Consider the following 230,686-nt stretch of genomic DNA (forward strand, 5'->3'; position numbering starts at 1 on the left):
TTTCAGGGCGTGTCAGAAAAGGTCGTTGTTTAATCTGTATATTCGACATTTAAGGCATCAGTCGTTGCAGTGTCCATGCCCCATCGGTTTTTTCATAACTTAAACGGTCATGTAAACGATTCGGGCGCCCCTGCCAAAATTCATAATAATCCGGTTCCAGACGATAACCGCCCCAGAATTCCGGCTTGCTCAGTACATCCTGCTCACCCACCTGGGCAGCAAGCTGTGCAAAACGCTGTTGCAACGCTTCACGGCTGGCAATCACACCACTTTGCGGGGTACTGATATGCGCCGCAATCTGGCTGTCACGTGGACGCTTGTTATAGTACAGATGCGACTCTTCCTCCGGAATTTTACTCACCCGGCCGCTAACCCGAATCTGGCGTTCCAGTTCCGGCCAGTAAAACAGCAATTCCGCATAAGGATTTTCCAGTAAGTCGGTGCCTTTCTGGCTGTCATAGTTGGTATAAAAGTCATAACCAAGTTCGGTTGCACCGCGTAGTAGCACGGTACGCACATGCGGACGGCCCTGCGCATTGGCTGTGGCCAAAGACATGGCATAGGGTTCATGCAGTTTGATTTCCAGTGCATGATTAAACCAGTTTAAGAACTGCTGATGTGGATCAGCCAAAGCGGCTGACTCATGCAGCTCGCCTTTTTGATAGCTTAAACGTAATTCACTTAAGTCTTTAATTAAATCAGACATCTATACTCCCCTTAGGCAGCAATCGCATGATGACGCACGGCATCAGCCAGATGGTTGGCCAGTAAGGTCACTTCCTGCTGGTCATCCCCTTCGACCATTACACGAATCACCGGTTCAGTGCCTGACTTACGAATCAGGATACGGCCACGGCCTTGCAGCTGCGCTTCTGCTTTACCAAATTCTTCCACTAAAGCGGGCACGGCATATGGGTCAAACATAGCCTCTAAACGTACATTCACCAGCACTTGCGGGAACAGTTTAAAATCGGCAACCAGTTCATGCAGGGCTTTGCCCTGCTCTACCATGACGGTTAAGACCTGTAATGCGGCAATAATCGCATCACCAGTGGTGCTTTTATCCAGAGTCAGGACATGGCCCGATGGCTCACCGCCGATATTCCAGCCATTTTCCTCAAGCGCCTGCAATACATAGCGGTCACCAACTTTGGCGCGAACAAACTCGACTCCGGCTTTTTCTAACGCCAGTTCCAGTGCCATATTGCTCATGACGGTTCCGGCAATACCTGCCGGTTTGTTTTTAGCCTGTGTCGCCAGAATATACAGAATATGATCGCCGGTGATCTGCTCACCATTTTTGTCGACCATAATTACCCGGTCAGCATCGCCATCAAAGGCAATGCCCAAATCCGCCTGATGTTCTACCACCGCCTGCTGTAACTGTTCCGGATGGGTCGAACCACAATCTTCATTAATATTCAGACCATCTGGGGTGTTATATAGCGGAATGACCTTGGCACCCAGCTCTTTAAATACCGCCGGACCAACGTTATAGGCTGCACCATTGGCACAGTCCACCACAATTTTTAAATGGTTCAGATCGAAATGATAAGGAAAGGTCGATTTACAGAATTCGATATAACGTCCGGCAGAGTCTTTAACGCGGAAGCTTTTACCCAGATTGGCGTTATCTTCAATCTGAATTTCATTTTCGAGTTCTTGATTAATCGCTTCCTGCAGTTCATCCGGCAGTTTTTTGCCTTCGCTGGAGAAGAATTTAATCCCGTTATCAAAATACGGGTTATGCGATGCAGAAATGACAATGCCCAGACTGGCATGTAAGGCACGGGTTAAATGTGCAATCGCGGGGGTCGGCAATGGCCCCAGTAAATGTACATAAATACCGGCAGCGTTCAGACCAGCCTGTAGCGCCGATTCCAGAATATAACCTGACAGACGGGTATCTTTGCCCAGTACCACAATCGGTTTATTTTTCTTGCTGTATTTTTTTAAAACTTTACCTGCCGCGAAACCTAGTTTCAATGCAAACTCTGGTGTAATTGGAAGCTCCCCAAACTTGCCACGTATACCATCGGTTCCAAAATAACTCATGTCTTACTCACTTCTTATAGGGTTATGGTGATTTTCATCATCCTGTTTCAACACGCTTACTTTACACCAAAATTAAAAAAGCCGTCACATTTATGACGGCTTTTCTATAAGGCGAATTACCAAAAATCAACCAACGCGATAGTTCGGTGCTTCTTTGGTAATGGTCACATCATGCACGTGAGATTCAGACATACCGGCTGCAGTAATCTTCACGAATTTGGCATTCTGACGCAGGTCTTCAATGGTTGAAGAACCGGTATAACCCATTGATGAACGTAAACCACCCATCATCTGATGCACGATATTACCCATTGGGCCTTTGTACGGTACGCGACCTTCAATACCTTCTGGCACCAGTTTTTCAGCACCGGCTTTAGAGTCCTGGAAGTAACGGTCTGCAGAACCGGTTGCACCCGCCATGGCACCCAATGAACCCATACCACGATAAGCCTTGTAATAACGGCCCTGGAAGAATTCAACTTCGCCCGGTGCTTCTTCAGTACCAGCCAGCAGTGAACCGACCATAATCGTGCTGGCACCTGCGCCAATCGCTTTGGCCATATCGCCAGAGAAACGGATACCACCATCCGCGATCAATGGAATCTGTTCTTTTAATGCATTTGCTACAGAGTCAATCGCCGAGATTTGCGGCATACCAATACCGGCCACAATACGGGTGGTACAGATAGAACCCGGACCAATACCGACTTTCACTGCATCTGCACCGGCATCTAATAACGCAAGCGCAGCATCACCCGTTGCGATGTTACCACCAATGACCTGCACTTGCGGATAGTTCTGTTTTACCCAGCGTACGCGTTCAATTACACCGGCAGAGTGACCGTGTGCAGTATCGACTACAATCACGTCCACACCAGCTTCAACCAGCGCTTCTACACGGCTTGGGGTTTCTACACCGGTACCGACTGCAGCACCTACGCGTAAACGACCGAGGTCATCTTTACAGCTGTTTGGATAAAGTTCTGCTTTACGGAAATCAGTGACCGTAATTAAACCACGCAGTTCATTGTTCTCACCCACCACCAGTACTTTTTCAATACGGTGCTGTTGCAACAATGCCTGGATATTTTCTTTTGACTCGCCTTCACGCACAGTCACCAGACGGTCCTGACCAGTCATGATGTTGCTGACCGGCTGCTCCAGATTGGTTTCAAAGCGTGTATCACGACCAGTGACGATGCCCACCACTTTGCCATCTTTCACCACAGGCACACCGCTGATGTTGTTGGCTTGGGTTAAGGCAATCAGTTCACGTACTGTGGTTTCTGGGGTCACAGTGATCGGGTCTTTGACCATACCGGCTTCAAATTTTTTCACACGACGTACTTCAGCCGCCTGCGCTGCGATATCCATGTTTTTATGCAGGATACCAATACCGCCATTTTGCGCCATTGCAATGGCCATACGGGATTCAGTCACCGTATCCATGGCTGCAGACACAAGAGGAATATTCAGATTAATGCCGCGAGTTAAACGTGTCTTTAGAGAGACATCTTTTGGGAGGACAGTTGAGTAGGCAGGGAGTAATAAGACATCATCGAAGGTTAGCGCTTCTTGAACGATGGTCAACATAACAGTCTCACTGGTAATTTCCGTGCGCTATTATAAACAAATCTTGCTATAAATTTCATTTGTTATTGCATAAATAATTATTTATTCCGCACATCCTGACAATTCGGGTGAGTTTGCTGATGAAAAAAGCAGGCCATGGCCTGCTTTTCTACGATAACAGCATCTGGATGCTGAAGTCTTTAACTGACCCGGTCAAAATCCGGGTCCTGGCCATCATTGGCCGCTTCGACCAGCACTAAAGGAATCAGGTTATGCGCACGGCGTGCCTTATTGCACTGCTCATCGGCAATCTGTACCTCTTTGCAACTGGAACTGCGCTGCTCGTACATGGAGCAGCTGACCTGTTGTCCGACCGTTCCCTCCAGCGCAATACAACGCGGATTGGCCTGATTGGTCCCTTTCATGCATGAATAGAGGGCATTTACCGGTTCGGTATAATGCTCAGGCATGGGAATGCCTTCTGCCCAGTAAAATGAAACTCTAAAATAGGTGCAGCATGCGCCGCAGCTAAGACACGCATCTGAGGAAGCAACTTGAGACAACATTGTTAAAATTCTCGTCATCAAAAAAGAGTTTTTTTGGGGAAGAAAATATAAAAAATGTTGTTTTTACACTCAAGTTATTTTTTCAGTTTTTTACGCGATTTTTTGGCTTAAGTCGGGCAGGTAAATACCGACTCATCCATCAGGTCGACACCACATTCCAGCGTTTCAATCCAGTCCAGGAACTGGTTGATCTGCTCCTTGCCCACAAACGCGGTACCATGCTGCGGTACAATCATTTCAACATCCATTTGACGCACCATATTCACCCATAAACGGATGACTTTATTGGCACACATATAACGCTGATGGAAAGCTTTCATTTTTGGAATATGCGCGGCAAAGTTTTCTAACGGCTTGGACGCATCTTCGACCATTGAAGCGCCCATATCGCCGGAAAACAGGATTTTGGCCACCGGATCATAAAACTGGAAATTACCGACCGAATGCAGAAAATGCGCAGGAATGGCGACAATGGATGCCTGTCCCAATGGAATCACCTGGCCATGATCTGGCAGTTCAATCAGACGCTCCAGCCAGTTGCCTTTCATCCGGTCACTCATAAAGGCCGAGTTCAAGTGCGGCAAGAAACGCGCCCACAATTTCGAAGCCACCACTTTGGCATCGGTATACACCAGCCAGCGCGGCATTGAGGTAATAATATCCGGGTCCTGATGTGATGCCATCACATAGTCCAGATTGGTCAGGCGGGTATATTTATTCAATTCCATGGTTAGCGGTACATAGGTCAAATCGCCACCCGGGTCCAGAACTGCAGCACGATCATTGTCCAGAATCAGAAACTGGTTGGCCTGTACGCCCTCACCTTTGACCAGACTGGTGAAACTGATACATTTATGCGTGCCATTATCAAATAATACTTGTGATGTGGTGCGATCGAACGCCATACCTTGTCCCCAAAAAATCTTATCTTTACATTAAATTTTTAATTCCCTATAAAATAAAGGGTATTCCGCCAACTTACAATCAATATACAATTTAACTTTCAACTATTTTGTAGAAGCACGGGTCAGGTTCAGCCCATAAAAAAGCCCAACCAGGAAGATTGGGCCAAAATCAGTAGCAGCCTTTAAAAGAAATAATATTGCAGCAAGGTGCTGACCCCGATGATCAGGAAAATCAGTGCACCAATTTTATGAATCAAGGATACCGGTAATTTCTCTGCCATTTTATTGCCGATAAATACTGCCGGCGCATTGGCAATCATCATCCCCAAGGTGGTGCCAATCATCACCCAGAAAATACTGTCAAAACGCGCAGCCAGCGCCACGGTTGCAATCTGGGTTTTATCGCCAATTTCTGCCAGGAAGAACAGAATAAAGGTGGCACCAAACACTCCGTATTTCTGCCATTTGTTGATGCTTTCATTTTCATCATCCAGCTGATCCGGAATCAGCATCCAGATCGCCATTCCAATAAAACCGAGTGCCAGAATCCAGCGCAGAATTTCAGGACTTAAAATGGTGGTAATCCATTGTCCCAAGGCTGCAGATAAACCGTGATTGATCAGGGTAGCGGCCAGAATCGCCAGCAGAATTGGCAGCGGTTTACGGAAGCGGGCCGCCAGTAACAGGGCCAACAGCTGGGTTTTATCACCCATTTCGGCCAAAGCGACAATTGCAGTTGAGATCAGGAATTCATACATGATGGATTTCTCTGGCTAGCACACATACCAATGACCTATCCCTCCTGCTAGCCAAATCTGCAGAGTGATAAATCAAAGGTCTTGCCAACAAAAGAAAGCTTGAGAAAAGCATTTTGGTTCTTTGCTATGATGACCATGCCCTGTTGAGCAAATATGTTGACCATCACCTTTTTACTTTGCGTAAAAAGCGGCTACTCCCCAATGAAGTGCTGTTATTGTAATCGGCCACAGAAAAAACTCAAGTACCAAAAGCAAAAACCCTGCCGAAGCAGGGTTTTTTCAACTTTGCGTGTTCTCCGTCACAGAGAAACACCAAGCGGAGTTTTAGATTAACAAAGTCCGGATATCTTTGAGCAGCTTGGTCAGCTTGTTGGTAAATCGGGCTGCATCTGCGCCATTAATCACACGGTGATCATAAGACAGCGACAACGGCAGCATTAAGCGTGGATCAAAGCCTTCGCCATTCCAGACCGGTTGCATGGTGGCTGGAGAAATCCCCAGAATTGCCACTTGCGGCCAATTCACCAGCGGCGTAAAGGCAGTACCACCAATTGCGCCAAGGCTGGAAATGGTAAAGTTGGCGCCTTGCAGGTCTTTCGGTGACAGTTTCTTGTCACGCGCTTTTTGGCCCAGCTCGCCCAATTCAACTGCAATCTGCTTAATTGATTTTTGATCCGGATTACGCAGTACCGGTACCGTCAGGCCATCTGGTGTCGCTACCGCAATCCCCATATGGATTTCATTACGGAGCAGCACGGACTTACCATCATCAGACAAGTGACCGGCAAACTCGCGCTCTTCTTTCAGCAAGTACGCCACTGCCTTAATGATAAAGGCCATAATGGTCAGGCTGATGCCGTCTTTCTTGAAGTTGCCTTTCAGCTCATTACGCCATGCTTCCAGTTCGGTGATGTCTGCTGCATCAAACTGGGTTACTTGCGGAATGTAGTTGTTTAAAGACAGCTGCGGAATGGACACTTGCTGCAAGCGGGTTAAAGCTTTCTCTTCCACACCACCAAACGCATCGAAACTTGGCAATTTCGGCAAGCCCGATGGTGCTGCTGCCACCGCTGCGGCCGCCGGAGCAGTTTGCGGTGCTGTCAGACGCGACTTCACATAGGCCACTAGGTCTTCTTTCATAACCCGTGCATGTGGACCGGAAGCTTTGACATCGGCCAAGATGACACCCAGTTCACGTGCCAGTTTACGCACTGCAGGACCAGCATATACTTTCGAGTTCGCTGCATTTTGCTCTTTGGTGAGCTTGTCTGCAGTATGTGTACTCGGTACAGCGCTTGAGGCCTGTGCGGCTGGCGCAGCAGGTGCGGCTTTTTGTGCTGGCGCTTCAGCTTTTGCTGCTTGCGGTGCAGGCGCTGTCTGACCTTCCGCCTCAATAGTCACCAAGGCAATGCCTTCTGACACATTCTGGCCCAGCTCGACATGAATCGCCTTGATTACACCCGCGGCGGTACTTGGCACTTCAACCGTGGCCTTGTCCGATTCCAGCACAATAATACTTTGATCTTTTTCGACCGTATCACCGACCTGAACCAGAATTTCTGCAACCGCGGCTTTATCAACCCCTAAATCCGGGACCTTCACTTCGACATCACCCGCCGGTGCTGCAGAAGCTGGCGCTGCTGGTTCAGCTTTGGGTTCAGGCGCCGCCTGAGCAGCGGGTTGCTGTTCGGCTTGAGCTTGCGACTGTTCAGCTGCTGGTGCTGCCTCTGCCGTGGCCACGGTCAGAATCACCACACCTTCTTTGACGCTATCGCCAGCCTGAATCTCAATAGAGGCCACCGTACCCGATACCGTACTTGGCACTTCCACCGTGGCTTTGTCCGATTCCACCACCACAATGCTCTGATCGACATCAATCTGATCGCCGACCTGAACCAGAATTTCACCAACCAGCGCTTTTTCTACACCAATATCCGGCACTTTCACTTCAACGGTTACAGCGCTGCCAGCCGCTGCTGTCTGGTTTTGCGAGGCTGCCGCAGGTTGATGGCTGCTCACTTCCGCAATAATGTCCTGATCAGACAATGAGGTCGGGGTGTTTTCAGACGTTTTTTGCGGTGCATCAGCCAGTTGTGGTTCAACGGCTTGTGACGTTCCATCTTCGGCTTCCAGTTCAATCAGCACCGCGCCTTCTGCGACTTCATCACCCTGATTGACCAGAATGCTTTTCACCACCCCGGCTGAAGTGCTTGGCACTTCAACAGAGGCTTTGTCGGATTCCAGCAACACAATACTGTCATCGACCGCGATGCTATCGCCGACTTTGACCAGAATTTCAGCCACGGTGGCTTTATCTACACCAATATCAGGAGTCGTAATGTGCATGATTAGTTCTCCTCTTTGTAGTCAGCCACAGCGTGCAGCTCAGGCGTAGCCTGTGGTGCCCACGCGACCGGACGGTCGGTATCCAGCTCAAAGCTTGAAATGGCATCTTTGACCAGACGCGCATCAACTTCGCCTTCATCGGCCAGTTTCTTCAAGGTCGCCACCACAATGTGCGCGGCATCGACACCAAAGTAGCTACGCAGGTTGGCACGTGTATCCGAACGGCCATAACCATCTGTACCCAGCGCCACAAACGGACGGCTGTCTGGCAAATAAGCACGGATTTGTTCGCTATAAGCACGCATATGGTCAGTTGCAGATACCACAATACCGTCCGTACCACGCAGCTGTTTCGATACCCACGGCTCTTTGGCTTCTTCCGCCAGCGGATGCAGACGGTTGTATTCTTCGCATGCCATACCATCACGCGCCAGTTCGTTGAAGCTGGTCACGCTGTAGACATTGGAGTGAATCTGGTATTCCTCACGCAGGATTTTCGCGGCTTTAATCACTTCACGCAGAATCACGCCGGAACCAAGAAGCTGAACCGTGGCTTTCTCATCTTCTTCAAGCAGATACATACCACGCTTGATGCCTTCTTCAACGCCCTGTGGCATTTCAGGATGCTCGTAGTTCTCGTTCATCACAGTCAGGTAATAGAACACACGTTCCTGATTGACATACATGCGCTGTAAACCGTCATGGACGATAACCGCCAGTTCATAACCGAAACATGGGTCATAAGAGACACAGTTTGGAATGGTATTGGCCAGAATGTGCGAGTGACCGTCCTGATGCTGTAAACCTTCACCGTTCAGGGTAGTACGGCCTGCGGTTGCACCGAGCAAGAAACCTTGCGCCTGTGCATCACCGGCTGCCCAGGCAATGTCGCCAATCCGCTGGAAACCAAACATCGAGTAGTACATGTACATCGGAATCATTGGCAGGTTATTGGTCGAATAACTGGTCGCCAACGCCGCCCAGGCACTCATTGCACCGGCTTCGTTAATCCCTTCCTGCAGCATGTGACCGTCTTTGGCTTCACGGTAATGCATCAACTGTTCCTGGTCTTCCGGGGTATATTTCTGGCCATGTGCGGCATAAATACCCAGTTGACGGAACATGCCTTCCAGACCGAAGGTACGCGCTTCATCTGGAACAATTGGCACTACGCGGTCTTTAATGGCTTTTTCTTTTAACAGCGCAGAGATCAGGCGCACCATCACCATGGTGGTCGATTGTTCTTTACCGTTTGAACCTTTCAGCACTGCATCAAACACCGACAGCTCAGGAATCGCGAGAGATTCGCTGTCTTTACGACGTGCCGGCAAGTAGCCGCCCAGTGCTTCACGACGCGCCTTCATATATTTAATTTCAGGCGAGTTTTCACTTGGACGATAGAATGGCACTTCTTCCAGCTGCTCATCGGTAAATGGCAGGTTGAAACGGTTACGTACGTACTTCAATGATTCCAGCTGCATTTTCTTGATTTGGTGCGTCTTGTTCACCGCTTCAATTTCATCAGACAGACCATAGCCTTTTACGGTTTTGGCCAGAATCACGGTTGGCTGACCTTTGGCCTTGGTCGCTTCTGCATAGGCAGCAAAAACTTTGTACGGATCATGACCACCACGGTTCAGATTATCAATATCTTCATCGCTCAGGTCTTTAACCAAAGCTTCTGCTTCTGGATATTTACCAAAGAAATGTGCGCGTGCATAAGCACCACCTTTCACCTGATAACGCTGATAGTCACCATCAACCGCTTCTTCCATCACTGCTTTCAGCGCGCCAGATTTATCTTTATCCAGTAGCGGGTCCCAATGACGGCCCCAGACCACTTTAATTACACGCCAGCCTGCGCCGCGGAACAGTGATTCCAGTTCCTGAATAATTTTACCGTTACCACGTACCGGGCCATCCAGACGCTGCAGGTTACAGTTCACCACCCAGATCAGGTTGTCGAGCTTTTCACGACCGGCCAGCGAGATTGCACCCAGGCTTTCCGGTTCGTCCATCTCGCCATCGCCCAGATAAGCCCAGACTTTACGGTCTTCTTCTTTGATCAGGCCACGGTTCATCAGGTATTTTTGAATATGCGCCTGATAGATCGACATGATCGGACCCAGACCCATGGATACGGTCGGGAACTGCCAGTAGTCTGGCATCAGGTATGGGTGTGGGTAAGATGGCAAACCTTTACCGCCGACTTCACGGCGGAAGTTATTTAAATGTTCTTCAGTCAGACGACCTTCAAGGAAAGAACGTGCATAGATACCCGGAGCACAGTGACCTTGATAATAGATCATGTCGCCGCCAAAGTTATCGCTATTGGCACGGAAGAAATGGTTAAAGCCGACATCATAAAGGGTGGCAGAAGAAGCAAAACTGGCCAGGTGACCACCAAGGTCATCGCCCGTTTTGTTAGCACGCAGCACCATCGCCAGTGCATTCCAGCGAATCAGGGCGCGGATACGACGCTCCATATCCTGATCACCCGGCATTGGTGGTTGCTCTTCAACTGAAATGGTATTTAAATAAGGCGTATTTAGACGCTGAATGGGAACGTGTTTCGCGATTGCTCGTTGATAAAGTTTTTCTAATAAAAATGCCGCACGCTCGGTTCCCATGTGCTGCAAAACTGAATCAAACGCGTCCTGCCACTCTTGGGTTTCCTGCGCGTCGGTATCACCATAATACGCCATAGTCGGTCATTCCTGAATCCTAATTATATGGTTTATATGTACCATATTTCTGCTTTCTAAAGGTATGGCCATCGGTGAATACGACTTTAGACTAGTATTTCGAGAAAAAATATCTATTGACGTTTTATTACCCAAAATAACAAAAAACCGCCAATAGCGGCGGTTTAATATACAGACAATATTCTTTTGAGTGATAATATAATCGTTATAAGGTCTTAATGCATGACGTGCTCAAAAATTAGGCCTTTTGAGCAAAAGCCGCAAGCTGTTAAGGCAGCATTGCCAGGTAAGTTGATGGGTTTTTACGAACGCCGTCTTTTACTACTTCATAATGTAAATGAGGACCGGTACAACGACCTGTACAACCCACGTTTGCAATATGCTCACCTGCAGCAACACGGTCGCCGACACGTGCAATTAAGCGTGATGCATGAGCGTAACGCGTTAAATAGCCATTGCCATGGTTAATTTCAACATATTGACCATAACCTGTACCCCAACCTGATTTAGTTACGATACCCGGGCCAGTGGCATAAATTGGTGTGCCGCTTGGCGCTGCTAAATCTAAACCTGAATGACGTTCAGCACGACCATTCATGGTACGACCGCCATAGTTTGAGCTTACACGGGCATTTGGTAAAGGATGCGCCACTAACCAGCTATATGGATTAGCGCTATAAGATTTCGCAGAAGACGCTGAACCGTATTTTTTCGCTAAAGATTCGTTGTTTAATCCAACCGTTTTTTCACGCAGTTTGACATTAATTTCAGTTTGCGCCGGAATATTGATGTCTTGTGACTCGCTATAGGTCCCTTGTGCCAGGGTGCGGGTCAATTCTTCAATACGGTCTGTCGATGAATTTTGGCTGTTTAAGTCAACCAGATCAGCAAAAGCCACTGACGCCGCAGAAGCCGCCAAAGAAAACGCTAATAAAATACGTCGCGTATGCATAAAAACCTCATAAAAACTGTTCTTACTCAGAGTTCCTTGGTGATCTCTTCCTTGATCTTCACTGAAAGGAGCGCATAAGATTAAGACATAAACATGAAGGAAATATGTATGTCCGAGCCTTGTAACGTCTTTCGCCAAACAAGAAAACACATAAAAACAGGAAACCTAACGTTTCTCTCAACGCAAGTTGCTGCCTGGCAGAAACTTACTCAAATTATTCAACCCTTGTTGCCCCAACCCGAACTTTGGCAGGTTGTTTGTTATCAGCAAGGGATTCTTACCATTACTGGCACCAATCAGGCGATGGTGAGTCAACTGGCCTATTTGCAAAAACAGTATGTTGCTCAGCTATCACAATTGGCAGAACTTCAAGATTTACACAAGATTCAGGTCCGGTTAAAACCGCAGTTGCAAACGCCCCCAAAACAGGAAAAATCTTCAAGAACACTCAGTACAGAAACCCAGGAAATGCTTCGCGGTGCTGCTGACTTTGTGAGCGACCCTAAGCTTAGCCAAGCTTTGTTACGTTTGGCAAGCAATAAAAAGTAACATTGCGCCAATCTAAAAAATACAAAACCGATAAAAACGAGAATTAGTTCACTTTTTTAGATGTTACATTATAACATCACCAAGGAAAGACAATGACTTATGTCACACTCACATACGGAATTGGACATTGAGTGATGTCATCAAATGTTACAATTTCATAGCTGCTTGGATCTTTTTGCACATTCCGTAAGAGCTGATTATTCAGTGCATGACCCGATTTATATCCATCAAATTTCGCAATAATTTGATGACCGAGCAAATACAGATCGCCCACCGCATCTAATATTTTGTGACGAACAAATTCATCCGAGAAACGCAGGCCCTCTTCATTGACCACACCGGTGTCATCGACCCCAATGGCATTTTCCAGGCTAGCGCCCAAGGCCAGATTGTTGGCTTTTAAATAATCCAGATCTTTCATAAAGCCAAAGGTGCGTGCTTCACTGACTTCATAGACGAAGGTTTCGGTAGAAAAATCGATAGTGGCAGACTGATATTCTTTTTTAAAGGCGGGATGATCGAAATCGATGGTGAAATTGAGCTGGAAACCGTCATGCGGGGTGAAGATGGCACGTTTATCATCAATTAGCGCTTCAACCGGTTTTAAAATCTTGATGAATTTTTTTGGCGCATCCTGCTCTTTTAAACCACCCTGCATTAATAAATAGATGAAGGGACCGGCACTGCCGTCCATAATTGGCACTTCAGAGGCGGAAACCTCGATAATCAGGTTATCAATTCCCAGACCCGCCAGCGCACTCATAATGTGTTCAATGGTGCCGACTTTGGCATTGTCCTGAACCAGATTCGAGCACATAAAGGCTTCCTGAATCAGCATGGCATCGGCCGGAATATCGACCGGTGGATTCAGGTCAATACGGCGAAACACGATTCCCCCGTCAGCATGGTGCGGCACAAAGTTAATCATGACTTTCTGTCCACTATGCAGACCTATACCACTCGCTTTCACGACACGTTCTAGGGTACGTTGTTTCAACATGCTCTCAATTCATCTGTATATAAAACCGCTATACGTTAGCATATTTAGCCATTGATAAAAAACAAAAAGGTAGCCATTTGGCTACCTTTTACAAGTTCTGGAATAAAAATCTATATCGTAAAAATTATTTACGTTGTTGATTTTTAAGATATTCCTGAATACTCATTGGCGTTGGACGTGAATTATTGCTGCTGCCTGCAGTCGCATTGATGGCCGGCGCTGCCTCTGCCTGACGCTGAATGGCCGGAACATCATCTTCTTCAACCGGCTGTTGAGCGGTTGCCTGTGCAGACTGCACCACTGAAGAACGCTTGACTGGCTCAACCGCATCGGCTGAATTACGGGTCAAACCAGTGGCAATTACGGTCACGCTGATTTCATCACGCGCATCCGGATCAAATACGGTACCGTAGAATACCTGGCCTTCATCCAGATCGACAATCTGGTTGACAACATCGGTAATTTCTTCAATTTCACCAAAGGTCACGTCATCACCACCGGTCACGTTAATCAGAATACCTTTGGCATTCATGATGGTCACGTTATCCAGTAACGGACTGCGAATCGCCTGCTCTGCTGCCTGACGGGCACGGTTTTCACCACGCCCCAGACCGACACCCATCATGGCATAGCCACGGGTACTCATGGCCGTTTTCAAATCGGCAAAGTCAAGGTTGATGTGACCCGGACGTACCACTAAATCAAAGATACTGCGCACGGCATTTAACAGCACGTCATCTGCCTTTTTATAAGCATCTTTCATGGAAATGTCGCGGAACACTTTTAACAAGCGCTGGTTTGGAATGATGATCAGGGAATCAACATGCTGCTCTAAAGCTTCAATACCTTTTTCTGCAGATTGCAGACGGCGTTTACCTTCAAAGTTAAACGGTGTGGTTACGACACCGACAGTTAAAATGCCCATTTCTTTGGCAATTTCAGCGACAACAGGTGCAGCACCAGTACCGGTACCACCGCCCATACCGGCAGTCACAAACACCATATCGGTGCCTTCTAACTGCTGGCGAATCAGCTCGCGGCTTTCTTCAGCAGCGGTTTGACCCACTTGCGGATTAGCCCCTGCGCCCAGACCACGGGTACTTTGCTCGCCCAGCTGGATTTTGCACTGTGCATTCATGCGGTCCAGTGCCTGTTTATCGGTATTGGCACAGACAAATTTCACACCCTGGATATCTGATTCCAGCATATGCTGTACGGCGTTACCGCCTGCACCACCTACACCAAATACAGTGAAACGGGCTTGACCGTTGTTATCGGTTTGATCATCTTCAAAAAATTCAAATGAGGCCATGACCTTTAGCTTTCCTAATTCATAATTGGCAGTCACTTCAGCCCGTATACTGCCTTGATCTTAATAAAAAATTGTTTTTAAGAATGCTGTCCAACGGCTGCCTTGTCAAGTACAAGCGATAATCCGTACAACTTCCTAACAATATTCCCTAAAAAATCAACTAAAAAATTGATTTCAGTTTTTCGTTGAGTCCTGACCAGGCACGACCTACACGCGCCCAGACCGATAAGGTCTCCGGGTCTTCGGTTTCGACAATGGTGTCCTGACTGTAGCTCTGGCTATACATCAGCACGCCCGCTGCGGTTGCATACTGCGAACGGCGCAAGGCAGCCTGATGCGGTTCATCGGCATAAACCTGTACCGGCGGATTGCCCAAATGCGCAGACACACCCAGGGTGCGGCGTACCAGACTGACCATGCCTTCAATCTGACAGGCATCACCAGCCAGCACCACACCATGATATAAGCCATGAATGGCGCCACTGTTTTCCAGTTCCTGACGGATTTGCGCAAAAATTTCTTCATAACGCGCAATAATAATTTCCGACAGTTCAATCCGGCTGATGGTTTGCGGACCATCAATGCCCTGAATCTGAATCATGTGATCAGGTTTGACCACTTTTAAATCGACGCAACCGTAAAGCAGTTTAATCCGCTCGGCTTCTTCGGTGGTGGTCTGCAATACCGCCGCGATATCACGGGTCACATGCTCACCGCCACGCTGCAGGGTTTGTGACAACGCCAGACGGCCGTCCAGATAGACTGCAATATTGGTGGTACCGGCGCCAATATCAACCAGGCACACGCCATATTCTTTTTCATCTTTCAGTAAACTGGCTTCAGCGGTAGCCAGATGCGACACCACCATTTTTTCTACACCAATATTGGCCCCTTTTAAGGCACGGTCCAGATTCTGCATGGTGCTAATCGGCAGCATCATCAGCTGATAATGACCGGTCATGCTATGCGCCGACATACGGATCGGGTTTTGTACCCATTCACCGGAATCATCCAGATCAAAGCCCAACGGCACCGCGCTGACCAGATAATGATCTGAAGTTAAATGGCTGGCTTTGGCCAGATCTAAGGCACGAACCACTTCACTTGTTGTAATTGTGTGGTCACTATTTTCAATCGGGGTACGCCCCGCAGCATAAAAACTTTTTAATTCTGCACTTGGAATAGAAATCCAGGCTGAATGCACCCGGCATTCCGCCATATCTTCTGCTTCTTGAACGGCATTTTTAATGGCTGTAATGACTTTATCGAGACTTACAATTTTTCCTTTATTCATGCCTCGGTTACGAGCGGTAGCCATACCAATCACTTGGATATTGTCTGGCGCGTGTACCTTACCAATCAAAACTGAAACTTTGTGTGTCCCAATGTCAATCGCAACAACCGAGGGAACAGCTTCACTCATTTATTTACTACCATCACATGTTTGTTTAATTAATGGCTTAATGCCTCTATTTTTAAAGCCAAGTATTATGGCTTTGCTGCTATTGCATTCGCAATGCTTGTGTCATCAATCGTTACAACAAAATGACCATTGGCAATTTTTGGTGCCACCGAGTTTTTCCACTGGATCGCCAGACCATTGCGGTAACGCAGGTCAATTGCAGAAATCCTGGACCATACCGGCTTGAAGTCACTTTGCGCCAGATGACTCAGACGCTGCAATTTACTCATGGTCTGATCCTGATCCACAATCACCCGCAGGCCAGAATCAAACTGCATAAACCAGGTCATCCGGTCGGTGAGATATAACTCTTTTAAACGCAGATTCACCGGTAAAAATAACTGGTTAATTTCATTATAGCGACGCATCATCATTTTGGACTGATGCATCGGGCCATGTAATAACGGCAGATGCTGATTATTCTTGGGTGTCACTTCCGAAAACACATCACCGCTGTCACTGAGTAAACGTCCGGTGCCCCAGCGCGCAATCGCATGGCGTGGCATGACCCGTAAACGGATGGCATTCGGCCAGGCGCGTGACACCACCACCCGATCGACCCAGGACAGTTCCAGTGCGGTATCACGAATCTGTTCCAGATCGGAAGTAAAATAGTTATCTGTGACCACTGGCGAAACATGGGTCATGACCTGGCGCAGTTCGGCATTGGAACGGGTACCGACCACGTCCAGTTCAGCCACGCGTGCATCGGTCATGACTTTATATAGACCATAGATTCCTGCTGCCAATACCACAATCGCCACGCACAGCAATACCCATCCACCCAGGTTCGTCAGCTTTTCTTTACGCGTCGGTGGCTTATCGTGAATCGAGGTAATCGCTGCGCGTTTACGGCGCATGGAAGCAGGAAGTTGAGCCATGGCTTAGTGGGTCGCATCCGTTAAGGTTTGTTCAAGAATTGCCACGCACAAGGCATCAAAACTGTAGCCCACCGCCTGCGCGGCTTTTGGCACCAGTGAGTGACTGGTCATGCCCGGTACAGTGTTGACTTCAAGCAGCCAGAAATTGCCTTGTTCATCCTGCATTGCATCAATACGGCCCCAGCCGCTGGCACCTACCGCCTGGAACGCACGCAGGGCCAAGACCTGTAGCTGCTGCTCTTCCGACTCGGTTAAGCCACATGGAATGCCGTATTGCACATCATTACGGTTGTATTTGGCTTCATAGTCATAGAACGCCACATCTTTAGGCGGTTCCAGACGAATCACCGGCAAGGCCTGACCGTTCAGTAAGACAATCGTGAACTCGCGACCGGTAATCCATTTTTCAGCCATCACCACTGCATCATGCTCGGTGGCTTTGGCAATCGCTTCAGCAAAGTCTTCAATACGTTCGACTTTGCTCATGCCAATACTGGAACCTTCATGTACCGGCTTGATAATCAGCGGTAGACCCAATGCAGCGACAATATCAGCCGGGTTTGAATCTTTGGTGACAATACGATACGGCGCTGTTGGCAGCTCGGAACCTTGCCAGACCTGTTTGGTTTTGACCTTGTCCATGCCAATGGCTGAACCCTGTACGCCAGTACCGGTATACGGCACACTCAGCCATTCCAGTACACCCTGAATCTGGCCATCTTCACCGCCGCGGCCGTGCAGGACAATAAAGGCACGATCATAGTTGACCAGTTCGGTCACACTACGATCTTTCGGGTCAAACGCTTCTGCCTGAACGCCTTCGCGCAGCAGCGCATCGAGCACTGCCTGTCCACTATCCAGAGACACCCCACGCTCGGCAGATTTTCCACCAAATAACACGGCAACTTTGCCGAACTTTGAAGCATTTGACACGTTTATATCCTTAAACTTTACACTGAGCGACCAAATTCAAATATCACTTTGGGTGATTATTTTAAATACAATTTATTTTGAGCAAGCTCGATGGAGATTGCTCCTACATTACCCGCACCTTGGGTCAATAATAAATCATTCGGTTGTAACACTTTTTGTACCAGTGTTTCCAGATTGCCTTCAACCGGATCAATCAGGATCGGTTCAACCTGACCACGCAGACGGATACTGCGTGCCAGACTGCGACTGTCGGCACCCACAATGGCTTTTTCACCGGCAGGATACACTTCCAGCAACAGCAGTTGATCGACCTGCGATAACACTTCAACAAAGTCATCAAAACAGTCACGGGTACGGCTAAAACGGTGCGGCTGGAACAACATCACCAGACGGCGGTCCGGATGGCTCTGACGCGCTGCTTTAATGGTGGCTTCCACTTCTTTAGGATGGTGACCATAGTCATCGACCAGTTTGATGCTGCCACCGTCCAGTTCAAATTCACCTTGCACTTGGAAACGGCGACCTACACCACTAAAGCCTTCCAGTGCACGGCAAATCGCACCATCCGAAACACCTTCATCCGTCGCCACACCAATGGCGGCCAAGGCATTCAGTACATTGTGCAGACCTGGCTGATTCACGATAACACGCAGTGGCTCGCGGTCTTTACGCAATACGGTAAAGTGGGTACGCATACCGTCCTGATCAACATCGACTGCGCGAATATCATTGTCTTCATTAAAGCCGTAGGTTAGCACCGGACGGGCAATGCGCGGCATAATTTCACGGATGTTGGCATCATCACCACAAACCACTGCCAAACCATAGAATGGCAGTTTGTGCAGGAATTCAATAAAGGTATCTTTTAGCTTGTCAAAGCTGCCGCCATAAGTATCCATGTGGTCGGCATCAATATTGGTGACAATCGCTGCCATTGGCTCCAGATGCAGGAAAGATGCATCTGATTCATCGGCTTCAGCCACAATATAACGGCTCGCACCCAGTGCAGCATTAACCCCGGTACGGTTCAGCAAACCGCCTATCACGTAAGTCGGGTCCAGATTTTCTTCTGCCAGCATACAGGTAACCAGGCTGGTGGTGGTGGTTTTACCATGTGTTCCGGCCACGGCAATCCCGTGACGATAACGCATCAGCTCACCCAGCATTTCAGCACGGCGCACCACCGGAATACGGCTCTCAATAGCGGCTTTAACTTCCGGGTTTTCCGGATCAATTGCAGTAGAGACTACCAGTACATTGGCGCCCTGAATATTATCTGCGCTATGACCAATAAACACCCGAATGCCATTTTCTTCCAGCTGGGCTGTAGTTTTTGAGGCTTTAATATCTGAACCGGAAACATCATAGCCCTGGTTTTTTAATACCTCGGCAATGCCACACATCCCGGCGCCGCCAATCCCGACAAAGTGGATATGTTTGATACGACGCATTTCAGGCACTTTAATCAGTTCTTTTACTTGATCAGCAGGGATAGATGGAGACATAGTTTACTCGGTTTACAAATCTTGAATTAAAGCAACCACATGTTGGGTTGCATTAGGTTGTGCCTGTTGACGCGCCTTGCTGGCCATTTCAGAGAGCAGTTGGCGGTTCATCAACGGCATTAACAGTTCTTTTAAGCTGTCCGGGGTCATGCTGGCTTGCGGACAGATTTTTGCCGCGCCCGTCTTGGCCAAGAATTGTGCATTGGCCGTCTGATGGTCATCCACAGCGCTTGGCAAGGGCACAAATACCGCAGCCACACCCGCGGTTGCAATTTCCGTAACCGTCAGTGCGCCGGCCCGGCAGATAATCAGATCGGCATCGCTATAGGCCTGTGCCATATCTTCAATAAAGGGTTGCACTTCAACCGTTAAGCTGTCCGGCTTGTTGGCATAACGCGCTCGGGTGCTGTCTGCATGATTTTGCCCACACTGATGATACACATTTAAAGGTACATTCAGCTGTTTTAAGGCTTCAGGGACACGTTCATTCAGTGCCTGCGCGCCCAAAGAGCCGCCAACAATTAAAATACGCAGCGGCAAACCTGCTTTTTCACGTTCCTGATAACGCCAGGATGGGGTTAGAGTCGCGCTAATTTCTTTACGCACCGGGTTGCCAGTGGTGACAATTTTAGTGCTGGCCGGAAACGTATCTGGGAACGCCTGACAAACAGTGTTGGCAATACGCGACAGCTGGGTATTGGTAAAGCCGGCAATTGCATTCTGCTCATGAATAATGACCGGAATACCAAGCAGACGTGCGGCCAGACCACCCGGTCCAGCCACATAGCCACCAAAGCCGGCGACAGCCTCTACTTTGTGTTTTTTCATTAACTGCATGGCGCTTAAGGTGGCTTTTAGAATTTTAAAAGGCGCCATCAGTTTGCGTGCCAGCCCGTTACCGCGCACGCCTTGAATATCAATCTGATAAATCGGAATATTCTGGTTTTGTAATAAACGGTTTTCCATGCCTGTAGGCGTTGCTAACCAGGACACATGGATTCCCTGCTGCTGGAGTTCTTTTGCCACGGCTAGGGCTGGGAACACATGGCCACCAGTGCCTGCGGCCATCATCATCACATGTTTAGGCTTGGTTTGCGCTGCATCAGTCACGGTCTAATTCTTCAATCCAAATATGGCTAATGAAAGTTCTTTATAAGCGCTCAATTGTAATCACAATCGTATGAGCTTGAAAGTTTATTTACTTTTTTTCACCAAGCGGCTCATTGTTTTTTTCAACAGTTTTGAAAGTTTAAACTAGTTTTATTATTAATTCACCGAAATTGTTAAGTTTCCTGCATTTTTCACTGAATTATGTCGACTAGTTTTGATTTACAAAATCGCTATAATTTTCTTGCTCAACGCAGTTTTTCAAGCTCAAATCTCGCTTAAGAATACAAAAAGAGCCACCCAAGGTGACTCTTTTGAAAGATAGATTAACGACCGGCTTCCAGTACATCAAACAGGGTATCGGCAATTGAGGTGCCGAACTGGGCATCAATTTCACGGATACAGGTTGGACTGGTCACGTTAATTTCAGTGACATAGTTACCAATCACATCCAGACCGACAAATACCAGACCTTTTTCACGTAAAAATGGCCCGACTTTGGCAGCAATTGCCTTGTCATTGTCGGTCAATGGACGTGCTTCACCCAGACCACCAGCGGCCAGGTTGCCACGCACTTCGCCGTTTTGCGGAATACGTGCCAGACAATACGGAATTGGCTCGCCATTGACCATTAAAATGCGTTTATCCCCTTCTACAATTTCCGGAATATAACGCTGCGCCATAATTGGCTGGGTGCCGTTATTGGTCAGAATTTCAATGGTAGAGCCAATATTCACACCATTCTGATACAGACGGAAAATGCCCATGCCGCCCATCCCATCGAGCGGTTTCACAATCACATCGCCATGTTGCTGAATAAATTCACGAATCAGGCTTTGCTGAGAGGTCACCAAAGTCGGCACCTGCAGCTCCGGGAACTGGGTCGCAAACAGTTTTTCATTACAGTCACGCAGGCTTTGCGGCTTGTTAATAATCCACGCTCCTTCGCGCTCTGCCTGTTCCAGAATATAGGTGCTATAGACAAAGTTCATATCAAATGGCGGGTCTTTACGCATCAGCACCACATCATAGGCTGCGATGGATTCTTTTTGTTTTTCGCCCAGCTCATAATAATGGTTGTAATCTTCAAAGACTTTTAACGGGCTGATTAGACCGAAAGCCTTGCCCTGATCAATATATAAATCTTGTTGTAGTGCATAACCGAGTTCATGACCCCGACGTGCCGCGGCCCACAGCATGGCCATGGTGGAATCTTTTTTCAGGTTCACCGTTTCAATCGGGTCCATCACCACAAGTACGCGCATAATGACTGCTCTTTTAAAATTGCTATGATGTGGAGTATAACGGAGATTCGCTGCCTGTTTTTCTGAATTTGAGTAAAGCTTTGCAGCGCTATATTTGCTGATTTCAGGAAGCTGCCCATGCAACAGCCAATTGTGGGATATCATTTAGATGAAGAAAATCATTGGGTCGCAGAGCTGGCCTGTGGTCATGGCCAGCATGTGCGGCATAATCCACCGTGGCAGAACCGGCCCTGGGTGATGACGGAGCAAGGACGCAAAGAAAAATTAGGGGTGATGCTGGAGTGTAAGAAGTGTGAGGAAGGATGATTTTGTTATTTATTTTTCCTTCTTATTTCATGAATAGACAATCTACGTTCTATTTTTTTAAAAAGATATGCATCCTGATCGATATCTAACTCTTTATTGCGACGTTTTACATAGCTCATATAATTCAACTTTTGTTTTAGCTCATATTCATTCCAATGAGTTTCTTCTGCTTTTGATTTTTTATCTAAAAATGCAGTTTGCCTATTAATATTTTTACTCATACTTTCTAAAGACTTTTGAATTCCTGCTAATGCTTTGGGAAGAGCTTCTTCAAAACTCTCTCCTAATTTATAAATTTTTAGTTCTGAAGTATCAATTTTATATGTATTCTTATATTTCTTTCCCTTTAAATCCTCATATCTGATCTCAGCATTAAAAATAAGATTAAAGAAGTATTCACTATCTAACTCTTTAGGATTTAAACCAGTAAAACTTAGATAGTCCGTATATTTAGAATCATTCGGCGCTAAATAATTGACTCCCTTAATCATAAAATCTCTTTGCATAAAAACTTTAATAGCTTTTTGAGCAGTAACTAAAAAAGAAGCATCGAGTGAAGGTTCAGGAAATAATTTTATTTTTACGTTATGAGCTCCTCCTTTTCCTACATTTGTAATTTTTAAACGTAAAAAATGGATTCTGTACTCAACAGGTTCTAACTTAATGTCTATCAATGGTTCGGTTTGAACTTTTCTAAGTTCCCTATTTTCTTTCCAACCCAAAAAAAGTCGCTATCGATGCTGCACTTGCAGCAATAGCTGAAAAACTTGCGATCATTAAATTCCAATCTAGATTCATTTTTGTTTTTTATAAAAATAAAGCCCTATCATGGATAGAGCTTTATTAAAAATCAATATGTTGTATTAATTATTAGATCCCATACTTCACACGATATGCTTCCATCTTCGCCAAAGCCTCTTTTTCACCTTTGGCATCTAAATAATTCATCAAATCTTTCATGGTAATTAAGGCATGTACCGGAATTTCTAGCTCTTTTTGAACTTCCTGAATCGCAGACAAATCACCCTGCCCTTTTTCCTGACGATCTAGCGCGACCAGTACACCGGCAATTGTGGCACCCGCATTTTTTAAAATGGTCACCACTTCACGAATTGCTGTACCTGCGGTAATCACATCATCAATAATCCAGACTTTTTTACCTTCAACCGATGCACCGACCAATACGCCACCTTCACCATGATCTTTGGCTTCTTTACGGTTAAAGCCCCAAGGCACACTCACGCTATGATTTTGCGATAAAGCCACCGCCGTTGCCGCCACAAATGGAATGCCTTTATAGGCTGGGCCAAAAATCACATCAACATTTTCACATTCTGTTAACTTGGCTGCATAGCCTGACGCCAGTAATGACAAGGCTTCGCCATCATTTAATAAACCGGCATTAAAAAAATAAGGACTCACGCGACCCGATTTTAAAGTAAACTCACCAAATTTAAGCACACCACGTGATAATGCGAGTTCGATAAAAGCTTGAGGGTTAAATGTCGCTTGCGTTGACATGAGGTGCTCCAAAATTCATAAATTGAGGTAAGACCTGCGCATGATACCAAAGAGTAGCTATCCGAGTGATCAAAAAATTCTTCGTGTGGTTTCAATTAACGTCAATGGCCTGCGTTCTTCGGTCAGTAAAGGCCTGCTGGAGTGGATGGAAAAATCAGAGGCTGATGTCATCTGCATTCAGGAAAGCCGTCTGACCCATGCGCAGTGGACTGATAAATTCAAACCGGAAGGCTGGTATACCCATCTGTTCGCAGCTGAACGTCCGGGCTATGCCGGCACCGCCATTTACAGCCGCCTGCCATTTGTGTCTATTCAGGATGGTTTAGGCTTTGAACTGGCCGACTCCCAAGGCCGTTTTGTCACGGCAGAATTTGATTTAGGGCTGGGTTATCCGGTGCATATCTGCTCGCTGTACCTCCCATCGGGTTCATCGGGTGAAGAAGCACAAGCCCGTAAAGACCACTTTCTCGAAGAATATACAAAAATTCTGAAACAATGGCGCGATGAAAATAAATCGATCATCGTCTGCGGTGACTACAATATCGTGCATAAACGTATTGATATTAAAAACTGGTCAGGCAACCAGAAATCTTCCGGCTGTTTACCGCATGAACGTGCCTGGCTCGATCATATCTATGATGATCTGGGCTATGTCGACACCTTCCGTGAAGTGCGCAAAGAAGCCGAACTGTATTCCTGGTGGTCGAACCGTGGCCAAGCGCGTGCCAAGAACGTTGGCTGGCGGATTGACTATCATGCCTGCTCACCGGACTGGAAAGCACGTACCGTCAATGCCTGGGTCTACAAAGAGGAATGGTATAGCGACCACGCCCCGGTGATTATTGATTATAAACTCAACTAAAAACCTTCCTATTGAGTGAACAATTGTTCACTCAATAGAGGTTTATTTCCGACATATTTTGTCGTCATTGAGACCTTTATCTGCTTTTTAAATCGGCGCATTATTGCAGCACGGCAAAGGGACAGTGTCAGGATGACAGCAAAGGGACAGGAAGCCGTAGGATGCAAATAAACAAAGCCATGATGGTCTTTGTTTCAAGGATGTGACATCGGACGTTGTAGTGAGACCCGCATAATCAGGATGATTAAATGCGGGTTTTCTACATCTGGGCTTTTATTTTTTATATTGGCTCTTTGCTTTTCGTTTTTTTCTTAGTACGAATAATTCTTCTCAAGTGCTGTCTTGTTTTTCTGCCACTATTATGGCGCGGTAGCGTTGCATTTTAATGACGGTTTAATTTCAGAACCATGAACTCAATATTTATACCCGCTATAGTGCAAAACCAATTTTTTGGTTAATCTCTTGAGCATTGTGTTTCTTGCTGGAATCCGCTTTATGCTTAAAATTTATGGTATTAAAAACTGCAACTCCATGAAAAAAGCCTTTGATCTGCTCAATGAACTGGGCCTGGCTTATGAATTTCATGATTATAAAAAACAGGGGATTGATGCAGAAACGCTAAAACACTGGCTGGATGCTGAAGGTCAGGACAAAATTCTGAATAAAAAAGGCACCACCTGGCGCAAACTGTCGGAAGCGGAACAGGCACAAGCCCTGTCCAGCGAAGCAGATTTAATTGAAGCCTTACGCACTCACAACAGCCTGATCAAACGTCCTGTGCTGGCCACCGCAGACGGCTTTATTGTTGGTTTTGATGAAACCGCCTATCGCGCCTTAAACGGATAAATTCTTTTTATCTACCTTTTACTTATCCGTTAAAAATCAAAAAGCCTGATGCATCTGCATCAGGCTTTCTGGTTTAATCCGTTTCTATTGGCTGGCTTATTTCACACGAACCCAGGTCTGGTTACGACCCAGCGCTGCTACGCCAATATAGCCACGCAATTGTAATTTCTGCCCGCCATCAGCCAGTTGACCTTTTAACTTGTAGGTTTTACCTGATTGCGGATCCAGAATTGAACCGCTGTCATAGTTGGTACCACCCGAATTCTTTAAACCACGTACAATGGTTAAACCTTTCAAGGATTTGTTTTTGTAAGGTCCTTCACATTTTGTACAGGCATTTTCTTCACCCGGCGTTAAAATGGACTGAATTGTTGCAGTTAACGTGCCATTTTTCTGCTCGGTAAATTTGACGGTTGCTTTTGCTTGCTTGGTTTTGTCATCAATTGTTTTCCAGACTGTACCATTTAGCGGATCAGCAGCATTCGCCAAAGCTGTTAAACCCATTAATCCTAATGCCAGTGCAATTTTTTTCATTTTTTTTGATTCCCTAGTCTAGTGTTAGACAGCCTTAGTATTAAAAAGTCACTACAAATTTGCAATTTTTGAATGTGACCATTTAGTGTAACCTTGTAAATTGTGTTGGTAAATACGCAAGCACAGGCCAAAATCAAGAACAAGATGGAAGAACAATGAAGATCAACCCGTTATTGAAACAAATTTTCACAGAAGGCTTTTTAAAAACCACCATCCGCCTGCCAAGCCAATATAATTTACCGCATAATCCGCTGCGTTTCGCCCTCGAACAGATGTGCCGGCTGTTTCCGACCAATAAAACTGTCGAAGTCCGCGCTTTACGTCTGGCTGGCCTGAAAGCCGAAGAAATCAAGCCACAAGATGAAGCCACCCAGCTGATTTTCTATATTCACGGTGGCGCCTTTTATTTAGGGTCTTTAAATACCCATCGCCCATTTCTGACTGAACTGGCCGCCCGCACCCAGATGCAGGTGATTCATATCGATTATCCGCTGGCGCCTGAAAATCCATTCCCGGAAGCCTTAGAAGCAATTTTTGATGTCTATCAGACCCTGCTGGATCAGGGCGTACAGGCCAAAGATATTTTGCTGGCAGGAGATTCCTGCGGCGCCAATCTGGCGCTGGCCTTAGCCTTAAAAATCCGTGATGAACAGTTACCGCAAGTCAGCGGCCTCATGCTGCTTTCACCATTTTTGGATTTAACCCTGACCAGTGAATCAATTCGTTATAACCGCAAACACGATGCCTTATTGTCGATTGAAACTCTGGAAACCGGGATTCAATACTATGTGCCACCGTCGGTCGATCGTGGTGATCCGCGTGTTTCGCCGCTATTTGATGATTTAACCGATTTACCACCAACCTTGGTGCAGGTGGGTTCTAAAGAACTGCTGCTGGATGATGCGCAGCGTTTTCGTGACAAGGCCGAACAGGCGGGCGTGAAGGTCAGTTTTAAACTGTATACCGGTATGTGGCATAACTTTATTATGTTCTCACCGTGGTTTGATGAAGCCAAAATGGCGCTGGCCGATTTAGCCGAATTTGCCCATCAGCAGGACCAAGATTAAAACGCCATAAAAAAGGTCAGTAGAAACTGACCTTTTTTGTGATTAATGCAGCGCCGTAAAGCTTAGATTTTGGCAATCTGGTCTAATGCCGTAGTAATCGCCTGATCTTTAATATCGCTCATGCTAACCCCTTCAGCACGTACTACTTCAATATCACTGACACCGGTAAAGTTAAACACGGTTTTCAGGAAGGCTTCCTGGAAATCAACCGGGCTTTGTTCGCCATAGACACCACCGCGGCTGCTGGCGATATACACTTTCTTGTCACCTGCCAGACCGACCGGGCCATTTTCGGTGTATTTAAAGGTACGACCTGCCACGCTAATCCGGTCAATCCAGGCTTTTAAAGTCGATGGCAGACCGAAGTTATACATGGCTGCGCCCACCACCACGACATCAGCATCTAGATATTGTTGCAGAATCTGTTCGCCTAAAGCGCTTTGCTCGGCATTTTGTCCCATTAAAATTTCAGCGGTTAAATGCGGAATGGTCTGTTCAGCCAGATCCAGATAGTCAACTTGGGCCGCTGTATTTTTCGCCTGTAGCTGGTTCACAATAGCTTTAGACAACTGACGTGATACAGAAGCGTCGCCTAAAATACTCGAGTCGATATGCAAAATTTTCATGGGAGAGAATCCTAAACTGTGATTTTTTCAATAGCGCCATTTTACTGCAGTTTAAAATAGAAATAAGTGATTTAAACAACACACACTGTTGCACCCATGCAACGATATTTTCCCGAAAAGTACAAAAAATAGCCATTACCAATTCTCTAAAATCATGATATGTTAGGTTTTATTAAAATAATAAAAATGAGACTTTAGACGCTCATTTTTGGGGTCGTGATTCACGCATGAAAAGTCGCATTGCGCACAGTGCTGTGCCCACATTTAAATACAAAGTCACCCGTTATTTACTCGAAAAAGAAGTGGTGATGAACTGGAGCACGTTAAACAAATGTATTCTGATGCTGTTTCTGGGCAGCCTGATGCACGTGATCTGGGCCATCTGGAAAAGTGTGGTATTACTCACCCCGGAACTGTGGCGCTGGGTCAATCTGGCCTTGTTAAAACAGCAGCTGGTCATTAATTTATTCGGCCTGTTCGTGTTTATTGGCATGATTGGCATCTGCCACTACTTTCGCAAACAGGACTGGACCCGGCGCTATATGCCCTATATTGCGGTGGCCACCTTTGTGGTCAGTCTGTGCCGCGATGGCTATCTGGTCGGGGTGCTGAGTCCGGCCACTATGGTGACCTATATCAGTCTACCCACGGTCGGTCTGGTGCTGTTTGAACGCAGAATTGTCTATTCGGCCTTAATTCCGGCCACACTGTATCTGGTCAGCTGCGGTTATTTAAGCTTTTTCGGCCAGTTAACCTATGCACCTTTATTTTTATTAACCGACTTTCCTTATAAAAATGGCTTCTGGGTGCTGTCGATGCTGTTTTTTATTGTGCCGATTCTGCTGACCTGCCTGGTGCTGTTTGAAATTCTGCTGAGTCAGTGGCGCTATCGGGAGGCGCTGATTGCACATTTAAGTCAGGTCGATCCGCTCACCAATACCTTTAACCGGCGCAGTATCAACCAGTGTCTGGAACAACTGAACCACAAACAGGCACCCAGTTATGCAGTGATTCTGGTCGATCTGGATCATTTTAAGCAGATTAATGATGAGCATGGCCATCATAAAGGCGATGAAGCCTTGGTCCAAGTCTGTCATGTGCTGGCCGGCCATATCCGCGAGCAGGATGTGCTGGGCCGTTTTGGTGGCGAAGAATTTATTCTGGTCCTGAAACAGGCCACTGCGCACCAGGCCAAACAGGTGGCCGAGCGCTGCCGGCAGGCCATCACCCAGATTGAACTGTATGATGAACATAACCAGCCCATCCATTTTACCGCCAGCTTCGGGATTGCCTTATCGCACCATAATACCCCTTATGAAAAGCTGCTCAGTCAGGCCGATCAGGCTTTGTATCAGGCCAAAGCCTATGGCCGCAATCAGGTGGTACTGTATCAGCCGCTGGAACCAGCAGCCTCTTAAGGCTTAGCTAGAGCGGTTCGGACTGATAAGGCTCCAGATAATTGACCCAGTCTTGTTCCTGTTTCGCGGCCTGTTCCCAGGCCTGCATTGCCGGATGTTGCAGCATGGTCTGCATATAATACTGGCTGTCTTCATTCACGGGCAGCGCATAGCTTTTCAAACGCCAGACCACCGGTGCATAAAAGGCATCAGCAATCGAGAAATCACCACAGAGAAAACCGCCTGGGTCCGGACGCTCAGACCAGATCTGACAGACACGGGCTACATCGTCACGTAAATCAGGTTGCTCAGCCCATAACGTCTGTCCGACTTCTGCCAGATCAGCGCGAATATTCATGCCGCAATGGTTACGCAGTGCCTGAAAACCGCTATGCATTTCAGCAGCCAAAGCGCGTGCCCGAGCCCGCTGTGCCCGACCAGCCGGCCATAGCTGGCGCTCCGGAAACTGTTCGGCCAAATATTCACAAATCGCCAGTGAATCCCAGACCATTAGCCCGTCATGTACCAAGACCGGTACCTTGCCATTCGGGTTAATTGCCAGTACATCCTGTTTAAAATGGCCCGTGCCGCGTTCTTTAGGAAAAGGTAACAGCACTTCACGAAACGGCAGTTCAAAAGCAGTAAGGACCAGCCACGGCCGCATGGACCAGCTGGAGTAATTCTTGTTGGCAATGTACAGTTCCATCATGACTCATCCTCCTGTTGTTGTTTTTAATATTCACGATCGCTGGGCAGTGCCACCTGATGAGATCAAGGGATATGGCGCCAAAGCATATACAAAGCGACTTAAAAGCTAAAGTTTAATGGGCGGACAGGCCTCGCGCTTATCCGCTGTGATCATCACCATCATGATAGCGTGATCTGCCAGCGCCTGTGTCGAGATCTGTAGCAATTCTGCTGCTAAACCAGATATAAAAACGGCCTGTGAACAGACCGTAAGCAGAATAAGTTGCAGCTCTCTAGCAGTCAGCGAGAGACTCTACTCCCCCGCTTTCTACAGCGCCATAACCAGAGCGCACTTAGAACAGGAAGGCCACACCTAAACCGGCATGATAACTTTTATCAGCGCCATTTAAATCAACACCGACACTGGCATCCAACTGGGTACGTGCATTTAAGGCATAAATCAGACCTGAACCCAAGGCATATTCCACTTTCTGGCTTTCTGCTTTGCGGTAAATAAACTCGGAGAAGCCGGCCCATTTATCGCTGAGCTGATATTGAATCCCCGGCACTGCCTGCAAGGCCCAATTGCTGTCCTGCCACTCATAACGCATACTAATTGAGGTGGTAAGCAAATCATTATAGGCGTAGGCCACTGCCGAGCTAAGGCTGTAAATATCCTCTTCGGCACTAAAACCGTCATTCCCGGTGGCAATCTGCGCTTCGGCCAGCACCGCCATCGACAGTTTTTCATCATCTAAATCAATGGCATGTTTCAGACCAATGCTGACATCCCCCAGCCCATCTTCTTCAACCGACTGGCCAGCACTTTTTACCCGGCTCCAGCCCGGACCCTGCCAGCCCAGCTGTAATTCCAGATTATCCGCCAGACCGGTACGCAACAAGGTATCGGCGTGCAGCTGAGTGATTTCCTGCGTCAGACCATTGTCATCTTTGGTTTTCTGATAGTGCGCATTGGCCAGCGCTTGCTCCCAGGCCAACTGACCGACCGGCGTAATTCCGGTGCTCATGCCCACACCCGGACGGTCAAATGCAAACTCGGCGGCAAAGACCTGACTGCTGACTGCAGTCGCCACCATCACACCCAATAATTTCAATGCTGACATAGTGTTTATCTCAATTTTAAGCCAATTCTTTGGTCATTTTCGCGCCATGGGCACGGAGCAGTTCTAAGGTTTGCTGTTCTTCAGGCAAGGCTTCAGCCCAGTTAATTTCATCAAAGTCGCAATCAAAGAATAAATCACTGATGGATGACAAAATGGTCAGGCCATCTTCATCTTTACGGTTTGGATCGACTTTTTCTTCAAGCAGACGCTTTACCGCAGGTGCACAGGCGGCACTGGCTGCATCCCATAATGGGCCATAGACTTCTTCCGCATCCCACAAATGCAAATTGACCTTGGCCTGAATTAACGCGTCCAGAATTTCCATATGGACGGCCAAATCCTGCTGTTTTTGTGCTTCATTGTGCGGCTGGCCCGCCTCATAGGCCTCGCAAATGGCTTCCCACCACTGAAACAGGCCATCGGACCAGACTGAAATTACCGGGCCTTTTTCAGGATCAATAAAATTCGGATCAAGCCCCGCGGCCAAAAGTTGTTGCACTTGGGCCTGATCTAGTTCTTCTATGGCTTGCACCAAGCGTTGTTGTTGTGCCGTTAACATGCAGAGAGCTCTCTTCAATCAAATCAATTTCGTTCTATTATGCCCAATTCAGTGAAAATTGTTTAAGCGAAATGTAATCTTGTCGCATGAATTTGCTATAAAAAAAGCCCCGATACTGGGGCTTTTCTGCTTTTCAGCCAATACCTGTCTTATTCGTCGACATCGGTATCTAGGTCAACTCGACCCGGCTGTCCACCACGCGGATGTTCTTTTTTCTCAAAGACATGCTCCAGACTACGTTTTAAACGGTCAATGGCGCCATGAATTGCGGTATCGACATTATGACCACGATGATTGACCACCACAGGCTTCAAGCCGGCCGGGCGCGCTTCAATCATACATTTAATGTCGTCATCTCCGCCTTTGTCCCCGTTTTCATCACTTAAATGTACGGAAAAATGGGTAATACGCTCACTATGGCGTTTAAATTCATCACTTAGCTCTGCACGTACGTAACTAATTAATCGTTCGCTACCTTGGATGTTCTTATCTGTACGGATTTCAATATTCATAATCTCATCCTCTCTTTCTTTCGTTTTCTGAATCTTTTTTGTGCAAAACTATTTTATCTTGGCACGTTTGTCGCTTGCTGTTTCCCAGCATATTGAACATCTTCAACCTAATTTGGACGCTACCCTCCACATTGAACGATGAACACTTTTGAGTTTGAGTCTGCAGAACCGTGTCCTTATACTTTGAATATCGGGCCTAACTCAAAAATATGCAAGCAATATTTGATAAAAATTAGCAAAAGGATAACCTGTTGTGACAACTGCTTACTTGCGTGGCCAGGCACTGATTGACTCAATCCGCTCTGCCCCTTATTCACGTGATTTAATTGGCTATCATGGCCAGCCGCCGCATCCGCAGTGGCCGAATCAGGCACGTATTGCAGTGCAATTTGTGCTGAATTATGAGGAAGGCGGCGAAAATCATATTGAACATGGTGATGCCGGTTCTGAGCAGTTTTTATCTGAAATTGTCGGTGCGGCCAGCTTTCCGGCCAGACATATGTCGATGGATTCGATGTATGAATATGGCTCGCGGGCCGGTTTCTGGCGCATTCATCAGGAGTTTCAGCGACGCCAGTTACCGATGACCATTTTTGGGGTCGGTATGGCGCTGGCGCGGAACCCGTATGTGGTCGAGGCCATTCAGCAGGCCGACTATGATGTGGTGTCGCATGGGCAACGCTGGCTACATTATCAGAGCATGGACATGGCCACTGAACGCCAGCATATGGATCAGGCGATCAGTGTCTTAGAAACCCTGTTTGGTCATGCACCCATTGGCTGGTATACCGGCCGCGACAGCCCCAATACCCGCCAGTTACTGGCCGAATTCCCGCAAATTCAGTATGACTGTGATTATTATGGCGATGATTTACCGTTCTGGCAGACGCTGACCAATGCCCAGGGCCAGTCACGACCACATTTAATTATTCCCTATACCCTCGACAGCAATGATATGAAATTTGCCGCTGCAAGCGGCTTTAATAGCGGCGAGCAGTTTTATCAATACCTGAAAGATGCTTTTGATGTGCTCTATGCCGAAGGGGAAACTGCACCCAAAATGCTCTCGATTGGTATGCACTGCCGTCTTTTGGGGCGCCCGGGACGCTTTAAAGCCCTGCAATGCTTTTTAGACTACATTCAATCGCATCCACAGGTCTGGATTTGCCGCCGCGGTGATATTGCTGCGCATTGGTATCGCCATCACGCACCAGAACCCGTCAAATAAAGAAAACTCGCACCAGCCTTGTGCAGCTTTAGCCGTCTCAGTAAAAAATTGGCTTTTCACTGAAGTTTGGCACTGATATTGCACTTTTAGTGACAAAATTGAATGTAATGATGAGACCCTTACTGTGCAACTGGATCAATTTAATCAGGCCCCTGAAGCTGAGATTAGCCAATTCTTGCAGCAATGTGTATATATTCCGGCATGGGCAACTGGCATAACCCAACAACGGCCTTTTGAGAGTGTCGAGCAACTTTTAGAATTTGCCCGGCAGCAGGCCAGCCACTGGAGCTGGCCTGAGATTCAGGCCGCACTCGCAAACCATCCTCGAATTGGTGAGAAAAAGGCGCAGCAGCAACTCACAGCCCAAGAGCAGGCATTTTCTGCCCGGGAACAGGCCACCATCCAGCTCAATAGCGACACCCAGCAGGCACTTTTACAAGGTAATCTGGCCTATGAAAAAAAATTCGGGTTTATTTTTCTGATTAAAGCCTTTGGCTTGAGCAGTGAAGATATCCTACAAGCCCTGCAGTATCGTCTGCTGAATGATGCCGACACTGAACAGCGCATTGTGCAGCAGCAACTCTCAGACATTGCCTTACTACGTTTAAGCCAGGAGCTTCAGCCATGATCAGCACCCATATTTTAGATACCCATTTGGGTCAACCGGCTGCCGGCGTGAAAATCCGGCTGTTTAACCAGCAGCAACAGTTACTGGCCGAAGCCGAAACCAATGCCGATGGCCGGGTCACGGCCGCCGATTTTGCTTTGGCCGACTGTCCGGAAGGCTCATACAGTCTGGAGTTTTATACTGCGGCCTATTTTGAGCAAAAAGGCCTGGACAGCTTCTTTCCTAAAGTAGTGATTTACTTCCAGATTAAGGAGGCGACACAGCATTATCACATCCCGTTATTGATCAGTCCTTTTGCCTATTCGACCTATCGCGGCAGCTAAATTTGGTCGGAAAATTGCCAATAAAAAGTTAAATTTGGCTTTATTTTTGCTTAATAACCTGTATCCTTGACACGCTTTTTGGGGAAGACGAAGACACCGTTATGAAACTTACGCAACTTGCTGCACTTTGTGCATTCTCAACCGCTGCTGCCTTCACTCAGGCGAGTCCTATTGTATGGCAAGACTTTAGCTTGACTGGTCTTTATGGTGAAAACTACGAGTTAGGCACTGAAGACCGTACCACCTTAACTGCTGAATATGCAGCTAAACTGAAATATGCAGATGTATTCTTCTTTGTTGACCAGCAATGGGATGGCAACAATGATGATACAACTTACTTCGAATTGGCACCACGTTTAAGCCTAGGCGAAGTGACTGGTCAAAATCTGGCATTTGGTCCGGTGAAAGACCTGTTAGTCGCAACAACTTGGGAGCACAACGCAGGGCACGCTACAAACACTGAGTTCAACAACTTCTTATATGGTGTTGGCTTTGCTTTAGATATTCCATATACCCAATATGCGAACATCAACTTCTATCGTGCTGATAACGATATGACAGATGATGATTATCAAATGACCATCACCTATGCTGTACCATTTAAACTGGGCAATGAAGACTTCCTGGTTGATGCTTTCCTGGACTGGTCAACAGCTGAAGATACTCATGCCAGCGAATTAAACTGGACTTCTCAGTACAAATGGAATGTGGGTAAACACATTTCTCCAGAAACACGTTTATACGTGGGGGTTGAACACTCAGTATGGAACAACAAATATGGCCAGAAAGGCGCAGACCAGAATGATGTCAGCGCGCTGGTGAAATACCACTTCTAAGTCATTTACATGACATAAAAAAAGCAGGACTCCGGTCTTGCTTTTTTTATGTCCGCAGCGGCATGATAATGCGCTTATTCCTACCCTGATGTGCTACTTATGCGCTTTCATCTTCGTCCTGCCACCGAACACGATCTTGCTGCTATTCAGGCGATTTATAACCCGGAAGTGCTACAGCATGTAAACACCTGGAATGAACAGCCCTTTGATCTGGCACATTTCCAGCACTGGTTCCAGCAATTACAAAAACAGAATTTTCCGCTGCTGGTAGCCGAACATCTGGACACCGGACAAATTGCCGGCTATGCCGATTATTCCACCTTCCGCAGCATCAGCGGTTTTAAACATACAGTCGAACATTCGGTGTTTATTGACCGTCAATTCAGCCGGCAGGGTTTGGGCAAACAGTTGATGCAAGCCTTAATTCAACATGCGCAGGCGCATCAGGTTCATGTGATGGTGGCCGCCATTGACCATGACAATAGCGGTTCAATGGCCTTGCATCAGCAATTAGGTTTTCAGCATTGCGGCTATATGCCCCAAGTTGGAAAAAAATTTGGTCAATGGCGTGATCTGGTACTAATGCAACTCATTCTGGATCCAGCACCAGAGCAGACAGCATCAACACCAGCCGATTGACCTGTGTTGATTAAAGACACCTAGCACAGAAAATTTAATCCAGCGGATTACCGACTATATTGCTGATAATGCCTTTCATGATATGTGCCCCCTGCTCTTGGCGCAGTTCGGCATACCAGGCTTCCGTCACCTGCTGGTCTTTCATATGCGTAACATCACAGCGTTTACGCGCGCGCAGCACCAGCTCATTGGCGCGCTCATTACGTTTATTCTGGTAGCGGCTTAAGGCATCCTGCATACCCTGGGTATTAATTTGTAAGGCACGCGCCAGATAAATAGCATCTTCCATGGCCTGACAACCACCCTGCCCAATATCTGGCGTGGTGCTATGTGCGGCATCTCCCACTAGCACCACCCGGCCTTTATAAAAATTGGCGAAAGGCTCAATATCATGAATTTCCACGCGATTGGTGCGCTGTTCGTCAATTGAGTCTATCAGCTGCTGCACCTGCGGACACCAGCCCTGAAAATACTGTTTTAACAGTGTTTTATACTGGCTGCGGTCATTCTCCAGTCCGGCCGCTAGCGGCACATCAAAGAAAAAATAAAAACGCTGATCGGCCACCGGCATCAGGGAAGCGCGCTTGCCTTCCCCGACAAAGGTGGTCCACTGATTGGCCGGGGCCAGCTGTTCGGACACCTCCACCAGACCATTCCAGTTGACATAACCGGCATAACGGCGCGCGACGGTTTCATCCAGTACATAGGCGCGGGTTAAAGAGTGGGTACCATCGGCCCCGACCAGCAGTTCGGTTTGTAGCTGTGTGCCATCAGCAAAGCTGACCGTCACCTGCGAGCCATCTTCCTGTAACGCCACCATTTTCTTGCCTAAATAGATGTGCTCGCGACCAAATGCATCCATCAGCATATTTTGCAGTTCCGCGCGCGACACCGGATACGGACGCTGCCCGACTTCTTCAATTAACGGCGTCAGGCTGAACTGGGTCATCACATCACCGCTCAGGCCATCGACATAGGCCAGATGATCCATCTGCCCGCCCAGCTCGGCCACCTGCTCGGTCAGTCCGAGGTAATTCAGGCACTTCACCCCATTGGACCACAGGGAAATGGCCGCGCCCACCGGAAGAATCTGCTCAGCCTGTTCATAAATACGCACTTCATGGCCAAACTTTTTTAGTGCAATCCCTGTGGTTAATCCGCCAATACCTGCACCAATAATTGTAATTTTCATTTTTCCTCCCAAGGCTTGCCTGTCAAAACTGAACAGCTGAAGCGAAAAACGTGCCATTTCATGCTTAGCCTGGGTCGTATGGCCAGAAGTTGGCACAGGCTGTGCTTCTATCCGCACTAATAGGCCTGCTGTGCAAGCCGAATCTGGCGCCACTGCCTGATTTCGATGCACGGCCGTGCCTGCTGTGAATGAACAATAAATGGAAGAGAATTATGGCCACTTTAATTGCACCAACATTTGACCTACCGCCCCAGCTTCAAACACTAACCAACCTGGCAGATACCCGTATTGGTGCAAAAGTTATTGAATGTTCAGATGATTTTTTTGCCGATGCGCAGCGTATGCTGCAATTTGCAGCACCAGTATTTGTGGAAGATAAATTTGATGATCATGGCAAATGGATGGACGGCTGGGAAACCCGCCGCAAGCGCCATGCCGGTTATGACTGGGCCATTGTCCAGTTAGGTGTGGCTGGCAAAATTCAGGCGCTGGATATTGATACCACCTTTTTTAGCGGTAACTATCCCGCTTCAGCCAGTGTCGAAGCCTGCTATGCGCCGCAAGGTAATCTGGAGCAGGCCGAATGGCAGCCGCTTTTAGCCAACAGTATTTTGGGACCCAGCCAGCATCATCTGTTTGAAGTCAGCTCTGATGCGGTCTATACCCATGTGCGTCTGAATATTTTCCCCGATGGCGGTGTGGCACGTTTTCGCGTATATGGCGAGGTGAAAATTCAGACCACAGATCATCAGGGTACACTGGATTTACTGGCGCTTGAAAACGGCGGCCGGGTAATTGCCTATAGCGATGCCCACTTTGGCCATCCACGCAATCTGATTAATCCGGGTCGTAGCATCAATATGGGCGATGGCTGGGAAACCAAACGCCGCCGCACGCCCGGCTTTGACTGGTGTATTCTGGCTTTGGGACAGGCCGGCCAGATTGAAAAAATTGATATCGACACCGCCCATTTCAAGGGCAACTACCCGGCAGAAGTGTCGATTCAGGCCGTCTATATTGAAGATGCCACCGATCCGCAACTGATTCCACAAAGCATGTTCTGGCCATTTTTACTGGAGGCGCAGCCCATGCAGATGGACCATGTGCATTCCTTTATCGAGCAGATTTTAAAGCACGATAAAATCTCGCATATCCGGGTCAATATGATTCCCGACGGCGGCATCAGCCGGATTCGCCTCTGGGGCACACTGGTGGACTAACGCACCAGCGTCGCTGTTGGCCCACTCCACAGGCTGACAGCGACCTCCATCTCTACCAGTTGATGATGACCATAAAAATACCCGCCCTGGAACTCTCAAACAACATGAAAAATACCATTCAGATTCAAGCATTGACCCTGGACAATTTTGCCCCTTTTGGTGAAGTGATTAGCTGTCAGGGACATGACTATTTTCATATTAACCATGCCCAAACCGAGCGTTATCATGCGCTGGCCATGACGGAAATTCTTGGTGAAGCACAAGCAGGCATTAGTATTTTCCGCAATATCCAGAGTACCCAAATACCGTTTCAGGTAGCAATGCTGGAGCGCCATCCTCAAGGCTCGCAGGCTTTTATTCCGATGCAGGGGCAAGCGTTTTTGGTGGTGGTGGCACCGGGTTTAAATACAGATGAGCCGGACATCAGCCAGCTTCAAGCATTTATTAGCGATGGTTCACAAGGCGTGAATTACCGCGCCGGGACCTGGCATCATCCCCTGCTGACACTGGAGGCACCCAGCGATTTTGCCGTGATTGACCGGATTGGCTCTGGTCCCAACTGCGATGTATATGAATTCAACTCACCCATCCAGATTGTTTCTGCCCAGATTTAATTCTCCATTTGGTTTGACATCCTCACCCACCTGAAAGGAGGGTGATTCCTACTGCTAGACGCTTATGCCCAAGCGCAAGTATGTTCTTGGTGGAGTTTAAATCGCGTTGATTTACACTTCCGCATTCACATTCCCATACTCTTATTCGCAAATCTATCTTTCGGACTGCTTGCGGTGATTGCACCGCAGCTCGAACAGGTTTGGGTTGTGAATCTCTCGTTGACTTCCTCAAACATGACCCCTGCGTTCTCGCATTTATACTTGAGCATGGTTTTGAGTGCTGAAAATCCTGTATCTAAAACAGATTTCGCCATTTTAGTTTTTACAAGTTTGTTCGCACTTAGATCACCAACGACAATCAGTGCATTGTCTTTCACCAGCTGGGTGCTAGCCTTGTGCAAATGGTCTTTACGACAGTTTGCAATCTTGGCGTGTAATGCACGGACACGCTTTTTATTTCTCGCTCTCTGAGCAATCCCTAATTTCTGTTCATATTGATGGTAGAACTTGGGATTGGAAATGATCGTACCATCTGAACAAGTAGCAATATCTTTTAAGCCTAGATCAATGCCCACGGCTTTTGTGGCGGTAGGTTTGTCTTGTTTGGGTGAATCAACCACTAAGCAGACATACCAACGTCCACGACTATCCTCTACAAATGAACCTGTTTGAATGCTGTATTTCGATAGTCCGTAACTATCCCATAGCTTGAATTGATGCTTGCCATACTGAACGTATCCATCGGCGTATTTAATAGCGACCTTTTTAAAGGGTATCCAACCTAGTGATCTTCTTGCTGATTTGTTATTACTGACACGTCATCTCAATTTTGATTTTTTGAACTGTTTTCTGCGAGTGACCAATTCTTCTGTTACAGCCTGAATGGTTTGGCTATGAAGATTACATTCCTTTGATGCGCCTTTCGTATATTTAGCAATATCATATGCTGAAAAGAATTGTTATTTGCGCTGTAGGTGTTTGAAACACAAATCATTGACATAGTTCCAGACAAAATTAACTTCAGATGCCAATTGGTCTAGCACCTTTGTGTGACTGTTTTTTATGCGTAATTTAAGTGTTTTCATGGGCTTATATTAGCTCATATTAGGCTTAATATATTGTTTTTTAGCAATTAAACGACATTTCATGTCGTGTCGCTTATATCTCTGACTGAAAGACAGAGGTTTACGCTCCATTTGATAAAAAATAAGCCAGCTTGCCCTTTACAAGCCCAGTATGTGCATGTTTTAGTCAGTACTCTGCCAGTCCGTTGAAATACGCATGTCTAAAGCCGACCTGATGGTTCTGATCTTTTGTGTCATTGCTGCCCTGTTACACGGGATCAGCGGCTTCGGCTTTCCTATGGTCAGTACCGCGGCCATCTCCACCTTGTACCCGCTGTCGACCACGGTAGCCTTTGTACTATTACCCTGCCTGATCCTGAATCTGTTTTTACTCAATAGCGACCCCGAACGCAGCTTTCCTCAGGCGCTGCGCTATTATTCCGGTCAATATTGGGGCCTGATTATCAGCAGTCTGATCGGAAGTGTATTCGGTGTGCAGTTACTGCTACATCTAAATGATGGCTATCTCAAACTGCTGATGGGGCTGTTTATTTTATGGTATGTGCTGGATCAGTTTCGCAGCCAGCCCCTGCGCATTCAGGCCAGTCTGAAAAACATGCTGCTGTTTGGTCTGCTGGCCGGTGTGATCGGCGGAGCCACCAATGCCATGGCACCCTTTCTGATGATGTACCTGCTGAGTACCGAACACAGCAAAACCGAAATTGTGCTGATCAGCAACTTGAATTTTGCGGTCAGTAAACTGATTCAGCTGCTGCTGCTTTACCCGGTGATGCTGCAATTTAAATCTGAACAATGGTCCTTACTGGGCTTATTAACCGTGGTGTCGCTGCTCGGGGTCTGGGCGGGCGGCCAGTTACGTGCCCATATTTCCCAGCAGAAATTTCGCTGGCTGATTCTCAGCTTACTGGCCGTGCTCGGCGGCTCAGCCCTGTGGCAAGCTGTGCAACTCCTCAGTCAGAACCCGCATTTTTTTGTGGTTTAATCTTCACTTAGCTGCAAAATAATCAATTTATACTTTGCCTCCCTGCTTGAAAAATATTAAATAATAGGCCGATTACTCTAATTCCTATAAATCTATAAAAGGATCGTATATGAATACAGATACGTTAAAACCACCGGTCGAGGCCGCGCCGAAAGGCATTGTCAAAGGCTGGATTATTATTGTCATTGCCGCCCTGCTTTCTTGGGGCTTTTACCATATTTTGCCCTATGATGATTATGCCAATAAAGGCCTGAGCCTGCTGCTGTTTATCGGGATTTTATGGCTGACTGAAGCGGTGCATATCACCATTACCGCGCTGCTGGTGCCGGTGCTGGCCGTAGCGCTTGGCATGCCGATTGAAAATGCCAGCAAAGAACTGGTACCGATGACCACCACGCAGGCGCTGCGGACTTTTGCTGACCCGGTCATTTTCCTGTTCTTTGGTGGTTTTGCCTTGGCCACTGCCCTACATATCCAGAAACTGGACCGTAAAATTGCGATGTGGATTATTTCCATGTCTGGCGGGCATTTGGGGATTTCAGTGCTGGCCATTTTTGCCGTCACAGCTGCACTGTCGATGTGGATTTCCAATACCGCCACCGCAGCGATGATGCTCCCGCTGGCTTTGGGTCTGCTGTCGCACCTAGATTCAACCAAAGAGCGCTCTACCTTCGTCTTTATTCTTCTCGGGATTGCCTATTCGGCCAGTATTGGCGGCCTGGGAACGCTGGTCGGTTCACCACCGAATGCGATTGCTGCCAAAGCACTGGACTATGACTTCGCCGACTGGATGAAAATCGGTTTGCCGATGATGCTGATTTTACTGCCAGCCATGTTGGTCAGTTTATATCTGGTGTTGCGTCCGAAACTGAACCAGAAAATTCATTTTGAAACAGAAGTAATTCCATGGAACCGAACCCGTATCGCGACCATGATTCTGTTTATCTGTACCGCGATTGCCTGGATTTTTGGCAAAAAACTCAGCGAGAACTTTGGTATTTCATCTCCGGATACCTGGACCGCGCTGGTCGCCGCCTGTCTGGTGGTGATTTTAGGCACAGCTACCTGGAAACAGGTTTCTGAAAACACCGACTGGGGTGTATTACTGCTGTTCGGTGGTGGTTTAACCTTAAGTGCGATGTTAAAAGATTCAGGTGCATCGCTGGTACTGGGTCAAACCGTTGCGGATGTATTTGGTACGGCATCACCGCTGGTAATTATTTTTGTGGTGACCATTTTCATTATTTTCCTGACTGAATTTACCAGTAACACCGCTTCTGCTGCACTGTTGGTACCGGTCTTTGCCGCCATTGCCGACCAGATGGGTATGCCAAAAGAAATTCTGGTGATTATTATTGGTATTGGTGCATCGTGTGCCTTTATGTTGCCTGTAGCAACACCGCCAAATGCAATTGTGTTTGGGTCCGGTCATATCAGACAGCGTGAAATGATGAGTGTCGGGATAGTATTAAACATCCTGTGTACCTTCATTATTGCGCTGTTCGTATACTGGTTCTTTAGCTAAACGCTCAGCATCCATCTAAAAGAGCACTGATTTCAGTGCTCTTTTTTTTGTTTAATTTTTACCTATACTTAGACTATGATCTAAGCCATCAATAAGAATGACACGGGGATTTTTATGGCCAAGTTTTTAAACACCAGTGCAACCAACTTTTTTCTAGAAGAACTGATTAAGAATGCCAAAGAGCGTTTAATTCTGATTAGCCCCTATTTACGCCTCAATGACCGGATTAAAGAATTACTCGAAGATAAAGATCGGCTCAAAATTGACATCCGTATTGTGTATGGCAAAAGCGACCTGCATCCAGAGGAAATTAAGTGGCTGCAAAAACTGGATTATGTCCGCTTAAGCTTCTGCAAGAACCTGCATGCAAAATGCTATCTGAATGAATCGGAATGTATTATTTCCAGCCTGAATTTATATGAATTCAGCCAGATTAATAACAATGAAATGGGAATTCTGGTTCGCAAATACGAAGATGATGAAGTATTTAAAGATGCCTATGAAGAAGCGCAGCGCATTATTCGGATTAGTGATGAAGTCCGGATTAGCCTCGATGAAGTGAAAGCAGATGCTGTGGTGGCCGAAGCAGAGCGTGGCGAAGAAAGCTCGACACTGACCAAACTCACCACTTCCAAACTTGCTGCAAAACATAAGCTGAAAACCGCAGATATACTGGAGAAATTAACCACAAAAGGCTTCCTGACCTTAAACGAAAATGGCAAACACTTTTTAACTGAACAGGGTAAAAGTAGTGGGGGTGAGTTCAGATCCAGTCAGTATGGCGGGTATTTTTTATGGAATGAAAATACGGAAATTGAATGACAATTTCCCTCTCCTTTTCGGAGACAGGGAGAGGTGAAATTAAAGCCTCCAAACCTCCCTTCTTGCGCTGCAAGATCAAGCCGTGCTGATCTCTTGCTCAGGGAGGCTTTGACTTGTTAAATCCCTCCAACCTCCCTTTGAGAGAGGGAAATTAAATCGCTACTAACTCCCGAATCCCTTTCTCCGGCATTTCCCTGCCGGCACCTTGTGCAATCACCTGGCCACGCGCCATCACGGTATAGCCATCGGCCAGCTCTTCGGCAAAATCATAGAACTGTTCGACCAGCACAATTGCCATTTCGCCACTATCAGCCAGTTTACGAATCACCCGGCCAATATCTTTAATAATCGAGGGCTGAATACCCTCGGTTGGCTCATCCAGAATTAATACCTTCGGTTCAGAAGCCAGCGCGCGAGCAATTGCCAGTTGCTGCTGCTGACCACCGGATAAATCTCCACCGCGGCGCTGCTTCATTTCATCCAGAACCGGAAAAATCTCGTACAGATGTTCCGGTACTTTTCGCGTTTTTGCGCCTTTAAATTTCGCCATCCCAATCAGGATATTTTCCTCAACTGTTAAGGTCGAAAAAATATCGCGGCCTTGTGGCACATAGGCCAAACCTTCACGCACGCGCTGCTCCGGACTAAGCCTGGAAATATCTTTGCCATCCAGCAGAATCTGCCCGGACTTAATCGGCAAAATGCCCATCAAACATTTCAGTAACGTGGTTTTGCCCACGCCGTTACGCCCCAGCACCACTGAACATGCGCCGACCGGAGCCTGAAACGATACATCACGCAGGATATGACTGCCCCCATAAAACTGATTGACGTCTTTGACTTCTAGCATCGCGGTCTCCTTAACGTCCTAAATATTTTTCAATCACATCGTCATTGGCCTGAACTTCAGCCAATGTCCCCTCTGCCAGAATGGCACCCTGTGCCAGCACCGTGACTTTTTCACTGATGGTGTCAATAAAGCTCATATCATGCTCAACCACAATCAAGGTATGATTTTTCTTCAGTTCCAGACACAGCTCCGCGGTGCGTTCAGTTTCGGCATCGGTCATACCGGCCACCGGTTCATCCAGCAAAATCAGCTTGGGGCGCTGCATCAAGAGCATGCCAATTTCCAGCCACTGCTTTTGGCCATGCGACAGCAATCCGGCCGGTTTATGCACCAATTCCTGTAAGCGGATTTGTGCTAGCGATTCTTCCAGTGCCTGTTGGGCATCGGGATCGAGCTTGCTAAATAGGCTTTTTTTTACCCGTTTATCTTTCGGGGCGGCAAGCAGCAGGTTTTCTATGACAGTAAAATTTTCAAATACTGTGGGTTTCTGGAACTTGCGTCCAATTCCGGCCTCGGCAATCTGTTCGGTGCTCATCTTGGCTAAATCATAGGTCTGGCCAAAAAAGGCACTGCCTTCGGTGGGACGGGTTTTACCGGTAATCACATCCATTAACGTGGTTTTGCCGGCACCATTGGGTCCAATGATGCAACGTAATTCCCCTTCTTCGATATACAAAGACAAGTCGTTTAAGGCACGAAAGGCATCAAACCAGACACTGACTTTTTCCAAATACAGTGCAATACCGTGGCTAAAATCTGCGCCCTGTTCCTTGGGGCGGCCATAACCTTCAGCAGCATGGCCACCATGAGCTTGCAACAGTTCACTCATTCGCTCCGCTCCTTTTTAAAACGGTCAAACAGACCAATAATCCCTTTCGGCAGGAAGATGGTCACCACAATAAACAGCGCCCCTAAAATCAGTAACCACGCCTCTGGGGAAGCAGCGGTGAAATAGGTTTTGGCCGCGTTAATCACACCCGCGCCGAGCAAAGGCCCAATTAAGGTGCCACGACCACCCGCTGCGACCCAGACCGCCATTTCAATTGAGTTGACCGGGTTCATTTCACTCGGGTTGATGATGCCGGCCTGTGGCACATACAGCGCCCCGGCAATACCCGCGATCACCGCAGACAGTACCCAGGCCGACAGCTTGTACCACAGCGTGCGATAGCCCAGATATTGCAGACGGTTTTCACTGTCACGAATCGCACCCAGCACACGACCATAAGGCTGATTCATCAGATGACGCAGCCCGATAAAGCACAGCAGCAGCACCAGCGCGGTGATAAAACACAGGCTGGCCCGCATCGGTGCCGAGGTAATATCCATGCCCAAAATAGTTTTAAAGCCGGTAAAACCATTGTTGCCGCCGAAACCGGTTTCATTACGGAAAAACAGTAGTGCGGCAGCAAAGGTCATGGCCTGGGTGATAATCGAGAAATACACGCCCTTGATTTTGGAGCGAAAAGCAAAGAAGCCAAACACAAAGGCAATGATGCCCGGCACTAAAACAACAAGTGCAAGCGACCAGAGGAAATGTTCCGTACCAACCCAGAACCACGGCAACTCGGTCCAGCTTAAGAAACGCATAAAGTCTGGCAGCCCATCACCCGCGGATTGGCGCATCAGGTACATGCCAAACGCATAACCGCCCAGAGCAAAGTACAGGCCATGACCCAAACTTAAAATACCGGCATAGCCCCAGACCAGATCCAAGGCCAAAGCCACCAGTGCCAGACACATGATTTTGCCAATCAGGGTGACCCAATAAGCCGACAGATGCAGTGCCGAATCACTCGGCAACAGATGCAGCCACGGCAACAGCAGTAAAATCGCAAAACAGGCGGCAATGGCTGCCCCGCTATAGGGTTTATCGGAAAGTAAATGTGTGATCTTCATGCGCTTACTCCACAAAACGGCCTTTGATGGCAAACAGACCTTGTGGGCGTTTTTGAATAAACAAAATCACAAGAACCAGAAGAATAATTTTGGCCAGTACAGCGCCCATGCCAATTTCCAGCGCAGTCCCGCTAATACCCAGACCCAGTGCTGCCAGTACCGCACCCCAGACCTGACCAACCCCGCCAACTACCACCACCAAAAAGGCATCAATAATGTAGTTCTGCCCCAAATCCGGGCCGACATTTCCGACCTGCGCCAAGGCACAACCGGCCAGTCCGGCCAGTCCTGAACCCAGACCAAAAGCCATCATGTCGATGCGGCTGGAACGAATTCCGACGGCACGTGCCATCTGACGGTTTTGGGTTACAGCCCGCACAAACAGACCAAAACGGGTTTTATTGAGTAAATAGACCAGTAACAACAGCACGGCGATGGTAAAGACAATAATTGCGATACGGTTATACGGCAGCATCAGGCTTGGGCTAATGGAAATGCCGCCAGACAGCCAGGCAATATTGGACACCTCCACGTTTTGTGCGCCAAAGATCATCCGCACCAATTGCATTAAAATCAGACTCACCCCAAAGGTGGCCAACAGGGTTTCCAGCTGACGGCCATAGAGCGGACGAATTACCGTGCGTTCAATCAGCATGCCAATTAAAGCGCTGACCAGAAAGGCTGCCGGAATCGCCACGATCAGGTACCAGTCCAGATAACTGCCAAAATGGCTTTTAAACAGGCTTTGCACCACATAGGTGGTATAAGCGCCAATCATGATCAGCTCGCCATGCGCCATATTGATGACTCCGAGCAGACCATAGGTGATGGCCAGTCCTAACGCCGCCAGCAGCAAAATACTGGCGGTACTGAGCCCGGAAAATAGATGGCCGGCCCATTCACTGGCCTGTAAGCGGGTCTGAATGGCGCTTTTGGCCTCCAGCAACACGGCTTTCAGTTCCGGATTCAGATTCGGCTGTTGCAGCTCCTGCTCCACCATGGCCAGTACATCGGGACGGTTGGAATCGGCCAGTACCTGGGCGGCCTGAATTTTCACCAGCACATCTGGCTGCTGATAATCCAGCCGTGCTTTGAGCTGGGCCAGACGCGCCTTCACCTTATTATTCCGTTCCTGTAAATACAGGCGATTGATCTGCGCCAGCTGTAATTCAGACAGATTGCTTTCATAAATATCGACAGCTTCAAGGCGCTCAGCCGCATCTTCTGACTGCATTTTTGAATGCGCCAGCGCAAAGGTCAGCGCTTTCTGCAAGGTATTCACCAGCGTGACCTGCGCCAGATCACTTGGCCAGTCGCTAACCGGCTCCAGTGCCGGATAATGCAGTAAACGCTCATCCGATTCCAGAATATAGGTTTGACCATTGGCGCCGCTATAGAGCTGCTGCTGTTCAACATATTGTGCAAGCTGATCCAGCTGTTCGAGGCTGCCGGGCCACTGGTTCAGTAAGGCACGGCGGCTGGCGAAATCACCTTGCACAAATTGCTGGATGGCATCGGCCTGTGTCACAGCAACGGCTGTCTGTGTTTGCGGCTGTTCGGCCTGAGCCAGCTGTATCGATAAAACTTGGGCAAAAATCAGAAAAATAGCGGCGATATTCACGCGAATATTCATTTTATATCCCCCTATTGTGTGTCCTCTTTTTTATAAGAAGGCAGAGAAATCGAAAAAAAACCTGCTGCCGAAGCAGCAGGCGTGATGTCAAACTTACTTCGGAAGATAAGGACTCCAAGGTTCTGCCTGCAGGGTTTGCGGGGTTTTATAGACAATATCAAACTGGCCATCGGCACGGATTTGCCCGATCATGACCGGCTTATGCAAGTGATGGTTTGACGTATCCATTTTTAAGGTATAACCAGAGGGTGCTTTAAATTCCTGACCAGCCATGGCTGCACGGACTTGATCCACCTCGGTAGTGCCGGCTTTTTCTACCGCCTGCTTCCACATATTGATGCCGACATAGGTCGCTTCCATCGGGTCATTGGTCACCAGCTTGTTGGCATTTGGCAGTTTATAATCGACTGCGTACTGCTTCATTTTGTTGGTGAACTCGGTATTGACCGGATTTTTTACCGACATAAAGTAGTTCCACGATGCCAAGTGGCCGACCAGTGGCTTGGTATCAATACCGCGTAATTCTTCTTCACCCACCGAGAACGCCATCACCGGAATATCAGAAGCTTTGATGCCCTGATTGCCCAGTTCACGGTAGAACGGCACATTGGAATCGCCATTGATGGTGGAAATGACCGCAGTCTTTTTCCCAGCCGAGAATTTTTTAATATTGCTGACAATGGTCTGATAGTTGCTGTGCCCAAACGGGGTGTACTCTTCCATAATGTCGGCATCGGCAATGCCTTTTGATTTCAGGAAAGCGCGCAGAATCTGGTTAGTGGTCCGTGGATAGACATAATCCGTTCCTAGCAGCACAAAACGTTCGGCCTGACCGCCCTCTTCACTCATCAGATATTCCACTGCTGGAATCGCTTGCTGGTTAGGTGCTGCGCCGGTATAGAAAATATTTTTCGACTGTTCCTGACCCTCATATTGCACCGGATAGAACAGCAGACCATTCAGCTCTTCCACCACCGGCAGTACCGATTTACGTGATACTGAAGTCCACGCACCAAAAATGACCGCAACCTTATCCTGAGTAATCAGCTGGCGCGCCTGTTCCGCAAACAGTGGCCAATCAGAGGCCGGATCAACCACCACCGGTTCCAGCTTTTTGCCCAGCACCCCGCCATTGGCATTAATTTCATTGATTGCCATTAGCGCGGTATCTTTTAGCGAGGTTTCTGAAATGGCCATGGTGCCGGACAAGGAATGCAGGATGCCGACTTTAATGGTCTCACCGGTGCTGGCCGCTGGCTGGGCTGTGCTGGCACTGTCGCTACTTTCGGTCGATTTTGAGCAGCCGCTGAGCGCCACAACCCCGGCCATGCTGGCCACTAACATACTTTTTGAAAACAGATTGCGCTGGAACTTCATGAATTTCTCCACACTTATGCAGCACCTGAACACAGTGCCTGTTGTTCTATGACTGCAGCGGATAATTCAATTTCTATGCCAAACGCAAAACTGACAGGCAGATCTAGACGGGACAAGTAAGATTTAAATCATAAAAATTAGTTACTTATATTAATATAAAAAATGAAGCATAGCCCTTCAGCTACGCTGCACTGATCAGCACCACATACACCCAAGCAGAGTGCGCTCTAGAGTTTTTAGAGATATTGAAGGCTAAGGAGGCGCAAAAGTGAACAAAAAAAGTGCAACCCTATCCAGCCGGATTGCCTCATTTTGGAGAAAAAATCAGCGACATAAAAAAACCTGCACCAAGACGGGCAGGTTTTCTAAAATGATGAAAGTTTTAAGGTTTTAAACCACCAGATCAGCCAGATTGCCTTTTTGCTCTAGCCACTGCTTCCGGTCTGCGGAGCGTTTTTTGGCCAGCAGTTTATCCAGCAAACCGGCAGTGACATGAATATCATCCAGATCCAGTTGCACCAGACGGCGTGTATCCGGGTCCATGGTGGTTTCACGCAGCTGGCTGGCGTTCATTTCACCCAAGCCTTTAAAGCGGGTGATTTGCGGATTTTTGCTTTTGCATTTATTTAAAATGCCGTTGAGCTCATCTTCATCCAGTGCGTAATGTACATCTTTATTGTCATCAATCCGGAATAATGGCGGCATGGCCACAAATAAATGCCCTTCTTCTACCAAAGCCGGGAAATGTTTGACAAAAAGCGCACAGAGCAAGGTGGCAATATGCAGACCATCGGAGTCGGCATCGGCCAGAATACAGATTTTGCCATAACGCAGTTCAGACAAGTCATCTGAACCCGGATCAACCCCAATCGCAATGGCAATATCATGCACTTCCTGAGAGCCCAGCACCTCATCAGAAGACACTTCCCAGGTATTTAAAATTTTACCGCGAATCGGCATGATGGCCTGGAAATTCTTGTCACGTGCCTGCTTGGCCGAACCGCCCGCAGAATCCCCTTCGACAATAAACAGTTCCGATTCTTCACGGGTCAGACCGACACAGTCGGCCAGCTTGCCTGGCAGAGCCGGACCCGACACAATCTTTTTACGCTCGACTTTTTTGGCTGCTTTTAAACGGCGACCGGCCTTGGAGATGGCCATTTCTGCCAGTTGCAGCGCTATATCTGAATTCTGATGCAGCCATAAGGCAAAGGCATCTTTGGCAATATTCTGCACAATTCCGGACGCTTCACGGCTCGACAGACGCTCTTTGGTCTGACCGGAGAATTGTGGCTCCTGGAATTTTAGCGACAGGATATAGTTCACTCCATCCCAGACATCTTCGGCCGAGAGTTTCAAGTTACGCGGCAACAGGTTACGCAGCTCACAGAACTCGCGCATGGCATCGGTGATACCGGAACGCAAACCATTGACATGGGTACCGCCCTGCGCGGTCGGAATCAGGTTGACGTAAGATTCCTGAATGCTTTCACCGCCTTCAACATTCCAGCAAATCGCAAACTCTGCGCTGGCGCGTTCTGCATTGCCTGAAGAGACAAAGGCCGGCGCCGGAATAATCTCGCGGTCTTCCAGTTCATCCATTAAATAATCGACCAGGCCATTTTCAAACTGCCAGGTGATTTTTTCATCATTAATCTGGTCGATATAATTGATTTGCAGGCCAGCCGCCAAAACCGCTTTGGCTTTTAAATTATGTTTTAAGGCTTTTAAGGCAAATTTTGGCGAATCGAAATATTTGGCTTCCGGCCAGAAACGCACCAAGGTGCCTGACGCACGTTTTGGTGCTTTGCCTTCCAGCACTTCTAGTGGTCCAGTGGCTTCGCCCTGCTCAAAAGCCATTTTGTAGAGATTGCCCTGACGCTGTACATCCACTTCTACCCGGGTCGACAAGGCATTCACCACAGAAATCCCGACCCCGTGCAAACCACCGGAAAACTGGTAGTTATCGGTACTGAACTTGCCGCCGGCATGCAGCTTGGTCAAAATAATTTCAATTCCGCTCTGGCCATATTCCGGGTGAATATCCACCGGCATCCCGCGGCCATTGTCTTCTACTGCCAGCGAGCCATCTTTATACACGGTCACGCTAACTTTGGTGGCATGTCCAGCCAGTGCCTCATCGACAGCATTATCAATCACTTCCTGCGCCAAATGGTTCGGACGCGAGGTGTCGGTATACATACCCGGACGGCGACGGACCGGATCGAGACCAGATAAAACTTCAAGAGATTGAGCCGTATATTGAGACACGTTGTACTGTTTCCTTATTTTAGGGAATCCGATAAAAACTGCAGCAGCATAGGTATTTTTAGCGCAAAGTTGTCCATCCCATGATTGCCGCGGGTTTCGGTCATGATCAGAGAGCTATGCTGGGCCTGGCTATAATAACGCTGTGCGTCACGATAATCCAAAACTTCATCGCCTTGCTGCAATAACACTAAAATTTTGTCTGCCTTTTCAACAAAAGGCACTGCCATCTGTTCCAGTTGCTGTAAATGTAGCCGCTCCAGCGTCCAGTGTTCATGCACTTTCAGCGGAATTTGTGCATCGCCAAACAGTTCCTGAAACAACTGCCATGGTCGCATAGCCGGATTAATCAGCACAGCCGGAACCGCATAGCGTGCGACCAGTTGTGTCGCATAGAAGCCACCCAGACTGCTGCCGACCAGCGCTACCTGATCCAGCTGCTCAATCAGTGCAGATAAGTGCTGCATTACCTCGCGTGGCGGCGCATTCAGATCGGGCAGATGCACCTGAATGTCACTCCGCTGTGCCAGCGCTTGCCGCAACAGCTGGCCTTTGGCAGAAAAGGGATTGCTCCTGAAACCATGCAAATAAATTAAATTCATTGTGCTAATCGGATGTTATCCATGTTCATTGTTGTATTTACTTTTTTGAGACTTTGATCACATTCATGTTTTAATTTGTATGTCACAAATAATTGTTAGACAAAAAAATTAAAACTGGGGCGTCATCCTCGCTATTGTAAAAGTTGTTCGGGATGAATGATATAAAATTAAGCTTAGAAATTTATACCGTGAAGCCAACGAAAAAGAAAGTAGCCGCGACACTATTGTTAGGGGGCAGTAGCACATGCCAAGTTTAACACCATTGCATGAAACTTATTGTAAATGGGACACCACACCGCCCAGCCAGGCCGATTTACTGGAAGGTCTGGCGCAGCTGTTGAGTATGCCGGTGCATCAGGTGGTCAAAGAGCTGGTGCAGACCATTCAGCGTGAGGTCTTGCTGAGCCTGTTTGGCATGAGTGAACAGCACTCCCGAAAATTCCAGAATATGTCGCCCATTCGCAAGCTGTACAGCCTGTCCTTTGATACGCTGCAAAACTATAGCAACTACCTGCTGGCGCCCAGTCTGCGTCAGGTAATTGATCGTTTTCCGCGCCTGCATGACAAGCCGCTGACACCGTATATGCATGTGCTGGTCGGTATTTTAAATGGGGTGCTGGGTGATTATTTGCTGAATCAGCAAAATCCGCTGGCACTGCCAATGACCATTTATGACCACTACGGCAGTGTGCAAAAAGGCGAGCTGACCGGACAGGTGATTCTGTTTGTGCATGGCCTGTGTATGAACCATCTGGACTGGTCACATCAGCAATATGGTGGTATTGGCGAAAAACTGCTGGCACAGCGCCAGCGCAACACCATGCTGTATTTAAATTACAATACCGGACGGCGTATTTCCGCCAATGGTCACAGTCTGGCCAATACCCTGGAAGATCTGATTCAGCGCAATCCGAATATCACCAGCATCAGCCTGATTGGACATAGCATGGGCGGACTGGTGTCGCGCAGTGCCCTGTTTTATGGCAAACAGGATTTGCATGAGTGGATTCATATGGTCGATAACCTGGTCTGTCTGGGTTCGCCACACCATGGTGCAGCGCTGGAGCGTTTCGGCTTTCACTTGCAGGACAAACTGGGGCGTTTCCCGTTTATGAAAATTGTCGGGCATGTGGTGAATATCCGCAGTAACGGTATTCTGGATTTACGCTATGGCAGCGTGCGCGATGATGACTGGGAACACAATGAAGCGCGAATTGGTGAAATTGATGATAACCGCAAACCGGCGCCCTTCCCGTCCCATATTAATGCCTTTTTGGTGGCCGGCACCATTGAATATGAAAACAAGCGCAACCGCACCCGCAAAGTAATTGGCGATTATCTGGTCAGTGTCAAAAGTGCACTGGGTGAACATCCGAACCCGCGTTTTCAGCTAAAACTGCCGGAATCGCATAAGGCGGTGTTTTATGGTCTGAATCATATGGAAATTCAGTACCATTCCAGCGTCGCCGAGCAGATTGTGAAATGGTTTTATCCGGAAAATGATGACCGGGTCAATGAACAGGTGCGTGAATATATTGTCAATTTAGAGAGTATTGAAGGCATTGCCCTGACTTAAAATATTATGCGCTAAAATTAAAACAGGAGGGCCATCGCCCTCCTGTTTGTTATTGATCTGGAGACAATATTATTTCTTTTTTACCGGCTTGGTTTTGGCCGCAGTATAGGGATAGGTACGGATTAACTGCCAGATACTAATAATCGTTAGCACAATAAAGAACACTAACGACCAGACCGGCAAGGATTGGCCCAGAAAAGTCCAGTCAATCACTGCACATTCACCAGACCCAGACAGCACCTGTTGCAGTACGGCTTTCATTGGCAAGGCATCAACCAGATAATCCAGTCCCGGGCCACAGCTTGGTACCTGATCTGGCGGCAGGTTTTGCAGCCAGACATGCCGCGCGGCAACACCGGCCGACCATAAAATGCTTAAGCTGCCCAAAAAGGCATACAGCCGTTTAAACGCCCCCGAAAGCGGGTTGTGAAGCAGCGCGATCAGGGAAATGATCCCCAGACCAATCAGGCCGACACGCTGGAAAACACATAATGGACACGGCGCCAGACCTTGCACATGCTCAAGATACAGGGCGAAGGCCATCCCCACCACACTGGCACAAAACAAAACACCACTCACGAAGCGATAACTCCATTGCATGGTCAATCCTCTTTCTATTTTTATCGGTACTGAGTCAGGAACTGCTCAAAACTCAAGGTCTGTTCCTGCTCAAGTTGCTGTTGTTGTTGCAATGATTGCTGGGCCATGTCTTCAAAATAGGCCAGCGTTTCCGGGCTTAATACATGCGCCTGATAGACGTCAGCATGTTGCTGCGCCATATGGCTGCCAAAATTCCAGGTGCCGCCCTGATGTAAGGTATCTTCAATCACCTGCGCGGATAGCGTCGCATCGACTTCATCAATCCGGCCGAGCATGGTCGCCAGACCCTGACTATATAGCGTTGTGGCATAGGCCTGATCCAGCAGTTCAGCCAAAGGCTGCATGGCCTGAACATGACTACGGCTCCAGTCTTCAATTGGATAGGACTGGCCATCTGCCAAAATGGTGGCATTTGGCGCACGGCCACGATTCACGACTTCGGCCTGATTGCGCTCAATAATGTCCTGTTCATCATCCAATAACGCCGGGCTGTCTTTCAGCAGACAGTACAGCGCCAGCGCTTCCAGGAAGCCGGCGGTGTGTTCATCAATCCCGATTGGACTATACGGATTGACATCGACTGCGCGTAATTCGACATAGCCGACCCCACGATTGGCCAGCGCCTGAGATGGGGTTTCACCCGCCTGCGGCACCTGTTTTGGACGCACCAGACTGTAGTATTCGTTTTCAATTTGCAGCACGTGATCATTGATCTGAATCGGCTCACCCTGTGCATCATTCAGACCCAAACGGCTAAATGGCTGATACGGGGTTTTGACGGCTTTTTGCAGACCCTCTAAATAACCACTCAGGTTGTTATAGTGAATCCCGAGCTGTTTTTGCGCCGAATTCTGATAGCCAAAACGGCCCATACGCAAGGCGGTAGCATACGGCAGGAACAGCGTGCCGCGTACCAGTGGCAGCAAATGATGTTCACGGCCGGTCATAAAACACTGACACACCGATGGACTGGCACCGACCACCAGCATCACCAGTGGAGTCAGGCGAATAAAATTACGGATTAAACCGAAATAGCGATGGCTGCGATAATCCTGCAGGCTCAGATTTTTGAGTGCCTCATCGCTTTCTTGTTGTTGCAGCGCTTCAAATAAGGCATCCGGGAAAGACAGATTATAATGCACCCCGGAAATGGTCTGCATCCGGCGTCCATAGCGCACCCCCAAACCATGACGGTATAAGGTCTTGAAACGGCCAATATTGGAGCTGCCATATTGCGCCAGCGGAATGCGTTCTTCGGCATCATCCAGCATACACGGCATTGACAGTGGCCAGAGTTTTTCTTCATGTTCCAGCTGACGGTGCACTACGGCATGAATATCGCTTAAATAATTCAGTGCACCCGGAATACTGTCCTGCGGCGGAGTAATAAACTCCATTAATGCTTCGGAATAATCGGTGGTGATATGCGGATGAGTCAGTGCCGAACCCAAGGCTTGAGGATGTGCTTGCTGCGACAAGAAGCCATCGCTTTGCATACGCAGACTTTCGCGTTCAATCCCGCGCAACATCCCTTGAAGCAACGCAGCGTCTACCCATGTTGGTAGAACATCTTGCGCATTTGGTTCGGGTTGACTCATTACACTCTCGCTTAATCCAATACACTACAAATACGACATAAACCACAGGCTGATTTTGGGTCGGTGGCAATTTTCTCTATCATGCAGATGATCTGAGATGAAATTGCTACCGTTCAAGTATAACTTGATTTGGCATCAGCACATGCGCTTGGGCTGTTTTTTCTAACAAAATGATGATTTTGGGGCATGCTGACATTTAATAAAGTGGTCAACGTCAATAAATTTTAATTTGGCAATTTTTTATCACAAAGTTGCACTATAAGACATGCTAAATTTGTGATTTTATAATCAAAAGAACAGAGGTAAATAATAAAGTGTATGAATTATCAGGATTTTTTAGATTTTTGGTTTTCTCCTGCTGCGGAACCGAACTGGTTTGTCAAAAGCGCAGAGTTTGATGCCGTGCTTGCAGAAAAATTTACCGATGTACTGCAACAAGCGGCACAAGGAGAACTATGGACATGGCGTGAAACACCCGCAGGTCGTTTGGCTGAAATCATTGTTTTAGATCAATTATCACGTAATTTATACCGTAATGACCCGCGTGCCTTTGCCCAAGATGGAATGGCCTTGGTGTTGGCACAAGAAATGATTCACTTAAAATTGGATCAGGACTTAAACCCAACCGAACGTCGTTTTCTATATATGCCGTTTATGCACAGTGAATCCAAACGTATTCACGAAGTCGCATTAACGTTGTTTGAAAGTTTGAATGACCCCACCGTGTTGGGCTATGAACTGAAACATAAAGTGATTATTGAGCGCTTTGGCCGTTATCCACATCGCAATCAAATATTGGGACGCCAATCAAGCGCAGAAGAATTGGAGTTCCTGACCCAACCGAACAGCAGTTTTTAATTAAAACGCGGTTCATTCTCCCCTTGCAGTATCTTCACAGGAGAACAGCATGAAACATCTAATTCTTGGTTTAGGCCTCGGGCTCAGTCTGCTGCTGGGCGGCTGTGCCACCACACCATCCAAGCCGCTGACCTTTGACCAGCTGGGTCAATATTCGGTGACGCCGCTGAACAGCCAGACCTATCGCATCAGTTTTCAGGCCCGTCCCAACATGAGCTTTGGCACCGCCGAAGAAATTACCCTGGTCAAAGCTGCGCAAACCACGCTGCAACAGGGCCATACCTTCTTTAAAGTGCTGGATGATCCAAGTAACCGCAGCCAGCAGCCACCGCGTCAGGCTGTGGTCTATCCGGCACCGAGCTTTTATCCTTATGGCTATTATCGTCGCCATCCGGCTTTCTGGCCTGACCCATTTTATGACTACCCGCAGGTCATTAATGTTGACCCGATTCAGGTTTCCTATACGATTCAATGTTATAAAGATCAAAAAAGCGCCCCAAGTGATGCCTTTGATGCTCGCCTGATCTTGCAGTCACTGGGTGGAAAATACGGGCTCAGTCCAGGCGGTCAGGTGTTACAGCCACCGGTAGCCACTTCAAACTAGGGAAACATGCATGCAGACAGCGCCAGCACCGACTTCTCCAAACCTGCAACGCAGCAAGCGTTTTGCCACCATGGCCCTGATCACGGCCGTGCTGGCCTGGATCTGTTTAATGGTGCTGGCCAAACTGCTGCCCGACTATATCTGGCTGATTCATATTCTGATGCTGTCAGCCGAAGCTGGCGTGGTCGGCGGACTGGCTGACTGGTATGCGATTACCGTGCTGTTTCGTAATCCCTTTGGCCGACTGCCCATTCCCAAGTTTCTGCGGGACCATACTGAAATTATTCCGCGCAACAAAGACCGTATTGCCGAATCGATGGGACGTTTTGTTCAGGAAAATTTCCTGTCACCGCAAATTGTACAGCGCAGCCTGCACAATACCGATGTATCGCTGGCTGTGGGTAAATGGCTGGCCAATCCACAGAACAACCAGCAGGTCAGCCAGCTGATTCAACAGACCGTACCGAAGATTTTTGAATTTGTCGGGCAGGAACAGATTGGCCGCTTTATCCAGAACAACAGCGTGCAATGGGTCAAAAATACTGACATTAATTATCTGGCCAGTGAAATGCTGCGCGCAGTGCTGGAAAATGATTTCCATCAGGATGTGCTGCAACGCGGGCTGGATCTGGCGCATGACTGGATGCTGCAACATCCGGAAGAAACCCGCGAGCTGACCCGCACCCTGTTTAAAGAACTGGGCGTGTGGCGTCTGGCCAGAGGTGCCAGCTGGATTGGTATTGATGTACAGCAGCGCACCATCGACTCTTTACTGGAACGGGTCGATTCAATGCTGGCCGATCCCGATCATCCGTGGCGACAAAAAGTGGAAGATATGGCACATCAGCTGATGCAACAGCTGGCCGATCAGGACAGTGCCGCCAGTCAGCGTTTAAACCAGACCAAAAATGCCCTGCTGGACAGTCCGCAAGTGCTGAATTTTATTAGTGGTGCGGTGGTGATTCTGTGTGATGCAATCCGGGCAGATCTGGAAAAACCCGATTCCGGTATTGCGGAAAACCTGCGCGTGGCCATTCAGCAGGTCGGTGAGAACATTATCAGTAACGGCGCCGTGCGCCAGTTGCTAAATGACAAAATGAGCGGCATCGCCGTCAATCTCTCTGACCAGTACAGTGAAAAAGTGATCCGTTTTATTAGCGAGCGGATTCATGAATGGGATTCACGCGAGATGATTGGCAAAATTGAAAACGAGGTCGGCGGCGACCTGCATATGATCCGGGTCAATGGCGTGGTGGTGGGGGCCTTTATTGGTCTGGCACTGGGGATTATCCGGGCGCTGGTCGAATTGATTTAATTCAGTTTTTTTCGCTCACCGCTTCAATTGCTGGCGGATGGCGGCTTATCATGCGATGTACATAATACAATAACGGTAGTCAATGGTCATGCTTGAACTTCAATCTAAACTTCCTGCGCTTGGTGTGACCATTTTTAGTGTCATGACCACCCTGGCCCAGCGCCTGAATGCCCTGAATGTGTCACAGGGTTTCCCCGATTTTCCGGCCCCACCGGCCCTGTTGGAGGCCCTGTGTCAGGCGACATTAGAGGGCCAGAACCAGTATCCACCCGGTGATGGACTGTTATTGCTCAGAGAACAGCTGGCTGTGCAAAAGCAGCAACAGACTGGCCGTTCGTTTGATCCTCACACCGAAATCAGTATTACCGCCGGCGCGACCATTGCCATTTTCTGTGCCATTCAGGCGGTGGTGCAGGCCGGGGATGAAGTGATTATTTTTGATCCCAGCTATGACAGTTATGCACCCACCGTGCAACTGGCCGGCGGGAAAGCTATCCATCTGGCCTTGCAACCGCCCCATTTTCAGGTCGACTGGAATCAGGTCAAAGATGCCATTCATGATCGTACCCGCATGATCATCGTCAATACCCCGCATAACCCGAGCGGTACGCTGTGGTCAGCCGCGGACTGGCAGACCCTGATTGAGCTGATTCAGGATCGCAATATTGTCGTACTGTCTGATGAGGTCTATGAACATCTGGTCTATGACGGCCAGCAGCATTATTCAGCGCTTGATTTTCCGGCCCTGCACGAGCGCAGTTTTGTGATTGGTTCTTTTGGTAAAACTTTTCATGTCACCGGCTGGAAAACCGGTTATTGCATGGCTTCACCGGCTTTGATGCAGTTGTTCCGGCAGGTTTATCAGTTTGCCAATTTCTGTGGTGTGACCCCGGTGCAAGTCGCACTGGCACAATTTATGCAACAGCATCCGGAACATATTGCTGAACTGGCCGCGTTCTATCAGGCCAAACGTGACCGCTTTCAGGCCGGTATCCAGCACTCCCGTTTTCAGTGGATTCCCGCGCAAGGCACCTATTTCCAGAATCTGGACTATCGCGCCATCCGCCCGGATTTAAATGATCTGCAGATGTGCCAGTATCTGGCCGAGCAGCACAAGATTGTGGCGATTCCGATTTCTGCTTTTTATCAGACCCCGCCGGATGATTTACGCCTGATTCGGGTCTGTTTTGCCAAAAAAGATGAAACGCTGGATCGGGCCGCAGAAATTTTCTCGGCCTGTTAACATGCGTCAATAAGATCAGCTAAGTTACGCAATTGCTAAGGCTTTTTGCTATAGGCGCATGCTAGGGTAAAGCCATTCATGCACACGATCATAAACCGGTTACAGGATTGCCCATGCCGCAGCATCAACCTTTGGTGAATCAACACAAGCTCTGGAAAACCTTCCTGATTTTCCTGCTGCCGCTGATTGCCACCAATATTCTGCAAAACCTGTCTGGCACCATCAACACCGTCTTTGTTGGCCAGATGATGGGTGTCGATGCCATTGCAGCGGTGGCGGTATTTTTCCCGATTCTGTTCTGTTTAATGGCTTTTGTGATCGGGCTTTCCGCAGGTTCAACCGTGCTGGTCGGGCAGGCCTGGGGCGCGCAGAATATTGAAAAAGTGCGCTGTGTGGTCGGTTCGACCCTGTTTATGACCCTGATTGGCGGTACCATCATTGCAATTTTAGGTGTGATTTTTGCCAAATCCATTCTGCTGGCCTTAGGTACCGATCCGCAGGTGATGCATCTGTCGTTGCCCTATGTGCAATGGATGCTGGCCGGCAGCCCGCTGCTGTTTGTCTATATTATTTACACCTCTATTTTACGCGGCGTGGGCGACAGTATTACCCCCCTAATTGCCTTAGGCATGACCAGCCTGATCGGGCTGTTTATTACCCCGGTGCTGATTGCCGGCTATTTTGGTTTTCCGCGTCTGGGGATTATTGCCCCGGCTATCGCCACCATTATTGGTTATCTGGCGGTGCTGATTTTTCTGGCGGTGTATCTGAACAAGAAAAACCATCCGCTACGACCGGATTGGCAATTGCTGAAAAATATTCGCCATCAACCGATCTTGAGCAAGATTATTTTACGTTTGGGTATTCCGACCGGCATTCAGATGGTCACCACGTCGGTGGCCGGTCTGGTAATTGTCGGGCTGGTCAACCGTTATGGCGCTGAAGCCACAGCGGCTTATGGTGCGGTGAATCAGGTGCTGAACTATATTCAGTTTCCGGCGCTGTCGATTGCCATTGCCGCCTCTATTTTTGGTGCGCAGGCGATTGGGGCTGGCAAGTCCGATTTACTGGCCAAAGTCACCCGTACTGCTTTGGGCATGAACCTGATGATTACCGGGATGCTAGTGGTGCTGGCCTATTTATTCTCGAAATATTTAATGGCGCTGTTTATTACCGACCCGCAGGTGGTCGAGCTGGGCCAGCAGCTGCTGTTTATTGTATTGTGGTCAATTTTGTTCTTTGGGGCCAGTGCCATTTTCGCTTCGATTATGCGCGCCAGCGGGACTGTCACGGTGCCAATGATTATTAATGTGCTGGCAATTTTGCTGATTGAAGTGCCGTGTGCTTATCTGTTCAGTCAGTGGTGGGGATTACAAGGCATCTGGTATGCCTATGCGCTGGCCTTTGTCAGTCTGTGTATTTTACAAGGCCTGTATTATCAGTTTGTCTGGAAGAAAAAGACCATTGAGGTGTTGATTTGAGGGCAGGAGATAGCGCCTGATTAATTTCCTGAATCACCGCTTGCGCTAATTGCGAAGATAATTGAATACCCTGAATCTCAGCGCCAATACGGCCATTAATCGGTTTGACCTGAATATGTTGATAGTCATAGCTCATATTAAATTTCCTTCATTTCTCTTTTGATGTTTTTAAAGGTTTCCACTCGGGATGAGCTGATGATGTCAAAACGGCTTATTCAAATCTGTCAAAAACTTGACAGTTTTATTCTGAATTTCAGATAAATAAAAAATGAAATATGCTGAACAGCCACAAAAAAGCCCGCTTAACGCAGGCTTCTTTAAAATACAGTTTATTTACGGCCTTTGCCCAGCTGGGTCGCCACCGCCATCACCCGCTGATAGCCACTTGGGACAATCCGCTGAATTAAATCAATGGCTTTGGCATCATTACCAATCAACAAACGGCGTTTATCTTTTAAAACCGCATCCAGAATATCGCGTGCCGCATGCTCTGCCGGATAACGCAATAATTTATTAAAAGAGCGTATCGACTTTTCTGAATTCATGCCCAGACTGCTCAGACTGTCATTCATTTTCGCGGCGTTGGCAATATTGGTCCGAATCCCGCCCGGATGCACACACAGCGCACTCACGCCACAGTTCTGGATATCCAGTTCCTGACGTAACGACTCGGTATAACCACGTACCGCAAACTTGGTCGCGTTATAGGCCGATTGGGTCGGCTGCGCAGTAATCCCGAACAGGCTGGAAATATTGACAATATGGCCATCACCAGTCTGTTTGATATACGGCAAAAATTCTTTGGTGCCATGCACCACGCCCCAGAAATTAATCCCGACAATCCACTCCAGGTCTTCATAAGAGGCACCTTCAACAGTCGATCCTAAGGCCACCCCGGCATTGTTAAAAATCATATTGACCGAGCCATGATCCTGTACGGTCTGTTCAGCCCAGTGCTTCATGGCCGCCCGATCTGCCACATCCACCTGCGCCGTGGTCACTCGCACGTTATAATCACTCAGCAAGGCTTTGGTTTTAGCCAAACCTTCTTCATTAACATCACTTAAAGACAGATGACAGCCCTGCTGGGCCAATAATACGGCCAGCTGCTGGCCAATGCCTGAACCTGCTCCGGTAATCGCCGCGACTTTATTTTTAAAATTTTTCATTCCGCTTCCTTTTTATGGATGGTCTGGCTGCGTCCCTCAGGCACGGCAGCGCACTTCAATTTCACCACTCAAATATAATTTTGACAATAATCATTGTCAACGCAAAAGCCTGCAGATTTCTGTCTGCTGCGTTCAAATCTGAGTGCCAAACTTCGCACTTAGCGCAAAATCTTGTTAATCTATAGCAATATAGGATGTGAACTGGCCTTTTTACTATGACCGAAGCACAACACCCCGCTCCCCCAAATGCGCAGAATACCCAAAATAAAGAGCGCCAATTTAAAGGATTATCGCTGAGCGAGCGCAAACAGCTACGCCGGGAAAAACTGATTGAAGCCGGCCTGCACGCCTATGGCACGCATGGTTTTTTTGCGGTCACGGTGAAAGATATTTGTACCGAGGCCAAACTCACCGAGCGCTATTTCTACGAATCCTTCAAAAAAAGTGAAGACTTGTTCCAGACCATTTTTTTACAGCTGATTGATGCACTGCAACACAATGTGATGCAGGCCATCATGCAGGCCTCGACCAATCCGCAAAAAATGATTGAAGCCGGTTTAACTGCCCTGCTGACTACGCTCAAAGACAACCCGCAGATGGCTCGGATTATTTATATTGATGCCATGCTGGTACAGGAACTGCACAACCAGGCCACCATTCAGGAAAGCATGGCGCGCTTTGACCGCATGATTCAGGCCTTTGTCATGCTAATGATGCCAAACCTGCAGCATTCAGAACGCGAACTGTCATTAATTGCCAGCGGCCTGAACGGTTATGTCACCCAAATTGCCATCCGCTGGGTCATGAGCGGCTTTAAGCAGTCAATGGATGAAGTGCTCAGCGCCTGTAGCGTGGTGTTCATTTCCCTGCTCGAACATTTTTCCGAAGCGGAGCCAGAAAGTAGCAAAAAAGCCTGAATCCCTGTCATCAAACTGCAAGAAAAATTAAATATTTGAATCTTTTATTTAAATTTTTTTAAATGAATTCCGGATTCAGCCCATTCTGTACAAAAAATTGTCACAAAACATTGCGAAAATAGCGCTGTCTGCCCTTTCTGCAATGATACTGTCATAATTAATCTTTGTAATAAGCCTGTCATAAATATAAACGGTTCACCGTTCACTTATAGGGTATTGCGTTGTGAAAGATGACTACATTTTAATTGTCGATGATGAACTTCCAATCCGAGAGATGATCCATACCTCATTGGATATGGCCGGCTTTCATTGCTTACAGGCCGAAGATGCCAAACAGGCGCATCAGATGATCGTCGATCAACGCCCGGCACTGATTTTGCTGGACTGGATGATGCCTGGCGGTGTCAGCGGTGTTGATTTGTGTCGTCGTTTAAAACGTGATGAAAACCTGGCGGAAATTCCGGTGATCATGCTGACTGCACGCGGTGAAGAAGACCACAAGGTTCAGGGTCTGGATGCCGGTGCCGACGACTACATGACCAAACCGTTTTCTACCCGCGAGCTGGTGTCACGCATCAAAGCCGTACTGCGCCGTGCCAATGCCCTGAATGGTGAAAAAACCATTGATGCCAACGGCCTGATTCTGGATCCGGTTAGCCAGCGCGTCAGCTTTGGCGACAACATTCTGGACATGGGTCCAACCGAATATCGTCTTTTGGCCTTCTTTATGACGCATCCGGAACGTGCCTATACCCGTGCACAACTACTTGACCAGGTCTGGGGTGGCAACGTATATATTGAGGATCGTACCATTGATGTGCATATTCGTCGTTTACGCAAGGTGCTGGAGCCATTTGGCGCAGACCGCTTTGTACAAACGGTTCGTGGCACTGGATACCGTTTCTCAACCCGTGCGGATGTCGCCTTAGGTTAATCGCTTTTTATGTATGAACCATACCCTGTCCCCGAACTGGCCCGTGACCACAAGAATGTCCGTTACAGCAGTTTGTGGACTTTTGCCAAACAAGATCTCCGTTTACTGATCTTTTTTTTAGTAATTGCAGGTTTTATTGGTCTCGGGATCGAACAGTTCTGGATCTGTATTTTTATTGGCTTTCTGGCGTTTTTCGCCACCCAAATGCGCTCCCTCTATCTGGTCAATGACTGGATTGCCAACCGTCCCTATGATGTTCCCCCCAATTTGCATGGCATTTGGGGGGCTTTATTATTTAATGTCTACCGCTCGCAGCGTCAGGAACGTATTGTCCAGGCCGAAATGGTCGGGCTGATTGACCGCGCTCAGTCGTCACTAGTGGCCCTGGCCGAAGCGGTAGTGCTGATTGATGATAACCATCAGATCGAATGGTGGAACCCGGCAGCAGAGCGCCTGCTCGGCATTCAGCCACTGGATCGTGGTCGCAATATTTTAACCATTTTGCGCCAACCGGCATTTATTGAATATTTTCATCATATTGATCAGGCACCAGATGGCTTGAAAATCAAATCGACCGTGCTGGATGAACACTATGTGCAGGTCAAAATGACCCGCTTTGGTGGCGAAAGCCGCCTGCTGGTGGCACATGACATGACCCGGATGCACAATCTGGAACAGATGCGCAAAGACTTTGTCGACAATATCTCGCACGAATTACGCACCCCGCTGACCGTACTGAGTGGCTATATTGAAACCTTTACCGACCAGGAAGACATGAATCCGCGCTGGAAACGTGCCTTTGAACAGATGCAGTCGCAAACCCGGCGTATGAATGCGCTGGTCAATGACCTGCTGCTGCTGTCGCGTCTGGAAAATGAAAAGACCATTGCTAAAAACCAGATTATTGACATGCCAAGTCTGATGAACCAGCTGTTTGATGATGCGCATGCCTACAATATTGATTATGGCCATACCCTGAATCTGGATATTGACAGTCATTGCGACCTGATTGGCTCCGATATGGAACTGGCCAGCGCCTTTAGCAATTTAATTACCAACGCCATCAAATATACCCCGAAAGGCGGCACCATTACCATTGGCTGGCATGATGATGGTGAGCATGGCTATTTTAGTGTGCAGGACACCGGCATCGGCATTGATCCGAAACACCTGCCGCGTCTAACCGAACGTTTTTATCGGGTAGATAGCGCACGTAGCCGTCAGACCGGCGGTACCGGTTTAGGGCTGGCCATCGTCAAGCATGTGCTAATGCAGCACAATGCCCATTTAGAAGTGGAGTCCAAAGAAAATAGCGGCTCGACCTTTAAGGCTGTCTTTCCCAAAGAACGGCTATATAGCCTTTAAACCGAATACCTATAAAAATGCCCGGATTAATCCGGGCATTTTTCATTTCAATACAAACAGCTTAGAGGCGATGACCTATGGCTTTGCCCATTTCCACCAGAGAATTGGCCTGATACTGCGCATCCCACTGCATTTTATCCTGTTCAAATAAAATCACTGCGGTAGAACCGAGATAGAAACGGCCTAATTCGGCGCCTTTTTCCAGGAACAGGTCATGCTGGTTCAGCTCCAAACGGCCCGATGGTTTGACCTTGCCGGTGGCAACCGTTTCAATACCGGCCACAATCATGGCACCCACCAGCACCACCGCCATCCGGCCCATCTCGGTATCAAACAGGCAGACCATGCGTTCATTACGGGCAAACAGTCCCGGAATATGTTCTGCCGTGGTCTGGTTCACTGAAAACAGCTCGCCCGGTACATACAGGGTTTCAGTTAAGGTACCGGCAAATGGCATATGCACCCGGTGATAATCCCGCGGTGATAAATACACAGTGGCAAACTGGCCATTTTTAAACGGCTCGGCCAGCTGTGGATCGGCAATCAGGTTTTCAACCGTAAAGTTCTGGCCTTTGGCCTGAAAAATTGCACCATCTTCAATTTTACCCAGCTGGGAAATCGCGCCATCAGCCGGAGAAACAATGCTGTTCGGATCGGCATCGACCACACGCACCCCATCTTTTAAGGCACGGGTAAAGAATTCATTAAAGGATTTGAATTTCAGGGCATTGCCTTGCTCGGCAATCGACATATCAATTCCGTACTGCATTTTAAATGCCTGAATTACTGCGTTTTTCACCATCGGGTGTTCACTGGCAGCAATTTTACCCACCACACGAGACAACTGGTGCTGGGGTACCACGCGCTGGGCCTGAATAAATAATTGTTTTTTTAAACGAGATGTGAGGCTCAAGACGGCAACTCTCCGGTAATGATAGGACTGTCGAGGCGATTGCCCCATTCACTCCACGCACCTGCATACGCCCGGATTGGCCAACCCAGTAAACGGCCCAGAATATAGGCCAGACCGGAACGATGATGAGACTGGCAGTACACCACCACCGGTTGGCTTAAATCAAAGCCAAGTTGTTCCAGACGTTGCTGCGTGCGTTCTAGCGGATGCAATTTTAAATGATTTTCGCGGTCAAGGGCAGTACTCCACTCGAAATGTCGGGCGCCCGGCATGTGACCGCCGCGTCGCGCCGCCAGTCGCTGTCCGCTATATTCTTCTGCAGTGCGGCAATCCCAGAGTTGCAGTTCAGCACTTTGTACCTGCTCTAATAACGCATCATATTGAATTTGATACTGATCATTCAGCTGTACCGGCACCAAATGCTCAACCGGCGCAAAGCTCGGCAGCTCCGACGAGGTCGGCAGACCGGCCGCCAGCCAGGCATGAATCCCGCCATTGAGCAGGCTAGTGTTTTCAAAACCTAAACAATGTAAATTCCACAGCAAACGCCCGGCCCAGGCTCCGCCTTCATCGTCATAGGCCACCACATGATGCTCAGGGGAAATATTTAAATAGCGGATCAGTTCTTCCAGGCCGTCCTGCTCCGGCAATAAACCCGAAGCATACTCTTCCTGACGCAGCAATAGTTTTGGCTTTACATGTAGCGCATGTGGAATATGCAGCTGTTCATAGACCGAGTTGCGGCTTAAATCGACAATACGTAATTTTTCACTGCCTAAATAGGGCACCAGGTCTTCGGCTTCAATCAACAGACCGAAATTGATCGTGGCATCATTCATCGTGGTTGTATGTTTTATCACTATCCTTGTCCCTGATGTTAGCACAAGTCATTTTTAGGGTTATCCTGAATTTCTGCATTCCTTGCGCAGAAAAATGGATAGAGGCCAACGCGCCAGCAGGGAGAGGACGAGGTCCAGCCTTTGCACTGGACCTGGCCTGTATTTTTGCTTATTCCTGAATATCAAACACCTGACGCAAATAAGCGAGGAAGGTGTCGTTGTCGGTCATGGTTTTGCCCGGACTGTCGGAAATTTTGGCCACCGACTGACGGTTACATTCCACCAGCTTTAACACAATATTCAGCGGAGTTTGTCCCATATCATTGGTTAGGTTGGTGCCAATCCCGAAACTGACCTGGAAGCGGTCTTTAAAGTAGTTGTGTAGCGCCCAGGCTTTTTCCAGGGTCAGGCCATCACTAAAGGTCAGCATCTTGGTTTTACTGTCAATTTTCAGCTTTTTATAATGGGCATAGGCTTTGTCGCCCCAGCTATACGGATCGCCACTGTCATGGCGCAGGCCATCAAACAGTTTGGCAAAATACAGGTCAAAATCACGCAGGAAGGCATCCATCCCGACCACATCGGTCAGGGCAATCCCCAAGTCACCCCGATATTCCTGTACCCAGGTTTCCAGTGCCGCTTTCTGGAAGTCGCGCAAACGCACATCCAGCGCCTGAAAGGCCTGTAAAAATTCATGCGCCATGGTGCCAATTGGAGTAATGCCAAGCTGTTTGGCCAGCAGCACATTGCTGGTGCCCCGGAATACACCCGGCGCGGCAGCATTAATCTGCTGCACCACATGCTTTTGCCAGGCAAAGCTGTAACGGCGGCGTGTACCAAAATCCGAAACCAGAAATGGCGGATCTTCCGGATTCTGCTCGGCGGCATATTGCTGCACCAAGGCCACTTTGGCCTGTAGACGGCGTTCACCTTCGGCCAGCACCTCGTCACTGCGAATACGGCTGAAATACAGCTCATTGACAATGGCCAGCACAAAAATCTCGAACATCATGGCCTGAACCATCGGGCCTTCTACCACAATATCCAGACGCCCTTCACTGTCGATGCCGGCACGAATAAAACGGCGCTTGAGCTGGAACAGTTCCAGATAATCGACAAAGTCGCTTTTGATAAAGCGTAAACTGCGCAAATACTGCAGTTCATCTTCGCTAAATTTCAGGCGGCACAAATGATCCAGCTGTGCATTTAAATCATCCAGAATATCCGCCAGTGGATAGACCGTATCTTCCAGATTACGGCAGCGGAAATGATAGACACTGTGGGTTTGCGGGAATTTATGTAAGACCACCTGTAGCATGGTAAATTTGTACAAGTCGGTATCAAGCAAAGAGTGGATGATTGGTGCCATAAGAGTTCGTTTTTGCTGTACTCCTTGCATTAAAGCATAATTTTTACAGCGATATTTAACCTTTTGTATCGACCATTGGGTAAGAACCTGGCGCTCGGCTAGTCCTCACTCAGCTTCTGAAATTGCTGCTGTTGACCAAATACCCGGGCAAATTCTTCGGCAGTCAGCTGGCCGGTCTGGGCCGTGTGAGCATCACAATCGACCTGACGTAACTGCCGGGCAATGCCCCACTCGGCTTTTACAATGGCTGCCATTAGCGCGGTATGACCTTTCTGATCACGTGCACAGCGGTCGGCACCATAGGTCAATAAGGTGCTGACAATCGGCTGATGACCATAATACGTCGCCATCATTAATGGCGTAAAACCGGCCGGATTACGGACATCGACCGGAAAACCGTGCTGTAAAAATTCCTGAATCACGTCATGCTGGCCACTGCGGGCAGCCGCAAAAAACAGATCAATCAGCTCTTGTGCGGCAGATGGTGCTACGGTTTGGCTTGTGGCCGAGGATGAATCTGCTTGTGCCCAGGCCGGTGCTGTGCCTACTCCCAGGCTGAACAGTCCGGCACAGAGCATGGTGAAAATACGCATCTTGCTGCTCCTGTCTGAATCGGCAAAAATAAAGAGGTGCCTGTAAAACTCCCCCAGGGTGCAGGAAAGGGATGCGAGTTTTACAGGACTTTCAAGAGGTGACGTCGAGCGCACCCGTCACCAGTACGGTCTAACGCTGTGCAGCTCCTTCTATAACAGCGCTAGAAAAAAGTTTAATCCTGCAACTTGGCCGCCTTGGCTTTGACTGTGGCCAGATTGCCTTTGACCGCCGCGGTGAGGCGGGTGCCGTAATCGGCATCGGCCTTGTAGAAATAAGACAGCATGATGTGCTTGGTTTCAGCATCTTTTACCGCGCCCAAATCTACCGCCAGGTTACGGATCAGGTCTTTTTTCTCTACAGTAGAATAAGAACGGTATAAATCACCGGCCTGTTTAAACGGCTGCTGTTTCTGAATGGCCTGTTGCAGCACTGTACCTGCAAGTGGCGTAGCCACCGCACGTGCCACTGCTGCGGCCGGTTTTGGCTGTTTCAGGCTTGGTTCATAATTCACCTCAGAATCCCGTTCTGAGATGTTCATAAAGCCTTCCTGATTATTGTTATTGACCTGCACCCGTGGACGATTGACCGGAATCTGCTGATGATTCACCCCTAAACGGTACAGCTGTGTATCTGAATAGGAGAAAATACGGCCTTGCAGCAAACGGTCTTCGGAGGGTTCAATTCCCGGAATCAGGTTGCCCGGTGCAAAGGCCGACTGTTCAGTTTCATTAAAGAAGTTTTTCGGCATCCGGTTTAAAGTTAATGTGCCGACTTTGGTTTCCGGAATTAACTCGTTTGGCCAGATTTTGGTGGCATCCAGCGGGTTAAAGTCAAAATTGTTCAGGTCTTTCGGATCAAGGACCTGAATATATAAATCCCATTTCGGATAGTTGCCAGCATAAATATTGTTATACAAATCATTGGTCAGGTGATTAAAGTCCTTGCCCTGCATGTCACGGGTCTGCTCCAGATTCATGCCCTTTACGCCCTGCTGGGTACGGAAGTTAAACTTCACATATTTATATTCGCCTTTGGCGTTATACAGCTTGAAGGCGTGTACCCCAAAACCATCTAAATGCCGGTAACTCAGCGGTGTTCCTAGGTTGGAATAGACATAAGTCAGCATATTTACCGACCACGGCTGGCTTTGTAAAAAGTCAAAAATCCGGTTCGGGTCCTGCACATTGGTCACCGGACTTGGCTTCATGGCATGAATGAAATCTGGAAACTTCATCGCATCACGAATAAAGAACACCGGCAGATTGTTGCCGACCAAATCCCAGTTGCCTTGCTCTGTATAAAATTTCAGACCAAAACCATGCGGGTCACGCAGGGTTTCCGGCGAACCTTTGGGATGAATGACCGTAGAAAAACGCAGGAACACCGGTGTTTTGGTACCGGCTTTAAACAGTGAGGCCACGGTTAAGTCAGATAAATCTTTGGTCGCCACAAATTCGCCATAAGCGCCCGTGCCACGGGCATGTACCACCCGCTCAGGAATACGCTCCCGCCCAAAACGCTGCAGTTTCTGCACCAGTTGTACATCTTGCAGTAACACGGCACCGTTTTCACCGGCAGTGATCGAGTTCTGGTTATCGCCTACGGCTGCGCCATTGTCTTTGGTGAGTACTGCTGCTTGTGTGCTCAATGTCATGGTTGCCAGCATCGCAACCCATAATGAATGTTTCACCATTCCATCACCTCTTGTTTATGCTTTCCCTTTCCTGCAGGCAAAAAATAGCAATCATGACAAAATTGTGAAAACGGAATATTTTTATAACCAGAATCGTTTTATTAGATAAAACATCAATCCCATATTTGTTTTAAGAGATTAAATCAACAAAAAGCCGACGTTCTCTGTTTTGGATCGCAATTTGCTACAATCTCTCCCCATCAACACAGTCAGACAGTTCATTCGTATGCGCGCATTATTACAACGGGTTCTTGAAGCCAAAGTGGTGGTAGAGGGAGAAGTCACCGGCCAGATCCAGCACGGTATTCTGGTTTTTTTAGGTTTGGGCAAAGACGATAATCTGGACAAAGGCAAAAAGCTGATTGATAAAATCCTGAAATATCGCTTTTTTGATGATGAACAGGGCAAGATGGGCTGGAATGTCAGCCAGGCCGGCGGCGGTATTTTACTGGTATCGCAGTTTACCCTGATGGCCCAGACCCAGAAAGGTTTACGCCCTGACTTTGGCCCGGCGATGCCCCCCGCGCAAGCCAAAGAACTGTATGATCAGCTGGTGGACTATGCCAAAAGCCAGTTTGCACAGGTAGAAACCGGTATTTTTGCCGCCGATATGAAAGTGCATCTGGTCAATGACGGGCCGGTGACCTTTCAGCTGGAAATTGAATAAGCCAATGCTTGGTGCATAAAAAAGGTCTTCCACTGGAAGACCTTTTTCTTGGGCGTTTCGACGCAGCAATCAGATTGATTTACCAGTTTTCTGCTTAATAAACTGACGCGCCATTTTAATTTTTTCTTTGACCGGTTTCGGCAGCTTTGGTGGTACCAGTTTCGCCACCTGGTTAAACCAGACCAGCAGACCAAAATCACCTTCCATTTTAATGGTGCCATTTTGCATGCCGGTCATAAAGGCAGTCGGATCGCCTTTCATCAGGGTTTTCACGCCCTGCTCGCTGTCGGCGAACTGCAAAATAAAATCGGCTTTTTCAGCATCACCCGACACGGTATCAATGTCGCCATTATTGACAATAATCTGGCGGGCAAAACCGGTATCGGTACCAATCTGGATGCGGAACTGACGCTCATGAACCAACTCAATAAATTTAGGGCTGGTACGGGCTAGCTGCTTCATACGCAAAGCCAAACCTGTCACGAGTAAATCAAGCGGATCCGTGCTGACATCAACCAGAGGAAGTTTCACGACAGGAATTGAGGAAAGTTTCATGACGTCCGAGCCTATTGTAATTGTTGGGTTAGATTGCTTTTCATCCTAACATAAACAGCTGATTTTTCAGCAAGGCTTTGTATAACAATCATTATCGAAAGTAAAAAAAAATGTACATGACTGTACATTTTTTGGACGTCTTATCTGTATAGACTTAACGGCTGGAATACTGCTGCTGGTCATCTTCATACACTGGGGTATGTTCGATATAACGTCTTTTGGCCAATGCACGCTCTGCACGACGGTCTTCGCGTAGCAAAAGCAATGTCACAACAATCATCGCCAGGGTTAATGCAGACAGATAGCTGTAGGTCACAGGCAGTTCAAAAACAGTTTGTACGCTAAAACGGACCGTTTCCAAAATACCCCAGAATGCCATACCGGCCAACATGAAGCTTAACCAACGACGATAAGGCGAAAAGAAAACAGCAATCAAAGCAGCCGCTACCAAGCTCAAGCCGACTATAGTTGCTAAATTCGCTGTTAACATAAAAACCTCCGTCCAAAAATGGATGTGGATCTTGTCGAGTCCCCATGCCATCTTCAATACTTGTAAATGAATGGCAAGGCCAATTTCAAATCTATGGAAGCATTATGAGTAGTTTTCTGGATAAAAAAAGACTTAAATTTTGACCAAGCGACACACATTGTCGCAATATTATATTGTCATTACACTTTTTTAATTTTAAAGATTTCTGAAGATAAGGCTACTCCTTCTTTCGCGTGTCATTACAAAAAAACAACCTGCAAAACTGCCCTGAAAAATATTTTTTTCGATGTTTTTAAAGCAGATTTCGATTCAGTCAAAAAATGAACATTTGCCCTTGTTCACTGATTTTGCATAAAAAAAGCGCAGCCCTTATGCTGCGCTTGATTCAACCTGTGATGTGCTTAAGCCCGGTTCAGGTCTTTATCATGGACACCTAATAGATACAAAACACCATCCAAGCCAACGCTGGAAATCGCCTGATTGGCATTTTCACGTACCAGCGGTTTGGCACGGAAAGCAACCCCCAGACCGGCAATGGATAGCATTGGCAGGTCATTGGCACCATCACCTACCGCAATGGCCTGCTCCAGAGAAATACCCATTTTCTCGGCCAGTTCACGCAGCAACAGGGCTTTACGCGCACCATCCACAATATGGCCTTTCACTTCACCGGTCACTACGCCATGCTCGACATCCAGAATATTGGCATGTACTTCATCAATCCCCAGCTTGTCCTGCAGATATTCGGCAAAGTACTGGAATCCGCCCGATAGAATCGCAGTGCGATAGCCCAGGGCTTTTAAGGTCGAAATCAGACGCTCGGCGCCTTCAGTCACGGTTAAACGCTCGGCGATTTTTGGCAGAACCGACGCATCCAGACCTTTTAGCAAGGCCACACGGGCACGGAAACTTTGCTGGAAATCCAGCTCGCCCTGCATGGCACGCTCGGTAATTTCAGCCACTTGTGCACCGACACCGGCTTCAATCGCCAGTTCGTCAATCACTTCCTGCTCAATTAAGGTTGAGTCCATGTCAAAGCAGACCAGACGACGGTTACGGCGATAAGCATTGTCTTCCTGTACCGCGACATCGACGCTTAGCGCGTTGGACAGGCTTAAACAGGCGGCACGCATGGCTGCGGCATCGAGCATCTGACCGCTTAAACCAAACTGCACACAGGCACGTTTTGGCCCCTGGCTGGAACCATCTGCTGCCGGACGGCCAGACAGACGGGTCACGGTCTCAATATTGAAACCCTGGCTGGATACAATTTGTGTTACTGCCTGCAGATGAGAGGCATTGAGTTCTGGCGCCAAAGCCGTCACGATGTAACGAGTACGGCCACCTTCATTGACCCATTGTTCATACTCTGTTGCAGAGATCGGTTTAAAGCGCACAGTTAAGCCAATATCATGTGCTAAAATCAGGATCTCTTTCATGGCTAATGCGGTAGCCGTCTGGTCATCTGATGAGACGACAATACCTAAAGTCAACTGGTTATGAATGACCGCCTGACCGACATCTAAGATTTGTAAGGAATGAGCGGACAGAACCTGCATTAATCGAGTAAACTGATTCGGTTGGTCAGGTCCTAAAAATGATATAAGAATGATTTCTCGCATGAATTGACTCGGGTCTGAGCTACAACTATTGTTAGAATCATAATCGAAATTAAGTAGAATTACTTTGGAAGTTTACGTTGAATGCGCCTAGACAAGGGCTATTTGCTAGCCTACTGACCATAAGTTTTGCCTTGCATACCTTTTTACTGGTACTGGCAACGACTCACCAGCTCAATGAAAATCGGGCCAGTCAAGGCCAGCTGATCACCAGCCAGCTGGTCACAGACAGCCTGTCCGAGCTGGAACCGGCCAATACCGTTTCACTGGCGCTTCTGGCCGATCGTTATGCCACCAACCCGAGTATTGCCTCAATTCGCATTCTGAATACCAACAATCAGGTGCTGGCCACCGGTGGCCTGGCCAAAACCCGTCAGGGTGAAGTCTTTGTACGCGATGCGCTGCAAAACGAAAAGAAAGTCGGCACCATTGAAGTGACCCTGGTCAAACCAAGTATTGGCGAAATTCTGCGTACCCAGTGGATGGCGATTCTCAGTTCGCTGTTTATTCATGCCCTGCTGTGGCTGGCCTATCGTGCGATTGCCCGTCCAAGCCGTTCAGAATATCTGGCGCGTATCAACAATGAATCGCGTCTGAAACACGAAATCCAGAATCTGACCCAGGCACTGGAGCAGGAAAAACACAATACCGCATTGGCGATTGCACAGGCGCAGCAACAGGCCAAAGCCGCACCAAAACTGAAAGAAAACAAACCGGCCCCGGTTGATCAGCATACAATTTCGTTAAACATCCAGTTCTATGATCCGAAACAGTTGATGGATACGGTCAACAAAACCGTTTCGGTGCCGTATTTTAATCTATGCCAGATTTTCCTGAACAAGAGCATCGAGCTGTGTGTGCAGCACTATAAACTTAGCCAGCAGGATATCACCACGGTACAACCATTCCATGAAGATGGCGCCACCTTAAGCATGTCGGCCGATAAACCGAATGCGGCACCGTGTCTGGCGATGATTGGCACCGTGTTCCAGCTGCTGTCTGAAGTGCTGTATAAACGCTACCGTGAAGAAAAACGCTTTGTGCTGCAAACCCGCAGTGCACTGTCCAGCCCGGTCGATGCCATGCAGCTGTCTTCGGTGCAGGCGGCAGAACGCTTGGTCAGCCAGCTGTCAGCTAAGGAAAATGCGGTGCATTTACCGCATGAATTACTGAAAACCCTGTCCGATCATTATGAACTGGTCAGTATGCCAAACCCGACCAATGTGCTGACCCGGCATGCCTATATGGTCAATGGCATGGACAGTGAAGCGGCCGAACTGGCCCAGCAGTTAAGAACTGAAATTTTACGTGGCAAGCACTCTAAAGCGTCTTAAGACGCAGCAGCCGCTGTCGTCTGATCAAAATCCTGACCCGTGTCAGGATTTTTTGATAGAGGCTTAGAGTTTGAGGAGCTTTTTTTGCAGTAAATAGGCCTGTGCACTGTGCAGGGGCTGTTCCGGTTCCGGCTGCACTTTCTGCCAGTGGCCATCGGACTGCAATTCCCAGGCATTCTGGTTGTCATTTAAATAGCTGCGTAAACCATCTTCGACAATACATTTCTTGATCTTGCTGTCCAGAATCGGGAAACAGGTTTCAACCCGTGAGAACAGGTTACGTCCCATCCAGTCAGCGCTGGCACAGAACAGTTTTTTCTCGCCGCCATGTTCAAAATAATAGACGCGGGTATGTTCCAGGAAACGACCGACAATCGAACGCACCCGGATATTGTCTGACATGCCCGGCACTTGGGGAATCAGGCAGCAAATCGAACGGATAATCAGATCAACCTGCACCCCGGCCTGCGAGGCACGGTATAGCGCCGCAATCAGTTGTGGCTCGGTCAGGGCATTGACTTTAATCATGATCTGCGCGGCTTTGCCGGCCTGGGCAAATTCAATTTCCTGTTCAATCAGTTTCAGCAGTTCAGTGTGCAGGGTGAACGGCGCATGCAGCAGGTTTTTCAGTTTGGCCATTTTGCCCATGCCGGTCAGTTCCTGGAACATGCGGTGCACATCTTCACAGATATCCGGCTGGGTGGTCATCAGGCCGTAGTCGGTGTACATGCGCGCATTGCCGGCATGGTAGTTACCGGTGCCCAAGTGCACATAACGCACCAGCTGGTCCTGCTCGCGGCGTACCACCAGAATCATTTTGGCATGGGTTTTATAGCCGACAATGCCATACACCACTACCGCACCGGCTTCCTGCAGCACGTTGGCAACCATGATATTGGATTCTTCGTCGAAGCGGGCACGCAGTTCAATGACCGCAGTGACTTCCTTGCCATTACGCGCCGCTTCAGCCAGTACCTGCACAATTTCCGAGTCCGGACCACTGCGATACAGGGTCTGTTTAATTGCCAGCACATGCGGATCTTTGGCCGCTTCTTTGAGCAGGCTGATCACCGGCTGAAAAGAATCAAACGGATGATGCAGCAATACATCCTGCTTTTTCAGCACCTCAAAAATTGGTTTCTGCTTGCGAAATACCGGCGGAATCACCGGACTAAAAATCGGATATTTCAGTTCCGGACGGTCAAAACTGGTGGTGAGACGCGACAGGTTAATCGGGCCACTGGTCTGATACAGCTGCTGCTGATCCAGATCAAACTCATCTAGCAAGTAGTCAATAATACTCTGCGGGCAGTCATCTTCAATTTCCAGACGCACCGCACGGCCGAAACGGCGTGATGACAGCTCATCTTTTAAGGCCACCGCCAGATCATCGACATCTTCCGACAGAATCAGGTCGGCATTTCGGGTCACACGAAAAGCATAGCAACCGGTGGCTTTCATGCCCGGGAACAGGTCATTGATATGCTGCTGGATAATCGCCGTCAGGAAAATCTGTTCCTCACCCTCCCCGGCCACCTCAGGCGGCAAGGCAATTAAGCGCGGCAAGGAACGTGGGGCTGGCACAATCGCCATTTCAATTTCACGGCCAAAGGCGTCTTTACCTTCCAGGCTGACAATAAAGTTCAGGCTTTTATTGACCAGTCGCGGAAACGGATGTGACGGGTCCAGGCTGATTGGGGTCAGTACCGGCTGGACCTGTTTGGCAAAATACTGGGCAATCCAGGGTTTATGCTTGTCCTGAATTTGCGGATATTGAATAAAACGAATCCCGGCCTGCTGCAACTGCGGCAGAATGTCCTGATTTAAGGTGCGATATTGCAGCTCGACCGCTGCATGAATTTCTTCAGATAACTGTGCCAGCACCAGTTCGGTCGGAATTGCATCCGGGGTGCGGGTCAGGGCATTTAAATCCAGCTGTTTCATTAAACCCGCCACGCGGATTTCAAAAAACTCATCCAGATTTCGGGAAAAAATAATCAGAAAGTTTAAGCGTTCCAGCAGCGGCAGACGCTCATCCAGCGCTTGGGCCAATACCCGTTGATGGAACTCGAATAATGCCAGTTCCCGATTGAAATAGGTCATGGATGAATGCTGAAAATCGCTCATATCTCACTCTATGCTGTCTTACAACAGTCTGTTTGTGCCGCCTCTGTGAGGGCATCTTAGAAATTGAATATGACAGTTGTGTTACAAAAATGACCAAATGATGAAAATTAGCCCAAATTTGTTCAAAATAAAAATCTGTTTTTTATCATTTTTTTGTTTTTTTATCTAAGTAAAAAGACAGCATATTCAATATACTAAGGCATCCTTGCCTTGATGACAGCCGGATGACAGCTGTCCTTTATTGGCGCTGCCGGCTGGCCCAATAGGTGGCCAGTGCCGGTCCAGAAATATTGTGCCATAAACTGAAGATGGCGCTCGGCACGGCGGTCACCGGAGACGCGGCAAAATGCACCGCCGCCAAGGCCACGCCCAAGCCAGAATTCTGCATTCCGACTTCAATCGACACCGCTTTACTGTCGGCATAGGGCAATTTAAATAAACGCGCTGCCCAGAAACCAAGTAAATAGCCCAGGCCATTGTGCAGCATCACCACCGCTAAAATCAGCAAGCCGCTTTCCAGAATCTGTGCCCGGCTGCCGGCGATAATTGCCGCGACAATGGCAACAATCGCCACCACCGAAACCAGCGGCATCAGGGTAATGGAACGCTCCACCTGAGTTTTAAACAGCGCGCGCAGCAGCAGGCCCAGTACAATCGGGAACAGTACCACCTGTAAAATCGAGCTCAGCATGGACCAGGCATCAATTTCAATCCACTGGCTGGCCAGCACAAAGAAAATTGCCGGGGTCAGCAGCGGCGCCAGCAAGGTCGACACCGAAGTACAGGCCACCGACAAGGCGGTATTGCCTTTGGCCATATAGGTAATTACATTGGAAGCCGTACCACCCGGACAGCAGCCAACCAGAATCACCCCAATGGCAATTTCAGCCGGTAACCGGAACAAGGCACATAACAGATAGGCCAACAGCGGCATCACCATAAACTGCGCAACTACGCCAATCGCGACTGCTTTCGGGCTTTGCAGCACACCTTTAAAATCCTGCAGCGACATGGTCATGCCCATACCAAACATGATGATACCAAGCATCCAGGTAATATAGGCTTTTAACCAGACAAAAGCCTCTGGCTGATACATGGCAATCACTGCAAACAGCAGCACCCACAGGGCAAAAGTTTTCTGTACAAACTGGCTAAAACCTAACACCATAGACCTCGGCACGTTCTGAATGAATGATTCGGGCCAATCAGGCCAGGCTTGGCTGTGTAGCAGGCTGTAACAGGCTCAGCACATCTTTGCTATAGACCCGTTTCACCCCATGCGCCAGCATCTCCTGCCAGGCATGTTGCAATGAACCTTTCAGATCTATGCCTTTGCTGGCATCGGCAATGACAAAGGTATTAAAGCCCAGCTTGCAGGCATCTATGGCAGTCCAAGCCACGCAAAAATCGGTGGCAATGCCGGTAATAAACATCGTGTCGATGCCACGCGCTTTTAAATAGCCGGCCAGGCCGGTGGTGGTTTTCTGATCTGCTTCCATAAAGGCCGAATAGCTGTCAATTTGCGCATGAAACCCTTTGCGGATAATCAGCTGCGCCTGGGGCAAGTCCAGCGCCGGATGCAGTTCGGCATCGGCGGTACCCTGGACGCAATGTGCCGGCCACAGCACCTGCTCGCCATATTCCAGCGTCACCACCTCATACGGCTGTTTGCCCGGATGATTGTCGGCAAAAGAAATATGATTCTGCGGATGCCAGTCCTGGGTCAGGACAATATTGTCGAAGACCTGCCCCAGCTGGTTAATGATCGGAATAATCTGATCGGCATCAGCGACGGCCAAATTACCGCCCGGTGTAAATCCATTTTGTACATCTACTACGATCAATGCCGTCTGCGCTTGCATAACACCTATCCATGTTTCGCTTATTGTCAGCGTCCTAGCATATACCAAATGGATGGTTTTGTTGCAGCGGAATCATTGGACTGTACGGTGAAAACAAAACAGCCCGCATATGCGGGCTGTCTGAAGGGGTCGTTACAATGCGTGTTTAGTTTTGAATACGACGCACCAGCAGTAACATAAAGATGGCAGAGATCACGATACATGGAATCGCGGCAGAGATCACCCCTGCTGCACCAAAGCCAGCCGTTAACAGTGAACCGGCAATCGCAGGCCCGAGCATCGCACCGACACGGCCCACGGCAGACGCCACACCAATACCGGTACCACGCACTTCAGTTGGATACACAATACCACCGAAGGCATACAGTACACCCTGACAGCCAATGACGAATGCACCCACCAGCGCAGAGGCCAGATACATTTGAGTTAATGAACCTGCAGCGTTCAGTGCCAGCAGACCGGCCAGAATACCGCCGTACATCAACAGAATGACATAGGCTTTTTTCCAGCGATCGGTCAGCATACCCAAAATAACGGTACCAATCGTCGCGCTGACCATAAAGTAGAACTGTGCAGTTGCGCCTTCTTTACGCGAGAAGCCCAGTTCCTGGAACAGCGACGGTAACCAGCTCAGCATGATGTACACCACCATCAGGGTGAAGAAATAGCTGACCCAGATGAACATGGTACGGAGCAGGTTGTTCGAGTTAAACAGATCTTTAAACGAACCTTGTGGCGTAGCTTCTGCTGTCGTATTCGCAGCCTGATCTTTGGCTTTTAAATATTCCTTTGATTCTGGCAATAACCACATCATCACTGGAATGACGATAATAGGTAATAAACCGCCTAGGTAGAAAATGTTTTTCCAGTTAGAACCGAAATCGGTACTGGCAATTAACGATAAAATCGCAGCACCGACTGGCATACCACAGTACATCAGACCTACGGCACGGCCACGGTTTTGTGGTGATACCGCTTCAGAGGCCAGCGTAATCAGAATTGGCATGGCTGCACCCAGACCGGCACCGGCCAGGAAACGTACCGCCAGCAATGAGTTAAAGCTGTTGACCCATACGGTACATAAAGTAAAGACCGCAAACACGGCAGTCGACCAGATTAGCACCTGTTTACGGCCAATACGGTCTGCCACGCGTCCACCAACCAGTGCACCAGGCAATAAGCCCAGAATCCCTGCACTAAAAAACACCCCCAATTGCGAGCTATCGAGGCCAAAATGCTCACGGATACCAGCTGCGGCAATACCTGCTGCCTGGATATCCAAGCCTTCAATGACCGCAATCAAGAAACAGATGGCTACTGTCACAATCGCATGTCGATTATCTGATCTTTCCATTGGAGAATCCTTGTTTCAATCAGTGTTTATAAAAGGTTAAGGCCGCCATCATCTATGAGGATGTCCTTTGAATTAACTACCAATAAGTGGAATAAAGCGCTGGTCTGGCAAAAAATTAATAGACATTTCTTATTTTAAGACACGCAAACATATAGTTTTAGAAAGACTTAATTGAGGCATATCAATTTAAAAAAACATTAAAATCCATATAAATATCAACGGTTACAAATAAACAAACAGTCAAAATTATTATTTTCATTTAGATCTGAAAAAAATCATTCAGTAAAGTTTTAAGCAGGAAATGGCATTAAAAAAAGCCTGTTCAAATAATTTTCAGGTCTAGTTTAAGTGTTTTTTTATCTTAATTCCGACCCTTTTACCTGGTTTTCACAGCTTTTTACTGCTTTTTCCAGGCAAAATTGCTGTCCGGACAGCTTCTATAGGCCTGTGCTTACTCACCAGTTCATTCTAAAGTCGAAGATGAACCGGAACTGCTGTAAAAGCACCAACTTATGCCTTATACCGGACTGTTTTGAGCAGCGGATAAAGTTGATATTGGCTTTGACTTACGGATATTGTTCTGACACACTGAATCAGTCATAATTTGCATAAGCATTATTCAATCATGACTTATTGAATTCTGACTCAAATCAAAATACTGCAACCATCCACGTTTTCTGTTTCTACGAACTTTTGTGGATGGAAAAATAGGATATTTTTTCAAAATGACTCAGCAAGCACAGACCATTCAAGGCTCAATTGTCGCAATCGTCACCCCAATGTTAGAAGATGGCAGCGTAGATTGGAAAGGTCTCGAGAAGCTGGTTGAGTGGCACATAGAACAAGGCACGAACAGTATTGTGGCCGTGGGCACGACAGGTGAAGCCTCTACATTAAGCATGGCTGAACATACACGTGTGATTAAAGAAATCATTCGCGTGGCCAACAAACGTATCCCGGTGATTGCTGGTACTGGTGCAAACTCAACGCATGAAGCGATCGAACTGACCAGAGAAGCCAAAGAACTCGGCGCCGATGCCGCACTTCTCGTCACGCCATATTATAACAAGCCAACCCAGGAAGGGTTATATCAGCATTATAAGACTATTGCCGAAGCAGTGGATCTGCCACAAATCCTGTATAACGTTCCGGGCCGTACTGGCGTTGATATGTCCAATGAAACAGTGATTCGTCTGGCCGACATTCCACAAATTGTGGGCATTAAAGATGCCACTGGCGATGTACCACGTGGCCGTGAATTACTGGCCGGTCTGGCGGGTAAAGACATGACTGTCTATTCAGGTGATGATGCCACTGCCTATCAGTTAATGCTGGCTGGTGCCAAAGGCAATATCTCGGTTACGGCCAATGTGGCACCAAAAGTCATGAGCGAAGTTTGTGCCGCAGCCATTGCCGGCGACAATGACAGCGCTGAAGCACGTAACAATACAGTTGCAAATTTACACAATATTCTATTTTGTGAATCAAACCCAATTCCGGTGAAATGGGCACTTCATGAAATGGGCTTAATTGGTACCGGCATCCGCCTGCCATTAACGCCACTTGCAGAACAATATCGCGCACCGTTACGTGAAGCTTTACAGGCTTCGGGTGTCATTTAATAAGAGCACAATATTATGCAATTACGTTTTGGTTTAATCGCTGCACTTTCAGTGGTAAGTTTGGCAGGTTGTAGTTCTTTAGCCATCAGCAATGGCTCTCTGGATTATAAAGACACCACCACCCTTGCGCCCTTACAATATCCTGAAGGTACTGTGGCCCGACCAGCAACGCCATTGTATCCTGCACCAACGGTTGACCCACTGGCCATTGAACATGCACCGAAGCTGGAAAACAGCCGTGGCAACCGTTTCGCACTTCCTCGTCCTCCAGCCGTAGAGCCGACTCAGGCCGCTGCTGTACAGGACAACACCGCGCCAGGTCGTCCACAACCGGTTGTAGATGGAAATCAAAATCCACTGCTCAAAATAGATGGAAATTCTGCTACAATTTGGCAGTATACGCTTGCCACACTCAGCAGCCTGAACCATAGCATTATTGGTCAGAGCAAAAACCGTTACGAAGTCACCATCTCGGTCGATCAACAGACCTACGTCTTAAGACTCACCTCTGTCGGTACAAGTAACAACCTGGCTGTGTTCAACGCCGACAACAGTTTTGCAGACAAAGAAAAAGCTGCAGACCTGTTGGCCCAGATTTACCAAAATTGGCCAGCCTAGACATTACTAGGCATTTTTTTCTGAAAAAGGTTCCCTCATGTTAAAACAAACCTTGCTCTATACTGGTAAAGCGAAATCTGTTTATACCACAGATAGTGAAGACCACCTGATTTTAGTCTTTCGTGACGATGCCTCTGCGTTCAATGGCGAAAAGATCGAACAACTAGATCGTAAAGGTAAGGTGAACAACCGTTTTAACGCCTTTATTATGGAAAAACTGGCTGAAGCCGGTATCGAAACGCATTTTGAAAAACTGCTGACCCCAAATGAAGTGCTGGTGAAAAAGCTGAGCATGATTCCGGTTGAATGCGTAATCCGTAACTATGCAGCTGGTTCTCTGTGCCGTCGCCTCGGTGTCGAAGAAGGCAAGGAACTGACCCCGCCAACATTTGAACTGTTCTTTAAAGATGATGCCTTAGGCGATCCAATGGTCAATGAATCTCAAGCGATTGCGCTGGGTTGGGCGACTGCTGAGCAGCTGGCACAAATGAAAGAACTGACTTACAAAGTTAACGATGTACTAAAAGCCCTGTTTGATGCCGGCAACATGATTCTGGTCGATTTCAAACTTGAATTTGGTGTATTCCACGACCGTATCGTGCTGGGTGATGAATTCTCTCCAGACGGCTGCCGTCTATGGGACAAAGACACCAAGAAAAAACTCGACAAAGACCGTTTCCGTCAAGGTTTAGGCGGTGTGGTTGAAGCGTATGAAGAAGTTGCGGCACGTTTAGGCATCAACCTCGACAATATCTGATCATCTCCAAGATGAACGATAAAAAAACCGGATCAGCTGATCCGGTTTTTTATTGGCTGAGTTTTCTCGCTCTCAATCGAAAAAACAAATTCAACTTATAAAAATGATCGTTTTTACATATTTTTAGTTTTGACCTATGCTTAAGCACATAGGCAAGACACGGTAAATTTTACAGTGACTGCCGATCAGTTTCGTTAATCCTCGCGGATGTTCTCTCCCAATCTAACATCCAGTTTGGCCCAATTCATCCCTCTGAATTGGGCTTTTTTTATTGCTACTGTTGCTGCTGCATCCAGCGCCGCTGCTGTAAACGCTCGGCTTCAACTTCGCGTTTATTGCGCGCCGATTCATACAGCTTGGTGCCTTTTAATTCTGGCGGCAAATAATCCTGCAATACAAAATGCTCCGGATAATTGTGCGGATACAGATAATCCACCCCGTAGCCCTGCTCTTTCATCAGCTTGGTCGGCGCATTACGCAAATGTAACGGTACCGGCAAATTGGCGGTTTTTTCCGCCAAGTCCAGCGCCTTGTTAATGGCCAGATAGGTACTGTTACTTTTGGCACTGGTGGCCAGATAGACTGCACATTGGCCCAGAATAATCCGCGCTTCCGGCATACCAATCACCTGCACTGCGCGGAAACATTCACCGGCCAGCAACAAGGCATTTGGGTTGGAATTGCCAATATCTTCCGAGGCAGCAATTAGCATACGCCGCGCAATAAACAGCGGGTCTTCTCCACCCTTGAGCATGCGCGCCATCCAGTACAGAGTCGCATCCGGGTCACTGCCGCGAATCGACTTAATAAAGGCCGAGACCAGATCATAATGCTGCTCGCCAGATTTGTCGTAACGGGCAATATTCTGCTGCGCCACTTTCACGACCAGGGCATTGTTAATACTGTTTTCTGTGTCCGGCTCAAAGGTGCCGGCAATCAGCTCGAGTAAATTCAGCGCCTTACGTGCATCACCCGCCGCAAACTGCACCAGTGCTTCAAACTCTTCAATCTGGATATAACGTTCTTTTAAGAAGCTATCATTCTGGACGGCCTGGGTCAGCAGCTGCTGGATGGCCTCGGCACTCAGTGCATTTAAGATATAGACCTGGCAGCGCGACAGCAAGGCACTGTTCACCTCAAAAGACGGGTTTTCCGTGGTGGCACCAATCAGGGTAATTTTGCCCTTCTCGACCGCATTTAATAAGGCATCCTGCTGGGATTTATTAAAGCGGTGAATCTCGTCAATAAACACCACCGGCGTTAGTAAATCGCCGCCATCGGCAATCACTTCACGTAATTCCTTAACCCCGGTATTGAGCGCAGACAGACTGACAAAAGGACGATCAACCGCCTGCGCCAGCAACAAGGCAATGGTGGTTTTTCCAACGCCAGGTGGCCCCCAGAAAATAATCGAGGGCAAATGGCCCTGATCAATCATTTGGCGTAACGGGGCCTGCTCCCCCAGAAGATGATCTTGACCGATAATCTGCGACAGATCGCGCGGGCGCAAACGTTCAGGAAGTGGAATATGGCTGTCTGACATAGAAGGTTTTCTGTACAAAGCTGCGGCTGAGTGTACTATGTTATGGCAAAATGAAGTATTTCAATAGCCGATTTTTTAGCGCTTGCTGCGGGAAACTCAGCCTGAGTGTCGGCAGTTGTTTTTATCAGGTTTAAATCGCCAATTTTGCTCTTAAAGATACAGACGGCCTAAAAATTTAACGTACCCAGCGCACAATATAGTCTTCAATTTCTTCTTCATTGACTTCCGTTTCAGAAATACAGCGGCCAGCGGCCGATTTTTTGGCGCGAATCACGCTCTGACGTGAACCGGTATTTAAATAATGCCAGGACGGCAGGTTTTTACCTTCTTTTAAACGGCGATAGGCACAGCTTGGCGGTAGCCAGTGAATACTGTCCAGCTTTTCCGGCGTCAGCTGAATACAGTCCGGTACCTGTTGCTGCCGGTTCGGATAGTCCGAACAGCGGGCGGTCGTACAATCCAGCAGCTTGCAGGCCACTTTGGTATAAGCCACTTCATGACTGTCTTCATCTTCCAGTTTAACCAGGCAACATAAACCGCAGCCATCACACAGCGCTTCCCATTCTGCCTGGGTTAAGGCTGTTAACGGATAGTTTTTCCAGAATTGGGGACGAAGCTGATCAGACATGATGCACAACACTACAAAATAACCGGTCTATTATAACAGTCTTCTACAAAAGCATGTGCTATGTCATAGATACAATAGAATCATAGACTTAAATAAATAGTTGAACACTTAATAAACAAAAGCAAAACAATCAAATCAGCGACTTGTCCCTATACTTGATCAAGAAGTATAAAAACACATGGAGAAAAATTATGTTTCGTTGGGCCATTATCTTCGCTGTAATCGCACTTATTGCCAGTCTACTCGGTTTCGGTGGTGTCGCTGGTTTATCTAAAGATTTCGCGGTCATTCTGCTGGTTATTGCTGTTATTCTGGCAATTGTCGGCTTCCTGTCCCGCGGCAAGGTATAGTTTCTTATACCCTGACCCTCACAAAAAAGAAGGATGCAAATCCTTCTTTTTTTATGCCTGTGTTTAGACCGACAGCAGATACAGACAGATTATTCTTTGAAAAATAACTTAAAAATATTTTCTCACATTTGTTTAGGCCCATTGAAATGTTTTTCAAACCGCTGTCTCATTTTTATGTTTTAATCGAATTATTTCAAAAAACACAAGGATTGGACGCATGACTTTAGCAATCAAAACTCGCGAAATTCAGTATACGGCGGCAGATGGTAGCCAGTTGGTCGGTTATTTTGCTGCACCCGAAACCGATGCACCAGTCGCGGGTGTGATTGTGGCACCGGAATGGTGGGGCCGAAATGAATATATTGAACAGCGTACCCGCGAACTGGCAGAACACGGTTATGCCGCCCTGGCCATTGATATGTATGGCGACAAGAAAAATACCACCACGGCTGCCCAGGCCAATGAATGGATGAGCCAGACCTTTGAAGACCCGAATACAATTGTGACTCGTGCGTCTGCGGCTTTGGACACTTTAGCTGCCCAACCGGAAGTAAATCAGGCTAAACTGGCAGCCATTGGCTTCTGTTATGGCGGCAAAGTGGTGCTGGATTTGGTCCGTTCAGGCGCCAACCTGCAAGCCGTTGCGACTTTCCATGCCATTCTGGCGGCCAGAGAACCAGCGCAGGAAGGCAAGGTACAGGCAGAAATTCTGGTGCTGCATGGTGAACTGGACAGCATGGTAACGCTGGATGATGTGGCCAGCTTCCGTGAAGAAATGCACGCTGCCCAGGTAGAACATGACGTGATTGTGTTTGAAGATGCCAAGCACGGCTTTAGTAACCCGCTGGCCGATGAACGTGCCAAAGCCAATGGCGTCGACCTCGGCTATAGCCCGGTAGCAGAACAGCAAAGCCTGGATGCCATGTACCAATTATTACAACGCCGTTTGGCCTGATTCTGGCATGAGGCCATATATATTGAAAAAGATTAATGAATTTGAATAGAGGATAGAAGAATGACCGAACAAGACTGCCCATATTGCAACTTTGATGAATATGATGTCATTGCCAAAAATGATTATGGCGTGATTCTACCCGAACCGAACGCATTGTCTAAAGGCCACTGTGTCATTATCCCTCTACGTCATGTAAGTTCTTTTTTTGATGTTACCGACAAAGAACGTAAAAGCCTGATGTCGCTGCTGGAACTGGCGCGGAATGAATTACAGCTGCGCCATCAACCGGCGGGCTTTCATGTCGGCTTTAACGATGGCGATGTGTTTGGCAGCCCATCGCAGCATTTGCATATCCACATTATTCCACGCTATGAAGGTCAAATCCTCAAGCTGGACCAACGCTGGGGGATGAGCGGCAGCATCTAAGCCTTACCGCTACCAAAACAGAAGGTGATGCCGCGGCATCACCTTTTTTATTGCCTGCTGCATCGGCAAGATTTGGGTATACTAGGCGACTGCTTAACAGTTCCGGTTCTCATGTCTGCCTTTTCTTTTTCCCATGCCCTGCTTTCCTGGTTTGATGTACACGGTCGCCATGACCTGCCCTGGCAGGTGGCCGATAACCCGTATAAAGTCTGGGTATCGGAAATCATGCTGCAGCAGACCCAGGTCAAAACCGTGCTGCAATATTTCGAGCGCTTTATTCAGCGTTTTCCCGATGTGGAAAGCTTAGGCCGTGCCTCCTGGGATGAAGTGGCGCCATACTGGGCCGGACTCGGTTACTATGCCCGGGCACGCAATCTGCATAAAGCGGCCGGCATAGTGGCCCAGCAAGGACATTTTCCGGAAAATCTGGAACAGTGGATGGCCCTGCCCGGCATTGGCCGCTCGACCGCAGGCGCACTGATGTCTTTGGGTCTCAGACAATACGGCGTAATTATGGATGGCAACGTCAAACGGGTGCTGGCGCGGTTTTTTGCCATTGAAGATGATCTGTCCAAACCGGTACATGAACGGGCCTTGTGGCAGCTGGCAGAACAACTGTGCCCGACCGAGCGTAATCATGACTACACCCAGGCGATTATGGACCTCGGTGCCACCATCTGTACCCCGAAAAAACCCTTATGTCTGTACTGCCCGATGCAGCAGCACTGCAAGGCTCACCAGCAGGGCCTAGAAGCCGAATTACCATTTAAAAAACCGAAAAAAGCGGTGCCTGTGAGACAGGCCCAGGTATTGCTCTTACACAGTGATGGCCAGTGGCTCTGGCAGCAGCGGCCAAATAGCGGCCTCTGGGGCGGATTATGGTGCCTGCCGATTATTGATGATCCAGCGCAGTTTCAGGTGCTCTGTCAGCGTCTGGGCCTGAAACAGCGACAACAGCAGCTGCAGATTTCACACAGCTTTACCCACTTTACCTGGCTGCTGGATGCCAGTGTAATTCCGGTCGAGCCGGACCAGCAGGAACATCTGGCGATTGAGCTGGACGCCGAATGGATGACGCCGGCACAGGCCACTGCACGTGGACTGCCGACCGCCATGAAAAAATTGATCTCGGCCGCCGATTTATGACATAGTCAAAGACTGGAATTCGAATACCATCGACATAATAATCATCAGGGAGATGCTGTGCTTCGCTCGATTTCACTCTGCTGTGTTTTCTTCAGTCTGATTCTGCTAGCGGCCTGTACCTCGGCACCGAAAAAACCTGCGGCCCCCCTACCGCCGGCCATGGTCAAAAAACTGCAGCACATGCCGCTTAAAACCCGCTTGCCAGTGCCGGTACAGGGCGTCAAACGTCAGCACTTGCAAGATACCTGGGGCGCGTCACGCAGTCGCGGCCGCCTGCATGAAGGCATTGATATTCTGGCACCACGCGGCAGCAAGGTGTACAGCGCCACCGAAGGCCTCATTGCCGACTTACGCAATAACAATTTGGGTGGTAAAGTGGTATGGATTCTGGGACCGGGCGGCAGCTGGCATTATTATGCCCATCTGGACCGGCATAAACGTGGCCTGAAGGTCGGAGATTATGTCAAGAAAGGCGATCTCATTGGCTATGTCGGCAATAGCGGCAACGCCCGCCATACCGCGCCGCATCTGCATTATGGCCTGTATTTAAATGGCAAAGGTCGCGGTGCAGTCAATCCCTATCCCTATTTACGTTAGTTTGCTTTAGGAAGTGTACATGTCAGAAGCATTGATCAATCGACTGGTCGAATTTGCCGAATCCGGGAATCAACAGAAAATTATGTTGAACGGCCAGAGTCATCAGGGCTGGATCATGGAAATTACTGAAGATGCACTTCTGATCAGCACCGGCTATGCCGATAAATCCGGCAAGGATGTCTGGATTGCCTTTGCCGATCTGCCTCAGGCGGAATTGTCTTACTGGGATAACCGTCAGGATCAATGGGTTCATTTCCAGCTTTAAACCCGTACAGGAGCATCATCTATGGATCGAACACGCTGCGGCTGGTGCTCCGAAGATCCGCTCTATATCGCCTACCACGACCAGGAATGGGGCCGCCCGCTTCACGATGAAGCGCAGCTGTTTGAAATGCTATGTCTGGAAGGCCAGCAGGCCGGTCTGGCCTGGATTACCGTGCTCAAAAAACGCGAATGTTACCGTCAGCATTTTTTTCAATATTCCATTGCCGATATTGCCGCGTTGTCTGATCAGGCCTTGCAGGACAAATTACAGGATCGCGGATTAATCCGGCATCCGGCCAAACTCGCAGCCATCCGCACCAATGCTCAGGCCTGGCTCCAGCTGCAGCAGCAAGGTATCAATCTGGTCGACTGGCTGTGGCAATTTGTCGATCATCAGCCCGAGCAGCATACCGTGCCCGATTATCGCAGCGCCCCGACCTATACTGCAGCCAGTGTGGCACTGTCTAAAGCTTTAAAAAAGCAGGGCTTTCAATTTGTTGGCCCCACCATCTGTTATGCCTTTATGCAGGCCGTCGGCATGGTCAACGACCATGAAGATCACTGCGCCTTTAAATCTCTTCCCCCTTTAGCCGAGGAGCACTCATCATGAGCAACACTACCATTCGTGCCTATGCCGCCATGCAACCCGGTGAAGCGCTGGTGCCATATCAGTTTGATGCTGGCGAACTGTTGCCGCATCAGGTCGAAGTTCAGGTGGAATATTGTGGCCTGTGCCATTCCGATTTATCGGTGATTAACAATGACTGGCGTTCTTCGGTCTATCCGGTGGTGGCCGGGCATGAAATTATTGGTACCATTGTCCAGTTAGGAAGTGAAGCCAAAGGATTATCTGTGGGCCAGCGCGTTGGCATTGGCTGGACGGCAGAAAGCTGCCAGCACTGTGATCCGTGCCTGTCCGGCCGGCAGGTGCAATGTACCGGCGATAGTGTCGCCACCATTGTCGGACATGCCGGCGGTTTTGCCGATAAGGTCCGCGCCGGCTGGCAATGGGTCATTCCCTTACCGGATGATCTGGATGCGGAAAGTGCCGGCCCGCTGCTCTGTGGCGGTATTACCGTATTTGATCCGATCATTAAGCACCAGATTCAGGCGGTGCATCATGTCGGGGTGATTGGAATTGGCGGCCTTGGACATATTGCCATTAAACTGCTCAAAGCTTGGGGCTGTGAAATTACGGCCTTCAGTTCCAACCTGGAGAAAACCGCAGAGTTAAAAGCCATGGGCGCCGATCATGTGGTGAATAGCCGTGACAGCGCTGCCCTGAAAGCCCAGCGCGGCAAGTTTGACCTGATTTTAAGTACGGTGAATGTTAGCCTGGACTGGCCGGTATATCTGTCTGCCCTGGCACCAAATGGTACGCTGCATATGCTGGGCCTGACCTTAGAGCCGTTACAGGTCTCGGCCGGTGCGTTAATTGGTGGTGGCAAAGCGGTGACGGGTTCATCGACCGGTTCACCATCGACCTTGCGCCAGCTACTGCAATTTGCCGCCCGCAAACAGCTGGCGCCGCAGGTTGAAGTGTTCCCGATGTCGCAGATTAACGAGGCAATTGAACATTTACATGCTGGCCGGGCGCGTTACCGGGTGGTGCTGAAAGCAGATTTTTAATCTGCTTTGAAGCCAAATCTATAATAGATACAATTACTCACGAATAAATTGGGCCGCCTCTGCGGCTGGCCTCGATTGTATAAAAAATGTGTTAGATATTCAGTCTGTTATGGCATATGCTTAACGATGCGCATATATTAATTAGCCAAACCGAATGATTGATGTCAGCGGTTTGATTCAAAAAGTCTGCTAACATGAAAGCAGCTTTGACACGATAAAATGATTTGAGAAAACCTATGAGTAAAGCCTTACCCATTGCTGTTGCTGTAATTTTAGGCGGTGCTGCACTTGTTCCTGTTTATTATGCAACTCAACACCCTGCCACTGTATCCTCAAAAGCATCTGCAAATGCGTCTGCGGTTGAAAAAATCAGCTATGCATTAGGCTATGAAGTTGCCCATCAAACTCCACCAGAGCTGGACATTAACAGCTTTGTGACTGGTGTCCGTGAAGGTCATGCGCGTCAGCAGCCAGCCTATACTGAAGAAGAATTACAAAAGGCCTATGAACAGTTCCAGCAGGAACTGCAACAAAAACAGGCTGATCAGGCCCAGCAGGCACAAACGGCCAGCGATGCCTTCCTGACTGAAAATGCCAAACAGGCAGGGGTACAAACCACCGCGTCAGGTCTGCAATATAAAATTACCCAGCAAGGCAATGGCAAACAGCCAACGGCCAGCTCTGTGGTAAAAGTACACTACACCGGTAAACTGGTCGATGGCAAAGTATTTGACAGCTCGGTTGAGCGTGGTGAACCAATCGAGTTCCCGTTAAACCAGGTGATTCCAGGCTGGACCGAAGGTCTGCAACTGATGAAAGAAGGCTCGAAAGCCACGCTGTATATCCCGTCACAACTGGGTTATGGCGAACAGGGCGTGCCGGGCATGATTCCACCAAACAGCACCCTGATCTTTGATGTTGAGCTGATTGAAGTAAAATAAAAACAAGGAGAGCCTGGCTCTCCTTCGTTGTTTAGGGACCCATAATATGAAAAAAACGATCACCCTGCTCGGCCTCGCCCTGTGTAGCGCGGCCACACTGGCTCAACCGGTGACCACCAAAAGCTCCACTGAACAGCAGGTGGGCTACAGCTTTGGTTATTTAATGGGGCGCAGCAATGTCGACACCTTAAAAGGTATGGATCTGGATGCCTTTGTGGCGGGTTTAAAAGCCGCCTCACTGGGCCAGCAAGCCAGCCTGAGCGATGAAGACATGGCCCGTATTCTGACCCAGTTCAAAAAGCAGGCCGAAGCCAAACAGCTGATTGAGCTGAAACAGCGCGCTGAAGCCAATGACATGATTGGCAAGGCCTTTCTGGCAGAAAACTCGCGTAAGGATGGGGTGAAAGTCACTTCATCGGGGCTGCAATATCTGGTCTTGCAATCCGGTTCCGGAAAAAAACCGAAGGCCAGCTCCAAAGTACGCGTGCATTATGAAGGCCGCCTGATTGATGGCACCGTGTTTGATAGCTCGATGGCACGGCAGCAACCGGCTGAATTTCAGGTCACACAAGTCATTCAGGGCTGGACCGAAGGGCTGCAACTGATGCGTGAAGGAGCCAAATACCGCTTCTTTATTCCAGCGAATCTGGGCTATGGCCAGATTGGTTCTGGCGATGCGATTGAACCGAACAGCACCCTGATTTTTGATGTCGAACTGCTGGAAGTGATCAATAAATAAAGATGCTTGTGCTGCTCATGCAGCCTCATCTTTCAATAAAAGCCCATAAAAAAACCCTTTGAGACTCAACGGCTCAAAGGGTTCTTTTATAGGAGCTGAACATCTTTCGCGCTCAGCTCTCAGTAATTAAGGTTTTAAATGACGCGGTCTAAAACCAGTGGCCAGCAGACCAAGAGCATAAGCTGCCACACCCACCACACACAGCAGTAGTACTTCCAGCACACGCATCCATTGCGATACATCACCGTTATACCAGCTCAAGGCGTACCATAAGGCAGCCACCATCACCGCATTGGCCGTGCCAAACTGGAACAGCAGTTTTTTCCAGTGCCCACCAAAACGGAAAATATCGCGTTTATGCAAATAGAAATACAGCATACCGGCATTGACCAGCGCGGAACCTGAAGATGCCAGTGCCAGCGCCATGTGCTCGGCTTCCCAGTCAATCAGTTTAAACAGCCCAATAAACACCACGTTTAAAATGGCATTGGCTGCCACCGCCATTAAACCGACCCGAACCGGGGTGCGGGTATCCTGCTGGGCATAAAAGCCCGGAGCAAAAACTTTAATCAGCATAAAGGCGATGACCCCGGCACTCATACATTGCAGGGCCAAGGCCGTCATCTGGGTATCTTCCCAGGTGAACTGGCCGCGCTGGAACAGGGCCTGAATAATTGGGGTCGACAGCATAAACAGTGCAATACTGGCAGGCACACCAGCCAGCACAATAATTTTCGCCGCCCAGTCCATCATGCCACGGAATTTTTCCTGATTCTGCTCGGCATGGCGCGCCGACAAGGATGGTAAAATCACCGTACCAATTGCCACCCCAATCAGGCCCAGCGGCAACTCGGTCATCCGTTCGGCACTGTACAGCCACGATACCGAACCATCCTGCATAAATGACGCCCAGATGGTGTTCAGCAACAGGTTAATCTGGGTCACCGACACCCCAAACAGGGCCGGCAGCATCAGCTTCATAATGCGTTCGACGCCTTCATGCTTGAAGTCGATTTTTGGCGGAATCAGCAGCTTTTTACGCCACAATTCCGGAATCTGGATCGCCAGCTGCAAGGCTCCGGCAATAATCACCGCCCAGCCCAAGGCCATAATCGGCTCGGCCATATACGGCGTTAGCCACAGGGCTCCGGCAATCATGGCCAGATTCAGCAACACCGGTGCAAAGGCCGGCGTGGTAAAGGAGCCATAACTGTTTAAGATGCTGCTGGCAAAAGCGGTCAGCGACATAAACAGCAAATAGGGAATGGTCAGGCGGAACATGTCCGTGGCCAGCGCAAATTTTTCCGGATCACTATGGAAACCCGGCGCATAAACGTACATCACCGCCGGCGCCGCCACCATAGCAGCCAGTGTCAGCAGGCTCATCACCGAGGCCAGACAGCCAAACACCCGGCTAATCAGAATCTGCACTTCGGCATGGGTGCGGCTGGTTTTATATTCGGTCAGAACCGGAATAAAGGCCTGGGAAAATGCCCCTTCAGCAAACAGTCGCCTGAAAAAGTTCGGGATACGAAAGGCCACCACAAAGGTATCGAAATCCTTTCCCGCACCAAACACATTTAATAACACAATATCCCGCACCAGTCCCAACACCCGGGACAGCATGGTCATCGCACTGACAATAAAGGTCGATCGCCAAAGCGCCATCGGAACCACCCAAATAAAAATTTAGCCGCTATTGTAAAGAAACCTAAGCACAAGTTTCGTTATGAATTGATGAAGATGCTGCTTCTATCCTGCTGTTGCAGTCACGCAGTAAAGACCGGAACCGGCTCCAGTCAAAATAAGGTCCCGGATCGGTCTTGCGCCCCGGGGCAATATCGGAATGTCCAGCCAGATGACGCTGGATTTTCGGATAGGCCTGCTGCAAGGCCGACACCACTTCCGCCAGTACCTGATACTGGATCGCTTCAAAGGGCAGATCATCACTGCCTTCCAGTTCAATGCCAATGGAATAATCATTACATTCCGGCTTGGCCAGATAACTGGAACGTCCGGCATGCCAGGCGCGGTCATTGAAATTGACACATTGCAGCACTTCGCCGCTACGCAAAATCAGCAGATGCGCCGAGACCTGCATCCCTTCAATGGTCTGAAAGTAAGGATGCGCCGACCAGTCCAGCCGGTTTTGAAAAAACTGTTCGATATAACCGCCGCCAAACTGTGATGGCGGCAAACTGATATTGTGAATCACCACCAGCTGAATTTCGGTCTGCTGCGGACGCTGGTTAAAATTCGGTGAAGGCACCTGCCGCGCACCTTTTAACTGTCCCTGGATGACCTGAAAAGAAGCCGCCTGCTGCATAGAATGATCCTGATATTTTTTTCAGTATAAAAATTTAGCCCATCCTAAAACTTTCAGCTGAAAATCTCAAATCAGACAAAAAAGCCGCGAAAAAGCGCATCGGGCCAGCCGAACAGTGCTAATATATCGCGCAATTTTCATGGGTAAAGAGATAAGGACAGGCAATGAGCATACCACAATCTTTATTGGAGCAATCTATCCAGATCAATATTCAGCAGGCCCTGCAGGAAGATATTGGCGAGGCAGATATTACCGCTTTACTTACCCCGGAAGATGAACAGGCCACCGCCACCATTATCAGCCGTGAAGACATGGTGCTGGCCGGTCAGCCTTGGGTGAATGCCTTAATCCAGCAGTACGATCCAAGCGTTCAGATTGAATGGCTGAAACAGGATGGTGATCGCGTGGCGGCCAATGAAGCCTTTTTAAAGCTGGCCGGTTCTGCGCGCAGTTTATTGACCGTGGAGCGCCCTGCCCTTAACTTTGTCCAGACCCTATCGGCCGTGGCCACCAAAACCGCTGAATATGTGAAACAGCTCGATGGCCTGCACACCAAACTGCTGGATACCCGTAAAACCTTGCCGGGTCTGCGGATTGCACAAAAATATGCGGTCACTGTAGGCGGCGGCCAAAACCATCGTCTGGGGCTGTTTGATGCCTTCCTGATTAAAGAAAACCATATTATGGCTGCTGGCGGTATTGCCCAGGCCATTGCCAAAGCCCATCAAATTGCACCGGGCAAACCGGTGGAAGTAGAAGTTGAAACCTGGGATGAGCTGAATCAGGCTCTGGACGCTCAGGCCGATATCGTGATGCTGGATAACTTTAGCCAGCAACAGATGATTGATGCAGTCAAGCATGTGGCCGGTCGCTGCAAACTGGAAGCATCGGGCAATATCACCATTGCCAACCTGCGTGAAGTGGCCAGCACTGGTGTCGATTATATTTCTATGGGCGCTCTGACCAAAGATGTCAAAGCGGTCGATTTATCCATGCGTTTTAATGCTTAATCGCAATTCGATATTTGTCGATAACGAAAAAAGGTGCCTCATGAGGCACCTTTTTTATTCATTTAGGGTGAGTCGATGGCCGCAAGACTTTAATCATCTGCACGGCCGTCGCCATCACGGTCCTGATTCAGCATGGTGCCATCACCATCACGGTCATTGGCCGTATCACACGCGCTTAAACCAAAGGCGCCCATCGCCAGTAAGATCATCAAGTATTTCATGGTACATCCCTCTTTTTTGCTGTTTTAAAAAAATCACTGCGAGTTTTAGTAAGCCATGAAGCTCGGTTTCAGCATGTTGGTTTTTGTTATGAAGATGAATCTGCGCACAGCCGCTGGTTACGTTTGCTTCAATCACAAAAAAACGCATCCGGAGATGCGTTTTATAGATATATTGTTCTGATCTTGCAGTATTTACCAGCCTAAGGCCTGTTGCTGCTTTTTGATCAGTTCCTGAATGCCCTGCTCGGCCATTTCCAGCATGGCATTACATTGCAAACGGGTAAACGGTTTATCTTCAGCAGTGCCCTGAATTTCAATAAATTCACCAGCCTGGGTCATGACCACATTCAGGTCGGTCTGGCAGTTTGAATCTTCTTCATAGCACAGGTCCAGCAATACTTCGTCCTGATACATACCCACAGAAATAGCAGCGACCAGACCTTTTAACGGGTCCTGTTTAATTTTTTTGCTTTCCAGCAGTACATTCATGGCATCGACCAGCGCCACCGCTGCACCGGTAATTGCGGCAGTACGGGTACCGCCATCGGCCTGAATTACATCACAGTCAATGGTAATGGTATTTTCACCAAGTTTTTTCAGATCGACCATGGCACGCAGGCTGCGGCCAATTAAACGCTGGATTTCCTGAGTACGGCCGCTCTGTTTACCCCGTGCCGCTTCACGGTCACTACGCGTATGGGTAGAACGTGGCAACATGCCATATTCTGCAGTTACCCAGCCCTGGCCTTTGCCTTTTAAAAAGCGCGGTACCGAGTTATCAATACTGGCAGTACACAGCACTTTGGTATGACCAAATTCAACCAAGACAGAACCTTCCGCATAACGTGTGTAATTACGGGTAATTTTGACATCACGCAATTGATCTAGGGTACGTTGGTCGATACGCATAAGTTGTCCTTATTTTGACTCAAATAAATTGTCGGCCAGTATAGCAGATGCAAGCGCACAGGTTTTGTCCCCGGGTCGGCTTTTACACAATCTCGCCACAGAAAAGCGGGCCCTGCACAGCCAATGCAACAGCATGGCTGCTGCCCGGGCCGATTCTGCTCTATAATAGCTATACAGATGAATTTTTAAACAGTATCAGGGATGTGACATGTCGATTCGGGAAGAACGTAAGCAGCAAAGTCGTCAGGCCATTTTAGATGCGGCCCTGACCTTAAGTACTGCCGAGCGCTCTTTTAGCAGCATCAGCTTAAGGGAAATTTCCCGCCATGTCGGGCTGGTGCCGACCGCGTTCTACCGGCATTTTCAGGATATGGATGAACTCGGCGCAGAACTGGTCGATCAGGTGGCGCTGCATTTAAAAAGCATTCTGCATCAGCTGGGTCAGGCCTATTTATATCTGCCCAATGCCAAAACCCGCACCAGCGTTGAACTGTTTTTTCAGGCAGTCGATCAGCATCCACAGCAATGGATTTTTCTAATTGCCGAACGTTGGGGCGGCTCGGCCACGGTACGTCAGGCCATTGCCCGGGAAATCGAGTTTTTAATTGATGATTTTGCCAACGACCTGAAACGGGTCGAAAGCGTACAGCATTTTGAACACCCGGAAGATTTTAAAGTACTGGCCAATATTTTAATTAACCTGTCCTTTAACTGGGCCATGAGCTGGATTGGCCTCAGTCGCCAATTTGAAGGCGAGGCCTTAAGCCAGCAGCAGCACCAGTTTACCGAGCAGACCATTATCCAGGTGCAATTGCTGTTTCGTGGTATCAGCCATTGGGAGCGACCAAACATCACAATGCATGAAACCGCAGCACTAAAAAACCCGCTTTAAACAGCGGGTTTTTAACATCATGTTGGGCTTTTATTTGGCTTTACGTTCTTTATCGACCAGGTAGTTCACCACCTGAATCACTTTGCCGTTATCGCCCGACACCACATATTTACCATTAACCACCACTGCCGGCACACCGGTCAACTGGTATTGGCGCGCCAGTTTATTGGCCTGTGCCACTTTAGAGGTAATCGCAAAAGAGTTAAACATGCTGTTGAACTTGGCTTCAGGAATACCGTATTTGACAAAGAATTTGGCCTGGGATTTCTGGTCAAAAATCTGCTGGCCTTTGTCATGAATGGCATGGAATAACGGCAAGTGGGTACGTTTACGGACACCCAGTGCTTCCGACACATAATAGCCGCGCGCATTCATTTCCCAGACCTGGTTCATGGCGGCCGGAGTACGCACAAAGTTCACATCTTTTGGCAGCTTACGCAGCCAGGCTTGCATATGCGGCTCCAAGGTAAAGCAGTGGCCACAGCCATACCAGAAGAATTCACGGACTTCAATTTTACCCGGCACATCGACTTTGCCTGGATTGGCCAGTACGCGATAGTCCTGGCCTTCAACAAAATTGGCCGCCCATGCACCACCTGAAATTGCAAACATTGCGGTTGCAAGGCTACCCAAAAGAAACTTTTTCATTGAACTTATTGTCCTCATAAATCGTTATGATTAGCTTATGCGAACACTATAAATCAATTATGCCGTTTTCGTTTTGCTTCTGTGAACTTTTTTACGGCTTTTATCGCTTTTTCCAGAATAAACGCTACACTAAACAGCATAGACTTTTTGAAATCATAATAACTTGATTGAGGTGACACCAATGTCGCAACTGAATGTTGATCCGCAAGAAATTGCCAAATTTGAAGCATTCGCAGCTATATGGTGGGATCAGCATTCTGAGTTCCGCCCTTTGCATCAAATTAACCCGCTCCGTTTAAACTGGATTGATGAACATTCAGGCGGACTGGCTGGCAAAAAAGTGCTGGATGTCGGTTGTGGCGGCGGCATTCTTTCGGAAAGCATGGCGCGCCGTGGTGCCGATGTACTCGGGATTGATATGGGCGAGGCACCGCTGAATGTGGCACGTTTACATGCCCAGCAGGAAGGCGTCGAAAATATTCAATATCGCCAGATTCCGGTCGAGCAACTGGCAGAAGAACAGGCTGGCCAGTACGATGTGGTGACCTGTATGGAAATGCTGGAGCATGTACCCGATCCAGCCTCAATTATTCAGGCCTGCCAGAAGCTGGTCAAACCGGGCGGCCATGTGTTCTTCTCGACCATTAACCGTAATCCGAAAGCCTATTTATTTGCGATTATTGGCGCGGAATATGTGCTGCGTATGCTGGCCAAAGGCACGCATGATTATCATAAATTTATCAAGCCGTCCGAACTGGCACACGATATTCGCAATGCCGGCCTGAAACTGAAAGATATGACCGGTTTGCACTATAACCCACTGACCAAACGCTACTGGCTGGCGCCCAATGTTGATGTCAACTATATGGTGCATACCCTGAATGAAGGTGGCCAATGAAAGCGGTTTTATTTGACCTCGACGGCACCTTAATTGATACCGCGGCTGACTTTATCCGCATTATTCAGGACATGTGCCGCGATAAAGGCTGTGACATTGTCGCCGCCGAGCAGATTCGCACCCAGGTCTCTGAAGGCGCACGCGCCATGGTCAAGCTGGTGTATCCGGAACTGGAAGTGGAAGACCCGGTCTTTTTAGGCCATCGCCAGCGCTTTTTAGACCTTTACGGTGCCGATATTGCAGTAGAAACCGACCTGTTTGAAGGCATGTATCCGCTGCTGGAACTGCTGGAGCAGCAGCAGATTCCTTGGGGCATTGTCACCAACAAGCCACGCTGGCTCAGTGAAGCGCTGTTAAAAGCCCTGAACCTGAGCGAACGCTGTGCGGTACTGGTCTGCCCGGAAGATGTCAGCAAGACCAAGCCCGATCCGGAACCGATGTATCTGGCCGCAGCACAGCTGGGACTGGAACCACAGCAGTGTATTTATGTCGGCGATCATCCACGTGATATTGATGCCGGACGCAATGCCAGCATGTACACCATTTTAGCCGCCTATGGCTATTTACCCTTACAACACAAAGATGACTTAACAGCCTGGCAGGCAGACTGTATAGTGAATAATGTCACAGAATTACATCAGGTCTTACACCAGATGCTGTCACAGCAACAACAACATTCAATCACTTCATAATTACAGCAAAAAAACGGAGGTCGATCATGAAATATTCAGAATATCAACCTCGCCCTGATCTGCTCAAAGATCGCGTGATCCTGATTACAGGTGCGGGCGACGGTATTGGACGTGCAGCCGCGATCAGCTTTGCACTGCACGGTGCAACCGTTGTCCTGCATGGTCGCACCCTGAATAAACTGGAAGTCATCTATGATGAAATTGAAGGTTTAGGCGCACCGCAGCCAGCCATTCTTCCGCTACAGCTGTCCAGTGCGTCATCGCGTGATTATGAATTGCTGGTCGATACGCTCGACAAGCAGTTTGGCCGTCTGGATGGCATTTTGCACAATGCCGGCATTCTGGGTGAGCGGACCGAACTGGTGCATTATCCGGCCGATGTCTGGGATGATGTGATGGCCGTCAACCTGCGTGCGCCCTTTGTTATGACCCAGGAACTGCTGCCTTTACTGGAAAAATCGGCACATGCTTCGGTGGTGTTTGCCAGCTCGGGCGTCGGTCGTGAAGTGCGTGAGCGCTGGGGCGCTTATTCGGTGTCTAAAATTGCCATTGAAGCGGTCAGCAAACTGTTTGCCCAGGAAAATGTGCATCCGAATATCCGTTATAACTGTATTAATCCGGGCGCGACCCGCACCGCCATGCGTGCCAAGGCCTATCCGGATGAAGATCCGAAAACCTTGCCGACACCAGAATCAATCATGCCGGCCTATTTATATTTAATGGGCGATGACAGCCTGCACATGAACGGCCAGAGTATTGATGCGCAGGACTAATGCCCTTGCTGTATCCATGAAGGAAGCCCTGTGCTTCCTTTTTTATGCGCGTCCATAAAGCTGTAATTGCTCCCCTTTACGTAAATATATCGGTTTGGGCTTAAGTCGGCTTGAATTTCAGCAAAATTTGCCGATACTAAAGCCCTGTTTCTGATTATCCCGAGATGCCCATGTCTGACTTTAGCAATATCACAGTAACGACCCATGAAGATGGCATGGTGTCTTTATTGATTAATGGTCAAGCCATTTCTGAAAAATACGGCATGAAATTTGAAGCCAGTATTCTCGATGAACTGCAGGCACTCGAGGCCGGGCAAAACCTGAAACTGTTTGACCAGTTTATCTTTTCGCATACCGATCTGAACTTTGAACATCACTACAGCTATGTCACCGGTATTTATAAACAGGCCGAGGACTATGCCGTCTATAAAAACTTTGTCTACCGGATTCTGGTCGATGGCCAAGCCCCGGTCGAGCATGTGATTACCAAACAGGGCCAGCCAATGAGCGCCGAAGATGTACGCGAATTTATTCAGGCACATATCCAGAAGTCACTGACCGACTATACTGACCTGAAATATGCCTACTAAGCACATGTTTGAATCCAGGACCTGCGGGTCCTTTTTTATACGCTGCTAAATTTTATGCACTGCCAAATCATAAATCGTATTTTTAAATCATTTTTATAAAATTATTCGGTTTTTCAAATTGAAACATCCGGCCTATACTGCTACTCAACCGCAATGAATCAATGAAAGGAGCAGCACATGGCCGACCAGCAACGTAAAAATGACATTATCCGTTCCATTGAACACTTACAACTGCCCGCCAGCTTATTGGCTGTACTTGAAGATGGCCAGCAGGCCGAATGTCTGGCCCATGCCATCGACTCCTTGCAGGACTTAAGCCAGCAATGGAACTGACTGCGGGCAGAATCCCGGCAATACGGGCTAGGCTTTTTGCGCCCAATGTTGTATAACCAGTTCACGTGACAACAGATAAGTCTTTCATCATCTGTTACTTTTCCAGCATAATATCCAAAATATCTCTGCTTTCGATAAAGAATTAACGATCTTTCTTCACAGTTTCTCTGCATTTTTTTCGTACAGTAAGACACAGTGAAATAAAAGACGATAAACGAGGTTTTTTCACATGAAAAAGATAGTGACAGTTATGGCGATCTCTTTCAGTGCGTTGCTGGCCAGCGGGATCACTGCGGCTGCACCTCAGTTTGACAATCCGGGACGCGGCTATGAACAGTCACGTCAGCACGGTCAGGGCAAAAAACATCGTGAATATCGTGAATCGAAAGAGGTTTATGAAAAACGCCGCCAGCGTGAAGAACGTGGCTATCAGCGTTTACAGCAGCATAAATGGCAAACCGGTTATGTGATGCCGCAGCATTATCGTGGCAATGGCTACAAAGTCGAATATAAAGAGCATAACCTGCCTAAACCGGACCGTAAGCAGCAATGGTATAAGGTCAATAATGACTATATTCTGGTCAATGCCGATACCCACAGTATTCTTAAAATCCTGTCTTTCTAAGCTGCACTCCGACAGTTTCAGTCCCACTCCTCGGTTGCCCAAACATCGGTTTGGGCTTTTTTATATCAGCAATTCTTCAAGCTGCTATTTTCGCTGTAGGGCAGATGCTAGCCGGCTTTCAGGCTCTCCGCTTTTTCTTCATGATTTTCACAATTCATCTCAATTGCTCTCATCCTTTATCTCAACTTTCTGGTTAATTTGGACGTATTCCGGAGATATACAGTTTGACTCAAAGGTGAGCGTCATGAAAAAAGTATTAACCACCATTGCCCTGTCTTTAAGTGCGTTTATGGCTACTACAGCCATGGCTGCGCCTGATCATCGTGATCATGACCGTCGTGCGGCAACCCACTACAAACATCAGGACAGCCGTTGGGACCGTGATCATAAACGTCCGGTTGTGCGCGTAAATCCGAGCCGTGACTGGCGTGTGGGCCAGACCTTACCGCGTGCCTATGACCAGTCCCGTTATAAAGTCAGTGACCGCGAAGCGCGTCGTTTACCAAACACCGGCCGTTATCAGCAGTGGTACAAAATTAATGGCGATTACGTGATGATCAACGAACGTACCAACCGGATTATTCGCATTATGGGCTAAGGGTTTCGTCTCATTTTCCGTTATTTAAAACTTACTCAAACCTACTCAATGTGGGTTTGATGTTTAATTCCTACTTCACCATCAAGAACCTAAAGCATTTGCTTTAGGGATTACCTCAATTCCATAGGCTGTCACGGTGTAACCCACCGCCTTAATCACCACTTATGCAGTGATTAAATCTTTATCCGCATATCGCAGGATATTAATTGATGCATTAACATCACGATTTTGGATGGTTTGGCAAACTAAGCACTTCCACTCTCGCGCAGAAAGTGTGAGAGATTGATTTAATTCACCACAGCACGAACACATTTTACTACTTGGGAAGAATCGACCAACCGAAAGTACCGATTTTCCATGCTGTTTGGCTTTATAAATCAACTGCCTTTTAAACTCATAAAAACCCATATCGGATATAGCTCTTGCGAGTTTACGATTCCTCAACATGCCTTTAACATTCAAATCTTCAATTGCAATCACATCAAAACGTGTTACCAAATCCGTTGTGACTTGATGAAGATTATTCTTGCGTAGACAGACAATTTTATAGTGCAGGCGAGATAGCTTGGCTTTTGCTTTTTCTCGATTCTGACTACCTTTTTTCTTACGACTAAAAGACTTGTTGAGTCGTCTTAGTTTTGCAAGCTGTCTTTTAAGTGGTGCGTTAGAAGGAATAACCTCACCATTTGAAAGGGTGGCAAGATTAGAGACACCCAAATCAACACCGATACTTAAACCTGTTTTCGGTTTAAGCTTTTCGATCTGGGTGAGTTCGACAGCGATTGATACAAACCACTTACCACCTTGTTTAAATATTTTGGCCGAGAGAATTTTACCCTTATAGCGCAGATTCTCAGTCATTTTCACCCAACCCAAATTAGGGATTTTAATAGACCGACCCTTGACGCTAAATTGATCATTTGATAATGAAAAACGGTCATCCTTGCCTTTTTTTCTTGGCTTGGGGTATCCTGATTTGCCGTTAAAAAATCTATCAAAAGCACTACCCAACTGCTTAATCGCCAACTGTGGTGCGCACTTAGTCACTTTCTTCATGAAAGGATATTTTTCAAATTTAAAAGTGTTTAGGTGTTTTCTTAATTTACTCTCTTTAGGTCTATTAAGAAGCATTTCATTCACCGCAACATCATAATACTCACACTGATCTCGATATTCCTTATCAGCCTTGTATTGTCGTTGCCACTCTCTTAAAGCCCAATTATACGACAAACGAGCAACACCACTTGCCTGAGCAAAATGGCTTGCTTGTTTATTATTGGGCATCAATTCAATGATATGCCCTCGTATAAATCGACTCATAGTGCTTCTTTGACCGCCTGTATTAACTTTTGGTTCTTTTTACTTCGGCTTCCATATAATCGTGCTGAAAATACAGTGATAATTTCCAGGACATCTTGAGCCAGTTCCTCCTCAAAACTCAAATTTTCACCCTGATTAATAATTACAATTTCAACATTCCGAGCTTCACATAAAGCAAAAACCAATTCAGCACCAAAACGTAATAATCGATCTTTGTGGGTTAAAACCAATCGACCAATTTCATTATTAATAATTCCATCCAAAAGAGCCTTAAGCCCTTTTTTGTGATAATTCATCCCTGAGCCTAAATCACTAATAATCTCAAATGTCCATCCCTGCTTGGCACAGTACATTTCCAAAACTTGTTTTTGTCGCTCAAGATCAGCCTTTTGATCGTGACTAGATACTCTTGCATAAGCAATAGTTTTTCGGCTGTTCTGGATTGATAGATCATGGATAAGTTCAGGTGTGATCTTGCTTAGATCGTAACGTCTGTGATTTTTTGGGGTTCTATCTGCGACTAAAGTGCCTTCCTCATCCCATCTTCTTAGGGTTTGGATGGAAACACCCAGTGTTTTAGCTGCAACGCCAATACTAACATATCTACTCATTTGTATATAATAATATAGAAATAAGTAGATTTCAATTAGCAGTTATTAACCCTTCCCTCTTTACACCTGAACCACCCCGTTCAGGTGTTTTTTTATTTTTTCAGCTTACGCCCCGGTATTTTTTGATTAGAATCCACTATAAGACTTTTGCTTGATTGAGACCGGCATGCACCTGAATTCTACCGAAACATCACACAGCACAACTTTGCAATATGTGCACTGGTTTCGACATTCTGCGCCTTATATCAATGCCCATCGCAACAAAACCTTCGTGCTGATGTTTGATGGTGAAGCAGTCCTGCATGACAATTTCCAGCATATTATTCATGATATTGCCCTGCTGCATTCGCTGGGCATCCGGCTAGTGCTGGTGCATGGTGCCCGTCCGCAGATTAACCAGAATTTACAGGCCAGCCAAATCGACACCCCGTTTCATCAGCAGCGCCGCATTACCACGCGCGAATCGTTAAGCTGTGTCATGAATGCGGTCGGTTCAATTCGCCTGCAAATTGAAGCCCTGCTGTCGATGGGACTGGCCAACTCGCCGATGTACGGCGCCCGCATTGATGTAGTCTCGGGCAATTTTATTACCGCCAAGCCCTATGGTATTCGTAATGGGGTTGATTTCCAGCTGACCGGCGAAGTGCGCAGTGTCGATACCGATGCCATTCAGCGTCATCTGGACAATCATAATATTGTCGTGCTCGGTCCGACCGGCTATTCCACGACGGGCGAAGTGTTTAATTTACTGGCTGAAGAAGTCGCCACCAAAACCGCGATTCGCCTGCAAGCCGACAAGCTGATTTTCTTGGGCAAACAGCAGGGTTTACTGAATGAACAGGGTCAGCTGCAACGTGAAATCCGCCCATCCCAGCTCAATCATTATATTGGTCTGTATCAGGCCAGCCAGCCGGAAATGGCCCTGCATTTACGCGGTGCACAGGATGCTGCCACTCAGGGCGTCAATCGCGTACATCTGATTTCCTATGCCTCTGATGGCGCACTACTGGAAGAGCTGTTTACCCGCGATGGTGCCGGCACCATGATTACCGATGCGCATTATGAAGAAGTGCGCACCGCCAATATTCAGGATGTCGGTGGTCTCATCAGCCTGCTGCGCCCGCTGGAAGAAGAAGGTGTGCTGGTTTACCGTTCACGGGAACGGCTGGAAAATGAAATTGAACAGTTTGCGGTGATTGAACGTGATGGCACCATTTTGGCCTGTGCGGCGCTGTATCCGCTACCGGTCAGCGACAATGAACTGCGCTCGGCGGAAATTGCCTGCGTGGCGGTACATCCGGCCTATCGTAAATCCAATCGCGGCAGCCAGATTCTGCATTATCTGGAAGATAAAGCCCGTAGTCTTGGCATTCAGCAGCTATTTATTCTGACCACCCGTACTGCGCACTGGTTTCTGGAACAGGGCTTTGAGCCGGCCAGTGTCGATGACTTACCCAATGCCCGCCAAGCCTTATACAACTACCAGCGCAATTCACTGGTCTGTAAAAAGTCACTCACCTAGTCTGATCAAAGAACACCAACTTCTGAAAAAAATGCAAAAAAATCCAAGTCACTAAAAAAGAGCTAACTCGCCCTTAAAAGAGCGAGAATGCGCTCTTTATGCTTGTTCAAGGCCGGCTTTAGCTCAATTTGGCATATGCTTATCTGCAGCTGGCCCAATTCTGCTGCATCTGGTATTAGCAGGAATTAGTATAAGCTTATTCCTGCGCCTTCAATTTAATAAAAATATTTTAAATACAACTACTTAATATTTTAACTTTTAATAGATTATCCATTTTATAAATCAGATTTATGCATAAGATTTGCACATCTTTATTTATCTTTTTTCCTGATTAGAAATTCCTGATTTGTTATTTTTTTCGAAAAAGAAAAATCTTTAAGGTAGCTCTCATTCTCCACTTTTGAATTTTTTTAATTTCCGAGAGCAGGTATTTTCATGAGCAGCCTACGCCGTATTTTTTCAACTCAAAGCGCTATTTTATCTGCCGTGGTGGCGGGTGCCATGTTCATGACTGCCTGTAACAGCCCCAAAGACGCCGACAACATTACCCTGAATATCGGCTTCCAGAAATACGGCATTTTACCGATTGTCAAAGAGCGCGGTGAACTGGAGCAGGCCCTAAAAGCCCAGGGTGTACAGGTGAAATGGGTAGAATTTCCAGCCGGTCCGCAATTATTGGAAGGTTTAAATGTCGGCAGTGTGGCCTTTGGTGAAGCCGGCGAAGCACCGCCCATTTTTGCGCAGGCAGCCAATTCCAAACTGGTCTATGTGGCCAACCAGCCTAAAGCGCCGCTAGCTGAGGCCTTAATTGTGCCTAAAGATTCGGCCATTCAGTCGGTGCAGGATCTAAAAGGCAAACGCATTGCTCTGAACAAAGGCTCCAATGTGCATTATCTGCTGCTGAAGCTGTTAGCAGCCAACCAGCTTAGCCTGCACGATATTCAAGTGGTGTATTTACCCCCATCCGATGCCCGCGCAGCCTTTGAACGTGGTTCGGTGGATGCCTGGGTGATCTGGGATCCGTTCTTTGCCGCAGCCGAACACCAGATTGGCGCACGGGTCATTGCCACCGGCGAAAATCTGGTCAGCAACCATCAGTTCTATCTGGCGGATCGTCAGTTTGCCGAACAGCATCCGCAGGTTCTAGACACCGTGGTGCAAAGCTTGAACAGCACCACGCAATGGGTGGCCCAGCATCAGGATGAAGCGGCTCAACTGCTGCAAAAACCGACCGGCCTGGATGTCGAGGTCTTAAAAACTTCAATTTCCCGTATGGGCTTTGGCGTACAGGCCATCTCTAGTGACGTGGCCAAAGAACAGCAATATGTAGCTGATGCCTTTTATCAGCAAAAGCTGATTCCACAGCAAATTCAGATTCAGGCGGCCCTGCTGAATAAGCAGTCGACACAACAAGAATGAGGAATAAAAGATGCGTAAATTAACAACCTGGGCGCTGCTGGGCATTTCCACGCTGGGACTGGGTCTCAGCGGCTGCCAGAAACCGGAAGCCCACAAGGCGGTAACAGACAACAACTCAACTGAACAGGCGGTGAAAACCATTTCTATTGGCTACCAGAAATCTTCCTTAAATTTACTGGTGGCACGTGATGAAAAACTGCTGGAACAGCAGTTCCCACGAGCCAAAATTGAATGGAAAGAATTTCCGGCCGGACCCCAAATGCTGGAAGCCCTGGCCGTTGGCGCAGTCGATTATGGTTCAGTGGGGAATACCCCGCCCATTTTTGCCCAGGCGGCTGGCAAGGAGCTGAACTATGTCGGCTATGAAGTCTATGCCGACCATTCGCTGGCCTTAGTGGTGCCGCAGCAAAGTGCCATACAGACCCTGCAGGATTTAAAAGGCAAACGTATTGCCCTGCAAAAAGGCTCCAATGCCCATGAATTTCTGGCCAAAGTGCTGGCCAAAGCCAACTTGAACTGGTCAGATATTCAGCCAATCTGGCTGCCACCGGCCGATGCACGTGCTGCCTTTGACAAGCAGTCGATTGATGCCTGGGCCATCTGGGACCCGTTCCTGTCTGCGGCTGAACTGCATGGACAGGCCCGCCCGCTGATCAAGACCGGTGAGTTTGACCAGACCTATTCGTTTTATGTGGCCAATCCCAAATTTATTGCCGCACATCCACAGGCCACCACCGGCTTTCTGACGGCCCTGAATGCCGCGGATCAGTGGATTGTTAAACACCAGTCTCAGGCCCTAGAAATTTATCAGAAAAATACCGGCCTGGACCCGGCGGTCGCCAAAAACGCCTTTGACCGCCGCCTGAAACCATCACCGATTCAAAGCTTAAATCCGACGGTCATTCAGGCTCAGCAGAAAATTGCTGACCAGTTCTATCAGCTCAAGCTGATTCCAAAACCGATTGAGGTCCAGCCCATTGTCTGGACGGCTCCAACTGCAGATTGATGACCGAGTAATCCCATTTAAATAAAGGACGATAATATGAAAATTTTCTGGTTTATTCCCACCCATGGTGACAGCCGCTATTTAGGTACCAGCAAAGGTGGCCGTCAGGTCGATCATGCCTATATGAAACAGATTGCAGTGGCAGTGGACAATTTAGGTTATGAAGGTGTGCTGATTCCAACCGGCCGTTCTTGTGAAGATCCGTGGATTACTGCAGCCAGTTTAATTGATGCGACCCAGAACCTGAAATTTCTGGTGGCCTTGCGTCCAGGCGTGACCACACCAGCCTTAGCAGCGCGTATGGCGGCGACGTTTGACCGTTTATCTGGCGGCCGGGTGTTACTGAATCTGGTCACGGGCGGTGATGAACAGGAACTGAAAGGTGATGGTGTCTATGAAGATCATGCCACGCGTTATCAAACGGCTGCGGAATACACCACCATCTGGCGTGAAATTTTAACCCGCTCGCATACAGGTGAATCGTTCAGCTTCCACGGCGAACGTTTACAGGTCGATGAAGCCAAGCTGCTCTATCCACCAGTCCAGCAACCATATCCACCGCTCTGGTTTGGTGGCTCTTCCGATGCAGCCATTGAGCTGGCCACCGATCAGGTCGACACCTATTTAACCTGGGGCGAACCGCCGGCAGCAGTAAAAGAAAAAATTGAAACGGTACGTGCCAAAGCCGCGGCCAAAGGCCGCAGTCTAAACTATGGCATCCGTCTGCATGTGATTGTACGTGAAACCAATAAAGAAGCCTGGCAAGCAGCCAACGCGCTGATCCAGTATGTCGATGATGCCACCATTGCCGCAGCACAGGCCAAGTTTAAAGCGATGGATTCCGTCGGTCAGCGCCGTATGGCTGAACTGCACAATGGCGATCGCAGCAAACTGGAAGTCTCCCCAAATCTTTGGGCAGGCGTAGGCCTGGTACGTGGTGGAGCCGGTACGGCACTGGTCGGTGACCCTGAAACAGTGGCGGCCCGTATTCAGGAATATGCCGACCTGGGTATTAGCACCTTTATTTTCTCCGGCTATCCGCATCTGGAAGAATCCATCCGTTTTGCCGAACTGGTGTTCCCGCTGTTGCCGCTGGAAACCCGCAAGAAACTGGCACAACCGAATTTGACCGGTCCTTTTGGGGAAATTGTTGCGAATAACTATGTCGCCGCAGACAGCCAGGCGAGCAAACAGCTGAAGGAGCCGGCCTGATGAGTAAAACCATTTCCCTGGAGCAGCTGGCAGAGGCCAAAGTTTCACGTGGAACATCATTTGGGCAGCGGGTGCTGCCCTGGCTGGTGCCATTATTACTGATTGCTTTCTGGCAACTGGCCTCAAGTACCGGCCTGCTGGAAAGCCGGATTTTACCGGCACCAACGGCAGTGGTTAGTGCCTTCTGGGGCTTACTGGTCAGTGGCGAGCTATGGCAGCACGTTCAGGTCAGTGCCGGACGTGCCCTCCTCGGCTTGTTGATTGGCGGTGGTTTGGGCCTGCTGCTTGGCCTGTTAAATGGCTCCTCCAAAACCGCCTCGACCCTGCTGGATACCACCTTGCAGATGATTCGTAATATTCCGGCTTTGGCGCTGATTCCGCTGGTGATTCTCTGGTTCGGGATTGATGAAACAGCCAAATTATTTCTGGTTGCGATTGGCGTGTTCTTTCCCATTTACATTAATACCTATCATGGCATTCGCTCGGTCGATCCACAGCTGATTGAAATGGGCAAAAGCTACGGCCTGAGCCGCTGGCAACTGTATAAGGAAATTATCTTGCCGGGTGCAATGCCTTCAATTCTGGTTGGACTGCGCTTTTCTTTAGGTCTGGTCTGGGTGCTGCTAATTGTCGCCGAAACCATCTCCGCCCAGTCCGGGATTGGCTATATGACTATGAACGCGCGTGAGTTTTTACAGACCGATATTGTGCTGGTTGGCATCCTGCTGTATGCCCTGCTGGGTAAACTGGCCGACGTACTGGCCGTGGCTTTGGAACGCTATTTACTGCGCTGGCATGCCGGCTACCAGAAATAAGGAGTGAGCGAAGATGAGTAATTTAATTGCCGGCTTGCATGCCGAGCACAGCAGTTCGAAACTGCGCAGCAATCCGGATATTCAGCCGCAGGCGGTGGCAGGTGCGGAAATCCTGATTGAACAGTTACACAAGTTTTATGGTTCGGTGAAGGTGCTGCAAGATCTGGATCTGCATATTCAGCCGGGCGAATTTCTGGCCATTGTCGGACGTAGTGGCTGTGGCAAAAGCACCCTGCTGCGTTTAATTGCCGATCTGGAAAAACCAAGCTACGGCGAAATCAAATTTAAGTCGGCACGGCATATCCGCGAAGGCATTACCTCGGATGATATCCGGGTGATGTTTCAGGACCCGCGTCTGCTGCCATGGCGCAGCATCGAGCAGAATGTACAGCTTGGTCTGGGCAAAGACCAGTACGCACATGCCAGCGCCCTGCTGGAAAAAGTCGGTCTGAAAGACAAAGCCGGGCTATGGCCCTCGCAACTGTCTGGCGGTCAACGACAACGTACCGCGTTGGTACGTGCCCTGTCGCATCAACCGCGGATTTTATTGCTGGATGAACCTTTAGGTGCACTAGATGCCCTGACCCGTCTGGAAATGCAGAAGCTGATTGAACGGCTCTGGACCGAACAGGGCTTTACTGCCATTTTAGTCACCCATGATGTCAGTGAAGCGGTACAGCTGGCCGACCGGATTATTCTGCTCGATCGTGGTCATATTGCCAAAACCTTTCAGGTCAATTTACCGCGCCCGCGGCAAAAAAGTATTGCCTTTGCCGAACTGGAGCAGCAGGTGCTAGATGCAGTCTTGGCCACATGAGGATTAATTTTGGTCTGAGCCTGCCCCCGCAGCTTTACCCTTAAATTCCGGCTCAATTTAAGGGTAAAACTTCATCTCGGTTTATGAAACTTTTGTGACATAGGCCCGAATAGATGCAGGATTATTTCTATAAACTATGTCTTATATTTTGATTTAAAATAAAAGAATAAAAAATCTTTGAAATCAAGCCTTCAGTTATATTTTTTACCAGACTCAAAAAGTGTGCTTTATAGGGCTTAAATTTAACAATCCTGGGGAAATTATTAGTTAATCTACAAAATTCTGCTGCATTTATCATAATTTGCAATAGACGAGGATGCACAAAACTGATGATTTGACGTACAATTCGTGATTCCCCCCTTTTCATTGTTTTTTAATTGCTAATGGAACAAAAAAAGAGTACTCAAAAACGACATCAGTTGCTGAACGCAGCACTCGACGTATTTTCCTTATACGGTTTTAATGGGGCGAGCTTAGATGAAATCGCTCAGATTGCAGAAATGCATAAGTCGAATATTTTCTATTACTATGAAAATAAAGAAGCGTTATATGTAGAAGTGCTGACCACTGTATTACAGAAATGGCTGGCGCCACTGCAAATGCTGGAAGCCGAGCTTGAACCTGAAGAAGCGATCACCAACTACTTATTGCAAAAGATTGAAGTGTCTCGCACCCAGCCAAAAGCTTCACGCCTGTTTGCGCTGGAAGTGATTCAGGGTGCCCCGCATATTCTGGACATCCTGAAAGGTCCGCTGAAAAAACTGGTCAAGCGTAAAGCCAAAGTCATCAGCAACTGGCAGGAACAAGGCAAAATCTCCAAAGATATTGACCCTGAACTGCTGATTCTGAATATTTGGGCCCTGACCCAGAACTATGCAGACTTCGCGACGCAAATGGAAATGGTCACCGGCAAAACCCTGCGCAACCGCAGCATGCAGCAGCGCATTATCCAGCATACCGTGCATCTGATGCTTTATGGTATTGTGCCGCGTCCAGAACTGAATACCGCACCTCCCTCAGAATCAATCGACGATTGAGCATGATTTTGGCATACGACCATAGTTTGCTATGGTCGCCGAACTAAAAACCACCCTGCTGATATAACGACAATAATTTTTTCGCCCCCAGCAACAGATTTTCTTCCCAGTCCAGATGTGCCGTATCATTGGCGCCATCGGTAATATATTTGACGGAAATCAGCCGTACATCCAGTTTTTTACAGACTTTGGCCAGCGCATAGCCTTCCATATCCACCAGATTACAGGCCACTTTCGGTGTGCCGGTTTCAAAGCTGTCACCGGTGCCACAAATACCAACCGGTAAATGGGAAAAATGCTGCGGCAAATGAATTTCCGCCGGATGATCGTCATCCATGGGCGTCACTCCAACCTGAAAACCCAACGGCGATACATCCATATCACGCTGTACAAACTGGGTCACTTCCACCAGCTCATGTGCATTAAAATAGGAGCTGCCGGCCGTACCTAAATTTAACAGGGTTTTACAGCCAGTTTTCTGAATCACCTCAAAGGCTTTAAAGGCAGCATTGACCTTGCCAATACCACTGTAATGCACCTCGATGCCAGCCTGTTCAAACAGACCTTTGGATTCACTCGGCAATGCCATAATTAAGGCCAGATCCGACATTATTGCTTCTCTACCACAGTTGCAGGGAGCCACATTAGAAAGCAAAAGACAGAAAAATAAAAGCCATCCCTGAAAGGACGGGTCTTCCAACGACTCCACTTTTTTTCATGCGGATATGGCTTTTCAGTACTGGCTACGCGTTTCAATTTTCATTTGTTTCCGATAAAAACCTGCCAGTGCTGTGGCACCGGTCAAAAATGAGCAAGAAAAATTTTGCATAAAAACAGAACAACAAGACGAATGTGTGAGAATATGGCAATATATAGCCTTTCTTAATGTATAACGTCATTCTTTGCCCATGCAGCTCCTCCGTCTGAATGCTTTAGCGCCTGATTTTCAACTGGAAAAAACTGCCGTTACCATCGGTAATTTTGACGGCGTACATTTGGGACATCAGGCCATGATTGCCCAGCTAAAACAGCTGGCAGCAGCCCAGCAGCTGAAAACCCTGGTGATGATTTTCGAGCCACAGCCGCTGGAATTTTTTAAAGGCTATGAGGCACCACCGCGCATCAGCTCCTTAAGAGAAAAAGTCGAATATTTAACCGAGCTGGGCGTAGACTATATTGCAGTTGCCAAATTTGATAATTATTTCCGCAGCTTAAGCGCCGAAGCCTTTGCCGACATACTCAAATATAAACTCAATGCCCACAGTCTGGTGCTCGGCGATGACTTCCATTTTGGCAAAAACCGTCAGGGTAATAGCGAGTTTTTGCAGCAATACGGCTTTCAGGTCACCAACTTAAACACCATTCTGGCCGATGGTGAACGGGTCAGCTCGACCCGGATCCGTCAGACCTTGCAGGCCGGCAATTTAGCGCTGGCAGCCAAATTGCTGGGACGCCCGTATAGCATTACCGGCCGGGTACAATACGGCGACCAGATTGGCCGAACTATTGATTTTCCAACCATTAATGTCCGTCTGAACCGGCATAAACCCTGCCTGAACGGGATTTATGGCGTGGAAGTGGTCTGTGAAACCGAATCCTTACAAGCCAAAGTTCAGGCAGAGAATCCGAACCAGCCCGGCATTGCCGGCTATGACCCGACCGCGCTGTTTGGTGCCGGTCATGTCGGTACCCGACCGGCCATCAAACAGGACCATCCGGAATGGCGATTAGAAGTACATTTCCCCGAGGTTTCTGCTAATCTGTATGGCCTGTTAATGCGGGTGACGTTCTTAAACTATTTACATGGCGAAAAGGACTATCCTTCGCTTGAAGCCTTAAAAGCCGGAATTGATGATGATGTGGAGAAACTGCTTGAGTTTCGCCGCAGCACCCCAAAATTCCCTTTTGAATAACTCACATTTTTACTGTAAAACGTGTCAGTCAAATGGCTGATTAAATTGGAAGACAACTTGCATGAGCGATAAGCAAACTCCTGAAAATGCAGTGGACTATAAAGCCACACTGAACCTCCCAGGTACTGACTTTGCAATGAAAGCAAACCTCGCAGTACGTGAAGCGAAATGGTTAGAAGAGTGGTATGCCGATGACATTTATCAGCAGATTCGTGCATCGCGTATTGGCAAGAAAAAATACGTGCTTCATGACGGCCCTCCGTACGCAAACGGTCAAATCCACCTTGGTCACGCGGTCAACAAGGTCCTGAAAGACATCATCATTAAAAGCCGTGTCATGGACGGTTTTGACGCGCCATATGTACCAGGCTGGGACTGTCACGGTCTTCCAATTGAACTGAAAGTTGAGGAAAAAGTTGGCAAAGTCGGCGTCAAAGTTGATGCTTCGACCTTTCGTAAAGCCTGCCGTGAATATGCCTACACCCAGGTTGAGCTGCAGAAAAAAGACTTTATCCGTATGGGCGTGTTTGGCGACTGGAACAACCCATACCTGACCATGAACTTCAAGCAGGAAGCGGATATTGTCCGTTCTCTGGGTGCCATTGCCAAAGCCGGTCATATCGAGCCAGGCCTGAAACCGGTGAACTGGTGTCTGGACTGTGGTTCAGCGCTGGCAGAAGCTGAAGTTGAATATGAAGATAAAAAATCCGATGCAATTGACGTCGGTTTTACAGTGGTTGACTTAGCTGATTTGTCTGCACGTCTAGGTGTTGATGTTAAAGACTCAACCGATATCGTGATCTGGACCACCACCCCATGGACCCTGCCAGCCAACCAGGCGGTAGCATTACATGCCGAACTTGAATATCAACTGGTCAAGGCGCGCGGTGAAGAACAGGCCGAGCAAAACTTTATTCTGGCAAAAACACTGGTAGAATCTGCGACCCAGCGTTATGGCTTCAATTCATTTGAAGTGCTGGCCGAGTTTGCCGGTAGCAAACTGGAAAATCTGGTGCTGCAACATCCGTTAATTACTGAGCGTCAAGTGCCGGTGGTTCTGGGTGAACACGTCACCGATGCCAGCGGTACAGGTGCCGTGCATACTGCACCGGGCCACGGTGTAGACGACTATAAAGTCGGCCTGCAATACAACCTGAAAGTCGACAACCCGGTGGGCGGCAATGGCGTGTATTTACCGACTGCGCCAATTTTTGCCGGTGAACATATTTATAAAGCCAATCCGCAAATTATTGCTGCGCTGGGCGAAGCCAACAAATTGTGGGCACATCATCCAATCAAGCATAGCTATCCGCACTGCTGGCGTCATAAAACCCCGATTATCTTCCGTGCCACACCACAATGGTTTATCAGCATGGATGCCAAAGGTTTACGCCAAGGCGCCCTGAATGCAATTGAAAACGAGATCAGCTTTGTCCCAGATTGGGGTAAAAACCGGATTCAGGCAATGATTGAAGGTCGTCCGGACTGGTGTATTTCGCGTCAGCGTACGTGGGGCGTGCCAATTCCATTCTTCGTGCATAAAGACACCAACGAACTGCATCCACGTACCCCTGAACTGATCGAAGAAGTGGCTAAACTGATTGAACAGGAAGGCATTGACGGCTGGTATAACCGTGAAGCCAAAGACTTCATTGGTGATGATGCTGAACACTACAACGCCGTACGTGACACCTTAGACGTCTGGTTTGACTCAGGTACAACCCACTATGCCGTGCTGCGTGAACGTGAAGAACTGCAAGATCCGGCCGATCTGTATCTTGAAGGTTCGGATCAGCACCGTGGCTGGTTCCAGTCTTCACTGCTGACCTCGATTGCCATCAATGAACGTGCGCCATACAAAGGCTTGTTGACGCATGGTTTCGTGGTCGATGAAAAAGGCCGCAAAATGTCGAAGTCGCTCGGGAATATCATTACCCCGCAAGACATCATCAAAGACATGGGTGCAGATGGCTTACGTTTCTGGATTGCCTCTGCGGATTACCGTTATGAAATGACCGCCGGTAAAGAAATCTTTAGCCGTGCCTCAGACGGTTACCGTCGTATCCGTAACACGCTGCGTTTCTTGCTGGCCAACTTAAATGGCTTCAAACCATCGACTGATGCCCTGCCGGTGGATCAGCTGATTGCGCTGGATCAATACATCCTGCAACGTGCGTCTGAAGTACAAGAAACCATCAAGAAAGCCTATGAAGATATGAACTTCCATATCGTCACCAGCGCCTTGACCAACTTCTGTATTAATGACTTAGGTGGTTTCTATCTCGACATCATCAAAGACCGTCAGTACACCACCAAAGCGGACTCTCAGGCACGTCATTCTGCGCAAACTGCGCTGTATCACTTGGTACAAGCCTTTGTTCGCTGGATGGCACCAATCCTAAGCTTCACTGCCCAAGAAGCGTGGCCACTGATTCCTGAGCAATCAGAAAAATATGTATTCACCGCTGAATGGTATGAGCTGCCGGTGGCCTCTGAAGCCAACGTGCTGGCTGAAAGCGAATGGCAGACTTTAATTGCAGTAAAATCTGCCGTGAACAAGTTTATTGAAGCGGCGCGTACTGCAAAAACCGTCGGTTCGAACCTGTCTGCCAAAGTGGAGCTGTGGGCCAATGCCGAGCTGAAAGCAGTGTTGGATAAACTGGGCGATGAACTGCGTTTTGTCCTGATTACCTCTCAGGTGATTGTGAATGAGTTTGATGCCGCACAAGGCGAAGCTTCTGATCTTGACGGTCTGAACGTGAAAGTGTCTGCGGCAGATGGCGAGAAATGTGTACGCTGCTGGCACGTCCTGCCAGATGTGAATACACATCCTGCACATCCAGGTTTATGTGGTCGTTGTATTATTAACCTCCCGACAGGCCAAGGCGAAGAGAGAAAATATGCCTAATCCACAACCGAAAAAGGGCTTATTCCAGTTCTATCCACACAATTTGTGGTGGATCGGACTGTCTATTGTGGCGATTATTCTGGATCAATGGACCAAATGGATTGCAGTCACCCATCTGAATTATGCAGATCCGGTGCCTGTGCTGCCCTTTTTAAATTGGACATTACTGCATAACTATGGCGCAGCCTTTAGTTTCTTGTCCGATGCGGGTGGCTGGCAACGCTATTTCTTCACCTCACTGGCAGGTTTGGTGTCCGTGATCTTTGTGTTCTGGCTGATGCGTATGCCAAAGAACATGCTGGTATTACCGCTGGCGATTGCCCTGATTCTGGGCGGGGCCATTGGTAACCTGATTGATCGGGTCGCTCTGGGCTATGTGGTCGACTTTATTCATGTTTACTACAACAACAGCCACTTCCCTGCCTTTAATATTGCAGATAGTGCCATTACCTTAGGCACCATCTTGCTTCTTATTGATACGTTTTTCCTGGAAAAACACCGTATTCAACGTGCGCAGGCGCAACATGACTGAATTTATCAATCCGAACGAAGACACCCGTATTGAAGCGGGTTCTAAAGTTGAACTTCATTTTTCTGTGGCCATTGAAAGCGGCCCGGAAATTGACAATACCCGTAGCCGTGCCGAACCGGTCAGTCTGGTCATGGGCGATGGCAGCCTGTTACCGGGTTTTGAAAAAGCCCTGTTTGGCTTGCGTGCTGGCGACCGTCGTACCGTCAGCCTGCCGCCCGAAGAAGCTTTTGGTCCATGGAACCCGGAAAATGTCCAAACCTTTGACACCGTCAAGTTTGAACAGCGTCCGGTTGAAGGCCACATGATCGAGTTTGAAGACAAGGCCAAACAAAGCCTGTATGGCGTGGTCAAATCGGTCAATGATGACATCACTGAAGTCGACTTTAACCATCCACTGGCCGGTAAAGACATTACCTTTGAAGTGGAAATCTTTAAAGTTACCCCAGCGGGCCAGCAAGGCATTCAACTGAAATAAAAGTTCCACATTTTTGAAAAGCTCCTTCGGGAGCTTTTTTTTATGCCATTTTCATGAGGCAGATACAAACTGACTCTATTCAGGCTAACGCAATTCACGTTAATTTGATCCCTACAGCAAAAACAACACAGGATAAAACATGAATATTCAGATTATTGTTGGCAGTGTACGCGAGGGACGTACCGCCATTAAAGTCGCACACTGGGTACAGCAGGCCATTAAAAGCTATAACTTTAGTACCGTGCAGACCGAGCTGGTCGATTTAAAAGAATGGAATTTACCCCTGTTTGCCGGTCCGAATCCGCCGCTAAGCGGTATTTATGACCAGCCGCGTCAACAGGAATGGGCCGACAAAATTGCCCAGGGCGATGCCTTTATTTTTATCAGCCCCGAATATAACCATGGCTATAGCCCGGCCTTGAAAAATGCGCTGGATTATCTGGGCAAAGAGTGGCAAGGCAAACCGGCGGCTTATATCGGCTATGGTGCCACCAATGGATCACGCTCGATTGACCAGATCCGTCAGGTCGGCACCCAGCTGGGACTGATTGACAGCAATGCAGTGGTGGAAATCCGCGATATTTTTAGCCGTAACCGTAGCGAAAGCTTTGAACCGAATGAATTTGATGACAAGACCCTGAAACAGGTAGTCGACAAGCTGATTCAATATGTCAGCTCATAATGCCAGCAGCCCTGTAAGCATTTTCTTACAGCAGCTGTGGTGAACTGCGACTAGGGCGCAGAGCGCTTTCATTTTATAGTACCCACATACAGAGACAGGAGGTCTCTTAAATCAAAACAATAACAATAAAAGCAACAACAGCAGGATGCTGATCGGTACGACAGGAGTTATACCGGAATAATGAATCCAGAGAAGCCCGGACAGGATGTTCGGGCTTCTTTTATTTCAGTCCTTTATGTTCTGGTTCTTGTAGATGATGCGCTATTTTAAATCAATCGCTGTTGTACGCCTGAGCGTACAGTACTTGTCGGGTTTTGCGGCTGGTTGGTTCTGATCGCCTGACGTATATTAAAACCATACCGGGACAGGAGGTCTCGTTGCATAAAACAATAATCATAAGCCGCATGCAGGATGCACGCACAGATATAACAGGAGTGATATCTGAGAACTGAATCTAAAAAGCCCCGACAGGACGTCGGGGCTTTTTATTATCTACGAATTCATTATTTGGCTGTCATTTTCAGCAAGCTGGCGCCTTTGCCATCTTCAATGACCCATAAATGACCGTCACGCGCTTCAATCACCCCGCGAATACGCTGTTTCATGTCCAGCCGTTGTACTTCACGTACCGGTTGAGCCTGGGTATCAATCACAATAATCGCCTGCGACGACAATCCTCCGGCAATGGCCTTATTTTTCCACTGTGGAAACTGATCGCCACGGTAAAAGATTAAACTCGAAGGTGAAATAACCGGGGTCCAGTCCAGTTCTGGCGCTTTAAATTCTGGCCGGGTCGCATGATCCGGAATTGGCTGACCACTATAATGATCGCCATTGGACACGATCGGATAGCCATAATTGGCGCCTTTTTCAATCCGGTTCAGCTCATCTCCGCCTTTGGGTCCCATCTCAATTACCCACAGCTGCCCCGCCGGGTCAAATGCCATACCTAAGGGATTCCGATGCCCCAGGCTCCATACCTGTGCCGCAATCTGGCCCTGAGCACGGAACGGATTATCTGGCGCAGCGCTACCATCTGCATTTAAACGTAAGATTTTCCCTAAATTGGAATTCAGGTCCTGTGCCGGGTCAAACTTTTGTCGCTCTCCCGAACTGACCCACAAATAGCCGGCCTGATCAAATAACAGCCGGTGGGCATAATGCCCCTGCCCTGGAACTTTCGGCACTTGGACCCAGATCTGCTGTACATTTTTCAATTGTGGCTGAGCCGCATCTTTTAAATCCAGCTCGGCACGCGCCACCACCGCGCCATAACCGCCTGTGCCGGCTTCCACATAACTTAAATAGACCCAGCGATTCTGGGCAAACTGTGGATGCAGCGCGACATCACCCAAACCGCCCTGCCCGCCATAGGCAACTTTGGGGACACCTTTAACCTCAAGCAGCAGTTTATTGCTCGGGTTAAACAATTTGAGTCGTCCACGCTTTTCAGTAATTAACAAGCGGCCATCGGGCAGCTCAGCCATCGCCCACGGTTCCTGTAAGCGCGCCACCCGTTCCAGCTGATAAGACTGGCTGGTCTTGCTAGTTTCACTGCTTTGGGCGGCTTTCGCTGAATTGGCAGGCTCGGTCTGGGCATTACATCCGGTGGTTAATCCTGCGATGAGCAATGCCGCAGGCCAGGTCAAATATTGTTGTAGTTTTGCCATGACATTTCCTAAAACAGAACAGACAATACTTTGATTGTAGCCCAAAGCCAGTTTTGACCAAGAACACTTGCGTAACCTGCCGGACTTTGTCCGTTTTGGCTTACACCGAATGAAGACAATTGAGGCTAGGAGCAAACCCAGAATTTTCGTATTCTAAATTCATCAGGAAACAGGACGTTTCCCAAACGGAAAACAACAATAATTAGTTTGCGCACCAGGATCGTGAGGTACGACAGGAGTTATACCTAAAGCACGAAATACGAAGAAACCCCGTCAGGATGATGGGGTTTCTTTTTATCTGTGATTTTTGTTTTCTTAATGCCATAAAAAAAGCCCCCAATCTATGGAGGCTTTTTTCATTTAATACCAATTAGGCTTTGGCAATCGCCGCTTTGCCTGCTTTAATCTGTTCTGCTTCATCTTCACTCATGATCAGCGCCACGGCAATTGCGGTAATCAATACCGGTAAACCGACAGCAATAAAGTTGAAGTGTGCTGGCAGGTTCATACCGAGTAAGCCACCAATCAGGATTGGTCCAACAATCGCACCCATACGGCCAATTGCAGATGACCAGCCAATTCCGGTTGAACGTACTGCCAGTGGATAGTATTGCGCCACATAACTATACAGCAACATTTGTGAACCGATTGACGCCGCACCCGCCAGGAATACCAGGATGTACAGCAAGAACTGGTTTGACTGGAAGCCCATCAGACTCATCACAATCGCGCCCATAATCCCCAGGAACATCAACACCGGTTTCAGATGGAAACGGTCAGCCAGAATACCACCGCCGACAATACCAACCACGGCACCCACGTTCATCACCATCATGAACATCAGACTATTGTCCATTGAATAGCCTGCCGCCATCATCAGTTTAGGCAACCAGCTGCTTAAGGCGTACATGGTCAGCAAGCAGGTAAAGAACGCTAACCAGAACAATAAGGTGTTTAACGCACGGCCACGTTTGAACAGGCTTACCACGTTGGCTGCTTCCGGCACATCGACCTGATGCAGTTCAAATTTGGTTTCATTGCTAATCTGCACTTCTGGGGCCAAGCGGGCCATGATTGGACGCGCCTGTTCCTGCTTATTCTCTTTCACAATAAACATCAGCGATTCAGGCAGGAATTTCCAGATAATTGGCAACAGCAACAGTGGAATACCGGCAATAAAGAACATGATTTCCCAGCCAAAGCTTGGGGTTAACCAGGCACCCAATAATGCTGCCATCACACCACCCACTGCATAACCACTAAACATGGTGGTCACCAGCGTACTACGCATGTTCTTTGGCGCGTATTCAGAGGTTAAAGCCACCAGGTTAGGCATCACCCCACCAATCCCTAAACCGGCCAGGAAGCGCAAAATACCGAATTCTGTCGGATTAGAAGCAAAGCCACCTGCGAAGGTTAGACCACTGAATAACACAATACAGATCATGATGACTTTTTTACGGCCAATTTTGTCGGCCAGCGAGCCGAAAATCATGGCACCGAACATCATCCCTGCCAATGCAGTACTGGCCAGCATACCGGCTTGCACCGCACTTAAGCCCCACTCGTCCATTAATAAAGGCAATACCACACCATTAATGGCTAAATCATAACCATCAAATAAAATGATCAGTAGACACCATGCCACTACATTAAAATGAAATGGTTTAAATTTTGCGTGATCAATGACATCATTTACGTTAATAGTTTGATGTGTCATTCCTCACCTCCTGTGAGTCTGTGTTTCAGTGAACTTCCATAGCAACCCATAATGAAGACCCTCATTTCGAGCCTTCTTCATCCACACTTTGCTAGTGGAGTAGATGGTGCAACTTTCACACAATTTACAGAAAATAAGAATTGAACATTAGTCTAAAATCCTATTAATAATTAAAGTTTTATATATTATTCTCATTAGACATAAGTTTTATTTTGCTTTATTAAGCACACAAATTTTCTGCATAAAAAAAATCCCCCTGCTGTTTAAGCTAGGGGGATTTTGAATTAATGAGCTGGCGATGACTTACTCTCACATGGGTAACCCCACACTACCATCAGCGCTAAGAGGTTTCACTTCTGAGTTCGGGAAGGGATCAGGTGGTTCACTCTTGCTATTGTCGCCAGCACAACTGTTATGGACTTGTTCGGGTCTTAGTTACTTTGCTTAAGCTTGATGCTTTTGCATGTAATGCCTTACTTTGTTCCAAATGAGTTATTAACGGATTGGCCATTGGGTCTGAATTTTATTGTTTCGCATTAACTAAATCAAGGATTAGTTTAGAATTCAGCTTGATACAACAACTGTTTGGGTGTTGTATAGTCAAGCCTCACGAGCAATTAGTATTGGTCAGCTTCACATATCGCTATGCTTCCACACCCAACCTATCAACGTCCTAGTCTCGAACGGCTCTTTAGAGGAATAAATTCCTAGGGAAATCTTATCTTGAGGTAGGCTTCCCGCTTAGATGCTTTCAGCGGTTATCCCTTCCGAACATAGCTACCCGGCGATGCGACTGGCGTCACAACCGGTACACCAGAGGTTCGTCCACTCTGGTCCTCTCGTACTAGGAGCAGATCCTCTCAAATTTCCAGCGCCCACGGTAGATAGGGACCGAACTGTCTCACGACGTTCTAAACCCAGCTCGCGTACCTCTTTAAATGGCGAACAGCCATACCCTTGGGACCTGCTTCAGCCCCAGGATGAGATGAGCCGACATCGAGGTGCCAAACACCGCCGTCGATATGAACTCTTGGGCGGTATCAGCCTGTTATCCCCAGAGTACCTTTTATCCGTTGAGCGATGGCCCTTCCATACAGAACCACCGGATCACTAAGACCTACTTTCGTACCTGCTCGACTTGTGGGTCTCGCAGTTAAGCGCGCTTTTGCCTTTATACTCTACGCGTGATTTCCGACCACGCTGAGCGCACCTTCGTACTCCTCCGTTACTCTTTAGGAGGAGACCGCCCCAGTCAAACTACCCACCAGACATGGTCCTCGTCCCGGATCACGGGACAGAGTTAGAACCTCAACATTACCAGGGTGGTATTTCAAGGACGGCTCCATTGGAACTGGCGTTCCAACTTCAAAGCCTCCCACCTATCCTACACAAGTAAGGTCAAAGTTCAATGTCAAGCTGCAGTAAAGGTTCACGGGGTCTTTCCGTCTAGCCGCGGGTACACTGCATCTTCACAGCGATTTCGATTTCACTGAGCCTCTGCTGGAGACAGCGCCGCCATCATTATGCCATTCGTGCAGGTCGGAACTTACCCGACAAGGAATTTCGCTACCTTAGGACCGTTATAGTTACGGCCGCCGTTTACTGGGGCTTCGATCAAGAGCTTCGCTTACGCTAACCCCATCAATTAACCTTCCAGCACCGGGCAGGCATCACACCCTATACGTCCACTTTCGTGTTTGCAGAGTGCTATGTTTTTAATAAACAGTTGCAGCGGCCTGGTTTCTGCGGCTGTCAACCGCTCAGGGAGCAAGTCCCATCACCGTCAACAGCGTACCTTCTCCCGAAGTTACGGTACCATTTTGCCTAGTTCCTTCAGCAGAGTTCTCTCAAGCGCTTTGGTCTACTCGACCTGACCACCTGTGTCGGTTTCGGGTACGATTCCAGTGTAACTGAAGCTTAGAGACTTTTCCTGGAAGCATGGTATCAGCCACTTCGCTAGTAAACTAGCTTGCTATCAGCTCTCAGCATAGAGCACCCCGGATTTGCCTAAGATGCATGCCTACAGCCTTCCACCTGGACAACCAACGCCAGGCTGACTTAACCTTCTCCGTCCTCTCATCGCATTACACTGAAGTATTGGAATATTAACCAATTTCCCATCGACTACGCCTCTCGGCCTCGCCTTAGGGGTCGACTCACCCAGCCCCGATTAACGTTGGACTGGAACCCTTGGTCTTTCAGCGAACGGGTTTTTCACCCGTTTTGTCGTTACTCACGTCAGCATTCGCACTTCTGATACCTCCAGCAGACTTCTCAATCCACCTTCATCGGCTTACAGAACGCTCCCCTACCACGTATACAATGTATACATCCGCAGCTTCGGCACATAGTTTTAGCCCCGTTACATCTTCCGCGCAGGCCGACTCGACTAGTGAGCTATTACGCTTTCTTTAAAGGGTGGCTGCTTCTAAGCCAACCTCCTAGCTGTCTATGCCTTCCCACATCGTTTCCCACTTAACTATGATTTTGGGGCCTTAGCTGGCGGTCTGGATTGTTTTCCTCTTGACTACGGACGTTAGCACCCGCAGTCTGTCTCCCGGATAGTACTCATCGGTATTCGGAGTTTGCATCGGTTTGGTAAGTCGGGATGACCCCCTAGCCGAAACAGTGCTCTACCCCCAATGGTATTCGTCCGAGGCGCTACCTAAATAGCTTTCGGGGAGAACCAGCTATCACCAGGCTTGATTAGCCTTTCACCCCTATCCACAAGTCATCCCCTGGCTTTTCAACGACAGTGGGTTCGGTCCTCCAGTTAGTGTTACCCAACCTTCAACCTGCTCATGGATAGATCGCCTGGTTTCGGGTCTACACCCAGCAACTATACGCCCTATTAAGACTCGGTTTCCCTACGGCTCCCCTATGCGGTTAACCTTGCTACTGAATGTAAGTCGCTGACCCATTATACAAAAGGTACGCAGTCACCACACGAAGTGGCTCCCACTGCTTGTATGCATGCGGTTTCAGGATCTATTTCACTCCCCTCACAGGGGTTCTTTTCGCCTTTCCCTCACGGTACTGGTTCACTATCGGTCAGTCAGGAGTATTTAGCCTTGGAGGATGGTCCCCCCATATTCAGACAAGGTTTCACGTGCCTCGCCCTACTCGTCATCATTATGTGTGCCCTTTCGTGTACAGGACTATCACCCACTATGGTTGCACTTCCCAGAGCATTCCACTAAAACACACATAACTTAATGGGCTGTTCCCCTTTCGCTCGCCGCTACTGAGGGAATCTCAATTGATTTCTTTTCCTAAGGGTACTGAGATGTTTCACTTCCCCTCGTTCGCCTCAATACACTATGTATTCATGTATTGATACCTACCTTATGGTAAGTGGGTTTCCCCATTCAGACATCTCCGGATCAAAGGATATTTGCCGCCTCCCCGGAGCTTTTCGCAGGCTATCACGTCTTTCTTCGCCTCTGACTGCCAAGGCATCCACCACATGCACTTAATTACTTGACTATACAACCCCAAACAGTCGTTAATCCCTACAAGTAGGATTAAGACAATTAAATAAATAATCAATTATCTATTTAATCTACAGTTCGAAGTCCCGTGCACTTAAGCACCGTACAGCTTCAATCTAAATTCATATACCAAAACGCTTGATTCAGTTAATTTGCTAGTTCTCAATTCAATCTACGTTCATCAACCCGTCATAACAACGCGTTAACGTATATTGATTGAGTGAACAATTTATTTCAGACTCAATTTTGCCAATCTGTTAATGATTCACTGCATCCTCGTCGGACTGCAGTCAACTGTGATAAATCACAGAGATTAATAAGCATAAACTTACTAAGCTCTATAATCTATGGTGGAGACTAGGAGAGTCGAACTCCTGACCTCCTGCGTGCAAAGCAGGCGCTCTACCAACTAAGCTAAGTCCCCAGCTTATCATTTAAGTCAATGTTCTGATTTCTATTCGCTCTGCAATTGCTTGCTTGTCGTTAGTGGTGGGTCTGACAAGACTTGAACTTGTGACCCCACGCTTATCAAGCGTGTGCTCTAACCAACTGAGCTACAGACCCTCAGATACATCGTCATGAAGAACAACTTGTTGTGGATTCTTACCAATCGTCAATCTTTCGTTAAGGAGGTGATCCAGCCGCAGGTTCCCCTACGGCTACCTTGTTACGACTTCACCCCAGTCATCGGCCACACCGTGGTAAGCGTCCTCCCTAAGGTTAGACTACCTACTTCTGGTGCAACAAACTCCCATGGTGTGACGGGCGGTGTGTACAAGGCCCGGGAACGTATTCACCGCGGCATTCTGATCCGCGATTACTAGCGATTCCGACTTCATGGAGTCGAGTTGCAGACTCCAATCCGGACTACGATCGGCTTTTTGAGATTAGCATCACATCGCTGTGTAGCAACCCTTTGTACCGACCATTGTAGCACGTGTGTAGCCCTGGCCGTAAGGGCCATGATGACTTGACGTCGTCCCCGCCTTCCTCCAGTTTGTCACTGGCAGTATCCTTAAAGTTCCCATCCGAAATGCTGGCAAGTAAGGAAAAGGGTTGCGCTCGTTGCGGGACTTAACCCAACATCTCACGACACGAGCTGACGACAGCCATGCAGCACCTGTATCAGAGTTCCCGAAGGCACCAATCCATCTCTGGAAAGTTCTCTGTATGTCAAGGCCAGGTAAGGTTCTTCGCGTTGCATCGAATTAAACCACATGCTCCACCGCTTGTGCGGGCCCCCGTCAATTCATTTGAGTTTTAGTCTTGCGACCGTACTCCCCAGGCGGTCTACTTATCGCGTTAGCTGCGCCACTAAAGCCTCAAAGGCCCCAACGGCTAGTAGACATCGTTTACGGCATGGACTACCAGGGTATCTAATCCTGTTTGCTCCCCATGCTTTCGCACCTCAGTGTCAGTATTAGGCCAGATGGCTGCCTTCGCCATCGGTATTCCTCCAGATCTCTACGCATTTCACCGCTACACCTGGAATTCTACCATCCTCTCCCATACTCTAGCTAACCAGTATCGAATGCAATTCCCAAGTTAAGCTCGGGGATTTCACATTTGACTTAATTAGCCACCTACGCGCGCTTTACGCCCAGTAAATCCGATTAACGCTCGCACCCTCTGTATTACCGCGGCTGCTGGCACAGAGTTAGCCGGTGCTTATTCTGCGAGTAACGTCCACGCATCTAGGGTATTAGCCTAGAGCGCCTCCTCCTCGCTTAAAGTGCTTTACAACCAAAAGGCCTTCTTCACACACGCGGCATGGCTGGATCAGGGTTCCCCCCATTGTCCAATATTCCCCACTGCTGCCTCCCGTAGGAGTCTGGGCCGTGTCTCAGTCCCAGTGTGGCGGATCATCCTCTCAGACCCGCTACAGATCGTCGCCTTGGTAGGCCTTTACCCCACCAACTAGCTAATCCGACTTAGGCTCATCTATTAGCGCAAGGTCCGAAGATCCCCTGCTTTCCCCCGTAGGGCGTATGCGGTATTAGCATCCCTTTCGGAATGTTGTCCCCCACTAATAGGCAGATTCCTAAGCATTACTCACCCGTCCGCCGCTAAGCTAAGGTGCAAGCACCCTCGCTCCGCTCGACTTGCATGTGTTAAGCCTGCCGCCAGCGTTCAATCTGAGCCATGATCAAACTCTTCAGTTAAAATCATTTTGTCACTTTATTCGAAGTGACCAAATCTGGCTCATCAATTACTGACTTAAATTCGCTCAAATAAACTTCGAGTAATTTAAACCAATCAATTAATGAAAATATATTCGATTAATCAACCAGTAAAAATCCACACAAGTTGTTCTTCATAATCTCTTAATGATCTTTCCAACACCTCGTCAGTGCCAGAAGCTGGACTCAAAACACTCAACAACTCAGCGATCCGCTTCGTTCATCACCGTGTATCTCGTCGGTATGGGGTGCATTCTAGAGGATTTCAGAATCATTGCAAGCCCCAATTCACTTTATTTTTCACGTATGTATCTTTTTTCTACGAAACAGCTAAAAAAACCGGTTTTTCACTTATTTTTTGCACAATTCAAAAGAAAAAATCCCGCGAACGGGATTTTTTGCTGTCTTTCTTTTTATCTTATTCAGTAAATTTCTGCGTGCTGTAATCCGCTGTTGGCAATTTACCGAGCGCTTTTTGTCCGGTTGTTCCCGGTAAACGCTCCACATATTGTAAAAACGCTTCGGCATAATCAAGGCCCACGTCCATACGGCGCTCGCCTGCCACCTCTTTCATGCTGCTATAGTAGTCCTGTCCATTGGCCAGGAAGTCGATAGTCACCACTTTATAGGTTCGATCCAAGACCAGTGCTTCATAACTACCGCTTGTATTACGCACTTCCAGCTGGCTAATACGCTGCCCTTTGGCCTGGGTTAAATCTACCTGCCAGCGTAAACCACCAGTATATGGATAACTGCCAGTATTTCTCTGCTCGACCACACCGCTAATCGCATCTTCCAGCGTGGCTTTAATTTCTGCACCAGTCATATCCAAACGGACCAGTGTATTTTTAAATGGCAGTACCTGATAGATTTTCTCTACGGTGACTGGACCTGCCGCGACATCCACACGCACCCCACCACCATTCTGGAATGACAGATCGGCATCAAAGTACACTTTACCTTGTTGCAAGAAGGCTTCGGCAATCATCTGCTGAATATCGCCGCCATGGGCAATGACATGCGGATTCTGGTTACAGATATCGCCCAGACTAGAACGGCTGGTATCGCGCTGCGTCCCCGGTACACGGCGTAAACACAGGTTATCGGTTGCCTGAGCCACCACCGTGCTGGCAAAATTCTGTTTCTGTTGTTGATATGGCAGCAGCACATTTAAGGTCGCGGTATATGGGCTGACCACCTGCATCGGAATATTCGCCGCTTTAAAACGCTCCAGCAGCGCCGCCTGTTCGGTTGCATTTAAGGCTTCAAACTGTTTGCTCTCGGTATTTTCACGCTTAAAGTCATCGCCCACTAAAATGTGCGGTGTACCACTACACTGTTCCACCTGACCTTGCGGATTGAACCTGACCTTTAAATCACCCACTACATAGCTGTACTGCCAGGCCTGGGCAATACAGACCAGATCACCATCTTTATTTCGCGCTTGGGTCGGATACGCACCACTCGGACTCAGGCCGACCGCCTCTAAACTGTCCGGACCTAATAAGGTATGTGAGTCACCACCAACAATTACATCGACATCGGTTAAAGCCGCAGCCAGTTGCTGATCCAGGGCAAAACCGGTATGGGTTTGCAGGATAATCTTATGGATGCCTTGAGCTTTCAGGCGATCAATTTCCTGTTGAGCCGCTTCAATTTCATTGGCAAACGTAGTGTCACTGTTCGGCTGAGAGGCATTTTTGGTTTTATCAGCAATGGTCAGGCCAATAATGGCAAACTTTTCACCGTCACGTTCAAATATAAAAGACTTTTCAATGCGCTGGGTCTGATACAGCGGCGAAGATGGGCCGAAATTCACATTGGCCGATACAATACGGGTTGAGGTGGCACAGTTACCGGCATCCAGATAGTTAATAAATTTCTGTAGGCCTGTATCTTTGGCATCAAATTCATGGTTACCCAGCACAAAACTGTCAAAGCAGACCGTATTCATGGCATCTGCATCGGCCTTACCTTCAGAAAGGTTAAAGTATAGATCACCAGTAATCGCATCACCACTGTGCAGTTTGATCACATTCGGATATTCCTCTGTCAGACGGTTGATTAACCCGGCGACACGGGCAAAACCACCCCGGCTGACGCTATAATTTTCTTCCTCAGCCCCTTGTGCCAAGCTAAAGTTCCAGTGCTCTTCATCTAAATGGGAGTGATGGTCATTGATATGCAGAATATTCAGTTCAACGGCTTTACCCTCGACTACTGGTGTCGGTGTAGTAGTCTGACGGTCATTATCCCCGCAGGCTGTCATGAAAACAGAAAGACAGGCTATGGATAATATGGTTTTTTTATTCAATACGTTCATCTGGCAATTACCCTGAGACTCAGTGTTTTAATTGGAATTGTCTGATTGAGTCTGTGGCCTGAACATGTAAGACAGATGAAAAAACGATCAAGATTTCATGACAATAGTTAAACCCGTTCGCGAATATGCTGCATGACTTCTAAGACCAGTGCCTGTTTACCGCGATAATCTTCGGCCGCAAACAGTAGTCTGGCTTTGCGCGGCAGTTGCTCGTGAATCAGGGCAAATAGCTGATACATGGCCGACAGTTCCAATTGCTCAAACAGCGTCTTGACCGGTTGATAGGCAAACTGCTTTTCACTTTGCGGCTGATATTCAAACAGGAAACGTAAAATGGCATCCAGCTGCTGATCATGGGTATCGGTATTATAGGAATACATGCGCTCCCTCTGGCTCGAGTTTATTTTTTATATGGAAATGATGATCCGGATTTATTTATACGCCGGATTTTTGCAGCGGGCAACCATGGGCAGACACCGCTCCAGCTGCTCAAAAAACCGCTTTTTTCAGGTCAAAGGCTAAATTTTGGATAAAAAAAAGAAAGAGATCTCTCCCAAAATCTCTCCCTCGGAGTTGAATCTTTTACGGATCCATATGTTATTGTCATTATTATTTTCGGCTATTTCCGCGCTTCTTGGGGATGAAACGTCATCAAATAGCAATTTACCCTCTAGATATGTAGACACCACATATTTAGACGGATAAATCTTAAACATAAAATATGACAAAATCAAGACAATCGGAAAAATTTAATTCTTGTTTTTATAAGGTTTTTTTTAAATTTAAATATTTAAATATCTTATAAGCAATATCATAAAAAAAGCAGACCGAAGCCTGCTTTTTAATTCAACTACTTAACTGCATTTTTAGTCGGTAAAGGTGACTTTGGCAATGGCCTTTTTACTGGCCTGCACAATCAAGGTCACGTTTTCTTTTACCGAGAATGAGGCATCGACTGGTTGCCAATCAACTTTCACTGCACCACGACCGACAGCATCTTTGGCTTGTGCCGCGTTTTTGGTTAAACCTGCTGCACGTAAAATAGAAGCAATGAAAATCTCGCCGCCATATTCGCCACGTGAAATGGTCACTTCTGGTGTACCTTCTGGCAATTCACCTTCGGTAATCAGGTTACCGGCACCTTTATGCGCATTGGCTGCAGCTTCCGCACCGTGGAAACGCTCGACCAGTTCCAGCGCCAGAATCTTTTTCACATCCTGCGGATTACGACCTTCAGCCACTTCTTTCAGTAATTGCTGGATTTCTGCCACAGACTTGAAGCTGAGCAGGTCAAAATAACGCTCAATCAGTGAATCCGGCATAGACAGCACTTTTTGATACATCGCGCCTGGGGCATCAAATACACCAATATAGTTGCCTAATGATTTCGACATCTTGTTGACGCCATCTAAACCTTCCAGAATTGGCACGGTAATACACACCTGTGCTTCCTGGTTATAACGGCCCTGTAAGGTACGGCCCATCAGCAGGTTAAAGGTCTGGTCAGTACCGCCCAACTCTACGTCGGCTTCTAAAGCCACTGAGTCATAGCCTTGTACCAATGGATACAGGAATTCGTGAATCGCAATTGGTTGCTGGTTGTTATAACGCTTGGTGAAGTCATCACGCTCCAGCATACGCGCCACGGTTTGCTGTGAGGCCAATTGAATTAAATCGGCCGCAGTTTTGCTGGCAAACCATTCCGAGTTAAACACCACTTTGGTTTTGTTTGGATCGAGAATCTTGAACACCTGTTCCTGATAGGTTTTGGCATTTTCCAGTACCTGCTCGCGTGACAACGGCGGACGGGTCGCGCTCTTACCGGTCGGGTCACCGATCATGGCAGTATAGTCACCAATCAGGAAGAAGACCTCGTGCCCCAAATCCTGGAACACTTTCAGCTTGTTAATTAAAACCGTATGACCCAAATGCAGGTCAGGTGCAGTCGGGTCAAAGCCCGCTTTAATTTTTAAAGGACGGTTCTCTTTTAATTTCTTTAGAAGATCTTCTTCAGAAATAATTTCATGCGTACCTCGTTGGATGAGGGCAAGTTGTTCTTCAGCTGGCAAGAAATTTGACATCACAAAACCCAAACACATCAGTTATTCAATTTGTGCGATATACTAACACTTTTTCAGCACATTGCAGGCTTAAGAATAACCATGACAGCGATCTATATTGGGGTAATGACCGGCACAAGTATGGATGGTGTCGATATTGTTGCTGCTTCTTTTGATCCTTTACAGCTTCATGCCACCCTGACCCTGAGCTTCGATCCCGATTTACGCGATGAACTGATGGCCCTGACCCTGCCGGATGACAATGAAATTGACCGGATGGGCAAGGCCGATGTGGCGCTGGCGCAAATGATTGGACATGGCATTAACCGCCTGATTGAAGAACACCAGCTTGATCGCAGCCAGATTCGTGCCATTGGTTCACATGGCCAGACCATCCGCCACCGGCCTGAACATGGCTTTACCCTGCAAATTGGTGATCCAAATATTATTACCGAAATAACCCAGCTGCCGGTGGTCTCGGATTTCCGCCGGCGTGATATGGCTGCCGGTGGACAAGGTGCCCCTTTGGTACCAGCTTTTCATCAGGATGTGTTCCAGCATGACAGCATCCACCGGGTGATTCTGAATTTGGGCGGGATTGCCAATGTCAGCATGTTGCCTGCCGGACAGCCGGAAAAAGTCTATGGTTTTGATACCGGCCCGGCCAATATCCTGATGGATGCCTGGTGTGAACGCTACACCGGCCAGCCTTATGATGAAAACGGCAACTGGGCGGCTTATGGCCAGCCAATTCGCAGCCTGCTGGACCGTCTGCAGGCACATGAATATTTTTCCAAAGAGCCGCCAAAAAGTACTGGCCGTGAAGATTTCAACCTGGAATGGCTGGATGAACAGATTGCCGACTGGCGCAATGACCTAGCCTATCAGGAACTGGAAGATACCCCAGAAAATGTACAGGCTACCTTGTTAAAACTGACCACCCGCGCGATTAAAAAAGCCATTTACCGCTCGGGCATGGACACCGGTGAAGTCTATGTTTGTGGGGGCGGTGCCTATAATTCCTATTTACTGGAACAGCTGCGCTGGCGCTTACGCAAACATGAGTGGAGTGTACAGACCACGGCGGATTTAGGTATTAACCCGACCTGGGTGGAAGCCACTGCTTTTGCCTGGTTGGCGATGCGTTTTCTGAACCAGCAAAGTGGCAATTTCCCGGCTGTGACTGGGGCCAAAGGCTACCGGATTTTAGGAACATTGACCGCAGTCTAGGCCAATCTCTTGGTATTAAAAAAGATATTAAAAAAGCCCTCAAAATAGAGGGCTGAGTATTTTAAAATTCTGCTTAAATCGAGAAAGAAGAACCACAGCCACACGTAGTGGTCGCATTCGGGTTTTGAACCACAAAACGTGAACCTTCCAGACCTTCTAAATAGTCCACCACTGAACCGACCAGATATTGATAGCTAAGTGAATCGACCAGCATTTTTACGTCACCATTCACGAATTCAGCATCATCTTCATTCATGCTTTCAGCAAAGTTAAAGCCGTAAGAGAAGCCCGAACAACCACCACCGGTCACATAAACGCGTAACATTAAATCTTGGTTGCCTTCACTGTCACGCAATTGGCGTACTTTGTTCGCAGCATTGTCAGTCAGCACAAGGGCTTGGGCATTCATGTCGGATTCCTCGTTCGATTCAAATGTCTTTTAACAGAAAAGACCACATATCAAGTATAACATACCCAATATATGGTCAGTCATGTTCAATTCAAAGTCAATTCAGACTAATTTTATCAAGATTGTTTGTAATTCTCATCCTGCAGGCCGCATTCGAAGTTTTTCGGGTCCTGCTTACAGCGGAATTGCCACAGCAGCTTCATCATGCGTTTGTCATAAATGCCACGTTTGGTCAGGTCAATCCGCGCCTCACGCATCATCTTCTGATAGCCCGGTTTGTCGGCTGCCGGAATATTCATCCAGTATTTTTGCGGAATATCGGCTTTCATTTTACCCAAGATGTTAAAGGCACGTGGCAATTGACCTTTGACCCATTCCCGTGATTTCTGGCCAAAACCGGCCGGGAACTTGTTCGGGCGAATAATAATATTGCCAGTTACCTGTAAAATCGGATAATTCACAATCGCGCCTTTACTGCCCAGGCCCTTATGCAGCTCCAGTGGCTTAAACACGGCGGCCGGCGCACCAATAATATCGACCTGACCGTTATTGAATTTACTGCCGAAGTTGGTGACATCTGAACTGACTGCCTGCGCGCCAATCTGCTGCACCATAATTTTTTGTGCCTGGTCATAATCCAGGACCGCAATTTTTTTACCGGCAGCTTTGGCCACGGTATTAATACTGCGGTCATTGACCATTAAAAAGGCATCACCAACAGGCACTACACCAGCCACTTCATACTGGCCTTGAGTCATAAAGCGGGAAAATTTCGGACTGGCCAGTCCCTGCATGACTTTGACCGCCAGATTTAAATCGGGAATTGCACCAATCGCATCCAGAGAACCGGTAAAGCTGTTAAATTGACGCCCGCGCATACCGGTGACACTAATCCCGTCACATTTACCGGCTTTAAAATCTTCGGCAATTACCGCTTCATTCTGCCCGACGCGCAGTTCAATATCGGCGCCCCAGGCTTTGGCCGCCAGCTGATAGTCCAGCATCAGCGCATACACATCACCACTTTTTCCCACCAAATCAAAGACACACACTGTCTGCTTGGCCTGTGCTGCAGTCGCACCGAGTCCCATCACTGCAGCCAGTGCGATGCCTTGAGCATAATATTTCATTGATCTTTCCTTTATCGCTGTTCTTGTTGTTTTCAGTTGTACTGAAGTGTTTAATATTTTAAAAAGCTGTTTTTGCCTATCCATCCTTGTTCTTTTTACCTTTGGAGATCACCCTCTCCTGCTCCTCCTGTCTGTATGCCTTGGATGAAACAACTCATCTCTATTTTTTAGGCTTGGGCAAAGATGAAACTATTATTTTTGATTAGCTTACGTGATTTGACCTGAACTGCAATGGCCCAAGTGACAAGGTTCCAGATGCAACAACCCGGCACAGATGCCGGGTTGTTTTTCCTTAAAAATGAAGCTTATTCACCGCCCAGTGAACACTCGAAGTTGGCTTTATCGACAGAACAGCGGGCACGTTTGAGTACGCTCATCATCGACGCATCATAAATACCGCGCTTGGTCATATCCATCCGCCCCTCACGTAACAGCTTCTGGTATTTGGTTTTCTCTTCCGCGCTCAGGTTCATTTTGTATTTGGCCGGGATGCCTGCTTCCAGACGTTTAATCATACCCAAACTTTTTGGCAGGTTTTTCGAGAACCAGTCACGCGATTTCTGGCCAAAACCGGCCGGGAATTTCTCCGGACTAATCACTAAATCAGCCGTGACATGCAGCACCGGGAAATTAAACATGGCGCCTTTGCTGCCCAAGCCTTTATAGATTTCCAGCGGCTTATAGGCATAGGCTGGCGCACCAACCATATCGACCTGACCATTATTAAATTTCGCCACAAAGTTAGACACATCGGAGATTACCGCCTGAGCACCGACACGTTGCACCATAATTTTTTGTGCATCATCATAGCCCAGTACCGCAAATTTCTTGCCGGCAGCTTTTTCAATCGAATCAATATTCTTGTCACGGACGAAAATAAAGGCCGAACCTAAAGGTGCAATTCCCGCCACTTCATATTTTTTACCCCCCAGATTGGTGACCATTTTGCCGGCATTACGTTTGTCCAGGGCAAAAGTAATCGCACGTTGGGCAATAGCATTGCTGGGCACACCACCCAGTGCATCAATCGAACCGGCAAATTTATTGTACTGACGGGCACGCATCGCAGTCAGGAAAACCGCATCACATTTGCCGGCTTTAAAGTCGTTATCGGCCACGGCTTCATCCTGACGGGGAATCAGGTTGATGTCTGCGCCCCAGCCTTTCGCGGCCAGCGCCCATTCCTGGGCCATTTGATAAGATTCACCAGATTTGCCGAGTAAATCGAAGATACATACATCGACCTTGGCTGCCTGAACATTGCTGGCCATACCCAAAGTAGCCAGTGCAGAAAGCGCGAGAATTGTTTTTTTCATTGTATTTGTCCTTACAGAATCGTCTTTCATCAAGAGTGTCCATACACTTGCTGAATATTAAGCAACTTGTTTTTAAAAAAATAGAGCTTTTACTCCAAATATTTTTAAATCGTGACCAATTCAATTTATGCTGCTGCTGATCTCAAACCCACAAATTGCAGAGATCAACAGTATTTTCAATGGCTTAAAAATTTCAGGCAGAGCGGCGAAAATTTACACATCGTGGCCACTTTTTTACAAACTTATAACCATTTTCTCTATTCGCCGCCGAGTGAACATTCAAAATTGGTGCGTTCTACCGTGCATCGTGCCCGTTTCAGGACCCGCATCATCGAGCCATCATAAATGCCTTTTTCGGTCAGTTCGATGCGGCCATCACGTAACAGTTTCTGGTATTTGTCCTGATCTTCCTTGCTGAGTCGGGTGCGGTATTTATTCGGAATTTCCGCTTCCAGACGTTTCACCATGGCAAAGTTTTTTGGAATCTGCTGTACAAACCAGCGCCGGGACTGCACTGCAAAACCCTCTGCGAATTTTTCTGGCCGGATAATCAGGTCCGCCGTGACATTCACCACCGGAAAATCAATCATGGCGCCGCGTGTGCCCAAACCTTTATGAACTACTCGGAGCTAAAGCAACCGAGTTTCCGTAGTGCAACCTAAGTTGCACACATCTCTTTTGACGCTTCTACGGTACTGCGAAAAGAAGCTTTGACACCTCTAGTCGTCTTACGAACACCTCCACGCCCACTAGATGATAAATAATTACCATCCAACTGTGTTCCACAGTCTAAAACTAATTTAATTGCTCTGTTCTTAATAACAATTGATGCATTGTGATCTGCATTATCAGCATGTCCACAACTCACGCACTTAAACCTGTCTTGGCTTTTGCGATTGTCGGGGTGAGTGTGACCGCATGAAGCGCACTCCTGACTTGTGTAAGAAGCATGAACCGTAAATACAGCCTTACCTAATTTGACTGATTTATACGTTAAGAATTCTGAAATTCTGTGCCATCCTACATTGAGAATAGCTTTGTTTAACCCTGCTTTAGCTTTAGCCTTATTTGGAATAAAACGTCCGAATTTATCTTTCTTAGGGTTAGGCTTTTTGGTCATCTGTTTGGTATTTAGTTTCTCAAAAATAAATACCTGACCGAATCCATTAGCTAAACTACGACTTGTCTTATGAGCAAAGTCCTTGCGAATATTGGCTTTCTTAGAGTGATGCACCGCAATTCGATGTTTGGTCTTAGCTCTTCGGTTTGAGCCTTTGATTTGTCGAGCAAGTTTTCTTTGCAGTCGCTTAATGTAGCGATCTGCTTTTGTTAAATGATTCTTTTGTTCTTTAGAGAAATCAAATTCTTCATAGCCTGCATGAACAGGAATGGTGACACCACGATCTATACCAACCACTATTTTTTGTAGTTGTTCTTCGTCCATGCCCTGCAAATGATCTAACTGTCTTTTGGCGTATTTTTTAGCATCGAATTTCTTACCGTCAAACTCTTGAATCTCAACACCATCTTCATAGCAGAAAGAAACGAAATATTGACCACGCTCTTTGCGAATATAAAGGGATTTCGGTTCTTTAAAGTTAGCATGAGCCTTAAAACTTAATGAGCCTATATTAAATTTTTTACCACCGATATATAGCTTGCGCTTATTTCTTTCCGTGCGAAACTCGAATAAATCAGAGGTTAAATGAATCGAACCTTTATCTGTCTTCTTTTTACGTTTTGGTCGCCCACACACACCCTTAATGGATTTTTTGAGTGTGTTGTACCAATTAACGGTTGAGTTCTTTTGAATGGTGCTAGGACAGTTTGCAAGCCAAGAGCTTAATTCATTCGATTTAAAGTGAGAATATTTCTGATCTTGGGTTTCATAATAGTGATTGTATGGTGTGAATTTGCGAGCAAAACCACGATAGTATTTATCTTCATCACATTTGGCATTCCAAATAAAACGAGCACAACCCATCCACTGACTTAAAATCAGCTTTTGATGTTCAGTTGGATACACCCTTAACCTGATGCCTGTTAGCAATTAAAAAACCTCTAGTGAATACGCTTATTTTAGCTTAAAATAAGATCAATGTAAATCTAGTGTGTGGTTAATATGTACGAGTGGAGAACAGGTAGATCATGTGTTTTTAACAATATTGTTCATTTAGTATTTGTTACGAAATACCGAAGAGATGTATTAACAATGGAAATGCTTACTTCTTTAAATGAGATTATGAAAGAAACTTGCTTGCAAATGAATTGTGAACTTATTGAGTTTAATGGCGAGGATGATCATATTCACATGCTTGTAAGTGTTCACCCTAAACATTCAGTGTCTAATTTAGTGGGTAAACTAAAGGGCAAAAGCTCTTATGTTTTAAGACGATCTTATTGGGATGAAATTAAGGGAAAATTATGGGGCAACCACTTTTGGTCGCCTAGTTATTGCGTTGTATCTTGTGGTGGTGCAAGTTTAGAAGTTGTTAAAAAGTATATCGAAAACCAAAGAACACCAACTTCTGAAAAAAATGCAAAAAAATCCAAGTCACTAAAAAAGAGCTAACTCGCCCTTAAAAGAGTGAGAATGCGCTCTTTATGCTTGTTCAATTTCCAGCGGTTTAAAGGCATAGGCCGGTGCGGCCACAATATCAACCTCGCCCTGATTAAACTTACGCACAAAATTGGAAATATCGGAATCGACCGCAATACCGCCGACTCGTTCCACCATCATTTTTTGTGCCGGATCATAATGCAGAATCGCAAATTTCCGGTTTTTGATGTGCTCAACCGAGTTCATGGCCCGATCTTTAACAAAAATATAGGCCGAGCCAATCTGGCCGATGCCAGCCACTTCAAAGGTTTCCTGACCAATCCGGGTCACCAGATGGCGGTTATTGCGCCGGTCCAGCACATAACTAATGGCTTTCTGGGCAATGCTATTACTTGGCACACCGCCCAGCGCATCAATCGAACCGGAAAATTTATTGTATTGCCGCGCCCGCATTGAGGTCATATAGGCGCCATCACATTTGCCCGCCTTAAAATCGCGCTCGACCTGGGCTTCATCCTGATAGGCTTTCAGACTGACATTGCTGCCCCAGCGCTTGCTGGCCAAGGCCCATTCTTCCAGCAATTTATAGGATTCTCCGGCCCGTCCCCACAGATCAAAAACACAGACCTGCGGATTGGCCTGAGCCAGGCCACTGACGCCACACAAGGCCAGTGTCGACAACAACAAAACTCCGTTTTTCATTTTTGTCACCGTACATTTGTTTTTGTTTTTTATCAGAAATTTTAATATATCGGGCTTGGTTTTATAAAAAAACCCTGCATAGCCGCTTTCCGATAGATGACACGGCGCCCGCTTTTTCATTATTTTTTTCGATGTGTTGCTGTAGCACCTGAAATAAACTGCGCCAGCTTTTTGTTTTCCAGAGCGCATCCTTTAGAATAGGCGCATTCTGTTCCTGAGTTTAGTGAGTCCAATGATTCAATTTGACCAAGTCTCTTTACGCCGTGGTGGTCGTGTCTTATTTCAAAAAGCGTCCATGCAAATCCATCCGGGTTGGAAAGTTGGCCTCACCGGAGTCAATGGCGCCGGCAAATCGACCTTATTTGCCGCCTTATTGGGAGAACTGGGGGCAGATGAAGGCAGCCTGACCCGTCCATCGGGCTGGACCGTTGCGCACATGGCCCAGGAAGTCAAAGCCCTAGATATGCCGGCGCTGGATTTTGTGTTATCGGGCGATGAAGAATACTGGCAGATTCAGAAACAGCTGGCACAACCTGAACAGCTCAGTAACAGCGAACTGGCACAATTACATGGCCGTTTTGATGAAATTCATGGCTATTCTGCCCCATCTAAAGCCGCCCAGTTAATGGCCGGTCTCGGTTTTATGGAACATCAGCTACGTCTGGATGTCTCCAGTTTCTCCGGTGGATGGCGCATGCGTTTAAATCTGGCACGCACCCTGATGAGCCGCTCCGACTTACTACTTCTGGATGAGCCAACCAACCACTTGGATCTGGATGCCATTTTATGGCTTGAAGACTGGCTCAATGCCTATGAAGGCACTTTAATCCTGATTTCACATGACCGCGATTTTCTCGATGCAGTGACCGATCATATCCTGCATATTGAAAATCAGGAACTGACCTTATATACCGGCAATTACTCGACCTTTGAAGTGACCCGCAGCGAACGTCTGGCCCAGCAGCAACAGGCCTTTGAAAAGCAGGTTGAAGCCCGCGCACATCTGCAAAAATTTATTGACCGTTTTAAAGCCAAAGCCACCAAGGCGCGTCAGGCGCAAAGCCGGATTAAACAGCTGGAAAAAATGCAGTTGCTGGCACCGGCGCATGTCGATACCCCGTTTACCTTCAGTTTCCGTGAACCCACCAAAATGAGTTCACCCTTACTGACTCTGGATCAGGCAGAAATTGGCTATCCGGGCAAAAGTATTGCCAGCAAAATCAGTCTGCAGATTACCCCAAGCTCGCGTATTGGCCTGCTGGGCATGAACGGCGCCGGTAAATCTACTCTAATTAAATCACTGGTTGGTGATTTAGCGCTTTTAAATGGCCAGCGCAAAGCCTCTGAACTGCTGAATATTGGTTACTTTGCCCAGCATCAGATGGATGCACTGGATGCGCAGGCCAGCCCGATGCTGCAATTGTCACGTCTGGCCGACAAACAGATCAGTGAAGCCACCCTACGTTCGTTCCTCGGCAGTTTTGGTTTTAGCGGCGAACGTATGGATACGCCGTGCGAAAGCTTCTCCGGCGGTGAACGCGCCCGTCTGGCCTTGGCCCTGATTGTCTGGCAGCGCCCGAATGTACTGATTCTGGATGAACCGACCAACCATCTGGATTTAGACATGCGTCATGCCCTGAGCATGGCCTTACAGGACTTTGAAGGCGCAGTGGTACTGGTATCGCACGAACGTCAGCTAATCGCCAGTGTCTGTGATGACCTGCTGTTGGTGCATGCCGGACGCTGTACTGAATTTTCCGGTGATTTGCAGGATTATGCCAAATGGTTACGTGAGGCCCGTCAGCAGCAGATCAATGCCCAAACCGCATTGGCACAGGCCAGCGCAAGTACCAACAAGACTGCCGCACCGGCCAAAGTTGATAAAGAAGCACAGCGCAAACTGGCGGCGCAGCGCCGTGAAGAAACCCGTCCGCTGCGGAAAAAAATTGAACAATGTGAAAGCCAGATTGAAAAAATCCAGCCCCGTCTGGCCAGTATTGAAGAACAGCTGGCTGACAGCAGCCTGTATGAAGCTTCGCGTAAAGAAGATCTGCTCAAGCTGATGAATGAACAGACCAGCTTAAAAGCCACGCTGGAACAGGCCGAAGAAACCATGCTGGAACTGATGATGGAACTGGAAACCCTGGAACAATCATTCCAGAACAGTTAATCCCGTTTCTTCCGAAACCTTCCCCTCAAGATAGCCCCAGTGGCTATCTTTTTTATTTCCACTTTATGATCACTCCTCTTTTTAGCCCGTCTGTTTTCTTTAAAAAGATCAAGGAGGATGCTCACCAATAGCTGTTTTCCTCTCCGTTTTAGCTCTGATTGCACTTACTGAACTGCAATATAAAGCCCTCTTGCACACAGCTTGGCCGGTTTTTTTATACATAAATTTACAGCCGCACATCTCATCATGAAGAAATGTGGCCGGCTCAATGCGCGGGTCTGGCCTTCTGCTAGCCAAGAGAGGAAATTCTATGCGTGCCTTAACCTATCATGGAACCCGAGATGTAAGAGTTGAATCGGTGCCTGACCCAATTATTCAGGAACCGGATGATGTCATCCTTCGCGTCACCGCCACTGCCATTTGTGGCTCAGATCTGCATTTATATCGCGGTAAAATTCCGGCCACAGAGCACGGCGATATTTTTGGCCATGAATTTATGGGCGTGGTCGAAGAAGTCGGCCCCGAGGTCACGGCAGTAAAAAAAGGCGACCGGGTGATTATTCCCTTTGTAATTGCCTGCGGTCACTGCTTTTTCTGTGAACATGAGCTGACTGCCTCCTGTGAAAATACCAATACGGGCCGCGGCGCCATTCTGAACAAAAAACAGATTCCACCGGGTGCAGCGCTGTTTGGCTACAGTCATCTTTATGGCGGCGTGCCGGGTGGACAGGCCGATTATGTGCGAATCCCCAAAGGCAATATCGGTCCTTTTAAAGTTCCCGGTTCACTGCCAGATGAAAAAGTGCTATTCCTGACCGATATTCTGCCAACCGCATGGCAGGCGGTGACTAATGCACAAATTGGCAAAGGCTCCAGTGTAGCCATTTATGGTGCCGGACCCGTGGGATTACTGTCAGCGGCCTGTGCACGGATGCTTGGCGCTGAACAGATTTTTATGGTCGATCATCACCATTACCGGCTGCAGTTTGCCCATGAAACCTATGGCGCGATTCCAGTCAATTTTGATGAAATGGATGCGGCCGAGTTTATTATTGACAATACTCCCGGCCATCGGGGTGTCGATGCCGTCATTGATGCAATTGGTTTTGAAGCCAAAGGCAGCATGATTGAAACCGTGATGACCAACCTGAAACTGGAAGGCTCCAGCGGCTTTGCCCTGCGCCAGTGTATTGCCGCAGTGCGCCGTGGCGGCGTGGTCAGTGTGCCGGGCGTCTATGCCGGTCCAATTCACGGTTTCCTGTTCGGTGATGCCTTTGATAAAGGCCTGACCTTCAAGATGGGCCAGACCCATGTGCATCGGTACCTGCCCGAATTACTGGAACGGATTGAAAATGGCGACCTGTCCCCCGAAGTGATTATTACCCACCGTATGAAACTGGCCGATGCTGCCGAGGGCTATCGTATTTTTGATCAACGCGAACAGGATTGCCGCAAAATTATTCTCACGCCCTAATCCATCGCGCCAACAAAAAAGCGCCCGCAGGCGCTTTTTTTAAATCATGCCCTTAGGCATCAATATCGGCATTCAGGGCATTCTCTTCAATAAAGGCACGACGTGGTTCCACATCATCACCCATTAAACATGAGAACATCCGGTCTGCTTCAATCGCATCTTCAATAGTCACCTGCAGCATATGACGGTTTTCCGGGTCCATGGTGGTTTCCCAGAGCTGCTCGGCGTTCATCTCACCCAGACCTTTATAGCGCTGGATCATCATGCCGCGGCGTGAGTCCTGCAGAATATGCTGCCAGACCTGATGGAAGCTGTTGACCTGAATCTTGCGCTCGCCTTTTTGCAAGTACGCGCCCTCTTCAATCAGGCTAAACCAGCTCTTCGAGTTCTTCAGCAAACGTGCGTACTCACCCGAACCGAGTAAACCGGCATCCAGCAGATAGGCATGTGGCAGGTTATGCACATAAATGGTAATACGTGGCCAGTAAATCGCAGACTTCTGTCCTTCCGCATCTTCTTTGTCAAAGGTTTCGATGCTAAGTTCAGGACGTAAACTGCTTTGAGTGGCCGCGATATAGGCACACAACTGCTCACCCCAAGCCTGTACATAATCCAGATCATGCGCCTGATCCAGCTTGAACGCCTCTTGCGCCAGCAAACCATCTAACAGGCTGGCTGGATAACGCAAGGTTAAACGGCTCAGGCTCTTTTGCGAGGTCTGATAATCGGCAATCACCGAAGCCAGTGCTTCACCACGAATCGCCGGTGCATCTGCGCTGACATGCAGGGCCAGTTCATCAATGGCATTGGAAATCAGATAGGTTTCCAGTGCTTCATTGTCTTTAATGTACTGTTCCTGCTTACCTTTTTTCAGCTTGTACAGCGGTGGCTGGGCAATATAGATATGACCACGTTCCACCAGCTCCGGCATTTGACGAAAGAAGAACGTCAGCAGCAAGGTACGGATGTGCGAACCATCGACGTCGGCATCGGTCATGATAATGATTTTGTGATAACGCAGCTTGTCCGGGTTATATTCTTCACGGCCAATTCCGCAGCCCAGTGCAGTAATCAAGGTGCCGACTTCTGCCGATGAAATCATCTTGTCAAAACGGGCACGTTCCACGTTCAGGATTTTACCTTTTAGCGGTAAAATCGCCTGCATTTTACGGTTACGGCCTTGCTTGGCTGAACCACCCGCAGAGTCACCCTCGACCAGATACAGTTCAGATAAAGCTGGATCTTTTTCCTGACAATCGGCCAGTTTACCCGGTAAACCGGCAATATCCAGCGCGCTCTTACGACGGGTCATTTCACGTGCTTTACGCGCTGCATCACGGGCACGCGCTGCATCAATAATCTTGCCGGCGATCGATTTGGCCGCTTGCGGGTTTTCCAGTAAATATTCCGAGAAGGATTTATTCATGGCCTGCTCGACCGCAGGTTTTACCTCACTCGACACCAGTTTTTCTTTGGTCTGTGAAGAGAATTTTGGATCAGGCACTTTCACCGAAATAATTGCGGTCAAACCTTCACGTGCGTCATCCCCGGAAACCACCACTTTCTCTTTTTTGAGCAGGTTTTCGTTTTCCATGTAGCTGTTTAAACCACGGGTCAACGCGGCACGGAAACCGGCTAAATGGGTACCGCCATCTTTTTGCGGAATATTGTTGGTAAAGCAGCGTACATTTTCCTGATAAGAATCATTCCATTGCAACGCAACTTCAACTCCAATGCCATTTTCTGCCTGCACGGTAAAATGGAAAATATCATTCAGATGGTTTTTGCCTTCGTTAATATATTTCACGAACTCAGACAGACCACCTTCATAGTCATAGATATGTTCCAGGTTAATACGTTCATCTTTCAGGACAATACGTACACCGGCATTCAGGAACGACAGTTCACGTAAACGGCGCGCCAGAATATCGACATTAAAAATGGTCTGGCTAAAAGTCTCGGCGCTTGGCCAGAAACGGACCATAGTTCCAGTCTCTTCTGTTTCACCAACCACGGTTAATGGATATTGCGGATCACCATGACGGTATTCCTGCTGATGAATCTGACCAGCACGTTTAATGGTCAGTTCCAGTTTGCTCGACAGGGCGTTTACCACCGATACCCCGACCCCGTGCAGACCGCCTGATACTTTATAACTGTTGTCGTCGAACTTACCGCCGGCGTGTAGGATGGTCAGAATCACCTCAGCCGCCGATACGCCTTCTTCCGGGTGAATATCGGTTGGAATACCGCGACCGTTATCGGCCACAGATACCGATTCATCTTCATGAATAGTGACTAGAATCTCGTCACAGTGGCCGGCCAGCGCTTCGTCAATCGCGTTATCGACCACCTCGAACACCATGTGGTGCAAACCGGTACCATCATCTGTATCACCGATATACATGCCCGGGCGTTTACGAACAGCATCTAGGCCACGTAATACTTTGATACTAGAGGAATCATAAGCCTTTTCATTGGTTTGTTCTGTTTGAGTGGCAGATTGATCTTCTGAACTCATGGTTTCTCCCTAGTAAAAACTGGTCTATCCAAAGATAAAAAACTATTGCACAACAACTTGAACAGTACCGTTTTCAACATTGAATAATTGATAGGAAATAGACAAATCATGTAAGTGATTCTGCACTGATTCATGGTCTAAGGTGGTAATAAAAACTTGACTACCAAGTTGGCTCAATCGCTCAATTAAACGTCGTTGTGCGGTTAAATCTAATTCTGCTGTCAGATCATCTAATAATACCACAGTTTCCTTATTGCACGCATGCAGCATTGCAATCTGTGACAGTTTTAAAGCCATGATCAATAACTTTTTTTGTCCGCGTGACAGCACCACATCGGCATCGCCAGTCGCTGTTTTTAAACGTAAATCTGCGCGATGCGGTCCATATTCGGTATAACGGCGTTCCACATCTTTCTGATGATGATTGACCAAATCGCTCATCAAGCCCGGTTCCGGATGAAATCCGGGATGGTATTCCAGCCGAATGTTTAAATCAGGTAACAGCTGCTGTAAATCCTGCTGAAAATAATACTGCCACTGCTCGATAATACTGTGGCGTTGCAGATGCAGCATTTCACCATACTGGCTCAGCATCTGGTTCCACGGTTCCAGCTCGGCCAGGCTTAAATGACGCCGGGTTTTTAGTAAGCTGTTACGCTGTTTTAAGGCCCGCGAATAGTATTGCCAGGCATGATAAAACTCTGGTTCCACGTGGAACATCATCCAGTCCAGCAGCTGGCGTCGCGGTTTGGCGCCGTGGTCGATAATATCGGTACTTTGTGGATCAATCAGTTGTAGCGGCAGCAGTTTGGCCAGCTGCCCCTGGGTGGCAATATGATCGCCATTGACCTTAATTAGCTGTTCACCAGACAGCAGTTTTTGCATGCCAATTTTTTCGGTGGGCGATTGGGCAAACACAATCGCATCCTGGGCATCAAGCTGAATATAGTTTTTGGGGATATGGGTACGAAAGGAACGACCAGTGGCCAGTAAATGAATGGCCTCCAGAATCGAGGTTTTACCGGAGCCATTGGCACCATAAAAGACATTAAACGGCTGCAACCCGACGAGTGCAACCGCTTTTAAGTTTCGAACACGTTCTATATTTAAACGCGTAATATGCATAATCGTGTCAAATCACATACAAGCTTAGACACGCATCGGCATCACAACATAAGTTTGATCTTGCTGCGCCGGGTCCTGTACCAGTACCGACTGGTTGGCTTCGGTCATGGTCATTGCCACATCATCACCATCCAGTGCACCTAATACATCCAATAGATACTGGGCATTGAACGACATTTCCAGCGGTGCATTATTGTATTGCACGGCCAGGTCTTCAATCGCTTCATCCTGTTCCGGGTTGTTGGCGCGTAATTGTAGTGAATCTGCATTAAAGTTCAGGAATACGCCGCGTAATTTTTCATTACTTAAAATCGCCACACGCTGTAACGACTGCTTGAAGACATCATGTGCAATCATCACCACTTTATCACCACCACGTGGAATCACACGGCGGTAATCGGGGAATTTACCATCAATTAACTTGGTGGTGAAACGTACGGTAATATCGCCCTGCTCTTTGTCACGGCTCGGCACGGAAATGGTTACATTTAACAGTTCACGACCAATTAACAGGGATAGTTGCTCATCTTCAATACTGAGTAAACGCTGTAATTCGCCCACGGCTTTACGTGGCACAATTGCCTGAATCGGTTGTGTCGCATTTGAAGAGGCACCGGTTTCACATAATGCCAAACGGTGGCCATCGGTAGTCACAGCGCGCAGCTGGTTTTCATCAATTTCCAGTAAGGTGCCGGTCAAATAGAAACGTACATCCTGCACCGCCATGGCAAAGGCGGTTTTTTCAAATAAACGTTTTAATTCACGCTGAGTCACCGCTACCTGTGTGCCTTGAGTATTTTCAGTGGCCAATAACGGATAATCTTCGGCTGGTAAAGTCCCCAACACGAAACGGCTGTTGCCAGATTTTAAAATACAGCGCTGATCTTCAGTAATCTGCAGGTCAATTAAAGCCGCAGTCGGCAAAGATTTACAGATATCCATCAGTTTACGTGCCGGCACCGTGGTCTCACCCGCCTGTAAACATGCACCTTCAGCCAGAACCGTACTGGCCACCAGCTCCACCTCCAGATCGGAACCGGTAATGGTCAGCGCCTGTTCAGTCACCTGAACTTTCACGTTAGATAAAATGTTTAACGTATGGCGACGTTCAACCGCTCCTACAACATGTGATAGAACATTGAGTAAGCTTTCTTTGGCGATTTTTAAACGCACGGTACATTTCCTCTAACAACTGAAGATGATGAAGATAAAAATTAATTTTTTAGCAGTGTACTATGCGGCAGAATATGCCGCATTGCAAGAACAGAATTTGACCAAACCGGCCTAACTTTGCAACAGGCGTTGCAGGTTTTTATAGTCCTCGTTGAAGATTGGATCTTCTTCGCGCAGGCTTTGTACTTTCTCGCAGGCATGCATCACGGTACTGTGGTCACGACCACCAAAAGCCATGCCAATTTCAGGGAAACTGTCACCGGTCAGTTCACGGGCCAGCCCCATTGCCAGCTGCCGCGGACGGGCATAAATCCGGGTACGTTTTGGCCCGACCAATTCTTTCAGTGGAATACGGAAATATTCACTGACCACACGCTGGATATTTTCGGTACTGATGGTACGCGCACGAATCGCCAGCACATCTTTTAAAGATTCACGCACTACATCCAGATCAATCGCGGTGCCTTTAAAACGGGAAATTGCGACTACCTTGTTTAAGGCGCCTTCCAGTTCACGCACGTTGGCGACCACCTGCTGGGCAATAAACAAGGCACAGTTGCGCGGTAAATCGACGCCACTGCTTTCGGCTTTCTTTAATAGAATTTCAATCCGGGTTTCAATATCGGGCGGTTCTACCCCAACTGACAAGCCCCAGGAAAAACGTGACACCAGACGCGGGTCCAGTTCGGTCAGTTCTTTTGGATAACGGTCCGACGTCAGAATAATCTGCTTGGATTCATCCAATAAGGCATTAAAGGTATAGAAAAATTCCACCAGACTGGCTTCTTTACCGGCCAGCAAATGAATGTCATCCACCAAGAGCAGATCAAGTGAACGGCAATTTTTCTTGAATTCTTCAACCTTGCCCTGCTGTAGCGAGCTGACAAAGTCATGTACAAAGCTTTCAGCAGTCATATACATGACCCGGGCATTTGGCTTGGCCTGCAACAAGGCATTCCCCACTGCCTGCATCAAGTGGGTTTTACCCAGACCGGTCGGGCCATATAAAAATAGCGGGTTATGTTGTGAAGCGCCCAGATGGGTCAATACTTTACGGCAGGTTTCTGCCGCCATCTGGTTAGAACGGCCTTCTACAAATAAAGAAAAGGTAAATAAAGGGTTTAACTGACGCTTGCGGCTGTTTTTGCTGCCACTCTCTTCTTTGTCCTTTTTTGGACGGCTGACCGGTGCCGGTGTTGATTCTAAAGCAGCAGTGGTGGTCGCCGGCTGTTCACTGGCCGATAAAATGGCGCCCGGACGGGAATCGACCAGGATTTCAACTTTACGTACCCGTCCTTCAGACAGTTGTTCGGCCAGAATCGTGATCAGCTCAAGATGATGTTCCTGAATATAGCGGGTCCAATACGGGTTCGGTGCATATAAACGTAAAGTATCTTCTGATTCTTCTGCAACTAATGGGCGAATCCACATCGTAAAGACATTCCCAGAGAGCTCTTGTCGCAAGCGATTTAAGCAGTCCGTCCAAAGCATGTGAAAACCCCTATTTATTCCATTTTAAATTTAAAACGCATTCGTCCGCTGCAAGCGGGTCGCCATTCTAACCAAGTTATCCACATCTGTCATGAGAAATTGAGCGAATTTAGCCAAAAAACAGACATCAAGATCTAAATTTAAATTTAAAAGCTGGTGTGGATAAGTTTATCCGCAAGCTGTGGATAAAACATAGCATAAAGTTATCCACAATGTATTAAAAATATAAAAACACAGTTATCCACATGCAAAGTCTATGTTTTTTAAATTTAAAAATTGCTTTTCCACATAAAAAAGCCACCCTAATAAGAATAAATTTAAATTTATAAATTTGAATTTATATATTAGAGCGTGCTCGGATGTGGATAAACTGAAAATAAATTTAAATTCGAATTTAAACCTACAGAGAATAAATTTATTCACATGGTCTTGTGGATAATTATGTGAATAATATTGTTTATAACTTATTTTATATGTTTTAACAATAGGATAGCTTGTGAATAAGCCAGAATATGTACAATTGCCTATTCCTGGATAAACTTAAGGCCTTTTATAAAAATTAGGCTTATTTAAAGGAAAACCGTGTTTTTGATTGACAGCTCAAGCAATGAGCACTAAAATCGCGGACCTTTATAGAAAGATCATTTTTGGAGTTTCGACATGAAACGTACATTCCAACCATCTGAATTAAAGCGTAAACGCGTTCATGGTTTCCGTGCTCGTATGGCTACTAAAGCTGGTCGTCAAGTATTAGCTCGCCGTCGTGCAAAAGGTCGTCACAGCTTAACTGTTTAATCAGTCACGCTGCATCGACTTGGGTGTTATGACATCACTTTATGGCTTCAGCACAGAGCTTCGTATACGCTGTGCTGCCGATTATAAAGATGTGTTTGATGGTGCGCTTTTTAAAGTGCATCAACCCCATTTCTTATTTCTGGCAAAACCGTCCGAACTGCTGAACAGCCGTTTGGGTATTGTTGTTGCCAAGAAAAAAGTGCGTCGTGCACACGAAAGAAATCGAGTAAAACGACTTGCTCGCGAAAGTTTTCGCCTGCATCAACAGCAATTGGCTGTACTGGATATTGTGGTGATGCCCAAAATGGGGATTGAAACAGTGCCAAATGCAGAGTTACATCAGCAATTACAATTTGCTTGGCAGAAATTGCACCGCCTTGCCAAAAAGCATTCTAAAATAGCTCCCTCCCCACATCAGTAGAGATGACCAATGGTACGTTTACTGCATTGGTTGATTCGTTTCTATCAGATTGCGATTAGTCCGCTTCTTGGACCACGTTGTCGCTATATTCCAACCTGTTCTCAATATGCCCTGGAAGCAGTCCAGATCCATGGGGCCGGACGTGGTGTGTGGCTGGCGACTAGACGTATCTGTCGTTGTCATCCGTGGGGTGGTTCGGGCTATGACCCTGTACCGGCCAAAGCAATTCGTTTTATTTCATTTCAGCAAATAGATTCTCAAACGGGTCACATTGCTGTACCCTTTCGTGAACGTTTATTGAACCAAAATCACTCTAACCACTTGGGGTAATAGATATGCAACAATGGGCCAGGATTGCAATTCTCGGGGCCATGTTTGTTGTCGCTTATTTGCTCATTTTGGCTTGGCAAAAAGATTATGGAAATGCTGAAACCCAACCACAGCAACAGGCTGCGGTGGTTTCACATGAAGTGTCTGCAGATTTGCCAAATGGCCAAACCGCTACAGCAGCTTCTGATGTACCGCAGGCAAATATTTCAGCGCAGCAGACTCAAACCACAGATGCCACTGCACCTGTAAGTCAGCAGCTTATTTCAGTACAAACTGACCTTTATCATCTTTGGATCAATCCAAAAGGTGGTGATATTGTTCGTGTTGAATTACTCAATCATGACAAAAATAAAGACAGTGATGCACCGTTTGTAATGCTTGAAAGCGATGACAAACGTACCTATGTCGCTCAGTCAGGCCTGATTGGTCTGAATGGACCAGACAGCAGCCGTAATGGTCGTCCAAGCTATGAAGTTGAAAAATTAAGCTATAGCCTGGAAGATGCCAAAGCCGTTCAGAATCAGGACGGTGAAGCGGTGAAAGTGTTAAATGTACCAATGGTGTACAAAACTGCTGACGGTGTAGAAATTATCAAGACCTTCAGCTTCAAGCAAGGCGAATATCCGATTGTGGTCAACCACAAAGTGGTAAACCGCAGTGGCCAGAACTGGCAAGGTCAAATGTTTGGTCAGATCAAACGTGATAACTCGGATGATCCGGGTAAATCGGACCAGGGCATTTTCACTTTGGGTACCTTCCTGGGCGGCGCCTGGGGGACACCGGATGAACACTACAACAAGCTGAAATTCGACAACTTCACTGAAGAAAAACTGAATGTTGAAGCGACTGGCGGCTGGGTTGCGGTGGTACAGCACTACTTCGTGAGTGCATGGGTGCCGGGTAACCTGAAACTGACCCAGGCCGATGGCCAACCGTATAGCGCCAAGCTGGAATCGCGTAAATCAGGCGATAATATGAATATTATCGGCTTTACTTCGCCAACCATTAATGTACCGGCGGGTACAGTGGCAGAAGTCGATGCGACCTTCTATAGCGGTCCAAAAATCCAGTCAGAGCTGAAAGATCTGGCCACTGGTCTGAATCAGACTGTGGATTATGGCTGGTTATGGCCAATTGCCAAACTGCTATTTGTAGGCTTGGAATTCTTCCACGGCTTAGTGGGGAACTGGGGCTGGGCAATTATTCTGTTGACCATTCTGGTGAAGCTGATTCTGTGGCCATTATCGTCGAAGAGCTACCGTTCTATGGCGAAAATGCGTGTGATTGCACCTGAAATGCAGCGCATGAAAGAAGAGTTCGGTGAAGACCGGATGCGCTTCTCGCAAGAGATGATGGCCCTGTACAAACGTGAACAGGTCAATCCGCTGGCCGGCTGTTTACCGCTGTTACTGCAAATGCCAATCTTCCTGGCCCTGTACTGGGTACTGATGGAATCTGTAGAGCTGCGTCATGCGCCATGGTTACTCTGGATTCAGGATTTATCGGCAATGGACCCTTGGTTTATCTTGCCGCTGATCATGGGTGCGACCATGTATATCCAGCAAATGCTGAACCCGCAGCCGACCGATCCTATGCAGGCTAAAGTCTTCCGCATTATGCCAGTGATCTTTACTGTGTTCTTGCTGTTCTTCCCGGCGGGTCTGGTGTTGTACTGGATTGTCAACAACCTGATCACCATCTTGCAGCAAGGCCTGATCAACAAATCTGTTGAGAAAGACCGTGCCAAACGTGATGAAGCGACCCCAGTCAACTAAGTTGTACTGACGAGCTGAATAAATCCGCTTAAGATGATACTCTTAGGCGGATTTTTTTTGGCCCGACTTTAAGCATTGCGACAGGTGAATTTATGCTGACCCAAACCACAACAATTGCTGCGATTGCCACTCCACCCGGGCGTGGCGGTGTGGGGGTGATTCGCCTGTCTGGTCCCAAATCCTATGCCATTGCTGAAGCCCTGACCCAAAAGCAGCTGCCAAAAGCCCGTTTTGCCGGCTTCCGCCAGTTTTATGAGGCTAGCGGTGAGGTGATGGATGAAGGTTTGGTGATTTGTTTCCCCAATCCAAACTCCTTTACCGGTGAAGATGTGGTGGAACTGCAAGGTCATGGTGGCCCGGTCATTCAAAATGCCCTGCTGGCACGTTTACTGGAACTCGGTGCGACCGCGGCCAAAGCTGGCGAGTTTTCCATGCGCGCCTTTGAAAATGGCAAGCTTGATCTGGTACAGGCCGAAGCGATTGCCGACCTGATTGACGCGACCTCGCAGGCTGCAGCACGTTCAGCGGTACGCTCCCTGCAAGGCGCATTTTCAACCAAGGTCAATACGGTTTTAGAAAAACTGATTCATCTGCGTTTGCATGTGGAAGCAGCGATTGATTTTCCGGAAGAAGAAATTGATTTTCTGGCCGATGGTAAAATTCTGGCCCTGCTGGATGATGTTGCCAGCTCAGTCACCGCGGTACAGCAATCGGCACGTCAGGGACAATTATTACGTGAAGGCTTGCAGGTGGTGATTGCCGGTAAACCGAATGCCGGAAAATCATCTTTACTGAATGCTTTAGCCGGGATTGAACGGGCGATTGTGACCGATATTGCCGGTACCACCCGTGATGTGCTGCATGAAAAAATCACCTTAAATGGCTTGCCGATTACCCTGACCGATACCGCCGGTTTACGGGAAACCGGTGATGTGGTGGAAAAAGAAGGCATCCGCCGCGCGATTAAAGAAATTGAACAGGCCGATTTATTGCTGCTGGTGTATGACTTAAGTCAGGGTGAAGATCCACTGGCCTTGGCCCAGGAATATTTTGCCGATCATCTGGAACCCAAACGTCTGATGCTGATTGGTAATAAAGCAGATTTGACTGGTGCTGAAGCCGTTATTGGTGATTATCAGGGCTTTCGTCATATTACCGTGTCGGCCAAGCAGGAAACCGGTGTTCAATCGCTCATAGATGCGATTACAGCGCATGCAGGCTTCCAGCCGGAAGAAGATACCTTTATTGCCCGAACTCGTCATTTAGACGCAATGAAACGCACCCAGTACTATCTGGCCGAAGCGCGCGAGCAGCTGGTAGATTATCATGCCGGTGAGCTGGTGGCTGAATCCCTGCGTCTGGCGCAAAATGCCCTAGGTGAAATTACCGGAGATTTTAGTGCCGATGATCTGTTGGGTAAAATTTTCGGTTCTTTCTGTATTGGAAAATAAGCGTAGTACGCTCTGAGCTTGCTATGCATTTAAAAGCATCAGGTGTTAGCCACCTGGTGCTTTTTTATTGCTTTTTATCAGGCAATCTCGTCATTTCAGCCTAAAGGGTTTCGTATACTCTAAGGGAACAGCCTGTCACATCGTATGCGGCAGTTTACATCTTGCCATCCGCCCTTCTATTGCCCGATATTCAGCCTATGATGAGTGAATAACCTACAAGTTGTTTCAATAAAATCCTGAATGCAGTCTATAAAAACACTGCCGGAGGTGTGGCATGCTGGAGGTGGTTGATTTACGTGAGTCACTGGTTGCTTTAGTGAGTGTGCTGCAGCTGTTACTCGAGTTTATCTCGGTGGTCTGTGTAGTGATTGGTCTGGTCAAAACCTTAATGGTGCTGGTCCAGTTAAAATCCGGCCGCAGCGCGCGCTATTGTTTTGGGAACTGGCTGGCCACTGCGCTGGAGTTTCAGCTGGCCGCAGATATTCTGGCCACCACGGTCGATGCGGATATGGACAGCCTGATCAAACTGGCGATTATTGCGGTCATTCGGACCTTTTTAAACTACTTTTTAATGAAAGAGCTGGAACATCAACCCGGTACAGAGAAATAAAACTATTCAATCATCTGGTGGATGTTGATATGGTCAGCATCTGATTGGCAGCGCAGTCTGTCCGCACCCAGGATCAGGCCGAGGGTGCCTGATCATCCCCGACTCAACAGCATTAATTTAAAAGGTTAGCACTTTACGCTGCTGCCAGATCAGGCTGAGGCAAAGCAGCCCAATCAGCATGCAGAAGCTGATAATACCCACACTTAAGCCAAAATGGTCTGATAAATAACCCACCGCAATAATCGGTACAATGGTGCCCAGATAGGCAATAAACAGATAACTGGACATAATTGCAGCGCGGTTGTGCGGCTGACTCATCTGGTGAATCAGGCCAAAGGCGCCCAATAAGCTCAAGCCATGCCCAATTCCGACCAGCACATCACTGACAAAGAACAGCGGGCTCCATTGCAGCGACATACACAGTCCCAGCAGAAGCAGGCTGCCGAGCAGCGCATAGAGACCCCAGCGCAAGGCCGTGGCAGGCAGTACACTACGGGCAAAAAACTGGACGATGGCTGAAATAATTAAAATCGCAGAAATTGCTACACCACTGACCAGTGGTCCATGCCAAGGCAAAATATCCTGCACAAACGACGGCGACAGCGAAGCAAACAGACTAAAGCCGGCAAAGGCACAAAACGCAGCGAAACTGACCAGAAAAAAAGCAGCCTGATACGGCGCATCCGGGGTTTGTAATTTGGGATAAACCGAAAAGGGCTGCTGTTCAAAGGCAGGCTGTTTTAGCTTGAACAGGCCCAGCCCACAGAAAATGGCACTGACAATCACCGGAAGATAAGGCGTGACCAGCGGTTGCTCGGCAAACTGGGCAATCACACCGCCCAGAAATGGCCCTAAACCAAAGCCAATTGCGGTAATAATCGAGCTGAGCTGCGGCGCCAGCAGCTTATGGCTATCGGGCACTACATTCATCAGCCCCAGCATGGCAGAAGTGGTAATCAGTCCGGAGGCAATCCCAATAATAAAGCGGCCGAGGCCCAAATACAGTGCTGTCGGCGCCCAGGCTGACAGTATCAGTCCAATCGTGACCAGGGCAATACCGACCTGCAAGCTGCGAACAAAACCAAAGCGGTTACTGGTTCGCCCCAGAAACAGCAAGGTGGCCAGACAGCCGAACATATAGGCCACAAACAGATAGGTAATATGACTCGGCAGCAGCTGCCACAGCTCCTGATACAGGGGATATAAAGGGCTGGCCAGTGCGGTTCCAACGGTACCAATACACAGCGCCAGGCTGACCATTAAAAACGGCTGCCACGATTGAGCGTTTGACATGAGAGAATAAAAAAATACCTCAGCTTTTTGGCTCAGGTATCATGATATGAGAAAAGATCGTTTCAGTGTAAAGGCAGGAATTTTGTGGGTCAATCGAAAGATGGGCTTAGGTATAGCGTTTTAACAATTTTAAAAATTCATCCAGTTCGACTTCATTGACCTCGACCTCATCGCCAATGACATGATGGCGCAAATGCGATTCAATCAGCTCATTCATCAGCCCGTTAACCGCGCCTTTAATCGCAGCCACCTGCTGTAATACTTCGATACAGCTTTTTTCCGGATCATGGATGGACTGTTCCACCGCACTGATCTGACCTTGTAAACGCTTGATGCGATTTAAAACTTTTTTATCTGTATGTAAATGGCCCACACTTCACCTTAATTTCAAATATACTATAGGGGAGTATATTGGACGATTCTCCCCATGCAAAATCATGTTTCTCACCGTACCCATCACCATCAGTTTGATGAAGGCAATCCACTGGCCCAGAAGCGTATATTATATGCTGCGATATTAACCGGTGTCATGATGCTTTTAGAGATTATTGGCGGCTGGATTTTTAACTCGATGGCACTTCTGGCCGATGGCTGGCATATGAGCTCGCATATGCTGGCTTTGGGGCTGGCCTATGTGGCTTATCGGGCGGCGCGTCATTATGCCCAGGATGCCCGTTTTAGCTTTGGTACCTGGAAAATTGAGATTCTGGCCGGTTATAGCAGTGCGATTTTATTGCTGGTGGTGGCCGGTTTTATGGCGTTTCATTCGGTAGAACGCTTATTTTTCCCGGTTAATATTCATTATAACGAAGCCATTCCCATTGCGATTTTAGGCCTATTGGTCAACTTGATTTGTGCCTGGTTACTGCATGATGATGGTCACCATCACCATCACCATCACCATCACCATCACCATCACCATCACCATCACCATCACCATCACCATGAGTCGGGGCATGGACATGCGCATGCACATACAGCTGGAGCACATGATTTAAACCAGAAAGCTGCGTTTATGCATGTGGTGGCCGATGCTGTGACCTCCATTTTTGCCATTGTGGCCTTAATTGCCGGCAAGTTCTGGGGCTGGGATTTTCTTGATGCGGTACTGGGTATTGTGGGTTCGATTCTGGTGGCGCGCTGGGCCTGGGGCCTGATTCAGGAAACTGGACGCACCTTGCTGGATGCCGAAATGGATCATCCAGTGGTGGAAGAAATTCGCGAGGTGATTGCCGAGCTGCCAGGAATGGTCAATATTACCGATCTGCATGTCTGGAAAGTCGGTCGTGACAAGTTTTCCTGTATTCTGGCCGTAGAAACTGAAGATGAATTAAATGCCGATCAAATCCGCACGGCCCTGTCAGTGCATGAGGAAATTGTGCATATCTCAATTGAAATTAACTCGATTCATCCGGTTTATGTTCCACGTGAAACGCCATTGTCGATGCTGTAGTGATTCGGTAAATTTCTCTGATGAAAGTTAAATCTTTGCCCCGATTTAAGATTAGAATCGGGCAAGGATTGATAAAGACAAGATTTCACTATGTTCAAACATGCATTCTTGCTGGCAGCGCTCGCGATGAGCTCAACGCTGGCACTGGCCAATGTCGACACGGTCAAAGCCAATTTAAAGCAGCAACATCCAAACCTGGACATCCAGAATATTCAGGCCACCGAAATGCGCGGGATTTATAGTGGTTCAATGCAGGGTCAAGTGGTCTATCTGAATGAAGATGCCAAGCATTTTTTGGCCGGTTCCATGATCCGTTTAAGCGACCAGCAGAATTTGACCAAAGCGCTGCTGGTGCAACAAAACAGCATCGACTGGAAAAAACTGCCGCTGCAAGATGCCTTAAAAACGGTTCGAGGGACGGGTAAACGTCAGCTAGCCATCTTTTCTGACCCAAATTGCCCGTATTGCAAACAGCTGGAAGTAGAGCTGAAAAAACTCAATGATGTCACCATTTACACCTTTATTTTACCGTTAAAGGCACAATCGGTACGCCCTTCGCAGCAGGTGTATTGTGAAGCCAATCCGGCCCAGGCCTGGGAAGACCTGATTGCCAAAGGTCTTAGCCCGCGCACGAGCCAGTCCTGTGCCAATCCGATTCAGCGTAATCTGAAACTGGCGCAAAGCCTGGGATTAAACGGCACACCGGCCATTATTTTCTCGAATGGTTTTAAGGTGATGGGCGCCTACCCTGCTGCGCAGATTGAGCAGATTTTCAAGGAATTTGGACTCTAAGCTCAGATTGTTAAAAGTCAGATTTTAGACCATAAAAAAGCACCGGCAAATGAACGGTGCTTTTTTATTGATTTAAACGCGATGTGAGCGTTTGGAAATCATGTTATAGATAAACAGAATAATCAGCGCACCAATCACCGAGGCAATAAAGCCGGCAGCTGAGTTTTCATCATACAGACCGAGGAAGCGACCGCCGTAAGTGGCCAACAGTGAACCGGCGATCCCGAGTAAGGTGGTCATAATAAAGCCTGCTTTATCATCACCTGGATGGATGGCACGGGCAATAAGACCTGCAATAAAACCAATCACGATAGCCACAATAAGTGTCCACATCTCCTGTCTCCTTCTTGTTATGGTTTATCAAGTTGAGTTGTTGCTATTTGATTTATTTTTCAGGATTTTTGAGAGGACAAACAGTAGAGTCCTGCTACAGATTGTAGTTTTTTTGTCCGCTTTGTCGTAAAAAAAGTGGCTGAACGCCACTTTCTTTTGCGGTTGCTTACAGACCGATTTCACCAATAAACGGGATATGGCGATATTTCTGGTCATAGTCGAGGCCATAACCGACAATAAATTTGTCTTCTACTTCAAAGCCCAGGAATTTAACTTCCAGTTCAATTTCACGGCGTGACGGTTTGCTGACCAAGGTACACAGCTCAATCGAATTTGGTTCACGGGTTTGTAGAATTTCCAGTACTTTGCTCAGGGTATTGCCAGAGTCGATAATATCTTCTACCACCAGCACATCTTTGCCACGAATTTCGCCGTCGAGGTCTTTCAGGATTTTTACATCACGCGAAGACACAGTACTGCCGCCATAACTTGAAACGGTCATAAAGTCCAGTTCATGCGGTTTTTCAATGGTCCGGCATAAATCGGCCATAAACAGCACAGAACCGCGCAGTAAACCGATTAACACCAGCTCCTTGTCGCTATTGGCATAATGCGCATTAATCTGTTTACCAAGTTCTTGAACTTTCGCATGAATTTCTTCAGCAGAAATCAATACTTTCATATCAACGGTCATGGGTAGATCCCTAAAAGAGCAAAAAATAAAAAAGGTGTTGACCTGCAACACCCCAAAATATGCCTTAATTTTAATACATCTTGCGGTCAGATGCATCCTCTTTGCTGTCTAAAAAAACAGCATTTTTGACCGGGTGGTCTCTTTTCAGCAATAAGGCCAGACCAATCAGCGTGAGCGCCACCCGCCATTTCGGTTGCGCCCGGCGTATAGGTTTAGTCGCGGACATAGGCACATTGTCCATAAATATAGGTGGCCTGAATATTCCGTTCATCGCCCATGGTCATTAGTGCAAATAGGCTGTCTTCCAGGCCTTTGCTGTGCTGCTGGCGCAGGGCCTGCAAGGCGGTGGCGTTTAAATCCAGCACAATAAAATCAGCTTCTTTACCGACATTGAAATTGCCGAGCTTGTCATCCAGATCCAGTGCTTTGGCACCGCCTAAAGTGGCATGATACAGTGCTTCATAGGCCGACAGGTTTTGCTCAAGTAGCTGCTGGACTTTATAGGCTTCGCTAATGGTGCGCAGCTGGCTAAACGAGGTCCCTGCCCCGATATCGGTGCCCAGGCCCATTTTGACCTGTTTCTGCCAGGTCTGATGAATCGGGAACAGCCCACTGCCCAGGAACAGGTTGGAGGTCGGACAAAAGGCAATTGCGGAATTGGTCTGGTGCATACAGTCCCACTCCTGCTCTTCCAGATGTACACAATGCGCAAATACCGAACGCGAACCGGTCAGCCCATAATGATGATAGACATCTAAATAGCCTTTTTGCTCCGGGAACAGGCTTTTGACCCAGGCAATTTCATTTTTGTTTTCACTTAAATGGGTATGTAAATACACATCCGGATATTCAGCTTTCAGCTGCTGCGCTTTTTCCAGTTGTGCCGGCGTTGAGGTCGGTGCAAAACGCGGGGTAATCGCATATAAATTACGGCCTTTTCCATGCCACTTTTCAATCAGTGCTTTAGATTCCTGATAGGCGCGTTCTGGCGTGTCACAGAGTTCCTCGGGTGCATGACGGTCCATCAGCACTTTACCAGCAATCAGGCGCATCTGGTGCTGTTCTGCGGCTTCAAAAAGGGCATCGACAGATTCAGGATGCACGGTACAGAACACCAGTGCCGTGGTGGTGCCATTTTTCAGCAGTTCCTGCACAAAAAATGCAGCAATCTTGTCAGCATAGCTTTTATCAGCAAACTGCATTTCGGTTGGAAAGGTATAGGTATTCAGCCATTCCAGCAGCTGGGTGCCATAGGCGCCCACCATTTCGGTTTGTGGGAAATGAATATGGGTATCAATGAAGCCGGGTATAATCAGCTGATCGGGATAATGCTGCACCGAAACACCGGCCGGAATATACGCCTGCCCCTCTTCCCAGGGACCAAACCAGTGAATTTTCCCGTGTTGGGTGATTAATAAACCATCTTCTACATAGCGCACTTGGTCGTGAATATCACGCGCTTGGGCAACTGTATTCTGAATATCGAGGAAGCGGCCGCGTACTGCCGTCGTTGCAATGACAGAAGACATGAAAAACCTGCACTTGTTTAATTTTTTCGGTTGATTGTAGCTGAAAAGCGCTGCCCTGTATGGAAAATCCAACATTCAGTCACAGACATCGGGTGTCATGCAAAACTGTTGCCAGTTTTGGGGAAACACAAGATGTCCACTGGAGCAGCTCTAAAATATTCAGTTAAATCGCGTTCTTATACGCTGATATTCAAGAGTAAGTCCTGAATGTAGAAAATAAAAAAAGCCCGTATGCAACGGGCTTTTTGATCAATCAGTCCACTTTAGAGCGTGGTTTCATGATGCTTGCGACTGTGACGAATCGACAAGATCGCAGTCACCGTCAAGACAATCACAATAAAGCTCAGTGAAATCCAGATCGGCATATGGAATACATCCAGCATCAGCATCTTAAAGCCGATAAAGACCAGAATCAAACCTAGGCCATAAGGCAGATAATGCATTTTTGAGGCGGCACCTGAGAGCAGGAAGAACATTGCACGCAGGCCTAAAATTGCCATCAGGTTGGCAGTAAGCACAATGAAGGGGTCGGTGGTGACAGCAAAAATAGCAGGAATAGAATCGACTGCGAAGATGACATCAGAGGCTTCGACCAGAATCAGCACCAAGAATAACGGCGTTGCCCAAAGCAAACCATTTTGACGGACAAAGAATTTATCGCCCTGAAGTTGCGGGGTGATACGCATATGTTTACGTAGCCATTTCAGAATGGCCATATCTTCAATATTGCTGTCTTCTTCATGCTGACCACGCAGGAATTTGAAGCCGGTATACACCAGGAACGCACCGAAAAGATACAGAATCCAGGAGAATTCCTGTACAAACCAGGCACCAATAAAAATAAAGATGGTTCTGAGCACAATTGCACCCAGTACGCCATACAACAGCAATTTACGTTGTAACGCTGGTGGAATGGCAAAGGCGGCAAAGATCATCAGCCAGACAAAGACATTATCAATTGCCAAGGATTTTTCCAGCAGATAACCAGCAAAGTATTCCATGACCTTGGTATTGGCAATTGCCGCACCTGCAGTCTGCTCCAGATACAGCCATAATCCACCACCAAATAAAGTCGCGACACTGACCCAGGCAATACTCCAGTAGGCAGCAGTACGGACTTTGACTTCCTGATGTTTAAAGCCGACAAAATCGATCACCAGCATGACGGCGACAATTGCGAAAAAGACAAGATACAGCCAGAGCGTACCAATTGTTTCCATGTGAATTCTCCACATCGGACGACTGGCCATAAAAAAACCTTGACCAGCTGCCAGATGAAAAACATCTATAACAACATGATCAAGGTCTTGCCTACATCTTAGTGTTTCACTTTTTTATATCAAGTGTGACCTAAAGATGCTCAGATACCGACTTTTTGCAAAGTGTAATGACGATATTCTGACACGTTCAAAAACTGAAATTTCATTCTTAAACGTTTGGAGGAGGCTACTCCCCTTGTTCAACAATTCTGTGTTGGGGTAAGACCCCCAAAGTCGACATAGAATTGCATATTTTTAAGTAAAGTGCAAATAGGCTTATTTAAATGGATCGCGAGATTTTTCCTTATAGATTGAAATGCCGAGATAAATGGCTAAACCTAACAACAACAAAATAATGATGAAAAAAAGATCCATGGTCAGAAATGTTACAATGTATTAAAAATGTAATGAATTATATCTGTGTTTTAATTAAAAACCTAGTCATGTTTCACAGATCATAAAAAATGTAAGTCGCACTTTTCTTTTCTGTCTTTTTCTGTGAATAAAGCAGATACTGACTATTCCAGATGCGAGGATATGATAAAAATGATGGTGCAACACGAAAACAATGACAGCAAAGGGGCCTTTTTTGTTGAAGCCAATGGCGAGCGTCTGGCAGAGATGACTTATTCACGCGCCGGCGAAGATAAAATCATTATTGACCATACTACGGTCAGTGAACAGTTACGTGGTCAGGGTGTGGGACGTCACTTAGTTGAAGCTGCGGTCAATTATGCCCGCGAACAGCAGATCAAGATTATACCGCTCTGCCCTTATGCCAAAGCGGCTTTTGAAAAAGACCCATCTATTCAGGATGTACTTCAACCCTAATTCATCAGGTGACACATAAACTTTAAGGCAGGACAGCAATGGATATTCAACATCAAGAGGCAAAACGTGGCGGCGCATTTTTTATTGAACGGGATGGACAGCGGATTGCTGAAATTACCTATCAATGGCAAGACACGCATAAAATTGTCGCCGACCATACCTGGGTAGATGATTCATTGCGTGGCCAAGGCATTGCCCGCCAATTACTGGATGTGCTGGTCGAGTTTGCCCGGGAAAAACAGCTCAAGATTGTACCGGTCTGTTCTTATGTTGAAGTCATGTTTCGACGCGAGCCCAGCCTGGCTGATGTCGCCGCTTAAATCTGGCGCTTGAACCCGCCACCGACTTTGGAGGGTCAGCCAATATATAAAAACCACGAGCATGAACTCGTGGTTTTTGATTGCCGATAAAGACCTTAGTTGTAATCAATGATCACTTTCAGGGCTTTTTCATCTGAAGCGTGTTTAAATACCTCATAAGCCTTTTCAAACTGGTCAAATTTAAAATGATGGGTGGCCAGACGTTCCATCCAGTTTGCCGGAACAGCAGATTTTGAGCAGCATGCCGGTGGTATTGGCATTGACCAGACCGGTGGTAATGGTCAGGTTTTTAATCCAGAGTTTATTTAACTCGAAATTCACCGATTTGTCGTGTACTCCGACGTTGGCCAGATGACCACCCTCTTTGACGACATGCTGGCAAATATTCCAGGTGGCTTCTACCCCCACGGCTTCCATGGCGCAATCGACCCCGCGGCCATCGGTAATTTCCAGAATGCGCTGAATGGCATCTTCTTTGGCCGAGTTAATGGTATGGGTCGTGCCAAGTTCTTTGGCCATGGCCAAGCGGTTATCATCCCTATCTACTGCAATAATTTGCGCTGGAGAATTGAATTGTGCAGTCAGCAGACAACCCATCCCGATCGGGCCGGTACCAATAATGGCAATGGTATCGCCGGGTTTGACATTGCCATATTGCACGCCAATTTCATGCGAAGTCGGCAACACATCCGATAAAAATACCGCGACTTCTTCATTCAGTCCTTCCGGCAGCGGATACAGCGAGGTATCGGCAAATGGGGTGCGTACATATTCGGCATGGGTGCCGTCAATCATATAGCCCATGATCCAGCCGCCTTCATTGCGACAGTGCGCATAGAGCTGTTTCTGGCAGTTTTCAGTTTTCACAGGTACCGCAGCGGCTGATGCAGGAAATAATCACCCGGTTTGAAATTTTTGACCGCCGTATCGACTTCTTCGACAATCCCGATCCCTTCATGGCCGAGAATACGGCCATCAAACTGGCCGGTTTTTTCGATTGCGGTGCTTTCAATTTCCGGGTTTTTGCCTTTCCAGATGCCAAGATCGGTACCGCAAATCGTTGACTTGGTCACGCGGATGAGGGCATCGGTGGGTTGCAGAATCTGGGGACGTGGACGCTGTTCAAAACGGATATCATTGGCGCCATGATAAACCATGGCTTGCATTGCCTGGGACATGGTGGTCATCCTCTTGTTGTACTTATTGTGGGACAGCCTGCGCCTATTCACCTCATCAGGAACTGTGATGGCACAGGATGTGATCGTTCTAACTGAACAGGAGTTGATGACAAGTTTATCTCTAAAAAAACCTTTTTTATTCAGACATTTGTATATTTATTTTAATCTATTGAATTGTATGACAATAAAACAGGGCTGCAGTATTCTAACTACAGCCCCGTTGAATGATGTTTCAGGTCAATAAACGTGCTTAAGCCGATTTTAATGCGCTTAATAATTTCTGGTGCAGACCACCAAAACCGCCATTAGACATGATCACCACCGCATCGCCCTCGCCTGCTTCCTGGCTAACCGTGTGAATAATCTCATCCAGTGTCCGGGCAATTTTGGCATTGTTCGGAGCCGCAGCTACTACTGGCTGTAAATCCCAGTCCAGCCCTTCCGGTTGATACCAGATTACTTCATCGGCCAGACGTGCTGAATGTGCCAGTCCATCTTTATGGCTGCCCATACGCATGGTATTGGAACGTGGCTCAATAATCGCCCACAGTTTACGTTCACCTAGACGTTTGCGCGCGCCTTCCAGGGTGGTATCAATTGCCGTCGGATGGTGAGCAAAGTCATCATAGACTTCAATGCCGCGTACGGTATCGAGCAGCTCCATACGGCGTTTTACCCCGCCGAAATTGGACAAGGCCGCACAGGCCGTTTCAATCGATACACCAACATGCGCCGCCGCGGCAATGGTTGCCAGGGCATTGGCCACTGAATGCTGGCCGGTCATGTTCCAGCAGACTTCGCCCTGAACCACACCATCTTGCAGCACTTTAAAATGTGAGCCATCGGCCTGTAACTGCTCGGCAGATAGCGCGGCCTGGGCATGTGCAGTCAGTGAGGTGCGGACCACCGGTGTCCAGCAGCCCATTTCCAGCACTTCATCAATATGGGTTTCGGTAACCGGTGCAATAATGCAGCCTTCACTTGGAATGGTACGCACCAGATGATGGAACTGTTTTTGAATCGCCGCCAGATCATCAAAGATATCGGCATGGTCAAATTCCAGGTTATTTAAAATGGCAGTTTTCGGATGGTAATGCACGAACTTGGAGCGCTTGTCGAAGAAAGCAGAATCGTATTCATCGGCTTCAACACAGAAGTATTTGCCACCACCTAAACGCGCGCTTTCTTTAAAGCCAAGCGGAACACCGCCAATCAAAAAGCCCGGTTCCAGACCGGCCTGATCCAGCACCCAGGCCAGCATGGTGGTGGTGGTGGTTTTACCATGGGTGCCGGCCACGCCCAGAACATGCTTGCCTTGCAGCACATGATCGGCCAGGAATTGTGGACCTGAAACATAAGGCAGACCGGCATTGAGCATATATTCCACCGCATCAATACCACGTTTCATGGCATTACCGACAATCACCAAGTCCGGATGCGGCTGTAAATGGCTGCGGTCATAGCCCTGCATTAAGGTAATGCCTGCATTTTCCAGTTGGGTCGACATCGGCGGATAAACATTCTGGTCGGAACCGGTCACGGTATGTCCCAGATCACGCGCCAACAAGGCCAGAGAGCCCATAAAAGTGCCACAAATACCCAAAATATGCAGATGCATCCGCTGTTACTCCACTGCGTGTAGGACCGTACCATTCTTGTTGATGGCCTGGTCATGATGTATTGAATTGTCAGCAACGATAGCAAGGCTGTTTCGGAAAAGATAGTCATTCTTGTAGGGATTCGTTGACTGGAATCCGAAAAAATCAGGCATTTTCCAGGTGGATGCTAACCGTGAAAAAAATCCACATGGCCACACTGCTTTTTTAGCCTGAAACCGTACAATAGGCTGATGTTTTCTGGATGCTGCCGCCTATGTCCTTCCCTTTACTGCTGTTAATTATTTCCAACTGTTTTATGACTTTGGCCTGGTATGGACATCTGAAATTTTTGCATGGCGCGCCGCTGTGGCAGGCCATTTTGTTTGGCTGGATGATTGCCCTGCTCGAATACGCCTTTATGATTCCGGCCACGCGCTTACTGGCCCAGCATGGCTGGTCACTTGGGCAAATGAAAATTACCCAGGAAGTGGTGACCCTGCTGGTCTTTGTGCCGTTTATGCTGTATCTGTTCAAGCAGCCATTTAAACTGGATTATCTCTGGGCCGGTTTATGCCTGCTCGGTTGTGTTTACTTCGTTTTTCGCAGCAGTTAAGTCTTATTCAGGCTGTGGCAGATGCGGAAAAAGCGCGGCGAAATCTGCTTGAATCAGCGCCCGTTCTGGTGCGAAATCAAAGTGATGTAAACAGCGTTGTAGCACCTGCATCGCCATCTGCGTGGCCGCCTGTCTGAGTTCCGGTTCCGGCACATTCTGCGCAATCATCGACAGGCATTTCAGCAGGCGCTGATTTAACTCCAGATTCTGGGCACAATCGCGGGCCAGCGGCATAAAGCTGCCATAAATCAGGTCTTGCAGATCAAAGCACTCAATACTGAGATGCGGACAGTCACAGCGCGTCGCCTCCGGGTCCGGGCGACTGTCAATCAGAATCCGGGTCAGCGCATTCAGCGCGCTAATGCCAGAACCGACATCATTAATTGCACTCGACATGGCTTTTTGCCCGACCTCACTCATCACCAGCAGACAAAAACGCGGATCCTGCAGAAAACTGCGATTGGTTTCAATAATCAGATGCTGCAGAATCTGATCGCGGATCTGCTGTTGCTGTTCTTCGGACAGCGCCTGCGGGCTATAGACCTCGACCAGCGCAGTCATCGGATCTAAAAATTTGCCCGGCATAGATGGCAGATGTAAATGCAGTTGCTGCTGCGCGGCAATCTGCTCCAGTCCGGCCAGATCGACATGGTTAAAATAGCCGGTTGTGCTGCTATAGACGCAAAAGCTGGGCGCAAAGGCAGGCTTCTGCCCTGTTGCCCCCAAATCCGGTTGATGCCGGAACTGGCCCAAGGCCTTTTTGGCCGCAGTTTCAATCTTGTCGATGGTGGTGGTTAAATTGCCGAGTTTGGACAGGGTTTGTACCCAGTGAATCAGGGTATAAATCAGGTACATCAGCACCAGAATGGTACTGATAAACAGCACAAAACGTCCGGATGGACCGTAGTACTCCAGCCCCAGGGCAATTTTGGCAATCACTGCATAAATAAAAGCGGAAATAAAACTGGAAATGGCCAGCCGGGTGTTGTCATCGCTCATCATCAAGCTATAGGCACGTGGTGTGCCGCTGCTTGAAGCCGAAGCAAAAGCTGCCACCATAATCGACAATGAGAAGGTCGTCACTGCCAGCATGCTGGATGCAATAATATCCAGCAAGCTGCCCAAGGTGTCGATGCTGATATTCGGTACCGTACTGGCCGGAATAAAATACTGGCTGGCGATGGCAAATAATGAAAAAAATGTCGCAAAGATGGCACCCAGCGCCGGCATCAGCCATAAGTTTTCTGAAGGGTTTTGTAGCCAGATTTTAAGTTTGAACCACATGGAAACTTCCCTGAAAATATCTTTAATCTAATCTTAAGTTATTCATTACAAAAAGCTTTATCTTGATAGTTATAGCGTTTTTTTCACCGCTGTATGTCCTCTTTTTGTATTTTTGGCCTATTGCCATCATTGTATTTTCTTCAGTTTTACAAACAGATAATTTTAATCTTTATTCTTGCGCCGAACTTTAGCCAGCCGGTTTTTCAGTCTATAATACGGAGCTTATTCATTAAAGCTTGGCTCTCGTCGAGATTTATCTTTTTTCACTTAGTCTCTGGAACATTAGCAATGAATGCGGCCGCAGCACAAGACGCTCCTCTCGTTGGAATTATTATGGGTTCTCAATCTGATTGGGCAACTCTCGAACACACTGCCAATATGCTCAAGCAGCTTGGTGTCCCATTTGAAGCGGAAGTGGTTTCTGCGCACCGTACCCCAGACCGTTTATTCGAATATGCCGAAACTGCGCGTGATCGTGGTATTCAGGTGATTATTGCCGGTGCGGGTGGCGCTGCCCATTTACCGGGCATGTGTGCAGCCAAGACAGATCTTCCAGTGCTGGGTGTGCCGGTTAAATCTTCTATTTTAAATGGCGTCGATTCACTGCTGTCGATTGTACAAATGCCGGCCGGAATTGCGGTAGGTACCTTGGCAATTGGTCCGGCCGGTGCCACCAATGCTGCCATTATGGCTGCCCAGATTCTGGGTTTAACGCGTCCAGAGATTGCGAAAAATGTCGCTGATTTCCGTGCAGCGCAAACCGATAAAGTGGCCAGCAACAATATTCCGGGTCAGGCGTAATACGGGACATTCCTTATGAATAAAACCATTGGTATTTTTGGTGGTGGGCAGCTTGGCCGCATGATGGCGCAAGCCGCGTTACCACTCAATATTCAATGTACTTTCTTTGAAGCCAGTGCAGATTGCCCTTCTGCAGCTTTAGGTACAGTCTATTCAAGCGCAGCTGAACACGGTTTGCAGGATTTTATCCAGAGTGCAGATGTATTTAGCCTGGAATTTGAAAATACCCCACTGGCCGATGTCGATGTCTTGACCCAAAGTAAAGCGTTGCATCCGCCGCGTCAGGCGCTGGCGATTGCGCAAAACCGTTTGCAGGAAAAAGCCCTATTTGATGCGCTGCAGATTCCGGTGGCGCCGTATAAGGCGGTTGATTCGCTGGACAGTTTACAGGCGGCGGTGGCTGAATTAGGTCTGCCGATTGTACTGAAAACCGCGACTGGCGGTTATGATGGTAAAGGCCAGTTTGTGCTGCGTAGCGCCGATCAGATTGATCAGGCCTGGGCAGAACTTGGCCCTGCCGGCTCACTGATTGCAGAAAGTTTTGTCACCTTCTCGCGTGAAGTATCGATTATTGCGGTACGTGGCCAAAATGGCGATGTCAAAACCTGGCCATTGGCTGAAAACCATCACCATCACGGGATTTTATCGCACTCGATTGTACCGGCACCGAACAGCACTGACTTGCAACCGGTGGCGCAAGACTACATCACGCGCCTGCTGAATCATCTGAACTATGTTGGTGTGTTGACACTAGAACTATTTGTCACTGAAAAAGGCCTGTATGCCAATGAAATGGCACCACGCGTGCATAATTCAGGGCACTGGTCGATTGAAGGCGCAGTCTGTTCACAGTTTGAAAACCATGTCCGTGCAGTGGCTGGTTTGCCGCTCGGTTCGACTGAGGTGGTGCGCCCAACGGTGATGGTGAATATTATTGGTCAGCATCCAAAGTCGGAAGATGTGTTGGCGTTAAATGGTGCACATCTGCATTTGTACAATAAAACTGAACGCGAAGGCCGTAAAATCGGGCATATTACCCTAATGCCAAACGACAGTCGCGAACTGACGTCACTCTGCCGTCAGCTGGCGAAAATTTTGCCAAATCCGCTGGCCTTGAGTGAAGATATGAGCATTTAACTGCAGATTCGTTTATGAAAACAGCGGTCCCTCAGCGGGCCGCTTTTTTTATGCCAGAAATTCGGGCAAGATTGCGCTCTTTTTTCGCCAGCTGCCATTGGTCGGCTGGTTCAACAACAGGCTTGATTGCTTCAGTCCAGATCTTTTATAACTATAAATGGCTAAAAAACAAACATAAATACAGAGCATCTGAAAAAATTAAAAATGAATTCAAACACAGATTTTAAATTTAAATCTGAATATGCAGTTTGAATTTAAAATATCCGCTGAACTTTAAATTCAAAATTATGAATTCAAATCTGTTTGTAGTTTTAAATTTAAAATTTGAATTTAAAACCTGCGAAATAAATTCAAAAACTGCAATTTAAATTTAAAAAGTACAGATTTACGGTCCGGTGGATGGGTTTTGTGGATAAGTTTTCCTGAAATAAATTTAAAAATGATGATTTAAATTTAAAACCAGCGCTGTTTTGCAGGTGTGGATAACTTGTACTGGTTGAAGTCTGAAAAAATGAATTTACAAGAATGAATTTAAATTTAAAAAATAAGAAAACCTAGATTTGAATTTAAAAATACTCAAGATTAGATCTGTGGATAAAATTTTTTAAATTCAAAACTGAAATATGAATTTAAAATGAAGCAAAATAAATTTAAATTTACGTTTTTACCCTGTCATTTTATGGCTCAGCTGTTATGGTAAAACCAGTTTTAAATTCAAATGACATAAGGGATAGTATGCATCGCTTTGCTTTTGTTTTCGGATCTTTGGCATTGGCTGCATCTCAGCTACATGCAGAACTGATTATTAATGGTCAGCCGGTCACCACTACGGCGCCGGTGCCAAGTACCATCCAGCCTCAAAATAATTTCCAGGTCTGTCTGGCCAATTTGCGCGGCCAGGCCATGGCCAAGGGCGTCAGTGGCAGTACTTATGACCGCTATACCCAAAATTTAACGCCAGATTATTCCGTGATTGAACGCCTGAATTATCAGCCGGAATTTTCGACGCCAATCTGGGATTATCTTTCCGGTCTGGTCGATGAAGAACGCGTACAACTGGGCCAGCAAAAACTGGCCGAGCACCGTGAGGTACTGAACCGGGTTGCAGCAGCTTATGGTGTACCGCCAGAAACCGTGGTCGCGGTATGGGGTGTAGAAAGTAATTTTGGTGATATTTCTGGCCGTTATCCGTTATTGCAGGCCTTAGGTACTTTAAGCTGCGAAGGCCGTCGTCAGAGTTATTTCCGCGGCGAATTCTTTGCCGCGATGCGTATTTTACAACGCGGTGATGTGCGTGAAGATCAGCTCAGAGGCTCATGGGCCGGGGCATTTGGTCATACCCAGTTTATGCCATCGACCTATGAAGAACTGGCAGTGGATTTTGATGGTGATGGCCGCCGTGATCTGGTATCAAGCACCACCGATGCCTTGGCATCAACCGCCAATTTCCTGAAAAAACGTGGCTGGCAAAGCGGACAACCGTGGGGCTTTGAAGTGAAATTGCCCGCAGGCATGTCGGTCAGTGGAGAAGGGCGCCGCAATAAAAAATCCTTAAGCAGCTGGGTCAATCGTGGGCTAGTACGAGCCGATGGAAGTGCCTTGATTCAGGGCAATCTTTCAGGCAGCAGTCAGGCCGGTTTGCTGACACCGGCAGGCGGCAATGGCCCGGCTTTCCTGGTGTTTAAAAACTTTGATGCCATTTACAGTTATAACGCCGCGGAAAGTTATGCCTTGGCCATTGCGCATTTATCCGACCGTTTACAGGGCAAAGGCCCGTTTGTGACGGCATGGCCTACCGATGATCCGGGCACTTCACGCGCAGAACGTCGTGAAATCCAGCAGTTTTTATTAAATCGCGGTCATGATATTGGTGCGGTAGATGGCCTGATTGGTGATAAAACCCGTCAGGCGATTCGTCAGGAACAGATCCGCCTGGGCTTAAGTCCCACCGGGCGTGCCGGACAGCAGGTGTTACGCGCTTTTCGTAATGAAAATGCCAAACTGATGATGCTGCAATAAATAAATATGCAATGAAAAGGGCGCCTTATGGCGCCCTGATGTTTATTCAATATCTGAGGTATCAATCTTCACGGCTTCTAAAATATCAAAAATGACCGTGGTTACATCCTGACTCAAATCACGGTTGTTAAACACCTCATAGGCCGTAATGGTGACATCGGTGTCGCTTGGCAGCAGTTTTTGTTCTTCTTCAATCAGGTGATTAACCGGCAACAGGGTCTGTTTGATTTCTAAATGCAGGATATCTTCAAACTCGACATTTTCTTCTTCGAGTTCAATCATTTGCTCATTAAAATACGGCAATAGAATAGAGTAGAGATACGGTTGAATATTGACGATATCAAACAGTTCAATATCACGCGTTTGTTCAATCGTGCTGATGTGGTCATTTACTTCAATCAAAATATGGTAGTAACTCACATTAATCTCCACAAACATTCCTGTTGAAATTGCGGCTTTCACAATAACATGAAATAGCCAGAGAGGGCAGTGCTGTTGGCGATAAAGCCCCGGTTTTCTAGATTAACTTGTAATGAAAAGCATCAAATGTATTTAACGCTGCTGCAAAAGCGCCAAATCGGCGGCAGTTAGTTGAAAATGATCCAGATTTTGCTCTTGCATGAGAGGATGCATCAGGGCATGTGGATCATGGGTATGCCCCAATCCCAAGGCGTGACCGAATTCATGTGCCAAGGTTAAACGCAGGTCGGCGGCTGACTGAAACTCATAGATGAGAATAGTTTTGCCATCAAAACTGCCTTTATCAAATAAACGCGGCTGAAAGCGCTGGTTAAATTGCTGCACCGAAGCATCAATTGACTGATTCAGCTGGTTGAGGGCATCGATCTGTTGGTTCAAGCCTGCAATACGCACATTAAACTGTTGAATTTCAGCCTGTAAACTGGCGGTTTGCTGTTCAAGTTGCTGGCGCTGCTGGTTTAAAGAGCTGCGCTGTATGGCTGATGCACCGCCTTGCTGGTTCAGCTGCTGCACCTGCTGGTTATAGGCATTCAGCTGTTGCTGTAACTGGGCATTTTTAAAAGCCAGCTGCTGGTTCAGTTGCTGAATCTGCTGTTTGACTGTCTGTACTTGGGTCTGTTGGCGTTCCCAATGCTGCTGCTGTTGCTCAATCTGGCCCATCTGTAGGCGACGCTGTTCCGATTCATATTGGCGTTCATCATAAATCAGGCGGATTGCCAGTCGTGCTTGTGGATCATAGACAAAATAGTCCTGACCAGTACCCTCTGTCCAGATTTGTGTGGCCTGTTGGGCCAGTTGCACTACCTCGGCATGACTTAAACCAAAGCGCGGGTCCACTTCGGCAATCCGGTAACGCAGCCGGGTATCCAAAGGTGCCTGAATCCGGGTCAGCAGGCTGTTGTGCTGCAGCTGCGGATGCTGCTGGTTCTGATACCACAGCATGGCGGACAGCAGTAACACAATCAGGATTAAGGGACGCATCACGCAGATTGGGCTTCCTGTAGAGAGGGGATAATTAACTGCACATCCGCATCTGTGATTGACCGATTTTCTTTCCTTTATATAGCAGGAGAAAAGGATCAAAAGCAGAGTAGGCCAGATGGGGTGTCTAACTAGCTTAAAAAAGCCGCAGAGATGAAACAAGTCTTTTTTGCTTTCAAGCAGATATAAAAAAAACCGCGCTTACGCGCGGTCTTTTTGTTTAAAGCGACAAATTATTTTTTGTCATCTTTCACTTCAGTGAACTCAGCATCTACAACGCCATCGTCCGCTTTTTGCTGTTGGCCAGCATCACCACCGAAGGCATTCGGGTCAAAACCTTGCGCACCGCCTTGGCCTTGAGCTGCTTCATACGCACGCTGTGTAATTGGCATGATGATGTTTTGCAGCGCTTCAGTTTTCGCCTTGATCGCGTCAACATCATTTTCTTTGGTTGCTGCTTCAAGTTCTGAAACTGCTGTTTCTACCGCAGTTTTCTCATCAGCAGTCACTTGTTCGCCAAGATCTTTTACTGCTTTTTGAGCAGAAGAAACCAGGGCATCTGCTTCGTTACGTGCTTTTGCCAGTTCTTCAAACTTACGGTCTTCTTCAGCATTCGCTTCAGCGTCTTTGATCATCGCTTCGATTTCAGCATCAGACAAACCTGAGTTTGCTTTAATCTGGATCGATTGCTCTTTACCCGTGCTCTTGTCTTTCGCAGACACTTTCAAGATACCATCGGCGTTGATGTCGAACGATACTTCAATTTGTGGCACACCACGTGGTGCAGGTGGGATATCACCCAACTGGAAGTTACCCAACAATTTGTTTTGTTGAGCCATTTTTCGTTCACCTTGGTAAACCGAAATGTCTACTGCAGGTTGGTTATCTGCCGCTGTAGAGAACACTTGTGATTTTTTCGCAGGGATTGTGGTGTTTTTCTCGATGATTGGAGTTAACACGCCACCCATTGTTTCAATACCAAGTGTAAGCGGTGTTACGTCAAGTAAAAGAACGTCGTTCTTGTCACCCGAAAGTACAGCACCTTGGATTGCCGCACCCATTGCCACAGCTTCGTCAGGGTTCACGTCTTTACGTGGCTCTTTACCGAAGAACTCTTGTACTTTTTGTTGTACAAGTGGCATACGAGACTGACCACCAACCAAGATTACGTCAGAGATGTCAGAAGTCGAAAGACCTGCATCTTTCAGTGCAATACGGCAAGGTTCGATGGTACGCGCAACCAGGTCTGCAACCAGACCTTCTAATTTCGCACGTGTTACGTTGATCACCAAGTGTTTAGGACCAGTCGCATCAGCTGTGATGTATGGCAGGTTGATTTCAGTTGCATTTGAAGAAGAAAGCTCGATTTTTGCTTTTTCAGCCGCTTCTTTCAAACGTTGTAACGCCAGTGGATCGTTTTTCAGGTTGACATTTTGTTCTTTCTTGAACTCTTCAACCAGGTAATCGATCAATGCGTTATCGAAGTCTTCACCACCTAAGAAGGTATCACCGTTAGTCGACAATACTTCGATTTGCTGGTCGCCATCAAGATCCGCAATTTCAATGATGGATACGTCGAAAGTACCACCACCCAAGTCATAGACTGCAACTTTACGGTCGCCTTCTTTCTTGTCCATACCGAACGCTAACGCCGCAGCAGTAGGTTCGTTGATGATACGTTTAACGTCTAAACCAGCAATTTTACCGGCATCTTTCGTTGCTTGACGCTGTGCATCGTTGAAGTATGCAGGAACGGTTACAACTGCTTCAGTAACAGTTTCACCGAGGTAATCTTCCGCAGTTTTCTTCATTTTTTTCAGAACTTCTGCAGAGATTTGCTGTGGTGCTAATTTTTTGTCGTTAACTTCAACCCAAGCATCGCCATTGTCTGCTTTGATGATTTTGTATGGCACCAGACCGATATCTTTTTGTACCGCTTGGTCTTCATAACGACGACCGATCAGACGTTTGATTGCGAACAATGTGTTTTTCGGGTTAGTTACTGCTTGACGTTTCGCAGACTGACCGACCAGGATTTCGCCATCTTTATACGCAATAATAGATGGAGTTGTACGCGCGCCTTCAGCGTTTTCAATTACTTTAACTTTATCGCCTTCAAGTACCGCAACACATGAGTTGGTTGTACCTAAGTCAATACCAATGATTTTAGCCATTTGGATGTTTCCTCAAAAATTTTATTGTGCTTTACACTTGTTATCCGATATGAGAGCCGTTCAATTTTTTTCAAGTTAAAAATATGAAAAAATTTCACCAACTCCCGAATTTATGAGGCTTAAGCGCCGACCATAACCATTGCAGGACGCAATAAACGGCCATTTAAGCTATAACCTTTTTGCAGTACGTTGCCAATTTCGTTGGCTTTGGCTGTTGGATCAATGCCCACCGCCTGATGTAAATCTGCATTGAAACCGTTCGCGGTATCTACCGCCACAATGCCGAATTTCTCTAAAGTCGTCAGCAGTGATTTCAGCGTCAGTTCCACCCCTTCAGACAGCGGGGTTTTTTCTTCGCCAGCTGCGGCAATAGCACGTTCCAGGTTATCTACGCTATCGAGCAGTTCTTTGGCAAATTTCTCCAGCACTGCTTCTTTATGCTTTTCAGATTCACGCTGAATACGCTCGACACTCTTTTGCGCTTCATACACTGCATTGGCGGTACGCGCTTTTTCAAGTTTTAAATCGCCTTCGAGCTGCGCAATCTGTTCTTGTAAAGACTCAACGGAAACGTCTGCCTGCTCGGTTTCAGCTTGAGTTTGGGTAGTATCTTGTTCTACTTGCTCTTGTTGCAGATCTTGAGCGTCTTGGTTGTGCTCGGTTGCCATTGATTTACTCCGTTTAAATGGGTTCTTAAACATGTACAGTCCTTCTGGCATCAGTATTGACTGGTTCATTCTGAACTGCCATGAGTGATGAATTTCGTAATTATTAAAGAAGTCGGGGCAGGGGATAAAAATTCAAGCGGTGCCAGTCATTAAATCTGCAGAAATTTGCTGAAAAAACATACATTCTTTTAATTTTTGATCTTTTTAGCAGGGAGGGTGCAGGAAGATACTACGAGGCTGAAACCCCAATTTATGGGAAAATGATTTTAATTTTAAGTCCCGATAAATTCTGTAGATGCTGTTGAGTTGTCTATACAAAATTTTTAAGTTGATTATTCTTTATACATAAAAACGATCAGAATGAGTGAAAAATACTATTTTACAGGGCAAGGTCAACTTTGTATGATTGCGCCCAGATTCTATCGCTGTAGTTTCTTTTGATATTTTCTTGAAATGTGTTTTCTGGCTTATCCGCCCTCTGGATAAGCCTTTTTTTTGCCCTAAAAATTTAAAAGTGCCGCATTTACACTGTTATCTTTTCGCAAAACTAGCCGTATGTTGTGTAGAGCACGCTGTTTTCTTCCTCTAAAATAATTCTGCACTTTCGTTCTTTTTTATTGCTGTAATCTATAACAAAAACAGCAGATTAATCCTGCTGATTCCTTCCATTGGCTGTAAAAATAGCTGCATCTTCATGTTTATAAAAAACTGCATAACTCGTACCGGTGGATATAAAAATTTAACTTTTTATCTGCCCAGCCAGTGCTGAAATTTTGAAAGTATAGCCAGCGCAAAGTTGGACTTTGTATTTTTCAATAAATGAGGATCGAATGATGAAAAAAATGGATGTATTGGCTGTGGCCTTGTTTGCTGGACTGGCGGTAGTAGGCTGTAGCAGTCATGAAACGGCACAGGCGCCAGAAGTGGCACAAAATCCTGAGCAACCTGAAACGGTACAGGTAACTACCATGCCGGTAGAAGCGGGGGCTGAAGTGGGCGTAGCCGCAGAAGTTACTGCCCCGGCCATTGCTGCACCAGCAGGGTCGGAAGCACCGGCAGTTGAGGCACAGCCGCAGCCCTAAATTCAACGCTGTCTATTTCAAATGAAACAGGACCATCATTTAAATCAGGGAGGAAGATTTAATTTCTAAATAGGAATATTCAAAAAATGGCCAGGGAAGGCCAGCTATTTTCACTATTATTATGGAAGGTCGTTATTTTTCTATCACAGCGCTTTCAATCAAAGCACCTTGTAAAAATAAAAACCCGAAAGCCAGGTTTTCGGGTTTTTAAACTGTACATCGCACACTGTCAAATACAGGATTAATCACGACGGTCACGTTGCCGTTTGCGATATTCTTCCATCCGTTTACGCTGTTCTTCGACCCGTTTTTTACGCTGCTCTTGCTGTTTGCGTTCGACTTGCTGGCGTTTACGGTTCAGTTCGGCGCGTCGTTCGCGTTCCCGTTGTAACTGCTGGCGGCTTTGTTCGGCACGTTTACGTTCCAGTTCACGTTTTTGTCGATCCCACTGCGCTTCGCGTTGGCGTTGTTGCTGTAAGCGTTTCTGACGTTGTTCATATTCCCAACGCTGACGTTCTGTCATGCGACGATAATCATAGTTACGGTCGTAATCCCGGTCATAACGGTGATCATAGCGGCCATTGTAGTGGCCATCTTCAGGGAACGCGACACAACCGACCGCTAAAAATATGGTCGCACAGGAAACCAAGAGGAGTTTTCTAGACATGGTGAGCGTCCTTTTTCTATCCGGATTAGCAAAATCAATCCCTCTGTATCATCAAAATTGTCAATGACACCTTATAGAAATAAGATTAGCGTATATAAATTCTGAATATGTAGGTCGATGACTGGACTTCTATAACGAAATAGTCACTAAACTGCTGATCATGTAGAAAATGTGAAGAATGAATAAAAAAAGGAAGATGATAGATGAGTGCGTATCAACAGAAACTGCAAAAAATCATTGATAACAGTCAGGGTGCGGTGGTGCGAACACTCGATCATTTACCGTGCATGGCGCAGGAATCGCTGGCACGTGCCTTGGGCTATCCTTATCAGTATCCGCAACTTGATCCCCTCATTAAATGCATGATGGCGGCCCAAATCAAGCAGGGGCGTATCGGTTTTATTGGCAAAAATCCGGCACAATCGCGTCAGGCTTTTGATACTCAGATGAAAGCCATCCGTAAACAGCCGACCTATGTCAAACGGGTCGAAGATTTACGTTTAAGCCTGCAAAGTGGCACCATCTCGGCCCGTTATTATCATCCTGCACCACATAAAAAACTGCCCCTGATTGTGTTTTATCATGGTGGCGGCTTTGTGGTGGGCAATCTCGATACCCATGATGAAGTTTGCCGGCTGTTGGCACATGCCGCTCAGGCACAGGTGGTCAGTGTCGACTATCCACTGACCCCGGAGGCATCACCGACACAGCTGATTCAGTGCTGTGAAAATGCTTTGGCTTGGGTGTATCAGCATCGCCGTCAATTTAATATTCTGAAAAACCGTATTGCCGTGGCGGGTGACAGTGCCGGTGCCAATATTGCTACGGTGGTGTCACAGCGCAGTAAAAATACCGCCTATGCACCGCATGCCCAGCTACTGATTTATCCGGTGGTGGATTTTAAAAGCCGTCATCCGTCATTCTTTGCCTATAAAGACGGTCTGGTGCTGACCGAGCAGGATATTGATCTCGTCACCGAGTATTATGCCTTACAGCACAATATGGCACTGGATGATGCTCTGATTTCACCGACCTATGGCAATTTAAGAAAACTGCCGCCGACCTTTATTGTGACGGCCGGGCATGATGTGCTGCATGATGAAGCAGAAATTTATGCGCACAAACTGCGTCAGCAAGGGGTCAAAGTCCAATATAAGGAATATACCGACCAGACCCATGGCTTTATTAATTTAACCCCGGTTTCGCGCCGTGCCAAAAAACTCACGCTCGAACTGGGCAAGAATTTCAGAAAATTCTGGGATCGACCACGCTTCTTTTAAAAGGAATGACTTAAAAAGGTCGACTCAGATTTTTTCTGGTTTCACGTGGAACAGCGGTTTTGGTTTTAATCTGCGCTTCGGGGAATAACAGATCAAACTCCGGCACATAAAAGCTTTGTAATAGTCGGGCTTGGGCAAAATCCGGAAAAATATCTTGGGTATTTTGCCATTCTACCGTTTTGAGTTTAGATAAACGGCCGCGAAACTTCGGACTAAACTGGTAGCGCTGGCCTTGCCAGGCCTGCTGAATGGATAAAAATGAAGCCGGAATATGATGGCTATTGATATAAAACGAGGTGCTGTTTTTCGGCCGCTCCAGACAAATTGACATCTCTTGCTGCTGATGACGCACAATACAATAGGTGCGACCTTCTTTTTCCAGCCATTCAAATTCGGCCAGCTCTTTCGGAATGCCCCATAACTGCTGGCCATGCACTAAAGAGGCCTGGGTCGAGACATAAATCTTGGGAATGGTCGACAAACGATGTTTATACAATAAAGGATGATCCATAATTAACAGTTCATCATACGGACCCACTGGCGAATCCTGATAGCGGATCAGCATCACATTGACCATGCGTCCTAAAGGAGACGGGGCCAGCCGAAAACGTTTGGCTGTTTTCAGGAAAAAAGGGTTCAGCCAATAATTCAAAATAAAAGCATCGCCGTGTAAGCGCCAAGGCGGATGCGCAAAAATCTGGTTCTGGATATTGTTATTCATCTTATTCTCAGAATTTGAAAGGAACAGCTAATGTTTTCTTCATACTGAACAATTAATATAAGTGAAGCAAAACATCAAACCACGGATTCGTAAAGAAATGTTAAAACGTAGCGTTCTTATGGCTGCCAGCCTTGCCCTTAGTGCCTCTGCATGGGCTGCCAATTCAATGATTGAAATGAAAACCTCGATGGGCAATATTGAAATTGAACTGTTTAACGACAAAGCGCCGTTGTCAGCAGCCAATTTTGAAAAATATGTCAGTAGCAGTTTTTATACCGGTACCATTTTCCATCGTGTCATTCCGGGCTTTATGATTCAGGGCGGCGGTATGGATGCAGCCATGGTGGAACGTCCAAATACCCGTCCACCGGTCAGAAATGAATCCTATAATGGCCTGAGCAATCAGCGTGGTACTTTGGCGATGGCACGGACCAATCATCCTGATTCAGCCAAAAGCCAGTTTTTTATTAATCTGGTCGATAACGATTTCCTGAATAAAAGTCCACGCAATGCCGGTTATGCCGTGTTTGGCCGTGTTACCAAGGGGATGGATGTGGTCGATAAAATTGCCAAAGTACCGACTCGCAATGTTGGTGTGCACCAGAATGTTCCGGCTCAACCGGTGAAAATCCTGAGTGTGAAGATAAAACCGGCAACGGTAAAAAATTAACGAAAATAAAAAGCAGAAATATAAATTAAATATTTCTGCTTTAAAATTAGAAGTTTATTTCAAAGATTGGGCAAAAATGCTCCATGTTGGTGCATAAAAAAGAAACACTCGATAAAACAAGATGCTAAAAGCACTTGCGTGTGTAAGAAATTGTCCTATAATGCACCCCATACCGACGAGATACATGGTGATGAACGAAGCGGGTTGCTGAGTTGTTGAGTGTTTTGAGTCCAGCTTCTGGCACTGACGAGGTGTTAGAAAGATCATTAAGAGATTATGAAGAACAACTTGTGTGGATTTTTACTGGTTGATTAATCGAATATATTTTCATTAATTGATTGGTTTAAATTACTCGAAGTTTATTTGAGCGAATTTAAGTCAGAAATTGATGAGCCAGATTTGGTCACTTCGAATAAAGTGACAAAATGATTTTAACTGAAGAGTTTGATCATGGCTCAGATTGAACGCTGGCGGCAGGCTTAACACATGCAAGTCGAGCGGAGCGAGGGTGCTTGCACCTTAGCTTAGCGGCGGACGGGTGAGTAATGCTTAGGAATCTGCCTATTAGTGGGGGACAACATTCCGAAAGGGATGCTAATACCGCATACGTCCTACGGGAGAAAGCAGGGGATCTTCGGACCTTGCGCTAATAGATGAGCCTAAGTCGGATTAGCTAGTTGGTGGGGTAAAGGCCTACCAAGGCGACGATCTGTAGCGGGTCTGAGAGGATGATCCGCCACACTGGGACTGAGACACGGCCCAGACTCCTACGGGAGGCAGCAGTGGGGAATATTGGACAATGGGGGGAACCCTGATCCAGCCATGCCGCGTGTGTGAAGAAGGCCTTTTGGTTGTAAAGCACTTTAAGCGAGGAGGAGGCGCTCTAGGCTAATACCCTAGATGCGTGGACGTTACTCGCAGAATAAGCACCGGCTAACTCTGTGCCAGCAGCCGCGGTAATACAGAGGGTGCGAGCGTTAATCGGATTTACTGGGCGTAAAGCGCGCGTAGGTGGCTAATTAAGTCAAATGTGAAATCCCCGAGCTTAACTTGGGAATTGCATTCGATACTGGTTAGCTAGAGTATGGGAGAGGATGGTAGAATTCCAGGTGTAGCGGTGAAATGCGTAGAGATCTGGAGGAATACCGATGGCGAAGGCAGCCATCTGGCCTAATACTGACACTGAGGTGCGAAAGCATGGGGAGCAAACAGGATTAGATACCCTGGTAGTCCATGCCGTAAACGATGTCTACTAGCCGTTGGGGCCTTTGAGGCTTTAGTGGCGCAGCTAACGCGATAAGTAGACCGCCTGGGGAGTACGGTCGCAAGACTAAAACTCAAATGAATTGACGGGGGCCCGCACAAGCGGTGGAGCATGTGGTTTAATTCGATGCAACGCGAAGAACCTTACCTGGCCTTGACATACAGAGAACTTTCCAGAGATGGATTGGTGCCTTCGGGAACTCTGATACAGGTGCTGCATGGCTGTCGTCAGCTCGTGTCGTGAGATGTTGGGTTAAGTCCCGCAACGAGCGCAACCCTTTTCCTTACTTGCCAGCATTTCGGATGGGAACTTTAAGGATACTGCCAGTGACAAACTGGAGGAAGGCGGGGACGACGTCAAGTCATCATGGCCCTTACGGCCAGGGCTACACACGTGCTACAATGGTCGGTACAAAGGGTTGCTACACAGCGATGTGATGCTAATCTCAAAAAGCCGATCGTAGTCCGGATTGGAGTCTGCAACTCGACTCCATGAAGTCGGAATCGCTAGTAATCGCGGATCAGAATGCCGCGGTGAATACGTTCCCGGGCCTTGTACACACCGCCCGTCACACCATGGGAGTTTGTTGCACCAGAAGTAGGTAGTCTAACCTTAGGGAGGACGCTTACCACGGTGTGGCCGATGACTGGGGTGAAGTCGTAACAAGGTAGCCGTAGGGGAACCTGCGGCTGGATCACCTCCTTAACGAAAGATTGACGATTAGTAAGAATCCACAACAAGTTGTTCTTCATGACGATGTATCTGAGGGTCTGTAGCTCAGTTGGTTAGAGCACACGCTTGATAAGCGTGGGGTCACAAGTTCAAGTCTTGTCAGACCCACCACTAACGACAAGCAAGCAATTGCAGAGCGAATAGAAATCAGAACATTGACTTAAATGATAAGCTGGGGACTTAGCTTAGTTGGTAGAGCGCCTGCTTTGCACGCAGGAGGTCAGGAGTTCGACTCTCCTAGTCTCCACCACACATTGCTACGCAATGTGTAGATAGCTAAATAGCTAAGAAACAAGCAAACGAACAGATAGCTTATAGAGCTTAGTGAGAAGATTGTGTAGAATGCGCAGCTCTTATTAATCTCTGTGATTTATCACAGTTGACTGCAGTCCGACGAGGATGCAGTGAATCATTAACAGATTGGCAAAATTGAGTCTGAAATAAATTGTTCACTCAATCAATATACGTTAACGCGTTGTTATGACGGGTTGATGAACGTAGATTGAATTGAGAACTAGCAAATTAACTGAATCAAGCGTTTTGGTATATGAATTTAGATTGAAGCTGTACGGTGCTTAAGTGCACGTGACTTCGAACTGTAGATTAAATAGATAATTGATTATTTATTTAATTGTCTTAATCCTACTTGTAGGGATTAACGACTGTTTGGGGTTGTATAGTCAAGTAATTAAGTGCATGTGGTGGATGCCTTGGCAGTCAGAGGCGAAGAAAGACGTGATAGCCTGCGAAAAGCTCCGGGGAGGCGGCAAATATCCTTTGATCCGGAGATGTCTGAATGGGGAAACCCACTTACCATAAGGTAGGTATCAATACATGAATACATAGTGTATTGAGGCGAACGAGGGGAAGTGAAACATCTCAGTACCCTTAGGAAAAGAAATCAATTGAGATTCCCTCAGTAGCGGCGAGCGAAAGGGGAACAGCCCATTAAGTTATGTGTGTTTTAGTGGAATGCTCTGGGAAGTGCAACCATAGTGGGTGATAGTCCTGTACACGAAAGGGCACACATAATGATGACGAGTAGGGCGAGGCACGTGAAACCTTGTCTGAATATGGGGGGACCATCCTCCAAGGCTAAATACTCCTGACTGACCGATAGTGAACCAGTACCGTGAGGGAAAGGCGAAAAGAACCCCTGTGAGGGGAGTGAAATAGATCCTGAAACCGCATGCATACAAGCAGTGGGAGCCACTTCGTGTGGTGACTGCGTACCTTTTGTATAATGGGTCAGCGACTTACATTCAGTAGCAAGGTTAACCGCATAGGGGAGCCGTAGGGAAACCGAGTCTTAATAGGGCGTATAGTTGCTGGGTGTAGACCCGAAACCAGGCGATCTATCCATGAGCAGGTTGAAGGTTGGGTAACACTAACTGGAGGACCGAACCCACTGTCGTTGAAAAGCCAGGGGATGACTTGTGGATAGGGGTGAAAGGCTAATCAAGCCTGGTGATAGCTGGTTCTCCCCGAAAGCTATTTAGGTAGCGCCTCGGACGAATACCATTGGGGGTAGAGCACTGTTTCGGCTAGGGGGTCATCCCGACTTACCAAACCGATGCAAACTCCGAATACCGATGAGTACTATCCGGGAGACAGACTGCGGGTGCTAACGTCCGTAGTCAAGAGGAAAACAATCCAGACCGCCAGCTAAGGCCCCAAAATCATAGTTAAGTGGGAAACGATGTGGGAAGGCATAGACAGCTAGGAGGTTGGCTTAGAAGCAGCCACCCTTTAAAGAAAGCGTAATAGCTCACTAGTCGAGTCGGCCTGCGCGGAAGATGTAACGGGGCTAAAACTATGTGCCGAAGCTGCGGATGTATACATTGTATACGTGGTAGGGGAGCGTTCTGTAAGCCGATGAAGGTGGATTGAGAAGTCTGCTGGAGGTATCAGAAGTGCGAATGCTGACGTGAGTAACGACAAAACGGGTGAAAAACCCGTTCGCTGAAAGACCAAGGGTTCCAGTCCAACGTTAATCGGGGCTGGGTGAGTCGACCCCTAAGGCGAGGCCGAGAGGCGTAGTCGATGGGAAATTGGTTAATATTCCAATACTTCAGTGTAATGCGATGAGAGGACGGAGAAGGTTAAGTCAGCCTGGCGTTGGTTGTCCAGGTGGAAGGCTGTAGGCATGCATCTTAGGCAAATCCGGGGTGCTCTATGCTGAGAGCTGATAGCAAGCTAGTTTACTAGCGAAGTGGCTGATACCATGCTTCCAGGAAAAGTCTCTAAGCTTCAGTTACACTGGAATCGTACCCGAAACCGACACAGGTGGTCAGGTCGAGTAGACCAAAGCGCTTGAGAGAACTCTGCTGAAGGAACTAGGCAAAATGGTACCGTAACTTCGGGAGAAGGTACGCTGTTGACGGTGATGGGACTTGCTCCCTGAGCGGTTGACAGCCGCAGAAACCAGGCCGCTGCAACTGTTTATTAAAAACATAGCACTCTGCAAACACGAAAGTGGACGTATAGGGTGTGATGCCTGCCCGGTGCTGGAAGGTTAATTGATGGGGTTAGCGTAAGCGAAGCTCTTGATCGAAGCCCCAGTAAACGGCGGCCGTAACTATAACGGTCCTAAGGTAGCGAAATTCCTTGTCGGGTAAGTTCCGACCTGCACGAATGGCATAATGATGGCGGCGCTGTCTCCAGCAGAGGCTCAGTGAAATCGAAATCGCTGTGAAGATGCAGTGTACCCGCGGCTAGACGGAAAGACCCCGTGAACCTTTACTGCAGCTTGACATTGAACTTTGACCTTACTTGTGTAGGATAGGTGGGAGGCTTTGAAGTTGGAACGCCAGTTCCAATGGAGCCGTCCTTGAAATACCACCCTGGTAATGTTGAGGTTCTAACTCTGTCCCGTGATCCGGGACGAGGACCATGTCTGGTGGGTAGTTTGACTGGGGCGGTCTCCTCCTAAAGAGTAACGGAGGAGTACGAAGGTGCGCTCAGCGTGGTCGGAAATCACGCGTAGAGTATAAAGGCAAAAGCGCGCTTAACTGCGAGACCCACAAGTCGAGCAGGTACGAAAGTAGGTCTTAGTGATCCGGTGGTTCTGTATGGAAGGGCCATCGCTCAACGGATAAAAGGTACTCTGGGGATAACAGGCTGATACCGCCCAAGAGTTCATATCGACGGCGGTGTTTGGCACCTCGATGTCGGCTCATCTCATCCTGGGGCTGAAGCAGGTCCCAAGGGTATGGCTGTTCGCCATTTAAAGAGGTACGCGAGCTGGGTTTAGAACGTCGTGAGACAGTTCGGTCCCTATCTACCGTGGGCGCTGGAAATTTGAGAGGATCTGCTCCTAGTACGAGAGGACCAGAGTGGACGAACCTCTGGTGTACCGGTTGTGACGCCAGTCGCATCGCCGGGTAGCTATGTTCGGAAGGGATAACCGCTGAAAGCATCTAAGCGGGAAGCCTACCTCAAGATAAGATTTCCCTAGGAATTTATTCCTCTAAAGAGCCGTTCGAGACTAGGACGTTGATAGGTTGGGTGTGGAAGCATAGCGATATGTGAAGCTGACCAATACTAATTGCTCGTGAGGCTTGACTATACAACACCCAAACAGTTGTTGTATCAAGCTGAATTCTAAACTAATCCTTGATTTAGTTAATGCGACACAATAAAATTCAGACCCAATGGCCAATCCGTTAATAACTCATTTGGAACAAAGTAAGGCATTACATGCAAAAGCATCAAGCTTAAGCAAAGTAACTAAGACCCGAACAAGTCCATAACAGTTGTGCTGGCGACAATAGCAAGAGTGAACCACCTGATCCCTTCCCGAACTCAGAAGTGAAACCTCTTAGCGCTGATGGTAGTGTGGGGTTACCCATGTGAGAGTAAGTCATCGCCAGCTCATTAATTCAAAATCCCCCTAGCAAAAGCGAGGGGGATTTTTTTATGGGCGTAATTTCTAGTTTCTACATCTACGACCTGGACAGTATTTTTCTGGCTTTATGACACAATTTTTACATTTATTTGCAAATTTGTGTGGTAGAAGTTGTCATTTAAGCCTGTCTTAAAAATTGCAATGATGAAGCTTTTATTTCACTGTTTTGTAATATAAAAATTTAAAAAAATAGAATAAGTTTCCAGTAATTATAAGATTTATAACTAAATTTTCTGCTCTGAAATTGAGCTTTATTGCTAAATCAAATCTGATTTTTAAGAAAAATTTATCATTTAGACCTTTTATCCATAGACAAAAAATGAATAATCATTCATTTTATAGACAAAAGTGAATGATTGTTCATTTTTTCATATTAAGAATAAAATCTCACAATTGGAGGTGAGGATTAATGACAGCAACAACAATGAATGTGAATGCTGTAGTGGACAAGGCGAAGTTCAAACCTTTTCATTTAAACGTCGTACTCTGGTGTTTATTTGTAGTCATCTTTGACGGTTATGACCTGGCGATTAATGGCGTAGCCCTACCACTACTGATGCAAGAATGGAATATGACTGCTGTGCAAGCAGGCATGTTGGCCAGTACTGCCCTGGCCGGAATGATGTTCGGTGCCATGTTTTTTGGCATGCTGGCCGATAAGATTGGCCGTAAAAATGTCATTTTAATTTGTGTGACCTTATTTAGCGGTTTTACCTTCTGGGGCGGTTTCGCATCTAACCCGACTGAATTCGGAATTTTGCGCTTTATTGCAGGTTTAGGAATTGGCGGAGTATTACCGAATCTAGTGGCCTTAACCTCTGAATATGCACCACAAAAACTGCGCAGTACCTTGGTGACGACCATGTTTAGTGGTTATGCGGTCGGCGGTATTATGGCTGCATTACTGGGTGCCTGGTTAACTCCAAGTTTTGGCTGGGAAGTGATGTTTTATATCGCGGGTATTCCACTGTTACTGTTACCGATCTTGTGGAAGTTTTTACCTGAATCATTGACCTTTTTAGTGAAAAAACAGCAGGATGAAAAAGCGCGCCAGATTATCCAGAAAATCACGCCAGAAGAAAAAGTCAGTGCGCAGACTCAACTGGTCTTAAATGAAGTACAGGTGCCGGATGCCTCTATTGCCGCCTTATTTAAGCAAAACCGTGGCATGAGTACCTTATTGTTCTGGTGCTGCTTCTTTATGTGTTTATTGATGGTCTATGCACTGGGCAGCTGGTTACCAAAACTAATGATGGCCGCTGGTTACTCGCTGGGTAGCAGCCTGATGTTCCTGATGTCGATGAATATTGGCGCAGTAATTGGCACCATTGGCGGCGGGATTCTGGCAGACCGTTTCCATTTAAAACCGGTGATTATTGGCATGTTCCTGATGGGGGCTGTGGCGCTGGTTGGATTAGGCTTTAACTCGCCACAACCGGTGATTTACCTACTGGTGGCGCTGGCTGGGGCTTCCGCAATTGGCAGTAGTATTCTGCTATACAGCTTTGTGGCGCAGTATTATCCACTAGCGGTGCGCTCAACCGGGATTGGTTGTGCCTCTGCGGTCGGCCGTGTAGGTGCAATTGTCGGCCCGATTATTATCGGGGTGCTATTGGGTATGGAATTACCGCATAAACTGAATTTCTTAGCGGTGGCGATTCCAGCGGTGATTGGTGCAATTGCAGTTGCCCTGATTCGCATCCAGAAAGCCTCAGAGCCGGTTACTGAAACACCACCGGTGGTGTCTAAGGCCAGTCGCTCTTATAGCTAAACTGATGTAATTCATCTAAACCAACAAAAAGCCTCAGTAGAGGCTTTTTGTTTAAAGGGAAAAAGATGTTTTGTTGTTTTAGAAATGTGCTTCCAGCCCGAGATAAGGACCTTTGAAATCCAGCTGGAGATTACGTTCATCACCTTCGTTTAGCTGTTCCTTAAAATGTAGTCAAACATAGTCAAGGAGTAATTCGCACTCTGTTAATGTCTTGTTGCCAAGCGTGTAACTAGAGCCTGAGTCGGTCAGTTCCGACTTGTAGCGGTCAGTCCGTTCTTGCAATATACGCTTTACAGTTTTGTAAGGCGTATAACGACTTATCTCATTGTCGTTTAATCTTGCAAGCACGTTTCTCGCAGCATTCCAATCAGCTTGCACAACTTCCCCATTGAAACGGTGAAAACGATCTCCCTTACGTGTACCTATTAAAAGGCCATGCAAGAAAGAATCACTTTGCGAAGTATATGCAGAATTGACTAGATGCACCGTAGAACCTCTACGGTGAGATATAGAAGTTAGGGCATTAGCTAACAAACCTTTAGCCCATGTATTTAAGCGTCTATTGGTGTTTTTGCCATAGTTGCGTTTACTTTGAATCGGGGATGTTAAATCTTCCGCAACAATCACTTTGGCTTTATCAACCAACTTGTGAGTTGCTGTAAATATTAATGTTTTGAGCTTTGCTTTTTGAGTATCTTGTCGCTTATCTAGTTTTTTTCGACCTAGATTATTTAACTCAATTTTCTGTTTCTTGTGCGGTTTGGCTTTAGAAATCGCTCTGAGCTTATTTCTACGTTTGTACTTTTGATTTAGGTAGTCTGATTCACTTGAGATCAATTTACCTAAACCATTGCCATATACTTCACCATCAGAATCCACAAAGGCTTCTGAATAACCTTTATCAACACCTACGGTTTCCTGACCACAATCCTGTGTTTCAACTGCATCATAAGTTGAGTGAACTTCAACATTACCGTTTTTTAGAATGATTCTAAGTGTGCCTTGTGGCGCAAAATCAACAGTGGTGTTTAGTGGAATTTTAATGGTTTGTCGAGGGACTAGACTCGGCACTTTAAGCCAACATTGACCATTTAACTCAAAAGTTTTACACATATCCGCACGAACAATAATTTGATTATGTGTGTGATTAACACCATGCTTAAAGTGATTACGCATTTGACGATGGAGGAAATTATCAGTCATCCATTCATCTTTTTTAAGCAAGGTGTATAGTCTTTTTTGTTCATTATTACAGGAGGTGCGTTTTCGGATCGCCTGCTTTACTTTGTCTTTTGATGCTTCTCGATAGGCTTTAATATCACCTATGCAATCACGTAGCGTTTCTTTCCACGCATTTGCAGAAACACCAAAGTCACGACTTTCTTTCATCCACGCATCACGAATAGCTCTGTCACTGATATTCAAACCTGAAATAGCACCATATTTAGCCCACACCTCGCTACGAATACGACCAAGTAAAACAGCTTGTTTCTCAAGCTGTTTGTACTTTTGCACATTCAAGTTTTTACAATGGTGGATGCGTGTTAGTTTCAAAAGTTATTCCTTGATGTTCACTAATTCTTTAACTTTTTCTTTGTATTTTCTTAATCCGTAAAGTCGAGAGGAAAAACAATGAATAATCGCTAACAAGTCTTGTGTTACTTCTTCCGTTGGGGAAAGAGATTCTTGATTCATAATAATAACTTTACAACCATGTCTTTCAGCAAAAGATTCAAACCACTCAAAACCAAAACGCACCAAACGGTCTTTGTGAGCGATGACAAGCATTGAAACTTTACCCATTTCAATATCAAGAAAAAGCTGATTGAATTTCTTTCTTTTATAATTCAAACCACTTCCAACCTCTGACACCCAATCATCAACAGCATAGCCATTTACAGTACAAAAAGTTTCTAAAGCTGACACCTGATTAGCTAAATCGGGCTTTTGAGCAACACTAGATACCCTTGAATAAACAATTACTGATGATTTAGCTTCCGTTGCTTTTATACCGATATATTCAAGGTATTGATCGTGCGTGTAGTATCTGCGATTTTTAGGATTTCGACATGCAACCAAAATACCTTCGGCATCCCATCTTTGTAGAGTTTTAACCGACTTCCCAATCATTTCACCGAATTTAGCAGGAGAATACATTAATCAATCTCCGCTAACTTCTTGAAATCCTCAAGTGTATAGTCTTTAAATATGGATTCATCACAATATATGGCTAGATCATTGTCTTCATCCCATCCACAGATAGGGCATGTATAAGGGGATGATGCGACTCCTAGCTGATTATATTTTAATAAAATATCGTCACAAACCTCATAAAGTTCTAAATCCTCATGATGATCAACAACCTCAAGGAAAATTAGTTCACTAATATTTTCTGCAAATTTTTTGTATTTTTCAGGCACTTCTAGTTGATATAGCTCTACTAAATCATCTAGTTTTTTAGCGCAAGCATCACCAAAAATCTCTAATAATTTTTCCTCATATTCTTGACAGCGCATACCTTGTCCTGAAACGTGAGTACATTCAGAAAAGCCTGTATTTGCATTAATAAAATCAGCATAGGTGGGGCATTTATCGGAGAGTGATTGATTTGTTTTTTCAGGGTACGAAGAACAATCATAGCCTAAATCTACAATATCGGTTTCATAGAAATCATTCTTTGACCACTCACCATAGACCCATGATGCAAATTCCTTAATAAACCCATCTTTATTTTCAGGGGATACAAAATAAGCAAGGTCTTGCTCTACTTTCTTTAAGTTTTCAGTCAAGTATTTCATTGCAAGTTTTTTTAAAATTTAATACCTAAATTGTATATGTTTGACTATATTTGTCAATATAATTATTTGATATAAATCACTCCACATCTAGAATGCGGTAACCGGCTTTCAGGCCGACATCGACCAGTAAATTATCAATAAAATTATATTTCAACCGCCAAGGCAAAAGACAAACTGGAGTCATCTTTCATCTCGGGCTGGCCCAAGGCGCTCGATAAGTCACTGTCATAATGCCAGTAATCGACGCTACCTTTAACACCAATAATATCGGCCTGCGCGGCGCTAAAACAGCCAAGACCGAGGATGAAACACAATGCTGGACGGGTACGCATAAAAATCCCTGTAGAGCTTGTATATTCTCAGAATAAATTTATTGTGGAGGATGGAACCGGGAAACATCTCGGCGCATCATATCGGGAATTGGTATAAATTGCATTGACGCATCATGCAAAAAATAGAGGACCTGCACATGGCTACGCACACTGATCATCCGCACGATTATCCTTTATATCTGGCTGGACAGCCGCATGTGACCGGCCAGTGGCTAGAGGTCGAAGATAAGTATCTGCAGCGCTGTTATGCACGTGTGGCGCTGGCCGATGCAGAGACGCTGGAGCAGGCGATTCAGGCCGCAGTCCAGGCGGAAGCGGCGATGGCGGCGTTAAAACCGTTTCAGAAACAGAAAATCCTGCTGCATTGTGTGCAGCGTTTTCAGGAATGCCGGGCCGAGCTCACCGAACTGCTGATTATTGAAGGCGGTAAACCGAAAAGGGCTGCCGCTGCTGAAGTAGAGCGCTTAATCAATACCTTCCAACTGGCTGCGGATGCGGTCACCCAGATGGATCAGGGCCGGATGATGCCATTGGCGGTGACTGCTGCGGCTTGCAGTTATCAGGGCATCAGCAAACAGGTACCGATTGGCGCAGTGTCGCTGATCAGTCCATTTAATTTTCCTCTGAATTTGACGGCCCATAAAATTGCACCCGCGATTGCTGCAGGCTGTCCCTTTGTTTTAAAACCGGCCAGCCTAACCCCGATTTCTGCCTTAAAAATTGCCGAGATTCTGGCAGAAACCGATTTACCGGCTGGTGCCTTTTCGGTATTGCCCTGTCCGCGTGAGCAGGCCGATGTGCTGGTCACCGATGACCGCTTTAAACTGCTGAGCTTTACCGGTTCTGATGTGGTGGGCTGGGATATGAAAGCGCGTGCCGGACGTAAAAAGGTCACGCTGGAGCTGGGCGGCAATGCTGCCGTGATGATTGAGGCCGATACCGAAGTCAATGATGCGCTGGTTGACCGGCTGATTGGCGGTGCCTATAACCATGCCGGACAGGTGTGTATTAGTGTGCAGCGTATTTTGGTGCATCGCGCGATTTACACACAGCTTAAAGATAAACTGGTCAGCCGTTTGCAGTCATTACGGGCAGCTGATCCGCGTCTGGACAGCGCTTTGGTTGGGCCGATGATTAAAGAGAACGAAGCCGTGCGCCTGAAAAAATGGCTGGATCAGGCCGTAGCAGAAGGCGCGACGGTACTGGTGGGCGGCGAACAGCAGGGGGTGATGTTCGAGCCGACACTACTGGAGCAGGTTTCGCCAACATCGGAAATTTACCAGAATGAAGCTTTTGGTCCGGTGGCTATTCTGGAGCCGTATGAACAGTTTGAGCAGGGCATTGAACGGATTAACCAGAGCCGCTTTGGTTTGCAGGCCGGGGTCTATACCCAGAATCTGCAGCAGATGCTATATGCCTGGGACCAGCTGCATGTTGGCGGGGTAATTATTAACGATATTCCATCATTCCGGGTCGATAATATGCCGTATGGCGGGGTCAAAGATTCAGGTCTGGGCCGTGAGGGAATTCAATCGGCAATTCGTGATATGCAGGAAGAACGTTTACTGGTGATCCATCAACCGGGTTGATGGCTTGGGGATACATCAAGGGCAATATTGAACTTGATGCATCCTTATCTATAGATCACGGCAATCTATTTATTAAACAGGCCTCTGAAGAAAGCGCTGCGGGTAGGCGATAGGCATTTTATATCATCGGGTATAAATGACCGTTTAAAGGATGGCAATTGAGTTTTCAGTTTTACTTCATAATATATTCCAAAAAGTTTGGTGATTCATAACCAAAATTGTACAATAAATAAGCTGATTAATTGAGCGGTTGAATCAGGATAGATTATAAAAACCCAAGATTTGGAGCAGAAATTACAGAATAATTTTTTAAAAGTGAGTATTGTTGAACCATATAAAAGGGAGTCTTCACGATGCACTTTAAGCAAGTTTTCGTCATTCACTCCCTGTTTGTCATTTAGAAACCAGTACCTAAAAGGTCAAGGCTAAATCAAACACTCAAGATTAATATTGCATGGTGCTTTTTTGCTTGCGAGAAAACCACATAAAAAGCAGTGAAAAAAGCATCTAGGTTTAGGTGTTTTATGTCAGGAAATCGTGAAAACTGGTCCGCGCGATCAGGCTTTATTATTGCAGCGATTGGTTCAGCTGTAGGCTTGGGGAATATTTGGCGTTTTCCCTATGTGGCTTACGAAAATGGTGGTGGTGCCTTCCTGGTGCCGTATCTGGTGGCAATTTTTGCTGCTGGTTTGCCGTTATTATATTTAGATTACGCGGTCGGACATAAGTTCCGTAAAGCGCCGCCACTGGCGTATAAAAAGCTCATGAACAGCGAGTCCTTGGGCTGGTGGCAGGTGATGGTGACTTTGGTCATCGGGATTTACTATGCCAGCGTTCTGTCCTGGGCCGGTAGTTATATGTACTACGCGATTGGCCAGAAATGGGGGGCAGATACCCAGGCCTTCTTCTTTAATTCCTATTTGCAAAATGGCGAAGGGCTGGCCTTGGGCTTTGTACCGACCTTATTTTTCGGTCTGGTGATTGTCTGGGCGGTGGTGATGTTCATTCTTTACGGTGGCGTACGTCGTGGTGTGGAACTGGCCAATAAAATCTTTATGCCGTTACTGGTGGTACTGTTCACAATTCTGGTGATTCAGGCGATCCGTTTACCGGGCGCAACCGCAGGTTTAAATGCCTTCTTTACCCCGAACTGGGAAGCGATGGGCAACTATAAAGTCTGGCTGGCCGCATTTGGTCATATCTTCTTCTCGCTGTCTGTGGGCTTCGGGATCATGCTGACCTATGCCTCGTATTTAAAGCGTAAAACCAATATGACCGGCTCCGGTGCGGTGGTTGCGCTGGCCAACTCGTCTTTTGAAATTCTGGCTGGTATCGGGGTATTTGCCGCTTTGGGCTTTATGGCCTTCAGCTCAGGCTCAACCGTGGAAGAAGTGGTATCTGGCGGTATTGGTCTGGCCTTTATTGCCTTCCCGAAAATTATTTCCAGCATGGGCGCAGGCGGCGACTTATTTGGCTTCCTGTTCTTTGCCTCGTTGACCGTTGCCGGGATTACTTCCATGGTCAGTATTCTGGAAGTGCCGATTTCAGCTTTCCAGGACAAGTTAGGCTGGTCACGTAAAAAATCGGTCAGCATTATTGCCGGTGGTTCTGCCATTGTTTCGACCCTGATTTTCTCGACCCATAGTGCGATTACCTTTGTCGACATCATTGACTACTTTGCCAATAATATTGGTATTGTTGGCGGTGGTTTACTGTCGATTATTCTGGTGTCGTGGTTCCGTCGTCCGTTATTGTCGCAGTTACAGGCGCATATCAACCAGTACTCTAGTATTAAACTGGGTGCCGGCTGGAACTTCCTGTTAACCGTGATTACTCCATTATCATTACTGGTGGCTTTAGGCCTAACCATCAAGTCGATTGTTGCAGAAGGTTATGGCGGTTATCCGGCTGAAATCTTATGGTTGGTGGGTGGCGGTACGCTGGCCCTGTTTATTGTGGGTGCCATTGTACTGAGCTGTCTGAAAGACAAAGTCCCGGAAGAGGAGAACTAAGATGAATACTGAAGCAATTATCATGATGATCATCTCGACTGTCCTGCTCTGGGGCGGTTTAATCCTGGCCATGATTCATCTGAGCAAACATCCAGATGAACCAGAGGGTTAAGTCTGTGGTACATGCATGTGCAGACTAAGCTGCTGTAGAATAAAAAAAGGAACCACCTGAGGGTTCCTTTTTTTATCGTCTAGATTTTTTCGATCCGGCAATAATAGAAGCCATCGCCGCGTCCGGCTTCCGGTAACAGCTGGCGGCCATACTGCTGTTCGACACCATAGTCTGTGACAATTTTAATTTCTTTGGCATCGGCATGCTGGGCAAAGAACTGCTGCATCTGCTGTTCATTTTCTGCTTTTAAAATGGAACAGGTGATATACAGCAAGGTGCCGCCGACTTTTAGCTGGGACCACATCTGTTCCAGAATCTGCTGCTGCAGCTCGACAGTTTGCTGAATGTCAGCGGACTGGCGTAACAGGCGAATATCCGGATGACGGCGCATCACCCCAATGGCAGAGCAGGGTGCATCCAGCACAATACAATCGACCGGTTCAGTTGCGGTCCAGCGCGTAGCATCTGCCGCCAGAATTTCAACCTGCTGCGTATCGGTCAGTTGCAGGCGCTCCAGATTTTCCGTGACCCGTAACAGCCGTTTCGGGTCCTGATCCAGTGCCACCAGAGTGGCCGGACTAAATTTTTCCAGAATATGTGCGGTTTTTCCGCCTGGGGCTGCACAGGCATCAATCACCACTTTGCCATTTAAATCTGGCAGTAACTGCGCACAAAGCTGGGCATGTTCATCCTGTACCGAGAACCAGCCGGCATCAAAGCCCGGCAGCTCCGGAATCTGCACCGCCTGTTCCAGAATAATCGCCACATCGGAACGCTCGCCCGGACGTGCCTGAATACCGGCGCCCAGCAGTTTATTCAGATAGGCTTCACGGCTGATCTTGCGCTGATTGACCCTTAAAGTCAGTGGTGCTGTCTGTTTCAGGTCCTGGGTCAGTTGCTCCAGCTGTTCCGGCCAGTCTTTTTTCAGACGTTTAAACAGCCAGCTAGGTAAACCATGCGCCGCTTGCAGGGCCTGCTCAAAGACCGATGTTTCACGTGAAACACGTCGCAGGATGGCATTGACCACACCACTGAGTGCCTGAAAGCCTAACTGCTTGGTGGCAGTCACGGTTTCTGAAATAGCCGCATGGTCGGCAATACGGGTACATAAAATCTGATACAGCCCGACATAGAGACAGGTTTCGACGGTTTCATTGTTCAGTGGTTTGACCAGCAAAGGCAGGGTAATGCTTTTCAGGCCATACCATTGACGCAAGGTGCCCAAGACCAGTTCGTGATACAGCGCCCGGTCACGCTCGGCGACCTTGGTCAGATGCAGCGGTAAAATACTGGCCAGAGATTGGCCCTGCTGGACGGCCAATAAAGTACGAATGACTTGGGCGCGTAAGTTCAGATGTGACTGACCGGATGGATGTTGATTCATGCCAGCACCTGCCCAATACTTAATTTCTGGGTTTGTGCAATCTGGACCGGATTCAGCGCTTTACCACCCGGCCATTGCAGGCTGGTCAGACAGATGGCTTTGCCATCGCCACAGGCCACATGCACGCCCTGTTTATCTAGTGCCAGAATGGTCCCCGCCGACTGGCCATTGACCGCTTCATTTGACAGCACAGATCCCCAGACCCGTAAATTACTTTGCTCATCCAGCGGAATAAACGCCACCGGCCACGGGTTAAAGGCGCGAATATTGCGGTCAATTGTCACAGCATCCTGAGACCAGTCAATTTTCGCTTCGGCTTTAGACAGCTTGTGGGCATATACCGTTAAAGCTTCATCCTGCACTTCGCGCTGTTCCAGATACTGTTGTAAAGTCTGCTCCGAAGCCAGTACCGCCACAATCGCCTCTGCACCCTGAATGGCCAGTTTGTCATGTAGGCTGGCAGAAGTATCTTCGGCTGTAATCGGGCACAGGGTTTTATACATCATATCGCCGGTATCCAGCCCGGCCGCCATCTTCATAATGGTCACGCCGGTTTCAGCATCGCCGGTGGCAATGGCGCGTTGAATTGGCGCCGCCCCTCGCCAGCGTGGCAGCAGCGAACCATGAATATTCAGGCAGCCATATTTGGGTGTATCCAGCACCACTTGTGGCAAAATCAGGCCATAGGCTGCCACCACCATTACATCGGCATTTAGGGCTTTCAGTTCTGCCTGCGCAGCCAGACCTTCTTCTGTGGATGATTTAAAATGTAACGGTTGATACACCGGAAGATCATGCGCCAGCGCCAGTTGTTTTACGGCAGAGGCCGTAAGTTTTTGTCCGCGGCCTGCTTTGCGGTCAGGTTGAGTATAGACCGCCACAATTTCATGCTCGGTTTTTAATAAGGCATCGAGCGCTACAGCTGCAAATTCTGGTGTTCCCGCAAAGATAATTTTCACACATGAGATTCCATATAAACTTGCCCCACATTATATGCGAAAAGCCTTTTTAAGCCTAAATTGTCATGTAAATAGAGATTGCATCTTCATGAGTTCGGCTGGGTGTTGTTCTTTGCAAACAAAATTTTATTTAAAAAATTAATATCAATAAATTTTGTTTATATAAAAGGTAAAAATTATTCATGAAAATGCCGGAGCTAATGCTTTATGATCAAATCATATCGGCTCCGTAGGCGAGTCTCCCCAGTTTTCATCAGTTGAAAGATCGCAGAATAAAAGGTTCAAAAGACCCGATCACCCAGCACGCTGACAGATTGAGCTGTAGTATGATGTGACGAAATTTCAACTGATAACCTGAAGATCAGTACATTTTAGCCAGAGATGGGGATTCACCCTCTCAAGCACAACTCGTTGGAAATACACATGCCTGACTATCGTTCAAAAACATCGACACACGGAAGAAATATGGCGGGCGCACGTGGCTTATGGCGTGCGACCGGGATGAAAGATGAAGATTTTGGCAAGCCGATTATTGCGGTGGTCAACTCTTTTACCCAGTTTGTACCGGGTCACGTGCATTTAAAAGACCTAGGTCAGCTCGTGGCACGTCAAATTGAAGCGTCAGGCGGTGTAGCAAAAGAATTCAATACCATTGCGGTCGATGACGGCATCGCCATGGGTCATGACGGTATGCTGTATTCACTGCCTTCACGTGACCTAATTGCTGACTCGGTAGAATATATGGTCAGCGCACACTGTGCCGATGCGATGGTGTGTATCTCGAACTGTGACAAGATCACCCCGGGCATGTTAATGGCCGCGATGCGCCTGAACATTCCAGTGGTATTCGTGTCTGGCGGTCCGATGGAAGCCGGTAAAGTGAAAATCCGTGGTAATGATAAAGCCATCGACTTGATCGATGCCATGATCGTCGCTGCAGATGATAACTATACTGATGAAGAAGTGGCTGAATACGAACGTTCAGCCTGTCCAACCTGTGGTTCATGTTCAGGCATGTTCACTGCGAACTCAATGAACTGCTTGACTGAAGCATTGGGTCTATCGCTTCCAGGTAACGGTTCAACTTTGGCAACTCATGCGAACCGTAAAAAACTGTTCGAACGTGCAGGTTCTCTCATTGTTGAACTGGCAAAACGCCATTATGAACAAGACGATTACAGCGTATTACCACGTTCAATGGTGACTAAAGCTTCGTATGAAAATGCCATGACTTTGGACATCGCAATGGGTGGTTCAACCAATACCGTTCTACACTTATTAGCTGCTGCAAACGAAGCGGGTGTGGACTTCACCATGGATGACATCGATCGTCTATCTCGTAAAGTACCAGTGCTTTGTAAGGTCGCTCCTGCGAAGAATGATGTACATATGGAAGACGTGCACCGTGCCGGCGGGATCATGTCGATCCTCGGTGAACTAGATCGTGCAGGCCTGTTAGATACCTCTGTCGGTACGGTTCACGAAGCAACATTAAAAGATGCTTTAGATAAATGGGACATCATCCGTACTGAAGATGAAGACGTATATCAATTCTTTAAATCAGCACCAGGTGGCGTACCAACCCAGACTGCATTCTCACAAGACCGTTACTACTCACGTTTGGATGGCGACCGTGAAAATGGTGTGATCCGTAATGCAGAACATGCATTCTCTAAAGACGGTGGTCTGGCTGTACTTTATGGCAACATCGCGCTAGATGGTTGTATCGTAAAAACGGCCGGTGTAGATGAATCAATCCTGAAATTCAATGGGACTGCACGTGTATTTGAAAGCCAGGATTCTGCGGTCGAGGCGATTCTGGGCGGAAAAATCAGCGCCGGTGATGTGGTTGTGATTCGTTACGAAGGCCCACGTGGTGGCCCTGGTATGCAGGAAATGCTGTACCCAACCAGCTACCTGAAATCGAAAGGTTTAGGTAAGGAATGTGCACTGTTAACTGACGGCCGCTTCTCTGGCGGTTCATCAGGTCTGTCGATTGGTCACGTTTCTCCAGAAGCGGCTGAAGGCGGTGCGATTGGTCTGGTTGAAGATGGCGATCGTATCGAAATCGATATTCCAAACCGTACCATTCACCTGGCAGTAGATGATGCGACCATGGCCGCTCGTCGTACAGCACAGGATGAAAAAGGCTGGCACCCAGTGGAAGAACGTCCACGTAAGATTTCTAAAGCATTGAAAGCTTATGCGATGCACACTACAAGTGCTGCAAAAGGTGCGGTACGTGAAATCTAAGCTGTAAATTTTTATAGCGCGAAAAAGCACTCCAGATGGGAGTGCTTTTTTATTCCTTAGCGATTTAAACTTAAGTAAAACACCTAAACTTTCAATAAAATCAATGGAGAGAGGGCTTTAGATACTTAAAACCGATAAAGTCTTAAAAAAAGTATGTGTATACTAAAGCGACAGTATCAATGCAAAAGTGATTACACGCATGTCCATGAAATTTATTAGCCGCTTTGTGGCAATTTTAGCGCTCATTATGATTTTAGCTGCACTGAGCATTCAATTTTTCTTTGATCCACATTATACCGTCGTCTTTTGGATCTTAGCTGTTCCTGTGATTTTGGCGGCTCCGATTCTGGCATCTGTGGTGTTGGCTTCCAATGAAGAACTTGGTCTGCATCAGGTGAATTAAGTACGCCTACACTAAAAATTTATAAGTAATTGATTTTAAATAGTGTAAAGATGAATCTAATCAGAAATCATCCCATGACTGATTTACAGTCTCAGTAAAAGGCCCGGCTTGAAAAGACCGGGTCTTTTATTATGTATGGCAACTTCGTACTTCAAATACTCATCTAAGAAAATAAAAAATAACTGAGTCAGATACACAGAGTCTTACTTTTATGTCGAGATTGCTTTCTATACAATCGGATAAAACCTAGCCAATATTTAGGCTTCTCAAAAATTACACTCAGGACGAATAAAATGAGTAAAGACAATATCCGAGAACATTCCGCGCCTGTTTATGAAGGCATTGAAAATGCACCGGCACGTTCCATGATGCGCGCCACCGGCTTTCAGGATGAGGATTTTACGCGTCCTTTTATCGGGATTGCCTCAACCTGGGCCAATGTCACGCCGTGTAATATGCATATTGATGGGCTGGCGCGTGAAGCCGAAGCCGGGGTCAATGCTGCTGGCGGTAAGGGGATTATTTTTAATACCATCACCATTTCTGACGGGATTTCAAACGGCACCGAGGGCATGAAATATTCGCTGCTGACCCGCGAAATTATTGCCGATTCGATTGAAGCCGTGGTCGGCTGTCAGGCCTATGATGGGGTGATTGCCATTGGCGGCTGCGATAAAAATATGCCGGGCTGTATTATGGGGCTGGCGCGCCTCAACCGTCCGGGGCTGTTTGTTTATGGTGGCACCATCAAGCCGGGCGCCGGCCATACCGACATGATTTCGGTATTTGAGGCGGTCGGGCAGCATGCCAAAGGCGAAATTAACGAAATTCAGGTCAAACAGATTGAAGAAGTGGCCTTGCCTGGACCGGGTTCCTGTGGCGGCATGTACACCGCCAACTCGATGGCCTCGGCGATTGAAGCCTTGGGCATGAGTTTACCGGGTTCATCGGCGCAGGAAGCGGTGTCTGAAGACAAGAAAATTGACTGTCAGCGTGCTGGTGAAGCGGTAATGAACCTGCTGCGTCTGGACATTAAACCGCGTGACATTATGACCAAAGCCGCGTTTGAAAATGCCATTAAAGTGCTGATTGCCCTGGGCGGTTCCACCAATGGCGTGCTGCATTTACTGGCGATGGCGCATACGGCCGGGGTCGAGCTGAGCTTGGATGATTTTGTCCGCATTGGTCAGGATATTCCGGTGGTGGCCGATGTACGTCCATCCGGTCAATACCTGATGTCTGAACTGATTGCGATTGGCGGGATTCAGCCGCTGATGAAACGGATGCTGGATGCCGGCATGCTCGATGGTTCCTGCCTGACCGTGACCGGTAAAACACTGGCCGAAAACCTGGCGGATGTTGAAGACTATCCGGAAGGCCAGCAGATTATCCTGCCATTTGATGCACCGGTGAAAAAAGATTCGCATCTGGTGATTTTAAAAGGCAACCTGTCGCCAACCGGTGCGGTGGCAAAAATTACCGGTAAAGAAGGGCTGTATTTTGAAGGTCCGGCACGGGTGTTTGAAGGTGAAATAGGTGCCATGCGCGGTATTCTCGACGGTCAGGTGCAGCCGGGCGAAGTGGTGGTAATTCGCGGTGTTGGTCCAAAAGGCGGACCGGGCATGCCTGAAATGCTAAAACCGACCTCAGCGATTATTGGTAAAGGCCTGGGCGATGCTGTGGCCCTGATTACCGATGGCCGTTTCTCTGGCGGCAGTCATGGCTTTGTGATTGGCCATGTGACCCCGGAAGCCTATGAAGGTGGGCCAATTGGTTTGGTGAAAAATGGCGATAAAATCTCCATCAATGCCGAAACCCGTGAAATGACCTGGCATGTGTCTGAACAGGAAATTGCCGCGCGTCAGGCGGCCTGGGTCAAGCCAAAACCAAATTATACGCATGGTGCACTGGCCAAATTTGCCCGACTGACCTCAGGGGCAGAGACTGGCGCCGTGACCGATTTAAATTTGGATGTGTAATTGATCATTTAAGATCAAATTGTTATAAACCGGTGTAGTATCTTTTATTCCGCCGTTTAATCCTTTAGAGGCTCAGCTCATGTCACTGTTACGCCGTTGGTTTGATCCAATCCGATCGAGTTGGTTTTATCAAAAACCGTCTCGTCAAGCGGTGTTACCGATTGAGCAGGGCCTCAGTATTCATCTGCGTTTAGATGATGTGTATAGCTATCTGGCAGTGCAGGAACTGCCACAGCTTGAAGAAATTCTCTCCGATGCCTTAAAGCCGTTAAAGGTAATTATTTCCAGTGGCAGTGCAGAGCCGCCGAACCAGATGTCGGCGCTGGAATGGCAGAACTATTGCCTGAATGATGCACAGATCCTGTCCAAGCAGCACCGTTTCAGTTTTCATGACACGCCTGAGCAACCAACCCCGGAAGCCTTGGCACAAGCTGAGACCATCTTGCGGCATACGCCTTTGCGTGGTCAGGATTTTCTGTATTTGCTCGAAGATGTATTCCATATGCTCTGGCAAAAACAGTATGGCAAATTGCGCACCCTGTATGCCATGGCCAGCCGCCATCATCAGGAACAGCATTTTCCGGAACGGATCTTTAATCAGGACGCCATTCTTGCCAGCTATTTCGAGTTTGGTGGCCGTCAGTATCATGCGGTAGATGATTTGTTACGCCTGACCCGGCGCCTAAAACAGCAGAAGCTGCTGACCGGTAATCCGATTTTCTTGATCAATCATATTGAATGGCGCGAGCATTTAATTAATGATGCCGAAGCCTTAAATGAAATTCAGCGTATGGACCCGGAGCTGGATTTATATATTGCGCTGGAAGATCCGATTTCCTGGCTGCTGCTGGCCTATATTCAGGAAGAGCTGGCCAATTATTATAATATTCATTTGAATGTCTATCCGCTCAGTTATCAGGGCCGTGACCTGTTTGACTGGAGTCTGGCGACCCGTTTATCCAAACGCACCGAAGTCGCGTTTACCCCGTTTTGCCGGCCGACCCAGGATGCCACCTATCAGATGGCGCGACTGTTTTATAGCGTGCCGGAAGAACAGCGTATGCAGGCCATTCACCGAATTTTGCAGGCGGTGTGGACCCAGGGCAAAGACCTGTCTTTTAAAGCCCATTTCGAGCAGTTACGCCGTGAGCTGAACATTGTTGAACTGAGCAGTGCCGATATTGAACAGTATCTGAAAGACAATGACATGCTCTGTGAAATGAAGTCTCAGCCGAATCTGCCGGTGCTGGAGCTGCGGATTGACGGGCAAAGTTATGTGTTTAATAGCCTTTATCGCGTCTGGATGATTGAAAGTATTTTCAGTAATGTGTTAGAAGAAAAGTACAAAAGTGAAAACGAAGCTGAAAATGACATCTTACAACATGAAAAAAGAGAAAGTTGAGTCGCTGGAACAGGCTCGCGCACAGATTGATGTGATTGATAGTGCTTTGGTGGAGCTGATTGCAGCGCGTCAATACTATGTTGATCAGACCACCCGTTTTAAAAAATCAGAAACCGATATGCAAACCCCGGAACGCCAGACCCAGATTTTGGAGCGTTTGCGTAACCAGGCCACCAGTTTAGGACTTGATGCCCAGCTGATTGAACAGCTGTACCAGACCATGTTCCAGCACTTTATTCAGCGTGAACTGAAACAGTTTAGACCTTAAAACCGATAACAATTAAAAACGCGCTGGCACTCTGTTTTTATCACAGTAGGCCGGGATAATCTTCCTGATTCCGGCGGCGCGGATTATTTTTGTTCGTCTTTAATCTTTAGCCAGAACCGTAGACATCAGCACTCGGCAGGTGAGATGAATCTGAGCTGCTGTTTCGCTTCAAGATAAGGTTGGTTGAAAAACAAACGAATCATCTAACTTTAATTTAAAAATAAACCGATGGCGGTATTTTGCGCAAAGCTAGAGCCCGGCAGGCTTTGCGCGCGTCTATAGTTTTTTGGTAAACTAAATCTATTGATTTTATTACATATTTTAACACGATAGATTTGACTTAATTGAAAATGTATATATATTGTATATACATCTTTTTGTTAAAGCGTCTTTATTTTGGAGTGAAGCAATGAGCGAGCAAATCAAAAAAATAAAGACAGGCAAAAAAGATGGACAACTTTTAATTCGTATTAATAGTGCTGAACGCGATGAATTTATTCATCTGTGTGAAGAACTGGATACTAGTGCTGCTCGTGAATTAAGAAAATTTATTCGTAGCTTTGTGAAACATCACAAGCGCGAATAGCCTTACTAGGGAGTAATACCATGGCGAAGCAAGTTAAATCGTTAAAGCAAAAAATCAAAGCACGTTTGAAAAAGATTTCAAAACATCAGGGCAAATTGAAACAGCTGCAAAAAGCCCTGAAAAAGCAAAAATAATTTAATTTTGCCTTGAAACCTGACTGCTAGCGTTTAGGTTTCAGATAAAAAAACCGAAGCCGGTACTGATCATACCGGCTTCGGTTTTTTTGTATATTAGTCAGGGCAGTTATACTTTTTCTGATTTTTCGCCCAGGCTAAAGAACAGGTTCAGTAACAGTGCGGCAAAGGTCGCCGTCCCAATACCACCCAGGTTAAAGCTGCCAAATTGCAGGGCAAAGTCACCGGTACCTAAAATAATGGTCACTGCCGCCACCATCAGGTTTTTGTTTTTCGAGAAGTCGACTTTGTTTTCAATCCAGATTTTGGCTCCGGCAATGGTAATCAGACCGAACACCACAATTGAAGCACCGGTTAAAATCGCGCTTGGAATAGTATGAATAATGGCACCAAACTTAGGCGATAAACCCAGGAAAATGGCAAACACACCGGCAACTGCAAAAATAATGGTCGAGTAGACACGCGTCACTGCCATCACGCCAATATTTTCACCATAGGTGGTCATGCCTGGCGCACCGACACCACCGGCTAAAGTCGTGGCTACACCATCGGCAACAAAGGCTTTACCAATATGTGGGTCCAGGTTTTCACCGGTCATGGCACTCACGGCTTTAATATGACCGAGGTTTTCTGCCACCAGAATCAGCGCTACCGGGGCAATGATCAGCATGGCATTGACTTCAAATTCCGGACCATGGAAGGTTGGCAGGCCAAACCATGCCGCCTGCTGGATTGGGGCAAAGTTAATCGGGGTGCCATAACCCATGACATTACTGACAATAAAGTAAACCAGATAGGCCAGCAGCAGACCCACCAGGAGCAACAGGCGCTGTAACAGTCCTTTGGTAAATACCGCAATCGAACCCATACACAGCACTGTAACCAGCGCCATCCACATATTAAATGGATTACCAGCCACGCCTTTGACGGTGACCGGCGCCAGGTTCAGACCAATGATCATCACCACTGCACCAGTGACCACAGGCGGCATTAATTTTTCAATCCAGCGCGTCCCGGTGGCCATGACCAGAAAGCCGAGCAGGGCATATAAAATACCGCAGGCAATAATCCCGCCGGCTGCCACCGCAATATTCGGGTTGGGTCCACCCGTGCCGGATGCGGCATAACCGGTCGCAGCAATTACCACTCCAATAAAGGCAAAGCTGGAACCTAAATAACTTGGAACACGACCACCGGTCATAATAAAGAACAGGATGGTACAGATCCCGGACATCAGAATGGCCAGGTTCGGGTCAAAGCCCATCAGGAAAGGCGCAAGTACCGTCGCACCAAACATGGCAAACGCGTGCTGAACCCCCAGGACCACAGTTTGCGCAGGTGGAAGATACTCATTGGTACCTACAGGACGTGCATCGATACTGCCTTGATACGGGCGCCATTTGGGAAACCAATTGGACATATTTTGAGCACTCTAAAGACAAATTGTGCCAATCATACTCCTGTTTTTTAAAAGATTTAATCGGAGATACAAAATTTTTGTTCAAATTAATTCTATGACTTTGCTTTGTTTTTTACCGCAGGGTAAAAATTTTTCAATATAAAAACAGTATGAAATCAGTAGATTAATTCATCGACTTTGCCTGGAGGGAATGTATAAATAATAATTATTTTATTCATAAAAAAAGAAATGACAGCTTTATGACTGCTTAAAAATACAGCACATGCAGAACATGTGCTGTATGTTTTTGCCAATTTGACTTAGCCGGTGTTGCGTAATCCGGCAGCAATACCGGCAATGGTGACCATTAAGGCATGATCTACCGGACTATGTTCGGCCTGCTGGCTGTTGAGATACTGGCGGCGGCGTTTCATCAGTTCGGCCTGCAGCAGATGTAGCGGCAGCAAATATGGTTTACGCACTTTCATCGACTGATCCAGCACATCATTGCTGCTGAGTAGCTGTGACTCACCTTTTAGCGCCAGCAAGGTCTGGACCGCATCTTTCAGGCGTTGACGCAGCTCGGCGCCCAAGGCTTTCAGTTCTTCATCTTCAGTCAGATGCGCTTCATAGTAGAGCGCAATATGCCCATCGGCCTTGGACAGAACCATCTCCAGCATATCCACCAGGGTCTGGAAATAGGGCCATTCGCGCAGCATTTCTTCCAGCAGTGCCTGCTGGTCCTGGGCAATCACCTGGTTAATGGCCGCACCGGTGCCCAGCCAGGCTGGTAGCATCAGGCGAATCTGGGTCCAGGCAAATACCCAGGGAATGGCACGTAGCGATTCAATGCCGCCGCTGACTTTACGCTTGGCCGGACGTGAACCAAGCGGCAGCATTTGCAGCTCCAGTTCCGGGGTCACGGTACGCAGGTATTTCACAAAATGCGGATTTTCCCGCACGGTCTGGCGATAGACCTGCACCGACAGGTCAGTCATGCTGTGCATTAACTGGCGCCATTCCTGTTTAGGAACCGGCGGTGGCAGCAAGGTCGCCTCCAGTGTCGCAGCGGTATAGATTTCCAGATTCTGTAAGGCAATTTCTTCCAGACCAAACTTGAAGCGAATCATTTCGCCCTGTTCGGTAACGCGAATCGCGCCGGAAATTGAACCTGGTGGTTGTGAGAACAGGGCCTGCTGGGTCGGTGCGCCGCCACGGCTGATAGAACCACCACGACCGTGGAACAGGGTTAGCTGAACCCCGTGCTGCTGCGCCACAGCAGTCAGTTCTTCCTGGGCACGATACTGGGCCCAGTTAGCCGACATAAAGCCGGCATCTTTGGCCGAGTCGGAGTAGCCAATCATCACCTCATGTTTGCCCTGAATATGCTGCTTGTACCAGTGCATGCCAAACAGGGTGTGCATGGTATTGGCTGCGCCGTCCAGATCTTTCAGGGTTTCAAACAGCGGCACCACGCGTAGCGGCGTTTGAATACCGGCTTCTTTTTGCAGCAATAACACCGCCAGCACATCACTTGGATATTCGGCCATGGAAATAATATAAGCACCTAGCGATTCCGATGGCTGTTCGGCCAGAGTCCGCATGGTGGCAAACACTTCCTGCACATCCGGATGTTCAATCAGGCTCTGTTTCGGTTCCTGCAGGTATTTAGGCAACAGCGGACGTTTGCTTTGCAGTTCCTGTAGCAGGAAATTCTGCCGCGCCTGTTCGGTCCAGGTTTCAAAATTGCCCAGTCCAAGATACTCGGTAATTGCCGAAATGGCCTGACGATGACGACCAGATTCCTGACGGATATCCAGCTTGAGCAGTTCAATCCCGAAACAGTTGACCCGGCGAATGAAATCCAGCAGCTTGCCATTGGCAATTTCCGGCATGTTGCATGCCATTAATGAGCGGTGACACAGCAATAACGGGGTCAGCAGTTCCTGTTTGCTTTTGATCACCTGGCTGTCATCAGCATCCAGGCCTTGCAGCTTTTGCGCCAGCCAGTCACGGGTGGCGGTCAAACGCTGGCGCGTCTCACGTAAATATTCACGATACGGTTCAGGATGCGGCGTACCAATGGCAGCCAGCAGCTCCGGACTGCATTGCTGGATCGACAGTTCCCAGCGCAAATCTTCAATATCGCGCAGGTACAAATCGGCGGCTTTCCAGCGCGAGAGCCACAGCACTTCCTGGGTCACCTGATGGGTCACATTCGGGTTGCCATCGCGGTCACCGCCCATCCAGGAGGCAAAGCGCAGCGGTGCAATTTCCAGCGGCAGCTGCTGGCCACACTGGGCCTGCACCATGCTGTCCAGTTCCCGGATAAATTTAGGCACTGCATTCCACAGTGTCTGTTCAATGGTGGTAAAGCCCCATTTGGCTTCATCAATCGGGGTCGGGCGATGCTGACGAATTTCATCAGTCTGCCAGGCCGAGCTGATCAGCTGTTTCAGCTCTTCCAGCACCGCCTGACGTTCACGCGGTGTCAGTTTCTGCTGGTCAAAAGCCGACAGGCAGGCATTGATGCCATCATATTTCTGAATGAGGGTGCGGCGGCTAACTTCGGTCGGATGTGCGGTTAAGACCAGTTCAATATTCAGCTCGCAGATCTGCTGGAACAAGGTCTCGGCAGAAATATCGTGCTGCTGGAACTTCTGAAACAGATGATCGAGTGGATTCGGGGAGGGTGCGCTGTCATCAAATTCGCTCTGGCGGCGGCTACGCACCACATGATACTGCTCGGCAATATTGGCAAAATTTAAAAAGTGGGTAAAGGCACGGGTCAGCGGCAGAATTTCTTCATCTTCCAGACTGGACAGCAGTTGTTCGAGTTGTTTTTCTGCTTCAATCTGGCCATCACGGGCGCCTTTGGCCAGCGCACGAATCTGTTCGACCTGATTAAACAAATCTTGTCCGGCGTGCTGTTTCAGGGTATCGCCCAGTAAATTTCCCAGCAGACGCACATCTTCGCGTAATGGAGTAGCAATTTGTTGAATCATTTTTTTCCCTCTCCAGAGTTCCTGTTTTGACTATACCCGGAATTCGTGACAATCCAAGCCAGCACCAGGCGAAAGTCGGATAATTTTTATCCGGAAGCGCTGCAAAAAAGCCGGTTTTGTTCAAGGCTTAGGCAGCCAGTCACTCGGAGATGGCTTGCAGGAACAGCTGGATACTGGACTGGATCAGCTGCTGCTGTTCATCGGCGGCCGGAATCGGACGGATGCCGAGCAAAATTTCATGATGGCGCTGACCGAGTAACAACGACAACATCAACTGGATTAACTGTTCTAGCGGCATCTGCTGGATAAAACCTAAATCAATGGCCTGCTGGAAAAAGTGCTGCCAGACTTGGTTCAGCTTCTGATGCGAGGCCTGATAAAACTGCTGTAACAGCGGACTTTGCTGTGAGGCCAAATCGAGCAGCAGATATTCCAGCTTGATGGCTTCGGGTAGATAGACAATTTCCAGGGACAGCGCACACAGCTGCGCCAGCGCCTGCTGGAAATTGCTGTCGGCGCTGAGCTGCGGCGGACGCGCCATGATCAGGGCTTCACAGGTATCTTCAATGGCACAGGTAAACAAGGTGGCCTTGTCCTGAAAATGGTTATAGACCGTCAGTTTGGTCACGCCGGCATCGCGGGCAATTTCATTCATGCTCGAACCATGATAGCCCTGCTTTAAAAACAAGGATTTAGCCGATTCCAGAATGCGCTGGCGTTTTTCGAGATCTTTGGGACGTCCGACGTTCATTTGCTGAAAATATCCTAAATAAAATAAAAACAGTCATTGTATTTTGCTGTTTCTTGCAATTAATGTACTCATCGGTATATTAATTAAAAATTGATCATTTTTAATATATTGCTATTTTGCCTGAAAAACATCTGACAAATAAGAGTCAACCGCATGAGCACGATTAACACGGTAGTTCTCAGCCTGATCCTGGTGTGTAGCACCCTGGTCGGTTGCAGCAAGGACAGCGCCAGCACTGAACAGAATATTCCCTATGTGATGGTGGCCCAGCCCACCTCCAGTCATCAGGCACAAAAAAGCTATGCTGGTGAGGTGCAGGCGCGTCAGCAGACCGCGTTGGCCTTTCGGGTGGGCGGTCAGGTGGTGGAACGCTATGTCGATGTTGGCGATCAGGTCAAGGTCGGGCAGGTGCTGGCACGTTTAGATGTTAAAGATGCCCAGTTACAGCTGAATGCAGCGCGCGCCCAGCTCGACAGTGCCCAGTCGGCCGCCAAAATTGCCCAAGATGAACTGCAACGTTTTCAGCAGTTGTTGCCAATGAACGCCGTCAGCCGCTCGCAATACGATGCCATCGACAATCAGTACAAATCTGCCGTGGCGGCGCTGAAACAGGCACAATCCAATTATGCGGTGGCGCAGAACCAGACCGTATATAACCGGCTGGTGGCCAATAAAAACGGGGTGATTACCGCACGCAATATTGAAGTGGGGCAAGTGGTGGCAGCCGGTCAGGCAGCCTATCAGCTGGCAATTTCCGGTGAGCGTGAAGTGGTGATTGGCGTACCGGAGCAGGCCATGGGGAAGATTAAAGTCGGTCAGCCGGCTACGGTCACCTTATGGTCACAGCCGGATCAGCGCTTTGAAGCCTATGTCCGGGAGATTTCACCGGCAGCTGACCAGTCACGTACCTTTAGTGTCAAGGTGGCGCTGCGTGCTGCCAATCCGGCCATCCAGCTGGGACAAAGTGCGCGGGTGTTTTTAAATGGCAATGCACAGCAGCAGCTGACCGTACCGCTGTCCAGCGTCTCGGCCAATGGCCAGCAGGCCTATGTCCTGGTGGTGGGTGCCAATCATCAACTACGTAAAGTAGATGTGCAGCTGGGCGCTTATGGCCGTGACAGCGTACCGGTACTTAGCGGGCTGAAGCCAACGGACTATGTGGTGGTGGGTGGGGTACATCTGCTGCGCGACCAGCAAAAAATTCATCCGATTGACCGGGAAAACCGTGCCGTCAAGCTTCAGGCAGGGGGTTAAGCATGAGCGCACCGCTAAACTTTAACCTGTCGGAATGGGCCTTAAAAAACAAGGGCCTGATTCTGTATTTCATGCTGCTGCTCGGCATTATTGGCATGTATTCCTATTCCAAATTGTCGCAGAGTGAAGACCCGCCGTTTACCTTTAAGGTGATGGTGGTGCAGACCTACTGGCCGGGCGCAACCGCCAAGGAAGTGTCCTTGCAGGTCACCGACCGGATTGAAAAAGAGCTGATGACCACCGGGCAGTACGAGCGGATTCTGGCCTATTCGCGTCCGGGGGAATCAATGGTGACCTTTATTGCCAAAGATTCGCTGCGTTCTGGGCAAATTCCGGATATCTGGTATACGGTACGCAAGAAAATCAATGATATCCGGCATGAATTGCCCCAAGGCGTGCAGGGGCCGTTTTTTAACGATGAATTTGGCGATACCTTCGGCAATATTTATGTGCTGACCGGTGAAGATTTTGACTATGCCACCTTAAAAGAATATGCCGACCGCCTGCAGCTACAATTGCAACGGGTCAAGGATGTCAGCAAGGTCGAACTGATTGGCCTGCAAGACCAGAAAATCTGGATTGAACTGTCCAATACCAAAGCGGCCCAGCTCGGTATTCCGGTTACCGCCATCCAGCAGGCGTTGCAGCAGCAGAACAGCATGGCCAGTGCCGGCTTTTTTGAAACCGAAACCGACCGGATTCAGGTCCGGGTTAGCGGCCAGCTGAACAGTGTTGAAGCCTTGCAGCAGATGCCGCTACTGGTCAATGGCACCACCATTCAGCTGGGTGATGTCGCGGAGATTTACCGTGGTTTTAGCGATCCGGCCCAGCCACGAATGCGTTTTATGGGCGAAAATGGGATTGGCATTGCCGTGTCTATGCGTAAAGGCGGTGACATTCTGGCGCTGGGGGAAAATCTGGCCAGCGAATTCCAGCGCCTACAGCAGACCTTGCCACTGGGCATGCAGCTGCAAAAAGTCTCGGATCAGCCGGTGGCGGTCAAGCACAGTGTTAATGAATTTATGAAGGTACTGGCCGAGGCGGTGATTATCGTGCTGCTGGTCAGCTTTTTCTCGCTCGGGTTTCGTACCGGTCTGGTGGTGGCTTTTTCGATTCCGCTGGTGCTGGCGATGACCTTTGCCGGCATGAACCTGTTTGATGTCGGCCTGCACAAGATTTCCCTCGGTGCCCTGATTCTGGCGCTGGGTCTGCTGGTGGATGATGCCATTATTGCGGTAGAGATGATGGCCATTAAAATGGAGCAAGGCTATAGCCGGCTTCAGGCGGCCGGTTTTACCTGGAAAACCACCGCTTTTCCAATGCTGACCGGTACCCTGATTACCGCCGCCGGCTTTTTACCGATTGCTACGGCCGCGTCCAGTACCGGCGAATATACCCGCTCCATCTTCCAGGTGGTGACCATTGCACTGGTGGTGTCCTGGTTTGCCGCGGTGCTGTTTGTGCCGTATTTGGGCGATAAACTGCTGCCCGATTTTAATCAGTCGCCACAACAGGCCAGCTGGTATCAGCGGCTTTGGGCACGCTTACGCAAGCAGCCCGCTCCAGCGCCTGTGGTACATCATGCCGGTGAGCAGCATGATCCGTATCAGACCCGTTTTTATCAGGGCTTTCGCCGCTGGGTCGATACCTGTGTGACTTATCGTAAAACCGTGATTGCCGCTACGGCAGGCATTTTTGTGCTGTCGATTTTGATGTTCAAGCTGGTGCCGCAGCAGTTTTTCCCGCCATCGAACCGGGCCGAAATTCTGGTCGATCTGAAACTCGAAGAAGGCGCTTCTTTAACAGCCACCGAAGCCGCAGTACAAAAGGTTGAGCAGTTCCTGGCCAAGCAGGAGGGGATTGATAACTATGTGGCCTATGTGGGCACCGGCTCGCCACGTTTTTATTTACCGCTCGATCAGCAGTTGCCGCAAACCAGTTTTGCCCAGTTTGTGGTGCTGGCCTCATCGTTGGAAGACCGGGATGAAATTCGCCGTTCGCTGGATGAGCAGATTCGCAAGTTATTACCGGAAGCGCGTACCCGCGTATCGCTGCTGGAAAATGGCCCACCGGTTGGCTATCCACTCCAGTTCAGGGTCTCCGGTGAAGATCTGGCTCAGGTGCGGCAATGGGCGCAGCAGGTCGCAGTTCAGGTCGATGACAATCCAAACACCACCAATGTGCATCTGGACTGGGGTGAGCCAAGCAAGGTGATTCATCTACAGATTGATCAGGACCGGGCGCGACAAATGGGCGTCAGCAGTGTTGATCTGGCTAATTTCCTCAACAGTTCCATTCTCGGCAGCGCAATTGACCAGTACCGGGAAAAACGTGAGCTGATTGAAATTCGCCTGCGCGGTGATGCAGCCGAGCGGGTTGATGTCGGTTCGCTCAGCAGCCTGGCAGTGCCGACTGCACAGGGCAGTAGTGTGCCATTGGCCCAGATTGCCCAGATTGAATACCGCTTTGAAGAAGGCCTGATCTGGCACCGTAACCGTTTACCGACCATTACCGTACGGGCTGACATCAGCAGCGGTTTACAACCGGCCACGGTGGTGGGGGAGCTAAGCGAACCCTTACAGCAGATTCGCAGCCAGTTGCCAAATGGCTATCTGTTAGAAGTCGGCGGGACGGTAGAAGAATCGGCGCGTGGACAAAGCTCGGTCAATGCCGGTATGCCACTGTTTTTGGCGGTAGTGTTTACCCTGTTAATGCTACAGCTAAAAAGCATATCACGGGCCTGTATCGTGTTTTTAACCGCACCGCTTGGCATTATTGGGGTGGTGCTGTTCCTGCTACTGTTCAATAAACCTTTTGGTTTTGTGGCCATGCTCGGCACCATTGCGCTGTCCGGGATGATCATGCGTAACTCGCTGATTCTGATTGACCAGATCGAACAGGATATTCAGGCCGGTGAAGCGCCGTGGGATGCGATTATCAATGCCACGGTGCGCCGCTGCCGTCCAATTGTGCTGACGGCATTGGCCGCCGTGCTGGCCATGATTCCACTGTCGCGCAGTATTTTCTTTGGTCCGATGGCGGTGGCCATCATGGGCGGATTGATTATTGCGACGCTGCTCACTTTATTCTTTTTGCCGGCCCTGTATGCGCAGTGGTTTAAAGTGAAAAAAATCAGAATATGGCCTGATTTTGTGTCAATATAAGGTGCGAAAGCTTGAAAATTTCAATATAGTAGCACCTTCGTTTTTACAATTTTCAATAGGTAAATTTACTGCATATTATAAAACCAAACATGCAGTAAATGGGGTTGAAGCACACATGCAGCAAGATAGCTTAGCCAAGTTACGTCGTTCGATTGCTCTTTCTTACGTCTTCATGTTTTTCGCCCTGTTTACCTTAATTAGCGCCATTTTTGCCTACTGGCTGGCCCGTAAAGTGGTGATGGTCGATCAGACTGAAGTCTGGTTACAGGCCCAGGCACTCTGGGTCATGCGTAATGTCATGATCTACTCCATTTTGGCGGTATTTGCTGCCCTGTGGTTTATTCCGCTATTTTTCTATGCCTGGAATGATGCCACCTGGGTCACTGCGACCACCATTGCCGGTGTGGTGTTTAGCGCCATTGCCTTCTTATATTTACTCAATGCCTGGATCAAAGGCTTAAGTAAATTCATGAAAAACAAGGCGGTGTTTTAAGCAGCCTAAATTTTTTTCGCTGCCTGCCCTTGTAAATCTGGGATAAACCCCAATTTCAGACCTCAGTTGAGTCTTAAATAAAATTCCGTGAGGAGCATCGCCAGACATGGCTAAACGTGATTATTATGAGGTTTTGGGTGTTGCTAAAACCGCTAGTGATGATGAAATTAAAAAAGCCTACCGTAAGTTGGCGATGAAATATCATCCGGACCGTAACCCAGATAACCCGGAAGCTGAAGAAAAATTTAAAGAAGCTTCAGAAGCTTATGAAGTACTGTCGGACAGCGAAAAACGCAGCATGTACGACCGTATGGGCCATCAGGCCTTTGAAGGCGGCATGGGCGGTGGTGGCTTCGGCGGCGGCTTTAGTGCTGAAGATATCTTTAGCCAGTTCGGCGATATTTTTGGGGGTGCCTTTGGGGGCGGTGGCCGTCAGCAACGTGCGCGCCGTGGTTCGGACCTGCGCTATGTGATGGAACTGACCCTGGAAGAAGCGGTTAAAGGGGTGAAAAAAACCATCAGCTTTACCGCACCTGCACCGTGTGATGCCTGTGATGGTAAAGGCTCGCAAAATCCGAATGATGTTGAAACCTGTAAAACCTGTCATGGTGCCGGTCAGGTACGTATGCAGCAAGGTTTCTTCTCGGTGCAGCAGACCTGTAGCACCTGTCGTGGCCAGGGTAAAATCATCAAGAACCCATGTAACAAATGTCATGGTTCAGGGGTATCTGACCGTCAGCAGACTTTGGAAGTTACCATTCCAGCCGGTGTCGACAATGGCGACCGGGTACGTTTAACCGGTAAAGGTGAGGCGATTCGTGATGGGCAGGCCGGTGACCTGTACGTAGAAGTGGTGGTGCGTGAGCATGAAATCTTCCAGCGTGATGGTGCCGATCTGTATATGGATGTGCCGGTTTCGATTGCCGATGCTGCCCTCGGTAAAGAAATTGAAATTCCGACGCTGGATGGCCGGGTGAGCCTGAAAATTCCGGAAGGCACCCAAACCGGTAAACTGTTCCGTCTGCGCGGTAAAGGCGTAAAACCGGTACGTACCAGCATGGTCGGCGATCTGCTGTGCCGTATTGTGGTGGAAACCCCGGTGAACCTGACTTCGCGTCAGCGTGAATTACTGAAAGAACTGCAAGCGACGCTGGATGGCGATAACAACAATTCGTCACCAAAGAAAAAATCATTCTTTGACCGCCTGTTTGACTAATTCAGTTTAACTAAGCCAGTTTAAACAGCGCGCTCAAACACAAAGGGAGATGAACATCATCTCCCTTTTTTATGGCGAATAAAAATTAAACCCCTTCCACAGGGTCAATTTCTGCCACCAGCGCATCTTCCTGAGATACAGCCATCTCGGTGCTCTGTTCGCTTTGTTCTTCTTCAATTGCATCAATTAACGCCACTTGTGCTGCTTCTTCTGCCGATACTGCTGGCTGTAAAGTGGTGGTAATGCGGACTTGAGACAGGCTTTCCAAGGTATCACCCGGTTGTAATGGTGGTTCTGCCCAAGCCGAGCTCATCAGTAGCCCCATACACACTGCCATCCCCAGTTGTTTCGAATGCATGCTTGATCTCCTTATAATCTCTATTCTATTCATTCGTGACGGCTAGTCTGCTGTAGCAATTTTGCACTTTTGTGAAAAAACGCCAGAAATCAGAACTTTCTTTTCAATTTCTATTTTTAAATTACTGGGTGTTCGGGTTACGGTTGAGTCATCTTAGTTTTTTTCGGCTTTTTTAGACTGCCGGCTTAGTCTGGGCAGGGAGTTTTGATATAGTAAGGACAATTTCGAATCAACATCAGGAATATGTTATGTCAGCAACTCCACGCATTGGTGTATTAGGTGCCGGTGGCCGTATGGGACGCATCCTTATTCAAGCCGTTGAGCAGGCCGGTTATCAACTTGCAGCTGCGGTGGAACGTCCGGAAAGTAGCTTAATCGGTGCAGATGCAGGCGAGCTTGCGGGCATTGGCAGCCTGGGTGTGAACGTGGTCGGCAGCCTGGAAGAGGTGGTAAAGCAGTGTGACGTGGTCATCGACTTTACTGCACCGGCAGCCACGGTGAACCATCTGAAAATCTGTCGTGAAGCAGGTGTGGCAATTGTGATTGGCACCACCGGCATGAATGATGAACAGAAAGCCTATCTGGATGAATCGGCAACGCAAACTCCGGTGGTCTATGCGGCCAACTATTCAGTGGGTGTGAATGTTTCAATTAAGCTTTTAGAACTTGCTTCTAAAGTATTTGGCGATACGGTAGATATTGAAGTGATTGAAGCGCACCATCGTCATAAAGTCGATGCGCCATCAGGTACTGCACTCATGATGGGTGAAGCAATTGCAGAAACCTTGGGCCGTGACCTGAAAAAAGATGCGGTCTATCATCGTGAAGGACATACCGGTCCGCGTGAGCGTCAAAGTATTGGTTTCCAGACCATTCGTGGTGGCGATATTGTCGGTGAACACACCGCCATGTTTATTGGTGAAGGCGAGCGCGTCGAAATTACCCACAAAGCCACCAACCGGATGAACTTTGCTGCTGGCGCCGTGCGTGCTGCTGCCTGGGTGGTCGGTCGTGATGCGCGTAAATATGACATGAAAGATGTCTTGGGTTTTAACGATATTCAAGTTTAAAACCGCTGTAAAATCCGTTATAACAACACTAAAACTAAAATAAGATGAACAATGGAATGAAAAAATGGATTGTATTGGCCGGTGCGCTCGCCATGGCGGCGAGTGTACCCGCCCAGAATTTGCAGAATGCCAAACTCAATATTCATAAAAATAATATTAAGGTCTGGACCTATCAGCATCCGCAAAACCCGGTGTTCCTGTACAAGGCAGAAACCACTTTTCCGGTCTCGATTGAAAAAGCCGCCGGCCTGATTCTGGATGTGGAGCATGCCATCAGCTGGGTGCCATATATGGGCAGCGTTAAGGTACTGTCGCGTGATGACCAGAAAGGCGAGTTCCTGCTGTATATGGTGCTGGATTTTCCTTTTCCGTTAAAAGACCGCGATCTGGTGGTCAAAGGCAGAATGTTTAAAGATGCCCAAGGCGTGATTCATATTCAGAACAAGGCGGTCAGTCAGGGCTATCCCTTAAACCCGAGCTATGTGCGTTTAACTCATTATGAAGGCGACTGGACCTTTCAAAAACTGGGGGCCAACCGGGTTAAGGTGTCTACCTATGGCTATGCCGATCCGGCTGGTTCGATTCCAACCAGTTTTGTGAATATGTTTGTGCAGCAGCAGCCTTATCAGATGCTACAAAAAATGAAACTGGAACTGAGTCTGCCGGGGCGCGAGCGGCCCTTGCCGGCGATTTTAAGATAAACAAACCCGTCTGGTGCTAGACGGGTCAGGTATCGGCAGACTCAGAAAGCGTATTGAAATAGTGCTGATCTGAGTCTTTAAAACGAGATTTAACTGCCTTAGTAGCTAAACAGTCCTTTTTCTAGTGGGAATTCAATGCCGATTGAGGCACCACCATCTTTACCATGCAGGTCTGAATCCCCCAGCCAGCCATTCAGTTTAAGTGGAATATCCGGACGTAGGTAATGCGTCCAGGTGATATCTAAAGCTGTTAGCTCATCTTGCTCAGGAAAAGCATAGTTTGTTTGACGGCTACCTGGTCGATTGGCTGCTTGATCAAATTTAGCAAACAGCACCCGGCCATGCAGACGGTTTAAAGGATCAAAACGGATATCACCGCCGACAGCAATCATCTGGCCATCGCCGCCCATCGCATGCGCTAATGGGTAACCATGCTGATAGAAGCCATCGGTATAAACACTATGATTATAGGAAATCCCTTGTGCCTTGCCATTGGTACGGGTATCAGCCCATTCGCTATACAGCTGGTAGGGCATATTCTGGTAGCTGGATGAATAATCCACCCCGGCCAGATACATTTTTTTCGCGGGCAGGCCGCCGGCTTCATCTTCACCGACATATTGCGCATAGACACCCAGCGGCATCTGCATTAAAGGTTGCAGGTTTAAACGGGCATCAAAACCGGCAATCTGATTCGATGGATCTGGTTCACCTGTGCCACCATTGTCTTTGTTGCCAACAAACGCATCCCAGAGTGAGCTCAAGCTTTCCGGACGTCCTTCACCCCCCCACTGAATGGCACGTGAAGCACCCAGTTCCAGATAGGGAAGCGGCTGAGCAGTAACACGCAGGCCAATCAGCTTGGCATCCGGGACTGCATCATAATTGTCCAGTTGACCGGCAAAGGCCTGATATTGCCATGGCCCAATCCAGGACAGCCATTTGCTGCTAAAAGCAGTCTGTTCTGCCCGCTGCGCCGTAATACCATAGACTGGGCGGCTGGCATCGCCACGAATCAGACTCCCCTCATGACCGGGTCCCCAATACGTTGGAATCTGGCCGGCAATCAGCCACTGATTCCAGAGTTTCCCGGCAATATAAGAGCCTTCAACATTCACATCCTGATCATGATCAATCTGCGGGTCTTTTTCGGCATTGACCCGTAACCGGGCATCCCATTGGCTACCGCCAGCATTCAGTTCCAGACCAGCCTGATATTGTGATTTTGCCTGATCACCAAAGGCTTGAGGCAGATACTTATGATCAGTTTCTGCAAATAGCGCAGCTTTCAAGAGCTGATTATCGGCATTTAAATGGGTGAGGACTGCATCCACTACTTTTTGCTGGACAGGGGTGCTGATTTTGGCCTGAGACAGGGCGCGCTGAATTTCATCACCACTCATGGGCCAGGTGGAGGTGCTAATCTGAATCACCCCTTGCTGATTCAGCCAATTCAGGTCGGTACGCAGGTTCTGGTCATTCAGCACAATCCCTTGGGCAAAGGTCAGGGATGAGCTGAGGGCAAGGGTCGCAAGCAATATTTTTGATAGACGCATTTTTGATTCTCAGGAGTTTTTTGCTCTCCACACCATAGGCGGACGAGTTTATTTTTTCAATGCAAACTGTTGAGTAGAGTTGTAATCCGGGAAGATTAAAAATCCCGCCGTAGCGAGATTTTTAAAGCAATCGGTCACTGCAAAATTAGTCATTATCCTTATTGGCTTTATAGGCATAGGAATAGTTATAGCCATAACCATAGCCTGCACTCGAGCGCTGAATATCATTCAGGATAATACCATTGACTTTGACACCCGCCTGTTCAAAACGGTTGATGGTCAATTCAAGTTCTTTCATTTGTGTCTTGGCATAGCGTGCAATCACCAGATTTACCCCGGCATGCTGAGAAATAATAATCCCGTCTGTGACCGCCAGAATTGGTGGAGTATCAATCAGAATATGATCATATTGTTCTGACAGTTGATTCAGCATCGTCGCAAATTGTGTGGTGCTGAGCAGTTCAGACGGGTTGGCCGGACTCTTGCCACGGGCAATTACATCTAGACCGGACACCTCTGTAGCTTTAATGACCTGGCTTAATTCGGTTTGACCATTTAAGTAGTCTGCCAGACCAAGTTGGGCTTGCTGATTAAAGTATTTATGCAAATAACCGCGGCGCAAGTCCGCATCAATAATCAGTACCCGTTTCTGGCTTTGCGCCAGAATGGTGGCCAGGTTGGTTGAAATAAAGGATTTACCGACTTCCGGTGCAGGACCAGAAACCATAATAATATTGTTCTTGGCGCTGCTTAAGGCAAAATGAATGGCAGTACGCATACTGCGTAGGCTTTCAATGGCAATATCATCACTATTTTTAACCGCAAGAATAGGAATATTCTTTTTCTTCTTCAGCAGTTTAATCCGGCTTTCCTGTACAGGCGAACGCGGCACAGTGGCATACACCGGCAAGTCCAGTTCATTTTCAATTTGGGTAGAATCTTTAACACCACTACGCAGCATATTACGTAATAAGGCCAGCAGTGTGCCGAGGAAACCACCGAGGAAAATCGATAAAATGAGAATCTGTAATTTCTTTGGCTTAATCGGTTCAATCGGTTCCACCGCGGTATCGACAATACGCACATTACCAATTTCACCGGCTTTGGCAATACGCAACTGCTGATAAGAATTAAGCAGGCCGGTATACAGCTGCTGTTTGACTTCTACTTCGCGGAACAGTTGCAGGTACTGGCGTTGCAATTCTGGTAAACGTCTTAATGTTCCATCTAGCTCATTAATCTTTTTATTAATGGCCGTTAATTGCGCATTCATTTGCTGCATGATTGGGTGTTCAGCCGTATATTTGGCCGATGCCTCAGCCACTTTTTGTTCCAGCTCGGCTTTTTGGGTTTCCAGGGTCACGCTTTGGGTCAGATACAGCTCTGATTCCTTGGTGACATCGACCGTATTGTACTGCTGGCGGAAACGGTTAAATTCACGTTCAGCGACATCGAGTTGCTGTTTGAGTTCAGGTAGCTGATCTTCCAGGAATTTTAAGGTTTGTGCGGTTTCAGCCGAGCGACGTTCAATATTCTGTTGACTATAGGCCGCTAAAATGGCATTGAGCACCTGGGTAATATGCTGCTTGTCAGTACCCTGGTAGTTGAGGCCCAGCACACCGGTCATTTTGCCTTTTTCGGCCACCGAATAGTCAGCGAGCAAGCTACGAACTGCGGCAGGCAGGCTTTGCTTTTGGATCAGATAAGTACTATCAAAGCTGTCCTGACTATAAATACCGACTTTCCATAGGCCATATTCAGACTGTAACTGGCTGGTCTGGTTCAGGGGTGCAGAAAAGACCACCTGTTCTGTGGCTGAATCCGTTAAACTAAATTTACCTTGCGAGAAACGAAGCAGCAGATTTTTATCGCGGTAGTAATCTGGAATCTCAAAGCTGCGTACATCAAAGCTTTTCTGGTTGTCTTTAAACAGGACTGATTTGCCCGAATATTCACTGTCATACTCGTGCTTATTCAGTAAGCGGCTCCAGAAACTGTCTTCTGTGCCATGAATCCGAATATTTAAATTTAGGCGATCAATGACGGTACCGAGTACCAGACGCGATTTCAGAATCTCAATTTCGGCCTGAGCCGGTGATTTCTGCTCAATCATATCGGACAAATCGCCCAATAAGGCGGCAGATGCTCCTTTATTTTCTTCGACCTGAACCAGTGCATCGACCTGATAGGTGTCTGGTGTGGTTCTTAAATAAAGTAAGGCACAGACCAAACTTAAAATGACACAGAGAGCAATCAGTTTCCACTGGGCAATTAAGGAGAAAAACAATTCCTTCAGGTCAATGGTATCTTCTGTATTGGTATTTTGGCTCATAGTCTTTTGTTCGAAAGTTAAATATATTTTTTCCAGTCTGCAATGCAGGCCTGAATCAGCTGGCAGGTTTCATCAAATACTGCCTGATCATGCTGATAAGGATCGGCCACATTTTTACTTTGCCAGTGGCCGAGTCTAAAGGTTTTACCTTTGGCAAAGGGCCAGGTCTGTTCCACATGTTTTTGCTGGTTCTGACTCATCACTAAAATCAGGTCGGCTTTCTTGACCAGCTCGGCATTCAGCTTTCGGGCCACATGCGGGCTCATATCAATCCCTAAACGCTGCATGCACAGGCTGGCTTTGTCATCGGCTGCATGACCAACCAGCCCGGAAATACCGGCAGACTCAATTTGTAAATGCGGAAATTCCTGTTTTAAAAAGTATTCCGCCATTGGGCTACGGCAAATATTGCCAATACAGACCACCAGAATATTGTTAATTTTCATTAGTTCCCCAAACGGTCTAAATTATATAAAGCATTTGAGAATGGAATAATCTGATTCACGACACGTTGCCAGCGCGCAAGGCCAGATGCATCGACATAAACAATATCATTACTGCGCATTTTAAACTGATTGGCCAGACCAAAGTCGGCAATACTGGTTAAGTCCAGATGATAGACTTCGGTTTGCGCACCACTTGGCTGACTGCGTACCACATAAACTTTGCTGCGGCTGGCCGACAATGGATTTAATCCCAGACTTTCACCGAGCACATCGCTCAGGCTCATGCCCTGATCACGCATGGGTAAGGACTGGTTTTTGCCCGATTCCCCCATGACATAGATTTTCTGGTTTTCGCGGCTGTTTACATACAGGGTGTCATTCGGTTGAATCAGCAGGTTATGTAAAGAGAAACCGGCTTGTTCCAGCTCAATACTGTTTAAATGATAGGTCTGCCCCTGACGTACCAAGGTAATCGAGGCATTATTGCCTTGCTGGGCATTGACACCACCCGCCAGACCTAAAGCGGTATAGACACTGGTCGGCTGGTCACTTAAATAGAACTGCCCACCGTTCATTACATTTCCCTGTACCGAGTAACGTTGTCCCTGATAAGACAGAACCCGTGCTACTACATCAGGTGTTTTTAAATAACGCGATAACTGACTGCGCAGCTCACGGTTTACCTGACTTAAAGATTTACCGGCAGCTTTATAGCGACCAATAATCGGGAATTGAATATAACCACTTTGGTCAATTTGATAACCATTGGCCTGAATGGCCTGTTCATTATTAATAGTATTGGTAGGTGGGGTAATTTCTGGGTAAGCCCATAAATAGATCGACAGGATATCGCCTGGACTAAGGTTATAGTTACGGTGTGACTGGGTAAACAGGTGAGCATAATCTTGCTGAATATTTTGTACGGCCGGTTGCAAACCGAGTACAGTATCTTGAGTGAGCCGGACCACATTCACCGAAGTCCCCAAGTCTGTTTGATAGACACCTTCTGCCGGTAAGTCATAGGTCTGTAAGCCGGAGGTGACCGCACACCCGCTTGCTGTCACCAGAAAAGACAGTAGAATTATAGATTTAAATTGTCTCACACGTATTCCCGTTCTCGATTTTTCTAAAATCATAAAAAATAAAAAATAGTTTACCGAAGTTATTTTAAGGGTATATAACAAATTGTAAGTAGATTGCGAAAGTATACGCAAGCACAGGCATAAAAATGAGGCAAAAAGTATCTAAATTGTGAGACACCGCAAAATTATAGAAAGATGATTTGCAAAAAACTGACATAAAAGGAAGCATTTTAGATTTTTTGGCTAAAAATCATAACAGAACATTCATGATTTTCTGCTAATATTCCTGCCGAAAGATTTGCTCTTCATAAGTATAGTATATAAATAAGGCGTTAAAATGCTAAAGCTCTCTGACCTGAAAATTGCCGTAATTGGTTTAGGCTATGTTGGTTTGCCACTTGCCGTGGAATTTGGAAAAAAGGTTCCAGTAATTGGATTTGATATTCACAAAAAACGGATTGAAGAATTACAAAATGGCCAAGACCACACTCTAGAAGTATCACCAGAAGAACTTCGACAGGCGACTCAGCTTTCCTATTCAGCCAATTTAGATGATTTAAAAAGTTGCAACTTTTTTATTGTGACGGTTCCTACGCCAATTGATGACTATAAACAACCCGATTTAACCCCGCTTATTAAGGCTTCGACCAGTATTGGGCAGGTGTTAAAAAAAGGCGATGTAGTGGTGTATGAGTCTACTGTATACCCAGGCGCAACTGAAGAAGACTGTATTCCGGTATTAGAAAAGGTTTCGGGTTTAAAATTTAATCAGGACTTCTTCGCTGGTTATAGTCCGGAACGGATTAATCCGGGGGACAAGTTGCACCGTGTCACCAATATTTTAAAAATTACTTCCGGATCTACTCCAGAAGCGGCAGACTTTGTTGATCAGGTCTATAACCTGATTATTGAAGCGGGTACCCATAAAGCAACCAGTATTAAAGTCGCTGAAGCAGCAAAAGTCATTGAAAATACCCAACGTGATGTCAACATCGCACTCATTAATGAGCTGGCTGTGATCTTTAATAAAATGGGAATTGATACCGAAGCAGTGCTGAAAGCCGCGGGTACAAAGTGGAACTTTTTACCATTCCGCCCAGGTTTGGTTGGTGGCCACTGTATTGGTGTAGACCCGTATTATTTAACCCATAAAGCGCAGTCTATTGGTTATCATCCTGAAATTATCTTGGCGGGTCGCCGTCTCAATGATGGTATGGGAGCCTATGTAGTCACCCAGCTGGTAAAAGCAATGATCAAGAAAAAGATTCAGGTGGAAGGCGCTAAAGTTTTAGTGTTGGGCTTGAGTTTTAAAGAAAATTGCCCAGATATTCGCAATACCAAGATTATTGATATTGTGAATGAGCTACAAGAATATAATATTCAGGCAGATGTTTATGACCCTTGGGTCGATACACAAGAAGCACAACATGAATACGGTATTACCCCAATTGCAAGCCTAGAGCAAGGCCAATACGATGCCGTCATTTTAGCAGTTGCGCATGAGCAGTTTAAAGCAATGGGAGCTACAGATATTCGAGCTTTAGCTAAACCAGAACATATTTTATATGACTTAAAATATGTATTAGAACAATCTGAATCTGACATCCGTTTATAATATTTAGGGACCTGTATAAGAATGAGCCAATATCAGACCGTATGTGAGCAATTAAAACAAAATCCTAAAACCTGGTTAGTAACAGGTGTGGCAGGCTTTATTGGCTCAAATTTACTGGAAACCCTGTTAAAGCTGAACCAAAATGTGGTGGGTCTGGACAATTTTGCCACAGGTCATCAGCATAATCTGGATGAAGTGCAAAGTCTGGTGACCCCCGAACAATGGACAAACTTCAAATTTTATGAAGGTGATATTCGTAATTTTGAGGATTGTCAAAAAGCATGTGCAGGTGTGGACTATGTGTTGCATCAGGCAGCACTAGGTTCAGTACCACGTTCAATTGCTGACCCGATTACCACCAATGCAGCCAATATTAGCGGTTTTTTAAATATGCTCACCGCTGCGCGTGATGCGAAAGTTGCAAGTTTTACTTATGCCGCCAGCAGTTCAACTTATGGCGACCATCCGGCACTGCCTAAAGTTGAAGAAAATATCGGTAAGCCACTCTCACCATATGCAGTCACCAAATATGTTAATGAGCTATATGCTGAAGTCTTTGCACGCACTTATGGCTTTAAAACAATTGGTTTGCGCTACTTTAATGTCTTTGGTAAGCGTCAAGATCCGAACGGTGCCTATGCTGCGGTGATTCCAAAATGGACAGCAGCCATGATTGTGGGTGATGATGTTTTTATTAATGGCGATGGTGAAACCAGTCGTGATTTCTGTTTTATTGAAAACACGGTCCAAGCCAATATTCTGGCAGCAACTGCATCCGATGAAGCTAAAAACCAAGTCTATAACGTGGCTGTAGGTGACCGTACTACGTTAAATGATTTATTTAATGCCATTAAAGCGTCATTAATTGCAAATGGTGTGACTTATGCAAAACAACCTGTATATCGTGACTTTAGAGCAGGGGATGTTCGACATTCACAGGCCAGTGTGGAAAAAATTGAAAGATTATTAGGTTATAATGCCAAATACCATATAGATGATGGTATTGATTTTGCTATGTCATGGTATGTTAAAAGTTTAACTTAATATTATGTGGAGCCTGTTAAATAAAGCAAAATGGTTGTTGAGTGGCAATATTTTATTTGCCTTTTCTCAATGGCTGATGCTAATCATGTTTAGTCATTTTAGTAATCCTATACAGTTAGGATACTATTCATATGCTTTAGCAATAACAGCTCCAATTTTTATGTTATCAAATCTGCAATTGCGGCCTTTAGTTGTTGCAGATTTGAATTTAGAAAGAAAATTTAGTTATTCAGAATATTTTTCATTAAGATTGTTGACTATATTGTTTGCAGTAATTGTAAGTTTATTTTTTATTGACTGGGAAAATAATCTTGCGCTGAGTATTGTACTTGTTGTTGTATTGATAAAAGCAAGTGAATCTGTATCAGATATTATATATGCTTATTATAATGCCAATAAAAAAACAAAATTTATCAGTAGATCCCTAACCTTTAAGTCAGTTTTGGTAATTATACTTTCTTTCTGTGTTCTCTATATAACCCACAATATAGTGTATTCGCTTGCTGCGACGCTTATAGGTTACCTTTTTGTCTTAGGCTTATTGGATATTAGGCAAAATATAAACCATTTAAGAGAAATTAATTTTTTTGATAAAAAATTAACAAAAATTGTGCAAATTGGATTGCCATTAGGCATTGCTGTGATGTTAGTGTCATTGCAAACTAATATTCCAAGATATTTTTTGGAGCATTATTCAAATGTGGAGTTGGTAGGCGTTTACACAATTTTGTATTATTTCATTGTAATAGGTGGAATAGTAATGAATTCAGTATGTCAGTATTTGAGTCCATCATTTTCAGAATTCTATAGAGATTTAAAAATAGATGATCTAAAGAAAATAATAAAAAATGCATTTTTTATAGCATTATCTCTTGGTGTAGTTGGTTTAGTTATATCTCTGTTCTTAAATGATTTTATTATAAAAATTATATATGGGAATGATTATCTGGCATATGCTTATTTATTGCCCTATATTATGATTGCGGGAATATTTACGTACCTTTCAGTAGTAAATGGCTATTTGCTTACAAGTCTGAGATTGTTAAAAATACAAATGCCTATTTTTTTAATTTTAGTATGTTTGACAGTTATATATAGCTATTTATTTATTCCAATACATGGATTGATAGGGGCGGTTTATACCACAATATTGTCAGCAGTTTCTCAATTTTTAATCAGTTCATTTATTATTTATAGAAAAATTCAGGAATTAACTCAAGATGTCTAAGAAAGTTGTACATGTTTTAGGTGCAATGAATGCTGGCGGTGTAGAGGCATGGTTGATGACTTTGCTACGTAATACTGACAAAGGGTTGATTAATCATGAGTTTATTGTTCATCATAAAGAAAAGGCATTTTATGATGATGAAATTTATAGTTTAGGCAGCCAGATTCATTATTGTCAGTATTCTGCAAATCCATTTATATATGGAATAAATTTGTATCGAACTTTTAAGAAAATAAAGCCAGATGTCGTGCATAGTCATGTGCATGCTTTTAGTGGTTTAGTATTACTCATGGCATATTTAAGTAGTATAAATAATAGAATTAGTCATTGTCATAGCGATACTAGATTTAAAGAAAAAAATATTTCTTTTATTCGTAAGTTATATTTTTCATTAATGAAATTTTTAATATCAGTTTTTGCTACGACTAGAATAGCTGTTAGTAGCTTAGCAGCAGAAAATTTATACGGAATGAACTGGAAGACTAAGAAAAACTGTATGGTCATTCCTTGTGGAATAGATATCAGCAAATATGATCCCAAATATAAAAATATTGATATGCGCAAGGATTTTGGTTTACCTGAAGATGCTTTTGTAGTTGGTCATGTTGGACGGTTTGAAGAGCCGAAAAACCATAGGTTTTTAATTGATGTTTTTTATGAACTTAGAAAAAATAATGATAAGGCATATCTGGTTTTGGTGGGAGATGGCACATTAAAAGCTGAAATTGAAAAAAAAGTAGCTGATCTGAAATTAACTCCATATGTAAAATTCGCAGGCTTACGTAAAGATGTACCTGTTATTATGCTCAGTGTATTTGATGTTTTTGCTTTTCCATCTTTATGGGAGGGTCTTGGTTTAGTTGCAGTGGAAGCCCAGTTAGCTGGATTAAATTGTATAGTATCAAATAGTGTTCCAAAAGAAATTGATATTGGGGGTGTTGTTTTTGCTAGCGTTGATAATATATCCAATTGGATTAATTTATTTTTTAGCAATGAAAAAACACCTGAGATAGTTGGTACAAGATTTGATATGAAAAAAAATATTAATCTTTTGCAATCTATTTATTTGAGATAAAATATGAAAAAAAGTTATTTAATATTTATAATTTTTATAAATATTTTATTTATGATAATATTCAGAGAAGATTATGTATTTTATATTCTACCTATAACTATTAGTTTATTTTTATTATTAAAATTAATTGATGATAGTATGAAGAGTGGAGGAACAATTTTCCATCCACTGCCGATGGCGTGCTTTATTTTGGCAATAAGTGTTGTAATGGCTCCAGCTATATCATCAGGATTACAGGTATATTTACTTTCGGCTCCAAGAAGCATTAATTGGGATAAATGGCTTGGTATATTATCATGGTTATATTTGCTAGGTATTATTCTTTTTTATTTATCATGTAGATTGTTTTTAAATAATAAATCTTTTCAATATTCACTTGATATTGAATTACATAAAAAAAATTTTATTCTTGTTAGTTTTTTATTTTTATTTCTTTCTCTAATTAGTCAAATTTTAGTTTTTCAGAAATTTGGTGGTGTTATTTCGTATATGACGAAATGGACTGAAGATCGCTCTGATTTTGATGGTCTGGGTATATGGTATATGTTTGCAGAACCTTTTCCCATGATATTTTTAATATTTTTAATATTATTAATAGGGAAGGATAAGCTAAAAAATAGCATAATTTATTTGAGTATAATTTTTCTAATTTTTTTTGTATTGAAAATGCTTTTTGGCGGTTTTCGTGGAAGTAGAAGTAATACTATTTGGGGGTTGTATTGGTTTGCTGGAATAGTTCATTTATATATCTATCGGTTGAAAAAAATACATTATATAGTGGGAATCTTATTTTTAACTATTTTTATGTCAACCTATGCATTATATAAAAGTTATGGTGTTGATGCTTTCTCTGGTGATTATAGCGTAACGGAAACCAATAGATATCAGAATAATCCTTTGTTGGATATATATTTGGGCGATTTTAGCCGAGCAACAATTAATGCTTACCAGATTAGCCAGATATCGGATTTGTCGAATTATGAGGAAAAATATGGTCAGACATATCTAAGTAGTGCATCTAAATTTTTCCCACCAATTAAATATTTTTATTCTGGGCATGATAAGAATTCTGCAGGATCAGAGATCGTAAATAATATAAAGATTAATCCTCAGGTAGAAGAATATCATAATAGTAGAGTATTTGGTATTTACGGAGAGGCAATTTTAAATTTTGGAATATTTTTTGGAATATTTTCATTTTTCTTTGTCGGTTTTTTTGTTTCTAAATTAGATAATTACTGTAGAAGTAGTGCTAATAAAAGTGTTTTTATATTTATAATTCCATTTTTATCTAATATGGCGATTACTTTAATATT

General features: G+C 47.3%; 207 protein-coding genes, 4 tRNA genes, 6 rRNA genes, 4 pseudogenes and 1 riboswitch (2 of these 222 cut by a window edge). Of the genes and pseudogenes, 109 read left to right on the top strand and 112 right to left on the bottom strand.

What is annotated here, in order from left to right:
• From recJ to GA693_RS11440, 10 genes are all read right to left on the bottom strand, one after another.
• Nucleotides 1-49, bottom strand: partial view of a single-stranded-DNA-specific exonuclease RecJ gene (gene recJ, locus GA693_RS11395; protein ID WP_160240858.1) — the beginning only. It extends 1,655 nt beyond the left edge of the window; only the first 49 of its 1,704 coding nucleotides appear in the window; it begins with the start codon at nt 47-49; its stop codon lies off the left edge, out of view.
• Nucleotides 50-706, bottom strand: a complete 657-nt coding sequence (gene pdxH / locus GA693_RS11400) for a pyridoxamine 5'-phosphate oxidase (RefSeq protein WP_005180791.1) — start codon at nt 704-706, stop codon at nt 50-52.
• A gap of 11 nt (nt 707-717) precedes the next feature.
• Nucleotides 718-2,055, bottom strand: coding sequence for a phosphoglucosamine mutase (gene glmM, locus GA693_RS11405; RefSeq protein WP_045796225.1), 1,338 nt, complete (start codon nt 2,053-2,055; stop codon nt 718-720).
• A 126-nt stretch (nt 2,056-2,181) separates the two neighbouring features.
• Nucleotides 2,182-3,648: an IMP dehydrogenase gene (gene guaB / locus GA693_RS11410; RefSeq protein WP_005180795.1), complete on the bottom strand. Its 1,467-nt coding sequence runs from the start codon at nt 3,646-3,648 to the stop codon at nt 2,182-2,184.
• Between the two features lie 179 nt (nt 3,649-3,827).
• Nucleotides 3,828-4,193, bottom strand: a complete 366-nt coding sequence (locus GA693_RS11415) for a YkgJ family cysteine cluster protein (RefSeq protein WP_075167288.1) — start codon at nt 4,191-4,193, stop codon at nt 3,828-3,830.
• Between the two features lie 107 nt (nt 4,194-4,300).
• Nucleotides 4,301-5,098 carry an oxygen-binding di-iron domain-containing protein gene (locus GA693_RS11420; RefSeq protein WP_005180798.1) on the bottom strand — a complete coding sequence of 266 codons (798 nt, stop codon included), beginning with the start codon at nt 5,096-5,098 and terminating at the stop codon, nt 4,301-4,303.
• Nucleotides 5,099-5,280: 182 nt separating this feature from the next.
• Entirely contained in the window at nt 5,281-5,856 is a 576-nt protein-coding gene (locus GA693_RS11425) for a TMEM165/GDT1 family protein (protein ID WP_016658743.1), read from the bottom strand.
• Between the two features lie 70 nt (nt 5,857-5,926).
• A riboswitch (yybP-ykoY riboswitch) is annotated at nt 5,927-6,068 on the bottom strand.
• Between the two features lie 112 nt (nt 6,069-6,180).
• Nucleotides 6,181-8,202, bottom strand: a complete 2,022-nt coding sequence (locus GA693_RS11430) for a 2-oxo acid dehydrogenase subunit E2 (protein WP_160240856.1) — start codon at nt 8,200-8,202, stop codon at nt 6,181-6,183.
• A 2-nt stretch (nt 8,203-8,204) separates the two neighbouring features.
• Nucleotides 8,205-10,907, bottom strand: coding sequence for a pyruvate dehydrogenase (acetyl-transferring), homodimeric type (gene aceE / locus GA693_RS11435; protein WP_104513189.1), 2,703 nt, complete (start codon nt 10,905-10,907; stop codon nt 8,205-8,207).
• Between the two features lie 268 nt (nt 10,908-11,175).
• Nucleotides 11,176-11,859 (bottom strand): M23 family metallopeptidase, encoded by a 684-nt coding sequence (locus tag GA693_RS11440; protein WP_160240854.1) that lies wholly within the window; start codon nt 11,857-11,859, stop codon nt 11,176-11,178.
• A gap of 108 nt (nt 11,860-11,967) precedes the next feature.
• Here GA693_RS11440 and GA693_RS11445 point away from each other — a divergent pair, with 108 nt between their 5' ends.
• The gene (locus GA693_RS11445; RefSeq protein ID WP_016658741.1) at nt 11,968-12,408 is read left to right on the top strand and encodes a DUF721 domain-containing protein; all 441 of its coding nucleotides are present in this window, start codon (nt 11,968-11,970) and stop codon (nt 12,406-12,408) included.
• A 97-nt stretch (nt 12,409-12,505) separates the two neighbouring features.
• On the opposite strand, the gene lpxC is transcribed toward GA693_RS11445, so the two are convergent.
• The 8 genes from lpxC to gshB form a co-directional block, all read right to left on the bottom strand.
• A complete protein-coding gene (gene lpxC / locus GA693_RS11450) occupies nt 12,506-13,408 on the bottom strand; it encodes a UDP-3-O-acyl-N-acetylglucosamine deacetylase (protein ID WP_104513188.1) in 903 nt (300 codons plus the stop codon).
• A 124-nt stretch (nt 13,409-13,532) separates the two neighbouring features.
• Nucleotides 13,533-14,720 carry a cell division protein FtsZ gene (gene ftsZ, locus GA693_RS11455; RefSeq protein ID WP_005180810.1) on the bottom strand — a complete coding sequence of 396 codons (1,188 nt, stop codon included), beginning with the start codon at nt 14,718-14,720 and terminating at the stop codon, nt 13,533-13,535.
• Nucleotides 14,721-14,880: 160 nt separating this feature from the next.
• On the bottom strand, nt 14,881-16,143 hold the full coding sequence (gene ftsA / locus GA693_RS11460; RefSeq protein WP_005180811.1) for a cell division protein FtsA: 1,263 nt from the start codon (nt 16,141-16,143) through the stop codon (nt 14,881-14,883).
• A gap of 65 nt (nt 16,144-16,208) precedes the next feature.
• Nucleotides 16,209-17,063 (bottom strand): cell division protein FtsQ/DivIB, encoded by an 855-nt coding sequence (locus GA693_RS11465; protein WP_005180814.1) that lies wholly within the window; start codon nt 17,061-17,063, stop codon nt 16,209-16,211.
• Nucleotides 17,064-17,066: 3 nt separating this feature from the next.
• Nucleotides 17,067-17,996: a D-alanine--D-alanine ligase gene (locus GA693_RS11470; RefSeq protein ID WP_160240852.1), complete on the bottom strand. Its 930-nt coding sequence runs from the start codon at nt 17,994-17,996 to the stop codon at nt 17,067-17,069.
• Between the two features lie 56 nt (nt 17,997-18,052).
• Nucleotides 18,053-19,501: a UDP-N-acetylmuramate--L-alanine ligase gene (murC, locus tag GA693_RS11475; protein WP_160240850.1), complete on the bottom strand. Its 1,449-nt coding sequence runs from the start codon at nt 19,499-19,501 to the stop codon at nt 18,053-18,055.
• A gap of 12 nt (nt 19,502-19,513) precedes the next feature.
• Nucleotides 19,514-20,611 carry an undecaprenyldiphospho-muramoylpentapeptide beta-N-acetylglucosaminyltransferase gene (gene murG / locus GA693_RS11480; RefSeq protein WP_075167283.1) on the bottom strand — a complete coding sequence of 366 codons (1,098 nt, stop codon included), beginning with the start codon at nt 20,609-20,611 and terminating at the stop codon, nt 19,514-19,516.
• 323 nt (nt 20,612-20,934) lie between these two features.
• Entirely contained in the window at nt 20,935-21,873 is a 939-nt protein-coding gene (gene gshB / locus GA693_RS11485; protein WP_104513186.1) for a glutathione synthase, read from the bottom strand.
• 117 nt (nt 21,874-21,990) lie between these two features.
• Between gshB and GA693_RS11490 the strand changes: the two genes are divergently transcribed.
• A complete protein-coding gene (locus GA693_RS11490; protein ID WP_016658735.1) occupies nt 21,991-22,179 on the top strand; it encodes a DUF3565 domain-containing protein in 189 nt (62 codons plus the stop codon).
• A 5-nt stretch (nt 22,180-22,184) separates the two neighbouring features.
• Here the strand turns inward: GA693_RS11490 and GA693_RS11495 are convergent, their stop codons facing one another.
• Both GA693_RS11495 and pyrE read right to left on the bottom strand, forming a co-directional pair.
• A complete protein-coding gene (locus GA693_RS11495; protein WP_160240848.1) occupies nt 22,185-22,901 on the bottom strand; it encodes a hypothetical protein in 717 nt (238 codons plus the stop codon).
• Nucleotides 22,902-23,049: 148 nt separating this feature from the next.
• Complete coding sequence (gene pyrE, locus GA693_RS11500) at nt 23,050-23,700, bottom strand: orotate phosphoribosyltransferase (RefSeq protein WP_005180830.1); 651 nt, start codon at nt 23,698-23,700, stop codon at nt 23,050-23,052.
• A 40-nt stretch (nt 23,701-23,740) separates the two neighbouring features.
• On the opposite strand from pyrE, the gene GA693_RS11505 reads away from it, so the two are divergent.
• Nucleotides 23,741-24,562: an exodeoxyribonuclease III gene (locus GA693_RS11505; RefSeq protein ID WP_016658733.1), complete on the top strand. Its 822-nt coding sequence runs from the start codon at nt 23,741-23,743 to the stop codon at nt 24,560-24,562.
• 495 nt (nt 24,563-25,057) lie between these two features.
• Entirely contained in the window at nt 25,058-25,408 is a 351-nt protein-coding gene (locus tag GA693_RS11510; protein WP_016658732.1) for a Spx/MgsR family RNA polymerase-binding regulatory protein, read from the top strand.
• Nucleotides 25,409-25,504: 96 nt separating this feature from the next.
• Here the strand turns inward: GA693_RS11510 and GA693_RS11515 are convergent, their stop codons facing one another.
• Nucleotides 25,505-25,942, bottom strand: a complete 438-nt coding sequence (locus GA693_RS11515; protein ID WP_005180835.1) for a DUF2147 domain-containing protein — start codon at nt 25,940-25,942, stop codon at nt 25,505-25,507.
• A 155-nt stretch (nt 25,943-26,097) separates the two neighbouring features.
• Between GA693_RS11515 and GA693_RS11520 the strand changes: the two genes are divergently transcribed.
• Complete coding sequence (locus GA693_RS11520) at nt 26,098-27,009, top strand: alpha/beta hydrolase (RefSeq protein ID WP_104513183.1); 912 nt, start codon at nt 26,098-26,100, stop codon at nt 27,007-27,009.
• A 62-nt stretch (nt 27,010-27,071) separates the two neighbouring features.
• Here the strand turns inward: GA693_RS11520 and GA693_RS11525 are convergent, their stop codons facing one another.
• Nucleotides 27,072-27,635, bottom strand: a complete 564-nt coding sequence (locus tag GA693_RS11525) for an FMN-dependent NADH-azoreductase (RefSeq protein WP_005180838.1) — start codon at nt 27,633-27,635, stop codon at nt 27,072-27,074.
• Nucleotides 27,636-27,862: 227 nt separating this feature from the next.
• Between GA693_RS11525 and GA693_RS11530 the strand changes: the two genes are divergently transcribed.
• Nucleotides 27,863-29,053, top strand: a complete 1,191-nt coding sequence (locus GA693_RS11530) for a GGDEF domain-containing protein (RefSeq protein WP_016658730.1) — start codon at nt 27,863-27,865, stop codon at nt 29,051-29,053.
• Nucleotides 29,054-29,060: 7 nt separating this feature from the next.
• Here the strand turns inward: GA693_RS11530 and GA693_RS11535 are convergent, their stop codons facing one another.
• From GA693_RS11535 to GA693_RS11550, 4 genes are all read right to left on the bottom strand, one after another.
• Nucleotides 29,061-29,741: a glutathione S-transferase family protein gene (locus GA693_RS11535; RefSeq protein ID WP_075167274.1), complete on the bottom strand. Its 681-nt coding sequence runs from the start codon at nt 29,739-29,741 to the stop codon at nt 29,061-29,063.
• Between the two features lie 331 nt (nt 29,742-30,072).
• Entirely contained in the window at nt 30,073-30,843 is a 771-nt protein-coding gene (locus tag GA693_RS11540; RefSeq protein WP_104471935.1) for a transporter, read from the bottom strand.
• 16 nt (nt 30,844-30,859) lie between these two features.
• On the bottom strand, nt 30,860-31,402 hold the full coding sequence (locus GA693_RS11545) for a hypothetical protein (protein ID WP_045796529.1): 543 nt from the start codon (nt 31,400-31,402) through the stop codon (nt 30,860-30,862).
• A gap of 149 nt (nt 31,403-31,551) precedes the next feature.
• Nucleotides 31,552-31,914 carry an HPF/RaiA family ribosome-associated protein gene (locus GA693_RS11550; RefSeq protein ID WP_005180845.1) on the bottom strand — a complete coding sequence of 121 codons (363 nt, stop codon included), beginning with the start codon at nt 31,912-31,914 and terminating at the stop codon, nt 31,552-31,554.
• Nucleotides 31,915-32,167: 253 nt separating this feature from the next.
• On the opposite strand from GA693_RS11550, the gene puuE reads away from it, so the two are divergent.
• From puuE to GA693_RS11575, 5 genes are all read left to right on the top strand, one after another.
• On the top strand, nt 32,168-33,142 hold the full coding sequence (puuE, locus tag GA693_RS11555) for an allantoinase PuuE (RefSeq protein ID WP_016658728.1): 975 nt from the start codon (nt 32,168-32,170) through the stop codon (nt 33,140-33,142).
• Between the two features lie 124 nt (nt 33,143-33,266).
• Entirely contained in the window at nt 33,267-33,770 is a 504-nt protein-coding gene (gene uraD, locus GA693_RS11560; protein ID WP_160240846.1) for a 2-oxo-4-hydroxy-4-carboxy-5-ureidoimidazoline decarboxylase, read from the top strand.
• The gene (gene uraH / locus GA693_RS11565) at nt 33,767-34,093 is read left to right on the top strand and encodes a hydroxyisourate hydrolase (protein ID WP_104491757.1); all 327 of its coding nucleotides are present in this window, start codon (nt 33,767-33,769) and stop codon (nt 34,091-34,093) included. The genes uraD and uraH overlap by 4 nt, the downstream gene beginning before the upstream one ends.
• Nucleotides 34,094-34,194: 101 nt before the next feature.
• Entirely contained in the window at nt 34,195-34,929 is a 735-nt protein-coding gene (locus GA693_RS11570) for an outer membrane protein OmpK (protein WP_160240844.1), read from the top strand.
• A 99-nt stretch (nt 34,930-35,028) separates the two neighbouring features.
• Nucleotides 35,029-35,568 carry a GNAT family N-acetyltransferase gene (locus tag GA693_RS11575; protein ID WP_016658725.1) on the top strand — a complete coding sequence of 180 codons (540 nt, stop codon included), beginning with the start codon at nt 35,029-35,031 and terminating at the stop codon, nt 35,566-35,568.
• A gap of 34 nt (nt 35,569-35,602) precedes the next feature.
• On the opposite strand, the gene hpxO is transcribed toward GA693_RS11575, so the two are convergent.
• The gene (gene hpxO / locus GA693_RS11580; RefSeq protein ID WP_160240843.1) at nt 35,603-36,760 is read right to left on the bottom strand and encodes an FAD-dependent urate hydroxylase HpxO; all 1,158 of its coding nucleotides are present in this window, start codon (nt 36,758-36,760) and stop codon (nt 35,603-35,605) included.
• Nucleotides 36,761-36,972: 212 nt separating this feature from the next.
• Between hpxO and alc the strand changes: the two genes are divergently transcribed.
• Nucleotides 36,973-37,980, top strand: coding sequence for an allantoicase (gene alc, locus GA693_RS11585; protein ID WP_127800379.1), 1,008 nt, complete (start codon nt 36,973-36,975; stop codon nt 37,978-37,980).
• 104 nt (nt 37,981-38,084) lie between these two features.
• The gene (locus GA693_RS11590; RefSeq protein ID WP_016658722.1) at nt 38,085-38,594 is read left to right on the top strand and encodes an ureidoglycolate lyase; all 510 of its coding nucleotides are present in this window, start codon (nt 38,085-38,087) and stop codon (nt 38,592-38,594) included.
• Between the two features lie 22 nt (nt 38,595-38,616).
• Here the strand turns inward: GA693_RS11590 and GA693_RS11595 are convergent.
• Nucleotides 38,617-39,679 (bottom strand): annotated as a pseudogene (locus GA693_RS11595) (RNA-guided endonuclease InsQ/TnpB family protein).
• 196 nt (nt 39,680-39,875) lie between these two features.
• Between GA693_RS11595 and GA693_RS11600 the strand changes: the two are divergent.
• The 3 genes from GA693_RS11600 to GA693_RS11610 all read left to right on the top strand — a co-directional run bounded on the left by GA693_RS11600 (nt 39,876) and on the right by GA693_RS11610 (nt 43,008).
• A complete protein-coding gene (locus GA693_RS11600; protein WP_127801090.1) occupies nt 39,876-40,661 on the top strand; it encodes a sulfite exporter TauE/SafE family protein in 786 nt (261 codons plus the stop codon).
• 109 nt (nt 40,662-40,770) lie between these two features.
• Entirely contained in the window at nt 40,771-42,186 is a 1,416-nt protein-coding gene (locus GA693_RS11605; protein WP_005180862.1) for an SLC13 family permease, read from the top strand.
• Between the two features lie 114 nt (nt 42,187-42,300).
• A complete protein-coding gene (locus tag GA693_RS11610) occupies nt 42,301-43,008 on the top strand; it encodes a phospholipase D family protein (protein ID WP_005180864.1) in 708 nt (235 codons plus the stop codon).
• 151 nt (nt 43,009-43,159) lie between these two features.
• Here GA693_RS11610 and urtE read toward each other — a convergent pair whose 3' ends face one another.
• The 7 genes from urtE to GA693_RS11645 form a co-directional block, all read right to left on the bottom strand.
• Entirely contained in the window at nt 43,160-43,858 is a 699-nt protein-coding gene (gene urtE, locus GA693_RS11615) for an urea ABC transporter ATP-binding subunit UrtE (RefSeq protein WP_075168209.1), read from the bottom strand.
• 10 nt (nt 43,859-43,868) lie between these two features.
• On the bottom strand, nt 43,869-44,687 hold the full coding sequence (gene urtD, locus GA693_RS11620) for an urea ABC transporter ATP-binding protein UrtD (RefSeq protein WP_104488240.1): 819 nt from the start codon (nt 44,685-44,687) through the stop codon (nt 43,869-43,871).
• Nucleotides 44,684-45,757 (bottom strand): urea ABC transporter permease subunit UrtC, encoded by a 1,074-nt coding sequence (urtC, locus tag GA693_RS11625; protein WP_016658716.1) that lies wholly within the window; start codon nt 45,755-45,757, stop codon nt 44,684-44,686. Before urtC ends, urtD begins: the two co-directional genes overlap by 4 nt.
• A 4-nt stretch (nt 45,758-45,761) precedes the next feature.
• Nucleotides 45,762-47,390, bottom strand: coding sequence for an urea ABC transporter permease subunit UrtB (gene urtB / locus GA693_RS11630; RefSeq protein WP_127800273.1), 1,629 nt, complete (start codon nt 47,388-47,390; stop codon nt 45,762-45,764).
• Nucleotides 47,391-47,483: 93 nt separating this feature from the next.
• Entirely contained in the window at nt 47,484-48,767 is a 1,284-nt protein-coding gene (gene urtA / locus GA693_RS11635; protein ID WP_160240841.1) for an urea ABC transporter substrate-binding protein, read from the bottom strand.
• 390 nt (nt 48,768-49,157) lie between these two features.
• Entirely contained in the window at nt 49,158-51,038 is a 1,881-nt protein-coding gene (parE, locus tag GA693_RS11640; RefSeq protein WP_005180875.1) for a DNA topoisomerase IV subunit B, read from the bottom strand.
• Between the two features lie 14 nt (nt 51,039-51,052).
• The gene (locus tag GA693_RS11645) at nt 51,053-51,637 is read right to left on the bottom strand and encodes a YqiA/YcfP family alpha/beta fold hydrolase (RefSeq protein WP_005180877.1); all 585 of its coding nucleotides are present in this window, start codon (nt 51,635-51,637) and stop codon (nt 51,053-51,055) included.
• Between the two features lie 244 nt (nt 51,638-51,881).
• Between GA693_RS11645 and GA693_RS11650 the strand changes: the two genes are divergently transcribed.
• Nucleotides 51,882-53,213: a PGAP1-like alpha/beta domain-containing protein gene (locus GA693_RS11650; protein ID WP_075168204.1), complete on the top strand. Its 1,332-nt coding sequence runs from the start codon at nt 51,882-51,884 to the stop codon at nt 53,211-53,213.
• A gap of 69 nt (nt 53,214-53,282) precedes the next feature.
• On the opposite strand, the gene GA693_RS11655 is transcribed toward GA693_RS11650, so the two are convergent.
• The gene (locus GA693_RS11655; protein ID WP_016658712.1) at nt 53,283-53,813 is read right to left on the bottom strand and encodes a disulfide bond formation protein B; all 531 of its coding nucleotides are present in this window, start codon (nt 53,811-53,813) and stop codon (nt 53,283-53,285) included.
• Between the two features lie 20 nt (nt 53,814-53,833).
• Nucleotides 53,834-55,411, bottom strand: a complete 1,578-nt coding sequence (gene gshA / locus GA693_RS11660) for a glutamate--cysteine ligase (protein WP_160240839.1) — start codon at nt 55,409-55,411, stop codon at nt 53,834-53,836.
• Between the two features lie 318 nt (nt 55,412-55,729).
• On the opposite strand from gshA, the gene GA693_RS11665 reads away from it, so the two are divergent.
• The 5 genes from GA693_RS11665 (at nt 55,730) to GA693_RS11685 (ending at nt 60,912) form a co-directional block, all read left to right on the top strand.
• Nucleotides 55,730-56,269, top strand: a complete 540-nt coding sequence (locus GA693_RS11665; RefSeq protein WP_005180881.1) for a DUF924 family protein — start codon at nt 55,730-55,732, stop codon at nt 56,267-56,269.
• A 49-nt stretch (nt 56,270-56,318) separates the two neighbouring features.
• Nucleotides 56,319-56,873, top strand: coding sequence for a CC0125/CC1285 family lipoprotein (locus GA693_RS11670; RefSeq protein ID WP_005180882.1), 555 nt, complete (start codon nt 56,319-56,321; stop codon nt 56,871-56,873).
• A 10-nt stretch (nt 56,874-56,883) separates the two neighbouring features.
• Nucleotides 56,884-58,188, top strand: coding sequence for a DUF445 domain-containing protein (locus GA693_RS11675; protein ID WP_016658710.1), 1,305 nt, complete (start codon nt 56,884-56,886; stop codon nt 58,186-58,188).
• 88 nt (nt 58,189-58,276) lie between these two features.
• A complete protein-coding gene (locus GA693_RS11680; protein ID WP_160240837.1) occupies nt 58,277-59,431 on the top strand; it encodes a methionine aminotransferase in 1,155 nt (384 codons plus the stop codon).
• Nucleotides 59,432-59,544: 113 nt separating this feature from the next.
• Nucleotides 59,545-60,912 carry an MATE family efflux transporter gene (locus tag GA693_RS11685; protein WP_005180888.1) on the top strand — a complete coding sequence of 456 codons (1,368 nt, stop codon included), beginning with the start codon at nt 59,545-59,547 and terminating at the stop codon, nt 60,910-60,912.
• Nucleotides 60,913-61,241: 329 nt separating this feature from the next.
• Here GA693_RS11685 and GA693_RS11695 read toward each other — a convergent pair whose 3' ends face one another.
• Entirely contained in the window at nt 61,242-62,081 is an 840-nt protein-coding gene (locus GA693_RS11695) for an SDR family NAD(P)-dependent oxidoreductase (protein WP_016658706.1), read from the bottom strand.
• 215 nt (nt 62,082-62,296) lie between these two features.
• On the opposite strand from GA693_RS11695, the gene GA693_RS11700 reads away from it, so the two are divergent.
• The 3 genes from GA693_RS11700 to phoR all read left to right on the top strand — a co-directional run bounded on the left by GA693_RS11700 (nt 62,297) and on the right by phoR (nt 65,297).
• On the top strand, nt 62,297-62,998 hold the full coding sequence (locus GA693_RS11700; RefSeq protein ID WP_005180893.1) for a TetR/AcrR family transcriptional regulator: 702 nt from the start codon (nt 62,297-62,299) through the stop codon (nt 62,996-62,998).
• Nucleotides 62,999-63,221: 223 nt separating this feature from the next.
• A complete protein-coding gene (phoB, locus tag GA693_RS11705; protein ID WP_005180894.1) occupies nt 63,222-63,932 on the top strand; it encodes a phosphate regulon transcriptional regulator PhoB in 711 nt (236 codons plus the stop codon).
• A 9-nt stretch (nt 63,933-63,941) separates the two neighbouring features.
• On the top strand, nt 63,942-65,297 hold the full coding sequence (phoR, locus tag GA693_RS11710; protein ID WP_016658705.1) for a phosphate regulon sensor histidine kinase PhoR: 1,356 nt from the start codon (nt 63,942-63,944) through the stop codon (nt 65,295-65,297).
• A 61-nt stretch (nt 65,298-65,358) separates the two neighbouring features.
• On the opposite strand, the gene asd is transcribed toward phoR, so the two are convergent.
• The 5 genes from asd to GA693_RS11735 all read right to left on the bottom strand — a co-directional run bounded on the left by asd (nt 65,359) and on the right by GA693_RS11735 (nt 70,705).
• Nucleotides 65,359-66,210: an archaetidylserine decarboxylase gene (gene asd / locus GA693_RS11715; protein ID WP_160240836.1), complete on the bottom strand. Its 852-nt coding sequence runs from the start codon at nt 66,208-66,210 to the stop codon at nt 65,359-65,361.
• Nucleotides 66,207-67,049, bottom strand: a complete 843-nt coding sequence (locus tag GA693_RS11720; RefSeq protein ID WP_005180899.1) for a sulfurtransferase — start codon at nt 67,047-67,049, stop codon at nt 66,207-66,209. Before GA693_RS11720 ends, asd begins: the two co-directional genes overlap by 4 nt.
• Nucleotides 67,050-67,218: 169 nt before the next feature.
• On the bottom strand, nt 67,219-68,418 hold the full coding sequence (gene pncB / locus GA693_RS11725; protein WP_087662325.1) for a nicotinate phosphoribosyltransferase: 1,200 nt from the start codon (nt 68,416-68,418) through the stop codon (nt 67,219-67,221).
• Nucleotides 68,419-68,516: 98 nt separating this feature from the next.
• Complete coding sequence (locus GA693_RS11730; RefSeq protein WP_160240833.1) at nt 68,517-69,011, bottom strand: ankyrin repeat domain-containing protein; 495 nt, start codon at nt 69,009-69,011, stop codon at nt 68,517-68,519.
• A gap of 173 nt (nt 69,012-69,184) precedes the next feature.
• Nucleotides 69,185-70,705 carry a catalase gene (locus GA693_RS11735; protein WP_160240830.1) on the bottom strand — a complete coding sequence of 507 codons (1,521 nt, stop codon included), beginning with the start codon at nt 70,703-70,705 and terminating at the stop codon, nt 69,185-69,187.
• 226 nt (nt 70,706-70,931) lie between these two features.
• Here GA693_RS11735 and dtd point away from each other — a divergent pair, with 226 nt between their 5' ends.
• Complete coding sequence (gene dtd / locus GA693_RS11740) at nt 70,932-71,372, top strand: D-aminoacyl-tRNA deacylase (protein WP_035363358.1); 441 nt, start codon at nt 70,932-70,934, stop codon at nt 71,370-71,372.
• A gap of 69 nt (nt 71,373-71,441) precedes the next feature.
• Here the strand turns inward: dtd and GA693_RS11745 are convergent, their stop codons facing one another.
• From GA693_RS11745 to serB, 3 genes are all read right to left on the bottom strand, one after another.
• Nucleotides 71,442-71,927 (bottom strand): hypothetical protein, encoded by a 486-nt coding sequence (locus GA693_RS11745; RefSeq protein WP_016658700.1) that lies wholly within the window; start codon nt 71,925-71,927, stop codon nt 71,442-71,444.
• Nucleotides 71,928-72,081: 154 nt separating this feature from the next.
• Complete coding sequence (gene aciT, locus GA693_RS11750; RefSeq protein WP_005180916.1) at nt 72,082-72,417, bottom strand: ciprofloxacin tolerance protein AciT; 336 nt, start codon at nt 72,415-72,417, stop codon at nt 72,082-72,084.
• 401 nt (nt 72,418-72,818) lie between these two features.
• Nucleotides 72,819-74,039, bottom strand: a complete 1,221-nt coding sequence (gene serB / locus GA693_RS11755; RefSeq protein WP_005180917.1) for a phosphoserine phosphatase SerB — start codon at nt 74,037-74,039, stop codon at nt 72,819-72,821.
• Between the two features lie 77 nt (nt 74,040-74,116).
• On the opposite strand from serB, the gene GA693_RS11760 reads away from it, so the two are divergent.
• Entirely contained in the window at nt 74,117-75,370 is a 1,254-nt protein-coding gene (locus GA693_RS11760) for a hypothetical protein (protein ID WP_005180919.1), read from the top strand.
• A gap of 63 nt (nt 75,371-75,433) precedes the next feature.
• Here GA693_RS11760 and ppk1 read toward each other — a convergent pair whose 3' ends face one another.
• The 4 genes from ppk1 to mhpT form a co-directional block, all read right to left on the bottom strand.
• Nucleotides 75,434-77,497 carry a polyphosphate kinase 1 gene (ppk1, locus tag GA693_RS11765; protein WP_075175034.1) on the bottom strand — a complete coding sequence of 688 codons (2,064 nt, stop codon included), beginning with the start codon at nt 77,495-77,497 and terminating at the stop codon, nt 75,434-75,436.
• A gap of 238 nt (nt 77,498-77,735) precedes the next feature.
• Nucleotides 77,736-78,665: a bile acid:sodium symporter family protein gene (locus GA693_RS11770; RefSeq protein WP_104470562.1), complete on the bottom strand. Its 930-nt coding sequence runs from the start codon at nt 78,663-78,665 to the stop codon at nt 77,736-77,738.
• Nucleotides 78,666-78,702: 37 nt separating this feature from the next.
• Nucleotides 78,703-79,359: a bifunctional nicotinamidase/pyrazinamidase gene (gene pncA / locus GA693_RS11775; RefSeq protein ID WP_160240828.1), complete on the bottom strand. Its 657-nt coding sequence runs from the start codon at nt 79,357-79,359 to the stop codon at nt 78,703-78,705.
• A 145-nt stretch (nt 79,360-79,504) separates the two neighbouring features.
• A complete protein-coding gene (gene mhpT, locus GA693_RS11780; RefSeq protein WP_005180930.1) occupies nt 79,505-80,713 on the bottom strand; it encodes a 3-(3-hydroxy-phenyl)propionate transporter MhpT in 1,209 nt (402 codons plus the stop codon).
• 725 nt (nt 80,714-81,438) lie between these two features.
• Here mhpT and dapA point away from each other — a divergent pair.
• From dapA to purC, 3 genes are read left to right on the top strand one after another with little or no spacing between them, the layout of a single operon-like run.
• The gene (dapA, locus tag GA693_RS11785; RefSeq protein ID WP_005180931.1) at nt 81,439-82,335 is read left to right on the top strand and encodes a 4-hydroxy-tetrahydrodipicolinate synthase; all 897 of its coding nucleotides are present in this window, start codon (nt 81,439-81,441) and stop codon (nt 82,333-82,335) included.
• Nucleotides 82,336-82,350: 15 nt separating this feature from the next.
• Nucleotides 82,351-82,953 carry a lipoprotein-34 precursor (NlpB) gene (locus GA693_RS11790; RefSeq protein ID WP_160240827.1) on the top strand — a complete coding sequence of 201 codons (603 nt, stop codon included), beginning with the start codon at nt 82,351-82,353 and terminating at the stop codon, nt 82,951-82,953.
• A gap of 37 nt (nt 82,954-82,990) precedes the next feature.
• On the top strand, nt 82,991-83,710 hold the full coding sequence (gene purC / locus GA693_RS11795; protein WP_005180935.1) for a phosphoribosylaminoimidazolesuccinocarboxamide synthase: 720 nt from the start codon (nt 82,991-82,993) through the stop codon (nt 83,708-83,710).
• A 274-nt stretch (nt 83,711-83,984) separates the two neighbouring features.
• On the opposite strand, the gene GA693_RS11800 is transcribed toward purC, so the two are convergent.
• A complete protein-coding gene (locus GA693_RS11800) occupies nt 83,985-85,253 on the bottom strand; it encodes a replication-associated recombination protein A (RefSeq protein ID WP_160240825.1) in 1,269 nt (422 codons plus the stop codon).
• Nucleotides 85,254-85,428: 175 nt separating this feature from the next.
• Nucleotides 85,429-85,881: a YcgN family cysteine cluster protein gene (locus GA693_RS11805; protein WP_016658695.1), complete on the bottom strand. Its 453-nt coding sequence runs from the start codon at nt 85,879-85,881 to the stop codon at nt 85,429-85,431.
• Between the two features lie 191 nt (nt 85,882-86,072).
• Here GA693_RS11805 and GA693_RS11810 point away from each other — a divergent pair, with 191 nt between their 5' ends.
• The 10 genes from GA693_RS11810 (at nt 86,073) to GA693_RS11855 (ending at nt 92,928) form a co-directional block, all read left to right on the top strand.
• Complete coding sequence (locus tag GA693_RS11810) at nt 86,073-86,231, top strand: DUF1328 domain-containing protein (RefSeq protein ID WP_005006601.1); 159 nt, start codon at nt 86,073-86,075, stop codon at nt 86,229-86,231.
• 217 nt (nt 86,232-86,448) lie between these two features.
• Nucleotides 86,449-87,186, top strand: coding sequence for a dienelactone hydrolase family protein (locus tag GA693_RS11815; protein ID WP_160240823.1), 738 nt, complete (start codon nt 86,449-86,451; stop codon nt 87,184-87,186).
• 60 nt (nt 87,187-87,246) lie between these two features.
• Nucleotides 87,247-87,612: an HIT family protein gene (locus GA693_RS11820; protein ID WP_005180943.1), complete on the top strand. Its 366-nt coding sequence runs from the start codon at nt 87,247-87,249 to the stop codon at nt 87,610-87,612.
• 111 nt (nt 87,613-87,723) lie between these two features.
• Entirely contained in the window at nt 87,724-88,758 is a 1,035-nt protein-coding gene (gene mutY, locus GA693_RS11825; protein WP_160240821.1) for an A/G-specific adenine glycosylase, read from the top strand.
• A 57-nt stretch (nt 88,759-88,815) separates the two neighbouring features.
• Complete coding sequence (locus GA693_RS11830; RefSeq protein ID WP_005180945.1) at nt 88,816-89,355, top strand: M23 family metallopeptidase; 540 nt, start codon at nt 88,816-88,818, stop codon at nt 89,353-89,355.
• 19 nt (nt 89,356-89,374) lie between these two features.
• The gene (locus tag GA693_RS11835) at nt 89,375-89,620 is read left to right on the top strand and encodes a hypothetical protein (protein ID WP_005180946.1); all 246 of its coding nucleotides are present in this window, start codon (nt 89,375-89,377) and stop codon (nt 89,618-89,620) included.
• Nucleotides 89,621-89,641: 21 nt separating this feature from the next.
• Entirely contained in the window at nt 89,642-90,229 is a 588-nt protein-coding gene (locus GA693_RS11840) for a DNA-3-methyladenine glycosylase I (RefSeq protein ID WP_016658692.1), read from the top strand.
• On the top strand, nt 90,226-91,248 hold the full coding sequence (gene ahr, locus GA693_RS11845) for an NADPH-dependent aldehyde reductase Ahr (protein WP_160240819.1): 1,023 nt from the start codon (nt 90,226-90,228) through the stop codon (nt 91,246-91,248). Before GA693_RS11840 ends, ahr begins: the two co-directional genes overlap by 4 nt.
• Before the next feature lie 236 nt (nt 91,249-91,484).
• Nucleotides 91,485-92,189, top strand: a complete 705-nt coding sequence (locus GA693_RS11850) for an FKBP-type peptidyl-prolyl cis-trans isomerase (protein WP_005180950.1) — start codon at nt 91,485-91,487, stop codon at nt 92,187-92,189.
• Nucleotides 92,190-92,235: 46 nt separating this feature from the next.
• Nucleotides 92,236-92,928: an FKBP-type peptidyl-prolyl cis-trans isomerase gene (locus GA693_RS11855; protein ID WP_104472308.1), complete on the top strand. Its 693-nt coding sequence runs from the start codon at nt 92,236-92,238 to the stop codon at nt 92,926-92,928.
• A gap of 126 nt (nt 92,929-93,054) precedes the next feature.
• Here GA693_RS11855 and murJ read toward each other — a convergent pair whose 3' ends face one another.
• Together murJ and ampD are read right to left on the bottom strand one after the other, a co-directional pair.
• Nucleotides 93,055-94,596: a murein biosynthesis integral membrane protein MurJ gene (gene murJ / locus GA693_RS11860; protein ID WP_016658690.1), complete on the bottom strand. Its 1,542-nt coding sequence runs from the start codon at nt 94,594-94,596 to the stop codon at nt 93,055-93,057.
• 43 nt (nt 94,597-94,639) lie between these two features.
• A complete protein-coding gene (gene ampD, locus GA693_RS11865) occupies nt 94,640-95,254 on the bottom strand; it encodes a 1,6-anhydro-N-acetylmuramyl-L-alanine amidase AmpD (protein ID WP_016658689.1) in 615 nt (204 codons plus the stop codon).
• Between the two features lie 164 nt (nt 95,255-95,418).
• Between ampD and nadC the strand changes: the two genes are divergently transcribed.
• Nucleotides 95,419-96,264 carry a carboxylating nicotinate-nucleotide diphosphorylase gene (gene nadC / locus GA693_RS11870; protein WP_016658688.1) on the top strand — a complete coding sequence of 282 codons (846 nt, stop codon included), beginning with the start codon at nt 95,419-95,421 and terminating at the stop codon, nt 96,262-96,264.
• A gap of 89 nt (nt 96,265-96,353) precedes the next feature.
• Here the strand turns inward: nadC and GA693_RS14975 are convergent, their stop codons facing one another.
• Together GA693_RS14975 and rph are read right to left on the bottom strand one after the other, a co-directional pair.
• Nucleotides 96,354-96,485: a hypothetical protein gene (locus GA693_RS14975; protein ID WP_005180959.1), complete on the bottom strand. Its 132-nt coding sequence runs from the start codon at nt 96,483-96,485 to the stop codon at nt 96,354-96,356.
• 192 nt (nt 96,486-96,677) lie between these two features.
• Complete coding sequence (gene rph / locus GA693_RS11875; protein ID WP_005180961.1) at nt 96,678-97,394, bottom strand: ribonuclease PH; 717 nt, start codon at nt 97,392-97,394, stop codon at nt 96,678-96,680.
• Between the two features lie 208 nt (nt 97,395-97,602).
• Here rph and GA693_RS11880 point away from each other — a divergent pair, with 208 nt between their 5' ends.
• Nucleotides 97,603-98,286, top strand: coding sequence for a TetR family transcriptional regulator (locus GA693_RS11880; protein WP_075175030.1), 684 nt, complete (start codon nt 97,603-97,605; stop codon nt 98,284-98,286).
• A gap of 30 nt (nt 98,287-98,316) precedes the next feature.
• Here GA693_RS11880 and GA693_RS11885 read toward each other — a convergent pair whose 3' ends face one another.
• Complete coding sequence (locus tag GA693_RS11885) at nt 98,317-98,934, bottom strand: thiol:disulfide interchange protein DsbA/DsbL (protein ID WP_016658685.1); 618 nt, start codon at nt 98,932-98,934, stop codon at nt 98,317-98,319.
• A gap of 181 nt (nt 98,935-99,115) precedes the next feature.
• Between GA693_RS11885 and ubiG the strand changes: the two genes are divergently transcribed.
• From ubiG to GA693_RS11915, 7 genes are all read left to right on the top strand, one after another.
• Nucleotides 99,116-99,832 carry a bifunctional 2-polyprenyl-6-hydroxyphenol methylase/3-demethylubiquinol 3-O-methyltransferase UbiG gene (gene ubiG / locus GA693_RS11890; RefSeq protein ID WP_016658684.1) on the top strand — a complete coding sequence of 239 codons (717 nt, stop codon included), beginning with the start codon at nt 99,116-99,118 and terminating at the stop codon, nt 99,830-99,832.
• Entirely contained in the window at nt 99,829-100,524 is a 696-nt protein-coding gene (locus tag GA693_RS11895) for an HAD family hydrolase (protein ID WP_160240816.1), read from the top strand. Before ubiG ends, GA693_RS11895 begins: the two co-directional genes overlap by 4 nt.
• Before the next feature lie 26 nt (nt 100,525-100,550).
• On the top strand, nt 100,551-101,297 hold the full coding sequence (locus GA693_RS11900; RefSeq protein ID WP_005180975.1) for a YciK family oxidoreductase: 747 nt from the start codon (nt 100,551-100,553) through the stop codon (nt 101,295-101,297).
• A gap of 170 nt (nt 101,298-101,467) precedes the next feature.
• Entirely contained in the window at nt 101,468-101,887 is a 420-nt protein-coding gene (locus tag GA693_RS11905; protein ID WP_075167942.1) for a hypothetical protein, read from the top strand.
• A 177-nt stretch (nt 101,888-102,064) separates the two neighbouring features.
• Entirely contained in the window at nt 102,065-102,220 is a 156-nt protein-coding gene (locus GA693_RS14785) for a hypothetical protein (protein WP_005180980.1), read from the top strand.
• A 229-nt stretch (nt 102,221-102,449) separates the two neighbouring features.
• The gene (locus GA693_RS11910) at nt 102,450-102,845 is read left to right on the top strand and encodes an RcnB family protein (protein ID WP_005180983.1); all 396 of its coding nucleotides are present in this window, start codon (nt 102,450-102,452) and stop codon (nt 102,843-102,845) included.
• 244 nt (nt 102,846-103,089) lie between these two features.
• Nucleotides 103,090-103,443 carry an RcnB family protein gene (locus GA693_RS11915; RefSeq protein WP_005180985.1) on the top strand — a complete coding sequence of 118 codons (354 nt, stop codon included), beginning with the start codon at nt 103,090-103,092 and terminating at the stop codon, nt 103,441-103,443.
• Nucleotides 103,444-103,605: 162 nt separating this feature from the next.
• Here GA693_RS11915 and GA693_RS11920 read toward each other — a convergent pair whose 3' ends face one another.
• Nucleotides 103,606-104,763, bottom strand: coding sequence for an RNA-guided endonuclease InsQ/TnpB family protein (locus GA693_RS11920; RefSeq protein WP_016659040.1), 1,158 nt, complete (start codon nt 104,761-104,763; stop codon nt 103,606-103,608).
• Entirely contained in the window at nt 104,760-105,374 is a 615-nt protein-coding gene (locus tag GA693_RS11925; RefSeq protein ID WP_075167936.1) for an IS607 family transposase, read from the bottom strand. The genes GA693_RS11920 and GA693_RS11925 overlap by 4 nt, the downstream gene beginning before the upstream one ends.
• A 166-nt stretch (nt 105,375-105,540) precedes the next feature.
• On the opposite strand from GA693_RS11925, the gene argA reads away from it, so the two are divergent.
• From argA to GA693_RS11960, 7 genes are all read left to right on the top strand, one after another.
• Nucleotides 105,541-106,896: an amino-acid N-acetyltransferase gene (gene argA, locus GA693_RS11930; protein WP_127799908.1), complete on the top strand. Its 1,356-nt coding sequence runs from the start codon at nt 105,541-105,543 to the stop codon at nt 106,894-106,896.
• A gap of 435 nt (nt 106,897-107,331) precedes the next feature.
• The gene (locus GA693_RS11935) at nt 107,332-108,315 is read left to right on the top strand and encodes a sulfonate ABC transporter substrate-binding protein (RefSeq protein WP_160240814.1); all 984 of its coding nucleotides are present in this window, start codon (nt 107,332-107,334) and stop codon (nt 108,313-108,315) included.
• A 10-nt stretch (nt 108,316-108,325) separates the two neighbouring features.
• Nucleotides 108,326-109,321 carry an aliphatic sulfonate ABC transporter substrate-binding protein gene (locus GA693_RS11940; RefSeq protein WP_160240812.1) on the top strand — a complete coding sequence of 332 codons (996 nt, stop codon included), beginning with the start codon at nt 108,326-108,328 and terminating at the stop codon, nt 109,319-109,321.
• Between the two features lie 36 nt (nt 109,322-109,357).
• Nucleotides 109,358-110,533, top strand: coding sequence for an FMNH2-dependent alkanesulfonate monooxygenase (gene ssuD / locus GA693_RS11945; RefSeq protein ID WP_016658677.1), 1,176 nt, complete (start codon nt 109,358-109,360; stop codon nt 110,531-110,533).
• Nucleotides 110,533-111,348, top strand: coding sequence for an aliphatic sulfonate ABC transporter permease SsuC (gene ssuC / locus GA693_RS11950; protein ID WP_160240810.1), 816 nt, complete (start codon nt 110,533-110,535; stop codon nt 111,346-111,348). The genes ssuD and ssuC overlap by 1 nt, the downstream gene beginning before the upstream one ends.
• Before the next feature lie 13 nt (nt 111,349-111,361).
• Complete coding sequence (locus GA693_RS11955) at nt 111,362-112,165, top strand: ABC transporter ATP-binding protein (protein ID WP_104470575.1); 804 nt, start codon at nt 111,362-111,364, stop codon at nt 112,163-112,165.
• A gap of 383 nt (nt 112,166-112,548) precedes the next feature.
• Complete coding sequence (locus tag GA693_RS11960; RefSeq protein WP_160240808.1) at nt 112,549-113,202, top strand: TetR family transcriptional regulator C-terminal domain-containing protein; 654 nt, start codon at nt 112,549-112,551, stop codon at nt 113,200-113,202.
• A 43-nt stretch (nt 113,203-113,245) separates the two neighbouring features.
• Here GA693_RS11960 and GA693_RS11965 read toward each other — a convergent pair whose 3' ends face one another.
• On the bottom strand, nt 113,246-113,815 hold the full coding sequence (locus GA693_RS11965) for a 5'-methylthioadenosine/S-adenosylhomocysteine nucleosidase family protein (RefSeq protein WP_171502417.1): 570 nt from the start codon (nt 113,813-113,815) through the stop codon (nt 113,246-113,248).
• 295 nt (nt 113,816-114,110) lie between these two features.
• On the opposite strand from GA693_RS11965, the gene ribF reads away from it, so the two are divergent.
• The 5 genes from ribF (at nt 114,111) to GA693_RS11990 (ending at nt 119,712) form a co-directional block, all read left to right on the top strand.
• The gene (gene ribF, locus GA693_RS11970; protein WP_075167935.1) at nt 114,111-115,115 is read left to right on the top strand and encodes a riboflavin biosynthesis protein RibF; all 1,005 of its coding nucleotides are present in this window, start codon (nt 114,111-114,113) and stop codon (nt 115,113-115,115) included.
• Nucleotides 115,116-115,176: 61 nt separating this feature from the next.
• Nucleotides 115,177-118,023, top strand: coding sequence for an isoleucine--tRNA ligase (gene ileS, locus GA693_RS11975; RefSeq protein WP_075167934.1), 2,847 nt, complete (start codon nt 115,177-115,179; stop codon nt 118,021-118,023).
• Nucleotides 118,016-118,555 (top strand): signal peptidase II, encoded by a 540-nt coding sequence (lspA, locus tag GA693_RS11980; RefSeq protein ID WP_005181030.1) that lies wholly within the window; start codon nt 118,016-118,018, stop codon nt 118,553-118,555. Before ileS ends, lspA begins: the two co-directional genes overlap by 8 nt.
• The gene (locus GA693_RS11985) at nt 118,548-119,030 is read left to right on the top strand and encodes an FKBP-type peptidyl-prolyl cis-trans isomerase (RefSeq protein ID WP_005181033.1); all 483 of its coding nucleotides are present in this window, start codon (nt 118,548-118,550) and stop codon (nt 119,028-119,030) included. Before lspA ends, GA693_RS11985 begins: the two co-directional genes overlap by 8 nt.
• Nucleotides 119,031-119,169: 139 nt before the next feature.
• Complete coding sequence (locus GA693_RS11990) at nt 119,170-119,712, top strand: NADPH-dependent FMN reductase (protein WP_005181039.1); 543 nt, start codon at nt 119,170-119,172, stop codon at nt 119,710-119,712.
• Nucleotides 119,713-120,215: 503 nt separating this feature from the next.
• Here the strand turns inward: GA693_RS11990 and GA693_RS11995 are convergent.
• From GA693_RS11995 to tyrS, 10 genes are all read right to left on the bottom strand, one after another.
• Nucleotides 120,216-121,382 carry a PQQ-dependent sugar dehydrogenase gene (locus GA693_RS11995; protein ID WP_005181040.1) on the bottom strand — a complete coding sequence of 389 codons (1,167 nt, stop codon included), beginning with the start codon at nt 121,380-121,382 and terminating at the stop codon, nt 120,216-120,218.
• A gap of 370 nt (nt 121,383-121,752) precedes the next feature.
• Nucleotides 121,753-123,102 (bottom strand): aromatic acid/H+ symport family MFS transporter, encoded by a 1,350-nt coding sequence (locus tag GA693_RS12000; protein ID WP_016658670.1) that lies wholly within the window; start codon nt 123,100-123,102, stop codon nt 121,753-121,755.
• A gap of 290 nt (nt 123,103-123,392) precedes the next feature.
• A 5S ribosomal RNA gene (gene rrf, locus GA693_RS12005) occupies nt 123,393-123,507 on the bottom strand.
• 191 nt (nt 123,508-123,698) lie between these two features.
• Nucleotides 123,699-126,588, bottom strand: a 23S ribosomal RNA gene (locus GA693_RS12010).
• Nucleotides 126,589-126,941: 353 nt separating this feature from the next.
• Nucleotides 126,942-127,017, bottom strand: a tRNA-Ala gene (locus tag GA693_RS12015).
• Nucleotides 127,018-127,080: 63 nt separating this feature from the next.
• A tRNA-Ile gene (locus GA693_RS12020) sits at nt 127,081-127,157 on the bottom strand.
• A 61-nt stretch (nt 127,158-127,218) separates the two neighbouring features.
• Nucleotides 127,219-128,755: ribosomal RNA gene (locus GA693_RS12025) — 16S ribosomal RNA — on the bottom strand.
• Between the two features lie 436 nt (nt 128,756-129,191).
• Nucleotides 129,192-131,096, bottom strand: a complete 1,905-nt coding sequence (locus GA693_RS12030; protein ID WP_160240804.1) for a bifunctional metallophosphatase/5'-nucleotidase — start codon at nt 131,094-131,096, stop codon at nt 129,192-129,194.
• A 107-nt stretch (nt 131,097-131,203) separates the two neighbouring features.
• Nucleotides 131,204-131,476 carry a hypothetical protein gene (locus tag GA693_RS12035; protein WP_005181154.1) on the bottom strand — a complete coding sequence of 91 codons (273 nt, stop codon included), beginning with the start codon at nt 131,474-131,476 and terminating at the stop codon, nt 131,204-131,206.
• A 486-nt stretch (nt 131,477-131,962) separates the two neighbouring features.
• Nucleotides 131,963-133,195 carry a tyrosine--tRNA ligase gene (gene tyrS / locus GA693_RS12040; protein WP_005181149.1) on the bottom strand — a complete coding sequence of 411 codons (1,233 nt, stop codon included), beginning with the start codon at nt 133,193-133,195 and terminating at the stop codon, nt 131,963-131,965.
• 63 nt (nt 133,196-133,258) lie between these two features.
• On the opposite strand from tyrS, the gene GA693_RS12045 reads away from it, so the two are divergent.
• Nucleotides 133,259-134,386: an anhydro-N-acetylmuramic acid kinase gene (locus tag GA693_RS12045; protein WP_005181147.1), complete on the top strand. Its 1,128-nt coding sequence runs from the start codon at nt 133,259-133,261 to the stop codon at nt 134,384-134,386.
• Between the two features lie 73 nt (nt 134,387-134,459).
• Here the strand turns inward: GA693_RS12045 and erpA are convergent, their stop codons facing one another.
• The 5 genes and pseudogenes from erpA to GA693_RS12070 form a co-directional block, all read right to left on the bottom strand.
• Nucleotides 134,460-134,795: an iron-sulfur cluster insertion protein ErpA gene (erpA, locus tag GA693_RS12050; protein ID WP_005181144.1), complete on the bottom strand. Its 336-nt coding sequence runs from the start codon at nt 134,793-134,795 to the stop codon at nt 134,460-134,462.
• Between the two features lie 116 nt (nt 134,796-134,911).
• A complete protein-coding gene (locus GA693_RS12055; RefSeq protein WP_171066731.1) occupies nt 134,912-135,886 on the bottom strand; it encodes a putative solute-binding protein in 975 nt (324 codons plus the stop codon).
• A gap of 344 nt (nt 135,887-136,230) precedes the next feature.
• Complete coding sequence (locus tag GA693_RS12060; RefSeq protein WP_104472697.1) at nt 136,231-137,241, bottom strand: putative solute-binding protein; 1,011 nt, start codon at nt 137,239-137,241, stop codon at nt 136,231-136,233.
• Between the two features lie 257 nt (nt 137,242-137,498).
• Nucleotides 137,499-137,861 (bottom strand): annotated as a pseudogene (locus GA693_RS12065) (putative solute-binding protein); the annotation flags it as partial.
• A 38-nt stretch (nt 137,862-137,899) separates the two neighbouring features.
• The gene (locus GA693_RS12070; protein ID WP_267313204.1) at nt 137,900-139,267 is read right to left on the bottom strand and encodes an RNA-guided endonuclease InsQ/TnpB family protein; all 1,368 of its coding nucleotides are present in this window, start codon (nt 139,265-139,267) and stop codon (nt 137,900-137,902) included.
• 96 nt (nt 139,268-139,363) lie between these two features.
• Here GA693_RS12070 and tnpA point away from each other — a divergent pair, with 96 nt between their 5' ends.
• A complete protein-coding gene (tnpA, locus tag GA693_RS12075) occupies nt 139,364-139,813 on the top strand; it encodes an IS200/IS605 family transposase (RefSeq protein WP_171294843.1) in 450 nt (149 codons plus the stop codon).
• A gap of 36 nt (nt 139,814-139,849) precedes the next feature.
• On the opposite strand, the pseudogene GA693_RS12080 reads toward tnpA, so the two are convergent.
• Nucleotides 139,850-140,503, bottom strand: a pseudogene (locus tag GA693_RS12080) (putative solute-binding protein); the annotation flags it as partial.
• Between the two features lie 232 nt (nt 140,504-140,735).
• On the opposite strand from GA693_RS12080, the gene GA693_RS12085 reads away from it, so the two are divergent.
• On the top strand, nt 140,736-142,673 hold the full coding sequence (locus GA693_RS12085; RefSeq protein ID WP_127800781.1) for an ATP-binding cassette domain-containing protein: 1,938 nt from the start codon (nt 140,736-140,738) through the stop codon (nt 142,671-142,673).
• A 310-nt stretch (nt 142,674-142,983) separates the two neighbouring features.
• On the top strand, nt 142,984-144,147 hold the full coding sequence (locus GA693_RS12090; protein WP_005181133.1) for a zinc-dependent alcohol dehydrogenase: 1,164 nt from the start codon (nt 142,984-142,986) through the stop codon (nt 144,145-144,147).
• Nucleotides 144,148-144,199: 52 nt separating this feature from the next.
• Here GA693_RS12090 and gyrB read toward each other — a convergent pair whose 3' ends face one another.
• The 4 genes from gyrB to dnaA all read right to left on the bottom strand — a co-directional run bounded on the left by gyrB (nt 144,200) and on the right by dnaA (nt 150,457).
• Nucleotides 144,200-146,668 (bottom strand): DNA topoisomerase (ATP-hydrolyzing) subunit B, encoded by a 2,469-nt coding sequence (gene gyrB, locus GA693_RS12095; RefSeq protein WP_104470783.1) that lies wholly within the window; start codon nt 146,666-146,668, stop codon nt 144,200-144,202.
• 42 nt (nt 146,669-146,710) lie between these two features.
• Nucleotides 146,711-147,793, bottom strand: a complete 1,083-nt coding sequence (gene recF, locus GA693_RS12100; protein ID WP_160240798.1) for a DNA replication/repair protein RecF — start codon at nt 147,791-147,793, stop codon at nt 146,711-146,713.
• Nucleotides 147,794-147,817: 24 nt separating this feature from the next.
• Complete coding sequence (dnaN, locus tag GA693_RS12105; protein WP_016659767.1) at nt 147,818-148,966, bottom strand: DNA polymerase III subunit beta; 1,149 nt, start codon at nt 148,964-148,966, stop codon at nt 147,818-147,820.
• A 111-nt stretch (nt 148,967-149,077) separates the two neighbouring features.
• Nucleotides 149,078-150,457 carry a chromosomal replication initiator protein DnaA gene (gene dnaA, locus GA693_RS12110; protein ID WP_104470782.1) on the bottom strand — a complete coding sequence of 460 codons (1,380 nt, stop codon included), beginning with the start codon at nt 150,455-150,457 and terminating at the stop codon, nt 149,078-149,080.
• A 660-nt stretch (nt 150,458-151,117) separates the two neighbouring features.
• Here dnaA and rpmH point away from each other — a divergent pair.
• The 6 genes from rpmH (at nt 151,118) to GA693_RS12140 (ending at nt 155,839) form a co-directional block, all read left to right on the top strand.
• The gene (gene rpmH / locus GA693_RS12115) at nt 151,118-151,252 is read left to right on the top strand and encodes a 50S ribosomal protein L34 (RefSeq protein WP_000831329.1); all 135 of its coding nucleotides are present in this window, start codon (nt 151,118-151,120) and stop codon (nt 151,250-151,252) included.
• Nucleotides 151,253-151,280: 28 nt separating this feature from the next.
• Complete coding sequence (gene rnpA, locus GA693_RS12120; RefSeq protein WP_005181120.1) at nt 151,281-151,673, top strand: ribonuclease P protein component; 393 nt, start codon at nt 151,281-151,283, stop codon at nt 151,671-151,673.
• Between the two features lie 9 nt (nt 151,674-151,682).
• Nucleotides 151,683-152,003 carry a membrane protein insertion efficiency factor YidD gene (gene yidD / locus GA693_RS12125; RefSeq protein WP_045795963.1) on the top strand — a complete coding sequence of 107 codons (321 nt, stop codon included), beginning with the start codon at nt 151,683-151,685 and terminating at the stop codon, nt 152,001-152,003.
• A gap of 5 nt (nt 152,004-152,008) precedes the next feature.
• Nucleotides 152,009-153,778, top strand: a complete 1,770-nt coding sequence (yidC, locus tag GA693_RS12130) for a membrane protein insertase YidC (protein ID WP_005181113.1) — start codon at nt 152,009-152,011, stop codon at nt 153,776-153,778.
• Between the two features lie 95 nt (nt 153,779-153,873).
• Nucleotides 153,874-155,229 carry a tRNA uridine-5-carboxymethylaminomethyl(34) synthesis GTPase MnmE gene (mnmE, locus tag GA693_RS12135; RefSeq protein ID WP_163143529.1) on the top strand — a complete coding sequence of 452 codons (1,356 nt, stop codon included), beginning with the start codon at nt 153,874-153,876 and terminating at the stop codon, nt 155,227-155,229.
• 274 nt (nt 155,230-155,503) lie between these two features.
• Complete coding sequence (locus tag GA693_RS12140) at nt 155,504-155,839, top strand: DUF1622 domain-containing protein (RefSeq protein WP_160240794.1); 336 nt, start codon at nt 155,504-155,506, stop codon at nt 155,837-155,839.
• A 117-nt stretch (nt 155,840-155,956) separates the two neighbouring features.
• On the opposite strand, the gene GA693_RS12145 is transcribed toward GA693_RS12140, so the two are convergent.
• Both GA693_RS12145 and GA693_RS12150 read right to left on the bottom strand, forming a co-directional pair.
• Nucleotides 155,957-157,132, bottom strand: coding sequence for an MFS transporter (locus GA693_RS12145; RefSeq protein ID WP_434057934.1), 1,176 nt, complete (start codon nt 157,130-157,132; stop codon nt 155,957-155,959).
• Between the two features lie 106 nt (nt 157,133-157,238).
• On the bottom strand, nt 157,239-157,505 hold the full coding sequence (locus tag GA693_RS12150) for a metal/formaldehyde-sensitive transcriptional repressor (RefSeq protein ID WP_005181098.1): 267 nt from the start codon (nt 157,503-157,505) through the stop codon (nt 157,239-157,241).
• 54 nt (nt 157,506-157,559) lie between these two features.
• Between GA693_RS12150 and dmeF the strand changes: the two genes are divergently transcribed.
• Together dmeF and GA693_RS12160 are read left to right on the top strand one after the other, a co-directional pair.
• The gene (gene dmeF, locus GA693_RS12155) at nt 157,560-158,585 is read left to right on the top strand and encodes a CDF family Co(II)/Ni(II) efflux transporter DmeF (RefSeq protein WP_075168115.1); all 1,026 of its coding nucleotides are present in this window, start codon (nt 157,560-157,562) and stop codon (nt 158,583-158,585) included.
• A gap of 90 nt (nt 158,586-158,675) precedes the next feature.
• Nucleotides 158,676-159,377, top strand: a complete 702-nt coding sequence (locus GA693_RS12160; RefSeq protein ID WP_160240792.1) for a DsbC family protein — start codon at nt 158,676-158,678, stop codon at nt 159,375-159,377.
• Between the two features lie 72 nt (nt 159,378-159,449).
• On the opposite strand, the gene GA693_RS12165 is transcribed toward GA693_RS12160, so the two are convergent.
• The 5 genes from GA693_RS12165 to GA693_RS12180 all read right to left on the bottom strand — a co-directional run bounded on the left by GA693_RS12165 (nt 159,450) and on the right by GA693_RS12180 (nt 163,153).
• Nucleotides 159,450-159,710: a GlsB/YeaQ/YmgE family stress response membrane protein gene (locus GA693_RS12165; protein WP_005181091.1), complete on the bottom strand. Its 261-nt coding sequence runs from the start codon at nt 159,708-159,710 to the stop codon at nt 159,450-159,452.
• 166 nt (nt 159,711-159,876) lie between these two features.
• On the bottom strand, nt 159,877-160,404 hold the full coding sequence (gene hpt / locus GA693_RS12170) for a hypoxanthine phosphoribosyltransferase (protein WP_005181088.1): 528 nt from the start codon (nt 160,402-160,404) through the stop codon (nt 159,877-159,879).
• 70 nt (nt 160,405-160,474) lie between these two features.
• Entirely contained in the window at nt 160,475-160,630 is a 156-nt protein-coding gene (locus tag GA693_RS14790; RefSeq protein ID WP_005181085.1) for a hypothetical protein, read from the bottom strand.
• Complete coding sequence (gene guaD, locus GA693_RS12175) at nt 160,617-161,933, bottom strand: guanine deaminase (RefSeq protein WP_160240789.1); 1,317 nt, start codon at nt 161,931-161,933, stop codon at nt 160,617-160,619. The genes GA693_RS14790 and guaD overlap by 14 nt, the downstream gene beginning before the upstream one ends.
• A gap of 263 nt (nt 161,934-162,196) precedes the next feature.
• The gene (locus GA693_RS12180; RefSeq protein WP_005181081.1) at nt 162,197-163,153 is read right to left on the bottom strand and encodes a TerC family protein; all 957 of its coding nucleotides are present in this window, start codon (nt 163,151-163,153) and stop codon (nt 162,197-162,199) included.
• Between the two features lie 585 nt (nt 163,154-163,738).
• Between GA693_RS12180 and GA693_RS12185 the strand changes: the two genes are divergently transcribed.
• Nucleotides 163,739-164,023, top strand: a complete 285-nt coding sequence (locus GA693_RS12185) for a GNAT family N-acetyltransferase (protein ID WP_005181078.1) — start codon at nt 163,739-163,741, stop codon at nt 164,021-164,023.
• 38 nt (nt 164,024-164,061) lie between these two features.
• Entirely contained in the window at nt 164,062-164,343 is a 282-nt protein-coding gene (locus GA693_RS12190; protein WP_016659776.1) for a GNAT family N-acetyltransferase, read from the top strand.
• A gap of 180 nt (nt 164,344-164,523) precedes the next feature.
• Here GA693_RS12190 and GA693_RS14990 read toward each other — a convergent pair whose 3' ends face one another.
• The 3 genes from GA693_RS14990 to mpl all read right to left on the bottom strand — a co-directional run bounded on the left by GA693_RS14990 (nt 164,524) and on the right by mpl (nt 167,139).
• The gene (locus GA693_RS14990) at nt 164,524-165,210 is read right to left on the bottom strand and encodes a zinc-binding dehydrogenase (RefSeq protein ID WP_323843776.1); all 687 of its coding nucleotides are present in this window, start codon (nt 165,208-165,210) and stop codon (nt 164,524-164,526) included.
• Nucleotides 165,207-165,521 (bottom strand): alcohol dehydrogenase catalytic domain-containing protein, encoded by a 315-nt coding sequence (locus tag GA693_RS14995; RefSeq protein ID WP_323843777.1) that lies wholly within the window; start codon nt 165,519-165,521, stop codon nt 165,207-165,209. Before GA693_RS14995 ends, GA693_RS14990 begins: the two co-directional genes overlap by 4 nt.
• A gap of 250 nt (nt 165,522-165,771) precedes the next feature.
• Nucleotides 165,772-167,139 (bottom strand): UDP-N-acetylmuramate:L-alanyl-gamma-D-glutamyl-meso-diaminopimelate ligase, encoded by a 1,368-nt coding sequence (mpl, locus tag GA693_RS12200; protein WP_160240786.1) that lies wholly within the window; start codon nt 167,137-167,139, stop codon nt 165,772-165,774.
• Between the two features lie 254 nt (nt 167,140-167,393).
• Between mpl and GA693_RS12205 the strand changes: the two genes are divergently transcribed.
• Nucleotides 167,394-167,732 (top strand): DMT family protein, encoded by a 339-nt coding sequence (locus tag GA693_RS12205; RefSeq protein ID WP_005181069.1) that lies wholly within the window; start codon nt 167,394-167,396, stop codon nt 167,730-167,732.
• 3 nt (nt 167,733-167,735) lie between these two features.
• Here GA693_RS12205 and GA693_RS12210 read toward each other — a convergent pair whose 3' ends face one another.
• On the bottom strand, nt 167,736-169,016 hold the full coding sequence (locus GA693_RS12210; RefSeq protein ID WP_160240784.1) for a DUF2254 domain-containing protein: 1,281 nt from the start codon (nt 169,014-169,016) through the stop codon (nt 167,736-167,738).
• 288 nt (nt 169,017-169,304) lie between these two features.
• On the opposite strand from GA693_RS12210, the gene purE reads away from it, so the two are divergent.
• The 4 genes from purE to GA693_RS12230 all read left to right on the top strand — a co-directional run bounded on the left by purE (nt 169,305) and on the right by GA693_RS12230 (nt 172,973).
• Entirely contained in the window at nt 169,305-169,817 is a 513-nt protein-coding gene (purE, locus tag GA693_RS12215; RefSeq protein ID WP_005181065.1) for a 5-(carboxyamino)imidazole ribonucleotide mutase, read from the top strand.
• A gap of 15 nt (nt 169,818-169,832) precedes the next feature.
• A complete protein-coding gene (locus GA693_RS12220) occupies nt 169,833-170,954 on the top strand; it encodes a 5-(carboxyamino)imidazole ribonucleotide synthase (RefSeq protein ID WP_075168298.1) in 1,122 nt (373 codons plus the stop codon).
• Nucleotides 170,955-170,968: 14 nt separating this feature from the next.
• Nucleotides 170,969-171,181: a hypothetical protein gene (locus GA693_RS12225; protein WP_160240782.1), complete on the top strand. Its 213-nt coding sequence runs from the start codon at nt 170,969-170,971 to the stop codon at nt 171,179-171,181.
• A gap of 508 nt (nt 171,182-171,689) precedes the next feature.
• Nucleotides 171,690-172,973 carry a lytic murein transglycosylase gene (locus tag GA693_RS12230; RefSeq protein ID WP_075168300.1) on the top strand — a complete coding sequence of 428 codons (1,284 nt, stop codon included), beginning with the start codon at nt 171,690-171,692 and terminating at the stop codon, nt 172,971-172,973.
• Between the two features lie 42 nt (nt 172,974-173,015).
• On the opposite strand, the gene GA693_RS12235 is transcribed toward GA693_RS12230, so the two are convergent.
• The 4 genes from GA693_RS12235 to grpE all read right to left on the bottom strand — a co-directional run bounded on the left by GA693_RS12235 (nt 173,016) and on the right by grpE (nt 177,276).
• Nucleotides 173,016-173,405: a hypothetical protein gene (locus GA693_RS12235; RefSeq protein WP_171502390.1), complete on the bottom strand. Its 390-nt coding sequence runs from the start codon at nt 173,403-173,405 to the stop codon at nt 173,016-173,018.
• Between the two features lie 120 nt (nt 173,406-173,525).
• Entirely contained in the window at nt 173,526-174,434 is a 909-nt protein-coding gene (locus GA693_RS12240; RefSeq protein ID WP_160240777.1) for a matrixin family metalloprotease, read from the bottom strand.
• A 233-nt stretch (nt 174,435-174,667) separates the two neighbouring features.
• A complete protein-coding gene (gene dnaK / locus GA693_RS12245) occupies nt 174,668-176,608 on the bottom strand; it encodes a molecular chaperone DnaK (RefSeq protein ID WP_005181052.1) in 1,941 nt (646 codons plus the stop codon).
• 119 nt (nt 176,609-176,727) lie between these two features.
• Entirely contained in the window at nt 176,728-177,276 is a 549-nt protein-coding gene (grpE, locus tag GA693_RS12250; protein ID WP_005181051.1) for a nucleotide exchange factor GrpE, read from the bottom strand.
• Between the two features lie 833 nt (nt 177,277-178,109).
• Between grpE and GA693_RS12255 the strand changes: the two genes are divergently transcribed.
• On the top strand, nt 178,110-178,358 hold the full coding sequence (locus GA693_RS12255) for a hypothetical protein (RefSeq protein WP_160240775.1): 249 nt from the start codon (nt 178,110-178,112) through the stop codon (nt 178,356-178,358).
• Nucleotides 178,359-178,599: 241 nt separating this feature from the next.
• Here GA693_RS12255 and GA693_RS12260 read toward each other — a convergent pair whose 3' ends face one another.
• Entirely contained in the window at nt 178,600-179,025 is a 426-nt protein-coding gene (locus GA693_RS12260) for a hypothetical protein (protein WP_160240774.1), read from the bottom strand.
• Nucleotides 179,026-179,228: 203 nt separating this feature from the next.
• Between GA693_RS12260 and GA693_RS12265 the strand changes: the two genes are divergently transcribed.
• A complete protein-coding gene (locus GA693_RS12265; RefSeq protein ID WP_104472767.1) occupies nt 179,229-180,305 on the top strand; it encodes a di-butyl phthalate-hydrolyzing esterase in 1,077 nt (358 codons plus the stop codon).
• 10 nt (nt 180,306-180,315) lie between these two features.
• On the opposite strand, the gene GA693_RS12270 is transcribed toward GA693_RS12265, so the two are convergent.
• On the bottom strand, nt 180,316-181,026 hold the full coding sequence (locus tag GA693_RS12270; protein ID WP_075168305.1) for an acetoacetate decarboxylase family protein: 711 nt from the start codon (nt 181,024-181,026) through the stop codon (nt 180,316-180,318).
• A gap of 97 nt (nt 181,027-181,123) precedes the next feature.
• Here GA693_RS12270 and GA693_RS12275 point away from each other — a divergent pair, with 97 nt between their 5' ends.
• From GA693_RS12275 to GA693_RS12305, 7 genes are all read left to right on the top strand, one after another.
• Complete coding sequence (locus tag GA693_RS12275; protein WP_160240772.1) at nt 181,124-181,696, top strand: peptidylprolyl isomerase; 573 nt, start codon at nt 181,124-181,126, stop codon at nt 181,694-181,696.
• Between the two features lie 432 nt (nt 181,697-182,128).
• Nucleotides 182,129-183,665 (top strand): 16S ribosomal RNA (locus GA693_RS12280).
• Nucleotides 183,666-183,726: 61 nt separating this feature from the next.
• A tRNA-Ile gene (locus tag GA693_RS12285) sits at nt 183,727-183,803 on the top strand.
• A gap of 63 nt (nt 183,804-183,866) precedes the next feature.
• Nucleotides 183,867-183,942: transfer RNA gene (locus GA693_RS12290), tRNA-Ala, on the top strand.
• A 428-nt stretch (nt 183,943-184,370) separates the two neighbouring features.
• Nucleotides 184,371-187,260 (top strand): 23S ribosomal RNA (locus GA693_RS12295).
• 191 nt (nt 187,261-187,451) lie between these two features.
• Nucleotides 187,452-187,566, top strand: a 5S ribosomal RNA gene (gene rrf / locus GA693_RS12300).
• A 442-nt stretch (nt 187,567-188,008) separates the two neighbouring features.
• The gene (locus GA693_RS12305; protein WP_005181158.1) at nt 188,009-189,370 is read left to right on the top strand and encodes an aromatic acid/H+ symport family MFS transporter; all 1,362 of its coding nucleotides are present in this window, start codon (nt 188,009-188,011) and stop codon (nt 189,368-189,370) included.
• A gap of 171 nt (nt 189,371-189,541) precedes the next feature.
• On the opposite strand, the gene GA693_RS12310 is transcribed toward GA693_RS12305, so the two are convergent.
• The 5 genes and pseudogenes from GA693_RS12310 to GA693_RS12325 form a co-directional block, all read right to left on the bottom strand.
• Nucleotides 189,542-190,924: an IS200/IS605 family accessory protein TnpB-related protein gene (locus GA693_RS12310; protein WP_016659756.1), complete on the bottom strand. Its 1,383-nt coding sequence runs from the start codon at nt 190,922-190,924 to the stop codon at nt 189,542-189,544.
• Between the two features lie 3 nt (nt 190,925-190,927).
• Complete coding sequence (locus GA693_RS12315; protein ID WP_016659757.1) at nt 190,928-191,527, bottom strand: IS607 family transposase; 600 nt, start codon at nt 191,525-191,527, stop codon at nt 190,928-190,930.
• The gene (locus tag GA693_RS12320) at nt 191,527-192,168 is read right to left on the bottom strand and encodes a hypothetical protein (protein WP_160240770.1); all 642 of its coding nucleotides are present in this window, start codon (nt 192,166-192,168) and stop codon (nt 191,527-191,529) included. The genes GA693_RS12315 and GA693_RS12320 overlap by 1 nt, the downstream gene beginning before the upstream one ends.
• A gap of 79 nt (nt 192,169-192,247) precedes the next feature.
• Nucleotides 192,248-192,322 (bottom strand): annotated as a pseudogene (locus GA693_RS15030) (TIGR04219 family outer membrane beta-barrel protein); the annotation flags it as partial.
• The gene (locus GA693_RS12325; protein ID WP_228279193.1) at nt 192,312-192,500 is read right to left on the bottom strand and encodes a porin family protein; all 189 of its coding nucleotides are present in this window, start codon (nt 192,498-192,500) and stop codon (nt 192,312-192,314) included. The gene GA693_RS12325 and the pseudogene GA693_RS15030, both read right to left, overlap by 11 nt.
• Nucleotides 192,501-192,637: 137 nt before the next feature.
• On the opposite strand from GA693_RS12325, the gene GA693_RS12330 reads away from it, so the two are divergent.
• The 3 genes from GA693_RS12330 to GA693_RS12340 all read left to right on the top strand — a co-directional run bounded on the left by GA693_RS12330 (nt 192,638) and on the right by GA693_RS12340 (nt 196,213).
• Nucleotides 192,638-194,089: an aldehyde dehydrogenase family protein gene (locus GA693_RS12330; RefSeq protein WP_075174677.1), complete on the top strand. Its 1,452-nt coding sequence runs from the start codon at nt 192,638-192,640 to the stop codon at nt 194,087-194,089.
• Between the two features lie 524 nt (nt 194,090-194,613).
• Entirely contained in the window at nt 194,614-196,101 is a 1,488-nt protein-coding gene (locus tag GA693_RS12335; protein WP_016658905.1) for a sodium-dependent transporter, read from the top strand.
• Nucleotide 196,102: 1 nt separating this feature from the next.
• The gene (locus GA693_RS12340; protein ID WP_160240754.1) at nt 196,103-196,213 is read left to right on the top strand and encodes a methionine/alanine import family NSS transporter small subunit; all 111 of its coding nucleotides are present in this window, start codon (nt 196,103-196,105) and stop codon (nt 196,211-196,213) included.
• A 79-nt stretch (nt 196,214-196,292) separates the two neighbouring features.
• Here GA693_RS12340 and rsmB read toward each other — a convergent pair whose 3' ends face one another.
• Together rsmB and fmt are read right to left on the bottom strand one after the other, a co-directional pair.
• Nucleotides 196,293-197,597: a 16S rRNA (cytosine(967)-C(5))-methyltransferase RsmB gene (gene rsmB, locus GA693_RS12345; protein WP_160240752.1), complete on the bottom strand. Its 1,305-nt coding sequence runs from the start codon at nt 197,595-197,597 to the stop codon at nt 196,293-196,295.
• Nucleotides 197,594-198,556: a methionyl-tRNA formyltransferase gene (fmt, locus tag GA693_RS12350; protein WP_016658903.1), complete on the bottom strand. Its 963-nt coding sequence runs from the start codon at nt 198,554-198,556 to the stop codon at nt 197,594-197,596. The genes rsmB and fmt overlap by 4 nt, the downstream gene beginning before the upstream one ends.
• 423 nt (nt 198,557-198,979) lie before the next feature.
• Between fmt and ilvD (GA693_RS12355) the strand changes: the two genes are divergently transcribed.
• From ilvD (GA693_RS12355) to GA693_RS14795, 6 genes are all read left to right on the top strand, one after another.
• A complete protein-coding gene (gene ilvD, locus GA693_RS12355) occupies nt 198,980-200,809 on the top strand; it encodes a dihydroxy-acid dehydratase (protein ID WP_104503933.1) in 1,830 nt (609 codons plus the stop codon).
• 199 nt (nt 200,810-201,008) lie between these two features.
• The gene (locus tag GA693_RS12360) at nt 201,009-201,212 is read left to right on the top strand and encodes a hypothetical protein (RefSeq protein ID WP_067731511.1); all 204 of its coding nucleotides are present in this window, start codon (nt 201,009-201,011) and stop codon (nt 201,210-201,212) included.
• Nucleotides 201,213-201,505: 293 nt separating this feature from the next.
• Entirely contained in the window at nt 201,506-203,191 is a 1,686-nt protein-coding gene (gene ilvD / locus GA693_RS12365) for a dihydroxy-acid dehydratase (protein WP_005181175.1), read from the top strand.
• 79 nt (nt 203,192-203,270) lie between these two features.
• Nucleotides 203,271-204,593 carry a hypothetical protein gene (locus GA693_RS12370; protein WP_005181177.1) on the top strand — a complete coding sequence of 441 codons (1,323 nt, stop codon included), beginning with the start codon at nt 203,271-203,273 and terminating at the stop codon, nt 204,591-204,593.
• Complete coding sequence (locus GA693_RS12375; RefSeq protein WP_104494877.1) at nt 204,574-204,861, top strand: chorismate mutase; 288 nt, start codon at nt 204,574-204,576, stop codon at nt 204,859-204,861. Before GA693_RS12370 ends, GA693_RS12375 begins: the two co-directional genes overlap by 20 nt.
• 409 nt (nt 204,862-205,270) lie before the next feature.
• Nucleotides 205,271-205,447: a hypothetical protein gene (locus GA693_RS14795; protein ID WP_171502389.1), complete on the top strand. Its 177-nt coding sequence runs from the start codon at nt 205,271-205,273 to the stop codon at nt 205,445-205,447.
• A 243-nt stretch (nt 205,448-205,690) separates the two neighbouring features.
• Here the strand turns inward: GA693_RS14795 and GA693_RS12380 are convergent, their stop codons facing one another.
• The 3 genes from GA693_RS12380 to GA693_RS12390 all read right to left on the bottom strand — a co-directional run bounded on the left by GA693_RS12380 (nt 205,691) and on the right by GA693_RS12390 (nt 210,736).
• Nucleotides 205,691-207,001, bottom strand: coding sequence for a solute carrier family 23 protein (locus GA693_RS12380; protein WP_005181189.1), 1,311 nt, complete (start codon nt 206,999-207,001; stop codon nt 205,691-205,693).
• 299 nt (nt 207,002-207,300) lie between these two features.
• The gene (ppc, locus tag GA693_RS12385) at nt 207,301-209,985 is read right to left on the bottom strand and encodes a phosphoenolpyruvate carboxylase (RefSeq protein WP_160240750.1); all 2,685 of its coding nucleotides are present in this window, start codon (nt 209,983-209,985) and stop codon (nt 207,301-207,303) included.
• Between the two features lie 139 nt (nt 209,986-210,124).
• Nucleotides 210,125-210,736 carry a TetR/AcrR family transcriptional regulator gene (locus GA693_RS12390; RefSeq protein WP_104473566.1) on the bottom strand — a complete coding sequence of 204 codons (612 nt, stop codon included), beginning with the start codon at nt 210,734-210,736 and terminating at the stop codon, nt 210,125-210,127.
• Nucleotides 210,737-210,889: 153 nt separating this feature from the next.
• On the opposite strand from GA693_RS12390, the gene GA693_RS12395 reads away from it, so the two are divergent.
• The 4 genes from GA693_RS12395 to dnaJ all read left to right on the top strand — a co-directional run bounded on the left by GA693_RS12395 (nt 210,890) and on the right by dnaJ (nt 216,863).
• The gene (locus GA693_RS12395) at nt 210,890-211,990 is read left to right on the top strand and encodes an efflux RND transporter periplasmic adaptor subunit (protein ID WP_160241783.1); all 1,101 of its coding nucleotides are present in this window, start codon (nt 210,890-210,892) and stop codon (nt 211,988-211,990) included.
• A 2-nt stretch (nt 211,991-211,992) separates the two neighbouring features.
• Nucleotides 211,993-215,154, top strand: a complete 3,162-nt coding sequence (locus tag GA693_RS12400) for an efflux RND transporter permease subunit (RefSeq protein WP_160241782.1) — start codon at nt 211,993-211,995, stop codon at nt 215,152-215,154.
• A gap of 115 nt (nt 215,155-215,269) precedes the next feature.
• Nucleotides 215,270-215,647: a hypothetical protein gene (locus GA693_RS12405; RefSeq protein ID WP_005181203.1), complete on the top strand. Its 378-nt coding sequence runs from the start codon at nt 215,270-215,272 to the stop codon at nt 215,645-215,647.
• A gap of 106 nt (nt 215,648-215,753) precedes the next feature.
• Entirely contained in the window at nt 215,754-216,863 is a 1,110-nt protein-coding gene (dnaJ, locus tag GA693_RS12410; RefSeq protein WP_104472330.1) for a molecular chaperone DnaJ, read from the top strand.
• A gap of 85 nt (nt 216,864-216,948) precedes the next feature.
• On the opposite strand, the gene GA693_RS12415 is transcribed toward dnaJ, so the two are convergent.
• Nucleotides 216,949-217,221, bottom strand: coding sequence for a hypothetical protein (locus GA693_RS12415; protein WP_160241781.1), 273 nt, complete (start codon nt 217,219-217,221; stop codon nt 216,949-216,951).
• Nucleotides 217,222-217,469: 248 nt separating this feature from the next.
• Between GA693_RS12415 and dapB the strand changes: the two genes are divergently transcribed.
• Nucleotides 217,470-218,291 carry a 4-hydroxy-tetrahydrodipicolinate reductase gene (gene dapB / locus GA693_RS12420; RefSeq protein ID WP_075167666.1) on the top strand — a complete coding sequence of 274 codons (822 nt, stop codon included), beginning with the start codon at nt 217,470-217,472 and terminating at the stop codon, nt 218,289-218,291.
• A 56-nt stretch (nt 218,292-218,347) separates the two neighbouring features.
• Entirely contained in the window at nt 218,348-218,992 is a 645-nt protein-coding gene (locus tag GA693_RS12425; RefSeq protein WP_016658891.1) for an START domain-containing protein, read from the top strand.
• A gap of 98 nt (nt 218,993-219,090) precedes the next feature.
• Here the strand turns inward: GA693_RS12425 and GA693_RS12430 are convergent, their stop codons facing one another.
• From GA693_RS12430 to GA693_RS12445, 4 genes are all read right to left on the bottom strand, one after another.
• Nucleotides 219,091-220,548: a capsule assembly Wzi family protein gene (locus tag GA693_RS12430; protein ID WP_160241780.1), complete on the bottom strand. Its 1,458-nt coding sequence runs from the start codon at nt 220,546-220,548 to the stop codon at nt 219,091-219,093.
• Nucleotides 220,549-220,693: 145 nt separating this feature from the next.
• Nucleotides 220,694-222,880, bottom strand: coding sequence for a polysaccharide biosynthesis tyrosine autokinase (locus GA693_RS12435; protein WP_160241779.1), 2,187 nt, complete (start codon nt 222,878-222,880; stop codon nt 220,694-220,696).
• Between the two features lie 17 nt (nt 222,881-222,897).
• Complete coding sequence (locus tag GA693_RS12440; RefSeq protein ID WP_004814137.1) at nt 222,898-223,326, bottom strand: low molecular weight protein-tyrosine-phosphatase; 429 nt, start codon at nt 223,324-223,326, stop codon at nt 222,898-222,900.
• A complete protein-coding gene (locus GA693_RS12445; RefSeq protein WP_160241778.1) occupies nt 223,326-224,429 on the bottom strand; it encodes a polysaccharide biosynthesis/export family protein in 1,104 nt (367 codons plus the stop codon). The genes GA693_RS12440 and GA693_RS12445 overlap by 1 nt, the downstream gene beginning before the upstream one ends.
• Before the next feature lie 316 nt (nt 224,430-224,745).
• Between GA693_RS12445 and tviB the strand changes: the two genes are divergently transcribed.
• The 5 genes in view from tviB to GA693_RS12470 are tightly spaced (at most 21 nt apart) and all read left to right on the top strand, a layout consistent with a single transcriptional unit that may run on beyond the window.
• Nucleotides 224,746-226,023 carry a Vi polysaccharide biosynthesis UDP-N-acetylglucosamine C-6 dehydrogenase TviB gene (tviB, locus tag GA693_RS12450; protein ID WP_160241777.1) on the top strand — a complete coding sequence of 426 codons (1,278 nt, stop codon included), beginning with the start codon at nt 224,746-224,748 and terminating at the stop codon, nt 226,021-226,023.
• A gap of 21 nt (nt 226,024-226,044) precedes the next feature.
• Nucleotides 226,045-227,067, top strand: coding sequence for an NAD-dependent epimerase/dehydratase family protein (locus GA693_RS12455; protein ID WP_160241776.1), 1,023 nt, complete (start codon nt 226,045-226,047; stop codon nt 227,065-227,067).
• A gap of 4 nt (nt 227,068-227,071) precedes the next feature.
• Nucleotides 227,072-228,295: an oligosaccharide flippase family protein gene (locus tag GA693_RS12460; protein WP_160241775.1), complete on the top strand. Its 1,224-nt coding sequence runs from the start codon at nt 227,072-227,074 to the stop codon at nt 228,293-228,295.
• A complete protein-coding gene (locus GA693_RS12465) occupies nt 228,288-229,370 on the top strand; it encodes a glycosyltransferase (protein ID WP_160241774.1) in 1,083 nt (360 codons plus the stop codon). The genes GA693_RS12460 and GA693_RS12465 overlap by 8 nt, the downstream gene beginning before the upstream one ends.
• A 3-nt stretch (nt 229,371-229,373) precedes the next feature.
• Nucleotides 229,374-230,686, top strand: partial view of a hypothetical protein gene (locus GA693_RS12470; RefSeq protein WP_160241773.1) — the 5' portion only. The gene runs 112 nt beyond the window's last position; the window shows 1,313 of its 1,425 coding nt (coding positions 1-1,313); its start codon is at nt 229,374-229,376; the stop codon falls past the right edge of the window.

The organism is Acinetobacter indicus (genome assembly GCF_009914475.1).
Lineage (GTDB): Bacteria > Pseudomonadota > Gammaproteobacteria > Pseudomonadales > Moraxellaceae > Acinetobacter > Acinetobacter indicus.

Bases quoted from the DNA above. Each gene is read 5' to 3' on its own strand.
- GA693_RS11995 (WP_005181040.1), bottom strand. From the start codon at position 121,382: ATGGCAAAACTACAACAATATTTGACCTGGCCTGCGGCATTGCTCATC.
- GA693_RS11665 (WP_005180881.1), top strand. From the start codon at position 55,730: ATGAATTATCAGGATTTTTTAGATTTTTGGTTTTCTCCTGCTGCGGAA.
- pncA (WP_160240828.1), bottom strand. From the start codon at position 79,359: ATGCAAGCGCAGACGGCATTGATCGTAGTAGATGTACAAAATGGATTT.
- nadC (WP_016658688.1), top strand. From the start codon at position 95,419: ATGAGCATACCACAATCTTTATTGGAGCAATCTATCCAGATCAATATT.
- GA693_RS11770 (WP_104470562.1), bottom strand. From the start codon at position 78,665: ATGGTGTTAGGTTTTAGCCAGTTTGTACAGAAAACTTTTGCCCTGTGG.
- GA693_RS11465 (WP_005180814.1), bottom strand. From the start codon at position 17,063: ATGGCTCAACTTCCTGCTTCCATGCGCCGTAAACGCGCAGCGATTACC.
- GA693_RS14795 (WP_171502389.1), top strand. From the start codon at position 205,271: ATGAGCGAGCAAATCAAAAAAATAAAGACAGGCAAAAAAGATGGACAA.
- GA693_RS12255 (WP_160240775.1), top strand. From the start codon at position 178,110: ATGAAAAAAATGGATGTATTGGCTGTGGCCTTGTTTGCTGGACTGGCG.
- GA693_RS11440 (WP_160240854.1), bottom strand. From the start codon at position 11,859: ATGCATACGCGACGTATTTTATTAGCGTTTTCTTTGGCGGCTTCTGCG.
- dnaJ (WP_104472330.1), top strand. From the start codon at position 215,754: ATGGCTAAACGTGATTATTATGAGGTTTTGGGTGTTGCTAAAACCGCT.
- GA693_RS12425 (WP_016658891.1), top strand. From the start codon at position 218,348: ATGAAAAAATGGATTGTATTGGCCGGTGCGCTCGCCATGGCGGCGAGT.
- pdxH (WP_005180791.1), bottom strand. From the start codon at position 706: ATGTCTGATTTAATTAAAGACTTAAGTGAATTACGTTTAAGCTATCAA.
- GA693_RS11520 (WP_104513183.1), top strand. From the start codon at position 26,098: ATGAAGATCAACCCGTTATTGAAACAAATTTTCACAGAAGGCTTTTTA.
- GA693_RS11430 (WP_160240856.1), bottom strand. From the start codon at position 8,202: ATGCACATTACGACTCCTGATATTGGTGTAGATAAAGCCACCGTGGCT.
- GA693_RS12210 (WP_160240784.1), bottom strand. From the start codon at position 169,016: ATGTGGTTCAAACTTAAAATCTGGCTACAAAACCCTTCAGAAAACTTA.
- ribF (WP_075167935.1), top strand. From the start codon at position 114,111: ATGCAGCTCCTCCGTCTGAATGCTTTAGCGCCTGATTTTCAACTGGAA.
- purE (WP_005181065.1), top strand. From the start codon at position 169,305: ATGAATGCGGCCGCAGCACAAGACGCTCCTCTCGTTGGAATTATTATG.
- erpA (WP_005181144.1), bottom strand. From the start codon at position 134,795: ATGAATGCCCAAGCCCTTGTGCTGACTGACAATGCTGCGAACAAAGTA.
- guaB (WP_005180795.1), bottom strand. From the start codon at position 3,648: ATGTTGACCATCGTTCAAGAAGCGCTAACCTTCGATGATGTCTTATTA.
- GA693_RS11800 (WP_160240825.1), bottom strand. From the start codon at position 85,253: ATGTCAGACAGCCATATTCCACTTCCTGAACGTTTGCGCCCGCGCGAT.
- urtB (WP_127800273.1), bottom strand. From the start codon at position 47,390: ATGAATATTCGCGTGAATATCGCCGCTATTTTTCTGATTTTTGCCCAA.
- rph (WP_005180961.1), bottom strand. From the start codon at position 97,394: ATGCGTATCGACCAACGTACCCTAGATCAATTGCGTGATGTCAAAATT.
- GA693_RS11550 (WP_005180845.1), bottom strand. From the start codon at position 31,914: ATGAATATTGAAATCCGTACAGATAAGAACATCCAAGGTAGCGAACGA.
- serB (WP_005180917.1), bottom strand. From the start codon at position 74,039: ATGCGAGAAATCATTCTTATATCATTTTTAGGACCTGACCAACCGAAT.
- ftsZ (WP_005180810.1), bottom strand. From the start codon at position 14,720: ATGGCCTCATTTGAATTTTTTGAAGATGATCAAACCGATAACAACGGT.
- ssuD (WP_016658677.1), top strand. From the start codon at position 109,358: ATGAAAATTTTCTGGTTTATTCCCACCCATGGTGACAGCCGCTATTTA.
- GA693_RS11790 (WP_160240827.1), top strand. From the start codon at position 82,351: ATGCAATTACGTTTTGGTTTAATCGCTGCACTTTCAGTGGTAAGTTTG.
- hpxO (WP_160240843.1), bottom strand. From the start codon at position 36,760: ATGAAAATTACAATTATTGGTGCAGGTATTGGCGGATTAACCACAGGG.
- GA693_RS12415 (WP_160241781.1), bottom strand. From the start codon at position 217,221: ATGCATTCGAAACAACTGGGGATGGCAGTGTGTATGGGGCTACTGATG.
- GA693_RS12370 (WP_005181177.1), top strand. From the start codon at position 203,271: ATGTCACTGTTACGCCGTTGGTTTGATCCAATCCGATCGAGTTGGTTT.
- GA693_RS11505 (WP_016658733.1), top strand. From the start codon at position 23,741: ATGATACCAAAGAGTAGCTATCCGAGTGATCAAAAAATTCTTCGTGTG.
- dapB (WP_075167666.1), top strand. From the start codon at position 217,470: ATGTCAGCAACTCCACGCATTGGTGTATTAGGTGCCGGTGGCCGTATG.
- GA693_RS11535 (WP_075167274.1), bottom strand. From the start codon at position 29,741: ATGATGGAACTGTACATTGCCAACAAGAATTACTCCAGCTGGTCCATG.
- ssuC (WP_160240810.1), top strand. From the start codon at position 110,533: ATGAGTAAAACCATTTCCCTGGAGCAGCTGGCAGAGGCCAAAGTTTCA.
- ppk1 (WP_075175034.1), bottom strand. From the start codon at position 77,497: ATGAGCGATTTTCAGCATTCATCCATGACCTATTTCAATCGGGAACTG.
- rnpA (WP_005181120.1), top strand. From the start codon at position 151,281: ATGACATCACTTTATGGCTTCAGCACAGAGCTTCGTATACGCTGTGCT.
- GA693_RS11855 (WP_104472308.1), top strand. From the start codon at position 92,236: ATGAAAAAAACGATCACCCTGCTCGGCCTCGCCCTGTGTAGCGCGGCC.
- yidD (WP_045795963.1), top strand. From the start codon at position 151,683: ATGGTACGTTTACTGCATTGGTTGATTCGTTTCTATCAGATTGCGATT.
- purC (WP_005180935.1), top strand. From the start codon at position 82,991: ATGTTAAAACAAACCTTGCTCTATACTGGTAAAGCGAAATCTGTTTAT.
- gshA (WP_160240839.1), bottom strand. From the start codon at position 55,411: ATGAGTCAACCCGAACCAAATGCGCAAGATGTTCTACCAACATGGGTA.
- urtC (WP_016658716.1), bottom strand. From the start codon at position 45,757: ATGAAGATCACACATTTACTTTCCGATAAACCCTATAGCGGGGCAGCC.
- aciT (WP_005180916.1), bottom strand. From the start codon at position 72,417: ATGTTAACAGCGAATTTAGCAACTATAGTCGGCTTGAGCTTGGTAGCG.
- GA693_RS12430 (WP_160241780.1), bottom strand. From the start codon at position 220,548: ATGCGTCTATCAAAAATATTGCTTGCGACCCTTGCCCTCAGCTCATCC.
- GA693_RS12275 (WP_160240772.1), top strand. From the start codon at position 181,124: ATGTTAAAACGTAGCGTTCTTATGGCTGCCAGCCTTGCCCTTAGTGCC.
- rsmB (WP_160240752.1), bottom strand. From the start codon at position 197,597: ATGAATCAACATCCATCCGGTCAGTCACATCTGAACTTACGCGCCCAA.
- GA693_RS12265 (WP_104472767.1), top strand. From the start codon at position 179,229: ATGAGTGCGTATCAACAGAAACTGCAAAAAATCATTGATAACAGTCAG.
- GA693_RS11985 (WP_005181033.1), top strand. From the start codon at position 118,548: ATGACTGAATTTATCAATCCGAACGAAGACACCCGTATTGAAGCGGGT.
- ilvD (WP_005181175.1), top strand. From the start codon at position 201,506: ATGAGTAAAGACAATATCCGAGAACATTCCGCGCCTGTTTATGAAGGC.
- GA693_RS12335 (WP_016658905.1), top strand. From the start codon at position 194,614: ATGTCAGGAAATCGTGAAAACTGGTCCGCGCGATCAGGCTTTATTATT.
- GA693_RS11610 (WP_005180864.1), top strand. From the start codon at position 42,301: ATGGCCAAGTTTTTAAACACCAGTGCAACCAACTTTTTTCTAGAAGAA.
- GA693_RS12090 (WP_005181133.1), top strand. From the start codon at position 142,984: ATGCGTGCCTTAACCTATCATGGAACCCGAGATGTAAGAGTTGAATCG.
- GA693_RS14790 (WP_005181085.1), bottom strand. From the start codon at position 160,630: ATGTCCGCGACTAAACCTATACGCCGGGCGCAACCGAAATGGCGGGTG.
- GA693_RS11955 (WP_104470575.1), top strand. From the start codon at position 111,362: ATGAGTAATTTAATTGCCGGCTTGCATGCCGAGCACAGCAGTTCGAAA.
- GA693_RS12205 (WP_005181069.1), top strand. From the start codon at position 167,394: ATGTCCTTCCCTTTACTGCTGTTAATTATTTCCAACTGTTTTATGACT.
- hpt (WP_005181088.1), bottom strand. From the start codon at position 160,404: ATGACCGTTGATATGAAAGTATTGATTTCTGCTGAAGAAATTCATGCG.
- GA693_RS11570 (WP_160240844.1), top strand. From the start codon at position 34,195: ATGAAACTTACGCAACTTGCTGCACTTTGTGCATTCTCAACCGCTGCT.
- lpxC (WP_104513188.1), bottom strand. From the start codon at position 13,408: ATGTTGAAACAACGTACCCTAGAACGTGTCGTGAAAGCGAGTGGTATA.
- GA693_RS11840 (WP_016658692.1), top strand. From the start codon at position 89,642: ATGGATCGAACACGCTGCGGCTGGTGCTCCGAAGATCCGCTCTATATC.
- GA693_RS12395 (WP_160241783.1), top strand. From the start codon at position 210,890: ATGAGCACGATTAACACGGTAGTTCTCAGCCTGATCCTGGTGTGTAGC.
- aceE (WP_104513189.1), bottom strand. From the start codon at position 10,907: ATGGCGTATTATGGTGATACCGACGCGCAGGAAACCCAAGAGTGGCAG.
- ilvD (WP_104503933.1), top strand. From the start codon at position 198,980: ATGCCTGACTATCGTTCAAAAACATCGACACACGGAAGAAATATGGCG.
- GA693_RS12325 (WP_228279193.1), bottom strand. From the start codon at position 192,500: ATGCGTACCCGTCCAGCATTGTGTTTCATCCTCGGTCTTGGCTGTTTT.
- GA693_RS14975 (WP_005180959.1), bottom strand. From the start codon at position 96,485: ATGAAATACTTGATGATCTTACTGGCGATGGGCGCCTTTGGTTTAAGC.
- GA693_RS12230 (WP_075168300.1), top strand. From the start codon at position 171,690: ATGCATCGCTTTGCTTTTGTTTTCGGATCTTTGGCATTGGCTGCATCT.
- mpl (WP_160240786.1), bottom strand. From the start codon at position 167,139: ATGCATCTGCATATTTTGGGTATTTGTGGCACTTTTATGGGCTCTCTG.
- GA693_RS12260 (WP_160240774.1), bottom strand. From the start codon at position 179,025: ATGTCTAGAAAACTCCTCTTGGTTTCCTGTGCGACCATATTTTTAGCG.
- mhpT (WP_005180930.1), bottom strand. From the start codon at position 80,713: ATGGAAAGATCAGATAATCGACATGCGATTGTGACAGTAGCCATCTGT.
- GA693_RS11515 (WP_005180835.1), bottom strand. From the start codon at position 25,942: ATGAAAAAAATTGCACTGGCATTAGGATTAATGGGTTTAACAGCTTTG.
- GA693_RS12390 (WP_104473566.1), bottom strand. From the start codon at position 210,736: ATGAACGTCGGACGTCCCAAAGATCTCGAAAAACGCCAGCGCATTCTG.
- GA693_RS12160 (WP_160240792.1), top strand. From the start codon at position 158,676: ATGTTCAAACATGCATTCTTGCTGGCAGCGCTCGCGATGAGCTCAACG.
- dapA (WP_005180931.1), top strand. From the start codon at position 81,439: ATGACTCAGCAAGCACAGACCATTCAAGGCTCAATTGTCGCAATCGTC.
- guaD (WP_160240789.1), bottom strand. From the start codon at position 161,933: ATGTCTTCTGTCATTGCAACGACGGCAGTACGCGGCCGCTTCCTCGAT.
- GA693_RS11540 (WP_104471935.1), bottom strand. From the start codon at position 30,843: ATGTCAGCATTGAAATTATTGGGTGTGATGGTGGCGACTGCAGTCAGC.
- GA693_RS11915 (WP_005180985.1), top strand. From the start codon at position 103,090: ATGAAAAAAGTATTAACCACCATTGCCCTGTCTTTAAGTGCGTTTATG.
- GA693_RS12330 (WP_075174677.1), top strand. From the start codon at position 192,638: ATGGCTACGCACACTGATCATCCGCACGATTATCCTTTATATCTGGCT.
- GA693_RS11675 (WP_016658710.1), top strand. From the start codon at position 56,884: ATGCAGACAGCGCCAGCACCGACTTCTCCAAACCTGCAACGCAGCAAG.
- GA693_RS12270 (WP_075168305.1), bottom strand. From the start codon at position 181,026: ATGAATAACAATATCCAGAACCAGATTTTTGCGCATCCGCCTTGGCGC.
- GA693_RS12180 (WP_005181081.1), bottom strand. From the start codon at position 163,153: ATGGAAACAATTGGTACGCTCTGGCTGTATCTTGTCTTTTTCGCAATT.
- ubiG (WP_016658684.1), top strand. From the start codon at position 99,116: ATGTCGCAACTGAATGTTGATCCGCAAGAAATTGCCAAATTTGAAGCA.
- GA693_RS11735 (WP_160240830.1), bottom strand. From the start codon at position 70,705: ATGGTGAAACATTCATTATGGGTTGCGATGCTGGCAACCATGACATTG.
- GA693_RS12140 (WP_160240794.1), top strand. From the start codon at position 155,504: ATGCTGGAGGTGGTTGATTTACGTGAGTCACTGGTTGCTTTAGTGAGT.
- GA693_RS12320 (WP_160240770.1), bottom strand. From the start codon at position 192,168: ATGAAATACTTGACTGAAAACTTAAAGAAAGTAGAGCAAGACCTTGCT.
- dtd (WP_035363358.1), top strand. From the start codon at position 70,932: ATGCGCGCATTATTACAACGGGTTCTTGAAGCCAAAGTGGTGGTAGAG.
- gyrB (WP_104470783.1), bottom strand. From the start codon at position 146,668: ATGAGTTCAGAAGATCAATCTGCCACTCAAACAGAACAAACCAATGAA.
- pncB (WP_087662325.1), bottom strand. From the start codon at position 68,418: ATGGCACCAATCATCCACTCTTTGCTTGATACCGACTTGTACAAATTT.
- GA693_RS11605 (WP_005180862.1), top strand. From the start codon at position 40,771: ATGAATACAGATACGTTAAAACCACCGGTCGAGGCCGCGCCGAAAGGC.
- urtE (WP_075168209.1), bottom strand. From the start codon at position 43,858: ATGCTAGAAGTCAAAGACGTCAATCAGTTTTATGGGGGCAGTCATATC.
- phoR (WP_016658705.1), top strand. From the start codon at position 63,942: ATGTATGAACCATACCCTGTCCCCGAACTGGCCCGTGACCACAAGAAT.
- GA693_RS11645 (WP_005180877.1), bottom strand. From the start codon at position 51,637: ATGAATTTAATTTATTTGCATGGTTTCAGGAGCAATCCCTTTTCTGCC.
- GA693_RS12225 (WP_160240782.1), top strand. From the start codon at position 170,969: ATGAAAACAGCGGTCCCTCAGCGGGCCGCTTTTTTTATGCCAGAAATT.
- GA693_RS12465 (WP_160241774.1), top strand. From the start codon at position 228,288: ATGTCTAAGAAAGTTGTACATGTTTTAGGTGCAATGAATGCTGGCGGT.
- rpmH (WP_000831329.1), top strand. From the start codon at position 151,118: ATGAAACGTACATTCCAACCATCTGAATTAAAGCGTAAACGCGTTCAT.
- GA693_RS12340 (WP_160240754.1), top strand. From the start codon at position 196,103: ATGAATACTGAAGCAATTATCATGATGATCATCTCGACTGTCCTGCTC.
- GA693_RS12060 (WP_104472697.1), bottom strand. From the start codon at position 137,241: ATGAAAAAAACAATTCTCGCGCTTTCTGCACTGGCTACTTTGGGTATG.
- GA693_RS11920 (WP_016659040.1), bottom strand. From the start codon at position 104,763: ATGAGTCGATTTATACGAGGGCATATCATTGAATTGATGCCCAATAAT.
- GA693_RS11900 (WP_005180975.1), top strand. From the start codon at position 100,551: ATGAAATATTCAGAATATCAACCTCGCCCTGATCTGCTCAAAGATCGC.
- yidC (WP_005181113.1), top strand. From the start codon at position 152,009: ATGCAACAATGGGCCAGGATTGCAATTCTCGGGGCCATGTTTGTTGTC.
- GA693_RS12455 (WP_160241776.1), top strand. From the start codon at position 226,045: ATGAGCCAATATCAGACCGTATGTGAGCAATTAAAACAAAATCCTAAA.
- ileS (WP_075167934.1), top strand. From the start codon at position 115,177: ATGAGCGATAAGCAAACTCCTGAAAATGCAGTGGACTATAAAGCCACA.
- GA693_RS12190 (WP_016659776.1), top strand. From the start codon at position 164,062: ATGGATATTCAACATCAAGAGGCAAAACGTGGCGGCGCATTTTTTATT.
- GA693_RS12085 (WP_127800781.1), top strand. From the start codon at position 140,736: ATGATTCAATTTGACCAAGTCTCTTTACGCCGTGGTGGTCGTGTCTTA.
- GA693_RS11685 (WP_005180888.1), top strand. From the start codon at position 59,545: ATGCCGCAGCATCAACCTTTGGTGAATCAACACAAGCTCTGGAAAACC.
- GA693_RS11590 (WP_016658722.1), top strand. From the start codon at position 38,085: ATGAAAAATACCATTCAGATTCAAGCATTGACCCTGGACAATTTTGCC.
- GA693_RS12035 (WP_005181154.1), bottom strand. From the start codon at position 131,476: ATGTATTCCTATAATACCGATACCCATGATCAGCAGCTGGATGCCATT.
- gshB (WP_104513186.1), bottom strand. From the start codon at position 21,873: ATGCGCGTACTTGTGGTGATGGACCCGATTGAAACGGTGAACCTGAAA.
- GA693_RS11655 (WP_016658712.1), bottom strand. From the start codon at position 53,813: ATGCAATGGAGTTATCGCTTCGTGAGTGGTGTTTTGTTTTGTGCCAGT.
- GA693_RS12240 (WP_160240777.1), bottom strand. From the start codon at position 174,434: ATGCGTCCCTTAATCCTGATTGTGTTACTGCTGTCCGCCATGCTGTGG.
- recF (WP_160240798.1), bottom strand. From the start codon at position 147,793: ATGCATATTACGCGTTTAAATATAGAACGTGTTCGAAACTTAAAAGCG.
- GA693_RS12055 (WP_171066731.1), bottom strand. From the start codon at position 135,886: ATGGGACTCGGTGCGACTGCAGCACAGGCCAAGCAGACAGTGTGTGTC.
- murC (WP_160240850.1), bottom strand. From the start codon at position 19,501: ATGTCTCCATCTATCCCTGCTGATCAAGTAAAAGAACTGATTAAAGTG.
- GA693_RS12220 (WP_075168298.1), top strand. From the start codon at position 169,833: ATGAATAAAACCATTGGTATTTTTGGTGGTGGGCAGCTTGGCCGCATG.
- GA693_RS14785 (WP_005180980.1), top strand. From the start codon at position 102,065: ATGGCCGACCAGCAACGTAAAAATGACATTATCCGTTCCATTGAACAC.
- GA693_RS12380 (WP_005181189.1), bottom strand. From the start codon at position 207,001: ATGTCCAATTGGTTTCCCAAATGGCGCCCGTATCAAGGCAGTATCGAT.
- tviB (WP_160241777.1), top strand. From the start codon at position 224,746: ATGCTAAAGCTCTCTGACCTGAAAATTGCCGTAATTGGTTTAGGCTAT.
- GA693_RS11445 (WP_016658741.1), top strand. From the start codon at position 11,968: ATGTCCGAGCCTTGTAACGTCTTTCGCCAAACAAGAAAACACATAAAA.
- GA693_RS11805 (WP_016658695.1), bottom strand. From the start codon at position 85,881: ATGTCTGATCAGCTTCGTCCCCAATTCTGGAAAAACTATCCGTTAACA.
- GA693_RS11730 (WP_160240833.1), bottom strand. From the start codon at position 69,011: ATGCGTATTTTCACCATGCTCTGTGCCGGACTGTTCAGCCTGGGAGTA.
- mutY (WP_160240821.1), top strand. From the start codon at position 87,724: ATGTCTGCCTTTTCTTTTTCCCATGCCCTGCTTTCCTGGTTTGATGTA.
- GA693_RS11670 (WP_005180882.1), top strand. From the start codon at position 56,319: ATGAAACATCTAATTCTTGGTTTAGGCCTCGGGCTCAGTCTGCTGCTG.
- GA693_RS11525 (WP_005180838.1), bottom strand. From the start codon at position 27,635: ATGAAAATTTTGCATATCGACTCGAGTATTTTAGGCGACGCTTCTGTA.
- GA693_RS11575 (WP_016658725.1), top strand. From the start codon at position 35,029: ATGCGCTTTCATCTTCGTCCTGCCACCGAACACGATCTTGCTGCTATT.
- GA693_RS11720 (WP_005180899.1), bottom strand. From the start codon at position 67,049: ATGAATGATGCCACGATCAATTTCGGTCTGTTGATTGAAGCCGAAGAC.
- pyrE (WP_005180830.1), bottom strand. From the start codon at position 23,700: ATGTCAACGCAAGCGACATTTAACCCTCAAGCTTTTATCGAACTCGCA.
- GA693_RS12145 (WP_434057934.1), bottom strand. From the start codon at position 157,132: ATGTCAAACGCTCAATCGTGGCAGCCGTTTTTAATGGTCAGCCTGGCG.
- GA693_RS12435 (WP_160241779.1), bottom strand. From the start codon at position 222,880: ATGAGCCAAAATACCAATACAGAAGATACCATTGACCTGAAGGAATTG.
- GA693_RS11810 (WP_005006601.1), top strand. From the start codon at position 86,073: ATGTTTCGTTGGGCCATTATCTTCGCTGTAATCGCACTTATTGCCAGT.
- GA693_RS12460 (WP_160241775.1), top strand. From the start codon at position 227,072: ATGTGGAGCCTGTTAAATAAAGCAAAATGGTTGTTGAGTGGCAATATT.
- GA693_RS11680 (WP_160240837.1), top strand. From the start codon at position 58,277: ATGCTTGAACTTCAATCTAAACTTCCTGCGCTTGGTGTGACCATTTTT.
- tyrS (WP_005181149.1), bottom strand. From the start codon at position 133,195: ATGTGTTTGGGTTTTGTGATGTCAAATTTCTTGCCAGCTGAAGAACAA.
- GA693_RS11850 (WP_005180950.1), top strand. From the start codon at position 91,485: ATGAGTAAAGCCTTACCCATTGCTGTTGCTGTAATTTTAGGCGGTGCT.
- GA693_RS11415 (WP_075167288.1), bottom strand. From the start codon at position 4,193: ATGTTGTCTCAAGTTGCTTCCTCAGATGCGTGTCTTAGCTGCGGCGCA.
- ampD (WP_016658689.1), bottom strand. From the start codon at position 95,254: ATGCAGCAGGCGGCTTCTTTTCAGGTCATCCAGGGACAGTTAAAAGGT.
- GA693_RS11425 (WP_016658743.1), bottom strand. From the start codon at position 5,856: ATGTATGAATTCCTGATCTCAACTGCAATTGTCGCTTTGGCCGAAATG.
- GA693_RS11700 (WP_005180893.1), top strand. From the start codon at position 62,297: ATGACCGAAGCACAACACCCCGCTCCCCCAAATGCGCAGAATACCCAA.
- GA693_RS12000 (WP_016658670.1), bottom strand. From the start codon at position 123,102: ATGACACATCAAACTATTAACGTAAATGATGTCATTGATCACGCAAAA.
- dnaK (WP_005181052.1), bottom strand. From the start codon at position 176,608: ATGGCTAAAATCATTGGTATTGACTTAGGTACAACCAACTCATGTGTT.
- GA693_RS11895 (WP_160240816.1), top strand. From the start codon at position 99,829: ATGAAAGCGGTTTTATTTGACCTCGACGGCACCTTAATTGATACCGCG.
- GA693_RS12375 (WP_104494877.1), top strand. From the start codon at position 204,574: ATGAAAAAAGAGAAAGTTGAGTCGCTGGAACAGGCTCGCGCACAGATT.
- GA693_RS11820 (WP_005180943.1), top strand. From the start codon at position 87,247: ATGACCGAACAAGACTGCCCATATTGCAACTTTGATGAATATGATGTC.
- GA693_RS12360 (WP_067731511.1), top strand. From the start codon at position 201,009: ATGTCCATGAAATTTATTAGCCGCTTTGTGGCAATTTTAGCGCTCATT.
- murJ (WP_016658690.1), bottom strand. From the start codon at position 94,596: ATGGCGCTTTGGCGATCGACCTTTATTGTCAGTGCGATGACCATGCTG.
- GA693_RS12185 (WP_005181078.1), top strand. From the start codon at position 163,739: ATGATGGTGCAACACGAAAACAATGACAGCAAAGGGGCCTTTTTTGTT.
- GA693_RS11885 (WP_016658685.1), bottom strand. From the start codon at position 98,934: ATGAAAAAGTTTCTTTTGGGTAGCCTTGCAACCGCAATGTTTGCAATT.
- GA693_RS11510 (WP_016658732.1), top strand. From the start codon at position 25,058: ATGCTTAAAATTTATGGTATTAAAAACTGCAACTCCATGAAAAAAGCC.
- GA693_RS11935 (WP_160240814.1), top strand. From the start codon at position 107,332: ATGAGCAGCCTACGCCGTATTTTTTCAACTCAAAGCGCTATTTTATCT.
- glmM (WP_045796225.1), bottom strand. From the start codon at position 2,055: ATGAGTTATTTTGGAACCGATGGTATACGTGGCAAGTTTGGGGAGCTT.
- GA693_RS14995 (WP_323843777.1), bottom strand. From the start codon at position 165,521: ATGTCCCAGGCAATGCAAGCCATGGTTTATCATGGCGCCAATGATATC.
- GA693_RS11490 (WP_016658735.1), top strand. From the start codon at position 21,991: ATGCAACAGCCAATTGTGGGATATCATTTAGATGAAGAAAATCATTGG.
- dnaA (WP_104470782.1), bottom strand. From the start codon at position 150,457: ATGCTTTGGACGGACTGCTTAAATCGCTTGCGACAAGAGCTCTCTGGG.
- GA693_RS12400 (WP_160241782.1), top strand. From the start codon at position 211,993: ATGAGCGCACCGCTAAACTTTAACCTGTCGGAATGGGCCTTAAAAAAC.
- GA693_RS11530 (WP_016658730.1), top strand. From the start codon at position 27,863: ATGAAAAGTCGCATTGCGCACAGTGCTGTGCCCACATTTAAATACAAA.
- urtD (WP_104488240.1), bottom strand. From the start codon at position 44,687: ATGAGTGAACTGTTGCAAGCTCATGGTGGCCATGCTGCTGAAGGTTAT.
- GA693_RS12165 (WP_005181091.1), bottom strand. From the start codon at position 159,710: ATGTGGACACTTATTGTGGCTATCGTGATTGGTTTTATTGCAGGTCTT.
- GA693_RS12440 (WP_004814137.1), bottom strand. From the start codon at position 223,326: ATGAAAATTAACAATATTCTGGTGGTCTGTATTGGCAATATTTGCCGT.
- GA693_RS12405 (WP_005181203.1), top strand. From the start codon at position 215,270: ATGCAGCAAGATAGCTTAGCCAAGTTACGTCGTTCGATTGCTCTTTCT.
- GA693_RS11990 (WP_005181039.1), top strand. From the start codon at position 119,170: ATGAATATTCAGATTATTGTTGGCAGTGTACGCGAGGGACGTACCGCC.
- GA693_RS12045 (WP_005181147.1), top strand. From the start codon at position 133,259: ATGACAGCGATCTATATTGGGGTAATGACCGGCACAAGTATGGATGGT.
- dmeF (WP_075168115.1), top strand. From the start codon at position 157,560: ATGCAAAATCATGTTTCTCACCGTACCCATCACCATCAGTTTGATGAA.
- GA693_RS12315 (WP_016659757.1), bottom strand. From the start codon at position 191,527: ATGTATTCTCCTGCTAAATTCGGTGAAATGATTGGGAAGTCGGTTAAA.
- alc (WP_127800379.1), top strand. From the start codon at position 36,973: ATGGCCACTTTAATTGCACCAACATTTGACCTACCGCCCCAGCTTCAA.
- urtA (WP_160240841.1), bottom strand. From the start codon at position 48,767: ATGAAGTTCCAGCGCAATCTGTTTTCAAAAAGTATGTTAGTGGCCAGC.
- ppc (WP_160240750.1), bottom strand. From the start codon at position 209,985: ATGATTCAACAAATTGCTACTCCATTACGCGAAGATGTGCGTCTGCTG.
- tnpA (WP_171294843.1), top strand. From the start codon at position 139,364: ATGTACGAGTGGAGAACAGGTAGATCATGTGTTTTTAACAATATTGTT.
- GA693_RS11745 (WP_016658700.1), bottom strand. From the start codon at position 71,927: ATGAAACTTTCCTCAATTCCTGTCGTGAAACTTCCTCTGGTTGATGTC.
- GA693_RS11910 (WP_005180983.1), top strand. From the start codon at position 102,450: ATGAAAAAGATAGTGACAGTTATGGCGATCTCTTTCAGTGCGTTGCTG.
- GA693_RS11940 (WP_160240812.1), top strand. From the start codon at position 108,326: ATGCGTAAATTAACAACCTGGGCGCTGCTGGGCATTTCCACGCTGGGA.
- grpE (WP_005181051.1), bottom strand. From the start codon at position 177,276: ATGGCAACCGAGCACAACCAAGACGCTCAAGATCTGCAACAAGAGCAA.
- GA693_RS12030 (WP_160240804.1), bottom strand. From the start codon at position 131,096: ATGAACGTATTGAATAAAAAAACCATATTATCCATAGCCTGTCTTTCT.
- GA693_RS11925 (WP_075167936.1), bottom strand. From the start codon at position 105,374: ATGAGTAGATATGTTAGTATTGGCGTTGCAGCTAAAACACTGGGTGTT.
- argA (WP_127799908.1), top strand. From the start codon at position 105,541: ATGCACCTGAATTCTACCGAAACATCACACAGCACAACTTTGCAATAT.
- GA693_RS12305 (WP_005181158.1), top strand. From the start codon at position 188,009: ATGACAGCAACAACAATGAATGTGAATGCTGTAGTGGACAAGGCGAAG.
- GA693_RS11905 (WP_075167942.1), top strand. From the start codon at position 101,468: ATGTCTGACTTTAGCAATATCACAGTAACGACCCATGAAGATGGCATG.
- GA693_RS11815 (WP_160240823.1), top strand. From the start codon at position 86,449: ATGACTTTAGCAATCAAAACTCGCGAAATTCAGTATACGGCGGCAGAT.
- ftsA (WP_005180811.1), bottom strand. From the start codon at position 16,143: ATGAGTGAAGCTGTTCCCTCGGTTGTTGCGATTGACATTGGGACACAC.
- GA693_RS11600 (WP_127801090.1), top strand. From the start codon at position 39,876: ATGTCTAAAGCCGACCTGATGGTTCTGATCTTTTGTGTCATTGCTGCC.
- uraH (WP_104491757.1), top strand. From the start codon at position 33,767: ATGATCAGCACCCATATTTTAGATACCCATTTGGGTCAACCGGCTGCC.
- GA693_RS11835 (WP_005180946.1), top strand. From the start codon at position 89,375: ATGTCAGAAGCATTGATCAATCGACTGGTCGAATTTGCCGAATCCGGG.
- ahr (WP_160240819.1), top strand. From the start codon at position 90,226: ATGAGCAACACTACCATTCGTGCCTATGCCGCCATGCAACCCGGTGAA.
- GA693_RS11650 (WP_075168204.1), top strand. From the start codon at position 51,882: ATGCCAAGTTTAACACCATTGCATGAAACTTATTGTAAATGGGACACC.
- GA693_RS11420 (WP_005180798.1), bottom strand. From the start codon at position 5,098: ATGGCGTTCGATCGCACCACATCACAAGTATTATTTGATAATGGCACG.
- GA693_RS11695 (WP_016658706.1), bottom strand. From the start codon at position 62,081: ATGAAAAATTTTAAAAATAAAGTCGCGGCGATTACCGGAGCAGGTTCA.
- lspA (WP_005181030.1), top strand. From the start codon at position 118,016: ATGCCTAATCCACAACCGAAAAAGGGCTTATTCCAGTTCTATCCACAC.
- GA693_RS11960 (WP_160240808.1), top strand. From the start codon at position 112,549: ATGGAACAAAAAAAGAGTACTCAAAAACGACATCAGTTGCTGAACGCA.
- GA693_RS11880 (WP_075175030.1), top strand. From the start codon at position 97,603: ATGTCGATTCGGGAAGAACGTAAGCAGCAAAGTCGTCAGGCCATTTTA.
- GA693_RS11545 (WP_045796529.1), bottom strand. From the start codon at position 31,402: ATGTTAACGGCACAACAACAACGCTTGGTGCAAGCCATAGAAGAACTA.